The following is a 196,748-nucleotide window of genomic DNA, read 5'->3' as shown; positions in this document are numbered from 1 at the left end:
CCGGCCTGGTCCAGGCTCGGGCGGAAGCCCGCGCAGGTGGTCAGCAGGTCCTTGTCCTTCAGGTGCCGCAGCATGGTGCGGACGCCTTCCGGCGCGGTGACGATCAGGTTCTTGACCTGCCGCTGCACGTCCGAGCGCTGCTGGACCGCGCTGCGGCGGGCGACCCGCAACGCCCGCAGGGCCTCGACCCGCCCGTCGCGGAACTTCGGTGTTCCCGTGCGGCGTTCGGCGAGCGCGGCCCGGGCCGCTGCCTCGGCGTCGACCGGGTCGGACTTGCCCTGCCACCGACGTGCCTTGCGGTCCGGGCGGTCGATCTCGACCACCCTCACGTCACTTTCACGCAGGTGGCGGGCGAGTCCGGCGCCGTAGGCGCCGGTGCCCTCGACCCCGACCACCAGCAGGGCCCCGAAGGACCGGAGCCAGGCCAGGAGCTTGCGGTAGCCGAGCGCGGAGGCGGGAAACTGGGCCGAGCCCAGGACCCGGCCCGCCGAGTCGATCGCGGCCGCGGTGTGGGTGTCCTTGTGGGTGTCGACGCCGCCGGTGACCTCGACCTCGTGCTGTGACATCGTGGGGTGTGCCGTCCTGTCCATTCGACCGGGTGGGTTGGCACCCGTCGGCCGGGAGGACGGACAAGACAGTGATGGGGCCTCTGGCCAGGCTCTTATGAAGTCACGTCCCCCGGCCCGACGGATGCGGGCGAGCGTCCCCCGGACAGAGCCGACAGATCCCGTTGAGGACCCTGAGTCAGTCAGGTGCTGGGTCAGACCCCGCCGGGGAACGCTCACGTACATCCTCACTGTCAGGTGCGGGGTGGCCGCCTGGCGGTCGGCGATCCGGGCGCGTTGGGTCTCCCGGTCGATCGGCAGATGGACCAGTTGGTAGGACGCGCCCACCGAGCGCGCCAGCCAGCGGATCGCTGACCGCTCGTCGCGGGACCAACAGCCGTAGTCCAGCACGACGTTGGTGCCCAGCCGCAGCGCCTGAAGGGCGAGCCAGAGCAGCCGGCCCTCCAGGACGTCGCGCTTTCCGTCCGCCTCCGGCTCGCCGAAGAGCGGGATCATCCACTCGTCGGGGGTCAGCCGCAGCGCGGCATGCCGCTCGGCGAGCCGCCGGGCCTCGGTGGTCTTTCCGGCGCCGGGCAGGCCGACCATCAGGAAGAGGGTGGTCACGTTCCGATCCTGCCAGGCGAACCGGGTGCCTACGGCGTGCGGTCCGGGGCGGCGGCCTCCAGGTCGGCGACGGTGCCGGACATGATGGTCCGCACCTGGGCGGTGATGTGCTCCGCCGGCCAGTCCCACCAGGCCACCGCCAACAGCCGGGCGATCTCCTCGTCGTTGTAGCGGGTGCGGATGAGCCGGGCCGGGTTGCCGCCGACGATGCCGTAGTCGGGCACGTCGGCGGTGACCACGGAGCCGGCGCCGATGATCGCGCCATGACCGATCCGCACGCCCGGCATGATCGTCGAACCGTGGCCGAACCAGACGTCGTTGCCGACGACGGTGTCCCCTCGGCCGGGCAGGCCGGTGATCAGGTCGAAGTGGTCGGACCGGGGGCCGCCCATGGTGGGGAACGGGAAGGTCGAGGGGCCGTCCATCCGGTGGTTGGCGCCGTTCATGATGAACCGCGTGCCGGTGCCGAGGGCGCAGAAGCTGCCGATGACCAGCTTCTCCGGACCGTAGTGGTAGAGGACGTTGCGGGTCTCGAACGCGGTCGCGTCGTCGGGGTCGTCGTAGTAGGAGTAGGCGCCGACCTCGATCAGCGGGGACTTCACCAGGGGTTTGAGGAGCACGACCCGTGGCTGCTCGGGCATCGGGTGGAGAACGGTCGGGTCCGCGGGCAGGGGCATGAACGGCGACTCCTGGTCAGGGGGCGGTCGGAACCGGTCCATGATCGGGACGACGGCCGGGTCGGTAAAGCGATTTATCAGCTGTGGGCGGGGAGTTACCGCTGGTCAGGCGCCCACCGTGCCGTCGATGGCCTCACGGATCAGGTCCGCGTGGCCGTTGTGGCGGGCGTATTCGTGGATCAGGTGCTGCATCACCAGGCGGAGCGAGACCGGTTCGCCGGTCTTGGCGTGCGGGGCGGTGATGTCGAGGGACGGCGCGGCCTCCTCGATGCGGCGGGCGGCGGCCATCTCCGCCTGCCAGGCGGCGAACGCCTCGGCGCGGGAGGAGGCGTCGGCGTCGTAGGCGGCCTGGAAGTCGCCGTGTTCCGACCAGACCAGGGGGATGTCCTCCCGGTTGATCGTGCGGCGGAACCAGGCGCGTTCGACCTCGGCCATATGACGGACCAGGCCGAGCAGCGAGAGCGTGGAGGGCGGCGACGCCCGGCGGCGGAGCTGTTCGTCGTCGAGCCCTTCGCACTTCCGGGCCAGGGTCGCCCGGTGGTAGTCCAGAAAGCCGCGCAGGGTCGCTCGTTCGTCGGCCGCCATGGGCGGGCCGATGCGTTCCACGGTCATCCGGCGATCCTGTCACGGCGGCTTTCGGCGGGCCGCGCCCCGCGAGGAGGGGGGCGGGCGGTTGACAGGGTTTGATCCGGTGGCAACATTTACGATCACGTCCAAACAGGCGAACGCGTTTAACGCGGCTCGGTACCAGCTCGGTACAGCCCGGTCCAAGGAGGTGCGCCCCCGTGGCGCCAGTCGTGCCCAAGTCCATAGCGCACCTGCGAGCAGCGGGCGTCAGCCTCGTTCTCGATCTCCGAGGCCCGCGGCTGCCGCGCGTCCTGCACTGGGGGGCCGATCTGGGCCCGCTGGGCGAGGACGAGTTGGCGGCGCTCGCCGAGTACGGCGCGCTGCCCGAGTCGCCCGGGGATTCGGACGATCCGATGAAGCCGGGGAACTGGAACATTCCGCCCGCCGTCGGGCTGCTTGCCGAGCACGGCGCCGGCTGGCAGGGCTACCCGGGGCTGCTCGGGCACCGCGCCGGCGGGAGCGACTGGTCGCCGCTGTTCACCACGGAGACCGCCGAGGTCACCGAGGCCGCGGAGGGCGGGACGGTCCGCGTCACGGCCGTCGACCGCACCGCCGCGCTCCGGCTCGGCATCGAACTCGAACTCACCCCGGAGGGCCTGGTCCGCACCCGCGCCACCGTCCGCAACGACGATCCGGAGCGCGACTACGCCCTCGACGCCCTCGGCCTGGCGCTTCCCGTGCCGGCCGAGGCCGCCGAGCTGTTCGACCTCACCGGGCGCTGGATCCATGAACGCTCCCCGCAGCGGCAGCCGTTCAACGTCGGCTCCTGGGTGCGGGAGACCAGGCGCGGCCGGCCCGGGCACGACGCGCCGCTGCTGCTGGCCGCCGGCACGCCCGGTTTCGGGTTCCGGCACGGCGAGGTGTGGGCGCTGCATCTGGCGTGGAGCGGCAACCACCGGCTCTGGGCCGACCGGCTGCCGACCGGGCAGGCCGTCCTCGGCGGCGGCGATCTCCCCATGCCGGGGGAGACGACGCTCGCGCCCGGCGAGGAGTACACCGCGCCCTGGCTCTACGCCGCCTACGGCGCGACCGGCTTCGACTCGGTCTCCGCCAGGTTCCACGACCACCTCCGCGCCCGGCCGCACCATCCGACGAAGCCCAGGCCGGTCGTGCTCAACACCTGGGAGGCGGTGTACTTCGACCACGATCTGGCCAAGCTCACCCGGCTCGCCGACCTGGGCGCCGAGGTCGGCGTCGAACGCTATGTGCTGGACGACGGCTGGTTCCGGGGGCGGCGCCACGACGGCGCGGGCCTGGGCGACTGGTATGTGGACGAGACGGTCTGGCCGGACGGGCTGCATCCGCTGGTCGACCATGTGCGCGGTCTGGGCCTGGAGTTCGGGCTCTGGGTGGAGCCCGAGATGGTCAACCCGAACTCCGATCTGGCGCGCGCCCACCCCGAGTGGATCCTCGCCACCGGCGGCCGGCTGCCCGGCGAACTCCGTGGCCAGCAGGTGCTGGACCTCACCCACCCCGGGGCCTACGCCTACATCAGGGAGCGGCTGCTGGCGCTGCTCGGCGAGTACCAGATCGGCTATCTCAAATGGGACCACAACCGTGAGCTGGCCGACGCCGGCCATTCCCCGCACGGCCGGGCCGCGGTCCGGGGCCAGACCCTCGCCGTCTACCGGCTGATGGACGAACTCCGCGCGGCGCACCCTGGGTTGGAGATCGAATCCTGTTCGGGCGGCGGCGCCCGCGTCGATCTGGAGGTGCTGGAGCACAGCGACCGGGTCTGGGGCAGCGACTGCATCGACGCCCTGGAGCGGCAGGGGATCAACCGTTGGACGCAGGCCCTGTTGCCGCCCGAGCTGATCGGCTCCCATGTGGGCGCCGCCCGTTCGCACACCACCAGCCGCACCCACGATCTGGCGTTCCGCGCCGGGACCGCGCTCTTCGGGCACTTCGGCATCGAATGGGACCTGACCGGGGCCGACGAGTTGGACCGCCTGGACCTGGCCCGCTGGGTCGCCCACTACAAGCGGCTGCGCGGCCTGCTGCACGGCGGCCGGATCGTCCGCGCCGACCATCCCGATCCGGCGCTGTGGGTGCACGGCGTGGTCGCGCCCGACCGGGCGGAGGCGCTGTTCGCGCTGGTCGCGGTTGGCACCCCGGAGACCACCCCGCACGGCAGGTTCCGGCTGCCGGGGCTCGATCCGGACGCCCGTTACCGGCTGGAGGTGCTGCCGCCGGGCGTCGAGGCGCCGGGCCTCGGGCGCGGCCGGCCCGCCTGGTGCACCGAGGAGGGAGCCGGGGGACTCCCGGGCGCTGTCCTGGAACGGACCGGCCTGCAGCTCCCGTTCCTGCATCCGGAACAGCTGGTGCTGCTCCACCTCACCAGGGAGTGAGTTCCTGGGGGATGAACCGGCAGCCGCATGGTGACCCGCGTCACATCCGGAAGCTGTCAGCAAGCGGAGCCCTGTCTCGTTCAAAGCGCACCCGAACGAGACAGGAGCAACGCCATGAAGCACCGCATCGTGGTACTCGGCGCCGGATACGCCGGGGCCTTCGCCGCCGGCAACCTGGCCCGCCGGCTCTCCCCCGCCGATGTCGAGATCACCGTCGTCAACGCCGTGCCCGAGTTCGTCGAGCGGATGCGGCTCCACCAGCTCGCGAGCGGCCAGGACCTCGCGTTCCGCAAGCTCGCCGATGTGTTCGCCGGCACCGGGGTGCGGCTGCGCCTGGCGCGCGTCACCGGCGTCGACCCCGGGCGCGGGACCGTCGCCGTGACCGGCGGGGACGGCGACGGCGAGTTGGCGTACGACACGCTTCTCTACGCGCTCGGCAGCTCCGTGGCCCACCACGGGGTTCCCGGGGTGGCCGAGCACGCCTTCGATGTGACCAGCCGGTCATCGGCGCTTCGTCTGCGCGAACGCCTGGCCGGACTGGGCGCGGGCGGCAGCGTGTTGATCGTCGGTGAGGGGCTGACCGGAATCGAGACCGTCACCGAGGTCGCCGAGGCCAGGCCCGATCTCTCGGTCGCGCTCGCCGCGCGCGGTGAGTTGGGAGCCTGGCTCTCCCCGAAGGCCGGCCGCCACCTCCGCTCCGCCTTCGACCGGCTCGGTGTCACCGTCCACGGGCACACCGATATCGAAGCGGTCGAGCCGCGATGGGCGATCGCCGCCGACGGCAGGCCGATACCGGCCGAAGTCACGGTGTGGACTGCCGGGTTCGCCGTGCACCCCATCGCGGCCGCCAGCGGCCTTGAGGTCGCCGGGACCGGGCAGATCGTCGTCGACCGCACCATGCGCTCGGTCTCCCATCCGGATGTCTACGCCATCGGCGACAGCGCCTACGCGATCGGCGACAACGGCCGTCCGCTGCCGATGTCCTGTGCCTCGGCCGGTTGCACCGGCAAGCAGGCGACCGGGGCGATCATCGCGCGGCTGACCGGCGGCGAGGTCCCGACCGTCGCGCTGACCTACGTCGGCAACCACATCAGCCTGGGGCGGCGGGACGCGATCTTCCAGATGGTGGACGGCCAGGTCAGGCCCAAGTCCTGGTATCTGGGCGGCCGGCCCGCCGCGCGGCTGAAGTCGGGCGTGCTCAGGGGCGCCGGCCTGGGCATCGCCCACCCGACCTTCGGCATGCCGAAGCGCAGGCGCCGACTGGCGAACGAGCCCGACCGGGCCGGTGCGGGTGCCGCCGCCTAGGTTGTCGGGCATGGACAGTGCGGCCGTCGACCTGTTCGAGGCCAGCCGGGGCCGGCTGGCCTCGTTGGCATACCGTCTGCTCGGCTCGGCGGCCGATGCCGAGGACGCCGTACAGGACACGTTTCTGCGCTGGCAGGCCGCCGACCGCGAACGGGTCGAGACGCCGGAGGCGTGGCTGACCAAGGTCCTGACCAATCTCTGCCTCGATCGGCTGCGTTCGGCGCGGGCGCGCCACGAGCGGGCCGCCGGTTCGATGCTGCCCGAACCGCTCCTTGAGGGCGATCCGATGCTCGGCCCCGCCGACACCGTCGAACAGCGCGAGTCGGTGTCCCTGGCCGTGCTGACCCTGCTGGAGCGCCTTTCGCCGGTCGAGCGGGCCGTCTATGTGCTGCGCGAGGTGTTCTCCTACCGGCACGCCGAGATCGCCGGCATCCTCGACATCACCGAGTCCATGAGCCAACAGCATGCCCACCGGGCCCGGACCCGGATCGCCGCCGAGCGCCCCCGACGCGCACGGGCCGATCCCGCGTCCGCGCGCCGGGTCGTCGAGGAGTTCCTGGCCGCCGCCATGTCCGGGCGTACCGAACGGCTGGTGACGCTGCTCACCGAGGACGTGACGGCGGTCTCGGACGGCGCCGGCCTGGGCACCAGGGTGGTGCGGATCGAGACGCGGCAGCGGGTCGCCTCCTTCGCGCGGGCGGGCTTCCGACCCACGGCGGCGAAACGTCGACTGGCCGGCGGTTCGCTCGCCATGCATATCGCTCTGGTCAACGGCGCTCCGGCCGTTCTCGCCGTGGTCGGCGATCGGGTCGTGGGCGCCGTGGCGTTCGAAGTCAGCGACGGCAGGGTCGCGTTCCTGCGCGGCATCGCCGCCACGGGCCGGCTCGCGCGCCTCAACGAGGTCTGGCGGCGGCACCCACCCGAAGCGCCGGTCATCGACGCGTGGTGAGCGGGCCCCGGTTCCGCCCGGCGTCGAGGCGGGGCAGCGGGAAGGCCCTTGACCGGTTCCGGTGGCGCTCCTAGATTCAGGGGCGGCTGGGGAAAAGCGTTTCCCTTTGTTGTACTTCGTTTGCTTGTCCGGCTGTTCCGCTCCGCGCGCGACCTGGGAGTCACCGATGCCCGACCGTCTCGGCCCGTTGCTGCCCACCGCCGCCGCCCATGGCGTGCTGCGGCCCGCCCGGGAGGCGCTGATCAGCGGCGGGCTGTGGGGCGACCGCCGCGCCGTCAACGCCGAGACCACCGTCCCCCGGGGCTACGACCGGCTGACGGAGGCCGGTAACTTCCACAATCTGCGGCTCGCCGCCGGCACCACCACCGGCGACTATGTCAACTTCCTGCCCTTTCTCGACTCCGACGTCTACAAGTGGCTTGAGGCCGTCGCCTGGCAACTCGGCGACCCCGCCACCGGGCCCGAGGAGGCCGCCCGGCTGGAGGAACGCTTCGCCGAGGTCGTCCAACTGCTGGCCGACGCCCAGGACGAGAACGGCTATCTCCAGTCCTACTACCAGGTGACCCGACCCGAGCGGCGCTGGGCCGAACTGGACTGGGGCCACGAGCTGTACTGCGCCGGCCATCTGATCCAGGCCGCCGTCGCCCATGTCCGCACCACCGGCCGCACCGAACTCCTCACCGTCGCCCGCCGGTTCGCCGACCATGTCGACCAGGTCTTCGGCTCGGGCGAGGGGAAGCTCGACGGGGTCTGCGGCCATCCCGAGATCGAGACCGCCCTGGTCGAGCTGTACCGGGTCACCGACGAGCGGCGCTATCTCGATCTGGCCCGCTACTTCGTCGACCGCCGGGGCCACGGGCTGCTGCCCGACGGCCGGTTCGGGCCCGAGTACTGGCAGGACCACGCCCCGGTGCGGGAGGCGGACCGGGTGACCGGACACGCGGTGCGGCAGCTCTATCTGCTGGCCGGCGTCGTCGACGTCTACGCGGAGTCGGGCGACCGCGAGTTGCTGACCGCGAGTGAACGCCTGTGGGAGGAGATGGTCGGCGCCCGTTCGTATCTGACCGGCGGCCTCGGCGCCCACCACAGCGACGAGGCGTTCGGCGACCCGTACGAGTTCCCCTCGGAGCGCGCCTACACCGAGACCTGCGCCGCCATCGCCGCCGTCCACTTCAGCTGGCGGCTGCTGCTGGCCACCGGCCGCGCCCGCTACGCCGACCATCTGGAACGGGTGCTCTACAACGGTTTCCTCTCCGGCGTGGCGCTGGACGGCGAGCACTACAGCTATGTCAACCCGCTCCAGGTGCGCGACGGCCACCGCCCGGGGGCGCACGCCGGGGACAACGGTGCCTATCGCGTCCGCTGGTTCAACTGCGCCTGCTGCCCGCCCAATGTGATGCGGCTGCTCGCCTCCCTGCCGCACGCCATGGCGGCCGGCGACGCGGCGGGCGGCCTGGTGCTGCACCAGTACGCGGCGGGCCGGTTCGCCGCCGGCGGGCTCGCCGTCGAGGTGGCCACGGAGTACCCGTGGCGGGGGAGCATCGAGGTCAGGGTGGTGCGAGCCGCCGAGCCCGAGGTGTCGTTGACGCTGCGGCTGCCGCACTGGATCGGCGCCGACGGCTGGCGGGCCACCGTCAACGGGCAGCCGGTCGAGGAGGGCGGGCCCGGCGCGGTCGTGGACGACGGTTGGCTGCGGCTGACCCGAACCTGGCGGCCCGGCGACACGGTGCTGCTTGAGCTGACGTTGACGCCCCGGCTGACCGCCCCGCCGTCCCGCGCCGACGCGCTGCGCGGCAGCGTCGCCGTGGAACGCGGCCCGCTGGTCTACTGCACCGAGTCGGCCGACCATCCGGACGGCACCGCGCTGGACGATCTGCGGCTCGACCCCGGCCACCCGCTGAGCGACGACACCGCCACCACCGCGCCCGGCGTCGCCGTCGCGGTGCGCGCCACCGGCTCGGCCGAGACCCCGAGGACCGACGGCTGGTGGGCCTATCCACCGGCCGACGCCGACGCCGACGCCCGCGCCGAGGCCGAACGCGGCGCGGAAGTACGGGAGTTCCAGCTGATCCCCTACCACCTGTGGGGCCACCGCGAGCAGGGCGCGATGCGCGTCTGGCTGCCCGTCCACCAGGGCTGACGAAGACCGGCCCCGCCGCCCGGTCGTTCAGCCGGCGGCGGGGATCCGGCGGTGCAGCTCCTCGACCAGGGTGTGGATCGACAGGCGGAAGATCTCGGCCTGATGCTCGCCCAGGAAGCCGGTGTGCCCGAACACCTCCAGGACGACCAGGCCGTGCAGCTGGCCCCAGGCCTTCAGAAAGAGCGCCATCGCCGGGGCCGGCAGCGCCCCGGGCGCCTCCAGATCGGCCAGGAACGTGGCCGAGAGCGGGGGAACATCGGCCCCGGCCAGCTGCTCGGCCGTGTAGCCGGCGAACAGCTCCCGCGCGAAGATCTCCGCCATCCGCTGCACCGCCTGCGTCGTCGGCCCGTCCACGGGGGCCCGGTAGTGGCGCAGCGGGGTGCCGTAGATGAGCTGGAACCGCTCCGGGTTGTCGATGGCCCAGCGGCGATAGCCCTCGGAGGCCAACACCACGCCGGGCGGCGCCCCTTCCCCGGCCGCGCCCTCGACGGCCGTCCGCACCGCGTCCGTCAGATCGTCGTACACCTTGGTGATCAGCGCCGTGACCAGGGCGTCCCTGCTGGGGAAGTAGTGGTAGAGCGCCTGCACCGACATCTCCAGATCGCGGGCGACCGCGCGCAGCGAGAGGGCGGCGGGACCGTGCTCGGTGATATGCCGCTCCGCCGCCTCCACGATCTCCCGGGTGGCGGTGGCCCGCCGCCGCTCGCGCAACGAGGGTCTGGCCGCCATGGGCTCCTCGACCGGCATGACCGCATCCCCAACTTCAGGTGTTGACCAAGGTGTTCGAAAAATCTAACACTGCCAAACTCCCGGCGATCTCACTACCGTCGTGCACAGCGACGAAGGGCGCGAACCGCGCATCCGCCGGCGGCGGCGCGCCCTGCCGACTCGGCCTCTCCGGCGTCGCTTTCACCGTCACGGTTGCACACCGTCATGTCGTAGAGGAGATCGTCCGTGTTCGATCGCATAGCCGAGCTGGCGATACGCCGGACCCGGCCGGTACTGATCGTCGCCGCCCTGGCCGTGGTGCTGATGGGCGTCGTGGGCGCCGGCGCGTTCGGCAAGCTGGTGGGCGGCGGCTTCGACGATCCGGCCTCCGAGTCCAGCCGGGCCGCCGCCGTCATCGAGGAGCGGTTCGGCGGGGAGAGCAACCTGATCCTGCTGGTCGGCGCGCCCGAAGGCGATGTCGACGCGCCGGGCGTCGAACGGGACGCCCGGGCCCTGCTGGCCGATCTCAGGGCGGAGCCGAACCTGCGGCAGGTCTTCTCCTACTGGGACACCGGCATCCCCGACCTCCGCTCCGAGGACGGCCGTCAGGCCCTGGTGTTCGCCCATGTCCTCGGCGACGAGACCGAACTGTCGGCGAACGTCGAGGACATCGTCGACGCCCACACCGGCGACCGCGAGGACGGGCTCACCGTCCGGGCCGGCGGTGGCGGCGGCGTGAACCACGACATGCAGACACAGCTCAACAGGGACCTGCTGCTGGCCGAGGGCATCGCCGTGCCGCTGATCCTCGTCCTGCTGCTGATCGTCTTCGGCTCCGTGGTCGCGGCCCTGCTGCCGCTCGCCGTCGGGCTGATCGCCATGGTGGGCACCTTCGCCGGGCTCGCCGTCCTCGGCGGCGTCACCGATGTCTCCGTCTTCGCGATCAACCTGACCACCGCGCTGGGCCTGGGACTTGGCGTCGACTACGCGCTGCTGATGATCAGCCGGTTCCGCGAACAGCTCGCCGCCGGACTCGATGTGCACGTCGCCGTCCGCAACACCGTCCGCACCGCCGGTCGCACCGTCGCGTTCTCGGCGGCGACCGTCGCGGCGGCGCTGGCGGCCCTGCTGGTGTTCCCGCAGTCCTTCCTCCGCTCCTTCGGCTATGCCGGGATCGGGGTCGTCGCCGTCGCCGCGATCGGCACGCTCCTGGTGATGCCGGCGCTGTTCGTCCTGCTGGGCCACCGGATCAACAAGGGCCGGCTGCCCTGGGCGAAGCCGGGGCGCGCCGAGTCGACGGCCCCGCTCTGGGGGCGGCTGGCCCGCACCGTGATGCGCCGGCCCGGCCTGACCGCGCTGCCCGTGCTCGCGGTGCTGCTGCTGGCGGCGAGCCCGCTGCTCGGCATCACCTTCGGCACCGCCGACGAGCGGGCGCTGCCCGAGGACGCCGAGAGCCGGCAGGTCTCGATCGCCCTCCAGGAGAACTTCGCCGGCAACGACGACGCCGCGCTGCATATCGTCATCGACCAGCCGTTGGCCGAGGCCGAGTTGGACGCCTACGCCGGACAACTCTCCGGGCTGACCGGCGTCGTGCGGGTGGAGACCAGCGGCGGCACCTATCTGGACGGCGCGGCGACGCCCGGCGCCCCGGGCAACGACGCCCTCGGCCTGCCGGAGGCGCAGCGGATCAACGTGGTGACGGCGCTGACGCCGAAGTCCGAAGCCGCCAGGGAGCTGGTCCACCAGGCGCGGGCGCTCACCCCGCCCGCCGGCGCGGAGCCCCTGGTCGGCGGCACCGACGCCGAACTGATCGACTCCAACGACAGCATCGGCGGCTGGCTGCCGCTCGCCGCGCTCCTGGTCGCGGTCAGCACCTTTGTCCTGCTCTTCCTCTTCACCGGCAGCGTCGTCCAGCCCCTGCGGGCGCTGGTCCTCAACCTGATCAGCCTGGGCGCCGCGCTCGGCGCGGTCACCTGGATCTACCAGGACGGCAACCTCGCCTCGCTGCTCGGATTCACCCCGCAGCCCATGGACAGCACGATGGTGGTGCTGATGTTCTGCATCGCCTTCGGCCTGTCGATGGACTACGAGGTCTTCGTCACCAGCCGGATCAAGGAACTCCACGATCTGGGCGCGGACAACGAGGCGGCGGTGACGGGCGGCCTGGGGCACACCGGGCGCGTGGTCAGCGCGGCGGCCTGCCTCCTCGCAGTGAGCTTCTTCGCCTTTGTCACCTCGGGGATCAGCTTTATGCAGATGTTCGGCCTGGGCACCGGGCTGGCCATCCTGATCGACGCCGTCGCCATCCGGGGCGTGCTGGTGCCGGCCGCGATGCGGCTGCTGGGCCGCTCGGCCTGGTACGCGCCCGCCGCGCTGCGCCGACTGCACGGACGCGTCGGCCTCAGCGAGGGCGGCGGGCCGGCGGCGCCGAAGCCGGAGCCCGAGGCCGCACCGGTGAAAAACCCCGTCTGAGCCCGCCCAACTCGCCGCCGGCCCGCCCCCCTTGATTCTTGACGTCGCGGGGGGCGGGCCGGCGGTTCAGCTCCAGCCGCCGCGGGACGGCCGGCGGGTCATCCGGGACGCGGGCGCCGCCCACCGGCCACGCCCCCGGCCCGTCGGCGGCGGCGCCGCGCCGCTCCCCGACGCGGCCAACACCGCGAGCACCGCCGTGATGGCGGCGGCCAGTTCGTCGTCCGCCGGATTGCCCCGCACCACCCTGATGCCCGACCGCTCCGGGACCACCCCGCTCACAGCGGTATGTTCCCGTGCTTGCGCGGCAGCCGCTCCACCCGCTTGGTCCGCAGCGCGTCCAGCGCCGACGCCACCCGCGCCCTGGTCTCGTGCGGCATGATCACCGCGTCCACATAGCCCCGCTCGGCGGCGCCATAGGGCGTGCACAACTCCTCCTCATACGCCGCCTTGAGCCGTTCCCGCTCGGCCGCCGGATCCTCCGCCCGCTCGATCTCCCGGCGATGGATCACCCCGACCGCGCCCTCGGCGCCCATCACCGCGATCTCCGCCGTCGGCCAGGCCAGATTGACATCGACCCCCAGATGCTTGGACCCCATCACCCCGTAACCCCCGCCGTACGCCTTGCGGGTGATCACCGTCACCATGGGGACCGTCGCCTCGCAGTAGGCGTAGAGCAGCTTGGCGCCCCGCCGGATGATGCCGTCCCGCTCCTGCTCCAAGGAGGTGAGGAAGCCCGGCACATCGACAAAGGTGAGCACCGGCAGATCGAACGCGTCGCACAACCGGATGAAACGCGCCGCCTTCTCACTGGCGTCGATGTCCAACGCGCCCGCGCCGTGCATCGGTTGGTTGGCCACCACCCCGACGCTATGGCCCTCCACCCGGGCGAAACCACAGACGATATTGGGCGCGAACAGCGGATGGACCTCGACGATCTCCCCGTCGTCCACCACCGCGTTCACCACCCGCGCCATGTCGTACGGCTGGTTGCGCCGATCCGGGATCAACGTGTCCAACGCCCGGTCCGCCTCCGTGACCTCGTCCCGTGACCGGCCCGGCGGCAGTGGGTAGACCGGCGCCTCGGACATGTTGTTCGACGGGAGATGCCCCAACACCGCCCGCACATAGTCGAACGCGTCCTTCTCGTCCGGCGCCAGATAGTGCGCCGCGCCGCTGGTCGCGTTGTGCAGCTGGGGGCCGCCCAGCGCGTCCCGGTCCACCGCCTCGCCCGTCACCGCGCGCAACACGTCGGGCCCGGTGACAAACATATGGGAGATGTCCTCCACCATCACCACCAGATCGGTGATCGCCGGCGAGTAGACCGCGCCTCCCGCGCAGGGACCCACCATCAGGGAGATCTGCGGAATCACCCCGGAGGCCGAAACATGGCGCCTCACCAACTCCGCGTAGTAGGCGAGCGCCACCACCCCCTCCTGGATACGGGCGCCCCCCGAGTCGTTGATGCTGATCACCGGGCAGCCGGTGCGCAACGCCAGATCCATCACCTTCAGGATCTTCTCGCCGAACACCTCGCCCAGGCTGCCGCCCAACACCGTGAAGTCCTGCGCGTAGAGACAGACCCGCCGGCCGTCCACCGTGCCATAGCCCGTCACCACGCCGTCGCCGTAAGGGCGTTGACCCTCCATGCCGAAGCTGGTGCAGCGGTGCCTGGCCAGTTCGTCCAACTCGACGAAGGAGCCGGGGTCGAGCAGCAGATCGATCCGCTCCCGCGCGGTCAACTTGCCCCTGGCATGCTGCCGCGCCGTCCGCTCCGGGCTGGACTGTGCCGCTAACGCCGCGCGGCGACCGGCCAGTTCGGCCAGCCGCCGCGCCGTGCCGCCGCTCTCCCCGTCCCCGGCCCGGTCCCCGGCCGCGTCCCCGCTGTCGATCCGCCCCGCTGTCCGCACGTTCTCGCTCTCCGTTCCAGAGTTCCGTCCCCCGCCCCCGGACCGGTGCCACGGCGATCCACGGCGGTCGACCGCCGTGGACGTGGACACCCGGCCGGTACCGAACCCGACCAGCGACATCCGTCCACCGCTGGGGAGTTCACCCGAGGCGACACAAGGCGCGTCCGTGGTCGGGCGGACGGCCGGTCGCCGGATGTCGGCGCAAGGTCACCACGTACTTGGCTATCACTCCGAAGGATGACAGATCCAGGTTTCCGCCAATCGGGTACGCGATCCTGACGTCCGCCGGGCCCCAGGGTCGGCGCGATGGCCGGAACCCCGCCGACCGGCCGTCGCATCGCGTTCACGCGGGCGTAGGCCGCGCCGACGATGCTCCGGGGTGCACCTGTCGCGCACGTTCCCCGCCGCACCCGAGGAGCCCGCAATGACCAGCCAAGCCCCCCGTGCCCGCCGCGCCCTGCTCGCCGCCGCGCTGCTGCTCGGCGCCATGTCCGTGGCCCCGGGCCACGCCGCAGCCGCCGACGGGACCTTCGACCGGATCGTGCTCTCCCCGACGGCCGACCCCGCCACCTCGGCGATCGTCACCTGGCGCACCGCGACCGCCGGCGCGTCCCCCACCGTCGAACTCCGGCCGGCCGAAGGCGGCCCCGTGACCACCGTGGCCGCCACCCCCACCGGCCAGGCCGGCGGCGGCCACTACCACCGCGCCGACCTCGCGTCGCTCACCCCCGACACCGCCTACCGCTACCGGATCGGCGACGGCACGGACTGGAGCGACTGGATCGACTTCCGCACCGCCGGCGCGGCCGGGGACCCGTTCACCTTCCTCTACCTCGGCGACATCCAGAACGACATCACCGAGGGCGCCGCCCCCCTGGTGCGCGCCGCGCGGGCCGACGCGCCGCACGCCGAACTCACCGTGCACGCCGGCGATTTGATCAACAACGCCAACGCCGACGACGAATGGGCCGAATGGTTCGCCGCCGTCGACGTGGCGCACACCGCCACCACCCACCAGATCGCCACCCCCGGCAACCACGAGTACGACGGCTGGAACCTCTCCGACCACTGGACCCGCCAGTTCCCCGGCGCCGGCAACGGCCCCGACGACGACGATCTCGACGGCACCGCCTGGTACACCGACTACCAGGGCGTCCGTTTCATCTCCCTCAACAGCAACTACACCAACGCGCCCTGGTTCGACGTCGTGGACTGGCTGGAGGACCAGGAGACCTGGCTGGACGACGTGTTGGCCGACAACCCCAACCAGTGGACCGTGGTCACCTTCCACCAGCCCGTGATGTCCAACAGCGAGGGCCGCACCGGCGCCCTGGTGCGCGCCGCCTGGCTCGACGTGCTGGAGGAGCACGACGTGGACCTCGTCCTCCAGGGCCACGACCACTCCTACGGCCGGGGCAACCTCACCGCCCGCCGCACCGACGACCCGGCCGTCACCACGGGGCCCGTCTATGTGGTCTCCGTGGCCGGCCCCAAGATGTACACCCCGTCCACCACCGACTGGCGCCTCGCCGGCGCCGAGGTCCGCACCCAACTCGGCGACACCCAGACCTACCAGGTCGTCGACGTCACCGCCGACACCCTGACCTACCGCGCCAAGACCCAGGACGGCACGGTCGTCGACGCGTTCACCGTCCACCGGGACGCGGACGGCAAGCGCGTCGTGGAGAACTGACCGACGGGTGCGGTGCCGCCGGGCTCAGCCCCCGGCGGCACCCGCCGCTCGGTAGGCGAGCCCGCTCTCGTTGGGCGTGGCGCCGTCGTAGAGCCCGGTGGCATGGGTCGACGTCGACAGCGTGAACCACGCGTACCGCTCCAGGAACGGCAACCCCTCCAACATCGCCGTGGACGCCCGGACGAAGTCCGCCTGCTCCGCCGCGCTCGGATAGCGCGGGTTCGGCCCGGAGAAGTCGATCAGCGCGTACTCCGTCAGCCACACCGGCTTGCCGTAGCGGTCGGCCACCGCCTGCAGATAGCCGCGCAGATGCTCCGTCGCGTCCGGACCGAAGTCGGAGCCGTACCAGTGCAGCGGAATGAAGTCGACCCGCAGGCCACGTTCCTCGGCGCCGGCCATGAACCGGTCGAGCCAGCCGCCGGGGGTGTCACCGCCGTAGGCGACCGCCGGCGCGCCGAGCCGCAGCCCGGTGGCCTCCAACCGCGGCCACAGATCCAGCGCCCGCTCCACGGTGAGATCGGACTGCTCCCCGAGATCGGGCTCGTTGAAGCCCAACAGCTGCTCGCCCTCCTCGACGGCCCGCGCCAGCTCGGCGTCGGTGACGGAGTCCGCGCCCCAGATCATCGGCACGAACTCCACGCCGTCGGGGGCGGTGACCTCGCCCGTGCCCGAGGCCCAGTTGTAGTACCAGCCGACACCCACATCGGCCAGTGCCTCAGGGACGCCGGGACCCGGGTTGAGGTTCACCCCCTTGCGCTCGCTCGCGGCCGGGTCGGCGTCCGTCGGGGAGAGCTGGGGGAGCAGGGCCACCAGCGTGGCGGCGACCGTCGCCACCCAGCTGCGGATTCGGCTTCTCGGCATCGTTCGTCCAGGTGGGGGAGGGGCGAGGGGCGCTCAGAGAGCGCTCTCTGTGCGGCCCGATGCTTGCACGCCCCCTCCGGGCCGTCAACGAGCGAGAGGGCGAACTCCGCACCGGAACAACCGGGTTGCTGGGGAAGCGGGCCCCTCGGCAGACGGCCGGGGCCGGGGCCTGGGCCTGGGGGTGGCCGAAAGCGGACCGCCCTTCCGTTTCACGGCTGGCCCGCATACTCCGGCGCCGACGGGGCACTCGGCCGGTCCGGAAGGCGAGGCGCCGGCGGCGTGACAGCGGAGGTGGTCCGGCGTGAAAGCGGCGGTGTGGCACGGCAAGCGCGACATCCGGGTGGACAACGTTCCCGACCCGATCATCCAACAGTCGACGGACGCGGTCATCCGCATCACCTCCACCGGCCTGTGCGGCTCCGACCTGCACCTCTACGAGGTACTCGCGCCCTTTCTGACGCCCGGCGACATCCTGGGCCACGAGCCGATGGGCATCGTCGAGGAGGTCGGCGCCGCCGTCACCGACCTCGCCCCCGGCGACCGGGTCGTGGTGCCGTTCCAGATCGCCTGCGGCGACTGCTTCATGTGCCGCCAGGGCCTGCAGACCCAGTGCGAGACCACCCAGATCAGGGAGCAGGACAGCGGCGCGGCGATCTTCGGCTACACCAGGCTCTACGGCTCGGTGCCCGGCGCGCAGGCCGAGTACCTGCGGGTGCCGCAGGCCCAGTACGGCCCGATCAGGGTGCCGGACGACGGGCTCCCCGACGACCGTTACCTCTATCTCTCCGATGTGCTGCCGACCGCCTGGCAGGCCGTCGAGTACGCCGGCATTCCGCCCGGCGGCAGCGTCGCCGTCCTGGGGCTCGGCCCCATCGGGGACATGGCCTGCCGCATCGCCAAGCACCGGGGCGCCGGCCAGGTGATCGGCATCGACCTGGTGCCCGACCGGCTGAAACGCGCCGCCGCGCGCGGGATCCAGACCCTCGACATCGGCGAGCACCAGGACATCGTGACGGCCGTCTGGGACGCCACGGCCGGCCGAGGCCCCGACGCGGTGATCGACGCCGTCGGCATGGAGGCGCACGGCGGATCCGTCGGCTCCCTGATGCAGCGCCTGGCCAACCTGCTCCCCGACCCGCTGGCCGGGCGGGCCGCCTCGACGGCCGGCGTCGACCGGCTGGCCGCGCTCTATCTGGCCATCGACATGGTCAGGCGCGGCGGGACCATCTCGCTGAGCGGCGTCTACGGCGGCATGGCCGACCCGATGCCCATGCTCAAGCTCTTCGACCGGCAGATCCAGCTGCGCATGGGCCAGGCCAACGTCCGCCGCTGGGTGCCCGAGATCCTGCCCCTGCTCACCGGGGACGACCCACTCGGCGTGGACGACTTCGCCACCGACCATGTCCGGCTGGACCAGGCGGCCACGGCCTACCAACGCTTCCAGCACAAGGAGACCGGCAAGACCGTGCTCACCCCCTGACACGCGGCTCTCCGCGTCCTCAGGGGCGGGGGCGTGCCCGCCGCAGCCGACGGCCGACGAGAATCAGGGCCGTCCCGGCGGAGCCGGCGGCCAGCCGGCGCAGCGCCGTCCTGCTCCGGCCGTGCCAGCCGCCGTACCGGGCGCCGGGCCCGGCCGGCGGGTGGAGCACACTGCTCGCGCCGTCCGGCGCCGACCGGTGCGGGGGAGGTGGTAACGGTCCATCCGGCGGGCGACGAACGCCTCCGTGGTGCCGGGCAGCACGGTAGTCAGCACCGCGAGACCGCCGGCCGCCGGGCCCACGAAGACCTCGCGACGCGGCCTCCGCACCAGACGGACGATCCGCCGGGCGGCCCGTTCCGGCGCGTAGACGGGCACCAACGGCCGGACGGCGCGCCCCGAGTAGTTGGCGGCGTTGGCGAAGAACGGGGTGTCCATGCTGGCCGGCGGCACGGTGCAGACCCGGACGTTCCGGTGGCCGCTCAGCCGCAACTCCTGCCGCAGACAGCCGCCGAGCGCCCGCACGGCGCTCTTCGCCAGCACATAGGGCGTGTTGTAGGGGACGGGCGCGACGGCGACGGCCGACGAGACATTGATCAGGACGCCCGCGCCCTGCTCCCGCATCGCCGCCAGCGCCGCGCCGGCGCCACGCACACAGCCCATCAGCCCGGTGTCCAGGACGCGGCGGAACACCTCGGGCGGAACGGAGGCCAGGCTGCCGAACGCGGCCACCGCCGCGCAGTTGACCCACACGTCGATGCGTCCGTACTCCGCCAGCGCCCGCCGGGCCAGCGCCGCCACGGCCCCGGTGTCGGTGACATCGGTAGGGACCACCAGCGCGCGGGCCCCCAGGTGCCGGCGGCAGCGCTCGGCGACGGCCGCCAGCTCCTCGGCCCGTCGAGCGGCGAGGACCACCGCGCAACCGTGGGCGGCGAACCGTTCCGCACAGGCGCGCCCCACTCCGCTGCTCGCCCCGGTGATGACCACCACGCTGTTCCGCAGCCGCATGCCCGTCCCTCTCCGCCCGTGCCGGCCCCGGGATTCCTCCGGCTGGTGGCCCCGAGGCTGCTGAACCGGCGGAAAAATGCTATCTCCATAGAAACAGTACATTCCTCCTGTTCCCGGCAGGGAGGCAGGCCCGGTACCCGGGAGCACGCATGGCCGTGAGACACCGACTGATCGCCCGACCGCCCGCGGCCGTCTGGGATGTGCTGAGCGACCCCTACCGGTACGCGGCCTGGGTGGTGGGCACGCGGGAGTCGACCCCGGTCGAGGGCGACTGGCCCGAGGTCGGCTCCGCCCTGGCCTACACGGTGCGGATCGGCCGCACCGATCTGCACGGCCGCACCTGGGTCCGCCGCTACGAACCGCCGCGCATCCTGGAGTTGGAGGCCTACAGCGGCCCGCTGGGCACCGCGCGGATCGCCCTGGACGTCCGGCCCTGGGGCGACGAGACGCTGGTGATCATGGACGAACACCCGCTGCGCGGCTTCGGCGGGCGCGTCCACAACCGTCTCCTGGACGCCATGCAGCAGCTACGCCACCGAGGCATGCTCAACCGGCTGGCACGGCTGGTGGTGGACGTCGAACCGGCCCCGGACGCGGGAGGGCCCGGGTCATGACCGACGCCGTGGTGATCGGCGCGGGCCCCAACGGGCTGGTGGCGGCAAACCTGCTGGCGGACGCCGGCTGGTCCGTCGAGGTGCTGGAGGCACAGCCGGAGCCCGGCGGCGCGGTACGCAGCGACCGCGCGGTCCACCCCGACTATGTGACCGACGTCTTCAGCTCCTTCTATCCGCTGGCCGCAGCCTCGCCCGTGCTGGCCGCCCTCCAGCTGGAGCGGGAAGGGCTGCGCTGGAGCCACGCACCCCAGGTCCTCGCCCACCCGTTGCTCGACGGCCGCTGCGCGGTGCTGAGCCGCGACCCCGCCGAGACCGCCACCCGCCTGGACGCGTTCGCCGCCGGGGACGGGCAGTCCTGGCAACAGTTGGTCGCGCTCTGGGACGCCATGGGCGAGCAGTTGCTCAACACCCTGTTCACCCCGTTCCCGCCGGTGCGCGCCGCCGCCCGGCTGGCGCTGCGGCTGCGCGCCGCCGGCGGACTGCGGGTGGCCCGCCGGATGCTGCTGCCGGTCCGCCGCCTCGGCGAGGAGGAGTTCCGCGGCGAGGGCGGCCAACTCCTGCTCGCCGGCAGCGCCCTGCACGCCGACCTACCGCCCGAATCGGCCGGCAGCGGCGGCTTCGGCTGGCTGATGTGCATGCTCGGCCAGACCCACGGATTCCCCGTACCGGTGGGCGGCGCAGGGGAGTTGACGGGGGCGCTCGTCCGACGCCTGGGCCGGCGCGGCGTCACCGTGCGCTGCGGCGAACCCGTGCGCCGCGTCGTGGTGCGCGACGGACGCGCCCTCGGCGTCACCACCGCCGACGGCGCGACGATCCCCGCCCGGCGCGCGGTGCTGGCCGATGTGACGGCACCACAGCTCTACCACGAGCTGGTGGGCCCCGAGCAGCTGCCGCCCCAACTCCTCGACGACCTGCGGCGGTTCCAGTGGGACCACGCCACATTCAAGGTGGACTGGGCCCTGACCGGGCGCATCCCCTGGGCCACGGCACAGACGGCCCAGGCGGGCACGGTGCATCTCGCCGCCGATATCGCCGATCTGACCAGATTCGCCGCCCAACTCGCCATGGGCGACATCCCCGACCGCCCGTTTCTGCTGCTCGGCCAGATGACCACCACCGACCCCACCCGTTCCCCGGCCGGCACCGAATCCGCCTGGGCCTACACCCATGTGCCGCGCCGCGTCCGCGCGGACGCGGGCCCCTCGGGGCTGACCGGACGGTGGGACGAGCGCGAACGGGAGGCCATGGCCGACCGGATGGAGCACCTGGTCGAACGGTACGCGCCGGGCTTCCGCGCGCTGATCGCGGCCCGCAGGATCCTGGCCCCACCCGCCTTGGAGGCGGCCGACAGCAACCTGCACGGCGGCGCGATCAACGGCGGCACCACCAGCCTTCACCAGCAACTCGTCTTCCGCCCCATCCCCGGCACCGGCCGCCCCGAGACCCCGGTACGCGGCCTCTACCTCGCCTCCGCCTCCGCCCACCCCGGCGGCGGCGTCCACGGCGCCCCGGGCGCGAACGCGGCCCGCGCGGCACTTTCGGGCGCGGCGGGCATCTTCACCACGGCGCAGCGGAGGCTGGGGCGGGGGGTCAGGTGATCACCCTGGTGTGCGCCCCGGGGATGTCGTAGCTGGTGACGGGGGTGCCGTCGGGGGTGTGGCAGTGGAAGAGAAGCACATATTCGAGGCTGCCCAGCCGCGCGAACGCATCGGGGTCGGCGGGCACAACGCTGTAGTAGCAGTGCAGCTCGGAGAGCGCGGGCGGGACGCTGCGGAGGGAGGAGAGCCAGGTGTCCACATCGTAGTCACGGAGCCAGAGGGAGGTGAGGCCCGTCATATCGGCCAGTTCCTCGAAGCCCGGCGGTGTGCCCGTGCCATCGCCCGTCAGGTCCACGTGCCTTAGCTTTGGCATGGCGGTCAGTACGCCGAGGTCGTCGGTCTCCATCGAGCCGCCGCACATGCTGAGGAAAGTCAACTCGGAGAGCAGAGGCAGGGCTTGGGGGGCTAGATCACCTTCGAGGGGAAGAGCGAGCTGCTTCAGCTGGGGCAGGTCGCTGAGCACGGCCGTGCCCTGTACCGAGCCGAGGCCGAACAAGCCGAGAGTTTCCAACTGCGGATGGCTGCAGAGCACGGACAGGTTGGCCTCCCCGTCGAGTTGGGACACCCATAGGTACCTCAGGGGTGGGAAGTCTGCGAGGAAATCGAGGTTTCGTACCGGGCAGGTGATGAACACATTGGTCAGCCCATGCAGCCGGCTCGCCACCCGCAGCTGCCCGGAGTGAGTCAGCCGGACCTCGTAGCCCTCCAACGGAAGTTGGGACAGCACCTCGTCGGCATAGAGATCCGCGTCGAAGTAGTTCCAGGCGGCGATCAGTGCACCGACCACCCCCTCCCGTTCGTCGCCCACCCAGTCGGCCAGTACCTTCAGCGACTCCTCGCCGCCGATCAGGGCCACCGTGCGGACCGTCTGGATGGCCGCCTTCTCCGACAGTTGGCCCAGTGAACTTGGCAGCTGCCGCAACAGGCTGGCCCCCACCGCCGCCAGGGCGGGCGGATCGGTCCGGCGCCGCGCCGGCAGCAGTCTCGTCACCGCCTCCTCCAGGCGGTCGGCAAGACCATCGGGGATCTCGGGCAGCGTCTCCTGGCAGGCCGCCGCCAGCAGGCGCAGGGTGCGGGCGTGGCGGGGCTCGGCGTCCGCGCGGTTGAGGATGCCGTCGAGTAGTTCCGTGCGTTGGGGGGCGTTGGCGTGGCCGGCCGTCATGATGATGGTTTCCCGCCAGAGGTCCAGATGCGCGCGGCCGACCAGGCTGCCGATGCGGTCCTGCTCGGCCGCCTCCTCGGCGGCCAGATACTCCTGGAAGGTGCGGTGGACGAAGTCGATCCGGCCCTCGGCCGATGAGCGCAAACACCCCGGCCCGATGCCGTAGTTGCTCCAGAACCGCCGGACCGTCCAGCTCGTCCAGATGGCGCATCGCCCGCAGTTTGGTCGTGACATAGCCGGCCGCGCGGTCGACGGCGATCTCGCTGCGGTTGTTGTCCGACAGCCGCCAGGCCAGATCGCGCAGCACGACCAGCTTGTCGCCGAGGCTCAGCCGGCTGTCCACCGCGCTGGGCACATTGCGGTCCGCGTCCCGGTCGTGGACCAGGGTGTGCAGGGCGCTGCGGTACAACTCCATGCGGTCGCGCGGCAGTTGGCGGCTTCGGTTCAGATGCATCGCGCAGAGCATGGTGGCCAGCAGCGGGGTGCCGGCCAGCGACTGGAGATGCGCCCGATCCTTGAGGCTGGCTAGCAGGGACTGTTCGTACCGCGGCAACTCGTCGACGCCGCACGGCAGTTCCTGGCCCAGCTCGCGTACCGCCTGGTGCCACTGGCGGACAAAGGCGGCCAGGTCCGGCGGGGTCATCCGGTCCAGGTGCAGGGCCGCGAAGCCCTCCCCGTGTAGCCACCGGGCGCTGGCGGCGGCCGGTCGTGAGGTGACGACCACCCGCGTCTCGGGGTACTGGCCCAGCAGTTTGCGCAGCCAGTCGCGGACCGCCCGCCGGTCCCGGTCCAGCAGTTCGTCCACGCCGTCGATCAGCAACAGCGCCTGCCCGTCCCGCAGTTGGCGTTCCACCCAGCCCTGGGGCATGATTCCGGTGATCGCGCCGGCGACGCCGTCCAGCATGGCGCCCGGGGCGGGCATCGGTCGCCCGCTGTACTCGCGGAGCTTGACGAGGACCGGCGTCAGCCCGTTCCAGTCGACCAACTCGCCCTGGAACGTGCCCCGTGCGGCCATCACGGCCAGCCAGCGCAGCAGCGTCGTCTTGCCCGAGCCGGCCTCGCCGCGCAGCAGCACCCGCTTCGTGTCGCGCAGCGCGGCCTCGACACGCATGCCGGAGCTGTCGTCGCCACCCTTCTCCCAGTTGCCCATGTCCGGTCGTGGCATGGGCAGTTCGCGGATGGCGCCCCGGCGGCGCCGGCCGTTGCCGCCGGTCGCCCGCAGGCTCACATAGGCGACGGAGAGCCGCATGCGGAGGCCGGTCGCCTGGTCGGACGGGCGGCGGAACAGCTCGACCTCGTCCAGATCCCGGCTGACCAGCTGCAGATACTCGCGGCGGAAGCCGGTGTCCTGGTCGGTGCCGTCCGGCGCGAACAGCGAACGGTCCGGGAGGCGTTCCAGGATGCGCGTCACCCCGTCGCCCAACGAGGCGGTCCGGGCCAGCAGTTCGCCGGTGGCGCGCTCCTCGAAGACCGGGAGGCTGCGGACGATATGCGCGTAGTACTCGACGCATTCGGCGAACAAGATCTCGTAGAGCCGGGTCTCCGCCTCGTTCAATCCCGTGGGGCTTTTCACCGATCCGGTGATGGCGCGGCTCAGCTCGGCCGGGCGCGCGTTCGCGGCGAACAGCGCCTCGTCGGTGAGGTCCGCCCGGGCGAAGGTGTCGGCCACGGCGTCGAGCACGGCCTGTCGGCCGCCCTCGTCCAGCCGTCCGAACGCGTGCCGCAGGAACGGCTCCAGGCGGTCGAACACCGCGTTGGTGATCTGGTCGAACTGCTGCTTCACCTCGCGCTGGTAGCGCAGCCCCTGCACCCGGAGCCGGATCAACTCCTCCATCGGCAGGTGGCGTTCCTGGTCCCGCCGCCGTACCCCCAGCCACCATCGGGCCGCCGCGCTCGCCACCTTTGTCCCCAGCCGAAACGCCGCTGCCTCCGCGACCACGCGCCCTCCCGATCCGTCACGCCAATCCTCAACCCCACCGCATTGTGGCAGCGAGGCGCGCTGCGGACCGGCCGTTCCCCGAACTCCCCTGGTGGCGCCGGGCGTTCCTCCTCCCCCCTCCCGAGGAGGACCGCCCCGCGCGACGGCACGGTGACGAAGGTACGGCGCGCGTCGCCCCCGGGGCATCCGGCGGCGGGTTGAACTCCGCTGTCACCCGGGGTGGCAGTGCTGCCGTTCCTCTACAACTCCTGTAGTACCGCGCTGGGTTGACTCCGCTCCGACGGGAGCGGCGTTACGCTGCGGTGATGCGCCCGAGACAGACGTCCCACCGGGACGGTCGGCGCCGCCCGTACCCGTCCCGTCTCGCCCCGGCCGTCGACACGCTGATCGCCCTCGCGATGGTGTGTGTGGCGCTGCTGCTCGCCGGCGAGTCCGAGGCGCAGGGATGGCCGGAACCGGACTGGCAGGCGCAGGTGTTGGCGACGCTCGCGCAGCTGCCGGTCGCGCTGCGCAACCGGGCGCCGGTGCTGGTGTTCGCCGCGACCCAGGTCGCCGGGCTCTGGTACATCAGCCTCGGCTACTGGCCGGTGGTGTGCACCTTCGGGCCGCTGCTCGCGCTCTACACGGTGGCCTCGGCGCGTTCCCTGCGGGTGGCCGTCGCCTGTGCGGGCGCCCTGACCTGCCTCTGGCTCTACGCGGGCGCGGTCAGCGAGAGCCAGGCGCCGCTCTCCGTGCTGGCGCAGGCGCTGCTGTTCTCCGTCGTGCTGGTGTGGTTCGGCACCCTGGCGCGGCGCTCCGCCGAGCTGACCCGCCGGCTCAGAGCCGAACAGGCCGAACGGGCCAGACGCGCGGTCGCCGACGAACGGCGGCGGATAGCGCGGGAGTTGCACGATATCGTCGCGCACCATATGTCGGTGGTGTCGGTCCAGACCGGGCTGGCCAGCTTTGTCTTCGACTCGGATCCGCCGACCGCCCGCGCCGCGCTCGGCACCATCGCCGAGACCAGCCGCGAGGCCCTGGACGAACTGCGCCGGATGCTGGAAGTGCTCAGGGACGACGGTCCCGAGGGCGGGCCGGGAGACGGCGGCGCGGGCGAGTCGGCGGCGCCCATGCCGGGGCTGGCGCGGGTCGACGAACTGGTGGGCCGGGTCCGCGCCGGCGGCCTCCCCGTCGAACTGCGGGTCGAGGGCGCCCCTCGTCCGCTCGCGCCCGGTGTCGACCTGTGCGCCTACCGGGTGGTCCAGGAGGCCCTGACCAATGTCATCAAGCACGCCCCCGGCGCGAACGCGACCGTGGAGATCCACTATCTGCCGCGCCAGGTGGCGGTCAGCGTCATCGACGACGGGAAGGGGGTGAATTCGGACAGAGTGCTGCCGGGGGGCGGTCACGGGTTGATCGGGATGCGGGAGCGGGTCAAGCTCTACGGCGGGACCATCACCATCGGCCCGCGGAGCACGGGAGGGTTCGCCGTTCGGCTTGCCCTTCCCACCTCGGCGACAACCCGAGAAGAGAAGGACAACCGCCGGGAATGACCAGGGTGTTGATCGTCGACGACCAGTTCCTGATCAGGGCCGGACTCGTCGGGGTGCTCGACGCGGCCCCCGGCTTCGAGGTCGTCGGCGAGGCCGGCGACGGCGAGGAGGCGATCAGGCTCGCCGCCGAGACCTCGCCCGACATCATCCTGATGGACATCCGGATGCCCGGCACCAACGGCATCCAGGCCACCGAACGCATCCTGGCCACCACCGACCGCGAACCCCCGCCCCGGATCCTCGTGTTGACGACCTTCGACCTGGACGAGTACGTCTATGGCGCGCTGCGCGCCGGCGCCTCGGGGTTTCTCCTCAAGGACTCGGGCCCGGAGCGCCTGCTCGCGGCGGTGGCCGCCGTCAGCGGCGGCGACTCGCTCTTCGCCCCCAGCGTCACCCGCCGCCTGGTCGCGGCCTACGCCCGCCGGCCCGCCGACCCGGTGGACCGCCCACCACGCCGCGACCTGGACGTGTTGACCTCCCGGGAACGCGAAGTGCTCCGCTTCACCGGCCTCGGCCTCTCCAACTCCGAGATCGCCGGCCGCCTGCACATCAGCATCGCCACGGTGAAGACGCACCTCAACCGCACCATGAGCAAACTCCACCTCGAAAGCCGCGCCCAAGCCGTCGTCATCGCCTACGAAACCGGCCTGGTCACCCCCCACCCCTGACCCCGACCGGCCGCGCCGGTGGGGTTGCCACCGGCGCGGCGCGGCGCGGCGGGGGGTCAGGGGGTCAGGGGGTTTGGGGGGTGTTTCGGGTGGGGCGGAGGAGGCGGTAGCCGGTGAGGGCGGTTGCGGCGGCGAGGATGCCGCCGGCCGTGGTCCAGAGCCAACGGTCGTTCCACCAGCCGCCGTTCCAGCCGTCGGACGGTTCGGGGACGGCCGCGAGATAAGGGCTCTTCGCCTCCTCGTGGTCGATGGCCGTCGCCTCGCCCTCGGCGGTCACGGTGCCAGCCGCGCCCACCGGCAGCAGCGGTTCCGTGAGGTCCCCGCCGACCGCGGCGGAGCCGTTGGCCTCGTCGGTGGAGACGGTCACCGTCACGGACACCGGCAGTCCCAGGTCGCGTTCCGGCAGGTCGGCGACCGAGAGGCGCAGGTAGTAGGCGCCGGGCAGCGGGGTGTTGGCCCAGGGGTCGGCATAGGGGAGGACGGGGCGCAGGGCGCAGTCCAGGGTGACGGTGGCCTCGTCCTCGTCGGCGGTGGCGCTCTGTTGGCCCGAGGTGCAGGACTGGTAGCGCCGCAGCCCGTCGTAGAGGTCGAGGCGCCAGGTCACCGGCCCGGTGCGGGTCTCCGGCAGGGTCACGGTCGCCTCGGCGGTCGGGATCTGCCCCGCGCCGGCGGGGAAGACCCAGTAGAGGTAGTCGCCGGTGGAGGCCGCGGCCGTGGCGGTCTGGTCCTGGTCGATGACGGTGGCGGTGCGGAACGCCGTGCCGGCCTCCGTCGGGGTCGACTCGTCGTCCGCGTTCGCGGGCGCGGCGCCGAGCAGAACGGCGGCCGCCGTCAGCAGGGCGAGGGCGAGCAGGCGCGGGGCGCGCCGTGTCAGCTGGGTCATATCGCCTTCCTCAACGCCGAGACCACACGGACCAGCACGGCGGCGGCGAGGCCGGCGAGCAGGCCGACACCGCCCAGCAGCAGCACGGGCACCCACCCTCGGGCGAGGCCGAACGCCGCCGCGTCGGGGGACGCCTCGGGCGCGGAGACCAGGTCCACGGTCAGCTCGACCGGCAGCCCCGGGGTACGGACCACGGAGTCTGGCGCGGAGAACGAGTTGCTGAGCACCAGGCAGACGGCGCGCGGCGCGTCCCCGTCCGCGCCGTCCTCGTCAGCCTCCGGCATCGGATAGCGCAGCCCGGTGGAGAGCACATCGGTGCGTCCGGTGCCGGCCCCGGCGCCGCGCGTCAACTCGCGTCCGTCCTCGTCCAACGCGCGCAGCAGCACGCCGTAGTCGCGGTTGACGGCCCGGTCGGCGGTCACGCTGGCCGAGACCCGCAGCTCCTGCCCCGGCTGGACCGGCACCCGGTACATGCGGTGCTCGTCGAACTCCTCCCGGTCCTCGTAGACGCCGATGCCGAGCCAGGGCGCGTTCCGGCACTCCTCGGCGCCGGTCACCGTCGCGGGCGTCTCGACCGGCAGATCCGCCCTTCGGACCAACTGGTTGATTCGGTCCGCGAGTTGGTCGGCGTCCTGGACGGCGGTGTAGGTGCCGCCGGTGGCCTCGGCGATGCAGCTCAGCTGCTCCCGCACCGCGTCGTCCAGGGTCAGGCCGAGGGTGTCGACGACCAGATCCGTTCCGCTGGCGGCGAGTTCGTGGGCCACCAGGCACGGGTCGGGGTCACCGCAGGAGTCCTCGCCGTCGGTGATCAGCACGACCCTGCGGGTGCCCTCCCCGTCGCCCAGGTCCTCGTTGGCGCCGCGCAGCGCGAAGCCGATCGGGGTCCATCCGGTGGGCCGCAGCGTGGCGACGGCCGTCTTGGCCTCGGTGCGGTCGATCGGCCCGACGGGGAAGAGCTGTTCGCTGTCCTGGCAGCCGATCTCCAGATCGTCGCCCGGATAGGTCGCCCCCAGGGTGCGGATGCCGAGGTGTACTTCGTCGGGGACGGCGTCGATGACCTCGTTGAACGCGCGCTGTGCGGCGGCTATTCGGGATTCGCCGCCTCCCATGTCGCGTTCTCGCATCGAGCCGCTGACATCCAGTACCAGATCCACCCGGGGTGGTGGGGCGTCCTGTTCGGGCTGGTCGGCCATGGCGCTCGGCGCCGGGCCGCTCACGGTGAGGATGGCGACCAGCCCGATGAGGAGAGTCGCCAACCGTCTTCTAACGATCATTAGTTGATGCTATTGGCCGGTGGGGCGAGGTTTCGAACCGGCAGGTCAGCGGGGCCTCGTCCGCCGGTCCTCGGCCCCGCCGGCCCCGTTCACTCGGGTTTCGCGAAGCGTCGGGCCGTCAGCGGGGCGAAGAGCGCGATCAGCGCGAGCGACCAGAGCACCGTGGTGAGCACGGGATGGGCCAGCGGCAGCGGCCCCTCGGGCACCGGCGCGTTGCCGAAGAGGGAGCGCGCGGCGGCAATGGCGGCGCTGAACGGGTTCCACTCCGCCACCGCCCGCAGTCCCGACGGCATGCCGTCGGTCGGTACGAAGGCGTTGGAGAGCATCGCCGCCGACCGGAGCCGCCCCCACCTCGCCGGGGCCATGGCCGCACTGCTGCGCACCGACCCGGCCGACGCCCACCCCGACCTGCTCTTCCGGCGCGGCCTGGACCGGCTCATCCACGGCATCGCCCCCCGATAGCCCCCCGCCGCAGCCCCTCCGCCGCAGCTCCTCCGTCGGTCCTCCCCCCAGCCCCTCCGCCGGCCCTTTCCGGAACGCGCCGGCGGCATATCCGTTGCATCATTCCCTTAGCGGATATCCAGCGCATGGCGCGCATCAGGGGCGGGCCCCCGTCGTGCCCGCATATCTGGAGGGTGAGCCCGATGGCTGAGGCAGGACCGTCCCGTTCGGGCCCCGGCCGGGTCCGGACGGAGGATCCCGGGTGACCGGCGAGCAGCCGCCGCCGCCCGCCGGGCCCGACGGGCCCGACGGGGGCGAGCGGTTGAACGCGGCGGTGCTGCGCGCGCTGTTCGGGGAGTCACCCGATGGGCTGCACATCCTGGACACCGAGCTACGGGTGGTCCGCTTCAACACGGCGGCGCCCGGCATGCGCGCCTTCGACCTGAGCTCCGCCGTGGGGCGGACCTGGGAGGAACTGGGCCTGCCCGGCGCGGAACCCGTGCAGCGGATGCTGCGGCAGGTGCTGGCCGACGGCGAACCGGTCCTCGAACACCACTTCATCCACCACGCCCCCAGTACACCCGCCCCCACAGCCTCTATCTGTCGGCGTTCCGGCTCCAGGAGCCGGACGGCCGGGTGCTGGGCGTCGCGGTCACCGTGGCCGACCGCACCGACCGGGACCGGCTCCGCGACGGACTCCGGCTGGTCAACGAAGCCGGACGGCGCATCGGCTCGTCCCTCGACGTCTTCCGCACCGCTCAGGAACTGGCCGACACCGCGGTGCGCGGACTCGCCGCGATCACCGCCGTGGACGTGCTGGACCTCGTCCTGCAGGGCGAGACGCCCAGGCCAGCGCCCCTGCCGGACCCCTTCGCCATGCGCCGCGCCGGCTTCGCACACTCCCTCAGCGACGATATCCAGGGCATCGTGCCCATCGGACAGGTACGGCTGATGCGCTTCGGCAGCCCCCAGGGCCAGTCCCTCGTCGACCTGCGCCCCCGCCTGGTCCGTCGGCTCCGCCTGGACGACGAGTGGCTGCTCCGCGACCCCCTGGTCACGCGCGTGTACCGGGAGGCCGACGTCCACTCCCTGATCGCCGTCCCGCTCACCGCGCGCGGCGCCGTCATGGGCCTGGTGTCCTTCTACCGGACGGGGGACAGCCCCTCGTTCGACGACGAGGACCTGACCGTCGCCACCGAACTGGCCGAACGCGCCGCGCTGTGCCTGGACAACTCCCGCCTCTACCAGCGCGAACACTCGCTGGCCGGACTGGTCCGCCGCCGCATGATCCCGCCCCGACTCCCCGGCCACAGCGCCGTGGAGACCGGCCACTCCTATCTGCCGGCCCGAGCCGGCGGCACCTGGTTCGACGTGCTGTCCCTCTCCGGCGCCCGGGTCGGCCTGGTCACCGGTGAGGTGCAGGACGGAGGGCTTGCCGCCGTCACCGTCATGGGAGGACTGCGCGCCACGGTCAGCGCGCTGGCCGCCCTCGATCTCGAACCGGGTGAACTCCTCCACCGCCTGCACGACCAGGCCGCCAACTTCTTCGCGGAACGCCCGACCGCGCCCGACACCGGGCCGGAAGCCCCGCGGACGCGCTGCCTGATAGTGATCTACGATCCGGTCACCACCCGCTGCACCCTGGCCGCGGCCGACCACCCGCCGCCGATGCTCCTGCTGCCCGGCAGCTCACCACAGCCCGTGGACGCCGTCGTCGGCCCGCCGCTGGGCCAGGGCGAACCCGACTACCCCACCACCGAACTCGACCTCCCCGGCGGCGCCGTCCTCGCCCTGCACAACTCCGCCTGGCCGCCCCACGCGCCAGGAACCCTCCAGGCCGCGCTCGCCCGCGATCCGGACGGCCCCCTCCAGGACGCCTGCGACGCGGCCAGTACCGCGCTCTTCCCCAGGTCTCCGGACCAGGACATCCTGCTGCTCCTGGCCCGCACCCGGCGGCTGGCCGCCGACCGCACCGCCGCCTGGGAGTTGGAGAACACCCCCGAGAGCGCCGCCGCCGCCCGCCGCATGGCCGCCCGCCAACTCCGCGACTGGAACCTCGACGAACTGACCTTCACCACCGAGATGGTGGTGAGCGAACTGATCACCAACGCGATCCGCTACGCGGACGGCCCTATCGGCCTGCGGCTCATCCGCGAGACCTCACTGATCTGCGAGGTCACCGACAACAGCAGCACCACGGCCCATATGCGGCGCGCCCCCGCCGACCACGAGGGCGGACGCGGCCTCTTCCTGGTCGCCCAACTCGCCACATCATGGGGAACACGCTTCACCACCGAAGGCAAGACGACCTGGGCCGAACAGCCACTCTCCGCCGACGCGTTGTCCCGGGACGGGATCACAGCCGAATGACCGCCAGACACACCACGCGTCATCGACTGCGGACAGCACCACACTCACCCCATCCGGAGCCGGCCCACCCATGGCGATGCCATTCCACCCCGTCGATGACGAGCCCCGGCAGGACGCCCCACGCGCCACTCACACGTGAACACCGGTGGACAGCGAAACAGGGCCGGACTCACTGAGACTGAGCCCAACCCTGGATTCGCGACATCTGTGCTGGTCAGCGGTGCGTTCACGCTGTTCCCCTTGAAGTGCCCCCGGCAGGATTCGAACCTGCGCACACGGCTCCGGAGGCCGTTGCTCTATCCCCTGAGCTACGGGGGCGCTTGGCGCCTTGGGTGGCGACGGGAAGAACATTACCAGCTTGTGGGGGGTGCCTCGCACCGGTTGTTTCCGCACGTGGGTGCGGGGCGCGCTACTCCCGGGTAGAAGTTGGGGGAAAGGCCGGACGAGGGCGGGGGAACGCGCTTACGCTGGCTGTGTGCCAGGCGTTCTCGGCCGGGTTCTGGTGGTGGACGACAGCCAGGTCATCCGGCAGCTGATCAGGGTCAATCTCGAACTTGACGGGTTCGAGGTGATGACCGCCTGCGACGGTGCCGAGTGCCTGGAGGCGGTGCACGAGTTCCGTCCGCATGTGATCACGTTGGATCTGGCGATGCCCAGGATGGACGGTCTCGCCACCGTCGCGCGGCTGCGGTTGGATCGGGGCACGCGGCATATTCCGTTGGTGTTGGTCTCGGCCAGCGCCGGGCGGGAGTTGCCCGGTGGTATCGACGCGGTGATGAGCAAGCCGTTCGAGCCGGCGGAGCTGGTACGGCTGGTCGGAAGCTTCTGCGTCGAGGGGCGGCGCCGGTGGGTCCAGCTGGTGAAACCGTTGGCGGAGTGCGGCCCCGCCTCTCGTACGCTTGCTCCGTGACTCCGGCCCAGCTCTCCCACGCCGTGCTGCGCTCCGTGCGTGGCGCGGTGGACAGTGGTGAGTTGCGCGCGCCGGTGCCCGAGCGGGTCGTGCTGCGTCGGCCGCCACGGCATGTGGACGAACAGCTGGGCCGTAAGAGCCGTAAAAGCCGCGAAAGCCGGGAGGCGCGGGAAGCCCCGGAGCCCCGGGAGCCCCGGGACGTATGGTCGTGCGGAATCGCGCTGCGGCTGGCCGGTCCGGCCGGGATGCCGGCCGACGAGGTGGCCCGGATGTTGAGCGCGCGGCTGGCGGAGCAGCCCGGCGTGGCCGCCGTGCACATCACCGGCGGCGGGTTTCTGACCATCGCGCTCGACGCCGGCGCCGGTGCCGCGCTGCTGCGCGAGATCCTGGCGGCGCCGCCGGCGCCCAGCCTGCCCGACGACCCGGCGCTGGACGCGGCCCGCTGGGCGGCCGTGGCCGGCGGCGATCCGACGGGCGCCCTGTTGACGCAGCGCGAGGAGAACCCGCTGTTCCTGGTGCGGTACGCGCGGGCCCGGTGCGCCGGGCTCGAACGGGCCGCCGAAGCCCTCGGGGTGGTCGCGGAGCCCGGTGCCGCGCCCTGTGAACTGCCGGCGGAGCGCGCCTTGTTGGCCGCGCTCGGCGAGGGGGGCCGGCCGGTCGGCCGGCTGACGCGGGTCGCCGACGGGCTGCTGACCGTGGAGGGGCTTCGCCCGACGCTGCCGTCGGGCGACGAGAAACCCGGGGTCGTCCACCGCGCCCGGTTGGCCCTCGCCCTGGCCGCCGGGACGGTGCTCGCCGACGGCCTGCACGCCCTGGGCATCAGCGCTCCCCACCGGCTGTGAGTCGCACCGTGACTCGTCGGCCGCCAGATTTGGAAAGAGTTCCGTCATGAGCCGTTCCGCTCACCCCGCCGGGCCCCGGCATGCCGATGTGCTGCCCGAGGGCCACTACGCCGCACCGCCGGTCGACCTCAACGCCCTTGATCCCAAGGTGTGGGCACGCACCGTGCATCGTGACGCCCAGGGCGTGGTCACCGTCGGCGGCGTCGATGTCCGTTCGCTGGCCGAGGAGTTCGGCACCCCGACGTTCGTGCTGGACGAGGCCGACTTCCGGGCCAGGTGCCGTGCCTGGCGGGACGCGTTCGCGCCGGACGCGGACGTGTTCTACGCCGGCAAGGCGTTTCTGTCCCGCGCGGTGGTGCGGTGGCTGCGCGAGGAGGGGCTGAACCTCGACGTCTGCACCGGCGGGGAGCTGGCCACGGCGCTGGCGGGCGGGATGCCGCCGGAGCGGATCGCGCTGCACGGCAACAACAAGTCGCCCGCCGAGATCGACCGCGCGGTCGGCGCCGGCGTGGGCCGGATCGTGCTGGACTCCTTCCAGGAGATCGACCGGGTGGCCGAGGCCGCCGCCCGGCACGGGGTGCGGCAGCGGGTGCAGATCCGGGTCACGGTCGGCGTGGAGGCGCACACGCACGAGTTCATCGCGACCGCGCACGAGGACCAGAAGTTCGGTCTTGCCCTGGCGGACGGCGCCGCGCTGGAGGCGGTGCGGCGGGCGATGGCCCAGGAGAGCCTGGAACTGATCGGTCTGCACTCGCATATCGGCTCGCAGATCTTCGACATGGCCGGCTTCGAGGTGTCCGCGCGCCGGGTCGTCGGGCTGCTGCGTTCGGTGCGCGACCAACACGGCGTGGAGCTGCCGGAGATCGACCTCGGCGGTGGCCTCGGCATCGCCTACACCCCGGACGACGATCCGAGCGAGCCGCACCAGATCGCCAAGTCGCTGCGGGACATCGTCTCCCGCGAGTGCGAGGCGGCCGGTCTTGCGCTGCCGAGGATCTCGGTCGAGCCGGGGCGCGCGGTGGTCGGGCCGACGGCGTTCACGCTCTACGAGGTCGGCACGGTCAAGCCGCTTGAGGGGCTGCGCACCTATGTGAGCGTGGACGGCGGGATGTCGGACAACATCAGGACCGCGCTCTATGACGCCGAGTACTCGGTGGCGCTGGCCTCGCGGACCTCGGCCGCGGCGCCGATCCTGGTGCGGGTGGTGGGCAAGCACTGCGAGAGTGGTGACATCGTGGTGCGGGACGCCTATCTGCCGGCCGATCTGGCGCCCGGCGACCTGATCGCGGTGCCGGCCACGGGCGCCTACTGCCGTTCCATGGCCAGCAACTACAACCACACCCCGCGTCCACCCGTGGTGGCGGTGGCCGGCGGCCTGGCGGGGACGATCATCCGCAGGGAGACGGAGGAGGACCTGCTCCGTCTGGACGTGGGCTGAGCGCTGGAGCGGGTTGATCGTTTCGGTGGAGTGGACGATCGGTAACCGACTGATCGCGTCCGCATGGTGAACGAAACGGGGCGGACCGCCGCCGGTAGGTGAGACTGATAGTTCCGAGTGAGCTGAAAGGCTGGGTCGAATGGTGCGCACTCGTCCGTCGCGTCCCCTGAGGGTGGCGCTGCTTGGCTGCGGTGTTGTCGGTTCCCAGGTGGCCCGTCTGATGCTGACGAACGCGGACGATCTCGCCGCCCGGATCGGCGCCCGCGTCGAGCTGGCCGGGGTCGCCGTCCGCCGCCCGGACAAGGCCAGGGGCGAGGTGCCGGCCGAGCTGGTCACCACGGACGCCGCCGGCCTGGTCGCCTCCGGCGACATCGATGTGGTGGTCGAGCTGATCGGCGGCGTCGAGCCGGCGCGTTCGCTGATCGACAGCGCCTTCGCGCACGGCGCGAGCGTCGTCACGGCGAACAAGGCGCTGCTCGCCCAGGACGGTCCGGCCCGCTACGCGGAGGCCGAACGGCACGGTGCCGACCTCTACTTCGAGGCGGCCGTCGCCGGCGCCATCCCGCTGCTGCGCCCGCTGCGGGAGTCCCTGGCCGGCGACAAGGTCAACCGGGTGCTCGGCATCGTCAACGGCACCACCAACTTCATCCTGGACCGGATGGAGTCCTCCGGCGCCGGCTACGGCGAGGCACTTTCCGAGGCCAGCGCGCTGGGCTACGCCGAGGCGGACCCGACGGCGGACGTGGAGGGCTTCGACGCGGCGGCCAAGGCCGCGATCCTGGCCGGGATCGCCTTCCACACCCGGGTGTCGCTGGACGAGGTGCACCGGCAGGGCATCACCGAGGTGACCGCCTCCGATATCGCCAGCGCCCGCAAGATGGGGTGCACGGTCAAACTGCTGGCGATCTGCGAACGGGCCCAGGACGGCCGGTCGGTGACCGCCAGGGTGCATCCCGCGATGATCCCGCTGAGCCATCCGCTGGCCTCCGTCCGTGAGGCGTACAACGCGGTCTTCGTGGAGGCCGACGCCGCCGGCCAGCTGATGTTCTACGGACCTGGCGCCGGTGGCGCGCCCACCGCCTCGGCGGTGCTGGGCGATCTGGTGGCCGCCTGCCGCAACAAGCTCACCGGCGGCCGTGGCCCGGGCGAGTCCGCGTACTCCCGGCTGCCGGTCAGCCCCATGGGCGAGGTGATCACCCGCTATCACATCAGCCTCGACGTGATGGACAAACCGGGTGTGCTGGCCCAGTGCGCGATGGTCTTCTCCGACCACGGCGTCTCCATCGACACCGTGCGGCAGACCGGCAAGGACGGCGAGGCCCAGCTGGTGGTGGTGACGCACCGGGCCCAGGACGCGGCGCTGAGCGCGATCGTGGCGGCCCTGCGCGAGTTGGACACGGTGCACGGTGTGGCCAGCATCATGCGCGTGGAGGGGGAGTAACGGTGATCGACACCGCCGAAGGGCCGGGCAACCGGCCGTCGGGCGAGGAGAAAGACGAGAGATGGTCATGAACGCATCCGTCGCACCGCGCACCAGCGCCCAGTGGCGTGGGGTCATCGAGGAGTACCGCGACCGCCTGCCGGTCACCGAGGGGACGCCGGTGGTCACCCTCGGCGAGGGCGGTACGCCGCTGGTGGCGGCTGGGACGCTCTCCGAGCGCACCGGGTGCGAGGTGTATCTCAAGGTCGAGGGCGCCAACCCGACCGGCTCCTTCAAGGACCGGGGCATGACCATGGCCATCAGCCACGCCAAGGAGGCCGGCGCCCAGGCGGTGATCTGCGCCTCCACCGGCAACACCTCGGCCTCCGCCGCCGCCTACGCGGTGCGCGCCGGGATGGTCTGCGCCGTGCTGGTGCCGCAGGGCAAGATCGCGCTGGGCAAGATGGGCCAGGCGCTGGTGCACGGCTCCCGCATCCTCCAGGTGGACGGCAACTTCGACGACTGCCTCACCCTCGCCCGTGGGCTCTCCGAGAAGTACCCGGTGGCGCTGGTGAATTCGGTCAACCCGTCCCGGATCGAGGGCCAGAAGACCGCGGCCTTCGAGGTGGTCGACGCGCTCGGCGACGCCCCCGACCTCCATCTGCTCCCGGTGGGCAACGCGGGCAACATCACGGCCTATTGGAAGGGGTACCAGGAGTACGCCGCCGACGGTCCGGCCAGCCGTACCCCCCGGATGTGGGGCTTCCAGGCGGCCGGTTCCGCGCCGATCGTGCGCGGCGAGCCGGTGAAGGACCCGACGACCATCGCCACCGCGATCCGGATCGGCAACCCCGCGTCCTGGTCCCAGGCGGAGGCCGCGCGGGACGCGTCCGGTGGCCTGATCGACGAGGTCACCGACCGTCAGATCCTGTCCGCCTACCGGCTGTTGGCCTCCCAGGAGGGCGTCTTCGTGGAGCCGGCCTCGGCCGCCTCGGTCGCCGGGCTGCTCAAGTCCGCCGAGGCGGGGCTGCTCGACCGGGGTCAGCGCGTGGTGTGCACGGTGACCGGGAACGGCCTCAAGGACCCGGACTGGGCGGTGGCCGGAGCGCCCCGCCCCGTCGTGGTCCCGGTGGACGCCGACGCCGCGGCCGAGCGGCTTGGCCTGGCCTGATGTCGTCCGGGGTCGGGCACGACACCTGACGGCCCTGTATCGCGTCTGAACCTTCCTTCGATAGGCTGGTATTCGTCCCGGAGTGGTACCGCTCGCCGCCGACATGCGCGGGCGGGTTCTCCACCCGACGCGTGCCGCTGTCCCCTGCGCCGCGCGTCCGCAGGGGACACGCGCCGCAATCTCACCAAGGAGAGTCATCGAGCGATGGCCCATCCCGCCTTCCGCGCCGCCGCCGTGCGCGTCCGCGTGCCCGCCACCAGCGCCAACCTGGGCCCCGGCTTCGACGCCCTGGGCCTGGCGCTCGGCCTCTACGACGACGTGGTGGTCCGGGTCGCGGAGTCGGGCCTGCATCTGGACATCGCCGGCGAGGGCGCCGACACCGTTCCGCGCGACGAATCCAACCTGCTGGTGCGGACGTTGCGCACCGCCTTCGACGCACTGGGCGGGCAGCCGCGCGGACTTGAGATCGTGTGCGCCAACCGCGTGCCGCACGGCCGTGGCCTGGGCTCGTCGTCGGCCGCGATCTGCGCGGGGCTGGTCGCCGCCCGCGCCGTGACGACGGGCGGCGAGGCGAAGTTGAACGATGTTGCGCTGCTGGAGCTGGCCGCCGAGATCGAGGGCCACCCGGACAATGTCGCCGCCTGCCTGCTGGGCGGATTCACCCTGGCCTGGGGCGAGTCGGGCGCCGTGCGCGCCATCCGGATGGAGCCGGCGGCCGGGATCGTGCCGCTGGTGTTCGTGCCGGGACGCCCGCTGGCGACGGAGACCGCGCGCGGCCTGCTGCCGCGCGCCGTGCCGCACGCCGACGCGGCGGTCAACGCCGGGCGCGCGGCGCTGCTGGTCGAGGCGTTGACCCGACGTCCCGAGCTGCTGCTGCCGGCCACCGAGGACCGGCTGCACCAGGACTACCGCGCCTCGGCGATGCCGGAGAGCATGGATCTGGTCGCCAGGCTGCGGGCCGACGGGGTGCCGGCGGTGATCTCGGGCGCCGGCCCCACGGTGCTGGCGCTGGCCACGGAGGGGCAGGCCGACAAGAGCGCCCGCCTGGCCGGCGACGGCTGGACGGCCAACCGACTGACCCTGGACACGGCGGGCGCCTCGGTGCTGCCGCTGACCGGGGCCGCTCCGTGAGGGGGCGTGCTCGACCCCGGGGGGCGTCGGGCGAAGCGGGGCCGGAGAGGGGGAATGAAGGCAGTATCCGGTAGTGTTAACCTCAAGTCCGCACGTACTGTTCTGTCGGGCGTCACACAGAATGCGTGCGAATCCGGGGTCCCATTCTCTGGGGCCGTCTCTTCTTCCGGGAGCCTCCCTCATCTGCCTGAGCAGCCTGCCTGGTAGTGCCGAGCACGCTCCGGAACCGGTGCGTCGGTTCGACGGTTCAACGTTCTCTCGACGTGTCTCGTCGATTTCCCCGCACCACCCCGCATGATCTTCCGCCGTGATCGAACAGGCGGGTTTACCGCACCGGCCGGTCCACCGCACAGGGGCCGCAGCCGGACAGCACGACCGGTCGCCGAGCCAGACAGGCCGACGTCCGCTCCAGGGAAGGACCCTTAGTGAGCGACACCACCGATCTGATGGGCGTGAGTGCCGACAGCGCCGACAAGACTTCCGGTGCTGCCTCCGCGTCCGCCACGGACGCTCCCGCCTCCGCTGCCCCCCGCCGCCGGCGTTCTGGTACCGGCCTTGACGGGATGGTCCTGGCTGAACTGCAGCAGGTCGCCTCCCAGCTGGGGATCAGGGGCACCGCGCGGATGCGCAAGAGCCAGTTGATCGAGGTGATCAAGGAGAAGCAGGCCGCCGGTTCCGGCGGCGGCGCGCCCGCCAAGTCGGCCGCCGCGCCGGCCGAGTCGGCACCGGCCGAGAAGCCGAAGCGCCGCAGCACCTCCAGGGCCCGCACCGGCGACGAGTCCGGTTCGCAGGGCCAGATCGACATCCCCGGTCAGACCGCGGAGGCCAAGCCCGAGGGCAAGGCGGCCGAGCGGAAGGCAGCCGAGCCCAAGGCCGCGGCCGAGCCCGCCGAGAAGGAGCGCAGGTCGGCCCGCGCGGCCGAGACCGGCACCGCCGGCAAGGCCGAGACCGCCAGGGCCGAGGCGCCGGGCGGCGACAACGGTCAGCGCGCCGAGAGCCGGGTCGAGAAGGCCGACAAGGGCGAGAAGGCCGCCGACAAGAGCGACCGGGCCGACGGCCAGTCCGACCGGCAGGCCAAGCGGGAGCGCCGCAGCAAGGGCAGCGACCGCCAGGGCAACAACCAGGGCGGTCAGGGCGGCAACCAGGGCGGCCAGGGCGGGGACCGTCAGGGCCAGAACAACCAGGGCGGTCGCAACAACCGCGACAAGGACGGCAGCCGCGAGCGGGACCGGGACGGGCGGGACAACCGCGAGAGCCGCGACAACCGCGACGGCCGGGACAACCGCGACGACGACTTCGAGGGCGGCCGGCGCGGCCGGCGCGGCCGCTACCGCGACCGCCGTGGCCGTCGGGGCCGCGACGAGATCGTCGAGCCGCAGGTCAGCGATGACGATGTGCTGATCCCGGTGGCCGGCATCCTCGACATCCTCGACAACTACGCCTTCGTCCGCACCTCCGGCTATCTGCCGGGCCCCAACGACGTCTATGTGTCGCTGGCCCAGGTCCGCAAGAACGGCCTGCGCAAGGGCGACCATGTCACCGGCGCGGTGCGGCAGCCGAAGGAGGGGGAGCGGCGGGAGAAGTTCAACGCGCTGGTCCGCCTCGACTCGGTCAACGGGATGGGCATCGAATCCGGCCGCAACCGGCCCGAGTTCAACAAGCTCACCCCGCTCTACCCGCAGGACCGGCTCCGTCTTGAGACCGACCCGGGCGCGCTGCTGCCGCGGATCATCGATCTGATCACCCCGATCGGCAAGGGCCAGCGCGGGCTGATCGTGGCCCCGCCGAGGACCGGCAAGACGACCATCATGCAGATGATCGCCAACGCCATCACGCACAACAACCCCGAGTGCCACCTGATGGTGGTGCTGGTGGACGAGCGTCCCGAAGAGGTCACCGACGTCCAGCGGGCGGTCAAGGGCGAGGTCATCTCCTCGACCTTCGACCGGCCGTCCGAGGACCACACCACCATCGCCGAGCTGGCCATCGAGCGGGCCAAGCGGCTGGTGGAGCTGGGCCACGACGTGGTCGTGCTGCTGGACAACCTCACCCGTCTCGGCCGCGCCTACAACCTGGCGGCCCCCGCCTCGGGCCGGATTCTCTCCGGCGGTGTGGACTCCGCGGCGCTGTACCCGCCGAAGAAGTTCTTCGGTGCCGCGCGGAACATCGAGGACGGCGGCTCGCTCACCATCCTCGCCACCGCCCTGGTGGAGACCGGCTCGCGGATGGACGAGGTGATCTTCGAGGAGTTCAAGGGCACCGGCAACATGGAGCTGAAGCTCGACCGGAAGCTCGCCGAGAAGCGGATCTTCCCCGCCGTCGACGTGGACGCCTCGGCGACCCGTAAGGAAGAGATCCTGATGGGCTCGGAGGAGCTGGCCATCGTCTGGAAGCTGCGCCGGGTGCTGCACGCGCTCGACTCGCAGCAGGCGATGGAGCTGCTGCTGGACCGGATGAAGAAGACCAAGTCCAACGCCGAGTTCCTGCTGCAGATCCAGAAGACCACGCCGACGCCGGGCAACGGGGACTGACCCCGCCGCGCCGCGTCCGCCGATGACGCCCCCGATCCACGCCGGATCGGGGGCGTCGTGGTGCCCGGGGTGACCGGCGGGTAGCCGCCGGGGCGCACCGCCGTCCATAACGGGGCACAATGGCTGAATGGTCCCTCCATCGGGTGAAGGGACGGCCCCGGCTCCCGGCGAGGAGGAGCCGCAGGACCGCCCGTCGAAGCCGCTCCGTCGCCGCCTGCTGCGCGTGACGTTGATCACCGTGCTGGCGCTCGCGCTGCTGCTCGGCATCGGGGGCACCGCGCTCTATCTCAAGCTCGACGGCAATATCTCCGGGATCGACATCGAGTCCGCGCTGGGCGAGGACCGCCCCGAGGACAGCGACAACGGCTCCCTCGACCTGCTGGTGCTCGGCTCCGACACCAGAAGCGGCGAGAACGGCGTCTTCGGCGGCGACGACCCGGACGGCGAGGCCCGTTCGGACACTGCGATGGTGGTGCACATCAACGAGGCGCACGACGCGGCGACGGTGGTCTCCATCCCGCGCGACACCCTGGTGCCCCGCCCCAGCTGCGAGCGGCTGGACGGCGGCGGCACCGCGCCCGCCAGCGAGCGGACCATGTTCAACGAGGCCTACGGCATAGGCGGCCCGGTGTGCGCGGTGAAGACGGTGGAGGCGCTGACCGGGCTGCGCATGGACCACTACCTGGAGCTGGACTTCGACGGCTTCGCCAAGCTGGTCGACACCCTGGGCGGGGTGCGCGTCACCACGCGTGAGGACATCGACGACGAGGACAGCCGGCTGCGGCTGACCGCCGGCACCCACACCCTCAGCGGCAAGGAGTCGCTGGCCCTGGTGCGCACCAGGAAGGCGGTGGGGGACGGCAGCGATCTCAGCCGCATCCAGCTCCAGCACTCCTTCCTCGACGCGCTGATGCGGCAGATCGAGGAGGTCGACCTGCTGGGCAACCCCAAGCGGCTCTACGATCTGGCGGACACCGCGACATCGGCCGTCACCACCGACTCCGATCTCGCCTCCGTCTCCAAGCTGCTCGGCCTGGCCCGCACCCTGCGCGAGGTGGACTCCGACGCGCTCCAGCTGGTCACCCTGCCGGTCGGCTACGATCCGGCCGACCCCAACCGGGTGGCCCCGCTCAGGGAGCAGTCCCGGCAGATGTGGACGGCGCTCAGGCACGACCGTCCGGTGCCCGAGTCCGCGATCAGGGACTCGGCGGCCGAGGAGGGCGGCGGCGACCAGCTGATCATCCAGGGCTGAGCCCGCGGGGAATGCCGGGAGCCGGCACCCCGTTTTGGTCGACGAGGACCAGTGCTGGCAGACTGGAGCGTCGGCCCCGGTTCACGGTGCGCAGCCCGCGCGCCGACCCGGTGCCCTCCCGAACCTAGGAGAAGCCTTGAAGCGCGACATTCACCCGGAGTACGTCGAGACCCAGGTCAGCTGCACCTGTGGCGCGTCGTTCACCACCCGCAGCACGGTCAGCGGGGGCAGTATCCGCGCCGACATGTGCTCGGAGTGCCACCCCTTCTACACCGGCAAGCAGAAGATCCTGGACACCGGTGGCCGTGTCGCCAGGTTCGAGGCCCGCTTCGGTAAGAACGCCGCGGCGAACCGCAAGTAGCGACCCCGTCGGCGCCGGCCGGCCGCTCACCGAGGTAAGCGGCCGAACCGGCGCCTTTCGTGTCCCCGTCACCCGCTGTCCCGCGATGTCGCTGTCCCTCGGGCCCGTGCCGGCCCGACCCAACTCCAGGAGCAACTGACCATGTTCGAGGCGGTCGAGGAACTGATCGGCGAGCACGCCGACCTCGAACGGCGGCTCGCCGACCCGTCGGTCCACACCGACCAGGCCGCCGTCCGCCGCTATGGCCGGCGCTATGCGGAGCTGACCCCGATCGTGCGGGCCTACCAGTCCTGGCGACAGCATGGCGACGATATCGAGACGGCCCGCGAACTGGCCCAGGAGGACCCGGAGTTCGCCGCCGAGGTCAAGACCCTGACGGCCCGCAGGGACGAGCTGACGGACGAGCTGCGGCTGCTGCTGGTGCCGCGCGACCCCAGCGACGACAAGGACGTCATCCTGGAGATCAAGGCCGGCGAGGGCGGCGACGAGTCCGCGCTGTTCGCCGGCGATCTGCTGCGGATGTATCTGCGGTACGCGGAACGCGTCGGCTGGCAGGCCGAGATCATCGAGGGCAACGAGTCCGATCTGGGCGGCTACAAGGACGTCTCGGTCGCGGTGAAGAGCCGGGGCACCCCCGATCCCGGCCTCGGCGTCTGGGCGCGGCTGAAGTACGAGGGCGGCGTGCACCGGGTGCAGCGGGTGCCGGCCACCGAGTCGCAGGGCCGCATCCACACCTCGGCCGCCGGCGTGCTGGTGCTGCCCGAGGCCGAGGACGTGGAGGTGGAGATCAGCCAGAACGACCTGCGGGTCGACGTCTACCGCTCCTCGGGCCCCGGCGGGCAGTCCGTCAACACCACGGACTCCGCCGTCCGCCTCACCCACCTGCCCACCGGCATCGTCGTCTCCTGCCAGAACGAGAAGAGCCAGCTCCAGAACAAGGAGCAGGCGCTGCGCATCCTGCGGGCGCGGCTGCTCGCCGCCGCCCAGGAGGAGGCGGACCGGGAGGCGTCCGACGCCCGGCGCAGCCAGGTCCGCACGGTGGACAGGTCGGAGCGGGTGCGCACCTACAACTACCCGGAGAACCGCATCTCCGACCATCGGGTCGGCTTCAAGGCGTATAACCTCGACCGGGTGCTCGACGGCGAGCTGGACGCGGTGATCCAGGCCTGTGTGGACGCCGATTCGGCGGCCAAGTTGGCGGCGGCGCAGTGAACGTAGGGTGGGCGATGTGACTGCTTCTTCCGGGTCTTCCGGGTCTTCCGGGGCCGTGGGCTCGTCCCCCGGCGCTTCGGGTTCCTCGCCGTCCGGGGGGCCCCGTTCGCTGTTGCTGGCGGAGGTGGCCAGGGCCACCCAGCGGCTGGCCGACGCCGGGGTGCCGTCGCCGAGGTTCGACGCCGAGGAGCTGGCCGCGCATGTGCACGGCACCAAGCGGTCCACGCTGCACCTGGTCGCCGACAGCGACTTCGACGCCCGCTACTGGGAGGCGGTGGCCCGCCGCGAGGCGCGCGAGCCGCTGCAGCACATCACCGGGCGGGCGTTCTTCCGCTATCTGGAACTCCAGGTCGGGCCAGGGGTGTTCGTGCCCAGGCCGGAGACGGAGTCCGTGGTCGGCTGGGCGATAGACGCGGTCCGCGCCATGGACGTGGCCGAGCCGCTGATCGTGGATCTCTGCACGGGCTCCGGCGCCATCGCGCTGGCGCTCGCCCAGGAGGTGCCGCGCTCCCGGGTGCACGCGGTGGAGCTGGACGAGCGGGCGCTCGGCTGGGCCAGGAAGAACGCCGAGGGCAGTCGGGTCGTGCTACACCAGGGCGATGCCCGCGAGGCGCTGCCCGAACTGGCAGGGCAGGTGGATCTGGTGATCTCCAACCCGCCCTATATCCCGCTCGGCGAATGGGAGCACGTGGCGCCGGAGGCACGCGACCACGACCCCCAACTGGCGCTGTTCTCCGGCGAGGACGGCCTCGACACCATCCGCGGCCTGGAGCGCGCCGCGCACCGGCTGCTGCGCCCCGGCGGGATGGTGGTGGTGGAGCACGCCGACACCCAGGGCGGCCAGGTGCCGTGGATCTTCACCGAGGACCGTGGCTGGGCGGATGCCGCCGACCACCCCGACCTCAACAACCGACCTCGGTTCGCCACCGCCCGACGGGTGGCCAGGTGACCGGCGACAGCGCCCCTGTGAGAGGAGCACACTGATGGCCCGGCGTTACGACTGCGCGGACGAGGTCGACCGTAAGCACGGTCTGCGCGAGGCGGCGTCCGCTGTCCGCAGGGGCGATCTGGTCGTCCTGCCGACCGACACGGTCTACGGGATCGGCGCCGACGCGTTCGACGCCAAGGCGGTGGCGGGGCTGCTGCGCGCCAAGGGTCGGGGCCGGGGCGTGCCGTCGCCGGTGCTGGTCGGCTCGCCGACCACCCTGCACGGGCTGGTCACGGACTTCTCCGAGCTGGCCTGGGAGCTGGTGGACGCCTTCTGGCCGGGCGCGCTGACCCTGGTCGCGCGGCACCAGCCGTCCCTCAACTGGGACCTGGGGGAGACCAGGGGCACCGTCGCGGTGCGGATGCCGCTGCACCCGGTGGCCATCGAACTGCTCAAGGAGATCGGCCCGATGGCCGTCTCCAGCGCCAACCTCACCGGCAAGCCGGCACCGCAGACCTGCGACCAGGCCCGGGACATGCTGGGCGACTCGGTCGCCGTCTACCTGGACGGCGGGCCCACCCCGGACAGCGTGCCGTCCTCGATCGTGGACGTCACGGGACGGGTGCCGGTGCTTCTGCGCGCCGGGGCGGTGAGCGAGGAGGAGCTCCGCAAGGTCGTACCCGATCTGGAGACCACGCATTGACGGCCTCCGCTGAGGGCCCCCCTGACCCCGGCATAGCGGCGCCCGGCACCGCGAGCGGGCGTCGCCCCGAAACCCCGGTCTTCCGGATTCTGCACGTCAGCACGGGCAACGTCTGCCGTTCCCCGATCACCGAACGTCTCACCCGGCAGGCCCTGGTCGACCGCCTGGGCGACCGGGCGCGGAGCGTGGTGGTGGAGAGCGCCGGCACCTGGGGGCACGAGGGCGCGCCCATGGAGGAGCACGCCGCCGAGCTGCTGGCCGAGTACGGCGCCAGCCCGTCCGGGTTCTTCGGCCGGGAGCTGCTGGACGAGCATGTGATAGAGGCCGATCTGGTGCTCACGGCCACCAGGGACCACCGGGCCCAGGTGATCTCGATGGGGCACTCCGCCGGGCTGCGCACCTTCACGCTCAAGGAGTTCACCCGGCTGGTGCGTGCCATCGACCTGGCGACCCTGCCGGCCGCCGGCTCCCCCGAGGCGCTGGTGTACCGCGCCCGCGCGCTGGCCAGGGCGGCAGCCGCGCTGCGCGGTTGGCTGCTGGCGCCGAACGTGGAGGCCGACGAGGTGCAGGACCCGTACGGCGCCCCGCTGCCCTACTTCCGCAGCGTGGGCGAGGAGATCAGGGTCGCGCTGGATCCGGTGGTCACCGCGCTCACCGGGGTGCCCGCGCGGCGGACGGATGCCGGGAACGCGGCGGTCTAGGCGGTTTCGGCCGCCCGGCGGGGCGGGGCCTACGCTGGAGTCAGGCCGATAACCGCCCTTGCGTGGCGCCGAGGTGGGGGTTGGGGCATGAGAGGGTGTTGCGCGGTAGACCAGCGAGACCTCTGGGGCAGCTTGTGCGCGAATACCTGTTGACGCTCTGCGTCGCGGCGGCCGTCACCTACCTGCTGACCGGCCCGGTGCGGAAGTTCGCCATCGCCTGGGGGGCCATGCCACCGATCAGGGCGCGTGACGTCCATCGTGAGCCCACGCCCAGGCTGGGCGGGATCGCGATGTTCGGCGGCCTCTGCGCCGGCCTGCTGGTCGCCTCCCAACTGACCAACGTGGGCGCGGTGTTCCGGCTCTCGGACGAGCCCAAGGCGCTGCTCTCCGGGGCCGCGCTGATCTGGGTGGTCGGCGTGCTGGACGACAAGTACGGGGTGGACGCGCTCGTCAAGCTGGGCCTGCAGATGATCGCCGCCGGGGTGATGGTGCTCCAGGGGCTGACCATCCTGTGGCTCCCGGTGCCCGGCGTCGGCATGGTCGCGCTGACCCCGATGCAGGGCACGCTGCTGACCGTGGCGATCGTGGTGATCACCATCAACGCGGTCAACTTCGTGGACGGCCTCGACGGGCTCGCGGCCGGCATGGTGTGCGTGGCCGCCGCGGCGTTCTTCCTGTACGCGTACCGCATCTGGTACGGCTACGGCATCGAGGCGGCGGCCCCGGCCACGCTCTTCGCCGCCGTGCTGGTGGGGATGTGCCTCGGCTTCCTGCCGCACAACGTGCATCCGGCGCGGATCTTCATGGGCGACTCGGGCTCGATGCTGCTGGGCCTGGTGCTCGCGGCCGGCGCGGTCTCCATCACCGGGCAGGTGGACCCGGACGCGCTCAAGCTGTTCGCCGGCTCGGAGCGGAGCGCGGTGAGCACGACGGTTCCCGTCTACATGCCGCTGCTGCTGCCGCTGACGATCATCATCGTGCCCTTCCTCGACCTGGTGCTGGCGATCGTCCGCCGCACCTGGAACGGCCGTTCGCCGTTCGCCGCCGACCGGGGGCATCTGCACCACCGGCTGCTGGAGATCGGCCACTCGCAGAGCCGGGCGGTGCTGATCATGTACTTCTGGTCGGCCCTGGTGGCCTTCGGCGCGGTGGGGTACTCGGTCCGCTCCGACGCCTGGGTGGTGCCGCTGGTGGTCGGGCTCTCCGCGGTGGGTCTGGTGGCGCTGCTGCTGCCCCGGTTCACCCCCAGGGTGCCGTCCTGGGCCGAGCGGCTGGTGCCGCCCCGCTACCGGGTGCGGCGCGAGGACGGGCCGGCGCGTCCGGCGGAGCCGGCGGCCCGCGCCTGGGCCGAGGAGCCGACCCGCCGGCTGGAGCCGGCGCAGCCGGCGCAGCCGGCGGAGGAGCCGGCGCGGGGCTCGGACGGCGCCCGGCAGGATCGGCCGACGCCCGGGTTGAACGGGGCCACGGCGGTGGGGGACCGGCAGCGGTTCGCGGTCCGCCGGAAGATCGACACCAGGTCGTGACCGGGGGCCTCGCGGCCCTAACACAGCTGGTCGGAGACGCCCGTCGGGGCGCGCCGACGGTACTCCTATGGGTGTGAGGTCCTGCACACGTTCGAGTAAAGACCTCATCAAAAAGATTGTGATAGCGTTCACGAAACCCCGTAGCTAGCCCCAGAGTCGGGGTGAAACCGCTCGTCAACGACGACAGTCCCCAAGCCCGTCGGAGTCACACTTCCATGCAGTCCATCGACGCCCGGATCATCCGAGGCGCCGCGATCCCCACTGCCGCCGTAGGCGCCGTCGCCACCGTGGTCGCCGCGCTGTTGGCTGGGGCCTCCGGAGCGGGAGGAACGGCGCTCGGAGTCTTCGTGGCCGCCGCCTTCTTCGCGATCGGGCTGCTCTCCCTGGGCTATGTGGGACAACGCTGGCCGGAGCTCTTCCTCGGCGCGGCGTTCCTCATCTACACCACGCAGATGGGTCTGTTGCTCCTGCTGCTGGTGTTGCTGAAGGACGCCGACTTCCTCAACGGGCGTGCGTTCGCCATCGGTGTCGTGGTGGGTACCGTCGTCTGGCTGGCCGGGCAGGCCCGGAGCCATCTCACGGCGAAGATCCTCTACGTCGAGCCTGAGGCCGACACCGACCGGGCCGCCGTCACGCCGGGTGGTTCCCCATGACCAGCCGTGGTGGCGAAGGGGGCTGTATAAGCACTGTCCTCGCGGGCTGCTATCGTCCGTCGCCGAGGGCTGGCCTCAGGGCGACGCGCGCGCTGTGCGGGACAACGCCACGGCCGCGGACCAGCCGCCCTTCCGTCACACCTAGTCCAGTGCCGCTCCGTGGTATGCCACCACGCCGACACATCGAGGTAGCCGTATCCATGCGTCACGCCGAGGGAGTCTCGCGGTGAGTAATGACCAGGTGCTCGCCTTCGAGACCGACTGCCATCTCTTCAAGGACTGTGGCTTCCCCGCCCCGTCTGAGTGGTCGTTCATCTTTGAGCCGCTGTTCACCATCGGGTCGTTCGAGGTCAACAAGCCGATGGCGCTGGTGTTTCTGAGCACCGTCATCATCTGCGGGTTCTTCTGGACGGCCTTCGCCCGGCCCAAGGTGGTGCCGGGGAAGCTCCAGATGATCGCCGAGGCGGGCTACGACTTCGTGCACCGGGGCGTCGCCCGCGAGACCATGGGTAAGAAGGGCGAGCCCTATGTGCCCCTCCTGGTCTCGTTGTTCTTCTTCGTCTGGATCATGAACATCTGGGCGATCATCCCGTTCGCCCAGTTCCCGGCGACCTCGATCATCGCCTATCCGGCGGCGCTCGCGCTGATCGTCTGGTCCACGTACATGTTCCTGACGTTCAAGAACCACGGTCTGGTCGGCGGCATCAGGAACCTCTGTGTGCCCGGGGGTCTGCCCAAGGGCATCTATGTGATCCTCACGCCGATCGAGTTCCTCTCGAACGTCTTCATCCGGCCGCTGACGTTGACGGTCCGGCTCTTCGCGAACATGTTCGCGGGCCACCTGTTGTTGTTGGTCTTCACCATCGGCACCTGGTACACCCTGGGTACCGTCATCGGGACGTTCTTCTCGATCTCCTCGCTGCTCGTGACGCTGCTCGTCACGCTCTTCGAGATGTTCATCCAGGCGCTCCAGGCGTATGTGTTCACGGTGTTGGCCGCCTCCTACATCTCCCAGGCCCTCGAAGAGGCGCACTGAGAGGCCCGTCCCGGTCGCCCGGGACCCGGCGGGTAGCCGCCACTGAAGAAACCGCAACGCATCCCGGTGGACATCCCCCGCCGGGTCACCACAGAGAAGGAATACACGGACATGTCCGCAGCTCTCGCCGCAGTTGAAGGCAGCATCAACACCATCGGCTTCGGTGTCGCGGCCCTCGGCCCCGGTATTGGTATCGGCATCATCTTCGGTAACGGTGTCCAGGCCATCGCCCGTCAGCCCGAGGCCGCCGGCCTGATCCGCCAGAACATGCTGCTCGGTTTCGCCGTCGTCGAGGCGCTGGCGCTGATGGGCTTCGTGCTCGCCTTCGCCCTCTGACGTAGGTCTCGAAGCCACTACCGAGGAAGGGTCCACCATGCTGTTGCAACTGGCCGCGGAGGAACCGCAGAGCCCTGTGGTACCGGTGGTGCCTGAGATCGTCATCGGTCTCATCTGCTTCGGTGTCGTCTTCTTCGTCTTCTACAAGAAGCTCCTGCCCTCCATCAACAAGACGCTGGAGGAGCGGCGGGAAGCCATCGAAGGCGGGATGGAGAAGGCCGAGGCTACGCAGGCCGAAGCCCGACAGACGCTGGAAAGCTACAAGGAGCAGCTGCAGGAGGCTCGGCACGAGGCCGCGCGCCTGCGCCAGGAGGCCAAGGAGCAGGGCGCCGCGCTCATCGCCGAGATGCGCGAGGAAGGGCAGCGCCAGCGCGAGGAGATCCTCGCCGCCGGCCATGCCCAGATCGACGCCGACCGCAAGCAGGCGTCCGAACTGCTCCGGCAGGACGTCGGAAAGCTGGCCGTGGAGCTGGCCGGTCGGCTGGTCGGGGAGTCCCTTGAGGACCATGCCCGACAGAGCCGCACGATCGACCGCTTCCTCGACGAGCTGGAGGCCAAGGCCGAGGCGGCGGGAACCGAGGCCGCCCGATGATGGGAGCGAGCCGCGAGGCGCTGGACGCCGCGCGGGAACGGCTGGACACGTTGGCCGACAGCACCGGCGTGGATGTCGCCGCGCTGGCCGGTGAGCTGGCCGCCGTCACCGTCCTGCTCGACCGCGAGGTCGGGCTGCGACGGGTGCTGACCGACCCCGCCCAGGCCGGTGAGGCCAAGGCGGAGCTGGTCGGCAGGCTGCTGTCGGGCCAGGTGGGCGGCGAGGCGGTCGACCTGGTCTCGGGCATGGTCCGGTCCCGCTGGTCCGCTTCGCGTGATCTGGTGGACGCGATCGAGGCGCTGGCGGACACCGCCGACCTGATCGTGGCCGAGCGGGACGGCAGCCTGGACTCGGTGGAGGACGAGCTGTTCCGGTTCGGCCGGATCGTCGTCACCGCCCCCGAGCTGCGTTCCGCGCTCAGCGTCAAGGACCGGGGCGAGCGCGCCGTCGCCGCCCAGACCGAGCTGGTGCGCCGGCTGCTGGGCGGCCGGGCTCACGAGGTCACGCTCCGGCTGATCGTCCGCCTCGTGGAACATCCGCGGGGACGTAGCCTGGAGGGTGGGCTCGAAGCGCTGAGCGCGGTCGCCGCCGAGCGGCGGAATCGTTCAGTCGCGGTGGTCACCTCGGCGGTGCCCCTCACCGACCAGCAGCGGCAGCGCCTCGGTGATGCCCTCGGCCGGCTCTACGGCCGGCAGGTCCAGCTCAATCTCGACGTGGACCCCGAGGTCCTCGGCGGGATCACGGTCCGGATCGGTGACGAGGTCATCCACGGCACCATCGCCGACCGGCTGGACGAGGTCACCCGGCGCATGGCGGGCTGATCGCGCACGGCGCGCACACCAACTCAACAAGCAGGACCAGCGGCCCGGGTTGGGCCGTAGCGGAAGAACTTACGGGCCCAACAAGGAGAGCAGGGAACCCAGATGGCGGAGCTCACGATCCGGCCGGATGAGATCCGGGACGCACTGGAGACCTTCGTCCAGTCGTACACGCCGGACGCGGCCTCGCGGGAAGAGGTCGGGACGGTCAGCGTTGCCGGTGACGGCATCGCGAAGGTCGAGGGGCTGCCCTCGGCCATGGTGAACGAACTGCTGGAGTTCGAGGACGGCACCCTCGGCCTCGCCCTCAACCTTGAGGAGCGGGAGATCGGCGTCGTCGTCCTCGGTGAGTTCACCGGCATCGAGGAGGGCCAGGCGGTGCGGCGCACCGGCGAGGTGCTCTCCGTCGGGGTCGGCGACGGCTACCTGGGCCGGGTCGTGGACCCGCTGGGTAACCCGATCGACGGCCTGGGCGAGATCGAGACCACGGGTCGCCGGGCGCTGGAACTCCAGGCTCCGTCGGTGATGCAGCGCAAGTCGGTGCACGAGCCCATGGAGACCGGCTACAAGGCCGTGGACACCATGACGCCGATCGGCCGTGGCCAGCGTCAGCTGATCATCGGTGACCGGCAGACGGGCAAGACCGCGCTCGCCGTTGACACGATCATCAACCAGCGTGACAACTGGCGTTCCGGCGACCCGAACAAGCAGGTCCGCTGCATCTATGTGGCGGTCGGCCAGAAGGGCTCCACCATCGCGTCCGTGCGCGGCGCGCTGGAGGAGGCGGGCGCCCTGGAGTACACCACCATCGTGGCGGCTCCGGCCTCCGACCCGGCCGGCTTCAAGTACATCGCGCCCTACACCGGCTCGGCCATCGGCCAGCACTGGATGTATGACAGCAAGCATGTGCTGATCATCTTCGACGACCTGTCCAAGCAGGCCGACGCCTACCGCGCGGTCTCCCTGCTGCTGCGCCGCCCGCCGGGCCGCGAGGCGTACCCGGGCGACGTGTTCTACCTCCACTCCCGGCTGCTGGAGCGCTGCGCCAAGCTCTCCGACGAGATGGGCGCCGGCTCGATGACGGGCCTGCCGATCGTGGAGACCAAGGCCAACGACGTCTCCGCGTTCATCCCGACCAACGTGATCTCCATCACCGACGGTCAGTGCTTCCTGGAGTCCGACCTCTTCAACGCGGGCCAGCGGCCGGCGCTGAACGTGGGTATCTCGGTCTCCCGGGTCGGTGGCTCCGCCCAGCACAAGGCGATCCGGCAGATCACCGGTTCGCTCCGGGTGGACCTGGCGCAGTTCCGTGAGCTGGAGGCGTTCGCCGCCTTCGGTTCCGACCTGGACGCCGCGTCCAAGGCCCAGCTGGAGCGGGGGCGGCGGATGGTCGAGCTGCTCAAGCAGGAGCAGTACAGCCCGTACTCCACGGAGAACCAGGTGGTCTCCATCTGGGCCGGCACCAACGGCCTGATGGACGACATCCCGGTGGGCGACATCCGTCGGTTCGAGCGTGAGCTCCTGGACTACCTCGGTCGTGAGCGCAAGGACCTGATGACCAGCATCCGTGAGGGCGGCAAGATGTCCGCCGAGACGGTCGAGGCCATCAGGACCGCCGTCACGCAGTTCAAGGAGCAGTTCGAGACCGCGGACGGCAAGCTGCTGGGCGAGGGCTGATCCATGGCGGCTTCACTACGCGTATACAAGCGCCGGATCAAATCGGTCACCGCGACCAAGAAGATCACGCGGGCGATGGAGATGATCGCCGCCTCGCGGATCGTCAAGGCGCAGCGCAAGGTGGCGGCCTCCTCGCCGTACGCGGACGAGCTGACGGCGGCGGTCACCGCGGTCGCGCACGGCTCCGACGCGAAGCACCCGCTGACCACCGAGGCCAAGCGGCCGCGGCGGGCCGCGGTGCTGGTGATCACCAGCGACCGGGGTCTGGCGGGCGCCTACTCCAGCAACGCCATCAAGGCGGGCGAGCACCTGACCGGGCAGCTGGCGAGCGAGGGCAAGGAGGTGGACACCTACATCGTGGGCCGCAAGGGCGTGTCGTACTACGCCTTCCGGGAGCGCCCGGTGACGCGGTCGTGGACGGGGTTCACCGACAACCCGACCTATGCCGACGCCAAGGAGGTCGCTGCCCCCTTGATCGAGGCGATGGAGCGGGACACGAGCGAGGGCGGCGTCGACGAGCTGCACATCGCGTTCACGGAGTTCGCGTCGATGATGACGCAGACCCCGGTCGAGCGCAGGCTGCTGCCGTTGAAGCTGGAGCGCACCGCCGAGGATTCGGCGGAGGTCTTCAGCAAGGGCCAGCAGGTGCACGCGCTCTACGACTTCGAGCCGTCGCCGGAGGAGGTGTTGGACGCGCTGCTGCCGCGCTATGTGGAGAGCCGTATCTACAACGCGCTGCTGCAGTCGGCCGCCTCCAAGCACGCGGCGACCCGGCGGGCGATGAAGTCGGCCACCGACAACGCCGAGGATTTGATCAAGTCGCTGACGCGGCTTGCCAACGCGGCCCGCCAGGCCGATATCACCCAGGAAATCTCTGAGATCGTCGGTGGCTCCAGCGCCTTGGCCGACGCGAGCGCGGGAAGTGAACGCTAACCATGACTACTGCTGCCGAGGCGGCCCCCAAGCAGGCTCTGCCGACCGGGCGGGTCGCGCAGGTCCGTGGACCAGTCGTTGACGTGGAATTCCCCGTTGACGCGATGCCGGACATCTACAACGCGTTGACCGTGCAGATCGCCGACCCGGCGAACGCGGGCGCCGCGAAGACGCTGACCCTGGAGGTCGCGCAGCACCTGGGCCAGGGCCTGGTGCGCACGATCGCCCTGGAGCCCAACGACGGCCTGGTCCGTCAGGCCGAGGTGACCAACACCGGCGCGGGCATCAGGGTGCCGGTCGGCGATGTCACCAAGGGCCGGGTGTTCAACACCCTGGGCAAGATCCTCAACGAGCCCGAGGCCGAGTCCGAGGTCACCGAGCGGTGGGAGATCCACCGCAAGGCCCCGGCGTTCGACCAGCTTGAGTCCAAGACCGAGATGTTCGAGACCGGTCTGAAGGTCATCGACCTGCTGACCCCTTATGTCAAGGGCGGCAAGATCGGCCTCTTCGGGGGTGCGGGCGTCGGCAAGACGGTCCTCATCCAGGAGATGATCATGCGTGTGGCGAAGCTGCACGAGGGCGTCTCCGTGTTCGCCGGCGTCGGTGAGCGCACCCGTGAGGGCAACGACCTGATCGCGGAGATGGCCGAGTCCGGCGTGCTCCCGCAGACCGCGCTGGTCTTCGGCCAGATGGACGAGCCCCCGGGCACCCGGCTGCGGGTCGCGCTGACCGGTCTGACCATGGCGGAGTACTTCCGCGATGTGCAGAAGCAGGACGTGCTGTTCTTCATCGACAACATCTTCCGCTTCACCCAGGCCGGCTCCGAGGTCTCCACGCTGCTGGGCCGGATGCCGTCCGCGGTGGGCTACCAGCCCAACCTCGCCGACGAGATGGGTGTGCTCCAGGAGCGCATCACCTCGACGCGTGGTCACTCGATCACCTCGATGCAGGCGATCTATGTGCCCGCCGACGACCTGACCGACCCGGCCCCGGCGACCACCTTCGCCCACCTGGACGCCACCACGGTGCTCTCCCGGCCGATCTCGGAGAAGGGCATCTACCCGGCGGTCGACCCGCTGGACTCGACGTCCCGCATCCTGGACCCGCGCTACATCTCGCAGGACCACTACGAGTGCGCCTCCCGGGTCAAGGGGATCCTGCAGAAGTACAAGGACCTCCAGGACATCATCGCCATTCTCGGCATCGACGAGCTGGGCGAGGAGGACAAGCTCACGGTCAGCCGGGCCCGGCGGATCGAGCGGTTCCTGTCGCAGAACACCCACGCGGCCAAGCAGTTCACCGGTATGGACGGCTCGGACGTTCCGCTGGACGAGTCCATCGCGGCGTTCAACGCGATCGCCGACGGCGACTACGACCACTTCCCCGAGCAGGCGTTCTTCATGTGCGGTGGCCTGGACGACCTCAAGGCCAAGGCCAAGCAGCTGGGCGTCTCCTGATGCCGTTGCCCGTGGGGCGGGACACCCCGCCCCACGGGTCCCGGAGATCGGGAACTATTCTTCGACCAAGCCAGTGACTATCCAGGATATTCAAAGGTGAACAGGAGCCATCGTGGCTGAGCTGCACGTCGAGTTGGTCGCGGCCGACCGACAGGTCTGGTCCGGCGACGCCAGCCTGGTGATCGCGCGCACCATCACCGGTGACATCGGCATCATGCCCGACCACCAGCCGGTGCTCAGTGTGCTGCGGTCCGGCCCGGTGACCATCCGCACCACGGGCGAGAGCGGCGAGGGCACGGTGATCGCGGCCGTGCACGGAGGCTTCCTCTCCTACACGGACGGTAAGCTGTCGCTGCTCGCCGAGGTGGCTGAGCTGGCCGACGAGATCGATGTCGAGCGGGCCCAGCGAGCGCTGGAGCAGGCCAAGGCGGAGACGGACGAGTCGGCCGAGCGCCGAGCCTCCGTCCGGCTGCAGGCCGTGGCGGCGGAGCGCTGAGACGGACGGAGTAATCGCGCCCCTCGGGGGCCGGTATGAGCACATGAGGCGAGGAGGTCGGTCGGGATGGTCCTCGCCTTGTCTGCGCTGGGCGCGGTGCTGCTGCTACTGGTGCTCGGACTTTTCGCCTTCGGGCTACGCCGCCGGGTGATCCAACGCTCCGGCGGCACTTTTGACTGCAGCGCGCGGTTCGCCCCGCCCCGCGCCGGCCAGTCGATGGGCAAGGGCTGGCTCTACGGGGTCGCCCGATACAGCGGGGATCGCGTCGAGTGGTTCCGCGTCTTCTCCTACGCCTGGCGGCCCCGGCGATCGTTGCACCGCGAGCGGATCCAGGTGCGGGACCGGCGTATCCCGCAGGGGGACGAGGAGCTGGCGCTGCTGCCGGGCGCTGTGGTGCTCAACTGTCGGCACGACGGCCTCGACGTGGAGCTGGCGATGAGCGAGGACGCGCTGACGGGCTTTCTGGCCTGGCTGGAGGCGGCCCCACCGGGGCAGCGGGTCAACGTCGCCTGAGCGGTTCGCCGCCGGCGGGCGGCGGCTTGGGCACCAGATCGGCGCGGACACCAGATCGGCGCGGAACACGAGATCGGGGTGGAACCGGCGGATGCCGGCTCCACCCCGATTTCCCGTGGGGGGCTTCCGTGGGGGAACGTTCCCGGGTGGGCTCAGCCGGCGTTCAGGCCGGAGTCGATGGCGTCCAGCAGGGCGCCGTCGCTGGTGTCGCCGGAGAACTCCCAGAAGAACGCACCGCCGAGACCCTGGTCGTTGGCCCAGGCCATCTTGTCCGTGACGGTGGCCGGGGTGTCGTAGCTCCACCAGTTGTTGCCGCAGTGGGCGTAGGCGGTGCCGGCGACGGTGCCGCTGGGCGGGCAGCTCTGCGCCAGGACCTTGTAGTCCTCGATGCCGGCCTCGTAGGTGCCGGGGGCCGCGCCGGTGGCGGTGCCGCCGGGCTCGGTCTGGGTGACGCCGGTCCAGCCACGGCCGTAGAAGCCGATGCCGAGCAGCAGCTTCTCCGCCGGCACGCCCTGGGCGATCAGCGCGTCGATGGCGTCCTCGCTGGTGAAGCCCTCCTGGGGGATGCCGTCATAGGAGGTCAGCGGGGAGTGCGGGGCGGTGGGCCCGGCCGCGTTGAAGGCGCCGAAGAAGTCGTAGGTCATCACGGCGATGTAGTCCGCGTACTGGGCGCCATAGGCGTAGTCCGATGCCGCGATCTTGCCGCCGTCGGAGGCGTCGGCGGTGATGGCGGCGGTGACCAGCTGGTCGCCGAAGACGCCCCGGAAGGCGCTCATCATGTCGCCGAAGGCCTCGGGGCCCGACTCGTCACAGCTGAGACCGCAGGCGTTGGGGTACTCCCAGTCCAGGTCGATGCCGTCGAAGACGCCGGCCCAGCGCGGATCGTTGACGAGGTCGTAACAGGACTGGGCGAACGCCTGGGGGTTCTGCATGGCCTCGGTGAAGCCGCCGGACCAGGTCCAGCCGCCGAAGGACCACAGCACCTTGATGTGCGGGAACTGCTCCTTCAGCTGGAGCAACTGGTTGAAGCTGCCGCGCAGTTCGCCGGGCTCCCAGCCGTCGGCCTCGCCGCTGACGCTCTCGGCGGCGGAGTAGGCGCGGTCGTAGGCGGCGTAGGAGTCGCCCATCACGCATTCGCCGCCGACCACGTTGCCGAAGGCGTAGTTGATGTGGGTGATCTGCTCGGCCGAGCCGGAGTCCACGATGTCCTTGACGTGGTAGTCCCGGTCGTAGATGCCCCATTCGGTGAAGTAGCCGAGGCGGACGTCGCCGGCGGCCTGCGGGGCGGCCTCCTCGGCGCCGGCCTGGCTGGGCCCGGTCAGGGCGATCAGCCCGGAGAGCGGGAGGGCGACGGCGGTGAGCAGGGTGATCAGCCGCCGGGTACGCCGGGTGCGCCGGGGGTGCGGCCGGTCGGTGGTGGGTTCTGATGATCTGAGGGAGAGTTTCACGGGGGGCTCCCGAAGTTGTCGGACAGCGGTGTGGGGACTGCTCCGTCACAGGAGCGCGCAGGTCAGCGAGTTGGGAACGGCGCTGGTGTTGTCATGGCGCGCTCACTGTGAATGCCGTGAGCGTAGAGTGGTCTGGACCACGGGTCAATAGGTCTGTACCAAAGCAGGGTTCGGCGCCCGACGGCTCGGCGGTACCGTCGACGCACACCCCGACCCGGTGCCGGGTCAGCGGCCGCTCAGCCCGGCCTCCTGCGCCAGCACCGCCGCCTGCACCCGGTTGCTGATGCCCAACTTCCCGAGGATCCGGCTGACATGGGTCTTCACGGTGGCCTCGGCCATGGTCAGCCGGTCCGCGATCTGCGCGTTGGACAGGCCCTCACCGACCTGCGCCAACACCTCGCGCTCCCGGGGGGTGAGGGTGTCGATTTTGGCGTCCTTCCCGGCGGGGTGGGGCGGCCGCGCGGGGTGACGGGCGAACTCGGCGATCAGCCGGCGGGTCACCGCGGGGGCGATCACCCCCTCCCCGGCGGCCACCGTGCGGACGGAGGCGAGCAGCGTCGCCGCATCGCTGTCCTTGAGCAGGAAGCCGCCGGCGCCCGCGCGCAGCGCGCCGAAGACATAGGCGTCGAAGTCGAAGGTGGTCAGCACCAGCACCTCGGCCAGCCGTTCGGCGACGATCCGCTCGGTGGCCGAGACCCCGTCCAGACGTGGCATCTGGAGGTCCATCAGCACCAGGTCGGGGCGTAGCTCGGCGGCGAGCGCCACCGCCTCCTCGCCGTCGCCCGCCTCGCCGACCACCTCGATGTCCCCGGCGTCGCGCAGGATCAGCACCAGGCCCTGGCGCACCGCCGCCTGGTCGTCGGCGACCAGCACCCGGATCGTCATGCGCTCGACACCCTTTCGGTCAGCGGTAGTTCGGCCGTCACCCGCCAGACGGGGGCGTCCGGCGATGGGCCGGCGTGGAAGGAGCCGCGCAGCAGTTCGGCGCGCTCAGCCATCCCGACCAGACCGGCGCGGAACCCGGGGCGGGCGGGGGCGGCCCCGGCCCGGTAGGGGCTGGTCACGGTGATGGCGAGCCGAACGTCGTCCTGGTCGAGACAGACCCGCACCTCGCCGGGGGCGGCGTGTTTGACGGCGTTGTTGAGGGACTCCTGCACGATACGGTAGGCGGCCAGCTCGACGGGCGCCGGCGGCCGGGAGCCCTTCGGACGCCGGTCGCTGGCGAGGAACCGCAGCCGCCCGGTGGCGTCGCTGCGCTCGGCCCTGGCCAGCAGCGTGCCGAGCGCGGCGAGGCTGGGGGCGGCCTCGGGAGGATCGTCGGCGTCGTTCCCACGGAGCAGGCCGATCAACCGGCGCATCTCGGTCAGGCCCTGGGTGCTGTTCTCGCGGATCACGGCCAGCGCCTCGGCGGTGGTCTCCGGGCGGCGCAGGGAGAGCGCGGCGGTGGAGTGGATCGCGATCACCGAGAGATGGTTGGCCACCACATCGTGCAACTCCCTGGCCATGCGGGCGCGTTCGGCGGAGACCGCCTGGACCCGGTCCATCTCGGCCAGCAGCGCCGTCTGCTCGGCCCGCAGCCGCTCGGCCGCCGCCTCGTCCCTGCGCTCCCGCAGCAGCAGGCCGGTCCAGGCCGGGGTGGACAGGACCCCGCCGATCAGCGCGCCCAACAGCAGTGCCTCCGCCTGGCGCAGCCAGACCACCAGGGTGAGCGCGGTGGCGACGCTGAGCACGGTGCTGCCATGGACCAGGGCCCGGCCGAAGCGGGCGGGGCCATAGAGGACCGACGCGTAGATCACATCAGTGAACATCACCAGCACGGCCAGCGAGCCGCCCGCCAGCGCGTCCAGGGCGAGGGCGGGGACGGAGAGCGCCAGCGCCGATCGGGGCAGCGCGCGACGGCCCAGCTCCGCCAGGCACATCAGCAGCAGGCCGGGCACCCGCGGCCAGTCGGCGCTCCGGTCCGGGGCCATCGTGTAGAGGTCGAGGACGATGGCGACCACCCCGCCGACCAGCCCCGCCAGGGCGATCAGCCCGTCGTCGCGGTGGGGACGGGGCAGCGTGCGCATGGCCCCATGACATCACCTGACGCCGTCCGGCGGCACCTGCGGTGGGGGTACATCGAACGGTGCAGGCGGGCGGTGCGGAAATCGTCGGGGACGACGAGGCGGTGGCCCTCCCCGGCCGGGGACGCTGGAGGAGATACCGGATGAGGGAGGGGAAGGGGGCGATGTCGGTGGTCGGTCTGATCCTCGCCGCCGAGGTGGGCTTCTGGGTGGTGCTCGGGGCCGGGCTCACGGTGCGCTACGGACTGCGGGCGCCGCGTGTCGGCGGGGCGTTGCTCTGTGCGGTGCCGCTGATCGACCTGACGCTGCTGGTGGCCACGGCGGTCGATCTGCGGCGTGGGGCGGAGATGGGGACGGGCCATGGCCTGGCCGTGCTCTATCTGGGGTTCACCGTGGCCTATGGCCACTATGTGATCCGGTGGGCGGACGGCCATGCCGCGCATCGGTTCGGCGGCGGGCCCCGGCCGGCGAAACCGCCGCGCCATGGCCGGGCGCGGGTCGGGCACGAGTGGCGGCTGTTGCGGTTGACGCTGCTTGCGGTGCTGATCTCCCTGGTGGTGGCCCAGTTGATGGTCTGGTACGTGGACCGGCCGGGCACCACCGAGGGGATGGCCGAGGTGCGGCTGCGGGCGCTGGGGATGCTGCTGGTCCACGGGCTGTTCGCGGCCGGCTACTCGGTCCGGGCCGGGCTGCCGCCGGCGTCGGGGAAGGCGCCGCCCCGGGGGGTGGGCGCGGGGGAGTGAGGGCCCCGCGCCCCTGGCTCCGGTGGGCGCTGATCAGCGGTTGTCGCCGGGGACCCAGAGCACGTCGCCCTGTTCGGCGTTGGCGGCCCTGGCCAGGATGAACAGCAGGTCGGAGAGCCGGTTGAGGTAGGTGGCGGTGAGCGGGTTCATGGTGTCGCCGTGTTCGTCGAGGGCGGCCCAGGTGGACCGTTCGGCGCGCCGGACCACGGTGCACGCCTGGTGGAGCAGGGCGGCGCCGGGGGTGCCGCCGGGGAGGATGAAGCTGCGCAGCTTCTCCAACTCGGCGAGGAAACGGTCGCAGTCGGCCTCCAGACGGTCGACATAGCTCTGCTCGACCCGCAGCGGGGGATGCTCCGGGTTCTCGACGACCGGGGTGCAGAGGTCGGCGCCGACGTCGAAGAGGTCGTTCTGTACGCGCACCAGCGTGGCGCGGACATCGTCGGACAGCTCGCCGAGAGCCAACGCCGTGCCGATCACGGCATTGGCCTCGTTGCTGTCGGCATAGGCGGCGATCCGCGAGTCGGTCTTGGCGGTCCGGCTCATGTCGCCCAGCGCCGTGGTGCCGCTGTCTCCGGTACGGGTGTAGATCCGGGTGAGGTTGACCATGGCGGGAGCCTACTCGGCTTTCAGGCGCCGGCCCGGCGGAAGAGGCGGATGCCCAGGGCGGCCGAGCAGACGGCCAACAGCGCCGCGGCCAGGGCTCCTTCGGCTATCGCGGCGGATCCGTAGTCCCCGACGAATGCCGCGCGCACCGCCTCCACCAGATAGCGGAGCGGGATGAGGCGGGAGAGCGCGTCCAACCAGCCGGGGGCCAGCGCCATCGGCAGCAGGATGCCGGAGAGCAGCATCAGCGGCAGGTTGACTGAGTTGATCACGGGCGCGAACTCCTGGGGGCTGTTCACACGCATGGCGAAGGCGTAGGAGAGCGAGGCCAGCGCGACGGCCAGGGTGGCGACGAAGACAAAGCCGATCAGCACCCCGAGGACGGGCGCGCGCAGGCCGAATGCCACCCCGGCCAGCACCAGGACCGTGGACTGGGCCACCAGCACGACCACATCGCGCAGCACCCGCCCGAGCAGCAGCGCGGTGCGGCTGACGGGGGTGACCCGCATCCGCTCCACCACGCCCGTCTGCTTCTCCATGACGATGCCGAAGCCGGCGAACGCGGAGCTGAACAGGCCGAGTTGGATCAGCAGCCCGGGGACCAGGGTCCCCCAGGAGTCGCCTCTGCCGCCCAGCGGCACCTCCCGGAGGAGTGGGCCGAAGAAGGAGAGAAAGAGCAGGGGCTGGATCAGCGCGAAGAGGAGGCCGATCCGGGAGCGCAGGGTCTGCCGCAGACAGCGGCCGAAGACCAGGCCGGAATCGGAGAGCACGGGGGTCATGACGGGTGGGGCCTTTCGGCGCGAAGACGGCGGAGGGCGGTGCGGAGGACAGCGGGGTGGGGCGCGGTAGGGGCAGGGGCGCGTCACAGGGCGAGGGGCGCGGACTCCTGTTGGCGTGGGCCGTGGCCGGTGATGGCGACAAAGGTGTCCTGGAGGGTGGCGTCCGGCGATCCGCCGTACCGCCGCTTGAGATCGCTCGGGGTGCCCTCGACGACGATTCGGCCGTGGTCCACGACCACCAGGCGGTCGGCCAGGGCGTCCGCCTCGTCCAGGTAGTGGGTGGTGAGGAAGACCGTGGTGCGCTGCCGGGCGCGGATGCGCCGCACCAGATCCCAGAGGTCGGCGCGGCTGCCCGGATCGAGCCCGGTGGTCGGCTCGTCCAGGAAGAGCAGCCGGGGGCGATGGGTCAGCGCCATGGCTATCTCAAGACGGCGGCGTTGGCCGCCGGACAGCTCGCGACAGCGCCGGCCGAGCAGTGCGGTCAGCTCCAGCTCGGCGGCCAACTCCTCGGCTCTGGCCTCGGCTTCGACGCGGCTCAGGCGGTAGAAGCGGCCCTGGAGCACCAGCTCGGCGTGGACCGACTCCTCCGGATCCAGGCCGCCGCTCTGGGCGACGAACCCGATGCGTCGGCGCACCTCTCGCGGCTCGGTGGCCAGATCGTGGCCGGCGACCGTGGCGCTGCCCCTGGTGGGCGGCAGCAGGGTGGTGAGCATCCGCAGCGTGGTGCTCTTACCGGCTCCGTTGGGCCCGAGGAAGCCAAGGATCTCGCCGGCCTCGACCGTGAGATCGATGCCTCGGACCGCCTCGACGGGGCCGCCCCTGGCCGGGAAGGTCAGGGCCAGATCGTGGGTGGTGAGGATCGCTGCGGATGCGGTGGTGGATGCCATGCGAACGAGAAAACCAGAGTCCCTGAAAAAATGCAATGCCCCCAAGTTTCAAGTCACCCAAGCGGGTTACGATGAGGTCATGACCGGGTTGCGGGAGCGGAAGAAGCGACAGACCAGGACCCATATCTCCGATGTGGCCACCGGGCTCTTCCTCGAGCGCGGCTTCGAGGCCGTCACGGTCGCCGAGATCGCCGAGGCGGCCGACGTCTCCGTGAACACGGTCTACAACTACTTCCCCGCCAAGGAGGATCTTTTCTTCGACCGCGAGGAGACCATCGTCGACCAGCCGTCCGCCCGGATCCGTCAACGAGCCGTGGGGCAGTCGGCCAGCGATGCCGTCCTCGGCGGCCTGCGTGACGACATCGCCGGTCAGTCCGTACGCCTTGGCCTGATCGAGGGGTTCGAGCGCTTCATGCAGGTGGCCTTCGAGTCCCCCGCGTTGATGGCCCGGTTGATGCGGATGCAGGCCCAGACGACGGAGCGGCTGGCCAGGACCCTGGCCCAGGAGAGCGGGAGTCCGCCAGGGGATCCGCTGCCCGAGCTGATCGCCGCACAACTCATGGCCGTTCACGGCAACATCCACCAGACCGTGCGCTCCCGCCAGTCGGAGGGCCGGGCGCCGGCCGAGATCGCCACGGAGTTGCTGCTGCGGCTGGAGATCAGCGAGCGGCTGCTGAGTCAGGAGGTGCGGGACTTCGCGCGTCGCCCGCCGGGCTGACGGGCCGCCACCGCCGAGCCTCCGTGACGCGTGTCTCTTCTCCCCCCATGAGCGCCCGGCGGCGACTAGGGTCTAGTCTCCCCGGACTCGCCGTGTATCAAGGGAGATCACTCGTGCCCAGGAAGCTCGCCGTCATCGGTTCCGGTCTCATGGGATCGGGCATCGCCCAGGTCGCCGCACAGGCCGGCTGGGACGTGGTGCTTCGCGACCTCACCGAGGACGCGTTGGGCCGAGGGCGTCGAGGCATCGAGGCGTCGCTCGCCAAGTTCGTCGAGAAGGAACGGGTGACCAGGGACGAGGCGGACGCCGCACTGGCCCGGATCGTCACCACCACCGATCTGGACGCCGCCGCCGACGCCGATCTGGTGGTCGAGGCGATCTTCGAGGACGCCGACACCAAGCGGGAGTTGCTGCGCACCCTCGACGGCCTGGTGAAGGACGAGACGGTCCTGGCCTCCAACACCTCCGCCATCCCCATCACCAAGCTGGCCGCCGCGACCCGGCGCCCGGACCGCGTGGTGGGCACCCACTTCTTCTCCCCGGTCCCGCTGATGGCGCTCTGCGAGCTGGTGCGCGGCCATCTGACCAGCGACCAGACCCTCGCCACCGCCCGGGAGTTCGCCGAGTCGACCGGCAAGACCTGCATCGTCGTCGAACGTGACGTGGCGGGATTCGTCACCACCCGCCTGATCGCCGCGCTGCTGGTGGAGGCGGTCAGCCTCTACGAGTCGGGCGTGGCCACCGCCGAGGACATCGACAACGCCTGCAAGTTGGGCTTCGGCCACGCCATGGGGCCGCTGGCCACGGCCGATCTCACCGGCGTCGATGTGCTGCTGCACGCCACCGACAACATCCATCAGGAGTCCAAGGACGGGAAGTTCGCCGTACCCGAGCTGATGCGGCGGATGGTGGACGCGGGCTCCCTCGGGCGCAAGAGCGGCCAGGGCTTCTACTCGCACTGAGCCACGCTGGGTCCCACGGGGGTTCACCGGCTCCCGGCGCCCCTCGGCGACTCCCGCTGATTCCCCGCATTCCCGCCGATGGGGCTCCCCGATCCGGGGCCCCGCCCCACCGCACAAAGGTCTCCCCAGGCATCGGCGCCGGCCCGCCCCCAGGGCCGGTGCCCGACCGACCCGCGAACCGACCCCACAGAGACACGAATCGCAAACCCCAACGAACCGCAAACCCCCACGAACCGACCGCGATCAACGGAAGAGTCAGCACCGTTTCCAGCACCGTCATCAGCGCAGTTGTCCATTCCGCGGCCGACCGGGACGCCCCCAGCCAGCGGCCCAGGCGGCGGACCCTCCTCTCCTCCCTTTCCCAACCGGCCACCCCAGCGAGCGGGGGAACGTATATGCACATCACGGGCGACCACGCCGAGTTGGTCGTCGGCGGTCGGCTGGACGTGCGCAGTGCGGCCGACGCGCGGCTCGCGCTGCACCGCGCCGTCGACGCGGGGGAGGGCGACCTGGTGCTGGACCTGAGCGGCCTGGACGCCTGGGACGCGACGGGGCTCGGTGTGATCATGGGCGCGCACCGCAGGGCCGGACGGCTCGGCCGCCGACTGGTGTTGCGGGATGTGCCGCCCCGGATGCACCGGGTGCTGGTCGCGGCCCGGTTGCACCGGATCCTGACCATCGCCTCCTGAGCGCCTTCGCCGGTCGGGGCGGTGCCGGAACGGAACGGGCCCCGATACGCCGGGAATTCACGGTACCGAGGTTCGCCTTGTCAGTGCCCACGGGTAGCGTGGAGGCCCACCACTGACGCGGCGCTCGCCGCACCACAGCCGAGAGACTCGTAACCCATGGACTCCAACCACCCCGCGTCACCCGCCGACCGGCCGGCGCAGCGCAGCGGCGCCGGCGAAGGGTCGGGACGGGCCGCATGGCTGATCGCGGGCGACTTCCTGGTCACCGTCAACCCGATCGACGGCAGCGAGATCGTGCCCTGTCCGCCGGGCCGCCGGCCCATCGCGCCGCGCCGGGCGTCCGCCGCGAGGGACGGGGCGGCCCAGCCGGGCGATGCCGTGCCTGGGCCGCCGCTGCTGGAACGCGAGGAGGAGCGCGCCAAGCTGCGCGGGCTGCTGGCCAGCGGTCGTTCGGTGCGGCTCGACGCGCCTTCGGGCGCCGGCCGCAGCGCGCTGCTGGCCGCCGTCGCCGATGACTGCGCCGGCCTCGCCCCTGATGGGGTGATCCGGCTCAGCGGCCATCGCCGCACCCCGCGCGATCTGCTGCACGAGCTGTACGCGTCGGTGCACCAGGTCACCAACTACCGCCCCGGCCCGACGGAGTTGAGCGCGGCGCTGCGGGGGATCGGCGCGGTGGTGGTGCTCGACGACATCGAGTTCGGCGGCGCCGCGCTGGACGAGATGCTTACCGCCACCCCCGAGTGCGCCTATCTGCTGGCGTCCCGCCCGGAGGCGGCGGCGCCCGGCGAGCGGGCCGGGCTTGAGGAGATCACGCTCGGCGGCCTCAGCGCCGACGCCTGCCTGGAGCTGCTGCGGCTGGCGGTCGCCCGCGCGCTGACGGCGGCGGAGCAGGAATGGGCGGTCGATCTCTGGCGGGCCGGCGGCGGGCTGCCCACCCACTTCATCCAGGCCGGTGCCGTGCTGCGGTACCGCTCGTTGACGACGGCCGGGCCGCTGCCCTCGGTCGGCGGGCTCCCGGCCACGCTGGTCGCCTCGATCTCGGAGAGCGCCAGGGAGTTGACGCGCTTCGCCGTCGTCCTGGGCGGCGAGCTTCCCGAGCCGGCCGCGTTGCCCGCGCTCACCGGCGATCCGGACGCCGTCGCCGCGCACACCGAGCTGATCGACTGCGGTCTGCTCAGCTCGGTCGGCCAGCGTCGCCGGCTCGCGCCCGATGTGCTGGCCGCGCTGTCCGAGGCCGATCGTTCCGTCGCCGAGCAGTCCCGAATAGCGGCCCTCACCCGCCACTTCAGCTGGTGGCTCAAGGAGTCGGAGGTCGACGCCCACGAGGCGGTGGCCCAGGCCGATGTGCTGATCGCCGCGCTGCGCACCGCCCAGCAGGCCGGGCTCGCCGCCGAGACCACGGAGCTGGTGCGGCTGACCGCCCCCCTGATGGCCGCCGGGCTCCGCTGGGGCGCCTGGGAGCGGGTGCTGCGCACCGGGCAGGAGGCCGCCAGGCTCGCCGGGGCCGTGGCGCAGGAGGCGTATTTCCACCACGAGTTGGGCGTGCTCGCCATCTGTGAGGGCCAGCTGGCCCGTGCCCGGGCCGAGTTGGAGGCGTCCATAGCCCTGCGCGGCGTGCTCTCCGACGCCGGTGGTGCCGTCGCGGGGCGCCGGGCGCTGACGCTGGTCGACGACCTCACCAGGCCGCCGGCGCCGCCCGTCGAGCACACCCCGCCCGTCGGCTCCCCGCCGGCGCTCGTCCAGGCGCCGCCTCCCGAGGTGAACGCGCCGGAGACGCCGCCGGCCGGCTCGACGGAGCTGACGCTGGTGATCCGCGGCGGTTCCCCCGAGGAGTCGGGGGCCACGCTCCGCAGGATGCTCGCCCGGGGAAACCGCCGCAACACCGTCGCCACCGGCGCCGGGGCGCTGGTCGCCGCCGTGCTGGGCACGGTGGTCGCGCTCACCCTCACCTCGGGCGAGCCCGAGGGCGACGCCGAGAACGTCACCCGCAAGGATCCGGCGGCCACCGCCGAGGACGAGCCGCCGGCGGTGGAGGAGAGCACGGCCGAGGAGTCCCCCAGCGAGGAGCCGGAGGACGAGGAGGAGAGCGAGAGCCCGTCGCCCAGCGAGGAGCCGTCCCCGACGGAGCCCGCCACACCGACGGATCCGCCGACCACGCCGGACCCCACCACGCCGGGGCCCACGCCCACCGAGACCCCTTCCCCCGGGGACGGTTCGGGCGGCGGCTCGGGTGGCGGGGACACCGATCCGCCCACGGAGGACCCGACGGACGAGCCGACCGACCCGCCGACGGAGGATCCGGATCCGCCCACCGAGGAGCCGACGGACCCACCCACGGAGGATCCGGATCCGCCCTCGTCCGGCGGCGGCGACAGCGGCGGCCCGGGGAGCACGCCCTCGGCCCCGCAGGACACCCCGCCGATCAGCACCCCGCCGGCCGAGACGGGCTGAGGGCCCGCCGTCGGCCGGCAACCACCGGCCGACGGCAGGCCCTGGAAGAGCAGGCCCTGGAGGGGGCAGCCCTAGAAGAGGCGGAGCTTGTCGTCCTCGACGCCGCGCAGCGCGTCGTAGTCGAGGGTGACGCAGCGGATGCCCCGGTCGGTGGCCAGGGTTCTGGCCTGCGGCTTGATCTCCTGGGCGGCGAACAGCCCCTGTACCGGGGCGAGATGGGGATCGCGGTTGAGCAGTTCGAGATAGCGGGTGAGCTGCTCGACCCCGTCGATCTCGCCCCGCCGCTTGATCTCCACGGCCACTGTGCCGCCGTCGGAGTCCCGGCCCAGGATGTCCACCGGTCCGATGGCGGTCGGGTACTCCCGGCGGATCAGGCTCCAGCCCTCGCCCAGGGTCTCCATCCGGTCGGCCAGCAGTTCCTGGAGATGTGCCTCCACGCCGTCCTTGATCAACCCCGGGTCGACGCCCAACTCGTGGGAGGAGTCGTGCAGTACCTCCTCCATGGTGATGATCAACTTCTCGCCCGCCTTGTTGATCACGGTCCAGACCGTGCCGCCCTCCTCGCCCTCGCTCTCCTTGAGCGTGCAGGGCGGCGACATCCAGTTGAGCGGCTTGTAGGCACGGTCGTCCGCATGAACGGAGACGGAGTTGTCGGCCTTGACCAGGATGAGCCGGGGCGCCAGAGGCAGATGGGCGGTGAGCCGGCCGGCGTAATCGACGGAACAGCGAGCGATGACAAGACGCATAGGGGCAGCCTAGAGGCTGGCGACACCTCGCTCGCGCGCCCCTCTGCCGGTGGCCCGGAACGCGCCACCGTCCGGATCCTCCCGTCGCGCGCCGGTGTGCGCCGTCCGGACCAGGGGGCCGGTCGAGCCAGGCCGCCGCTCCCCGGTCGGGGCGTTCGCCGAGTTCGCACGCGGTGTTCCGGCTCTGTTACCGACTGGTTTCGGTCAACGTCCGCGCTGATGACCCGGCGCGGCGTGGCACTTGCCCCGCGACCGCGCACGGGCGGGGCGCACAGGGGCGGGTGGGGGCGCGCGGGTTGCCGGGGACGCGGCCCGGGCGCCGGCGGCGCCGCGTTACGGCGGTAGCGGCCAGCATGGTGGCGGTGCGCCGGATCCGGCGGGCGCGGCGCGATCCCGGAGCGGATCGGCTGAGCCTTATCGGCCACACCGAACCCGGTTTCCCCGACCCCGACTTCACCATCTCCGCCGCCGGCCCACCCAGGCGCCGGACCCGGGCGGCGACCACGCCGGGAGGCGGCCCGCGAGGCCGGCCCCGCCGGGCGGGCGCCGGACGCCCCGACATCCCGGACGCGGGGAGTCCGGGCAGGTCAGCGCCGTCACCCGGCGCGGGCCCGCGGGGCGGGAAGGGGCGCTTGCGCGACGTTCGCCCGCGCCCCGACGGCGGGCGCCCGGCCTGAATGAGCCGGATGCGCGCCAACCGTCGGACGACGCGTCGCGCGGTACGGGAGGGACGGCTGCGACAGCGCCGGGATGGCCGGATCCCGACCAATGACCGCGCCGCCGAAGCCGGCCGGCCCGCCCGACGGCTCCGGTCGATCGAGGACAACACCGGTCCGGGACGGGCGGATTCGGGCGACGCCAACCGATCACGCTGCGCTACCAGGCGGAACATCGAGCGCCCTCCCCTGGGCGGGCCGCCAGGAACGGCGACGGGGCGAACGGGCAACACCGGACGCGGGCCGGCGATACAACGACGCCGGCAAGGCGCCAACGCCCCGCCGGGCGCTCGCCGCCCCGACCGCGCGCCGGGGAGCCGTTCCCGTCCCGGCGCGCCAACTGCCCCCGCCCGCACCGGCGTTCAGCCGCCACGGCGGTGCAGCCCCGCTCGGGCCCTGCCGTTCTGACGTCTGCATGGCGAGGGCCGCCGCGCCGTTGGCGGCAGTGCGCCCCCGACACCCGCGCCCGCGACGCTCCGTGATCGATTCGGTACGCCGGTCACGGTCGGGCGGCGTCGACGCCGCCGTTTCGGAGCCGGTCGATATCGGGCCGGCGCGGGGCGAACGGCGCCGACCGGGCACCGTTCCCGCCGGGCCGCGCCGCGGTCGATCCGGCGCTGGCCGGATGAGGATGGTTAGCCGGTGGTGGTGGGACGGTAACCGGGTGAGGTCAGAGGCGTCTGTTATGGGTGGGATTCATTGGGTTCGACAGTGGCCAGTTATGTGCCCAATCCACTGACACACACGTGCCAGGCGGCCTAACGTGACCCTCGGGGGTCACTGCTCGAACGCACGCACGTCAGTGTGGGGTTGGAGCGGTGGAGGTCCCTCGGGCCCGTCCGCGCCAGACCCCGGATCCGGGGTCGCGAGAGGAGAAACCCATGTCGCTCGACGTCTCACCGGCGTTGCTGGAACAGGCCGAGCGGGGCGAGGTCGACGAAGCGGAGTTCGTCGACTGCGTCCGTACATCCCTGCCCTTCGCCTGGGACATGATCAGCAATCTGGTAGCCCGACTTCAGGTTGACGGCGGCGAGTTCGCCGACAACACCACACCGCCGCCCGACGAGCAGGCCAGGGGCCAGCTGCTGCGGGCGCTCGCCAGCGACGCCATCCGGGGTTCCCTGGAGCGGCACTTCGGCGTCCGTCTGGCCTTTCAGAACTGCCACCGGGTGGCCGTCTTCCCGCTCGACGCGTCGAGCGACCAGCGGCACGCCCGGTTCACTTCCATCCGCGGTCAGATACTCAACCAGTCACCGGAGCTGCGCGACTGCTGAGAGCCGCTCACCGACGCGCTGGTCGCTGCCGCCTTCCCCGTGTGTCCGGGGAGGAGCGGCAGCACGTCGTCGGCCAGCCGACGCACGTTGCGCTCGGTCGCGGCCGTATCGCCCGATCCCTCGACCAGCAGGGCGAACCGGGTGATGCCGGTGCGTTCGCTCGTCCTGGTCAGCCGGTCGGCACAGAGCTGGGGATCGCCCACCGGGTGGATCTCACAGAGCAGTTCGGTGTAGGAGAGCGGATCCCGCATGGCACGGGGGCCGCCGTCCAGGGTCTGGTGTGCGGCCAGCCCCTGGCGGAGCCAGCCGGGCAGTGCGCGGCGCAGTGTCTGCACCGCCTCGCTGTGACTGTCCCCGACCTGGGCCACCCCGGCCGCCACATGGTCCGCCTGGCGCACCGTCTCGGCGGGCAGCCCCGCCTCCGTCGCCGTGGTCCGCCACAGCGCGACCATCTCTGCCTTCTCCTCGTCGCCGATATGCATGCCCAACAGCATCGGCAACCCGCGCCGTGCGGCCAGCCGCACCGTGCTCGGCGAGGTGCACGCCACCACCACCGGCGGCGGCGCCTCCGCGGCCTCGACCCCCGTGGGCACCACGGGCACCGGCCGGAAGCGATACCGCTCGCCCGCCGCGTCGACGACGGGCTCGGTCAGCCAGCGCAGCAGCAGGTCGAGGGATTCGGGGAAGTCCTTCTCCAGCGCCTCCCGGCCGGTGCCGAAGACCTCCAGGTCGACCCAGGGGCCGCCGCGTCCCACGCCCAGGGTGAACCGGCCGCCCGAGGTCATGTGCAGCAGCGCGGTCTGCTCGCCCAGGGTGACCGGATGGTTGGTGGACAGCACGCTGATCGCGGTGCCCACCCCGATCCGACGGGTGCGACCCAGCAGCAGCGCCGCCAGAGTGGTCGCCGAGGGGCACAACCCGTAGGGCACGAAGTGGTGTTCGGCCAGCCAGACGGCGTCCAGGCCCACCTCGTCGGCCACCTCGGCGGACCGGACCGCCCGTTGTAACGCCTCCCGCTGCCCCTGGCCCGGGTACTGACCGGCCAGCACAAAAGTCCCTATCCGTATCGTCGCCATGGCTCCCGTCCTTCGCGCACTCGCTGCGTGCTCCCCCTGACCTGCTACCTCCGGGTCTCCCCATGGGCCTTAACGCTTGACACGTGCCAAAGGCACGGGACAGCGGCAGGTTTTTCCGATGATCATCAATGGGGCTGGTGAAGGGCGCGCGTAAACTCGGTTGCGTACTCCCGCCAAACCACTCCGAGGTGTTCCGTGTCCCCGCGTCGCAACCGCCAGCGCGGTGCCAAGCAGCCGTCCCCCACCGGTGAGGGCCCGCGCGAGTTCGGTCTTGAGCGGACGGACGAGTGGCGGGGCGAGGAGTGGGTGGTGCGCGGGGTCACCGGCAGCGGGGCCACCAAGCACTACCGCTGCCCCGGCTGCGACCAGGAGATCCCGCCCGGCGTACCCCACGTGGTGAGCTGGCCCAGAATGGGCGCCGTCGACGACCGCAGGCACTGGCACCGCTCCTGCTGGAACGCGAGGGACCGCCGGGGCGCGAGGCCCCAGCGGTCCCGTAACGCGCCGCGCTACTGAGGGCGTTCGCCCGCCGATCCGGTCATCAGACGTCCGAAGTGGTCAACCTGGCCATCGCGCCGATCATCGCCGCCAGGGTCACGGCGGCCAACAGGCCCAACATCGGCCATCCGGTGGCCGTTTCGCCGCCGGCTATCGGAATGCGGAACAACGAGGCCAGACCGTTGAGCGGGGAGTACTCGATCAGCTTCTCCCTGGTCTCCTCCAGACTCTGCCCGAACATGAACAGCGCCGCGATCAGCGGCACCAGCACGATGCCCAGCATCGTGGTGATCGCCCCGGCCGAATGCCGCAGCAACGCGCCGACCGCCATGGCCAACAGCCCCAACGTCGCCACATAGAGCGCGGCGCCCACCGTGGCCCCCATCCAGTGGCCGCTGGTCGCCACCAGCTCCCCGTTCTCGATCGACCCCTCCATGAACGGGTCGTCGTAGTCGTAGCTGGGGACCACCTGGTCGCTCAGCATCGAGGAGTGGATCAGCGCGGTGAGCCCGGTGGAGACCAGGGTGACCGTGAAGGCCAGCGCGAAGAACACCAGCGCCTTGGCCAGCAACACCCGGGACCGCTTGGGACAGGCGGTCAACGTGGTGCGGATCATGCCCGTTCCATACTCCGAAGTGATCACCAGAACGCCCAAGGTGATCACGCAGAGCTGGCCGAACATCAGGCCGAAGAAGCCGCCGGACAGCAGCGGCATCCCCACATACTCCTCGGTGCTCAGCGCCGAGGCGAAGATCAACCCGATGCCGACGGTGAGCACCACCGTCAGCGCCAGCGTCCACACCGTGGAGCGCACCGTCTTGATCTTGGTCCACTCCGAGGCGACGGCATGCCCCAGATGCGTGGTGACCACCGGGATCGGCGAGCTGTAACCGGCGTTGCCGTCCCAGTACTGCTGTTGCTGTTGCTGTTGCTGGGGCACGGCGTGCGGCGGTGCCTGGGGCGGCGGTGTCTGCGCCGGCATGGCCGCCATGGTGGGCTGCTGCTGCGGGGCGTGCTGCGGGGGCGGGGGAGGTGTCGAGCTCATCGGGCGTCCTTGGGGCTGAACGGGGCGGGGCCTTGCGCGGGCGGCGGCGGAACCTGTCCGGGCGGCGGCGTCTGGTACCCGCCGGGCGCGGGCGGCACGCCGTAACCACCGGGCGCCGGCGGCGCGCCATAGCCACCGGCCGGCACGGCCTCCGGTACCAGATACCCGCCCTGCGGCGGCCCCTGCGGCGGGGCGTAGCCCTGTGCGTAGCCGACCGGCGGGCCCTGCAGCCCGGCCCGCTGGTCGACGGTCGAGCGGTAGTCGACCGCGCCCTGGGTCATCCGCATATACGCCTCCTCCAGGGACGCGTGGTGCGGGGACAGCTCCCACAGCCGAACATCGGCCTGGTGCGCCAACTCGCTGATCCTGGGCAGTTCGAGGCCCGTCACCTTCAACGTGCCCTCCGGCTCGGCCAGCACCTGACCGCCGGCCTCCCCCAACGCCCTGGTCAACGCTTCGCGTTGCGCTTCCTCGTTGTCCGGGACCCGCACCCGCGCGAAACTGGTCGAGTTCTGCTCGATAAAGGTCTTCACCGGCAGGTCGGCCATCAACTGCCCCCGGCCGATCACGATCAGATGATCGGCGGTCTGCGCCATCTCGCTCATCAGATGGCTGGAGACGAAGACCGTCCGCCCCTCGCTCGCCAGCCGCCGCATCAGCTCACGCACCCAACGGATGCCCTCCGGGTCGAGACCGTTGACCGGCTCGTCGAAGAGCAGCACCTGTGGGTCCCCCAACAGCGCCGCCGCGATGCCGAGACGTTGGCCCATGCCGAGCGAGAAGCCCTTGGAACGCTTCCCACCGACCTGCGAGAGGCCGACCACGTCCATGACCTCGTCCACCCGGCGCGCCGGAATGCCCGACAGCTGGGCCAGGCAGAGCAGATGCGAACGGGCGCTCCGCCCGCCGTGCTTGGCGTTCGCGTCGAGCAGGGCACCCACCTGGCGCGGGGCGTTGGGCAGTTGGCGGTAGTCGTAGCCGCCGATGGTGACCGATCCGTTGCTCGGCGTGTCAAGGCCGAGGATCATCCGCATGGTGGTGGACTTTCCGGCGCCGTTCGGGCCGAGAAAGCCGGTGACTTTTCCGGGCTGGACCCGGAAGGTCAGGTTATAGACGGCCGTCTTCGAGCCGAAGCTCTTCGTCAGGCCGATTGCCTCAATCATCGTGCGTCACCCTGGTCGTCTGGGGTGGGGCGTGGGTACGGCCACAACTCGCCCCGGTTTCGCAGACCCTAGCGGCTCGCCCTCACGCCAAGGCAAAGTTCCTGTACCAACCCCGCACCGGTCCCCTGCCGGGGGCTCGGCCACCCGCGGGCGGGCGTCCGGTTTTTGGGGTACGGATCGCGACGGCGGGCCGCTGCGCGGTGCCCGGCCGGGGGGTGTTGGTCGAACGGGGGCCGGCGCCCGTTCGCCGTCTTCCGGGGTGCGACGGGAACGGGCCACCGCCGGTTGCCGACGGTGCCCGGCCGGCCGGGCGGGAACACGGCCGGACGCGGGGGGAGTTGACCGCCCCGCAGAGCGGCGCGGGCCTGGCCCCGGACGGTGGCGCAGGTGGCTCACCCCCCGGACCGTTGCTTGTGCGGTAGCGGTGCGGCTCCTGCCGGGTTCGGGCCTGGCCGGCCGGCCCGTTGGCGTGGGTGGATCACCCCCGGGCCGTTGCCCGGGCGGTGGCTCCGCGGCCCGGGTGGTTCATGTCGGGGCAGGACCCGGCCGGGAGCGGTTCGGTTTCCTGGCGGTCGACCGCGAAGCGGGCGGGGCCCGGGCGGTGGCCCGTCGGTTCGCGGGACTCGTCCCGGGTTTCGGCCCCGGGCCGGGAGCGGGCCGGCCGTGTGGCGGTCGACCGCGAAGCGGCCGGAGCCTGCCCGGCGACCCGGCGACCCGGCGACCCGGCGACCCGGTGGCCCGGTGGCCCGGCGGCCCGGCCGGGTGGGGGTTCTTCCCGGGGCTGGCCCCGGGGCCGGCAATCCGGTGGCTGGTTCTGGCCCGTTCTCCGGGAGCCGTCCCCACCCCGTCCGGGGGCTGCTCACCCCGGCCCGGGGCGAGGGCTACGCGTCGCGGTGGCGGAGGACGTACCAGGCGCCGAGGAGGGCGGCGGCCACCCAGGCGAGCATGATCAGTAGGCCGGTCCAGGGGCCGTAGGGCCAGTCGCCGCTGTCCACCACCGCCAGCACGCGGGAACCCGCCTGGTCCGGCAGGTAGTCGCCGATGCGTTCCGTCGCCGGCACGTTGGCCAGGATGCTGGAGATCATGAAGAAGAACGGGATCTGCACCCCGAACGACAGCAGCGGGCTGCGCAGCATCCAGGTGACGCCCATCGCGAAGAGCGCGATCAGCCCCAGATAGAGGCCGGCGCCCAGCACCGCACGCAGCACGCCGGGCGCGCCCAGGTCCGTGCGGTGTTCGCCCAGCATCGCCTGGCCGAGCAGAAAGGTGGCGAAGCTGGTGACCATGCCGACCGCCAGAGCCAGGGCCGTCGCCACCGCGACCTTCGCGGTGAGGAGTTGGCCGCGGATCGGCACCGCCGAGAGGGAGGCGCGGATCATCCCCGTGCTGTACTCGTTGGACACCACCAGGATGCCGAAGGCGATCATCGCCAGCTGGCCGATCGTAAGGCCGGCGAAGCTGGTCAGGGTGGGGTCGAAGGTGAGCCGCTCCTCGCGGGAGAGATCGTCGAAACCGTGTCGGATCAGCGCGCTGATCAGCATGCCGAAGCCCACCGTCACCACCAGGACGCTGGCCAGCGTCCATCCGGTGGAGCGCACCGTGCGGATCTTGGTCCACTCGGAGTTGAGCACCTGGGTGGCATGGGACATGGCTCAGCTCTCCGTCCCGCCCGCGCCACGGGCCTGGTATTCGACGGACTCCCGGGTCAGCCGCATGAACGCTTCCTCCAACGACGCCCGGTGATGGGACAGTTCGTGCAGTACCAGACGGCGTTCGGCGGCGCGCTCGCCGATGGTCGCGGTGTGGTCGCCGGAGACCTCAAGAGCACCGGCGGTACCTTCCGTGCTCTCGGTGGCGTCCAGGCCCGCCTCGGCCAACAGGTCGCGCAGCCCCTCTGTTTCGGGGGACCGCACCCGGGTAAAGGAGCGGGCGTTCTCCTCGATAAACCGTGCCATCGAGGTGTCCGCCAACAGCTCGCCCTGGCCGATCACGATCAAATGATCAGCGGTCAGGGCCATTTCGCTCATCAAATGGCTGGATACAAACACCGTGCGGCCGTCGGCGGCCAGTCTTCGCATGAGATTGCGGACCCAGTGAATGCCCTCGGGGTCAAGACCGTTCACCGGCTCGTCGAAGATCAGAATGCGTGGGTCGCCCAACAAAGCGCTGGCGATGCCGAGGCGTTGGCCCATCCCCAGGGAGAATCCCCGGGGCCGCTTGGTGGCCACTTCGCCCAGACCGACCAGATCCAGCACGGCGCCGATCCGGCGGGCCGGAATGCCGTTGCTCTGCGCCAGACACTGCAGATGGTGGTAGGCGGTGCGGCCCGGATGGACCGCCCTGGCCTCCAGCAGCGCGCCGATCACCGTCAGCGGCTCGGTCAGCCGGGCGTAGGGGCGGCCTTCCACGCGGGCCTCGCCCGAGGTCGGACGGTCCAGGCCGAGGATCATCCGCATGGTGGTGGACTTGCCCGCGCCGTTCGGGCCGAGGAAGCCGGTGACCTGGCCCGGTCGGATCACACAGCTGAGGTCGCGCACCGCCGTCCTCGGGCCGTACCGCTTGGTCAACCCCGCCAGCTCGATCATGTTCCCGACGCTAGGACGCGAAAGGGCCCGCCGCCTGTTCAGGCGGCGGGCCCCGGCCCATTGGAGTGACCCGGTCGCGGCGACCAGGGACGATTCAGTGGGACTGCTGCGCGGGCACGCCCTTGCTGAGACCGTCGTCGCCGTCGTCGGTGTCCAGCGTGGCCGCGGCCACCTGGGCGCCGGTCAGCGTGGCCAGCATCTCGCGGACGTTGGTCAGCTGGGCGTTGATGCTGTCCCTGCGGTTGGTCAGCGCGGCCAGCTCACGCTCGGACTCGCTGCGGATCCGGTCGGCCTTGGCGTTGGCGTCGGCCACGATGTCCTCGGCCTGCCGCTGCGCCGTCTCCACCGTCTGGCGGGCCCGACGCTCGGCGTCCGTGCGCAGCTTCTCGGCTTCGAGACGCAGCTGCTCGGCGCGGTGCTCGATCTCCGCCAGCCGCTTCTCCGCCTTGGCCTGGCGGGACGCCAGATCCCGCTCGGACTGCTCGCGGCGCTTGGCCAGGTTGGTCTCGAAGTCCGCGGCCGCCTGCGCGGCCTTGGCCCGGGTGTCCTCGAAGAGGGCGTCGGCCTGCTCGCGCTTGGCCGCCGCGTCCTTCTCGGCGTCGGCACGGGTGGACGCGGCGTCGCCCTGGGCCTTCTCGACGATCCGGGCGCCGTCCTCCTCGGCCTTCGCCTTGCGCTCGGCCGCGTACGCCTCGGCGTCGTTGCGCACCTGCTGGGCCGCGCCCTCGGCCAGCTCCCGGTGCTGCTCGGCGGACCTGCGCGCTTCCTCACGCAGGTCCTTCGCCTCTTCTTCCGCGAGACGCAGGATCTTCTCGACGCGGGCACCAAGACCGGCGTAGGACGGCTCGGCATCGGTGATCTGGGCCTGGGCGTTCTGCGTTTCGAGGTGCAGCTCCTCGATCCGCTTCTCCAGGGAGGTGATCCGGGCCAGCGCACCGTCGCGATCCGCGACGAGCTTGGAGATGCGGTCGTCCACCTGCCCGCGGTCGTAGCCACGCCGAACTAGCTCGAAGCCGAATGGGGAAGAGGAAGTGTCGCTCATGGGGTTCCTGTCGATTCAGACGGGTGAGTGAGTAGGGGATCGGGGCTTGGCGTTCTGCGCTTCGAGGTGTGGCTCCTAAGCATGTGAATCAGCCTTCGATTCGGACGGGGTCCATGCCCTCGGAGGCTTCATCCTAGGGGGCGAGTCGGCGTGTCTTCGAGCGGATCTCATTACTCTGTGGAGAATGTTCGCCGCTTCCGCTCAAACGTGTGGCTAGCCGCCAGAGCGTTTGCCGCCGGTGCGAGTTGAGCCGGCGCCGGCGCCCGCGGTGACGGAGCCCGGCTGGCCCTTCGGCGGCTTCCCCGCCCCCGCGGGTTTGGGCGCCTCGAACGACTCCAGGGCCTCCAACACGTCCTGCACACGCGAGATCTCGGCGTTGATGTCCTCCCGCCTGCGCGACAGTTGGTCCAACTCCCGCTGGCCCTCCTCCACGGTGCGCTTGGCCTCCCGCTCGGCCTGTACCCGCGCCTCCCGCGCCTCGGCCAGCGTCGCCGTGCGCTGCAACTCCGTCTCCTTGAGCAGCGTCTCCGCCTTCCGCACCGCGGCGACCCGGATCTTGCTCGCCTCGGAGTTGGCCTCGGCCAACAACTTCTCGGCGGCCTCACGGGCCTCCACGCGCTGCTCCTCGGCCGCCCGCATCAGCTTGTCGACGCGCTCGCCCGCCGCCCTGGCCTGCTCGGCGGACTCCCGCCGCGCCCGGTCGTGCAGTTCCTCCACCTCGCCCTCGATCCGCCGGCGCAGCTCCTCGGCGCGCTCCCGGATCGCGGCGGCGTCCCGACGGGCCTCGTCCAGCAGGGTGTTGGCGTCCTTCCTCGACCGCTCCACCAACTCGCTGCCCGAGACCTTGGCCGACTCCAACAGCCGCGCCGACTCCCCGCGCGCGGCGGCCACCATGCCGTCCGCGTGCTCCTCGGCCTGGGCCGTGACCTTCCGCGCCTCGTCCCTGGCCTTCGCCACCAACGCGTCGGCCTGCGCGGCCGCCTCGGTGCGCCGGCGCGCGGCGTCGGCCAGCGCGCGCTCCCGCAGCGCCTCGATCTCGGCCCTGACCCGCTCGGCCTCGGCGGCGGCCCCGCTCCTGGTGGACTCGGCCTCCTCGATGGCCTCCCGGACGGTCCGCTCGGCCAGCGCGGCGGCGGCCTCCTTCTCCTCCGCCGACTCCCGCAGCACCCGCGCGGCGGCCCGCTCGGCCTCCTCGCGGTGCGTGGCGATCTCCGCCTCGGCCTCCTCGCGCAGCCCGGCGACCGAGTCCCGCACCTGCTGGGCCTTGTGCTCGGCGGCCGAGACCAGCGTCTCCGCGCGGCGCTCCGCCTCGTCGAGCCGGGTCCGCGCCGAGGCCAGCAACTCCTCGCTCTGCTCGTGCGCCTGGGCCCGCTCCCGGTGCGCCTCGTCCCTGGCCTCGGCCAGGAAGCTGTCGCCCTTGGCGCGCAGCCGCGCCGCCTCCTCCTGCGCGGCGCCCAACGCCTCGGCGGCCTCGCCGGCGGTGCGCTCGGCCGCCGAGGCGGCGTCGGCGCGCACCCGGTCGGCCGCCGAGGCGGCCTCCTCGCGCAGCCGGTCGGCCTCGGTCAGCGCCTCGCCGCGCAGCCGGACGGCCAGCTCCTCGGCCTCGGCGCGCGCCCGCGCCGCGTCGGCGGCGGCCTCCTGGCGCAGCGTGTCGGCGGACTGCTCGGACTGCTCGGTGAGCGTCCTGATCCGCTCGGCGGCCTCGGCGCGCACCTGCTCGGCGGCCTCGTGCGCCTCGGCGCGCAGCCGTTCCGCCTCGGCCCTGGCCTGCGTCAGCTCGGCCTCGGCCGCCGTCAGACGCTGGCCGGCCTCCTCGCGCAGCCGCGTCAACTCGGCGCTGGCGGCCTCGCGTTCGGCGCGGCCCGCCTCCTTGGCCTCCTCGCGCAGCCGGGCCGCGGCCTCCTTGGCCTCGCCCAGGACCCGCTCGGCGTGCTCGGCGGCCTCCGCGCGCAGTCGCTCGGCCTCGCCGGCCGCCCGCTTCAGCGCCTGCTCGGCCTGGTTGCGCAGGGTGGTGGCGCGCTCGATGGCCTCGGTGCGGACGCGTTCGCTCTCCGCCGTGGCCGCCGAACGGGTCTCCTCGGCGTCGGACTTGGCCTGCGCCAGCAGCTCCTCGGCGGAGGCGGCGGCCTGCTCGATCTGCGAGACGGTCTCCCGGCGGGCCTCCGTCCTGATCCGCTCGCCCTCCTCGACCGCCTCGGCGCGCAGTTGCTCGGCCTCGCCGCGCAGTCGGCGTGCCTCCTCCTGCAGTTCGACGGTCTTGGCGCGGTACTCCTCGGTGTCGTCCTGGGCGGCGCCCCGCAGTTGTTCGGCCGTCTCGTGCGCCTCGGCGCGCAGCCGGTCGGCCTCCGCCTCGGCCTCGGCGCGGAGCCGTTCGGCCTCCTCGGTGGCGGCCCTGGTGGTCGACTTCGCCTCGGCCGACGCCTTGTTGAGCACCTCCTCGGCGGTGCGCGCGGCCTCGGCGAGCTGCGCCGCGTACTCCTCGGCCGAGCGGGACCTGGCCTCCTCGCCGGCCTCGGCGGCGATCTGCTCGGCCCGCGCCCTGGCCTCGTCCAGCGCGTTCTGCGCCTCGGTCCTGCGGCGCTCGGCGTCGGCGGTGGCCTCGCTGACCATCCGCGCGACCTCGGCCTTGGCGGTCGCGGTGCGCTGCTCGTACTCCGACTCGGCGTCGGAACGGCGCCGTTCGGCCTCCTCCTCGGCCTCCCGGCGCAGCCGTTCGGCCTCCTCGCGGGCCGACCGCAGCGCGCTCTCCGCCTCGCCGGCCCGCTCCTCCGCCTTGCGGACCAGCGCGGCGGCCTCCCGTCGACCGCTCTCCGTCTCCTGGGCGGTGGTGCTGCGCAGCCGCTCGGCGTGCTCGGTGGCCTCCTCGGCCTGGCTGGAGGCGGCGGACAGCATCCGCTCGGCGTCGGTGCGGGCCCGGCGCAGCAGCTCCTCGGCCTCGGCCCTGGCGGCCTCGGCGTCGATCGCCAGCCGCTGCCGCGCCTCGTCGGTGAGCCGGGCCGCCTCGGCCCTGGCCTGGCTGACGGTGCGCTCGGCCTCGGCCCTGGTCTCCTCGATCAGGCGCCTGGCCTGGGACTCGCTGCGCGCCCGCAGCTGCTCGGCCCAGGCGACGTTCTCGTTGACATGGGCCTCGACGGTGGAACGCCGCTGCGCCAGCTCCTCGTCCAGCCGCTGCCGGCGGCCGACGGCCTCGGCGTGCAGCTCGGCCTCCATCCGGGACCGCTGCTCCGACTGTTCCTGGAGCACGCGCTGGCTCCGGGCGCGCGCCTCGCGCAGCTCGCGCTCGGCGTCGGCGCGGAGTTGGTCGGCCTGGTGCTGGGCGGAGCGCAGCAACTGCTCGGCATGCGAGGACGGATCGCCGTAGACCGGGCGCACGGCGAGCATCCTGCGAACCTCGTGCAGTTTGGCGCGCAGCACCTCGACCTGGTAGCCGAGGTCGTCGGCGTGGTCGACCGCCTTGTCCCGCTCCTTCTTCAGCCGCTCCATCTCGGCTTCGAATCGCGAGAGGTGGTCGTCAGCCTGGTAGGCGTCGTAGCCCCGCACCCTGCGGTCCCATCTGTCCCCTGGTCGTGGTCAAGCTGATCCGGTCGTCGGCTCATCGGCCGAACACGGGACGAGGAAAAGCCCCCAAAGCCCCGGCTGGGCCACTCTACCGGCCGGGGCGGCTGGCGTCAGTGGGCGTCCGGGTCCTCTGTGCTTCCCACGGTTCCCACGGTTCCCACGGTGTCGGGGTTTCCGGGGTTTCCGTCGGTACCGGCCGCGGTCACCAACTCGGTGAGCACGCCATGGCAGTCCTTCGGGTGCAGGAACGTGATGCGGGAGTCCATCGAGCCGCGCCTGGGCTGTTCGTAGAGGACCCGCACGCCCTTGTCCCTGATGGCCTCGGAGTCGCCGTCCACGTCGGCCGTGCCGAACGCGATGTGGTGCACACCCTCGCCGTTCTTCGCCATCCACTTGCCGACGGGGGAGTCCTCCCTGATCGGCTGGAGCAGCTGGAGCCAGGAGGCGCCGCCGTCGTCGGTGCCGTTGATCCGGATCATGGCCTCGCGGACGCCCTGCTCCTCGTTGACCTCGGAGTGGTGTACTTCGAAGCCGTAGGTGGCCCGGTAGAACTCGACGGTGGCGTCGAGATCGAAGCAGGCGATCCCGATGTGATCGATGCGCGTCAACATGCCCCAAGTCCACCGGCATTGGGGGTGCGAGCGCAACGTGCGCACGGTCACAGGTACGCACCGATGACCGGTCGACGGGGCCTGGGTAGATTGATGTGAACAGTCGTTTACTAGCCTGGTCGCCCGGCCGCTGTTCCGACCCGGCGCCGGTCGTTCCCCTCGCGAGGAGTGCATGATGACGGTTTCCCCAGCACGCCGTTCGGTGATCGTCGCGGGGGCGCGCACCCCGATGGGCCGGCTGCTCGGCTCGCTGGCCCCGCTGACCGGCGCCGAGCTGGGCGCGCTGGCGATCAGGGCCGCGCTGGAGCGGGCCGGGATCACCGGCGAGCAGGCGCAGTACGTGATCATGGGCCAGGTGCTCACCGCCGGCGCCGGCCAGATCCCCGCCCGCCAGGCCGCCGTCGGCGCCGGCATCCCGATGACGGTGCCGGCGCTCACGATCAACAAGGTCTGTCTCTCCGGGCTCGACGCCATCGCCCTGGCCGACCAGCTGATCAGGGCAGGCGAGTTCGACGTGGTGGTGGCCGGCGGCCAGGAGTCCATGAGCAACGCGCCCCATCTGCTGCCCAGCGGCCGGCGCGGCGTCAAGTACGGCGCGGTGCAGATGCTGGACGCGATGGCGCACGACGGGCTGACCGACCCGTTCGAGGGCATCGCCATGGGCGAGTCCACGGAGAAGCACAACACGCGGCTTGGCATCACCAGGGCCGAACAGGACGCGGTCGCCGCCGCCTCCCACCAGCGGGCGGCCGAGGCGCGGAAGAACGGCGTCTTCGACGCGGAGATCACCCCGGTGACGCTCCCCACCCGCAAGGGCGACCCGCTGGTCGTCGAGGCGGACGAGGGCATCCGTCCCGACACCACGGAGGAGACCCTGGCCCGGCTGCGGCCCGCCTTCGGCGGCGCCGGCGAGGGCACCATCACGGCGGGCTCGTCCTCGCAGATCTCGGACGGCGCGGCCGCCGTGGTGGTCATGGAGCGCTCCCGCGCCGAGGCGCTCGGCCTCGACTGGCTGGTCGAGATTGGCGCCCACGGCAATGTCGCCGGCCCGGACAACTCCCTCCAGTCGCAGCCGTCCCGCGCCATCCAGCACGCGTTGGGGAAGGCGGGACTGACGGTCGACGATCTTGATGTGATCGAGATCAACGAGGCGTTCGCCGCCGTCGTCGTGCAGTCAATGAAGGACCTTGGCGTTTCCCACGAACGAGTGAACCCAAATGGTGGCGCCATCGCGCTCGGCCACCCCATCGGCATGTCGGGGGCCCGGCTGGCGCTGCATCTCGCGCACGAGCTGCGCCGCCGGGGCGGCGGCACCGGGGCCGCCGCGCTCTGCGGCGGGGGCGGCCAGGGCGACGCCCTGCTGCTGAGCGCGCCGCGTGGCTGAGGGGCGGCCGGCCGGGGACGTTCCGGCGCTGCTGGCGGCGGCCAGGCGCGGCGAGCCCAGGGCGGTGGCCAGGCTGATCTCCCTGGTGGAGAACGCCTCGCCCCGACTGCGGGAGATCATGGCCGAGTTGGCCCCGCACGCCGGCCGGGCCCGGGTGATCGGGCTGACCGGATCGCCCGGCGTGGGCAAGTCCACCTGCACCTCGGCGCTGGTCGCCGCCTACCGCCGGGCCGGCCTGCGGGTCGGGGTGCTGGCCGTCGACCCCTCGTCGCCGTTCTCCGGCGGCGCCCTGCTGGGCGACCGGGTCCGGATGAACGAGCACGCGCTGGACCCCGGCGTCTATGTCCGGTCCATGGCCACCAGGGGCCAGCTGGGCGGGCTGGCCTGGGCGGCCCCCCAGGCGGTCAGGGTGCTGGACGCCGCCGGCTGCGACGTCATCCTGATCGAGACGGTCGGCGTCGGCCAGTCCGAGGTCGATATCGCCGCCCAGGCGGACACCACGGTGGTGCTGTTGGCCCCCGGGATGGGGGACGGGGTGCAGGCCGCCAAGGCCGGCATCCTGGAGGTCGGCGATGTCTTCGTCGTCAACAAGGCCGACCGGGACGGCGCCGGCACCACAGTCCGCGAGCTGCAGCACATGCTCGGCCTGGGCGCCCCGCGCGCCCCCGGCGACTGGCGGCCCGCCATCCTGCGCACGGTCGCTGCGCGCGGCGAGGGGGTGGACGAGCTGGTGGCCGCGTTGGAGAAGCACGCCGCCTGGCAGCACGAGCACGGCGCGATCGTCGAACGCCGCCGTCGCCGGGCCGCCCGCGAGATCGAGACCATCGCGCTGACCGCCCTCAGGGCCCGCATGGACGCCATCCGCGGCGACCACCATCTCGCGGCCCTGGCCGCCCGCGTCCAGTCCGGCGAACTCGACCCCTACGGCGCGGCCGACCTCCTCGTCGAGGAGCTGTCGACCCCCGAATGACTGCCGCCCACCCGCCCCGAGAAGGGGGACGGGTGGGCGGGAGCGCCCCGGCGGGGCCGGGCGTCAGGCGTCGTCGTGGTCGTCGTCCCGACCGTTGTCGTCATCCCGGTCGTCGTCCCGGTGGTCGTCGTCATCGTCGTCGTCGCGTTCCGACTCCTGGGCGACGATCTCGCCGCTCTGCAGGCTGATCTCGATCTCGTACTCGGTGCCGTCCTCGCCGCGCAGTTCCAGCTCCCAGCGGCCGTCGTCCACATCCGCCTCGCGGAGCTGCGCCCCGGTGTGGGCCTCGGCGATCGCGACGGCCGCCAGGGCGTCCGTGCTGGTCTCGGCGGCCAGCAGGCTGCGCGCGTCCGCGAGGTCGTCGTCGTCATCGTCGTCGTCCGACCGGCCCTCGCGGCTGGCCAGGATCTCCGTGCCGTCCTCGCTGACCAGCACCCGGTGCCAGCGCTCGCCCTCGCCGTAGATCTCGATCTCCCAGCCGCGCGGGTCGTCGTCGTCCCGCTCCAGGTCGATCTCGGTGACCACTCCCGGCGCCTCGGCCAGCGCGGTCACCACGGCGCGCTGCGCCGCCGAGTCCTCGTCCTGCACCAGAGGCGTATCGGCGCTCTCGTCGTCCCGGTCGTCGTCGCCCGCGCCGGCCGCCGTCCCCCCGTCGCGGAGCGAGACGCTGGTGCCGCTGAGCGCCGCCGACTCCGTCCTCGCCTTGTCGTCACCGCCCGCGCCGAGCGCGACGCCCGCCAGCGTGCCACCGGCGATCACGGCGCCCGCTGCCGCCATCGCGACGATCATGTTGCGCTTCATGAGGTCCTCCCCGAGCTTCGTTCGATGGTTGGTCTCGATGCCAACGGGTCACACCGTGTCGCATCCTTGCTGAAGCCGAGCTGAAGGCACCTGAAGACTTCTTCAGCATTCGTTTGCCAAGCTGGGCGCGTGCGCGTGTTGATAGTCGAGGACGAGAAGCGGCTGGCGAGATCGCTGGCCCAGGGGCTGCGGGCCGAGGGCTTCGCCGTCGACGTGGTGCATACCGGCACCGACGGGTTGCATCAGGCCACCGAGGGCTCCTACGACCTCATTGTGCTGGACATCATGCTGCCCGGCATGAACGGCTACCGGGTCTGTGCCGCGCTGCGCGCCGCCGGGGACGAGACGCCGATCCTGATGCTCACCGCCAAGGACGGCGAGTACGACGAGGCGGAGGGCCTTGACACCGGCGCCGACGACTATCTGACCAAGCCGTTCTCCTATGTGGTGCTGGTCGCCCGGGTGCGCGCGCTGCTGCGCCGGCGCGGGCGGGGCGCGGCGCCCGAGCTGAGGGTCGGCGATCTGGTGGTCGACCGGTCCACCCGGCGGGTGACCAGGGGGGAACGTGAGATCCCGTTGACCGCCAAGGAGTTCACCGTGCTGGAGCGGCTGGCCGGCCGGGCCGGCGAGGTGGTGTCCAAGGCGGAGATCCTGGAGCACGGGTGGGACTTCGCCTACCAGGGCGATCCCAATATCGTCGAGGTCTATGTCAGCGCGCTGCGCCGCAAGTTGGGCCCCGGGCTGATCGTCACCGTGCGCGGCGCCGGCTACCGGCTGGAGGCCGGCGGTGGTCGGCGTGCTGGGTAGCGTCCGGGCGCGGGCCACGCTGGGCGCCACGGCCGTGGTCGCGGTGGCGCTGGTGGCGGCCGGCCTGCTGCTGCTGTGGCTGCTGCGGAGCAATCTGGAGGAGCAGGTCGATCTCCAGGCCGAGGTCACGGGGCGTGATGTGGCGGCCCAGCTGGCCACCGGCCGGCCGCCGGACGAGCTGGATCTCGACGACGGCAACCCGGTCCAGGTGGTGGACCGCGAGGGGTTGGTCCACCAGGTCAGCGACGGTCTTGAGGAGATCACCGGCACCGGCGTCGCCCGGGTCACCCCCGACGCCCCGCCACGCGGCTCCACCGAACAGGACGAACGCCGCGCCGACGACGGTGATGACGACGGCGACGATGACGATGACGACGACCCGGGGGACGTCGACGAGACCCGTGACGACGAGGGGCTGCCAGGACCCGGCGAGCTGGACGACGAGATCGGCACGGTCACCGGCAGCGCGGTGATCGACGGCGAGGCCGGCGAGTACCGCTTCGCCGTGGTCGAGGTGAACACCCCCTGGGACGAGGATCTGATCGTCTACGCCGGCGCCCCGCTCGATATCGAACGGGCCGCGATCGACAGCGTGCGGACCTCGATGCTGGTGGGGGTGCCGGCGCTGCTGGCCGTGGTGGCGGGCGTCACCTGGCTGGTCACCCGCCGCGCGCTGCGCCCGGTGGAGGGCATCCGCCGGGGCATGGCCGAGATCACCCGCTCCGAGGACCTTTCCCGGCGGGTGCCGGAGCCGACCGCGCGGGACGAGGTGGGCCGGCTGGCCAGGACCACCAACGAGACCCTGGCCGCGTTGGAGTCCTCCGTCGAGCGGCAGCGCCGCTTTGTCGCGGACGCCTCGCACGAGCTGCGCAGCCCCATCGCCTCGCTCCGTACCCAGCTGGAGGTGGGCGCCGCGCATCCCGAGCTGTTGGATGTGCCGGGCGCCGTGCAGGACACCGTGCGGCTGCAGGTGCTCGCCGCCGATCTGCTGCTGCTGGCGCGGCTGGACGCGGGGGAGCGGCCGCTGGCCGGTTCGGTGCGACTGGCGCGGCTGGTGCGGGCGGAGGTGGACGAACGGCACGGGGACCGCCATCCGGTGGCGATCGACGAGTTGGCCGATGTCACGGTGCGCGGTTCGCGCGGACAGCTCGCGCGGGTGCTGGGCAACCTGCTGGACAACGGGCAGCGGCACGCGGCCGGCCGGGTGCGGGTCTTGCTGCGGGAGGCCGCCGGCTGGGCCGAGTTGGCGGTCGCCGACGACGGCGACGGGGTGCCGGAGGCGGACCGCGAGCGGATCTTCGAGCGCTTTGTCCGGCTGGACGACGCCCGCAGCCGGGACGACGGCGGGGCCGGCCTCGGCCTGGCCATCGCCAGGGACGTGGCGCTCCGCCATGGCGGCACCCTGGAGGTCGGCCGGGCCCCGGAGGGCGGCGCCCTCTTCACGCTCCGCCTCCCGATCGCCCCGGACGAGAACGATCCGCGGGCCGCGCCCCGCGGCATCGCCTAGCCTAGGGTTTGCCGCGCCGCTGGTGCAGATGGTCGGCGACCGGGCGCAGCGCGCGGTCCAGGGCGGCCAGGTCGTCGGCGGCCAGCAGGTCCACGAAATGGCGGCGGACCGAGGCCACATGGTGCGGGGCCACCTCGCGCATGGTGTCCCAGCCGTGCTCGGTGAGGACGGCGAACAGCCCCCGCTTGTCCGAGTCGCAGTGCTCCCGGCGCACGAGCCCGGCCTTCTCCATCCGGGTGACCTGGTGCGACAGCCGGCTCTTGGACTGGAGGGTGGCGGCGGCCAGATCGCTCATCCGCATCCGGCGGCCGTCGGACTCGGAGAGGTTGACGAGTATCTCGTAGTCGTTCATGGTCAGCCCGAAAGGCTGAAGATCCCGCTCCAACTGGTGGACCAGCAGCCTGGTGACTTCCAGATGGGTCCGCCAGGCCCGCTGTTCCTCTTCGGTGAGCCAGCGGGTGCCAGTGTCGGTGTCCATGGGACCGAACCCTAACGAACGGCACGGACCCCCCGACATTGATCGTTCCCGGGGCTGCCACAATGACGATGCTTGTGCATCCGTTCACATGCGCCGGCTCCCCTGTTCGTCCCTGTTCACCCCTGTTTGTAGTTTCGCAAGCTTTCGAGAGAGCGCGTTCCATGGACCTCAAGACCGTCACCGCCCTGCGCCGCCTGCGTCTGGTGTCCGCGCCGGAAGCGGTGTCCTTCCTCCTGCTGCTGGTCTGCTCGGTGCTCAAGCGCACCACGGACTTCAACGCCGTGCCCGTGCTGGGTGCCGTGCACGGCGCGCTGTTCGTCATCTATCTGCTGTTCTGGGCCGACGCCTGGAACCGCGCCAAGTGGCCGCTGAAGACGGCCGCCTGGTACTTCCTGATGTCCGTGGTGCCGGTCGGCGGCTTCTTCGCCGAGCGGCGGCTGCGCCGTTCCGAGGGTGACGCCGTGATCGCCGCCCGGGCCCGCAAGGAGGGCGTCGTCAACGCCTGACCCAGGCGTCTCCCCGGGGTGCTCCGCGCACCCCGGGTCGCTCGCTCGGACCGCTCCGGTTCGACAGAGCCCACTTTCTGACGTGACGTTGATATGTCGGCTTTGGGTTTCTGTTCCGATCCGGAGGACTTCGTGTGGCTTGAGCGGTATGAGTACGAGAGATTCAGCCGCCTCGCGGGCCCGCTCACCGAGCCGGGCCCGGCGTACCGGGTGGCGTACCGCGGCCTGATCACGCGCGAGCCGCACCGCAGACGAGCCACCCTGCTGATGACGCTGGCGCCGACGCTCTCCCTGGTGCTGCTGCTGTGGCTCGTCTGGCCCAGCCACTGGACGGAGCGCAGCCACGCGCCGCTCTGGCTGCTGGTCGCCGACGCCGTGATGCTCGGGTGCATCGCCCTGATCGAGCTGTTCCGGCTGATCAACGTGGTCTCGGTGGCGCATGCCACGCTGGTCGCCCGGGACCCCGTCCCGGTGTTCCCCGAGACGGGCACCCGGGTCGCCTTCCTCACCACCTATGTCCCCGGCAAGGAACCGCTCGCCATGGTGCGGGCCACCCTGGAGGGCGCCACCCGGCTGCGGCACGTCGGCCCGTTGGACATCTGGCTGCTGGACGAGGGCGACAGCGAGGACGCGCGCGAGATGTGCGCCGAACTCGATGTGCACCACTTCAGCCGCCGTGGCGTCGCCCACTGGAACCAGGAGAGCGGACCGCACCGGGCGAGGACCAAGCACGGCAACTACAACGCCTGGCTCGACGCGCACGGCGAGGACTACGACATCTTCGCCTCCGTGGACACCGACCATGTCCCGCTGCCCGGCTATCTGGAGCGGATGCTCGGCTACTTCCGCGACCCCGACGTGGCGTTCGTCGTCGGCCCGCAGGTGTACGGCAACTACGACGGGCCGGTCACCAAGGCGGCGGAGAGCCAGCAGTTCCTCTTCCACGCGCTGATCCAGCGGGCCGGCAACCGCTACGGCTCCCCGATGTTCGTGGGCACCAACAACGCGGTGCGGATCTCGGCGCTGCGGTCCATCGGCGGGCTGCGCGACTCCGTCACCGAGGACATGGCCACCGGCTTCGAGCTGCACCGTACCGTCAACCCGGAGACCGGCAACCGTTGGCGGTCCGTCTACACCCCCGACGTGCTGGCCGTCGGCGAGGGGCCCTCGTCCTGGACGGACTTCTTCACCCAGCAGCTGCGCTGGTCGCGCGGGACCTACGAGACGCTGCTGCGCCAGTACGGCCGGGGTGGCGCCCCGCACCGGCCCGGGACCCTGCTCAACTACTCGCTGATGCTGGCCTTCTACCCGATGGCCGCGATCACCTGGACGCTGGGCGTCCTGGGCTGTGTGCTCTATCTGGTCCTCGGCGCCTCGGGCACGCAGGTCTCGTCCTCCGTCTGGCTGATGCTCTACAGCGATGTGGCCGCGCTCCAGATCGGCCTCTACGTGTGGAACCGCAGGCACAATGTCTCGCCGCACGAGCCGGCCGGCTCCTCCGGCACCGCCGGGATGCTGATGTCCGCGCTCTCCGCGCCGATCTACGCGCGCTCACTGGCGGACACGCTGCTGTGCCGGAAGTCGACCTTTGTGGTCACGCCCAAGGGCGGCGCCGCCAGCCCCGACCAGCCGGCGACTTTCCGCTGGCATCTGGGCTGGGCCGCGCTGCTGACCGTGGCCCTGCTGGTCTCGATGGCGCTGGGCCACACCCACGCGGCCATGCGCACCTGGGCGGTGATCGCCCTGGCCGTCTCGCTGGCACCCCCCGCCATCTGGGCCTGGAGCAGCCGCGACCAGCGCCGACGCGCCGTGGGCCGACACCGCGCCCAGGGCCAGTGGGCCCGCCTCGGCACGGTGCGCCGACCGGCCCTGCTGCCCGCCGAGCCGCCGACCGACCACGATCGCCCGACCGAACCAGGCGGTGAGCGACCGCCGCGACGTCCCGTGGGAGCCGACCTATGAGCCACGCACGACGCACCCGATACCGCCCCAGCCCCCGCCTGCGGAAGCTCGCCCTGGGCAGTGGCGTCTCCCTGCTGCTGGTGGGCCTGAACGCGCCGGCCGCGGTGAGCTTCGCCCAGGAGCGGCTGCACGAGTACCGGATATCCAGGCCCGCGTACCAGGCGCGGTACGGCTCCTGGGAGGTGGTCGACGTCCCCGAGGAGTTCCGCACCAACGCCATCCACGCGGCCCTGCTGCACACCGGCAAGGTGCTGCTGATCGCTGGCTCCGGCAACAACGAGGACCAGTTCGACGCCGGCACCTTCGACAGCGTCCTGTGGGACCCGGAGGAGAACACCTTCACCACGGTGCGGACGCCGGACGACCTGTTCTGCGCCGGGCACGCCCAGCTCCCCGACGGCCGGATGCTGGTGGCCGGCGGCACCGCGCGCTACGAGGTGCTGGGGGACGCCGTCACCCACGCCGGTGGCGCGATGCTGATCAAGAACGAGGACCCGGACCAGAAGCGCGAGTTCCCCGAGGGCACCCGACTGCGCGCCCCCGACGGCCAGCTCTACGAGACCGTGGCGACGGTCACCGTCCCGCCGGCCGAGAAGAAGGAGACGGAGCCGGCCACCGAGGGGGAGGCCGCGGACGAGGGGGACGACGGGGAGGAAGCGGCCGAGCCCGAGATCGAGATCACCGCGAGCGAGGTGCGGGTCTTCGTCACCGCGGTGGAGGAGGGCGAGCAGGGCGTGGCCACCGAGCCGGCCCAGTACGAGATCCTCGGCCTGACCGGCGACGACGCCCGCAACTTCTATGGTCTGGCCAACCAACTCACCCTGGAGGACCAGGACTTCCAGGGCATCGACGTGGCCTACGAGTTCGATCCGGTGGCCGAGCGCTATGTCCCGGTCGACCCGATGGCCGAGGCCCGCTGGTACCCGACGCTGACCACACTGCCCGACGGCCGGGTGCTCACCGTCTCCGGACTCGACGAGGTCGGCGAGGTGGTGCCGGGCGTCAACGAGATCTACGACCCGAAGACCAAGACCTGGTCCGAGGGCCCCGAACGGTACTTCCCGACCTATCCGGCGCTCTTCCTCACCCAGGGCGGCAAGATCTTCTACACCGGCTCCAACGCCGGCTACGGCCCCGCGGACGAGGGCCGGACGCCGGGCCTGTGGGATCTGGAGGAGAACACCTTCGAGGAGATCGGCGGCATCTCCGATCCCGACCAGCTGGAGACGTCCGCGTCCCTGCTGCTGCCGCCGGCGCAGGACCAGCGGTTCATGGTGCTGGGCGGGGGCGGCGTGGGCGAGTCCGAGAAGTCGACCGAGCGGACCGCGATCGTCGACCTGACCGAGCGGGACCCCACCTACCGCGAGGGCCCGAGCCTGCCGCAGGGCACCCGCTATCTCAGCAGCGTGCTGATGCCCGACGACACCGTTTTCACCTCGGGCGGTTCGACGGACTACCGGGGGCGCGGCCACAGCGACGTGCTCAAGGCGCAGTTCTACGATCCGGCCGGCGACGCGTTCGTGCCGGCGGCCGATCCCACCGTGGGGCGGAACTACCACTCGGAGGCGCTGCTGCTGCCCGACGGCCGGGTGGCGACGTTCGGCTCCGACCCGCTCTACGGGGACCGGGACAACACCAGGATGGGCGAGTTCGAGAAGCGGATCGAGGTGTTCACCCCGCCCTATCTCTTCGACGGGCGCGAGGAGACCAGGCCGGTGCTGGGCAAGGGGCCGGAGGAGGTCGGGTACGGCGAGGAGATCGGCTACGAGACGGAGGACGCCGGCCGGATCGAGAACGCCCGGCTGATGCGCCCCAGCGCGGTCACCCACACCACCGACGTGGAGCAGCGGTCCATCCAGCTCGATCTGGAACGCGGCGACGGCGAGATCACGTTGACGGTGCCCGAGGACCCGTCCCTGGTGCCGCCCGGCTGGTACATGGTCTTCGTCACCGACGAGAGCGGCACCCCGTCCGAGGCCAGCTGGGTGCGGGTCGGGGACTGAACGGGCGGCGGCCGAGCCTCAGTCCGTGGCGCGCTCCGCCAGCCCCAGCGCGTACTCCGGCCACCACTCGCCGGCCACCGGGCCGCCCCGGCACTCGCCGTCCGACTCGCCGGGCCGCTTGATCCACAGATAGGCGTCCGCCAGCGGGTCGTCCGTCCGGGTGGTGGGCGGGGTGCCGAGGGCCCGGTCCGGCGGGTTGCACCAGCTCTCGTCGCCGCCCTCCTCCCAGGGGCCGTCGCCGTTGCGGCTGGTGTCGACGACGAAGTGCGCGCCGTCCAGCAGCCCGGACAGTTCGCGGCCGTACTCGGTGCTGCGTTCGAGCGACTGGAAGTTGGACACGTTCAACGCGAAGCCGTCCGCCTCGGCGATCCCGGAGTCGCGCAGCGCCTGCGCCAGCCGCCCCGGGTCGGTGATCCAGTCCGGGTTGCCGGCGTCGACATAGACCCGGGTGCCCGGCTGGCGCTTGAGCCGTTCGACCGACTCGGCGAGCAGCCCGTACCGGTCCTGCACGTACATCGGCGCCGTGCAGCCGTCCAGGGTGTGCGCCACCGCGTCGGGTTCCAGCACCACCAGGGCCTCCGCCTCGCCGATGCCGGCGGCGAACGCGTCGATCCACCGCCGGTAGGCGTCGTCGCTCTCCGCGCCGCCCTGGGAGTATTGGCCGCAGTCGCGGTGCGGGATGTTGTAGGCGACCAGCACGGCGGTGCGGCCCTCGGCGGTGGCGGCCTCGGCGACCGCGCGCACCTGTCCGCCCGGATCACCCTCCCCGGTGGGCCAGACGGCCTGCGGCCGGTCCGCGATCCGGCGCAGCGTCTGCGCGTCCTCGGCCCGCCCCGACTCCTCCCAGTCCCGCACCTGCCGGGCCGCCGGGCTCTCCGGATCGACCCAGAACTCCGACGACTCCTCGGCCAGCGGGGTGCTGCGCCCCTCGGCGCCCGAGCCGGGAGGATCCTCGCCGCCGCCGGACGAGCAGCCGAGCGCCAGCAGGGTGAGCGTCAGGGAGGACAGGACCAGGGCGACCGTGGGCCGGCGGGCAGGCCGGCGGAGCGTCACGAGGAGGGGGCCGGGCATGAGCGTCATGGTGCCACGGGCGGAACGCTCCGTCGGTGCGGCATGACGGAGAGTGTCCGTTCGGGGGTGGCGGCCGGGACCTCGTCCCGGTTCCGGTTGGGGTCACCGGAACGGCCGTACCGGCGCGCGGGCCAGCGGGTAGGGTCGCAGGCGTGTCGAAGTCGCTCAGCCTCCCGTTCGATCCCATCGCCCGCGCCGACGATCTGTGGAAGCGACGCTGGGGTTCCGTCCCCTCCATGGCCGCGATCACCTCGATCATGCGGGCGCACCAGATCCTGCTGGCCGAGGTCGACGCGGTGGTGAAGCCGTACGGGCTGACGTTCGCCCGGTACGAGGCGCTGGTGCTGCTCACCTTCAGCCGGGCCGGCGAGCTGCCGATGTCCAAGATCGGCGAGCGGCTGATGGTGCATCCGACCTCGGTCACCAACGCCGTGGACCGGCTGGTCCGTTCGGGCCTTGTGGTCAAGCGGCCCAATCCCAACGACGGGCGCGGCACGCTGGCCTCGATCACCGAGCGGGGGCGCGAGGTCTGCGACGCGGCGACGCGGGATCTGATGGCCGCGGACTTCGGGCTCGGCGTGTACGACGAGGGGCAGTGTCAGGACATCTTCGAGCTGCTTCGCCCGCTGCGGCTGGCCGCCAGGGACTTCGAGGACCCGGGCGAAGAACGACCGGAATGACCCGATAGGCTCGCCGGCATGAAGCGGAGTGTGCTCACCCGGTACCGGGTCATGGCCTATGTCACCGCGGTGATGCTGCTGGTCCTCGGTACCTGCATGGTCTTCAAGTACGGCTTCGACACCGGCGACGATGTGACGTTCGTGGTGTCCCAGCTGCACGGCCTGCTGTACATCATCTATCTGGTCTTCGCCTTCGACCTGGGGCAGAAGGCCCGCTGGCCGTTCGGCAGGCTGCTGTGGGTGCTGGTCGCCGGCAGCATCCCGTTCGCCGCGTTCTTCGTCGAGCCCAGGGTCACGGCCGAGGTCGAGGCGCTGGTCGAGGACGAGGACTCCGAGGAGCCGGTCAGCGCCTGAGGGCGTCCGCCCGGGGCCCGTTCCCGGTGTTCCGGTGAGGAGTTCCCGCTCTTCGTTCGACATATAGTTGGACGTCCAAGTAAATTGGTCGCATGGACGCTGACGCCATCACCGCGGGCCGCCGACGCTGGCAGGCCCGGTACGACGCGGCCCACACCAGGGACGCCGATTTCAGCACGCTCTCCGGAGACCCCGTCGAGCCCGTCTACGGCCCCGAACCGGGGGACAGCTACGCCGGCTTCGAACGCATCGGCTGGCCGGGGGAGTTCCCCTTCACCCGGGGCCTCTACCCCACCGGATACCGGGGCCGCGCCTGGACCATCCGCCAGTTCGCCGGCTTCGGCAACGCCGAGCAGACCAACGAGCGCTACCGCACCATCCTGCGCAACGGCGGCGGCGGCCTCTCCGTCGCCTTCGACATGCCGACCCTGATGGGACGGGACTCCGACGACCCGCGGGCCCTCGGCGAGGTGGGCCACTGCGGCGTCGCCATCGACTCGGCCGCCGACATGGAGGTCCTGTTCCGCGACATCCCGCTGGGCGAGGTCACCACGTCGATGACCATCAGCGGCCCGGCGGTGCCGGTCTTCTGCATGTACCTGGTGGCCGCCGAACGGCAGGGCGTGCCGGCCGAGGTGCTCAACGGCACGCTGCAGACGGACATCTTCAAGGAGTACATCGCGCAGAAGGAGTGGCTCTTCCCGCCGGAGCCCCATCTGCGGCTGATCGGCGACCTGATGGAGTTCTGCGCCGCGCGCATCCCGGCCTACAAGCCGCTCTCCGTCTCCGGCTACCACATCAGGGAGGCCGGGGCCACGGCCGCCCAGGAGCTGGCCTACACGCTGGCCGACGGCTTCGGCTATGTGGAGCTGGGGCTGAGCCGGGGGATGGACGTCGACACCTTCGCGCCCGGGCTCTCGTTCTTCTTCGACGCGCATATCGACTTCTTCGAGGAGATCGCCAAGTTCCGCGCGGCCCGGCGGATCTGGGCCCGCTGGATGCGGGACGTCTACGGCGCCACCAGCGAGCGCGCCCAGTGGCTGCGTTTCCACACCCAGACCGCCGGGGTCTCGCTCACCGCGCAGCAGCCGTACAACAACGTGGTGCGCACCGCCGTGGAGGCGCTGTCCGCGATCCTCGCCGGCACCAACTCGCTGCACACCAACGCGTTGGACGAGACGCTGGCGCTGCCCAGCGAGCGCGCCGCCGAGATCGCGCTGCGCACCCAGCAGGTGCTGATGGAGGAGACGGGCATCACCTCGGTCGCCGATCCGCTGGGCGGCTCCTGGTACGTCGAGCGGCTGACCGACCGGATCGAGCGGGACGCCGAGCGGATCTTCGCCGAGATCGCCGAACGGGGCCGCCGCGTCCTGGCCACCTCGGGACAGGCCGAGCACCCCATCGGGCCGATGACCTCGGGGCTGCTCAGCGGGATCGAGGACGGCTGGTTCACCGGCCAGATCGCGGAGTCCGCCTTCCGGTACCAGCAGTCCCTGGAGAAGGGGGAGAAGCGGGTGGTGGGGGTCAACTGCCACACCGCGTCCGTCACCGACGAGTTGGAGATCCTGCGGGTCAGCCACGAGGTGGAGCGCGACCAGGTGCGCGAGCTGGGGCGGCGCAGGGCCGCGCGGGACGGCGCGGCCGTGGAGCGGGCGCTGGCCGAGCTGGTCGCCGCGGCCAGGGGCGGGGGCGACACCATCGCGCCGATGCTGGCCGCCGTCCGCGCCGAGGCGACACTTGGCGAGATCTGCGGAGTGCTGCGCGACGAGTGGGGAAGCTATGTGGAGCCGCCCGGCTTCTGAGCGTGGCGGGACCGCGTTCCGGAACGATTCCCCGAGGGGGGAGACTGGTGCCATGCAGCCACGCAACATGTCCATGAGCGGAGCCGTCGATCTCTCCGCGGTCAAGGCCGCCGCGGAGGCCAAGCAGAAGGCCGAGCAGGCCCGCGCCCAGCGGGCGGCCCAGCCGGACGGGCAGGCGGCGGCCGTCCCCCTGGTGATCGACGTCGACGAGGCCACCTTCGAACAGGAGGTGGTCCAGCGCAGCGCCTCGGTGCCGGTGGTCATCGACCTCTGGGCCGAGTGGTGCCAGCCGTGCAAGCAGCTCAGCCCGGTGCTGGAGCGGCTCACCCTGGAGTACGCGGGGAAGATCGTCCTCGCCAAGATCGATGTCGACGCCAACCCGAGGATCGCCCAGCAGTTCGGCGTGCAGGGCATTCCGGCCATCTTCGCGGTGATCGCGGGGCAGGCCCTGCCGCTGTTCCAGGGGGCGGCCCCCGAGCCGCAGATCCGGCAGGTGTTCGACCAGCTGATCCAGGCCGCCGAGGAGCAGTTCGGCATCGTGGGGGAGCCGGTCGACCCGGAGGCCGCCGTCGAGGCGCAGGCCGCCGAGCCGGCCGAGCCGCCGACCGATCCGGCGTTGGCCGCCGCACACGCGGCGCTCGACGCCGGGGATCTGCCCGGCGCCATCCAGGCCTATGAGAACGTCCTGGCCGGCGATCCGGGGAACCAGGAGGCGGCCCTCGGCCTCGGCCAGGCCAAGCTGCTCGACCGGGTGCGGGGTCTGGACGCCGAGCGGGTGCGCAAGGCGGCGGCCGACAACGCCGGCGATGTCACGGCCCAACTCGCCGTCGCCGACCTCGACCTGGTCGGCGGGCATGTCGAGGACGCGTTCAGCCGGTTGATCGGCGTGGTGGGCCGGACGGCCGGCGACGACCGGAACACCGCCCGGCTCCGACTGCTGGAGCTCTTCGAGGTGTTGGGCGCCGACGACCCCCGAGTGACCTCCGCCCGGGCCGCGTTGGCCCGGGTGCTCTTCTGAGCAAAACCGCTCTCATACGCTGCCGGCGGTCACGTTTTACTAAAAATTGGTAATCGTGACCGCCGTCACATTGCGTCATGTGTGCGTTGCGCGACTCATTGTTTGGTCGCGCTTGGGGGCTCTATGGGGTGTTTTGGGGCCTGCACCCTCCGTGTGAGGGCGGGCGTGATCTACCTCGATCTGCCATATCTCCATTACTGGTAAGTAACGATCCTCTTGTGTCGTGCCGTGAGATAGACCACGATCGGCGGGGCCGACTCGGTCACGTGTCGGCCGTGGCGCGGGGGTTCCCGCCCGAGCGCAGGGCCTGTGTCACGTCACCGGAAGGCCGCTCCCCACGCGGCCAGTGGCTGCCGCCGGAGCGTTGTCGCCGGTGGCAAGGCGCTTCTCCCGCCCGGTGGTTGCCGCGCCTGTCGCGGCAACCGACGTCGGGGTCAGGGGAGATGTTCGTCCGAGAAGGAGGAAGTCATGGAGTCACAGGCTCGCGGCGGCACCAGATGGCGGCGATTCGGTCTGGTCATGGTGCCGAGCGTGGCCGCGACCGCAGCGATAGGCGTCGCCCTCGCCCAGGGGGCCCTCGCGGCCTCGTTCGCCGTGTCGGGTCAGCAGTTCAAGGTGAGCCTTGACGAGCTCGACGGCGAGGGGTTCGTCCAGTACGGGGCGTTGGTCACCCCGTCCGGCGGCGAGGAGAGGCCGGTGGTGGTCTCGGCGTTCGACCATGCCACCATCACCAACCTCTGTCAGTCGGTGGTCATTCCCGTTCCGTTCTTCGGGGATGTCACCGTGAGGATCGGCGCCGGCACCAACCCGGACAACCCGGTCGAGGCGGAGAACCTCTTCATCGACCTGGTGCAGCTCAACGGGGACGCCACGTTCGGCGACCTGGACATCGGCGTGGCCGTCGGCTCCACCACCAAGGGACCCACCCCCGAATCGGGTGCGCAGCCGGGGTCGTTCGCCCAGCAGTCCGACTGGGCCCTGCTGGAGGACGTCCGGCAGACGGCCTGGGCCACCTCGGCCGGCTCCTTCAAGCTCACCGACCTGAGCCTGTCGGTGCAGCGGGGCAAGAACGAGTGCTTCTGAGGGTCCACGCCTGACAGTCGCGCCTGGGGCAGGGCGGAGGTGTGTCTCTGCCCCAGGGATCGCCGCCGTATCGTGCATCCCGTTACTGAACCGCGCCTAGGGGAGTACGTGCCGTGAGCACCAACACCGATGTCGAGCCCAGCCTTTCGCTCTTCACCCGCGGAAGGCTGGCGTTCCGTCACTTCCGGTGGAGCCGCCCGTTCTGGTCCGGGCTCTTCACCATGATCGCCGGACTCCCCATCGCCTATCTCCCCTACGCCAACCTCACGTTGGGGCAGTTGACCATCCGAATGGCCACCACGGCCGGCGCCGGGTCGATGGTCATCGGCATCCTGCTGGTCGTGCTGGGGCTGACCATATGGTTCCAGCCGCAGGTGCGGATATTCGCCGGGGTGGCCGCCATCCTGCTGTCGCTGGTCTCGCTGGTCGTGTCCAACTTCGGCGGTTTTCTGGTGGGTTTTGTCTTTGGGATGGTGGGCGGCGGCATGAGCATCGCCTGGCTGCCGGGTGAGCCCGCCGAACCGGCCGAGTCGGCCCTGGACGGGGCCGATCACGCAGACCGGGAGCCGCCGGTCGCCACCCCCGGCACCGGGAGCGCGTTGTCCTCCTTCGACGGCGACGCGCCGGCGCACGGGGAGGAACCGGGGAAGGGAAACCAACGTGCCGACTGATGACATAGCGACCACGGAAGGCGAGGAGCCCCGGCACGCCGCTCCGCGTCGATCCCTGTTGCGCCGGTTGCACATGCCGGTCGGCAAGGCCATAGCGCTGGCGGCGATGCCGTCGGCCGCGCTGCTGGGCATGGGATTCACCTCCCCGCTGGCCAAGGCCGAGCCCCAGCCGGAGAACCCGTTCCGCCCCGGGGCGTGCGTGGAGATGCCCGACGAGCCGGCGGAGTCCGAGGAGACACCGGACGAAGCCTCCGACGAACCCGCCGACGGGGTCACGGAGGAGCCGGCAGACGAGGAGCCGGCCGACGAGGGGTCCGGAGGCGCGGACGAACAGCCGGCGGATCCGCCGACCGAGGAGCCACCGGACGAGCCGGGCACGGGCCAGGACGAGGCCCCGCCGCCCGCCGACGACACGGCCCCGCACCCCCCGGAGGAGCAGGACCCCGAGGAGCCGGCCGACGAGGACCCGGGCCCTGGCTGGGACCCGTGGGACCCGCTGGGCCTCGGGCGGGGCCTGGAGGACCTGGGGGAGGGCATCCTCGACCTGCTGACCCCGGGCGAACGCCGCGAGTGGGAGCGGGCGCGCCAGGAGGCCCTGGCCGAGGAGGAACTGGCGGATCCCGCCCGGGATCCGGAGGAGCCGCCCGAACAGGCCGCCGAGCGCGCCGATGCGGAGCCCGAGGAGCCGGCCCGCCCCGAGGGGCCGGACGAGCCGCGGGTGGCCGCCGAGCCCGACCCCGAGCCGACCGTCGCCGCCGACCCCGAGCCCGGCCGGCCCGAGGAGATCGACGAACCGGCGGGACCGGCCGCCGACAGCGGCGAACAGCAGCAGGAGCCGGAGGACGGCGAGGCCGGTGCGGAGGGCGCGGGCGACGACGGGCTGGAGCCGTTCCCCTGCCCCGAGGAGCGGCAGGTCCCCGGCGTGGCCGAGGCCACCGCGCTCACCCTCCCCGACGAGCCCTGGTACCTCGACGCCTCCTACCTCACCCTGCGCGGGCTGAGCTACCACGGCGTGGTCAACGTGACCACCGCCAACGGCACCGTCAAGCAGGTGCTGAAGTTCACCGCCGACAAGCTCGACATCGGCGATCTGCACCAGATCGTGGACGCCCCCGGCGGCCTGCGCTACCACGTGGCGACCGATCCGGGCTCCAACTCCACCTTCCGCGACGGCACGGTGACCATGTACACCGAGCGTCTTGAGGGCAATCTCTTCGGCGTGATCCCGGTGGTCTTCGACCCCGAGCACCAGCCCCCGATCGACCTGCCCATCGCGCACTTCACCGATGTCTTCGTGACCCAGGCCGGGCAGTTCGGCGGCACCCTCAACATGGCCGGCATGCACATCTACACCACGACCGACGGCCCCACCGTTCCCTGATCCGCCCCCCCACATACGAGGATCCCCCGGCCCTTCGAAGGGCCGGGGGATCCTCGTATGTGGTTCTCCGACGGTCAGACGCCGCCGTGGCCGCCCAGGTGGTGCACCCGGACCATGTTGGTGGTGCCGGGAACCCCGGGAGGGGAACCGGCGGTGATGATCATCGTGTCGCCGGTCTCGTAGCGGTTGAGCCGGGACAGCTCGGCGTCACACAGCTCCACCATCTCGTCCGTGTGGTTGACCAGCGGCACCACAAAGGTCTCCACGCCCCAGCTCAGGGTGAGTTGGTTGCGGGTCGCCGCCTCGGTGGTGAAGGCCAGGATGGGCTGCAACGACCGGTAGCGGGAGAGCCGGCGCGCGGTGTCACCCGACTTGGTGAACGCGATCAGCGCGCGGGCGTCCAGGAAGTCCGCCATCTCCGCCGCCGCCCTGGCGACCGAACCGCCCTGGGTGCGCGGCTTCTTGCCGGCCACCAGCGGCTGCAGGCCACGGGAGAGCAGTTCGTCCTCGGCGGCCACCACGATCTTCGACATGGTCTTGACCGTCTCGATCGGATACCGGCCGACCGACGATTCGGCGGAGAGCATCACCGCGTCCGCGCCGTCCAGGATCGCGTTGGCGACATCGGACGCCTCGGCGCGCGTGGGACGGGAGTTGGTGATCATCGACTCCATCATCTGGGTCGCCACGATCACCGGCTTGGCGTTGCGGCGGCAGAGGTCGATCAGCCGCTTCTGCACCATCGGGACCTGCTCCAGCGGGTACTCGACCGCCAGATCGCCCCGGGCCACCATGACCCCGTCGAAGGCCAGGACGACCTCCTCCATGTTCTCCACCGCCTGCGGCTTCTCCACCTTGGCGATCACCGGGACCCGACGGCCGACGCGGTCCATCACCCGGTGCACGTCCCGCACGTCCTCCGCGTTCCGCACGAAGGACAGCGCGACCATGTCGGCGCCGAGGCGGAGGGCGAACTCCAGGTCCTCCACGTCCTTGTCGGACAGGGCGGGGACGTTGACGGCCACGCCGGGCAGGTTGATGCCCTTGTGGTCGGAGATGACGCCACCCTCGATGACGATGGTGCGCACCCGCGGGCCCTCCACCTCCAGCACCTGGAGGGAGACGTTGCCGTCGTTGATCAGGATCGTCTCGCCCTTGGAGACGTCCCCCGGCAGGCCCTTGTAGGTGGTGCCGCAGATCGAACGGTCGCCGGGGACGTCCTCGGTGGTGATGGTGAACTCGTCGCCCCGCTCCAGCTCCACCGGGCCGTTGGCGAAGGTCTCCAGGCGGATCTTGGGGCCCTGGAGGTCGGCCAGCACACCAACGGCGCGGCCGGAGTCCTCCGTTGCCTTGCGGAGTCGGTGGTACCGCTCCTCGTGCTCCTCGTGGCTGCCGTGGCTGAAGTTGAAGCGGGCCACGTTCATTCCGGCGTCGATGAGAGCCTTCAGATTGTCGAAGGAGTCGACGGCGGGACCCAGGGTGCAGACGATTTTGGAGCGGCGCATGGAAGCGATCCTATCGTTTTGTTCCATGGTGGAATAATTTGCGGGCTCAGGCTAGCCCAGGTCAGCTTCCGACCAGGGCGAATGCCTGGATGGCGATCTCCAGTTCCTCGTCCGTGGGCACCACGGCGACCGCGCATCGAGCGTACTCCGGGGAGATGATCCGGGGTCCTCGGCCGGGCGCGGTGTTCAGCCGTTCGTCGACGGCGAGCCCCCACCCGTCCAGGCCGCTGACGGCGGCCGTTCGCACCCGGGTCGCGTTCTCCCCGACGCCGGCCGTGAACGCCACCGCGTCCACCCGGCCCAGCAGCGCGAAGTAGGCGCCCAGGTACGAACGCAGCCGGTGGATGTAGACGTCGAACGCCAGCCTCGCCCGGGGATCGCCCTCGTCCATCCGCCGGACCACCTCCCGCATGTCGTTGTCGCCGCACAGACCCAGCAGCCCGGAACGGGAGTTGAGCAGTTCGTCGATCTCCCCGACCGACATCCCCGCCACCCGCGACAGATGGAACACCACGGCCGGGTCCACATCCCCCGACCTGGTGCCCATCACCAGGCCCTCCAACGGGGTGAGCCCCATCGAGGTGTCCACGCAGCGCCCGCCCGCCACCGCCGCGGCGGAGGCGCCGTTGCCCAGATGCAGCGTGATCACATTGACCTCGGCCGGCTCCCGGCCCAGCAGCTCGGCGGTGCGCCGGGAGACGAACGCGTGCGAGGTGCCGTGGAAGCCGTAGCGCCGGATCCGGTGCTCGGCCGCCGTGTCGGCGTCGATGGCGTAACACGCCGCGTGGTCCGGGATGGTGGTGTGGAACGCCGTGTCGAAGACGGCGACCTGGGGCAGTCCGGGGTTGAGCGCCCGCGCCGTCCTGATGCCCGCCAGGTTCGCCGGGTTGTGCAACGGCGCCAGCGGCACCAGCCGTTCGATCTCGGCCTCCACCCCGTCGTCCACCAGCGTCGGCGCGGTGAACCGCCGACCGCCGTGCACCACCCGGTGGCCGACGGCCGCCAGCTCGGGGGAGTCCAGGCCGTGGCCGTCGGCGGCCAGCTCGTCGGCCGCCGCGCGCAGCGCCGCCGCGTGGTCGGGCACCGGCAGCTCGCGCTCCCTGCGCTCCCCGGCGGCCGGGGTGTGCGTCAGCCGGCCTGGCCCGCGCTCCCCGATCCGCTCCACCAGACCGAAGGACAGCCGCCGCTCGTCGGCCATGTCCAGCAGCTGGTACTTCAACGACGAGGAACCGGAGTTGAGCACCAGCACCAAACGGGCATTCACGCCGAGGCGTCCTTTCGGGTACGGGCGGCGGCCTCCTGGGCCTGAACGGCCGTGATCGCCACCGTGTTCACGATGTCCTGCACCAGCGCGCCCCGCGACAGGTCGTTCACCGGCTTGCGCAGCCCCTGCAGCACCGGCCCCACGGCCACCGCGCCGGCGGACCGCTGCACCGCCTTGTAGGTGTTGTTGCCGGTGTTGAGGTCCGGGAAGATCAACACCGTGGCCTGCCCGGCCACCTCCGAGTCCGGCAGCTTGGTCGCGGCCACCGAGGGCTCGACCGCCGCGTCGTACTGGATCGGGCCCTCCACCAGCAGGTCGGGGCGCGCGGCGCGCACCAGCTCGGTGGCCTGGCGCACCTTGTCCACGCCCGAACCCGAACCCGAGGTGCCCGTCGAGTACGACAGCATCGCCACCCGGGGCGTCACCCCGAACTCGGCCGCGGTGTGTGCCGACTGGATCGCGATGTCCGCCAACTGGGCAGCGTCCGGATCCGGGTTGACCGCGCAGTCGCCGTACACCAGCACCCGGTCCGCCAGGCACATGAAGAACACCGACGAGACGATCGACGCGTTCGGCTTGGTGCGGATCACCTCGAACGCCGGCCGGATGGTGGCCGCCGTGGAGTGCGCGGCGCCGGAGACCATCCCGTCCGCGAGGCCCTCGCGCACCATCAGCGTTCCGAAGTACGACACATCGGACACCACGTCGTAGGCCAGCTCCTCGCTGACCCCCCGATGCGCCCGCAGCGCCGCGTAGATCTCGGCGAACCGCTCACGCAGCGGCGAGCTGACCGGATCCACCACCCGGGCCACAGGGCCCGGTCGTCCCGTCGGCTCGTCCGCCCCCAACAGGCTGAGATCGAGACCGAGTTCGGCCGCCCGCCGGCGGACGACCGACTCCTCGCCGAGCAGCGTCAGATCGCAGACCCCGCGCCGCAGCAGCACCTCGGCCGCCCGCAGCACCCGCTCCTCGGTGCCCTCCGGCAACACCACATGCCGCCGGTCGCTCCTGGCCCGCTCGATCAGCTCGTGCTCGAACATCATCGGCGTCACCCGGTCCCCGCGCGCCACCGACAGCCGCTCGGTCAGCGCCGAGGTGTCCACCTGGTTCTCGAAGAGCCCCAACGCCAGCTCGGCCTTGCGCGGCGTCGCCGCCGTCAGCTGCCCCTCAAGGCCCGACAGCTCGGTGGCCGTGCCGAACGAACCCGCGCCGACGGAGAGCACCGGCGTGCCGGGCGACAGCCGCGCGGCCAGCGCCATCGTCTCCTTGTCCGGCTGCTCGCCCAGCGTCAACAGCACCCCGGCGATCGGCGGCGAACCGGCCGAATGCGCGGCCAGCGCGCCCACCAGCAGATCGGCCCGGTCGCCTGGGGTGATCACCAGGCAGCCGTCCGTCAGCGCCCGCAGAAACGTGGGCAACGTGGCCCCGCCGAAGACGTAGTCCCGCACGTCACGCGCCAGACCCGCGTGGTCGCCCAACACCACCTCGGCGCCCAGCGCCGCCCTGACCTGCGCCACCGTCGGCGCGGCCAGCGCCGCGTCCTCCGGCAGCACGTACACCGGCACCGGCAGGTGCCCGCCCAGCGCCTCGCCCACGGCGGGGGCCTCCCGCCCCGGCACCCGGTTGGCGATCATGGCCAGCACATCGCAGCCCAGCGCGGCGAACGCGTTGTGCGCGTTGCGCACCTCGGCGGCGATGGCGTCCGCGTCCTGCCCCACGCCGGCCACCACGGGCAGCACCGGGGCGCCGAACTCGTTGGCCAGCCGGGCGTTGAGCGTCAGCTCGGCGGGCAGCTGGGTGTCCGCGTAGTCGCTGCCGAGGACCAGCACCACCTCGTACTCCTCGGCCACCCGGTGGTAGTGCCGCACCAGCCGGGCCACCAGCTCGTCCATTCCGCGCTCGGCCAGCAGCGCCGCGGCCTCGTGATAGCCCATGCCGCGCGTCTCGGCCGCCGACTGCGCCAGCCGGTACCGCGCGCGCAGCAGCTCGACGACCTGATCCGTCCGCCCCTCGTGGGCCAGCGGCCGGAACACCCCGACCCGGTCCACCTTCCGGGTCAGCAGCTCCATCACCCCCAGCTCCACCAGCTGGCGGCCGTCACCGCGTCCGATACCGGTCACATACACGCTGCTGGTCACCGTTCCCCCTCCGTAGCTGCCTGGTTCCTACCGCTCTCGCCGCCCCCGCCCCGACCGTAACCCGGGGTGGGACGGGGGCGCGCGCCGGCCCGCGCGCGCCCTCGGGAGGGGTGTGCCGCGCCATTGGTCGGCAGCCAGCCTCTCGTGAAACAATCCCGTCGGCCCCGAAGGCGAGGCCGGTCACCCTCACCCCACCCCATCCAGCGCCAAGCAAGGAGAGCGGTCCTCATGCGCATCGGAGTTCTCACTGCGGGCGGTGACTGCCCCGGCCTCAACGCGGTGATCCGGTCGGTTGTGCACCGTGCCGTGGTGGATCGCCAAGACGAGGTGATCGGGTTCGAGGACGGCTTCAAGGGCCTCCTCGAAGGCCGTTACCGCACACTCGACATCAACGAGGTCAGCGGCATCCTGGCCCGGGGCGGCACCATCCTGGGATCCAGCCGCCTGGAGCGCGCACGGCTGCGCGAGGCCTGCGACAACGCGGAGGCGTTCCGGCACAAGCTGAGCCTGGACGCCCTGATCCCCATCGGCGGCGAGGGCACGCTCACCGCCGCCAAGATGCTGGCCGACGCCGGCATCCCCGTGGTCGGCGTCCCCAAGACCATCGACAACGACATCTCCGCCACCGACCGCACGTTCGGCTTCGACACGGCGGTCGGCGTGGCCACCGAGGCCATCGACCGGCTCAAGACCACCGCCGAGTCCCACCAGCGGGTCATGGTCGTCGAGGTCATGGGCCGGCACGCGGGCTGGATCGCGCTGGAGGCCGGCATGGCCGGCGGCGCCCACGGCATCTGCGTCCCGGAACGGCCGTTCCAGGTCGACGACATGTGCAAGATGATCGAGGACCGCTTCGAACGCGGCAAGAAGTTCGCGGTCATCTGCGTCGCCGAGGGCGCCCGCCCGGCCGACGGCTCCATGCCGTACGAGCGCGGCGAGATCGACCCCTACGGCCACGAGCGGTTCATCGGCATCGGCAACCGACTGGCCAGCGAGCTGGAGCAGCGCCTCGGCAAGGAGGCCCGCCCGGTCATCCTCGGCCACATCCAGCGCGGCGGCACCCCCACCGCGTACGACCGGGTGCTCGCCACCCGCTTCGGCTGGCACGCCGTGGAGGCCGCCCACCGGGGCGAGTTCGGCAAGATGACGGCGCTGCGCGGCACCGAGATCGTGATGACCCCCCTGGGCGAGGCCACGGCCGAACTGAAGCGGGTCCCGCAGAACCGGATGGACGAGACCGAAGCGGTGTTCTGACGAACGGTCTTGGCGGGACCCCGGGCCCGCCGGTTGCCTGCCGGCGGGTTGCCTGCCGGCGGGTTGCCTGCCGGCGGTTCGGCCGCTGGGGTGTCCGCGGCGGGGTGCCTGCCGGCGGCGGGAAGCCGACGTATCAGCGGGCCCCGCTGTGACCGCCGTGGCCGGCTGATGTCCGCCGACCGGCGGCTGTTGTTGCGGACTGCTCCCCGGACACCGATGGCACGGGGCCGGCGGAGCCGACACCGATCGCTCGGCAGAGTGTGCCCGGTACCGGCCGAGTCCCGGCGCGCCCGCCGGTTGTTGCTTCAGGGCGCGGGGCCTGGCGGCGCCTTTCCCGCCGGAGGCGGAGGCCGGCGTGGCGCGTCGGCTGCCCGTTGCTGGCCGGGTTGCTCCCGGTGCCCCCGGTGTCCCAGGTGGGGCCGGCGCGCCAGCGGATTGCTGCTTCCGGGGTGTGGGGGTGGCGGAGCCATTCCTGTCAGCGGGCCCCGCTGTCGGTGGGGCCTGGCGGCGCCTTTCCCGCCGGAGGCGATCACCGCCGGATCGATGGTGGCCGGCGTGGCGGGTCGGCTGTTCGTTTCCGCCGGCGCGCCAGCGGGTCGTCGCATCCGGTACGGGGCAGGCGCAGTCGTTCGTCCCGGTTGTCGGTGAAAGTCCGGCGTGCCCGCCGGTTGTTGCTTCCGCCGTGGGGGCGGCGCAGTCGCCGCCAGCGGGGGAGTGGTTCTGGGTGCGGCTGTGCCGCCGTCGCGGCTACGCCGTCGCCAGGTCGGTGGGGGTGGTGTTGGCGCCGCAGAGGATGGTGCAGGTTTCTTCGGCGGGGGTGGGGGCGGGGGTGCCGGCGAGGGCGGTGGCGGCGGCGTGTTCCACCGCGACGCGGTGCTCGTGCCAGAGCCGGCGGCGGGTGGCGACGATCGCCTCGTCCGTCACCAACACCGAGCGCACATGCGGCCGTTGGGCCGCGCGCAGCGCGTCCGCCGAGACGCGGCGGGCGCCGAGGGAGTCGGCGGCCACCGAGGAGACCGGCACATCAACCGGCGTGCCGGCGGCCAGCGCCGCGTGCAGCGCGCGGGAGCCCTCCGGCTCCACCGCCACCACGCGCAGGCCGCGCGCCTCGGCCGCCGTGGCCACGCCGGCCAGCAGACCGCCGCCGCCCACCGAGACCACCACCGTGGTGATCGTCGGGCGCGCGGCCAGGATCTCGTCCACCAGGGTGCCGGCGCCGGCGGCGATCAGCGGGTGGTCGTAGGCGTGCGAGCCCACCGCGCCGCTCTCCGCGACAAACGCGGCGCACGCCTCGGCGGCCTCCGCGTACTCCACGCCGATCCCTCGCACCTCGGCGCCCAGGGCGCGCAGCGCGGACACCTTCACCGGCGGGGCCGTGGTGGGCACGAACACCGTGGCCCGCACGCCCTGTCGGCCGGCGGCCCAGGCGGCGGCGAGCCCGGCGTTGCCGCCGGAGGCGATGGCGATACCGGCGGCCGGCAGCCGGCCGGCCGCCCGCTGGGCGGCGGTGAAGTTCAGCGCGCCCCTGGCCTTGAAGGAGCCGGTGTGCTGAAGGAACTCCAGGGCGAACCACAGCCGTTCACCGCCGGGCGCGAGCACCACGGGCCGCACCTGCCCGTCGATCCGCCCGGCCGCCGCCGCTACCTCGTCATATCCGAACATCCCGCCACTCTAGGCAGGCGGCCCCAGCAGAATGTCCGCGGCCAGTTCGACCTTGGCGCCGACGGACTCCGGCAGCACAAAGCTCTCGCCGGACAGATAGGTGGACCGCGTGCGGTACTCCCCGTCGCGTGGGTCGGTCAGCAGGCTGACCCGCCGGTTGCGGCGGTCCCCGATGAGGTAGACGGGGATGCCGGCCCGTGCGTAGGCGAGCGGTTTGTCCACGGTGTCGCTGCCGTGGTTGCTGGAGGTGATCTCCACGACCAGGCGAAACACATGTGGCGCATAGCAGTTGAACGCCACCAGATGCCGTTCGTAGTCGGCGTCCACAATGGAGAGATCCGGAACGACATAGTCGTCTCCACCGGGGAGCCAGAGGCCCCGTGCCTGGTGAAGCCGGGTCTCCTGGCCGTGCAGCACGGCAAGCGCCAGGGTGAGACTGGTCAACGCGTCGGCATGCCGACCGTCTGCGGGCGGGTTCACGACGAGTCTTCCTCCAACGACCTCCGGGCGGTAGCCGGGCATGGTCCGGTACACCGTTTCGGCAAGATCCAGCAGGGTCATGCTGTTCTTCCCCCTCGCCCTCTCGGCCATGGGCCCTACCCCGATTCCAGAAGCGGTCGTTGGCGCCAGAATCGATTCTGCCAGCTCAACTGGTGTGCGCCCGGGGGCGCGCGCCGGGGGTGGGATAGGTTCACCGACCATGGATATCGCGATCAGGTCCGGCTATGTGGTGCCGGTGGACGGCGCTCCCATCGACGGGGGCACGGTGTTGGTGGTGGACGGCAGGATCGCCGCCGTGGGTCCGGACGCGGAGGTGACGGTGCCCGACGGGGTGCGGACCGTCGACGCGGCCGGCCGGTGGGTGCTGCCGGGGTTTGTCGAGGCGCACGGGCATATCGGCGTGCACGAGGAGGGTGAGGGTTGGGCCGGCAACGACACCAACGAGATGACCGACCCCAACGGGGCCAGGATGCGGGCCCTGGACGCCATCAACCCGGCGGATGTCGGCTTCGGTGACGCGTTGGCCGGCGGCGTCACCAGCGCGGTGATCAAGCCGGGCTCGGGGAACCCGATCGGTGGCCAGACCGTGGCCGTCAAATGCTGGGGCCGCACCGTCGACGACATGGTGATCCGTCAACCCGCCAGTGTGAAGAGCGCGTTGGGGGAGAACCCCAAGCGGGTCTACGGGGACAAGAAGACGCTGCCCTCCACCCGGCAGGGCACCGCGGCGGTGATCAGGGACGCCTTCACCGCCGCGCAGGACTACCGCGCGCGCAAGGCGCACGCCGAGGAGGAGGGCAAGCCCTTCGAGCGGGATCTGACGTCGGAGACGTTGCTCGCGGTGCTGGACGGTTCGTTGCCGTGGTGTCAGCACAGCCACCGGGCGGACGATATCGCCACCGCGATGCGGCTGGCCGACGAGTTCGGCTACCGGCTGGTGATCAACCACGCCACCGAGGGGCATCTGCTGGCCGACGATATCGCCCGGCGGGGCATCCCGGTGATCACCGGGCCGCTCTTCACCACCCGCAGCAAGGTGGAGCTGAAGGAGCGGACGCTGGCCAACCCGGGGATCCTGGACCGGGCGGGGGTGAAGGTGGCGATCACCACGGACCATCCGGTGGTGCCGATCAACTTCCTGGTGCACCAGGTCACGCTGTGCGTCAAGGAGGGCCTGGACAGGGACCGGGCGCTGGCCACCATCACCACCAACCCGGCGCAGATCCTGGGCCTCGACGACCGGGTCGGCGCGCTCAGGCCCGGGCTCGACGGGGACGTGGTGATCTGGTCGGGCGATCCGCTGGACGTGATGAGCCGGGCGCTCACGGTCTTTGTCGAGGGCCGGGAGGTGTACCGCTACGACACCGGGGCGGGCCGGGGCGAGGTGCTGGACGCCTTCTACCGCGAGTCGCGCTGACTCTCGGCTACGCGGGTGCCGGGGTGAGCCAGAGGGTGGCCAGCGGCGGCAGGGTGGGGGTGATGCTCGCCGGATGTCCGTGGCTGGGTGTCGACTCGGTCTTGAGCGGTTCGGGGTTGCCCACGCCGCTGCCGCCGAACCGGGCCTCGTCGGTGTTGAGCGTCTCCCGCCAGGCGTTGACCCGGCCCGGCACCCCGAGCCGGTAGTCGTGGCGGACCACGGCGGAGAAGTTGCAGATCGCCAGCAGCGGGGTGCCGTCGGCGGCGAAGCGGAGGAACGCCAGCACATTGTCCGAGGCGGCGTCGGCGGCGACCCAGGTGAAGCCGTCGGGCACGGTGTCCCGTTCCCAGAGCGCGGGGTGCGCGCGGTAGCGGAGGTTCAGCTCGCGCACCAGATCCCGCACGCCCCGGTGGTCGCCGGCCGCCACATAGTCGTCGGCGAGCACCCACCACTGCGGGCCCTCGGTCTCCGACCACTCCGCGCCCTGGGCGAACTCCTGGCCCATGAACAGCAGTTGCTTGCCGGGATGGGACCACATGAAGCCCAGATAGGCCCGCAGATCGGCGCGTCTGCGCCACCAGTCGCCCGGCATCTTGGAGACCAGCGCGGCCTTTCCGTGCACCACCTCGTCGTGGGAGATGGGCAGGACGTAGTTCTCCGAGTAGGCGTAGGCCATGGCGAAGGTCATCTGGTGGTGGTGCCAGGCGCGGTGCACCGGGTCCTTGGAGAGGTAGAGCAGGGTGTCGTGCATCCAGCCCATGTTCCATTTGAAGCCGAAGCCGAGACCGCCGTGCTCGGTGGCCCGGGTGACGCCGTCCCAGGCCGTCGACTCCTCGGCGACGGTGAGCACGCCGGGGCAGCGGCGGTAGACCGTGGCGTTCATCTCCTGGAGGAAGGACACGGCGTCCAGGTTCTCCCGGCCGCCGTGCGCGTTGGGCAGCCAGCCGCCCTCGGGGCGCGAGTAGTCGAGATAGAGCATGGACGCCACCGCGTCCACCCGCAGCCCGTCGACGTGGTACTCCTCGCACCAGTAGACCGCGTTGGCGACCAGGAAGTTCCGCACCTCGGGGCGCCCGTAGTCGAACTCCAGGGTGCCCCAGTCGGGGTGTTCGGCGCGGCGCGGGTCGGGGTGTTCGTAGCAGGGGGTGCCGTCGAAGCGGGCCAGTGCCCAGGGGTCCTTGGGGAAGTGCGCCGGCACCCAGTCGATCAGCACCCCGATCCCGGCCCGGTGCAGCGCGTCCACCAGCAGCTTGAAGTCGTCAGGACCGCCCAGCCTGGCGGTCGGCGCGTAGTAGCCGGTGACCTGGTAGCCCCAGGAGCCACCGAACGGGTGTTCGGCGGGCGGCATCAGCTCGACATGGGTGAAGCCCAGGTCGGCGACATAGGCCGGCAGCTCCTCGGCCAGCTCGCGGTAGCCGAGCCCGGGCCGCCAGGACGCCGGGTGCAGCTCGTAGACGGAGAGCGGCGCGGCGTGCGCCGGGCGGTCGGCGCGGGAGGCCAGCCAGGCGGCGTCGTCCCAGGCGTAGGAGCTGCGGTGGACGATCGACGCGTTGGCCGGGGGGCACTCGGTGCGCAGCGCCATCGGGTCCGCGCGCAGGGAGTGCGCGCCGTCCGCGCCCAGCACGTCGTACTTGTAGAGCGCCCCGGCGTCCACGCCGGGTACGAAGAGCTCCCAGACGCCGGACGAGCCGAGCGAGCGCATCGGCAGCGCGGTGCCGTCCCAGTGGGTGAAGTCCCCGGTGACCCGCACGCCGCGTGCGTTCGGGGCCCAGACGGTGAACCGGGTGCCGGCGACGCCCTGGTGGGTCAACGGGCGGGCGCCGAGCGCCTCCCAGAGCCGTTCGTGCCGGCCCTCGGCGATCAGATGCAGATCCAGCTCGCCCAGCGAGGGCAGAAAGCCGTAGGGGTCGCGAACCACCTGTTCGTCGCCGTTCCGGTAGGCCACCACCAGCTGGTACTCGGCCGGTGGCGGGCCCGGCAGCACCGCGCCGAAGAGCCCGTCGCCGAGATCGGTGAGGGCCGCGTCCGCCTCCCCGGGGCGCCGCACCAGGACGCGGCGCGCGAACGGGCGCAGCGCGCGGAAGAGGGTGCCCTTCGGGACGGCGTGCGCCCCCAGCAGCGTGTGCGGATCGTAGTGCGCCCCTTCGAGCAGCAGGGCGCGGTCCTCGGCCGACAGGTTCACGGTGCGGGTCTCCTTCGGGCGGGCTGGAAAAGGGGCCGGCCGTATCAGTGGGGCTCGGTCAGCCGGCGGTGGCCAGACGGCGGATCGCAATCATCGGAACCGGCAGCCAGGAGGGGCGGTGCCTGGCCTCGTACAGCACCTCGTAGATCGCCTTGTCCGTCTCGTAGGCGAGCAGCAGCTCCCGTTCCCGCAGCGGATCGGTGCCCCTGGCCGCCGCGTAGCCGGCGCAGTAGGCGGCCCGGTTGGCGCGGGACCATTCGGCCGCGCCCCGGTTGCCCCGCACCTGGTGCTGGCAGGCCGCGTAGTCGAAGGAGCGCAGCATGCCGGCGATGTCCCGCACCGGTGGGCCCGGTTGGCGGCGGTCGGCCAGCGGTCTGGCCGGCTCGCCCTCGAAGTCGATCACCGTCCAGTGCGCGTCGCCGCCGCCGGCGGGCTCGGCGACGGTCAGCACCTGGCCCAGATGGAGGTCCCCGTGCAGCCGCTGCGCCAGCGCGGCGCCGCCGCGCGCCGCGTGGTCGGCCAGTGCGACATAGGCGCGGCGCAGCCCGTCGCGGTAGGGGCGCAGCGCGGAGACCACGTCGGCCGCCTCGTTGAGCCGTTCCATCATCGCCCTTGCGATTGCCTCCAGTTGGTGCCCGGCCAGCCGTTCCGTCGGCAGCGCGGTGGCCAGCGCGGCGTGCACCTCGGCGGTGGCCATGCCGAGGGCGTGGGAGGAGGAAGTGAAGTCGCCGCCGGTCTCCAGGGAGAGCTGGGCGAGCTGCCAGCCGTCCGTCGAGCCGGCCAGGAACGGTTGGAGCACGCCGAGGGTGAGCGGTTCGCCGACGGCGCCCGGCCAGCTGGCCTCGAACCAGGCGGCGGGTGCCGGCACTCGGGCGCAGCCGGCCTGGGCCAGGGCCAGGGGCAGTTCGAGGTCCGGGTTGATCCCGGGGCTGACCCGGCGGAACAGCTTGAGGATATGGGCCTCGCCGAAGACCACGGACGAGTTGGTCTGTTCGCCGGTGAGCACCCGGGCGGTGAGCCCGGTGGGGATGGTGGTGTCGGGCGCGCGGCCGAAGGAGAGGGTGCCGAGCCGTCCAGGGGCGCGCAGCCGCTCCAGCAGCAGCCCGGCCAACCGGGGGTCGTGCAGCGCCTCGTAGACCGCTCGGCCGCGCAGCGGACCCTCCGTCGGGCGGCCGACCAACGCGGGGGCCAGCGCTTCGGGCAGCGCCGGGCGGACCCCGAGCAGCAGTTGGTAGCAGTCGCCTTCGGCCGCTCGGGGTTCGCTCGCGCGGCCGGCGCTCGCGCCGGCGCGCACGATCAGGTGCAGCAGCCCGGGGGTGGTGCCCGCCGGGCCGCAGGGCAGGATCTCGGTCGCCGAGATCAGGGTCAGCTCGCCGAGCGGACGGCCCTTGCCGGCGAACCAGCGTTGTTCCGGCAGCCAGTTGGCGAGCAGCCCGGTCAGCGACCGCAGCAGGGCACTGCCCTGCCCCGTGGCGAGCTGGGGGATCTCGGCCGGGGCAGCCCGGGGCGCGGAGCTATCCGACATGACGTCCTTTCCCCGGGCGCGAGATATGTCACGAAGTGTCCCGGATTGAGGCGTGGGTTGCCTGATGGTGCGGGACGTGTCGTGCAGGAACGGCCGTGCGGGTGAGGCCCGTAACGCGGAGAGAGGCCCTGGCCAATGCCCTGCCAGGGGGAGGCTTCCCCCAGCGGACTGGGGGTAAGCCGGGAAGGCGCCCTTCTACGCCTTATGTCTCAGAAGCTTCACGCAGCCGAAACCAGTAGAAGCCGTGACCGGCGAGGGTCAGCAGATACGGGAGTTCGCCGATCGGCGGGAAGCGCACCCCGCCGATCAACTCCACCGGCACACGGCCCGTCCAGGGCCGCAGGTCCAGCTCGGTGGGCTGGGAGAACCTGGAGAAGTTGTTGACGCACATCACCAGGTCGTCGCCGTGTTCGCGCAGATAGGCGAGCACGGCCGGGTTGGACGACGGCAGTTCGGTGTAGCTGCCGAGGCCGAAGGCGGAGTTCTGCTTGCGGATCTCCACCATCCGCCGGGTCCAGTGCAGCAGCGAGGCGGGGCTGCTCATCGCCGCCTCGACGTTGGTGACCTGGTAGCCGTAGACCGGGTCCATGATGGTCGGCAGGAAGAGCCGGCCGGGATCGCAGGAGGAGAAGCCCGCGTTGCGGTCCGGCGTCCACTGCATCGGGGTGCGCACGGCGTCCCGGTCGCCCAGCCAGATGTTGTCGCCCATCCCGATCTCGTCCCCGTAGTAGAGGATCGGCGATCCGGGCAGCGACAGCAGCAGCGCGGTGAACAGCTCGATCTGGTTGCGGTCGTTGTCGAGGAGCGAGGCGAGCCGCCGCCGGATGCCGATGTTGGCGCGCATCCGCGGATCCTTGGCGTACTCCGCGTACATGTAGTCGCGCTCCTCGTCGGTGACCATCTCCAGGGTCAGCTCGTCGTGGTTGCGCAGGAAGATCCCCCACTGGCAGCCGGCGGGGATCTGCGGGGTCTTGGCCAGGATCTCCGAGACCGGATACCGCGACTCGCGACGCACCGCCATGAAGATGCGCGGCATCACGGGGAAGTGGAACGCCATATGGCATTCGTCCCCGCCCCTGTCGTAGTCGCCGAAGTAGTCGACGACATCCTCCGGCCACTGGTTGGCCTCGGCCAGCAGCACCGTGTCCGGGTGGTGGGCGTCGATCTCGGCCCGCACCCGTTTCAGGAAGCCGTGACTGGCAGGAAGGTTTTCGCAGTTGGTGCCCTCCTCGGCGTAGAGGTAGGGCACCGCGTCCAGCCGGAACCCGTCGATGCCCAGGTCCAGCCAGAACCTCAGCGCGGAGATCATCTCCTCCTGGACCGCCGGGCTCTCGTAGTTGAGATCCGGCTGGTGGGAGAAGAAGCGGTGGAAGTAGTACTGCTTGCGGACCGGGTCGAAGGCCCAGTTCGACGACTCGGTGTCGACGAAGATGATCCGCGCGTCCGCGTATCCCTTGTCGTCGTCGGCCCAGACGTAGTAGTCGCCGTACGGGCCGTCCGGGTCCCTGCGGGACTCCTGGAACCAGCGGTGCTGGTCGCTGGTGTGGTTCATCACCATGTCGATGATGACCCTGATGCCCCGCTGGTGCGCCGCGTCCACGAACTCGACGAAGTCGGCCAGATCGCCGAACTCCGGGAGCACGTCCGTGTAGTCCGAGACGTCGTACCCGCCGTCGCGCAGCGGGGACTTGAAGAAGGGCGGCAGCCACAGGCAGTCCACACCCAGCCACTGCAGATAGTCCAACCTCGCGGTGATCCCCTTCAGATCACCGATGCCGTCGCCGTTGCTGTCCTGGAAGGAGCGGACGAGGACCTCGTAGAAGACCGCGCGCTTGAACCACTCGGGATCACGGTCGCGGTCGGGCGTGTCCTCGAAGGTGTCGAGGACCGGCTCATTGACGCTCATGGTTGGGTGACCCTCCGGTCTGTGAGGACGGTCGCAGGGCCAAGATGTGCGCTGACGAGGCGTACGCATCCGCACGGCCCGGCTCAAGCCGCACATAGTTGTCCCTGCCCCAGTAGTAGGTCGTCCCGGTGAGCTGGTCGCACACCGGGAAGGGCTCGGCGCCACCTTCCTGCGCGGGCGTGAGGCCGCACCCTTGGAGTTGCTCCATATCCAACGAGACCGTCGCTTCGTGGGTGTGGTGTGGATCGAGGTTGACCACGATCAGCACGCAGTCGGCCTGAGGTGTCCGCGTCCGCTTGGAGTAGGCCAGGATGTGCTCGTTGTTGGTGCGGTGAAAGTGCAGATCGCGAAGCTGGCGCAGCGCGGGGTGGCGCCGCCGGAGCGTGTTGAGCAACGCGATCAGCCCGGCGATGCTCTCCCCGGCGGCCTCCGCGCCGGCCCAGTCGCGGGGGCGCAACTGGTACTTCTCCGAGTCCGCGTACTCCTCGCTGCCCGGCGCCGCCGGCGTGTTCTCGCACAGCTCGTAGCCGGCGTACATGCCCCAGCTGGGGGCGAGCGTCGCGGCCAGCACCGCACGTGTCCTGAACGCCGCCCGCCCGCCGTTCTGCAGATAGGCGTGCAGGATGTCCGGCGTGTTCACAAAGAAGTTGGGCCGCATATAGGACGCGGCGGGACCGGAGAGTTCCGTCAGGTACTCGGTCAGCTCCTCCTTGGTGTTGCGCCAGGTGAAATAGGTATACGACTGCTGGAATCCGATCTGCGCCAGCGTGTGCATCATCGCGGGCCGGGTGAACGCCTCGGCCAGGAAAATGACGTCCGGATCCGTTCTGTTGATCTCCGTGATGACCTTCTCCCAGAACACCACCGGCTTGGTGTGGGGATTGTCCACCCGGAAGATCCGCACGCCGTGCGCCATCCAGAACCGCAGGATGCGCAGCGTCTCCGTGACCAGTCCGCGGAAGTCCTGTTCAAAGGAGATGGGATAGATGTCCTGGTACTTCTTCGGCGGGTTCTCCGCGAAGGCGATGGTGCCGTCGCCGCGTCTGGCGAACCACTCGGGATGCGACTTCACCCACGGATGGTCGGGGCTGCACTGCAACGCGAAGTCGAGCGCCACCTCCAACTCCAGCTCGCGCGCCGTCGCCACGAAGGCGTCGAAGTCCTCCAGGGTGCCCAGATCCGGATGGATCGCGTCGTGCCCGCCGTCGGCCGAGCCGATGGCCCAGGGCGAGCCGACATCGTCGGAACGCGCGTCGAGCGCGCCGTTCCTGCCCTTGCGGAACGCCGTGCCGATGGGGTGCACCGGCGGCAGGTACACCACGTCGAAGCCCATCTGGGCGATGGCGGGGAGCCGTTCGGCGGCGGTGCGCAGGGTGCCGGAGACCGGCGGCAGATGGCGCCGCACCACCGCGCCCTCGGAGCGGGGGAACAGCTCGTACCAGGAGCCGAAGAGGGCCCGCTCCCGCTCCACCACCAGCGGCATCGGCCGTGAGGAGCTGACCAGTTCGCGCAGCGGATGCGCGGTCAGCACCTCGGTCACCTCGGGCGCCTGGGCGGCGGCGAGCCGGGTCGCCGGCGGCAGCTCGGGGTCCAGCAGGCCGGCCACGGCGCTCAGCACCGCCTCCCGGCCCGCGCTCTTGGGCACCCCGCCGGCCGCCCGCTTCAGCAGCTCGGCGCCCTCCATCAGGGTCAGCTCCACATCCACGCCGGCCGGCACCTTGATGGCGGCGCGGGCGCGCCAGCTGGTCACCGGATCGCCCCAGGACTCGACCGCGTAGGTCCAACGGCCCTCCCGGTCCGGGGTGACCTCGGCGCCCCACCGGTCGAGCCCGGGCGCCAGCTCGCGCATCGGCACCCAGGGGCCGCCGCGCCCCCCGGGGTCGCGCAGCACGACATTGGCGCCGACCGCGTCGGGCCCCTCGCGGAAGACGGTCGCGGAGACCAGGAAGGTCTCACCCGGCACGGCCTTGACGGGGCGGCGCCCGCAGTCAACGCGCGGCTGGACGTCAAGGACAGGGATACGACCGATCATGTGGGGATCACCTGGAAGCGTCGGGGGCGGGCTTTTTCCCTCGCCGTGAGGGGACGTTGTCCTTTGTATCCGTTGGATCGCTGAGTGACTGGTTTCGGGCATGGCCGCTCCGGTGCGCGTTCACTCGTGTGGGGGGTTCCGTGTGCCAAGCCTGCCCATCCGACAGGGCTATACAATCCGGTGACCGGTGACCGCCGCGTATCCACTCGGAGAAACTGTCGGGCGGTTCGCGAAGATCCGTTGATGTCGTATACATCGGCCGGCATAACAGCCGGAACAATGGGCGGGCGAAACCCCGGGCGAACCACCGGTCCCGACTCCCCGAGTGGGCACGGGAAAACCGGCCCCCACCTGCCGGAAGCGGGTGGAGGCCGGTCGGATGAGCCGGTCGGGAAGCGGCGGTCGGTGAATTCCCGCCAACGCCGAACGGGCCGGTCAGTCGTAGGAGATGTCGGACTCCGTGTACCGGCAGAACGTTCCGTCGGGGCCGCTGCCGGTCTCCTCCGGCTCGTCCCCGCTGTCGTTGCCGAGGTACCGCTGGCAGGGCACCAGATCGCGGTCGTCGTCCCCGAGCACCGTGATGTCCCGCAGCGTCGCGCTGTCGCCGTAGTTCTCGTTGATCCCCACCAGCCGGCTGGCCGGCGCGGTCACCTCGACCGACTCCAGCACCACGGAGCGCTGGTACTGCGTCGAGCAGTTGCCGCAGGAGCGGTAGAGCGTGGTGAAGTCCTCCGCGACGAAGTCGGTGACGGTCAGTTCGCCGCCGCCGTTGTGCTGGAACACCTTGTCGTCTGCGCCGCGTGCCGCGCCGCCGGTGACGGTGAACCGGGAGTCGTCGCCGCCCCTGAAGGTGGCGGCGTCCTCGCCGATGTCCTCCCACCAGACGCGCTCCAGCGTGCAGCTGCCCGCGCAGTGCACCCCGTCGGCGCCGGGGGAGCCGATCACCACGTCGCGCAGCGTCCCGCCCTCGGCGACCTCGAAGACCGGCAGTTGGTCCTCGCCCTGCCCGCCGTCGCCGAGCCCGGGGCCCGGCACATAGCGCACGTTGCCGCCGTCGAACTCGCCGTCCACCTCGATGGTCTCGTCGACCGAGACCTCGTCGGTCGGCTCCGGCCACGCGGCGGCGCGCACGCCGGCGTGCGTGTCCGTCCCCGCGCTCCCCGCGTCCAGCGCGAAGCTGGGGTGCGGCGGCTGGTTGTAGGCGGTGTTCTGCCACGCCACGCCCGTCCGGTACTGGCGGTCCTCCAACAGCGCGGGGAACGTCAGGTCGGTGGGGATGTCCGTGGAGTAGACCCGCAGCGCGTTGTTGTCCGAGGTGCGCCAGACGACCTCCTCGCGCCAGTCGCCCAGGATGTCGGCCGAGAGCACGGGCGTCGCCTTGGTGCCGTTGTTGGACGCCACCCCTTCGGCGGTCAGCAGCCGCTGGTCCCCGTCGGGGCCGTACTTGTCGATATGGGTGCCGTCCAGCAGTTCCCTGGTGGCGTCACCGTCCCACCACACCAGGAAGTTGGCGCTGCTCGGCTTGCGGCCGATCGGCTGGCCGGCGAGGTTCAGCAGCGAGCCGTCGGCGCTGGACCAGAACTCGGCGCCCGGGTTCCCCGCCCAGATGTCGCCGGCGACGCCCCGGCCGTTGTCGGTGCCGGACGGGGTCTGCCAGAGGATGTCCCCGTTGGCCGGGTCGATCAGCAGCGAGTTGGGCTGGTTGGCGGACTCGGAGACCTTGAAGTACTCAAGACCCGGGCTTGAGGGATCGAAATCGCCCAGATGCTGAGCATCGCCATGCCCGGTGCCGGTGGTCCACAGCGGGCTGCCGTTGTCGTCCACGGTCATCGCGCCATAGACGATCTCATCCCGCCCGTCGCCGTCCACATCGCCGATCGACAGGCTGTGCGAGCCCTGGCCCGCGTACTGGTTGCCCGCCTGGTCGCTGTCGAAGAACCAGCGCTGACGCAGCGACTGGCCGTCGAAGTCCCAGGCGGCGATGGTAGATCGGGTGTAGTAGCCGCGCGCCATGATCAACGAGGGGGTCGAACCGTCCAGATAGGCGGTGCCGGCCAGGAAGCGGTCCACCCGGTTGCCGTAGCAGTCGCCCCAGTCGCAGGTGTTCCCGCGCGCCGGAACGTAGTCGACGGTGTCCAGGGCGGCGCCGGTCGCGCCGTCGAAGACCGTCAGGAACTCGGGCCCCGCCAGCACATAGCCCTCGCCGTTGCGATGGTCGGCGCCCGCGTCGCCGATCACCGCGCCGGCGCCGTCGACCGTGCCGTCGGCGGTCTTCACCGCCACCTCGGCCGAGCCGTCGCCGTCGTAGTCGTACACCTGGAACTGCGTGTAGTGCGCGCCGGCGCGGATGTTGCGGCCCAGGTCGATCCGCCAGAGCCGGGTGCCGTCGAACCGGTAGGCGTCCAGGTAGACGTTGTCGGTCACGCCGGCCTGCGAGTTGTCCTTGGCGTTGTCCGGCTCCCATTTGACGACGATCTCCAACGCGCCGTCCCCGTCGAGATCGCCGACCGAACCGTCGTTGGGCGTATGGCTGTTCGACGGCCGGTCCAGCGGGATGTCGGTATGGGCGTTGGGCAGCGCCAGCGCCTCGGCCGCGTCCAGGGCCTCGACGCCGTCCGTGACGGTGGCCAGCGAGTAGCCGGCGTCCGCCGGCGCGCCCTCGTCCAGGTAGTTGGTGGCGCCGGACAGCGGGCTCTCGGTGATCCGGGTGCCGTCCCGGTAGAGATGGAAGGCCACCCCTTCCGGATCGGACGCCAGCGAACGCCAGCTCACCAGGTTGCCCTGGTCGCCCCCGACGCTGACCAGGCCCCGGTCCAGGCCGCCGGCCCGCGCCTGGGTGGGGGAGTCGGCCGGTGGGGCGTCCGTCTCCTGGGCCTGCGCCAGGGCCGTGAAGCCGCCGGCCGCCAGGACGCCGGCGAGGGCGAAGGACAGCAGCCTCCTCCGGCGCCCGCCGGTTGGTGCGTGATGAGGGGAAGGCACGAGGTCTCCTCGTATGTGGGGGAGTTGGTGCGTGATGGACGCCCCCAGGTGGTCACCGGGGCGCCCGAGGTTGCCGGGGACTCCCCTGATTCTTCGAGGCGCCACCCGGCGACGTGGGCGATTTGGGCGGTTTACGCGCCACGTCTCAGGTCGATATCGCCGGGCTGAACGCTGTTCACAGCCATATTCCCGAGCAGTAATGTGCCGTCCACCGGCTAACGCCCCAACCACCGTTCCGACCCTCTGAGGTGGATCAATGCGCATAGCAAGACCCCGCGCCGCGAAGATGTTCGCGGCGGCCATAGCGATCGGCCTGGTCGCGACCGGCTGCGCCAGTGAGCGGGACGATGACGACAACGGCTCCGGAGGCGACTCCGACGTGTTCGTCTTCGGCGCCGCGGGCAACCCCGCCTCCCTCGACCCCTCCCTGGGCAGCGACGGTGAGACGTTCCGGGTGACCCGGCAGGCGTTCGAGACGCTGCTGGAGCACGAGCCGGGAGGTACCGAGCTGGTCGGCGGACTCGCCGAGGAGTGGTCGAGCAACGACGCGGGCACCGAGTGGACCTTCTCGCTGCGCGAGGGTGTCAAGTTCCACGACGGCGGCGACCTGACCGGCGACGTGGTCTGCCAGAACTTCGAGCGCTGGTACAACTGGTCAGGCACGTACCAGAACACCACGCTCTCGTACTACTGGCAGAACATCTTCGGCGGCTTCGCCGAGAACGAGAGCGAGGACACCCCCGAGGCCAACTATGTGGGCTGCGAGGCGCCCGACGAGCTGACGGCCGTGATCACCGTGGCCGAGCCGTCCGCCAACTATCCCGGCGGCTTCTCGCTCCAGCCGTTCTCCATCCACTCGCCCGACTCCCTCGCCGCGTACGCGGAGGACGACCCGAGCGGTGGCGGGGAGGACATCACCTTCCCCGGCTACAGCCAGGAGGGCGGCACGGTCGCCGGCACCGGCCCGTTCCGGGTCACCGAGTGGAACAAGGGCAACGGCGAGGTCACCCTGGAGCGTTTCGACGACTACTGGGGTGAGAAGGCCGGCGTCGACCAGCTGGTCTTCCGCACCATCTCCGAGGAGTCGGCGCGCCGTCAGGAGCTGCAGGCCGGCGACATCCACGGCTACGACCTGGTCGCCCCCGCGGATGTGCAGACCCTGGCCGACGACGGCTTCCAGGTCCCGGTCCGTGGCGTCTTCAACATCTTCTACCTGGGCATCACCCAGGAGCGGCAGCCCGCCCTCGAAGAGCTTGAGGTGCGGCAGGCCATCGCCCACGCGCTGGACCGGCAGAACATCGTCGACACCCAGCTGCCCGACGGCGGCGTGGTCGCCACCCAGTTCATGCCGGACACCGTCGCCGGCTACTCGCAGGACGTGCGGACCTACGACTACGACCCGGAGCTGGCGCAGCAGCTGCTCGCCGACGCCGGGCACGAGGACCTGACGCTCGACTTCTGCTACCCGACCGAGGTCACCCGCCCGTACATGCCGGCCCCCGCCGACATCTACGAGCTGCTGCGCGCCGACCTCGAAGCGGTCGGCGTCACCGTCCAGCCGAAGGCCCTCACCTGGAACCCGGACTACACCGAGACCACCAGGGACGGCGGCTGTGACGTCTACCTGCTCGGCTGGACCGGCGACTTCAACGACGGCTACAACTTCCTCGGCACCTGGTTCGACGGCTACACCAAGGAGTGGGGCTTCGAGAACGACGAGATCTTCGATCTCATGACCGAGGCCAGGACCGAGCCCGACGTCGAGACCCGCGAGGGCCTCTACGCCACCGCCAACGAGGCCATCATGGAGTTCCTGCCCGGCGTGCCGATCTCCAGCTCGCCGCCCTCCATCGCCTTCTCGGCCGATGTCAACCCGCCCACCGTCTCTCCGCTGACCCAGGAGAACTTCGCCGAGGTTTCTTTCAAGTAACCCGCGCGAACAAGGGTGTGGGCCGCCCGGCCACGGCAACCGCCGTGGCCGGGCGGCGCCCTACCCGGAGCTGAGAGAAAGGGGAGCCCCTAGGTGCTCCGTCTCGTCGTCCGCAGGCTGCTCCAGCTGATACCCACGCTGTTCGGCCTGTCGGTCCTACTGTTCCTCTGGATCCACCGCCTCCCCGGCGGTCCCGCCTCGGCGCTGCTCGGCGAGCGCGCCACGGAGGAGTCCCGCCGGCAGATCGAGTCGCAACTCGGCCTCGACCAACCGGTATGGGTCCAGTACGGCCGGTGGATTCGCCGGCTGGCCGAGCTCGACCTCGGCAATTCCACCCAGACCGGACAGCCGGTCTGGGACGAGTTCACCCTGCGGTTCCCCGCCACCATCGAACTCGGCCTGACCGCCCTGCTGTTCGCCGTCGTCGTCGGCATCCCCCTGGGCTACTTCGCCGCGCGTAGACGTGGCACCTGGCTCGATGTCACCGCCGTCTCCGGATCGCTGATCGGGATCTGCGTCCCGGTGTTCTTCCTCGCCGTCATCCTGCGCTCGATCTTCGCCGTCAACCTGGGCTGGCTGCCCAGCGGCGGCCGGCTCACCACCGGGATCAACGCCACCGAGGTGACCGGCTTCAGAGTCCTCGACGGGCTGCTCACCGGGGAGTTCGACGCGTCCTGGGACGCCATCCAGCATCTGATCCTGCCCGGCGTCGCCCTCGCCTCCATCCCGCTCGCGGTGATCGTCCGGATCACCAGGGCCAGCGTGCTCGAAGTGCTCAGCGAGGACTATGTGCGCACCGCCGAGTCCAAGGGCCTGCGCAAGCGGGTGATCCGCGCCCGCCATGTGCTGCGCAACGCGCTGCTGCCCGTGGTCACCACCATCGGGCTGCTCACCGGCAGCCTGCTCTCCGGCGCCGTGCTCACCGAGTCCGCGTTCTCGTTCGGCGGGATCGGCAGCTTCATCAGAACGGCGATCTCCGGCCGTGACCACCCCACGCTCATGGGCTTCATCCTCTTCATCGCACTGGTCTATGTCCTCATCAACCTGCTGGTCGACCTCACCTACAGCCTCATCGACCCGAGAGTGCGGGTGAACTGATGTCGACCAAGACGGACAAGATCGACCGACTCGCCGAACTCACCGCCCAGCGGGAGACCGCCAGCGGTGCCAGCCTCTGGGTCGAGGCGTTCCGCCGGCTGCGGAGCAGCAAGATGGCGCTGATCGGCGCCGGCGTGATGGCGGTGTTCGTGATCATCGCGATCATCGGTCCCTGGGTCGCGCCCTACAACCCGACCTCCCAGACCTGGCGCGACGAGGTCTTCACCAACCGGGGCGTCTTCGTCGGCCCCCGGGACGGCAACTGGCTCGGCCTGGACCACCTCGGCCGCGACCAGCTCTCCCGGATGCTGGTCGGCGCCCGCCAGACGCTGCTGGTCGGCGTCGTCTCCACGCTGCTCGGCTTCGCCGTCGGCGCGCTGATCGGCGGCATCTCCGGCGCGGCCCTCTCCTTCGGCGGCCGGGCCGGACAGCGGCTCGACTCCGTGCTGATGCGCTTCATCGACATGATGCTCGCCATGCCGTCGCTGCTGCTCGCGGTGAGCATCGCGGCCGTGATGGGACAGAGCCTGACCACGGTCATGATCGCGGTCGGGGTGGTCCAGATCCCCATCTTCGCCCGGCTGTTGCGCGGCTCCATGCTGGCCCAGGCCAACGCGGACTACGTGCTGGCCGCCCGCTCGCTCGGCGTGCGCAGACGGCGGGTGGTGCTGGCCCATGTGCTGCCCAACTCGCTCGGCCCGGTCATCGTCCAGTCGACGCTGGCCCTGGCGACCGCCATCATCGAGGCCGCCGCCCTGTCCTATCTGGGCCTCGGCAACCCGGACGCCGCCCAACCCGAGTGGGGCGTCATGCTGGCCCAGGCCGAACGGTTCTTCGACAACGCGCCGCTGATGGCGATGTATCCCGCGTTGGGCATCATCATCACCGCTCTCGGCTTCACCCTGCTCGGTGAGGCCATGCGGGAAGCACTCGACCCGAAACTGCGGAGCTGATCCCATGCCCCTGCTTTCCGTGGACGAACTGAAGGTCACCTTCGCCGGACGCGGCCAGCGCGAGACCACCGCCGTCTCCGGCGTCTCCTTCGGCGTGGACGAGGGACAGGTGGTGGGCCTGGTCGGCGAGTCCGGCTGCGGCAAGAGCGTCACCTCGCTCGCCCTGATGGGACTGCTGCCCAAGAAGGGCGTCAGGGTCGAGGGCCGGGCCGAGTTCCGCGGCACCGACCTGCTGACCCTGCGCCCCTCGGCGCTGCGCGATCTGCGTGGCACCCAGCTGGCCATGATCTTCCAGGACCCGCTGTCCTCGCTGAACCCGGTGGTGCCGATCGGCGTCCAGGTCACCGAGATCCTCGCCCGACACCGGGGGATGCGCGGCCAGGCCGCCCGCAAGGAGGCCGCCTCGCTGCTCGACCGGGTCGGCATCCCCGACCCGACCCGGCGGCTCAAGGAGTACCCGCACCAGCTCTCCGGCGGTATGCGGCAACGCGCCTTGATCGCCATGGCGGTGGCCTGCGCGCCGCGCCTGCTGATCGCCGACGAGCCCACCACGGCGCTCGACGTCACCATCCAGGCCCAGATCCTGGAACTCCTCAAGGAGCTGGTCGACCAGCAGGGCACCGCGCTGCTGATGATCACCCACGACCTGGGCGTGGTCGCCGGCCTCTGCGACGAGGTCAACGTGCTCTACGCGGGGAAGGTGGTGGAGTCCGCCGACCGGCGCACCCTGTTCGCGGCCCCCGCCCACCCGTACGCGCACGGCCTGCTGGGCTCCATACCCCGGCTCGACGCCCCGCGCGGCGAACCGCTCAACCCGGTGCGCGGCTCCATCAACGACCAGATCGCCTGGGCCGACGGCTGCGCCTTCGCCCCGCGCTGCGACTTCTACACCCTGGAATGCCTCTCCGGCCCCCCGGGCCTCGGGCCGCTCGACGGGGCCGACGACCAGCCGGCCCACCACGCCCGCTGCGTCAACCCGGTGCGTGAACCGCTCGCCGTGGCCACGCTGCCCGAGTCCCCGGCGAGCGGGTCCGACCAGCCGGTCGGGGCCGCACCACCGAAGTCCGGCCAACCGGTCGAGGCCGCACCACCGAAGGGGGAGACCTCCGAATGAGCCTGCTGGAACTCCGCGAGGTCAAGGTCCACTTCCCGGTCAAGCGCGGCGTGTTCTTCGATCGCACGGTCGGCCATGTCTACGCCGTCGACGGGGTGACCCTCTCCGTCGAGGCGGGGCAGACCTACGGTCTGGTCGGCGAGTCCGGCTGCGGCAAGACCACGCTGGGCCGGGCCGTGCTGCGGCTGAACGACATCACCTCGGGCGAGGTCGTCTTCGACGGCACCGACCTGGCCGCCCTGCCCGACGAGGAGATGCGCCGCTCCCGGCGCCGCCTCCAGATGGTCTTCCAGGACCCGCTGGGCAGCCTCAACCCCCGGCAGAACATCGAGTCCATCCTGGCCGAGGGCATGGCGGCGCACGATATCGGCGCCAACCGCGAGGAACGCCGAGCCCGGATCGTCGAGGTCCTGGAGAAGGTGGGCCTGCCGGCCACCGCGCTCTCCCGCTATCCGCACGAGTTCTCCGGCGGACAGCGCCAGCGCATCGGCATCGCCCGTGCCCTGGTCCTCGAACCCGACGTGATCATCTGCGACGAGCCGGTCTCCGCGCTGGACGTCTCCATCCAGGCGCAGGTCATCAACCTGCTGGAGGAGCTGCAGGAATCCCTGGGGCTCACCTATCTGGTGATCGCCCACGACCTGGCCGTGGTCCGCCACATCTCGGACGTGATCGGCGTGATGTACCTGGGCGCGCTGGTCGAGGAGGCGCCGAGCGACGCGCTCTACGCGGAGCCGCGTCACCCGTACACCAGGGCGCTGATGTCGGCGGTCCCGGTGCCGGACCCGGAGGTGGAGGACAACCGGGAACGCATCCTGCTCAAGGGTGACCTGCCGTCCCCGGCCAATCCGCCTACCGGCTGCCGCTTCCACACCCGCTGCCCCTGGCGCCAGCCGGAACGCTGCGACACGGAACGCCCCGAACTGGTCGAACAGGCGGACGGCCACCGCGTGGCCTGCCACTACGCCGCCGAGATCGCGGCCGGCACCGTCCAACCGACCAGGGGACTGGCCGAACGCATCCTCCCTCCGGGGGACGCCGCAGCCGCAGCCGCCGACGATGCCCCCGCCGACGCCTCCGTCGTCGAGAGCGCGCCGGCCACCGGCGGGGACAGCGGCTCCTGACCCCGTCCCCCGGGCTCCCGACCACCGGTCAGGACCCCGGGGGACGCGCGGGGGCCGGCGTTCCGGGCTTCCGGCCTTCCGGCCTTCCGGCCTTGGCCGCGAGCTGTCGGGGCCCCTGGCGTGCCGGCCCCGGTTCGGGCGCCCGACCGTTGGCCGGGGTTCGGCGCCCCGACCACCGGTCAGGGCAGCAGTCCGGGCCCCTCGGCCCGCGCGGCGTACGTTTCGGCTCCCGGTCGACGCGCTGCCGGGCCGAAGGCCTGAAGCCCCGACTACCGGTCCGGGCCTCGTCCGAACCATTCGGATCGTCCCCCGGGGTGGCCAACCGTCCGCCGGGGTGGGGCGCCGCGTGGGGCAGCCGGGCCTCCGGCGGGGTGGTTGTGGGGGGCGATCCAGCTGAATCAGCCGCAATGCACCGCAACCGCCCCCGGCCCCCGGCTACGGTCGAGGGGTGAAGGCCATCCGTCGCTTCTCCGTACGTCCCGTCCTTCCCGAACCCCTGCGACCTCTCCAGGAACTGGCGCACAACCTCCGCTGGTCCTGGCACCCCGAAACCCGTGAGCTGCTGCGGTCCGTCGATCCGGACGGCTGGCAGGCGGGAGGTGAGGACCCGGTGCGGCTGCTGGGCTCCGTCACCGCCGGCCGGCTGGCCGCGCTCGCCGCCGACCGGGGCTTTCTGCGCCGCCTCGGCGTCGCCGTCGAGGACCTGCGCGACTATCTGACCGAGCCCCGTTGGTACCAGCGGGCCGACGCCAGGGCCGGCGGCGAACTTCCGCGCTCCATCGCCTACTTCTCCCCCGAGTTCGGCATCACCGCGGCGCTGCCCCAGTACTCCGGCGGCCTGGGCATCCTGGCCGGCGACCATCTCAAGGCGGCCAGCGACCTGGGCGCCCCCGTGATCGGCGTGGGGCTGCTCTACCGGCACGGCTACTTCCGGCAGAGCCTGTCGCCGGACGGCTGGCAGCAGGAACACTATCCGGTGATCGACCCGCACGAGCTGCCGCTGACCCCGCTGACCGAGCAGGACGGCAGCCGGGCGCGGGTCACGTTGGCACTGCCAGGCGGGCGCACCCTGGTGGCGCAGATCTGGCAGGTGTGGGTGGGCAGGGTGCCGCTGCTGCTGCTGGACTCGACGGTCGCCGAGAACGGCCCGGCCGAACGCGACGTCACCGACCGGCTCTACGGCGGCGGCAGCGAGCACCGGCTGCTCCAGGAGATGCTGCTGGGCATCGGCGGCATGCGCGCGGTGCGCGCGTACTGCCGACTCACCGGACACCCCGAGCCCGAGGTGTTCCACATGAACGAGGGCCACGCCGGGTTCCTCGGCCCGGAGCGGATCCGCGAGCTGGGGGAGCTGGGCGTCGGCTTCGACGCCGCGCTGCGCGCCGTGCGCGCCGGCACCGTCTTCACCACCCACACGCCGGTGCCCGCCGGCATCGACCGGTTCGACGAGGAGCTGGTCGCCCGGCACTTCGGCGAGGGCGGCGAGCTGGCCTCGGTCGATGCCCAGGCGCTGCTCGGCCTGGGCCGCGAGCCGCTTGGCGCGGCGGCGCCCGGCGGGCAGCCGGTCGACGCCCAGGAGCCGCCCCCGTTCAACATGGCGGTGCTCGGGCTGCGCACCGCGCAGCGCTGCAACGGCGTGTCCACGCTGCACGGACAGGTGAGCCGGGGCATGTTCGCCGGGCTCTGGCCCGGCTTCGACCCGGCGGAGGCGCCCATCGGCTCGGTCACCAACGGGGTGCACGCGCCGACCTGGACGGCCGACGCCACCCGGCGGCTGGCCGAGGGCCATCCGAGCGACACCGAGCTGTGGGAGCTGCGCCGGGGCCTGCGCGAACAGCTGGTGCACGACGTCAGGACGCGGCTGCGGGCCTCCTGGCGGCAGCGCGGCGCCGGCCAGGCCGAACTGGGCTGGGTGGACGAGGTGTTCGACCCGGACATCCTCACCCTGGGCTTCGCCCGCCGGGTGCCCTCGTACAAGCGGCTGACACTGATGCTGCGCGATCAGGACCGGCTGCGGGCGCTGCTGCTGCACCCGGAACGACCGGTGCAGATCGTGGTCGCCGGCAAGGCGCATCCGGCGGACGACGGCGGCAAGCGGCTGATCCAGGAGCTGGTGCGGTTCGCCGACGACCCGGAGGTACGCCATCGGATCGTCTTCCTGCCGGACTACGGGATGGGCATGGCCCGCTCCCTGTACGCGGGGTGCGACGTCTGGCTCAACAACCCGCTGCGCCCGCTGGAGGCGTGCGGCACCTCGGGGATGAAGGCGGCGCTCAACGGCTGCCTCAACCTCTCGGTGCGGGACGGCTGGTGGGACGAGTGGTGCGATCCCGACTTCGGCTGGGAGATCCCCACCGCCGACGGGGTCGCGGCGGCCGAGCCGGACCGGCGCGACGCCATCGAGGCCGCCGCCTTCTACACGCTGCTGGACCAGCAGGTGGCGCCGTGCTTCTACGACCGTGGCGTCAACGGCGCCGGGCTGCCCGGGCGTTGGCTGGAGATGGTCCGGGCCACCCTGGACCGGCTGGCGCCCCGGGTACGGGCGGAACGGATGCTCCGCGAGTACATCACCGGGCTCTACGCGCCGGCCGCGGCGGCGCACCGGGCGATGACCGCCGAGGCGGCGGGCGAGCTGTCGGCCTTCGCCGAACGGGTCACCGCCGAGTGGTCCGGCGTCGTGGTCGAGCATGTGGAGCCGGGCAACGAGCCGCCGACGCTGGGCGGTTCGGTCTCGCTGCGGGTGCGGGTGGCGTTGGGCGCGCTGGAGCCCTCGGCCGTCGAGGTGCAGGCGGTCACCGGTCGGGTCGACGGCGACGACACCCTGGCCGAGCCGGGCTATGTCCCGCTGAAGGCCACCGGCGGCCCGGACCTGGAGGGTCGGTGGACCTTCGAGGGCGAGCTGACGCTGCATCGGCCAGGACCGTTCGGCTACACCGTGCGGGTGCTGCCGGCCCATCCCCTGCTGGCCTCCCGCGCGGAGCTGGGCCTGGTCTCCATCGCCGGCGACTCAGCGATGCCGGGAGCCCGGCTGCCCTGAACCACGGCCGGCCCACCCGGGGGTTCGGCGGTAACGGTGGCGCTGGCTGCCTGCGCGGCGGCCGGCCGATCCCCGGGTGGGTCCGGCTCTATCGGCGGTACCGGTGGTTCTGAACGGTGGCCGGCCGGCCGGTGGATGGGGTCCCAGCCGCACCGGCGGCACCGGCTGCCAACGGCGGCCGACGGATCGCCGGGTGGGTCCGGCCGTATCGGCGGTGTTGGTGGCCGGCCGGCCGGTGGATGGGTCCGCCGCCCCGGTGGTGCCGGTGGTCTGCGCGACGGTCGCACGATCTCCGGAAGGGCGCATCCGCACCGGTGGCGCCGGTGGTCTGAACGGTGGTTGGGGCTCCGGGGGGTGGCGGGCCGGTCGGCGCAGGTGCCGGTGGGGTGGTCCGGCCCGCGTGGCGGTGCCGGTGGCGCTGAGCAGTGGCCGCCAGATCCCCGGGTGGGCCCACCCGTACCGACGGCGCTGGTTGCCTTGAACGCCGGCTGCGCCTTCGGGTGTCGGGGCGGCCCACCCGCACCAGCGGAGCCACCGCCGCCCGGCGGAACGCCGGACGGCGGGGCGCGGCTGCTCAGGGCAGCCGGGCCTCCGGCAACGCTTTCGGCAGCGTCAGGCCAGGGATTCGCGCCATGCGCGGTGGAGGTCGGAGAAGCGGCCGGTGCCGGCGATGAGGTCGGTGGGGGTGCCGTCCTCGACGATCCGGCCGTTCTCCATGACCAGCACCCGGTCGGCGATCTCCACCGTGGACAGCCGGTGCGCGATCACCAGCGCCGTCCGGTCGCGGAGCACCGTCACCATGGCGTCCTGCACGGCCCGCTCGCCGGGGATGTCCAGCGACGAGGTGGCCTCGTCCAGGATCACCACCGCCGGGTCGGCCAGCAGCACCCGGGCGAACGCCACCAACTGCCGCTGGCCCGCCGAGATCCGGCCGCCGCGCTTGCGCACATCCGTGTCGTAGCCGTCGGGCAGCGACTCGATGAACTCGTGCGCGCCGATCGCCCGCGCGGCCCGCTCGATCTCCTCCCGGCTGGCGTCGGGCTTGCCCAGCGCGATGTTCTCGGCGACCGTGCCGGAGAAGAGGAACGCCTCCTGGGTGACCATCACCACGCCGCGCCGCAGCTCCGCCAGGCCGAGCCGGCGCAGATCCGTGCCGTCGAGCAGCACCCGTCCCTCGGACGGGTCGTAGAAGCGGGCGAGCAGCTTGGCCAGCGTCGACTTTCCGGCGCCGGTGGCGCCGACCAGCGCGGTGGTCTGGCCGGCGGCCAACGTCAGGTCGAAGCGGGGCAGCACATCGTCGCCCGTCCGGTACGAGAAGCGGACGCCGTCGAAGACCACCTCGCGTCCCGGCTGGTCGCTGGCCCGTTCGGGCAGGGCCTCGGGGTCGGTCGGCTCGGGCACGTCCGGGCGTTGGGCGAGCAGACCGGAGATCTTGTGCAGCGAGGCGACGGCCGACTGGTAGCTGTTGAGCAGCATCGCGAACCGGTCCAGCGGATCGTAGAGCCGCCGGATGTAGAGCGCGCCGGCGGCCAGCGCCCCCAGCTCCATCTCGCCCGCGTTCACCCGGTGGGCGCCCCAGAGCACGATGGTGGCGACCGCGACGGCGGCCACCAGCCGGGAGAGCACCACGAAGCGGCACATCTCCATGATGGTGTCGCCGTTGATCCGCTCGTGGTCGCGGTTGAGCCGGTCGAACGAGCGGTCGTTGGCCCGCTCCCTGCGGAACGCCTTCACCGGCCGGATGCCGTTGATCGTCTCCGCGAACTTCACGATCACGGCGGCTATCGCGGTGGACCGCTCGCTGAACTTCTGCGCCGAACGCCGGCGGTAGCTGCGCACCAGCAGCGTCAGCGGGATGAACGACACCAGCGCCGCCGCGCCGAGGCCCACGTCCAGATAGAACAGCAGGCCGCCGATGTAGGTGAGGGAGACCAGGATCAGCAGCATCTCCTGAAGGCCCTCGTTGAGCAGCTCGCGCAGCGACTGGACGTCGCTGGTGGAGCGGGAGATCAGCCGGCCGGAGGTGTAGCGGTCGTGGAAGTCCAGGCTGAGCGCCTGCGCGTGGCGGTAGATCCGGCCGCGCAGATCGAGCAGCACGCTCTGGTTGATCCGCGCGGAGACCAGGATGAACACGGACTGGAACGCGCCGGCGCCCAGCGCGCAGAGCAGATAGGCGACGGCGACCGCGATCAGCGGGCCGTTGTTGTCGTCGCGCAGCGCGGGCACGCCCGAGTCGATGGCGTAGGCCACCAGCAGCGGCACGGCCTGCACGGCGGCCTGTTGGGTGAGCAGCAGGACCGCGGCCAGGGCCACCCGGGCGCGGTGGGGCCGCAGCAGGGAGAGCAGCAGCTGGCGGGAGGCGCCCCGGGGCGCGGGCAGCTGGTCCTGCGCGTAGGGGTCGTCCGGCGCCGGCGGCACCACCTCCAGCGGCTCGACCGCCGGCTCCGGCAGAGGTTGGTCGTCGTGGTTGTCGGTGTCCTGGTCGTTGACTGTGGTGGTCATGGGACGCGCGCCTCAGCGGATCGAGAGGGTTCGGCCGACGACGCTCCGGTCATCAGCCGGCGGTATTCGGCGTGGGTACGCAGGAGTTCGGTGTGGCTGCCGACGGCGATGACGCGGCCCTCGGAGAGCAGCGCCACCCGGTCGGCCAGCTGCACCGTGGAGGGGCGGTGGGCGACCACCAGCGCCGTGGTGCTGACCAGCACCTCGCGCAGCGCCGCCTCGACCTTGGCCTCGGTGTGCACGTCGAGGGCGGAGAGCGGATCGTCCAACACCAGGAAGCGGGGGCGGCCGACCACCGCGCGGGCCAGCGCCAGGCGCTGCCGCTGGCCGCCGGAGAGGCTGAGCCCCTGCTCGCCCACCTCGGTGTCCAGCCCGGCGGGCAGCGCACGGGTGAAGGCGTCGGCCTGGCTGATCCGCAGCGCGCGGTCCAGCTCGGCGTCGCCGCCGTCCTCCGCGCCCATCAGGACGTTCTCCGCGACCGTCGCCGAGAACAGCGTGGGCTCCTCGAAGGCGACGGCGACCCGGGCGCGCACCTCGGCCCTGGAGAGCGTGGCGGTGTCCACGCCGTCCAGCGTGATCCGTCCCGAGGTGACCTCGTGCAGCCGGGGGAGCAGCGCCAGCAGCGTGGTCTTGCCGCTGCCGGTGGCGCCGACCAGCGCCATCGTCTCGCCGGTGCGGATATGCAGCGTGACCCCGTCGAGCACCGGGGTCGCGTCGGCGGGGCCGTCCGGATAGCGGAAGACGACGTTCTCGAATCTGATGCCGTCGCCCGGCACTTCGGCGGCGGCGCCCTCGCCCGATGGGGCGGGCAGCGCGGCGGCCGGCGTCGGCGTGGGCTCGTCGGGTATCGGCTCGTCCAGCACCTCGAAGTGCCGGTCGGTCGCGGTGCCGGCCTCGTTGCAGAGGGCCAGCAGGAAGCCCATGGACTCCACCGGCCAGCGCAGCACCATCGCGGTGGCCATGAAGGCGACCAGGGTGCCGGCCGTCAGATCGCCGTCGGCGACCTGGGAGATGCCGAGCACCAGCGCCGTGCCGAGGAACAGCTCGGGCAGGGCGAGGATCACCAGCCAGATGCCGGCCAGCAGCTTGGCCTTGTGCAGCTCGGTGTCGCGCAGCTGCCCCGAGAGCACCTGGAAGGCGCGTGCCTGGCTGCGGTGGCGGCCGAAGCCCTTGATGATCCGGATGCCGAGGATGGACTCCTCGACCACGGTGGTCAGATCGCCCATCTGGTCCTGGGCGCGGCGGGCGACCAGGGAGAAGCGGGCCTCGAACATCGCGCACAGCACGATCAGCGGCACCACGGGCAGGACCAGCACCAGGCCCAGCGTCCAGTCCTGCACCAGCAGCACGCCGAAGCCGATCAGGATCGTCGCGCTGTTGACGATCAGGAACGTCAGGCCGAACGCGAGGAACATCCGGAGCAGTTGCAGATCGCCCGTGCCGCGGGAGAGCAGCTGGCCGGTGGGCCAGCGGTCGTGGAAGGTGACGGGGAGGCGCTGCAGATGGCGGTAGAGGGAGTCGCGCATGTTGGCCTCGACCTTGGCCAGCGGGCGCGCCACCAGCCAGCGCCGCAGCCCGAAGAGCAGCGCCTCCGCCAGGCCGACGAACAGCAGCACCAGACCGCCCCACCAGATGCCGGCGGTGTCGCCGTCGGCGACCGGGCCGTCGACCATCCACTTCAGCACAAGCGGCATGACGAGGCCCATGGAGGCGGCTACGATGGCCACCCCCGCGGCGCTGAAGACGCGCGCCCGGACCGGCCGCACATAGGGCCACAGCCGCAACAGGGCGCGGACGACGGAGCGTTTTCGAGGGGGGACTTCGGGGGCGGCGGAGGCGGGGGCTGTGGCAGACATCGTTCCCGAGCCTACGATTCGCCACTGACAACGCCCACGGGTTTTCGTCCTAGGACCTCCGACCGATACTCCTGGGTCGAGGCGTTCTCGCAGCTCAACGACGGGGTCGTCGCTTTCGGTCGACGCGCGGATACGTGGTGGCCGCCGGTGGCGGGTGCTGTTGCCGGTGGGGCCGTTGTCAGTGGCGCCGCCTACTGTGGCCGGCATGAGCGATCAGGCAGAGCTGCGCGCGGTGCAGTCGGCGTTGCGCACGGCGTCCGATGTGGCCTTCGACCAGGAGGCGCCCACGGGGGAGCAGGCGGAGGTGTTGGTGGACGCGCTGCGTCGGGCGCTGTCCGCCGCGTTGGCGTTGAGCGGAGGAGCGGGGGAGACGGGATGCCGGGAGCATCCCAGGGGCGCGGTGGATCCGTTGTACGGCGATCCGGAGGATCCGCTGCCGCCCGGTTGGGGGCGCTGCCTGCTGTGCAACGATCGCCGCCGCCGCGCGAGCACCCGCCGCCGGCCCGGGCGTTAGCGGCTGTCGGGGGTGTCAGCGGTGCGGCGCGCGCATTTCGAACCAGGTGCATTTGCCCTGGGGCAGCAGGTCCACGCCCCAGCGGTCCGCCAGGGTGTCCACGAGGAACAGGCCGCGTCCGCTGATCACCGCCATCTCGCGCACGGGCAGCAGCACCGGCAGCGCCCGGGACGGATCGCTCACCTCCACCCGCACGCGCCCGCGCCCCCGCCGGAAGCGCAGGCCGAACTCCGGTGCGCCGGCGTGCTGCACGGCGTTGCCGACGAGTTCGGAGACGAGCAGTACGGCGTTCTCGGTCAGCTCCTCGGGCAACTGCCAGCGGACGCCCAGCTGGTGCCGGGTGATGCGCCTGGCCAGCCCGGCGGAGGCGGGCTCGGAGGGCAGCAGCAGCTCGCCGAGCGAGGGGTCGTCGGCGGCGGGCGTCGGCGCCGCTGGCTGTGGCGGCTGTGGCGTGTCGTGCGGGGCGGTGCCGCACGGCTGTCTGCTGTCCCGCTGCGCGGACGCGCACGCTCCCCGGTCGCGTGGGTGGGTGCCTTCGATCTCGCTCGTGGGGACGTCCGCCGTTGCAGCCATGTGCACCATCATGGCCGCGCGGAGCCGAGGCGCGTGCCGTTTCCGGGCAACTACCGGCGCCGGCCGCGCATCGGCTCCCGGCGCTTCGGCCCCGCGTCAGTCGCGTCGGCCGAAGCGCGCCTTGCCGGGCCCTTCCTCGACGAAGGAGCGCATGCCCTCGGCGCGGTCGTCGGTGGCGAAGAGGCTGGCGAACCAGGTGCGTTCGATGGTGAGGCCGGTGTCGATGCCGGCGTCGAGGCCGCCGTCCACGGCCTCCTTGGCCGCGCGCAGCGCGGTGGCCGGGCCGCTGGCCAGCCGGGCCGCCCAGGCGTGTGCCTCGGCGAACACCCGGTCCGCCGGCAGCACGCGGTCGACCAGCCCGAGGGCCAACGCCTCGTCGGCGGCCACCTGGCGGCCGGTGAAGATCAGGTCCTTGGCGCGGGAGGGGCCGATCAGCCGGGGCAGCCGTTGGGTGCCGCCGGCGCCCGGGATGAGCCCGAGAAGGATCTCCGGCTGGCCGAGCCTGGCGTCCTCGGCGGCGAACCGCACATCGGCGGTGAGCGCCAACTCAAGGCCGCCGCCCAGGGCATAGCCGGTGATGGCGGCCACCACGGGTTGCGGCAGCCGGGCCACGGCGGTGAAGGCGTCCTGCAGGTCCCGGGCGCGCGCGATCATCGCGGCCTGGTCCATCGCCCGCATCTCCTTGACGTCGGCCCCGGCGGCGAAGGCCCGTTCGCTGCCCCGGAGCACCACGGCCCCGATGTCGTCCCGCCCGGCGATCTCGGTGGCCAGGGCGCGCAGCCGGTCCTGGAGGGCGATGTCCAACGCGTTGAGCGGCGGCCGGTCCAGCGTCAAGGTGCCCACGCCGTCCGCCACTTCGAGATGTACCGTCATGCGTCCGAGCCTATGCCCGGGGTGGCCGGCGCGGGCCCGGGCCGGCGCGCCGGAGCCCCGGTCGGTTCGCTGGTCGGCGATCCGGCCGGGGCTCGGGCGGGGTGTCTTTCGGTGGCGCGGGGCCCGCCTGTTACTGGCCGGCGCCCCAGTCCGCCCAGTCCATGTTCCAGCCGTTGATGCCGTTGTCGGGCGCGATGATGTCGTCGTCGGAGTTGATCACCTCGACGACGTCTCCGATGATCGAGTTGTCGTAGAACCACGCGGCGTCGGTGTTCGGATCGCCGGCGCCCTGGCTGTCCCGCAGGCCGACGCAGCCATGGCTGACGTTGTCGCTGCCGAAGGTGGCCGAGGACGCCCAGTAGTTGCCGTGGACAAAGGTGCCGGAGGTGGAGAGCCGCATGGCGTGCGGCACGTCGGCGATGTCGTACTCGCCGCCGAAGCCGACGGTCGACCCGTCCATCCGGGTCTCCTTGTGCTTCTCGGTGATCACCATCTTGCCGTTCCAGGTCTCGGTGCCCGGGGCGCCGGCGGTGATCGGCACGGTGCGAAGCGTTTCGCCGTCCCTGACGACATCCATGGTGTGCGCGGCGGCGTCCACGGTGGTCACCTGGCTGCGGCCCACGGTGAAGCCGATATCCTCCCGCAGGGTGCCGTAGACGCCGTCGGCGCCCTCGACGCCCCTGATCCGGAAGCGCACCTCGACCTCGGTCCCCGGCTCCCAGTACTCCTCGGGCCGGAAGTCCACGCGCTGTTGGCCGAACCAGTGGCCGCGCACCTCGACGGGCGGGTCGGTGGTGATCTGGATGGCGTCCCTGATCTCGGCGGTGTTCTCGATCGGGGTGTCGAAGGTGACCGACAGCTCCATGCCGACGCCCACCTCCGAGCCGTCCGGGATGTTCCAGTAGCTGGAGAAGGTCGCGTCGGCGGCCACGGTGGTGAAGGTGGCCGACCGCGTCTCGGACTCCCCGTCGGCGTTCTCCCCGACCGCCGTCAGGGTGTACTCGGTGCTGTTGGCAAGGGCCTCGGTGGGCTCCCAGGAGGTGGCGTCCTCGGTCAACTCGCCGGCTATGTCCTCGCCTTCGGGTCCGGCGACGGTGACCTCCGTCAGGGTCCCGTCCTCGGCGCCGACCGCGAGGGCGCCGGTGGTGGCCACATCGGTGGCGCCGTCCTCCGGTGTGATGGTGATGGAGATCGCCGGCGTCTCGGTCTCCTCCTCGGCCGGTTCCTCGGCCTTGTCGCTCCCACTGCACGCGGTCAACGCCAGCAGGACGACCCCCAGCAGTACCCCCGTCCCCCTGCGCGTCCGTCTGGCCCCGATCCCCGTTCGCACGTCGGAATCTCCCCTCGCAACCCCAGTTGATCAATCAGGTAATCACACCGAATCACCGAGATGGGACGCGGAAGTGTCACCGTTCCGTCGCAGTTCAGAGGGCCCTTCGAGCCGACTCCAGCACCGCCGAGTCCCACCTCGGACGGCGAATCATGGCAAAATGCCGTATTCCCGGACAGTGGCGCGTTCCCGTCAACTCGCGTGCCACGACACGTGCGGGCCGCCGTGGAACCGGGAACCATCCGGGTGAGAGACATTGGAGGGCGCCCGTGTCCCAGGCACCTGAGCACACCAGGACCGACGCCTGGCCCGGTCACCCCCAGCCCCTCGGCGCCAGGTTCCGGGTGGGCCCCGACGGCACCGAGGGCACCAACTTCGCCCTCTGGGCCGGCGGCGCCGAGGCCGTCGAGGTCTGCCTCTTCGACGACCAGGGGCATCAGACCCGCTGCCCCCTTGAGGAGCTGACCCACGAGATCTGGCACGGCTTCCTGCCCGGGGTCCGCCCGGGGCAGCGCTACGGCTACCGGGTGCACGGCCCCTGGGATCCGTTCGCCGGCGCCCGCTGGAACCCGGCCAAGCTGCTGCTCGACCCCTACGCCCGCGCCGTCGACGGCGAGTTCGCGCTGCCGCCCGAGGTCTACGGCCACACCAGGGACCATCCGCGCCAGGACATCGCCGACACCGTGCGCGACGAACGGGACTCCGCGCCCCATGTCCCCAAGGGCGTCGTGGTGCACGACACCGACACCTGGGTGGACGACCGGCGCCCCAAGACCCCCTGGCCCGACTCGGTGATCTACGAGCTGCACGTCCGCGGCTTCACCATGCGCCACCCCGAGATCCCGCCCGAACTGCGCGGCACCTACGCGGGCCTGGCCCACCCCGCCGCCATCGAGCATCTGACCGGCCTCGGCGTCACCGCCGTCGAGCTGCTGCCGGTCCATCAGTTCGCCCACGAGGACCATCTGCTGCGCCGGGGCCTCACCAACTACTGGGGCTACAACTCCATCGGATACTTCGCGCCGCACGCCGGCTACAGCGCCTCCGGCAGCCGGGGGCAGCAGGTCGGCGAGTTCAAGAACATGGTCAGGGCGCTGCACCAGGCCGGCATCGAGGTGATCCTCGACGTCGTCTACAACCACACCGCCGAAGCCGACGAGCGCGGCCCCACCCTCTCGCTGCGCGGCATCGCCAACCCCGGCTACTACCGACTCGCCGACGACCCACGCCGCTACGCCGACTACACCGGCTGCGGCAACACCCTCCATGTGGTCCAGCCCCAGGTGCTGCGGCTGATCACCGACTCGCTGCGCTACTGGGTGCAGGAGATGGGCGTGGACGGGTTCCGGTTCGATCTGGCCGCCGCGCTGGCCCGTTCCATGCACGACGTCGACATGCTCTCCCCGTTCCTCGCCGTGATCGCCCAGGATCCGGTGCTCCGCCGGGTCAAGCTGATCGCCGAGCCCTGGGACGTCGGCAACGGCGGCTACCAGGTGGGCGCCTTCCCCCCGCTCTGGACGGAGTGGAACGACCGCTACCGCGACACCGTCCGCGACTACTGGCGCGGTGCCCTGCCCGATGTGCGGGACCTCGGCTATCGGCTCTCCGGATCGAGCGACCTCTACGCCTGGGGCGGCCGACGCCCCTACGCATCCGTCAACTTCGTGACCGCGCACGACGGTTTCACCCTGCGCGACCTCGTCTCCTACCAGCACAAACACAACGAGGCCAACGGCGAGGACAACCGTGACGGCACCGACGACAACCGCGCCTGGAACTGCGGCGCCGAGGGCGAGACGGACGACCCCGAGGTCAACGCGCTCCGTCGCCGTCAGCTGCGCAATCTGCTGACCACCCTGCTGCTCTCCACCGGCGTGCCGATGCTGGTGGCCGGCGACGAGTTCGGCCGCACCCAGGGCGGCAACAACAACGGCTACTGCCAGGACAACGAGATCGGCTGGGTCGACTGGTCCCTCACCGGCAACCAGCACTGGCAGGCGCTGTTGGATCTCACCCGGCGGCTGATCCGGATGCGTCGGGAGCATCCGGTGCTGCGGCGGCGCGCGTTCTTCTCCGGGCGTCGCCAGGCCCCCGCCGGCATAAGGGACCTGGGCTGGTTCACCGGCGAGGGCAAGGAGATGACGGAGGAGGACTGGTACGCGCCCAGCCACACCGTGGGCATGTACCTCTCCGGTCGGGACATCCCCCAACGGGACGCCAGGGGACGCCCGGTGACGGATGTCAGCTTCCTCGTCGTGCTGCACGCGGGCCCCGAGCCCACCGACTTCCCGCTGCCGGGCCCGCCCTGGGGCGCCGTCTACCGCCTGCTGCTGGACACCTCACGGGAGCGCCAGGACACCCCACCCGACTCCACCCACCTCGGCGGCACCGCGCTCCGGGTGCCGGAGCGCTCGGTGCTGCTGCTGCGGGTGGAGCAGGTGGACGTCCCCGTTCGCGCCGGCGCGTAGCCGTCCGCGCCGCCGCGTAACCGTCCCGCGCCGGCGCCTAACGCTCCTCGTCCGTGAACCGGCCGTCGCGGGCGGCCAGTTCGCGCACCGAGGCGGGGGGTGTGAACCGTTCGCCATAGCGCGCGGTCAGCTCGTCGGCGCGGGCCACAAAGCCGGCCGGGCCGCCCGGGTGGCCGTTGACATACTGGAGCACGCCGCCCGTCCAGGCGGGGAAGCCGATGCCGAGCAGCGAGCCGATGTTGGCGTCCGCGACCGAGGTCAGCACCCCCTCGTCCAGACAGCGCACCGAGTCGAGCACGGGCGCCACCAGCAGCCGGTCGACGAGATCGGCGAACGGCGGCACCGCCTCGGGCCCCGCTTCGCCGCCGAAGTGCTCGCGCAACCCCGGCCAGAGGCCGGCCCGTTCGCCGTCCCGGTACTCGTAGAAGCCGGCGCCGGCGGCCCGTCCGGTGCGACCGAACTCGTCCACCATCCGGTCCAGCACCGCGTCCCCCGGGTGCGGCTGCCAGCTGCCGCCGGCCTCCTCGACCGCGCGGCGGGTCTCCTCCCTGATGCGACGCGGCAGGGTGAGCGTCAACTCGTCCAGCAGCGACAGCACCCGGGCCGGATAGCCGGCCTGTGCCGCGGCCTGTTCGACGGTGGCCGGCGGCACCCCCTCGCCGACCATGGCAAGGCCCTCGGTCAGGAAGCGTCCGATCACCCGCGAGGTGAAGAAGCCGCGCCCGTCGCGCACCACGATCGGCGTCTTGCCGATCGCCCGTACCAGATCGAAGGCGCGGGCCAACGCCTGCTCGCCGGTGCGCTCGCCGACCACGATCTCCACCAGCGCCATCCGCTCCACCGGCGAGAAGAAGTGCAGCCCGATGAAGTCCTCCTGCCGGCGTACCCCCTCGGCCAGCTGACCGATCGGCAGCGTCGAGGTGTTGGAGCAGAGCAGCGCGTCGGGCGCCACCACGTCCTGGACCTCCTGGAACACCTTGTGCTTGAGCGCCGGATCCTCGAAGACCGCCTCGATGACCACATCGCTGCCGGCCAGTTCGGCGGCCTCGTCCGTCGCCACCACCCTGGCCAGCACCTCGTCCCGCCGCTCGGCGGTCAGCCGGCCGCGCCCCACCGCCTTCTCCAGCAGCGCCTCGACCTTGGCCCGGCCACGCTCGGCGGCCTCCCGCGAGACGTCCTTGATCACCACCTCCAGGCCGGCCGTGGCACAGGCGTGCGCGATGCCGGCGCCCATCATCCCGGCGCCCAGCACCGCCACCCTGCTCGCCTGGGTCGGGGCGATCCCCGACGGCCGACTGCGACCGGAGTTGACCGCGCGCATATCGAAGAAGAACGCCTGGATCATGTTCTTGGCGGTCTGGCCGACCACCAACTCGGTGAAGTAGCGCGCCTCGATCTTGGCGGCGGTGTCGAAGTCCACCTGGGCGCCCTCGACCGCGGCGGCCAGGATGTTGCGCTGCGCCGGATAGGGCGCGCCGTTCAACCGCTCCCGCAGCCGCGCGGGGAACGCGGGCAGCGTGGCCGCCAGCCTGGGATGGCTCGGGGTGCCGCCCGGCATCCGATAGCCCTTGGCGTCCCAGGGCTGCCCGGCCTCCGGGTTCTCCTCGACGAACGCCCTGGCCCGCGCCAGCAGTTCGTCCCGGTCGGCGACGACCTCATGCACCAGACCCGCGGCCAGGGCGGCGCCCGGACGGTAGCGCCGGCCCTCCAGCAGCACCTTCGACAGCGCGTCGGCGACGCCCAGCAGCCGCACCGTGCGCGTCACCCCGCCACCGCCCGGCAGCAGCCCGAGGGTCACCTCGGGCAGCCCGAACCTGGCCTTCGGCGCGTCCAGCGCGATCCGGTGGTGGCAGGCCAGCGCGATCTCGAAACCGCCGCCGAGCGCGGTGCCGGCCATCGCCGCCACCACCGGACGCCCCAGCGTCTCCAGCGCCCGGAACGCCCGCTTCACCCGCAGCCCGCGCTCGAAGACCTCCTCGGCCTCGGCCGGCGTGGCCGCCAACAGATCGTGCAGATCGCCCCCGGCGAAGAACGTCTCCTTGGCCGAGGTGATCACCACACCCCGGATCTGATCCCGTTCGGCCACCAGCCGATCAACGGTAAACACCAGGGAGTCGATAAAGGCGGCGTTCATGGTGTTCGCCGACTGGGCGGGATCGTCCAGGACCAGTGTGACGATCCCGCTCCCGTCCCGCTCCCAGCGGATGGTGTTCCGCTCGGGCTCGGCGACGGACGACGCGGACGACGCGGGGGACACGGACGACGCGGGGGAAGGGGACGGCTGCGACGGCTGGGACATGCGGCTTGCTCCTCGATGACGGAACGGGCTGAACGGGCGAAGGGATCAGAGGCGTTCCAGCACGGTGGCCACTCCCATTCCGCCTCCCACGCACAGCGTCACCAGGCCGTACCGCCCGTTCCTGCGCTCCAACTCGTCCAGCAGCGTGCCCAGGAGCATCCCGCCCGTGGCGCCCAACGGATGCCCCAACGCGATGGCCCCACCGCTGACATTGACGATCTCCGGATCCAGATCGAGATCCCTGATGCAGCGCAACACCACGGCGGCGAACGCCTCGTTGATCTCCACCAGATCCAGATCGGCGACCGTCAACCCGGCCTTGGCCAGGGCCTTTCGGGAGGCGGGGGCCGGGCCGGTGAGCATGATCGTCGGCTCGGAGCCCGAGACCGCCGCCGAGACCACCCGCGCCCGGGGCGTCAGACCGTAGCGCTCGCCGACCTCCCGGCCGCCGACCAGCACCAGCGAGGCGCCGTCCACGATGCCCGAGGAGTTCCCCGCGTGGTGCACATGGTCGATCCGCTCCAGCCAGTGGTACTTCTGCAGCGCCACCGCGTCGAAACCGCCCTGCTCACCGATGGCCGCGAAGGACGGCTTGAGCTTCGCCAGCGATTCCGCCGTGGTGCCGGGGCGCACATGCTCGTCGCGGTCCAGCACCAGCAGCCCGTTGCGGTCGACGACCGGGACCACCGACCGGCCGAACCTGCCGTCCTTCCAGGCCGCCACGGCCCTGGCCTGCGACTCGGCGGCATAGCTGTCCACATCGTGGCGGGTGAAGCCCCCGACGGTCGCGATCAGGTCGGCGGACACGCCCTGCGGGACGAAGCCGGTGGCGAAGTTGGTCATCGGGTCATGCACCCAGGCACCCCCGTCCGAGCCGATCGGCACCCGCGACATCGACTCCACGCCGCCGGCGAGCACCAGATCCTCCCAGCCGGAACGGACCTTGGCCGCCGCGAGGTTGACCGCCTCAAGACCCGAGGCGCAGAAGCGGTTCTCCTGCACGCCGGCCACCGTGTCCGGCAGACCGGCCGCGAGCGCCGCCGTCCTGGCGATATCGGCGCCCTGATCCCCCAACGGGGAGACCACGCCGAGGACGATGTCATCGATGGCGGCCGGGTCGAGACCGGGAAGGCGGCGGCGCAGCTCGTCGATCAGCCCGACCACCAGATCGACGGGCTTGACCTCGTGCAGCGAACCGTTCGCCTTGCCACGCCCGCGCGGCGTGCGAATGGCCTCGTAGACAAACGCGTCGGTGCTCAACGTCGCTGCCCCTCTCTCCAGGAATCTTCTTCGGGATCCGTACCGGATGGGTACGGAATGCGTAAGGGATGGCTATGGGTCGGCGGTTGCCCTTCGGCGTCGGCCCCGCCGTGTCGCGTCAGTCCAGCAGGGAGCGGCCGATGATCTCCTTCATGATCTCCGTGGTGCCGCCGAAGATCGTCTGCACCCGGCTGTCGGTGAACGCGCGGGCGACCGGGTACTCCGCCATATAGCCGTAGCCGCCGTGGAGTTGGAGACAGCGGTCGACCACCCTGTTGGCCAGCTCGGTGGCCCACCACTTGGCCATCGAGGCATGCGCGGTGTCCAGACCGCCCGCGTTGTGCTCCAGCACGCAGCGGTCGATAAACGTCCTGGTGACGGTGGTCTCGGTGGCCAACTCGGCGATCTGGAACCGGACATGCTGCAGCTTGGACAGCGGCCGGCCGAACGCCTCGCGGCCGCGCACGTACTCCGTGGTCGCCTCCAGGATGCCCTCGGCCACCGCCGCCGCGCCCACCGCGATGGTCAGCCGCTCCTGCGGCAGCCGGGACATCAGATAGGAGAACCCGTGGTGCTCCTCGCCCAGCAAATTCTCCTTGGGCACCCGCACATCCGTGAACGACAACTCGGCGGTGTCCTGCGCGTGCAGACCGATCTTGTCGAGGTTCCGACCGCGCTCGAAACCCTCCATCCCACGCTCCACCACCAACAGGCTGAGCCCCCGCGAGCCGCCCTCCGGAGTGGTCCGGGCCACCACGATCACCAGATCGGAGAGGATCCCGTTGGAGATGAACGTCTTCGCCCCGTTGAGGAGATAGTGGTCTCCCTTGTCCACGGCGTTGGTCCTGATGCCCTGCAGATCGGAACCCGCCCCCGGCTCGGTCATCGCGATGGCGGTGATGATCTCGCCCGAACAGAAACCGGGCAGCCAACGACGCTTCTGCTCATCCGTGGCCAACTCGGTGAGATAGGGGCCCACGATGTCGTTGTGCACCCGGAAACCGGGGCCGGTGGCGCCGGCGCGGGCGAACTCCTCGGCCAGCACCATGGGAAAGCGGAAGTCCGCGCTGCCGCCGCCCCCGTACTCCTCCGGCACCGCGAGCCCCAACAACCCCTGCCGGCCCGCTGCCGACCAGACCGAACGGTCCACCACACCCGCCCGCTCCCACCGCTCGTGGTGCGGCGACACCTCCTGTGCCAGAAACGCCCGCACCGTCGCGCGGAACTCCAGGTGCTCAGGATCGAAGATCTCCCGACGCATAGCGCTGACCTCAGCTTCCCGCATCCGTCCCCCGCTCCGGCCGTTCGCCGGAGCTGTGAGCGGCCACCAGCGTAGGCACCGCCCAGTCGGCCGCCACCTCGGCCGTATGCGCCCCCGGCTCGGCCGGCGGACGGCGCAGGGCGCCGGGCGTGGCCGAGAAACGCGGGGCAGGCGCCGGCTGGCGCACCCCCGCCTCATCGACCAGGGTGCCGCGCGCCGCCAGATGGGGATGAGCGGCGGCCTCGCCCAGCGAGAGCACCGGCGCCACACAGGCGTCCGTCCCCTCGAAGATCTCCGACCACTCGGCCCGCGAACGCTCGGCGAAGCGCGCCGCGATCAGCTCCCGCAACCGGGGCCATCGGCCGACGTCCCCCCGGTCGGGAGCCTCGGCCGGCAGCTCCAACAGCCGTGCGAACTCCGCGTAGAACCGCTCCTCAAGGGCCCCGACCGCCATCCAGCCGCCGTCGGCCGTGGCATACACCGAGTAGTAGGGGCAGGCGCCGTCCAGGATGTTGACCCCGCGCGCGTCCCGCCAGGCGCCGGCGCCCAGCATGCCCCAGAGCATCGACGTCAGATGCGCCGTACCGTCCACGATCGCGGCGTCCACCACCTGCCCCACGCCCGTGCGCCCAGCGTGCAGCAGCGCCGCCAGCACCCCGCTGACCAGGTACAACGAGCCGCCCGCATAGTCCCCCAGCAGATTGACCGGGATCGAGGGCGGCCCGTCGGCCGGGCCGATCAGGCCCAGCGCGCCCACCGTCGCCAGATAGCCGATGTCATGGCCGGCCCGCGGCGCCAGCGGCCCGTCCTGCCCCCAGCCCGTCATCCTGCCGTACACCAGCCCGGGGTTACGGGCGAGCGCCGCCTCGGGGCCGACGCCCAGCCGCTCGGCGACGCCGGGCCGGAACCCCTCCAGCAGCACATCGGCGCGCTCCACCAGATCCAGCACCGCGCCGGGACCCGCCTCGGCCTTGAGATCCACCAGCACGGAACGCTTGTTGCGGTTGGTGAGATCGTGCGCCGGATCGATGCCCAGGGGCTGGCCGCCCGGGCGGTCAACCCGCACCACATCGGCGCCCAGATCGGCCAGCAGCATCCCGGCGAACGGCGCGGGGCCGATCCCGGCCAGCTCCACCACGCGCACGCCGGCCAGCGGCCCGACGTTCGGCCCCGTCCTGGTCAATGGGCCCCCCAGCATCGGCGAACGGCGACACGGATGCCGCCATGCCGGCGATGTTACGAACGAGTAGCGTCAGACGCAAGGGGGGTCCCGGGCACGCCGGGGCCCCGACGGCGTGCCACCGTCAGGGCCCCGGATATGGCCGGAACGAGCCGGCCGGGAGAGTGGTTGGGCGGGCTGGCTCAGCGGCCGTGGTTCTTGAAGTCGCCCACCTCGTCCAGCGTGATCACATCGGGATGGGTGTAGACGTGCTCCAGGTGCTCGCGCGAGTTCCAGTTGCCGTCGGTGAGGAACTCACCGGACCAGGTGACGAACCAGCTCCAGTCCGCCCGGTACGCCGTCAACAGGTCCGGGTCCGGGATCGGGCCGCACTCGGTGAGGGCAACCAGCTTGCTGTCCTGGCCCAACTCGACCAGCTGGTCGTAGGTGGCGCTCAGCGGACCGTGGTCGCCGGGCGGCGGATACGAGTCGGCGCTGACGATGTCCACCACGTCGTCGCCCGGGTACCACTCGGGGTCGACGGAGTTCCACACCCAGATCAGGTTGTCCAGCTCGTGGAGTTCGGTCAGCCGGTCGTACATCAGCCGCCACAGCTCCTTGGCCGGTTCGGCGCCCTTGGCACCCCACCAGAACCAGCCACCCTCGGCCTCGTGCAGCGGTCGCCACAACACCGGGATGCCCGCGTCCTCAAGCCGCTGCAACTCCTCGGCGATGGCGTCGATATCGCGCAGCAGCAAGCCGTAGTCCTCGGACGACGGATCGGCCAACGCGGCCTCGACGTCGAAGGTGGTCGCCTCGGTGTAGAAGCCGCGCCACCACTCGTTGCCCGGTTCGTCGATCAGCCCGCTGGGCGCGTTCCAGTGCCAGACGAAGGTGGTGATCCCGCCACGTTCGTCCCAGGCGAGCGCGTGGTCCACGTCCTGTCCGACCGTGCCGCGCTCGACGCGGCTGGGGGAGTAGTCCATCAGGTCCAGGCCGGCGATGGCCGGCGAGGTGTCGAGGTTCTCCTCGATCCACTCGATGGACGCCATGTCCTGCTGACCGCTGAGGATGGCGTTGCCGTAGTGGTCGGTCAGATAGCTCAGCAGCGACCGCGCCTCCGGCGAGGCGTCCGGGTTGACCGGCTCGCCGGTCACCTGGTGCGGCGGTCGTTCGGCCGCCGGCTCCAGGCTGATCGCGTCGATCTCGTACCAGCCCCAGTTGCTGCGCACCGTCAGGGTGTTGGTGCCCTCCTGGAGCAGCACCTTGCCGGCGGGCAGGGCGGTGAACTCGTTCGTCTCCGGCAGGGTGATCTCGCCCATGCCGGACCCGTTCAGCAGCAGCGTCGCATTCTTCTGACCGTTCGGTGTCCGGTAGTGAACGGTCAACTCGTGCAATCCGCCCGGGCTTTCCGGGATGCTGATGGTGACCTGATCGTGGTCGGCGTCAAAACCGGTCACATAGCCGCTGCCCGAGTACCCGGGGGCGGTGTTGTCCACCTCCACCCCGACCAACTCGCCGTCCTCGGCCTCGTAGACCTCGGCCTCGGCGGGGGCAGGCGTCTCGGCGGCGGGATCCTCCCCCGCGGTGGCGGCTGTCGCTCCCGTGGCGGCCAACAGGCCGGCCAGCGCCGCGCCGGCGAGCGCTGTTCGTATCGGCGTCCGCATCGTCATCGTCATACGTGATCACCCTCGTCCCGTGAGGTGTGTTCCTGCGCGATTGTGTTGTGGATCTTGCGAATGGGAGCGCTCCCGCACTCATTCGAACGCAGGGTCGCGAGCATGTCAATGACGGGGGTGGGGTGGCCGGGGAGTGTGGTGGGGGTGGGTGACGCTGTGCGGTTGGGTCGGAATCCGACCGTGGATGGCGGGCGACGGTTGGAGAGTTGGTCGGATGGGTTGGCGGCGGTCGCTTTCGGTGGTTCTATCTGCGCGTGTGCGTGCGTACCTGTGTGTGTGTGCGGTGTTCGGCCCCCAATGGTGGTGCGGCCGAGCGGTGGCCTGGCGCGGTGGGCTTGCCGCCGCGGGCGGCGGCGTGGCCGCTGGCGGCCACGCCGGGGGTGGTCCGCGTCGGCCTGGCGGCCGGGCGGTGGCCTGGCGCGGCCGGCGCGGGACGGGGGTGGCCCGTGGCGACCGGGCGGGGGTCGGGTTTCCGGGCGGTGGCTCGCCTCGGGCCGCGAACCGTTGTGGTGCGACGGCCGTTGTCGCGTCGACGCGTCGGGCTCGGCTCCGGCGTGGGCCCGTGGTCGTTCGCGTGGTGGGGTTCGTGTGGTGGCTCGCCCCGGGGCGTGAACTGTTGTGGTGCCGTGGTTGTTTCCGTGCCGATGCGCCGTTGGGATCCGGCTCGGGGTGTCCCGGTTCGGCGTGGGCCGGGGGTCGTCTGGTGCGCGTGGTCGGTCGGAGTGCCCGCCTCCCGCCGGCTCGGGGCGTCGGTGGCGTGTCGGGGTCGGTGCCGCAGGGGTGGGGGTGCGGCGGACGGGTCAGCGGGCCGTGCTTTCTCTGACCATCAGGTGGTGGGGGACCACGCGTTCGTGCGGTGGCGGCGGTGGTGCCGTGGTGGGGGAGGCGGGGGCGTTGGACTCGGCGATGCGTTGGACCAGCATGCCCACGGCCGCGCCCGCGATCGCCGCCTTGTCGGGGGCGACGGTGGTGAGGGTGGGAACGCTGAAGCGTCCCGCCTCGACGTCGTCGAAGCCGACCACCGCGACATCGTCGGGGACGCGCAGGCCGCGCTCGTGCAGGACGCGGATCGCGCCGATCGCCATCTGGTCGTTGAGGGCGAGCAGGCCGTCGGGACGGGCGCCGCTCTCCAGGGCGGTGTGGATCGCCGCCGCTCCGTCCGGGGTCGCGAACTTCCGGACCGGCAGGAGCATCGAGGGGTCGTAGGGGATGTTCGCCGCCGCGAGCGCGCTGAGATAGCCCCGGGTGCGCAGTTCGGCGGTGCCGGGGCCGGCGGCCTCCCTGCCGCCGATCACCAGGATGCGGCGGCGGCCGAGGGCGAGCAGGTGCTCGGTGGCCTCGCGGGCGGCCGACTCGTTGTCGATGGCGACATGGTCGGCCTGTCCGGCGCCCAGCGTCTCGCCGAGGAGCACCGTGGGCAGCGCCCCCCTGCGGTTTCTGAGGTCGTCGTCGACCAGCGCCAACGGGCTGAGGATGACGCCGTCGGCGAAGTCCGAGCCGAAGCCGTTCAGCGCGGACAGCTCGTGCTCCCGGTCGGCGCGGGTCTGGTGCACCAGGACGGTGAGCCCGTTGCGGTCCGCCTCCGCGATGATCAGGTTGGCCAGCTCGGCGAAGTAGGGGAGGTCCAACTCCGGTACCACCAGGGCGAGGATGCCGGTGCGGCCCCGTCTGAGGTGGCGTCCCGCGAGGTTGACCCGGTAGCCGAGGTCGTCTATGGCCTGGCGGACCACCCGCCGCGTGCGGTCCGAGACGTGGACGTAGTCATTGATGACGTTGGAAACCGTCTTCTCGGAGACGCCCGCCAGCTGCGCCACGTCCTTGATCCTGGGCCTCGCCAACCCGACCTCCCTGAGCCGCGATCGATCGTACCGGGCCCCCGGCCGGCGGGTCGAACAGTAACCATCTGTCGGGAATCTCCGACAGAAAGCAACGCGTACCAACCTCTTTACACGGCTTTCTACATCGCTGTAAACACGTATCAACAACCCAGCGTCGGGTGGGAAAGGTGCGAAATGAGCTTCGATCATTCCGGACATGGTGGCGGATTGCGGATGGGCCGCCGAGGACTGCTCCGGTGGGGACTCGCCGGGGCCGGCGCCGTCGCCGCGCCGGGTCTGCTGGCCGGCTGCGCCTCGCCGGCCTCGCCTTCCGGCTCCTCCTCGCTGCGGGTATGGGACCTCTTCTCCGGCGGCGACGGCGTGTTGATGGACGAGATGCTGGAGACGGCCACCTCGGGTGCCGACGCCTTCTCGGTCGACCGGACGATTCTGGAGTGGGGCCCCTCCTACTACACCAAGCTCGCCATGGCGGCGGCCGGCGGGCGGGCGCCCGAGGTGGCGGTGCTCCATCTCTCCCGGCTGGCGGGTTACGCGCCGGGCGGCCTGCTCGACCCCTTCGACCTCGATGTGCTGGCCGAGTTCGGGGTGGGCGAGGAGCACTTCGCCCCGGCGATCTGGGAGCGCGCGAAGTGGGACGGCGAGGTCTATGCGATCCCGCTGGACACCCACCCGTTCATCGTCTTCTACGACAAGGAGATAGCCGACCAGGCCGGACTGCTGGACAGCGAAGGGGAGTTGGCGCCGATCGGTTCGCCGGACCGGATGCTGGCGGCGAGCGAAGCGCTCGCCTCGGCGCAGAACGGCACCGGGGTGCTCTTCGGGCATGTGGGCGACCAGGCCCAGTGCTGGCGGCTGTTCAACGGTCTCTACGCGCAGACCGGTGCCAAGTGGGTGCTGCCGGATGGTGGCGAGCCCGAGGTCGACGTTGACGCGGCCGTGCGCGTGATCACTTTTATGACGGAGCTGTTCGACGGCGACCGGAACCCCAACCACCTTGACTATGCGGGGGCGATGGCTGCCTTCCAGGGGAGCCGGGGGGCCATGATTTTCTCCGGGGAGTGGGAGCTGCCCAACCTCAGGAGCACCGGGCGTCCACTGGGCGCGGCCCCCTTCCCCACGATCTTCGACCAGCCGGCGGTGAACGCCGACTCGCACGCCTATGTGTTGCCCCGGCAGTCGCGGGTGGACGAGGCCCGCCGCCGGGAGGCGCACCGTTTTGTCGCCACCATGCTCAAGGCCAGCTACACCTGGGCGTCCGCCGGCCATATCCCCGCGTACGAGCCGGTGATCGCGGACGAGCGGTACGCCGAACTCGATCCCCAGGCGTCCTACGCGGGGGCCTCGGAGGTCGCCGTCCTCGACCCGCCCAACTGGTTCACCGGTTCCGGATCCAACTTCCAGAACCAGATGACGCAGCCGATGCAGTCGGCGCTGCTGGGCAACATGTCGCCCGAGCGGGCCGTGGAGCAGATGGTCAGCGCGTCCGCCTCGATGCTCGACCAACCCAACCCGGTCGCGTGACGGAGACAAGGAGCCTGTGACGTGAGCACCACCGCATCGCGATCCAACGCGACCGACGACAGCGCGAAGGCCGGCACGGCCCCGCCGGCGAACCGAGAGCCACGCGACCCACGTGATCAACGCGGCCGGCGCCGTCAGACCGGCTGGTTGTTCGTCCTCCCCTTTGCTGTGGCCTTCGCGCTCTTTATGATCTGGCCGATCATTCAGGGCCTGTGGATGAGCTTCACCGATGAGTCGTTGACGCTCAGCGGCACGGACTTTGTCGGTTTTGACAACTTCGCCGAGGCATTCGGCGATCCCGATGTGTGGAGCAGCCTCGGCAACACCCTCTTCTTCACCGTGATCACGGTGATCCCGCTGGTGGTCGTGGCGCTCGGCATGGCGCTGCTGGTGCACACCGGGCTCGCCGGCCAGTGGATCTGGCGGCTGGCGTTCTTCGCGCCCTATCTGCTGCCGGTCAGCGTGGTCACCATCATCTGGCAGTGGCTCTACCAGCCGGACCTGGGGATGGCCAACCAGGCGCTGGAGAAGCTGGGGTTCGAGCCCATCGGCTGGCTCTCCGACGAGCAGTTCGCCATGTGGTCCATTGCGGCTCTGACCGTCTGGTGGACGGTCGGCTTTAACTTCCTTCTCTATCTGGCCGCTCTTCAGTCGCTTCCCGACCAGTTGTATGAGGCTGCGGCACTGGACGGGGCCGGCGCCTGGCGGCGGCTCTTCTCGATCACCCTGCCGCAGCTCAACCGCACCCACGGGCTGGTGGCGATGCTGCAGATCCTCGCCTCGCTCAAGGTGTTCGACCAGATCTACATCCTCACCAAGGGTGGTCCCAACAACTCCACCCGGCCGATCCTCGAATACATCTACGACGTCGGCTTCACCGGCTACCGGCTGGGCTATGCCTCCGCCGTCTCGTACCTGTTCTTCGCCCTGATCATCATCATCTCCATCGCCCAGCTGCGGATCTTCCCGCGTCAGGAGGGCTGACCGTGTCCGCGACGACGACGCGTCCCCGTCTCCACCCCGCCGGAGGCCCGCTGGGCCGTCGCCCCCGCCGCAAGGCGGACGACGACAGCTCCCCGCTGCTGCTGGGCCACGGTCGACTGCCCAGGATCCTGGCCGGCTGCGGTCTGGTGGTCTTCGCCGTCATCTGGCTGCTGCCCTTTGTCTGGGCGATCGCCACCTCGTTCCAGAGCGAACAGGATGTCGCCACACCCGGGTTCAACCCGATCAAGGGTGCGCTGACTCTTGAGCCCTACCGCACCATTCTCGATCGCGGGAACGTTCCGATCTGGGCGTTCAACAGCATTCTGATTGCCGTTCTGGTCACCCTGATCACCATTGTGATCTCGACCCTGGCCGCCTACGGCCTCTCCCGTGGCACCTTCAAGGGCCGCAAGCTGCTGCTGGGCGTCACGGTCGCGTCGATCATGGTCCCGCCGCAGCTGCTGATCGTGCCGCTGTTCCAGGAGATGCTCGCCTTCAACCTGGTGGACACCTACTGGGCGGTGATCCTCCCGCAGGTGGTGGCGCCGATGATGGTGTTCATCCTGAAGCGCTTCTTCGACGGCATCCCACGGGAGTTGGAGGAGGCGGCCCGCATCGACGGCGCGTCCGACCTCCGGGTCTTCTGGTCGATCGTGCTGCCGCTGTCCCGCCCGATCGTCGCCGCCGTCTCGGTGTTCGTCTTCATCGGCGCGTGGAACAACTTCATGTGGCCCTTCATCGTCACCAACGACCCCAACCTGATGACGCTCCCGGTCGGCCTCGCCACCGTCAAGGACGCCTACGGCGTGGTCTACGCCCAGAGCATGGCCGCGGCCCTGCTCGCCGCCGCACCGCTGATCGTCGTCTTCCTCTTCTTCCAGCGCCGCATCGTCAAGTCCGTGGCCACCACGGGCCTGGGCGGCACCTGATCCGCGAGCCGTGGAGCGGGACGGTGGCGGCGCCGGCGACCGCCACCGTCCCCGTTCCGCCTCCCGACCGCCGCGCCTACCACCGCCCTCATCACGAGCTTTTCTCGTTCGATGCGGAACCTCGCATCGGAAACAACCCATCTCACTGGAGTCTCTGTGCCTTCCCCCTCCGCCATTCCGCGGCCCGAATACCCGCGGCCGCAGTTCGTCCGTGGCGACTGGCTCAACCTCAATGGCACCTGGCAGTTCGAGTTCGACCGTGGCGACAGCGGAATCGATCGCGGACTGCTGGACCGTGACCTCAACGGCGAGATCATTGTTCCCTTCTGCCCGGAGTCGGAGCTTTCCGGTATCGGCGAGACCGACTTCCTTGAGGCGGTCTGGTACCGCCGCACCGCGACCGTCCCCGCCGACTGGGCGGGCCGCAGGGTGCTGCTGCACTTCCAGGCCGTCGACTACGACACCACCGTCTGGGTCAACGGCGCCCAGGTCGTCCGCCACCGTGGCGGATTCACCCCCTTCACCGCCGATCTGGGCGACGTCGCCCGGGCCGGCGAGGTGATCACCATCGTGGTCCGCGCCCGCGACCCCAAGTCGGGCCCGCAGGCGCGCGGCAAGCAGGCCGTCCGCTACGCCAACACCGACTGCCACTACACCAGGACCACCGGCATCTGGCAGACCGTCTGGCTGGAGCCGGTCGCCCAGGACCATCTCAAGCGGCCCAGGATCACCCCCGACCTGGCCGGTTCGGCGTTCCATCTGGAACTGCCCCTCTCCGGCAACCGCCCCGGGCACACCGTCCGCGCCGTGCTCAGCGACGCCGACGGCGAGGTGGCCACCGCCGAGGCCCGCGCCGACCTCGATCTCGCGCCCCGCCTCCACCTCCCCGTCCCGGCCGACCGCCGCCGGGTGTGGAGCACCGGCGACCCGCACCTCTACGATCTGCGCCTCGAACTCCGCGACGCGGACGGCACCGTGCTGGACAGCGCGGAGAGCTATGCCGGCCTGCGCTCCGTCGGCATCGACGGCAAGGCCATCACCATCAACGGTGAGAAGGTCTTCCAGCGCCTCGTCCTCGACCAGGGCTGGTACCCCGACGGACTGATGACCGCGCCCAGCGACGAGGCCCTGCTGCGCGATATCGAACTCTCCCTTGAGGCCGGCTTCAACGGCGCCCGGCTGCACCAGAAGGTCTTCGAGGAGCGCTTCCTCTACCACGCGGACCGCCTGGGCTACCTGGTCTGGGGCGAGTTCGGCGACTGGGGCTGCAATGTCGGCGGTCGCAGCGACGACAACCAGCAGCCCGACGCCTCCTATGTCGCGCAGTGGCTGGAGGCCGTCGAGCGGGACTACTCCCACCCGTCGATCATCGGCTGGTGCCCGCTCAACGAGACCTACCAGGGCCTCAGCGACCGCATCACCCAACTCGACGTGATCACCCGGGGCATGTTCCTCGCGACCAAGGCGATGGACACCAGCCGGCCGGTGCTGGACACCTCCGGGTACGCGCACCGCGTCCCGGAGACCGATGTCTACGACTCCCACACCTACGAGCAGAACCCGGAGGCGTTCGCCAAGCAGGTCGGCGGGCTCAGCCGGAACGAGCCCTATGTCAACGCCTATGACGACGGCAAGCCGTGGTCGGTGCCCTACAACGGACAGCCCTACTTCGTCAGCGAGTTCGGCGGCATCTGGTGGTGCCCGGAGACCGCCGCCGAGGCGCGCGGCGACGACCGCGCCGAGTCCTGGGGCTATGGCGACCGGCCGCGCGACGAGGAGGAGTTCCAGCAGCGGTTCGCCGGGCTCACCGGCGTGCTGCTGGAGGATCCGGACATGTTCGGCTACTGCTACACCCAGCTGACGGACGTCTTCCAGGAGCAGAACGGCGTCTACCGCTTCGACCGCTCGGTCAAGCTGGACGTCGACCGTGTCCGCGCGGCACAGCTGCGCCCGGCCGCCATCGAGAACGGCGAGCACTGACGGTCCCCTGCCCGGGTCGGCCCGGCTCGCCGAGGTCGCCCATGCCGACCGTGCCCCCGGATCTGGTTCTCCAGGTCCGGGGGCACGGTTCGTGGTCATCGCGGTTCGTTTACATCAGGTTCACAGGGTGGGGAGTTGAATGCTGATGCCGGCGCTGGCCGCCTCCGGGGACTCCCGGACGGCGTGGTCCTGAAGGTAGGGAGGTGATGGATGCCCGGAGTTGATGCCCAGCGTGCTTCGGGGGTGGTGTCCCGGTGACGTGGGAGGTGTGGGGGTGTTCAGCTGAGTTGGCCGGACTGGAGGGCCGCGTACGCACCCCCACGGGCGAGGAGTTCGTCGTGGGTTCCGGTCTCCACGATCTCTCCTTGGTCCATCACCACGATCCGGTCCGCTCCTCTGATCGTCGACAGCCGGTGCGCCACCACAAACGTGGTCCGGCCGCGCACCAGCCGTGCCAGGGCCTGCTGCACCAGGGCCTCGGAACGGGTGTCCAGCGCGGAGGTCGCCTCGTCGAGGATCAGCACCCTGGGATCGCGGATCAACGCGCGTGCGATGGCGAGCCGTTGGCGCTGACCGCCGGAGAGCCGCGCGCCGTGCTCGCCGACCACCGCGTCGAGTCCGCCGGGCAGCCGCTCGACGAACTCCAGCGCGTTGGCCGCGGTCAGGGCATCCCGGACGGTCGTCTCGTCCGCGTGGTCCATGCCATAGGCGACGTTCTCCCGAACGGTGCCCTCGAAGAGGATCGACTCCTGGGGGACGACGGAGACAAAGCTGCGGTAGGTCCGCAGATCGAGCCCGCTCATGTCGACCCCGTCCAACAACAGCCGCCCCCGAGTGGGCCTGACAAAGCCGATAAGGAGGTTCAGCACGGTCGACTTGCCCGCGCCCGAAGCACCGACCAACGCGATCGTCTCGCCCGGCGCGACGGCCAGACTCATCCGACGCACGGCGGGCCGCTCGTCGTCCCCCTCGTAGCCGAAGGACACCTCGTCGAAGGTGAACGCGCCCCGCACCTCGGTGACTTCGGCCTTGCCCTCGTTCTCCTCCAGAGCGGGAGCCTGAAGCACCTCGCCCGCTGAGCGCACCGATTCAAGGCCCTTGGTGATCACGGGGACCAGGGCGAGCAGGGTGGTGGTCGAGTTGGTCAGGGTGGTGAGAAAGGCGCTGAGCATCACCACATCGCCGGCCGTGACGTCCCACACCTCGTAGTAGGCGACCAGCGCGGCGCCGGTGAGGAACGACAGGCCCAGGGTGTTGAGGAGCACCCAGGAAGCCGAGGCCACCCGGCCGTTGAGCAGGTCGAGGCGCAGCGCCGAGTCCAGCACCCGCTGCAGGGTGCCGTTCATCCGACGCAGCGCGTTGTCCTCCAGGCCATGGGCGCGGGTGACCGAGATCAGTCGGGTCATCTCCGAGACCCGGGAGGAGAGTTGTTCGACATCACGGCGGAAGTGTTCGTTGCGGGTGCGAAGGCGCAGCCGCATCCGCATCACCAGCAGGGCCGCGCACGGCACCACCACCAGGAAGATCGGCAGGAACTCCGGTGCCCGTAGGCCGATGATGACCAGGCCGCCGATCAGCACGGTGCCGGCGCCCAGGCCCGACTCCGAGGTCTGCTGGACCATCTGCTCGACGGTCTCGACATCGCGCACCACCTTCGCCTGGAGGACGCCGGCGCTGACCCGGTTGTGGTAGCCGATGGAGAGCTGCTGCATCCGGGTGCAGAGCGCGGAGCGCAGCGCCGTGCCCATGCGTCGCACGCTGCCGAACATCAGCCGTACCCACAGCAGATGGAGAGGAAAGTTGACAAGCAGGATCGCCAGCACCACACCCGCGCTGGACCAGAGGTTGCTGACCGGTCGGTGGTCCACGACGGTGTCGACGATGGCGGCGGTGGTGAGCGGCAGGAGCCACAGTGGGCTGTGCTTGATCGTGAAGACCACGCAGGCGAGGGCGATCTTCCAGCGGTCGGGGTGGAGGAGCCAGAGAAGAGTACGGACCGGGTGTTCTCCCCGGTATCGATGTTCGAGCGGGGCTACCGGCGAGGCCACGGTAGATTGCCTCCAGATAGAAAGCGCTTTCGGCCGCCCACGACCCTACCCCGCCCGGGGGTTCTGTGTCCGCGTCGCCGGCGCATGAGGACGCTCCGGTCCCGCGGAGCTCCGGGCCCGCACGGGCGGTTGGGCGGGACGACCACCGTGCCGGGCGCCGGTGGGAGACGGAGGGTCTTGGTGGCTGCGACGCGAGAGACCTCCTCGTCGCGGGAGACGGGCGGGGCGAACTCCCGGCTGAATGTCATGCGGTGGCAGGCCGGGGCCGGCACCTTCGGGGTTCCGCAGGCGGCCGCGGGGAGCGCCTTCGGCCTGCTGGCTCTCCCGATCACCGGGACGGCCTCGGCCGGCGCCGCGATGGTCTTCGCCATGACGACGGCGCAGGTGCTCGGTTCCGTTCCGATATCGCGCCTGGGCGGGCGTTTCAACAGCGTGCGCTATCTGCGCGCGCTGATAGCCGTCCGGACGATCGCCCTCGCCGCCGTCACCGCGGTCAGTGGACTTCTCGCCCTCCTGGGGTTGCGGGCCGCGCTCGCCGGCAGCTTCGCGGTCCTGTTTGTCGCACTCTGTCTGGTGGTCCTGCCTGCGGCGTTCCCGTGCGGCGCCGCCGACGCGCCCCGGCGGGCGGGGCGGCGCGAGTAACCCCGGGCGGTGGCGCGGCGATCCGCGACATGGTGGATCAATGGTGAAGGTGTGGACGTTTCTTCACCGTCGGCGGTGTGGGCGAGTTGGGTTACCCGCCCGTAACTTGGCAGAGGCCCGTCACTGTGACGGGAGCCACACCAAGGTCACCGGGTGAGGAGAGCCGCCATGCCCTTCGGGAAGTTCGGACCGTCAGGCAAACCCCGATTCGCCCTGCTGGCGGGCCTGTTGGCCCTGCCGCTGCTCGCCCTGCCGGGCGGGACGGCGAACGCCTCCGCCGCGGGCGGGGGTTGGAACGAGACCGACTGTGTCTCCGAGCATCCGCGTCCCGTCGTCCTGGTGCACGGCACCGGCGCCAACGGCACGCTGAACTGGTTGGGCCTGGCCCCCTACCTGGTCGAACGCGGCTACTGCGTCTACTCGTCGGACTTCGGTCAGCTGCCGGGGCTGCCGGTCTTCCACGGCCTCGGGCCCATCGAGGAGTCCTCCGCGCAGCTGGCCGCCCATGTCGACGAGGTGCTGGCCGCCACGGGCGCCGACGAGGTGGATATCGTCGGCCACTCCCAGGGCGGGATGATGCCCCGCCACTACCTGAAGAACCACCCGGGCGCCGCCGACAAGGTCAACGCGCTGATCGCCATCGCGCCCAGCACCAACGGCACCACGCTGCTGGGGCTCACCGCGCTGCTCGACGCCTTCCCCGGGCTCGCCGACGCCATCGACGGCTTCTCCCCGGCGATGATCCAGCAGGTGACCGGCTCGGACTTCCTCACCGAGCTGAACGCGGACGGCTACACCGTTCCCGGCGTCGAGTACACCGTGATCGCCACCCGCTACGACGAGGTCGTCACCCCGTACCGGACGCAGTTCATCGACGAGCCGGGCGTGCGGAACGTGCTGCTCCAGGACCTCTGCCCGCTGAATGTCTCCGAGCATGTCACCATCGGCCTCACCGACCGGATGGCCTTCCACGAGGTCGTCAACGCCCTGGACCCGGCCACCGCCGAACCGACCGACTGCCGGCACATCCTCTTCTGAGAACGGTCACCCCACCGTCTCTGGGAACGGCCGCCCCACCGTCTCGGGGAACGGCCGCCCGACCGTCTCGGGGAACGGCCGCCCCGTCGTTTCCGAGGGGCGGCGCCCCGCCCGGCGGCTATCCGGTGAGGTGGCGGATGACCTCCGCGAGGCGGCGGTCCCCGGCGCCGGGCAGCACCAGGTCGGCCAGGGCGAACTCGGCGTGGTCGACAAAGGGGTTGGGGATGGCGACGGTGGCCATTCCGGCGCTGTGGGCGGCGTCGATGCCGTGCGGGGTGTCCTCGACGGCCACCGCCCGGGAGGCGGGGACGCCCAGGCGGTCGAGGGCGAGGAGGTAGACGGCCGGGTCCGGTTTGTGGGCGGCGACCTCCTCGCCGGTGGCCAGAACGTCGAAGTGGTCGAGGACATTGACCCGTTCGAGATGCGGGCGCACCCATCCCGACCAGGAGCTGCTGGCGATGGCGTTGCGCAGGCCCAGGGTGCGGGCCTCGGCGAGCCAGTCGCGGATGCCGGGGCAGAGGCCCAGCGACCGGTGCAGGACCTCGCGGTGTTCTCGGTAGCGGGCGTGGCTGGCCGCCCGGTCGAAGTCCGGCCCGGCCTGGGCGGCGAGCTGGTCTAGGCGGTCCTCGGTGACATTGCCGCCGTGGCCGGGCCAGAATCCGGCGTCGAGATCGAGGCTGAGGCCGTGGAAGGCCCACTCCCTGCGCCAGCCCTCGACCATGGTCGACTCGGTGTCCATCACCAGTCCGTCGAAGTCGAACACCACCGCCTCGAACGGTCCTGACGGCCGGTTCCGGCGGCGGTCGGTGGCGTCGTGGTGGGGCATGGGTCCTGGCCTCCAGTGTTTCCGACGTTCCCATGCGCCGGCTGCCGGCGCGGGCGGGTGGGCTTCGGCTGCCCCGGGCCCGCCGGCCGGTGCCCCGGCTCCCTGACCAGTGGAAGGGCGTCGCGGAAGAGGGTGTCGCGGGAAGATCGTTCGTGCCTTTTGTCACACTTGGGGCGGCGATCTCGTCAGTGCGGCCGGCGTGATGAAGGATAGTCGGGTTGCTGACGTTGTAGGCAGCATGAGCCGCCCCCAAGTGACCGTTGTCCGATCAACCGTTGTCCGACTACTTTCCGTGTCCGACCGACCGTTGGCGGATGGGTTTCGCGTGTCCGGGGCGTTCCGTCCCGGTCGGCGTGGTGCCGAAGGCGGCCCCCGGGGTCTGCCGTGTCCGCCGCCGGGGAGAAGCAACCCGCTCTGACTGACTCGTTGAAACGGAGTCCGTATGCCCACCGCCGAAGCCCCACGTCGGGCCCTGGTGATCCGTGGTGGCTGGGAAGGCCACGCCCCCATCGAGACCACCGACCTGTTTCTGCCGTGGTTGCGCGAACAGGGCTTTGAGGTGACCGTATCCGACACTCTTGACGTCTATCTTGACGCCGAGGCGCTTGCCGCGACCGATCTGATCGTCCAGTGCTGGACCATGGGCGAGATCACCCGGGAGCAGTCCGACGGGCTGGCCGCCGCCGTCCGGGCCGGTACCGGGCTGGCCGGTTGGCATGGCGGCATCTGCGATGCCTTCCGCGCCAACACCGCCTACCAGTGGCTCACCGGGGGGCAGTTCGTGATGCACCCGGCCGAATGGCTCGACCACACCGTGGACATCGTGCCCGAACGCGCCGACCACCCCGTGGTGCGGGAGCTGCCCGCCCGCATCCCGCTCCACACCGAGCAGTACCTGGTGCACACCGCGCCCGATGTCGAGGTGCTGGCCACCACCACCTTCGCGACCGACGATCCCGAGGTGCCGGCGGAGGCCAGGGGGGTCACCTGTCCGGCCGTCTGGACCCGGGCGTGGGGCGAGGGCCGCGTCTTTGTGAACACCATCGGCCACAAGCTGGACGATCTCCAGGACCCGACCGTGCGGACGCTGACCGAAAGGGGCCTGCTGTGGGCGGCTCGTTGAACCCGACCCGGGTGGGAATCGTCGGCGTCGGCGCCATCAGCGGTCAGTACCTCGCCTACTTCGATCAGCATGGGGCGGAGGCGGGCGTTCAGCTGACCACGGTCGCCGATCTCAACGCGGAACGTGCGCGCGCGGCTGTCGCCGGCCGGGACGGGGTGCGGGCCACCACACCCGACGAGGTCTACGGGGCGGACGATGTCGACATCGTCCTGAACCTCACCATCCCGGCCGCGCACGCCGCCGTCGGCCTGGCCGCCGTCGCCGGCGGCAAGCATGTCTACGGCGAGAAGCCGCTGGCCGCCAACGCGGTAGACGCCCGTGCCCTGTTGGCCGCCGCCGGGGAGGCGGGGCTTCGGGTCGGCTCGGCGCCCGACACCGTCCTCGGGCAGGGCACCCAGACCGCGCGGGCGCTGATCGACGACGGGCGCATCGGTCAACCCGTCGCCGCCACCGCGTTCTTCGCCTGCCCGGGACACGAACGGTGGCATCCCGACCCGGACTTCTACTACCAGCCGGGCGGCGGCCCGCTGTTCGACATGGGCCCCTACTATCTGAGCGCCCTGATCCATCTGTTGGGCCCGGTCGAGTCCGTCTACGGCGCGGCAGGCCGGAGCGGCGACGAGCGGGTCGTCGGCTCGGGGGACCGGGCCGGCGAGCGCTTCCCCGTCGATGTGGAGACCCATGTCACCGGGGTGCTGCGGCATGAGAACGGGGCGCTCAGCACGGTGTTGATGAGCTTCGACGTGCAGCGGCACGAGCTGCCCAGGATCGAGGTGCACGGCACCGGCGGCAGCGTCTCCGTTCCGGACCCCAACCGGTTCGACGGTCAGGTGCGGTTGGCCACCCCCGGGTCCGACGGATGGCAGGACATGCCGCTGACCCACGGGTACGCGGCGGCCGGGCGTGGTCTCGGCCTGGCCGATCTGGCGCGCGCCCTGCGCACCGACACGCCGGCCAGGGCGACCGGCGAGGTCGCGCTCCATGTGCTGGACGTGATGGAGGCGCTGTTGAAGGCGTCGGCGGAGAACCGGGTGGTGCGACCGGCGAGCGGCTGTGAACGTCCGCCGCTGGTACCGGAGTCGGCCCGGGTCGCCGTGGACTGACCCGGCCGGGTGCCCTCGACGCGGGCCGTCGGGGGCACCGCCCCGGGTGGGGCGAACCGGGAGCCGGATGGCGCTTTTCGGCCAGGGCTGTCACGATGCGGCTGTCTCTTCGTATCCCCTGGAGCGTCCGATGGCCTCAGCGATCGTCCTGGTTTCCCTGCTCGTCCTGGTCGCGCTGGGCGTGTTTCTGGCCATCAAGCTGGACAGTTGGCGGCCTCGCACCCCCCGTTTCCTGCGCGGGGCCAAGCACTGCCCCTCGTGTGGCAACTTCTGGAGCACCGTCGTCGAGTCCGACAACCGGCTCAACGGCATGCGGGAGTGCCGGGCCTGCCACTACACCTGGGATCCGGCGGCGCACTGACCGGCGGGCTGGTTGCGATTGAGGAACGTAGTGTTCCTGTATCGCGCCTACCGTTCGGGGCATGAGTGATCTGGTAGCGGAAGCACCCGAGTTGAGCTGGGCGGACGTGGTGGCGCGACGGGTGGAGCGGCACGGTCTGGCCGCGCCGTCCGCCGGGGTGCCGGCCCCCGTGCCCGCCGTGGTGGGGGCCATGTGCGGGGCGCACGCCCAGGTGTTGTCGGCGGCCGAGCTGTCCGTGGGGCTGCGGACCGTCGAGGGAACGCGGGCCGATGTGCGGCGGGCGCTGTGGGAGGAGCGGACGCTGGTCAAGACCTTCGGCCCACGGGGCACCGTCCATCTGTTCCCCACCGAGGAGTTGCCGCTGTGGACGGGCGCGCTGTCGGCGGTGCCGGCCGGCGGGAGCCTGTCGGCGGCGGTCCGGATGTCGGCGAGACAGACCGACGCTGTGGTCGCGGCGATCGGGCACGCGCTCGCCGACGCCGAGCTGGTGGTGGCGGAGCTGGGCGATGCGGTGGTCGCCGAAGTAGGCGACTGGGCAGGCGAGTTGGTGATGCCGGCGTTTGGCGGGATGTGGCCGCGCTGGCGGCAGGCGGTGCATCACGCGGCGCACCGTGGGGTGCTCTGTTTCGGCGCCGACCGGGGGCGGCAGGTCACCTACACCAGCCCGCACCGCTGGCTGCCCGGGTTCCGTCCGCTCGCGCCGGACGCGGCGCTGGCCGAGCTGGTCCGGCGCTATCTGTGGGCCTACGGGCCGGCCACCCCGCAGCAGTTCGCGCGCTGGCTGGCCGCGCCGAGGAGATGGGCGTCCGAGCTGTTCGTCTCGCTGGCCGATCGGCTGCGGCCGGTGCGGCTGGCCGGGGTGACCGCCTATCTGGCGGCCGACGATAACGCGCCGCCGCCGGCCTCGGCCTCGTCGGGGCTGCGGCTGCTGCCGTACTTCGACGCCTACGGGGTCGGCGGGCACCCCCGTGAGCTGCTGTTTCCCGGCCGGGCCAGGGAGCGGGCGCTGGCTCGGGGGCAGGCGGGGAACATGCCGGTGGTGTTGATCGACGGCGTGGTGCGCGGCATCTGGCACCAGCGGCGCTCGGGGCGCCGGCTGGCGGTGACGGTGGAGCCGTTCCAGCGGCTGACGGCGGGCCGGCGGCGGGAGTTGGACGAGCAGGTGGACCGGATCGGCGCGATCCAGGAGGCACGGCCGACGCTCACCCTGGGCACGGTTCCGGTCGGCCCACACGCCTGACCACCAGGGGTTTCCCGGATATGGGATAAGCTCTCGAATATGAGAGACGCCATGGAGTCCCGGCTGGCCGAGCGGCTGACCGAGCTGCGGCTCGAACGCGGCTGGTCGCTGGACGAGTTGGCGCGTCACACCGGCGTCAGCCGGTCCACGCTCTCCCGGCTTGAGCGCGCCGAGATCAGCCCCACCGCCACCCTGTTGAACAAGCTGTGCACGGCCTATCAGCGGACGATGTCCCGGCTGCTGGCCGAGGTGGAGGCGGAGCCGCCGCAGTTGGTACGCGCCGGGGCTCAGTCCGTCTGGCGCGATCCGGGCGCTGGCTTCACGCGCCGTTCGGTCTCGCCGCCACACCCGGGGCTGCGCGGCGAGTTGGTGGAGGTCGAGCTGCCGGCCGGCGCCGAGGTGGCCTACGACGGGCCGCCGGTGCCCGGTGTCGAGCAGCACATCTGGCTGCTGGCCGGCGCGGTGGAGATCACGGTGGGCGGCGTCGAGCATCGGCTGGCCGCCGGCGACTGTCTGCGGTTCCGGCTCTGGGGCAGCTCCCGTTTCCGCTGCGCGGGCCCGGGGTCGGCCCGCTACGCGCTGCTGGTGGTGCTGCCATGAGCGGCCCCGAGATCGTTCGGCTCGGCCTCGCCGACTTTGACGCCGCCGTCCCCGAACTGGCCGAGCTGCTGGGGGAGTTGGTCGCCGGCAGCGTCTCCCTCGGCTTTCTGCGCCCGCTGCCGCCCGGCGCGGCCGAGGCATGGTGGCGGGGGCGGCGGGCCGCCGTCGCCGAGGGCGGCCTCGCCGTCTGGGTGGCCAGGGAGCGGGGCGCGCTGCTGGGCACGGTCGGCCTCGCCCCGGTGCCCATGCCGGCCGGACGGCACCGTGCGGAGGTGGTGAAGCTGATGGTGCGGCCCGCGGCCCAGGGCCGCGGCCTGGGCCGGGCGCTGCTGGGCACGGTCGAACGGGCCGCCGTCGAGGCGGGGTTGCGGCTGCTGCTGCTCGACACCGAGAGCGACACGCCGGCCGAGGGGCTCTACCGCTCGGCCGGCTGGACCCGCTACGGCGTCGTCCCCGACTACGCGGCCGAGTCGGGCGGCGCGCTGCGGGACTGCTCCTTCTTCTACAAGAAGCTGCCGGTGACGGCGGGTTGAGCCGTCAGCGCCGGGTGTCCGTCTCCTCGTCCAGCCAGTGCAGATAGGCGTCCGAGCCCCGTTCGATCGCGGTGGCGATGATCTCGGGCACGTCATAGGGGTGGGCCTCGTTCAGCCGCGCCTCCAACGCGGGATAACGGACGTCCGTCGTCTTGAGGAGCACCCGCCACTCGGGATCGGTGTGGATCTCGCCCTGCCAGTGGTAGACGCTGGTGATCGGCGGCTCGATCTGCGCACAGGCGGCGAGGCGGGCCTCCACGGCGAGCCGCGCCAGTTCCCGGGCGGACTCCTCGCTGTCGGTGGTGGTCAACACGGTCAGATAGGCGGCCATCTCGCTGCTCCCGTGGGGCTCGTGGGTCGACGTCCTCGCGGAGAGCGTAGAGCCGAGCACGCCTGGTCGACGTCCCCATGCGCGGTCACAAACCGCCCCGCCGCCCGGGATCCGGCTCAGCCCGCCACCTGGACGAGGGCGTGGTCGCCGCCGGTGCGCCAGGGGCGGCCGGTGGCGTCGAGCGCGGTCACCGTCCCGGGCGCGAGGCCGACCACCACATCGGACTTGAGGGTGCGCAGCGCGGCGACCGGCCCCGGGAAGTCGGCGGTGCGGTCGGCGAACGGTGAGGTCGCCGGCCAGTGCCGATCGCCCACCAGACGGCGGTAGTTGAGATCGCCCTTGACGATCGTCAGATCGGCGCCGGCCAGTTCGTGCCGCAGCTCGTCCGGCAGCGCAGCATAGGGCAGCGGCGCGCAGAAGAAGGGGTGCGCGCCGACGGCGAGCCGGCCGGTGGCGAGCGCCGCCCAGAGCCGTTCGCCGACCGCTCCGGCCCGCCCCGGCGCGTCCCGCAGCCGGCGCAGCGCCGCGACCACATCCGCGGTGGTCGCATCGGACACGTAGTAGGGCCACGGTTTGACATGCAGCGTGACGCGCGCCGCGCCGCCCTCATCGAGGAGGTGGTCGATCAGCACCAGATCGGGGATCAGCTCCCGGCCCGCGTTGTCCGCGACATACGCCACCTCGGCCGCCGCCCTCCGGCCCAGCAGCGACCAGAGCGCCGCCTGGTCGTCCGCGACCAGCGGCGCGTCGCCCGAGCCGCTGCCGGCCGCCGCGTCGGCGGCGAAGCTGAGGTCCGCGCGGTTGCCCCAGAGCGCCGCCCCCAGCAGCGCCGCCCGCCGCTCCTCGACGGGCCGGCCCACCAGCTCGTCCAGCGCGGCGAGTTCCGCGTCCACGGCCGCGCTCGCCAGTTCGGCGGCCTTCGCCGGGCCGAACGGGTCCAGCCCCTGCCAGGGGCCAGGGGTGAAGTAGTCGACGCGGGCGAGGAGTTGACGGTAGAAATAGCTCTCGGCCCAGAGGAAGGGCACCTCAAGCCAGCGCCGTCCGAAGTGTGCGCGCCCCCGGACCTCCCACTCCCGGCGGTCGTGCGCGTCGGGCGCCGGCGGTTCGACGACCCCCTCGGTGATCTCCACCAGCAGCGCGTCCAGCGCGCGATGCTGCTCCGGCGGCCTGGGCGCCGCGTCCCGCACCTGCTGGATGATCGCCGGGTTCCGCCGGGTGAGCACACCATGCGCGAACGAGCCCGGCGGGTTGCCGAGGATCACGGGCGCTTCGTCCGTTACTGACACGCTGTCGTTCCCTCCGGTGACGCGGGCGGTGCTGCCGGCCAGTGTCGCAGCCGACCCGCCCGGTGACCGGTGCGGCCGTCAGGAGAACGAGTCGAGACGCACGGACGCCGGGTCGGCGCCGCCGCGTCGGCCGCCGTCCAGGGCGTCGATGGCGGCCACCTCGTCATCGGTCAGGGAGAAGTCGAACACGTCGAAGTTCTCCTTGATGCGGTGTTCCTTGACCGACTTGGGGATGGCGCAGAGGCTGTGTTCGAGATGCCAGCGCAGCACCACCTGCGCCGGGGTCTTTCCGTACTTCTCCGCGATATCGGTGACGGCTGGCGCGCGCAGCGGGTCGGTGGACTGGTCCGCCGCGTTGCTGCCGTAGCGGTTGACGCCGCCGATCGGGGACCAGGACTGGGTGATGATCCCGTTGCGCCGGTCGAAGTCCCGCAACTCCCGCTGGATGAACAGGGGATGCAGCTCCACCTGGTTGACGGCCGGCACGATCTCGGTGCGTTCCATCAGCCGGGTCAGATCCTCGGGAGCGTGGTTGCAGACGCCGATGGCGCGGACCCGGCCGTCGGCCAGCAGCTTCTGGGCCGCCTCGTAGGACGCCACCGTCGCGTCGAAGGCGGACGGCACCGGCCAGTGCAGCAGGTACAGGTCCAGGTAATCCAGGCCGAGTTCGCCCAGGCTGTGGTCGAAGGCGCGCAGCGCCTCGTCGTAGCCGTAGTCGGTCAACCACAGCTTGGTGGTCACGAACACCTCCTCCCTGACCACATCGGAGCGGCGCAGGCCCTCGCCGACCTGCGCCTCGTTGCCGTACGCGGCGGCGGTGTCGATCAGCCGGTAGCCGTCCCGCAGCGCCGCCTCCACGGCCGGCACGGTCTGCTCCGGCGGGCTCTGGTAGACCCCGAGGCCGAAGGCCGGCATCTCGACGCCGTTGTTGAGCTGGAGAACGGGCGCGAACGTGGTCATGACGCTCCTGTCCGGGAAGGGGGGGACGGCCGACAAAGGGGGACGAGTCCACCCTGCGGCAGCGGACGGGCCACGGCGACCGCAGCGGCGTCCTGCTAGGCCGACCGGACGAGGCGCCGTCCGTCACGGGGCGCCGTCCGTTACGGGGCGCGTTCCGCCCGCGTCTTCCAGCGAATCTTCCAGCGGACGTTCCAGCGGTCGGTCAGCGACGCCGCGTTGCCTGGTCATGGGCCCGACGGCGGGCCCGGCGCAGGGACAGAAGCGAGGAGATCCGGATGGGACAGCGGACGGACACCGGCCCGAGTCGGCGGCTGGCGATGGGCGCGGCGGCGGGGCTGGCGGTCGGCGCGGCGGCGATGGCCGGCACCGCGCGGGCGGAGGACCGGGAAGGCCGTGGCCGCGCCGGCCGGTTCGAGGGCAGGTCGGTGGTGATCACGGGGGCGACCTCCGGCATCGGCCGGGCCGCCGCCGTGGCCTTCGCCCGGGAGGGCGCCAAGGTCGCCTTCTGCGGGCGCCGGACGGAGCTGGGCCGCGCGGTGGAACGCGAGATCAGGGCCGCCGGCGGCGAGGCCACCTTTGTCGAGGCCGATGTGCGCCGCCCGGACGATGTGCGGTCCTTCGTCGACCGGGCGGTCGACCGCTACGGCGGCCCGGACATCGCCCTCAACAACGCGGGCATCCAGCTCCCGTTCACCGATCTGCACGAGGTGACGGTCGAGGAGTGGGACGATGTCGCCACCACCAATATCCGGGGTGTCTTTCTCGCCCTGAAGTACCAGATCCCGCACATGCGGGCGGCCGGCGGCGGGGTCATCCTGATCACCGGATCCAGCAACCAGTTCGCCACCAGGAACGGCCTCGGCTCCTATACGGCGGCGAAGAACGGCGTGACGGGCCTCGTCCAGGCGGCCGCCCTGGAGAACGCGGCGCACGGCATCCGGGTGGTCGCCGTCGCCCCGGGGATGACGGACACCGAGATGCTCGACGTGCACCGTCCGGACGGCCTCTCGGACGAGGAGTGGGTCGCCACCAAGGCGCTCTTCGCCGAGCAGGGGGTGGACGCGCTCAAGCGGATGGCCGCGCCCGAGGAGATCGCCGCCGCCGCGCTCGCCCTGGCCTCGGACGCCTTCTCCTACCAGACCGGCACCACCATCTCCGTGGACGGCGGCCAACTCGCCGGCCTGTGAGCCCCGTTCGGCCGCTCACCGTGATCTCCGCGCAGCCTCCTCAGCGGCCGGCGCGGTGCGCCAGCACGGCGGCCTGCGCCCGGTCGCGGCAGCCCGTCTTGGCCAGCAGCCGGCTGACATGGCTCTTGACGGTGTGCTCGGAGACCACCAGCCGCTCGGCGATCTCCGCGTTGCTCAGCCCCTCCCCGATGAGCGCCAGCACGTCCCGCTCGCGCGGGGTGAGCGTCGCGAGCAGCTCCGCTCGCGCCGGGTCCCGGGCGTGCGCCGCCCGCGCCTCGGCATAGCCGCGGATCAGTCGGCCGGCGATGCTGGGGCTGAGCGCGCCGTCGCCGGCCGCGGTGGCGCGCACGGCGGCGGTGATCTCCTCATAGGCGGCGCTCTTCAGTAGGAAACCGGCCGCCCCGGTGCCAAGCGCCTCGTCCACGTACTCGTCCAGATCGAAGGTGGTGAGCATCAACACCCGTGTGGTGTCCAGCAGTTGACGCTCAGCGAGGCGGGCGAGGGTCCACAGTCCGTCGCGTACCGGCATCCGCACATCCAGCATCAGGACATCGGGCCGCAGATCCGTGACGAGGCGCAGTGCGTGCTCGCCGTCGCCCGCGCTGCCGACGACCAACAGATCGGGCTGGGTGTGCAGCATCAACCGCAGCCCGTCCCTGACGATCCGCTGGTCGTCGGCGATCACCACCCGCACCCGGCCGTCGGCGGCGGGAGGCTCAGGGGTGCTCCAATGGTCAGCCGGGGGTGGCGACATGGGATCCCTCCGGAGTGGGCAGCGTCGCGGTGACCTCGAACCCGCCGTCCTCGGTCGGCGCGGCGGCGAGCGCGCCGCCCAGCGCGGTGACCCGTTCCCGCAGCCCCACCAGGCCGCTGCCGGCGCCGGGCGTCGGAAGGTGGTCGGCCGGCGGGGCACCGCAGTGGACCGTCACATGAGCCAGCCCGTCGGCGACATGACCGTCGAGCCAGACGGGCGCGCCCGGCGCGTGGCGGCGCGCGTTGGCCAGGCACTCCTGGAACAGCCGATAGGCGGCGAGTTGCGCCGGCCCGGTCAGCCGACCCAGTTCGGGGGCCAGCCGCGGCCGCACCGGGGTGCCGGCCCGCTCGGCCTCGCGCACCAGCTCCGGCAGCCGGTCGAGGCCAGGCGTAGGCCCGCGCGGCGCGGCCCGGCCGCTCTCATCCCGCAGCACGCCGAGGAGTTCCCGCATCTCGGCGGTAGCCCGGCGGCCGGCGAGGGCCATCGCGTCGATGTCCTCGCGGGCCCAGGGCGGCAGTTCGCCGGCCCTGGCGCGCAGTGTTTCGGCGTGCACCACCAGCAGCGTCAGCGAATGCGCCGCGACATCGTGCATATCGCGGGCGATGCGCCCCCGCTCCGCCGCCGCCGCGCGCTCCGCGCGCAGCCGCTGGTCGCGCTCGGCGTCGTCCGCGCGGCGTTCGGCGGCCGCGAGCAGATCGCGCCGCCCGCGCGCCGCCAGGCCCAGCGCCCAGGCGGCGGGTAGCGGCGCGACCAGCGCCAGCACATCCGAGCCGCCGCGCCAACCTTCGGGCGCCGTCGCATGGTTGACGCCGACTCCGAGCACGGTCAGCGCGGCCCCGCCGGCCAGCGCCAGCACCGAGCGGCGCGGCGGCGCATGGGCGCCGACGGCATGGAGCGCGAAGGCGAGCGGCAGCACGGCGAGCGGGCTCAGCTTGGTCTCGGCTGCGGCCAGCACCACCTCGGTGGTGGCCAACGCGGTGAGCAGGCAGCCCAGCGCGGTCAGCGGCCAGCGCCGGCGGACGGCGAGCGCGCCGGCGGCCACCGCGCAGTAGAGCCCGAGGCCCAGCCAGGCGGCGCCCGAGGTGTCGGTGGTGGCCTGGTCGATCAGCGCGGGCACCAGTGCGGCCGCCACGATCGCGGCGTCGACCTGACCCACCGCCTGGCGGGGTGAAGATGCGTCGAACACGGCTGCCTCCCGAACAGGTTGTGACCGCGAGCCTATGTGGCGGCCCGCCGGCCGCGCTTCACTCCCAGGAGTGGACCGGCGGCGCCCGGCTGGTCCTCGGGAGTGAGATCCCGGGCGCGGATCGCACTCCCCACGGCGATGCCGTCGGCCGGGTGCGGCTGGCGCAATGGGGGCATGACCGATCCGACCCCCGTCCCCGTTCCTGCCCCGTCTCCCGCCACGAGCGGTCTCGGCCGGCTGCTGCGCCACGCCAAGTGGCCGCTGCTGGTCGCCTGGTTGGCGCTGGCCGTGCTGGCGACCTCGCTCGCCGCGAACCTGGACGAGGTGCTCAGGGACGATTCGGCCGCCTATCTGCCGTCCGGGTTCGAGTCGAGCGAGGTGGCCCGGCTGGCCGAGCCCGACCCGGAGCACCCGGACGCGGAGACCGCCCTGGTGGTGCACAGCCGGGACGACGGGGCCGCGTTGACGGCCGAGGACCGCCAGGCCGTCGAGGCGGATCTGGCGGCGGTGGCCGGCGCGCCCGTGGAGGGGGCGGGCGCGCCGGGCCCCGTGCGGCTGTCGGACGACGGTCGGGCGGCGCTCTTCCCCGTGGCGATCCAGCCGTCGACGGCCGGCGACGACACCGTCGAGGGGGCGGTGGCCACGCTGCGGTCCGTGCTGGCGGAGCGCGAACGGCCGGCCGGCCTCGCGGTACGGGTGGCGGGCGAGGCCGCCCTGGGGGTGGACAACAGCGGCGGGGACGTGGACACGCCGCTGCTGCTCACCTCCATGACGATCGTCGCCGCGCTGCTGCTGCTCACCTACCGCAGCCCGGTGCTGTGGCTGGTGCCGCTCTTCGCCGCGCTGGTCGCGGTGTTGACGGCCAGGGGCGTCGCCTATGGCCTGGCCGAGGCGGGGCTGGCCGTGACGGAGCTGTCGTCGGCCATCCTGATCGTCCTGGTCTTCGGGACGGCGACGGACTACGCGCTGCTGCTGCTCAACCGCTACCGGGAGGAGTTGGCCCGCTTCGCCGACCGGCACGAGGCGATGGCTGAGGCGCTGCGCCGCACCACGCCGGCGATCCTGGCCAGCGCGGGCACGGTGATCGCGGGGCTGCTCTGCCTGCTGGTCGCCGATCTGGCGGGGCTGCGCGGTCTCGGCCCGGTCGCCGCGGCCGGGGTCGCGGTGGCGGCGCCGGCGATGCTGACGCTGCTCCCCGCGCTGCTGCTGTGCGGCGGGCGCTGGTTGCTGTGGCCCCGCGCCCCCCGCCCCGGGCGGCCCGCCGGCACCGATCGGCACCGTTTCTGGGGCGCGGTGGGGCGGGGTGTGGTGCGCCGACCACGCCGCTACGCGCTGCTGGTCACGGCGGGGCTGGCACTGGCCGTGTGGGGGCTGACCGGGCTGCGGGTGAGCGCCGATCCGGTGGACAAGGTGCCGCCGGGGGCCGAATCGGTCGCGGGACACGAGGTGTTGGCCGCGCACTTTCCCGACGGGGTGGCGGCGCCGCTGACCGTGGTGCTGCCGCCGGGCGCCGACGAGCAGCTGGTGAGCCGGGCCGAGCGGGTGATCGCCGGAGAGCCCGGGGCCGTCGGGGTCGCCGGGGTGTCGGGGGCATCGGTGGGGGAGGAGCTGGCAGGGCGGCCGACGCTGCGGGTCGAACTCGCCGTCGACCCCTATGGGGAAGCGGCCGGCGCGGTCGTCGACACGCTCCGCGCCGAGCTGGCCGAGGTATCCGAAGGGGTGCTGGTCGGGGGGATGCCGGCGGTCCAACAGGACTACCGGGACGCGGCGTTGGCGGACACCCGGCGGATCGTGCCGCTCGTCCTGCTGGCGGTCACCCTGGTGCTGGCACTACTGCTCCGTTCGTTGGTCGCTCCGTTGCTGCTGATGGCCGCCAATGTGCTGTCGTTCGCCGCCTCGTTGGGCCTGGCCACTCTGGTATTCACCCATGGCCTGGGCTTCGGCGGGGTGGCCGCCGACCTGTTCGTCTATATCTTCGTGTTCCTGGTGGCGCTGGGCGTGGACTACACGATCTTCCTGATGGAGCGGATTCGCGAGGAGCGCCGGCAGGTGCCGAACACGGAGGCGGTGCGGCGGGGCGTCACCGCGACGGGCGGTGTGATCACCGCGGCCGGACTGGTGTTGGCCGGCACGTTCGCGGCGCTGGGACAGATCCCGGATGTGACGGTGGCCGAGGTCGGCATCGCGGTGGCGATCGGCGTCCTGGTGGACACCCTGCTGGTGCGCTCGCTCCAGGTGCCGGCGCTGGTCACGCTGTTGGGCGACCGCACCTGGTGGCCGAGCCGAAGGGACTGAGCGGTCAGCCGCAGAGCGGGCAGCCGGGGGTGGGCGTGCCGGCGGTGAGGGCGGGGCGGGGGGTTTCCGGAGTGTTCGGGATCTCGGGGGTGCTCGGATTGCTCGGGGTGGTCGGGGCCTTCGGGGTGAGGGTCATCCGGAGCCGGCCGCAGGCGCAGCGGCTCCAACGGACCGTGCCCTCACTGGTGTTGTGCCGGGACAGTTCCGTGGTGGCGCGCGGCGGTTCCGGGGGGTTGGTCGGCGTGCTCGCCGTGGGGATCGTCGTGGTCATGAGGGAAGTCTGGGCCGGGGCGACCGTGTACGTCCATTGCATGTTTCCCCGGTCGTATGTGCAAAATGACTGTATGATTGATCTGCGGCGGGTTCAGGTGCTCCGGGCTGTCCACCAGCATGGAACGGTGACGGCGGCGGCCGCCGCGCTCCATCTCACCCCCTCCGCCGTCTCCCACCATCTGCGCGAGCTGGCCAAGGAGTTGCGGGTCCAGCTGGTCGAACCGCAGGGGCGCCGCATCCGGCTCACCGGCGCCGCCCATGTGGTGATCGAACACGGCGACCGGCTGCTCGCCGGCTGGGAGGAGGCCGAGTCCGCGTTGGAGTCCTTCCGCGCGGGCGAGGCCGGGCTGCTGCGGATGTGCGGATTCCCCAGCGCGGTGGCCAATCTGATCACCCCGGCGGTCGCGCTGCTCGCCAGAACCCACCCCGGGCTCCGCGTCCAGGTCACCGAATGCGAGACGGGCGACGGCTTCGACATGCTGATGTCCACGGACGCCGATATCGCGGTGCTCGCCCCCTCGGCCGACCTCCCCGACCAGGGCGACACCCGGTTCGACCAACTCCCTCTCGTCGACGACCCGTTGGATCTGCTGGTCGGCGCCGACCACCCGCTGGCCACCCGGTCCGCCGTCGCCCTGGAGGAACTGGCCGACGAGGACTGGGTGTTGCCGGCGCCCGGCAGCTGCGAGCACCATCAGCGCGTGGTGGTCTTCTGCGCCGTCGCCGGCTTCACCCCGCGCGTGCTCCACTCCGTCAAGGAGTGGAACGCCATCTCCGCGCTGGTCGGCCACGGCCTGGGCGTCTCGCTCGTCCCCCGGCTCACCGAGTTCCCGCCCAGCCACCGCGTGGTCCGCGTCCCCGTCGCCGGCGAGTCGGGACTGGCCCGCCGGATCCTCAGCTGTGTGCGCCACGGCAGCCGCTCCCACCCCCTCGTCCGGCACGGCCTCACCGCCCTCGAAGAGACGGTCGCCGGCCATCCGTTGCTCCTCGGAAACCAGTCGCTGACCACCAGGTAACTTCGCGTCAGCAAACACGCGGATCACATACCGCGCCGAACCGGCGTAGCGGATAAACCGCCGGGCCCCGGGCCGGCGGATCTGGTTAGGATGCCTGGCAGAACCTGTCCGGGCGGACCTCCCGGGCAGCGCACACGTGGGGTCATACGGGGGCTGACATGACCGTAACGTCGGGCACTTCTATGTGGGGGGACGGCATCTCGGGGGAAGCCGTCGCGGTGGTGGGGCTGGCCTGCCGGCTGCCCGGCGCCCAGGATCCGGACGCGTTCTGGCGCCTGCTGAGCGAGGGCCGCAGCGCCGTCGGTCAACCCCCGCCCGAGCGCGCCGGATTAGGCCCGGGGGGCTATCTGGAGGCGCCGGAACGCTTCGACGCCGCGTTCTTCGGCATCAGCCCACGCGAGGCCGCCACGCTCGACCCACAGCAGCGGCTCGCCCTCGAACTCGGCTGGGAGGCCCTGGAGAACGCCGGCATCACCCCCGCCGCGCTCGCCGACGACGATATCGGCGTCTTCGTGGGCGCCGACGCCGACGACTACGCCACGCTGCTGCACCGCCTCGGCCCCGAGGCCGTCACCCACCACACGGCGACCGGCACCCATCGGGCCATGATCGCCAACCGTCTCTCCCACACCCTGGGCCTCACCGGCCCCAGCATGGCCATCGACACCGGCCAGTCGTCCTCCCTGGTCGCCGTCCACCAGGCGTGCCTCAGCCTGCGCGCCGGCGAGTCCACGGTGGCCATCGCCGGCGGTGTGCACCTCAACCTCGCGGCGGAGACCGCCCTCGGCGTCCGCGCCTTCGGCGCCCTCTCGCCCCAGGGCCGCTGCCACACCTTCGACGCCGCCGCCGACGGCTATGTGCGGGGCGAGGGCGGCGGCCTCGTCGTCCTCAAGCCGCTGGCCGCCGCGCTCGCCAACGGCGACACCGTGCACGGCGTCATCCTCGGCAGCGCCGTCAACAACGACGGCGGCGGCGAAGGGCTCACCCTGCCCCGGCAGCGCGCCCAACAGGACTGCGTACGAAGGGCCCACCGCAGGGCCGGCGTCGCCCCCGCCGATATCGCCTATGTCGAACTGCACGGCACCGGCACCCGCGCCGGCGACCCCGTCGAGGCCGCCGCGCTCGGCGCGGCGCTGGGCGCCGCGCGCCCCGCCGACGCGCCGCTGCCGGTCGGCTCGGTGAAGACCAACATCGGCCATCTGGAAGGCGCCGCCGGCATCGCCGGCCTGCTCAAGGCGCTGCTGTCGCTGCGACACCGGGTGATCCCGGCCAGCCTCAACTTCACCGCGCCGCACCCCGACATCCCTCTCGACCGGCTGAACCTGCGCGTCCCCACCGCCCTCACCCCCATCGAGGACCAAGACACATCGGGCGGCCCGGGGCCCGTCGCCGGCGTCAGCTCCTTCGGGATGGGCGGCGTCAACTGCCATCTGGTGCTCGCCGCCGCCCCCGTCCAGCGGCCGGCGGACGAGCCCGGGGGCGCCACCCCGGGGCCCGTGCCCTGGCCGCTGTCCGCCGCCTCCCCGGACGCACTGCGCGCCCAGGCCGCCCGCCTCGCCGAGCGGTTGGCCGCCCACCCCGAGCAGCCCGCCGGGGACATCGCCCACACCCTGGCGACCGCCCGCACCCATCTGCCGCACCGCGCCGTCCTGATCGCCGCCGACCGCGAGGCCGCCGCACGCGCCGCCACCGCCCTCGCCGAGGGACGGCCGACGCCGGGGCTGGTCACCGACACCGCGGCCGAACCCGGGGGCCTGGGCCTGCTGTTCACCGGCCAGGGCAGCCAACGTCCCCGCATGGGCCTCGCGTTGCGCGCCACCTCGGCGACGTTCCGCACCGCCTATGACGCCGCCTGCGCCGCCGTCGACCGGCATCTCCACCGGCCCATCCAACAAGTGATCGCCGACCGGCCCGAGTTGCTGGAGCGCACCGAATACGCCCAACCGGCGCTCTTCGCTCTGGAAACCGGCCTCTTCCACCTGATCACTTCCTGGAGTCTCACCCCCGATGCGCTCCTCGGCCACTCCGTCGGCGGGATCAGCGCCGCACACGCCGCCGGCGTGCTCTCCCTCGCCGACGCCGCGCTCCTGGTCACCGCGCGCGGACGGCTGATGCAGGCCCAGCGCGACGACGGCGAGATGGTCGCCGTCGAGGCGTCCGAGGAGGAGATACGCGCCAGTCTCGCCGGCGAGGAACACCGGGCCGCGCTCGCCGCCATCAACGGCCCGAAGGCCGTGGTGATCTCCGGCGACGCCGAGACCGTCAACCGGATCGCTATTCACTGGCGCGAACGTGGGCGACGCAGCAAACGGCTGGCCACCTCGCATGCCTTCCACTCGCCCCATCTGGACGGAATGCTCGCCGAGTTCGGCGAGATCGCCGCCGGCCTCACCCTCGGCGCCCCCCGACTGCCGCTGATCTCCGACCTCACCGGCGAACGCGCCGACCCCAACGCGATCCGCACCCCCCGCTACTGGGTCGCCCAGGCCAGACAGCCCGTTCGGTTCGCCGACGGACTGCGGCACGCCCACGCCGCCGGCGTCCGCACCTTCCTCGAACTCGGCCCCGCCGCCGTGCTCTCCGCCCTCGGCCGCGCCTGCCTCCCGGACGACGCCGGGGCCGCGTTCGTCCCGCTGCTCCGCGCCGACCAGCCGGAGCCGGAGACGACGGCGACGGCCGCCGCCCGACTCCACGCGCGCGGCCAGACGCTCGACTGGTCCGCCTTCCCCTTCACCGAGGGCCGCCCACCCCGCCGGGTGCCGCTGCCCACCTACGCCTTCCAACGGGAGCGCCACTGGCTCCCGGACGGTGCTCCGGCACCCACGGCCGCCGTCGCCCCGGAGCCGCCAACGCCCGTGCGGGCAGCGGCCGTTGACGCGGGGGTCGATCCGCTGACCCGGGTCAGGCAGCAGACCGCGGCCGTCCTCGGGCACGCCTCGGCGGACGCCGTGGTGGACACCGCCACCTTCCGGGACCTCGGCTTCGACTCCTTCATGGCCGTCGAACTCCGCGACCGGCTCGCCGCCGACGCCCCACAGCCGCTGCCCAGCACCGTCCTCTTCGACTACCCCACGCCGGCCGCGCTGGCCGACTATCTGACCCATGGCGCGGCCGACACGACCGGCACCGCCGTTCTCCGGGCCTCGGACCACGACGAGCCGATCGCGATCGTGGCGATGGGCTGCCGCTATCCGGGCGGCGTCGACTCGCCCGAGGCGCTGTGGCGGCTGGTCGCCGAGGGCGGCGACGCCGTCGCGCCGTTCCCCGAGGACCGGGGCTGGGATCCGCGACACCTCGAAGACGCAGCCGTGCGAGAGGGCGGATTCCTCGACGGCGCGGCCGAGTTCGACGCCGAACTGTTCGGGATCTCGCCGCGCGAGGCCCTGGCGATGGACCCCCAGCAGCGGTTGCTGTTGGAAACGTCCTGGGAGACGTTCGAGCGGGCCGGCATCGACCCGCTGTCGCTGCGCGGCCGGGACATCGGAGTCTTTATCGGCGCCACCGCGCAGGACTACGGCCCCCGGCTGCATGAATCCACCGACGAGATCGGCGGCCACCGCCTGACCGGGATCACCCCCAGCGTCGCCTCAGGCCGGATCGCCTACACCTTCGGCCTTGAGGGCCCGGCCCTGACGGTGGACACGGCGTGCTCATCGTCGCTGGTGGCACTGCACCTGGCAGCCCAGTCACTGCGCAACGGCGAATGCGAGATGGCACTCGCGGGCGGCGTGACGGTGATGTCGACGCCCGGCATGTTTGTCGAGTTCAGCCGGCAGCGTGGCCTCTCGCCCGACGGGCGTTGCAAGGCGTTCGCCGAGGCGGCGGACGGCACCGGCTGGGCCGAGGGCGTCGGCGTGCTGGTGCTGCGCCGCCTCTCCGACGCCCGACGGGACGGCCAGCGGGTGTTGGCGGTGGTGCGCGGTTCCGCGGTGAATCAGGACGGGGCGAGTAATGGGTTGACGGCGCCGAGTGGGTTGGCTCAACAGCGGGTGATTCGGGCGGCGTTGGTGGGTGCGGGTCTTGGTGCCGGGGATGTGGATGCGGTGGAGGCGCATGGGACGGGGACCCGGCTTGGTGATCCGATCGAGGCGCAGGCGTTGTTGGCGACTTATGGGCAGGGGCGGGACGTTGAACGGCCGTTGTGGTTGGGGTCGTTGAAGTCGAATATCGGGCATGCGCAGGCGGCGGCGGGTGTGGGTGGCGTCATCAAGATGGTGGAGGCGATGCGGCATGGGGTGTTGCCGCGTACGTTGCATGTGGATGAGCCGTCCTCGCATGTGGACTGGGAGTCGGGGGCGGTGCGGCTGCTGACGGATGAGGTCTCCTGGCCGACGACGCCCGAGGAGGACCGTCCCCGCCGGGCGGCGGTGTCGTCCTTCGGCGTCAGCGGGACCAATGCGCATGTGATCATCGAGCAGCCGGCGCCTCAGCACGAGCCGGAGCCCGGGGCGCGGCCGGTGGTGGGTACTGCGATTCCGTTGGTGGTGTCGGGTGCGGACGAGGGCGCGCTGGATGCTCAGTTGGCGCGGGTGGGGTCGTTGGTGGGGTCGGTGGATGTGGGGTGGTCGTTGGCGTGTGGTCGGGCTGCGTTGGGTGAGCGGGCGGTGGTGTTGGGTTCTGAGGTGGTGCGTGGGGGTGTGGTGCCGGGTGCGGGTCGGGTGGTGTTTGTGTTCCCGGGTCAGGGTTCGCAGTGGTTGGGGATGGCGGCTGAACTGCTGGATGTTTCGCCGGTGTTTGAGCGGCGGTTGGTGGAGTGTGAGGAGGCGTTGTCGGGGTTTGTGGAGTGGTCGTTGGTGGGGGTGTTGCGGTCTGGGGATGAGGGTTGGTTGGGGCGGGTGGATGTGGTGCAGCCGGTGTTGTGGGCGGTGATGGTGTCGTTGGCGGAGGTGTGGCGGGGGTATGGGGTTGAGCCGGCTGCGGTGATCGGTCATTCGCAGGGTGAGATTGCGGCTGCGGTGGTGGCGGGTGGGTTGTCGTTGGTGGATGGGGCGCGGGTGGTGGCGTTGCGGTCGCGGGCTATTGGTGAGGTGTTGTCGGGTCGGGGTGGGATGGTGTCCGTTGCGGAGTCGGTGGGTGTTGTGGAGGGGCGGATTGCGTCCTGGGGCGATCGGCTGTCGGTGGCGGTGGTGAACGGTCCTTCGGCCACGGTGGTGGCGGGTGAACCGGCGGCGTTGGACGAGTTGTTGGCGGTCTGCGAGGCGGATGAGGTCCGGGCCCGCCGGGTTCCCGTGGACTATGCCTCGCATTCCGCCCAGGTCGAGGATCTGCGCGGGCGTTTGCTGGCCGATCTTGCGGAGGTGACGCCCCACTCCGCGCCCATACCGTTCTATTCGACGGTGACCGGACAGCTCGTTGATACGGCTGAGTTGACGGCCGAGTACTGGTTCACCAATCTCCGTAGCCGCGTCCGGTTCGACGAGGCGGTCGCCGCCGCAGGGCAGGGGACGTTTGTTGAGGTCAGTGCGCATCCGGTGTTGACGATGGCGATCGAGGACGCTCCTGCCGTGGGGACGTTGCGGCGGGGCGAGGGCGGCCTGGGCCGCATGCTCACCTCCCTGGCCGAAGCCTGGGTCCAGGGTGTGCCGGTCGCCTGGGAGCGGGTGCTGGCCGGCGGCCGGCAGGTCGACGTTCCGACGTATCCGTTCCAGCGCCAGCGCTACTGGCTGGACGCCGACAGCGGGTCGCTCGGCTCCGTGGATGGCCTTGGCCTGCGCGGCACCGAGCATCCGTTGCTGGGCGCCGCCGTTGAGCTGGCGGACGGTGACGGGTATGTGCTGACCGGCAGCCTGTCCCGGCGGACGCATCCCTGGCTGGTCGACCATGCGGTGAACGGGACGGTGCTGCTCCCCGGCACGGCGATGGTGGAGCTTGCCGTGCATGCCGGGGATCAGGTCGGCTGCGGGCAGGTTGAGGAACTGACCCTTGAGGCACCGCTGTTGCTGCCCGAACGGGACAGCGTTCAGCTGCAGCTGAACGTCGGTGCGCCGGAGGCCGATGGACGGCGTCCCATAAGCCTGCATGGGCGGATGGCCGGCGCGTCCGCCTGGACGCGGCACGCCACCGGCTCCGTCGCGGCGGTGACGCCCGCGCCCTCCGCGCCCGTCACGCCCTGGCCGCCGACGGGCGCCGAGCCGCTTGACGCGGATGGCCTGTACCAGCACCTCACGGTGGGCGGTTTCGGCTATGGGCCGGCGTTCCGTGGGCTGCGCGCGGTGTGGCGGCGCGGCGAGGAGCTGTTCGCGGAGGTGGAGCTGCCCGAGGCCGCCGCCGGCGTCGAGGGGTTCGACCTTCATCCGGCGCTGCTCGACGCGGCGTTGCACGCCCTGGCCGAGGATCTGCTGGTCGGCGAGGGCGGCGTCTGCCGTCTGCCGTTCGCCTGGCGCCGCGTCACCCTGCACGCCTCGGGGGCTTCCGCGCTCCGGGTGCGGTTGCGCCGGGCGGAGAGCGGCGATGTCTCCCTTTCCGCGCACGACCGGTATGGCAGCCCGGTGGCCGATATCGAGGCGCTGCGGCTCCGTGCCACGGATGGCCCGCTCCGCCCGGCCTCCGTCGCCGCCGGCGGTGGTGGCCTGCACCGCGTCGTGTGGCAGCCGCTGCCGACGGCCGCGCCCGCCGATCCGATGCCGCCCGTCGTGACCGTCGACTTCCGGGGCCCGCACCGCCCGGATGCCCTGCACCCCGTCATGGCACGGGCGTTGACGACCGTGCGGGAGTGGCTGGCCGACCCGGAGAACGAGGCGCGGCGGCTGGTCGTGGTCACCGGCGGCGCGATGCCGGTCGGAGAGAAGCCGGCCGAGGTGGACCCGGTGGGCTCGGCCGTCTGGGGTCTGCTGCGTTCCGCCCAGACCGAACACCCGGGCCGTTTCACCCTGTTGGACATGGACGGCGCGGGGGACCCGCTGGCCGATCCGGCGGTCGCATCCGCCCTGGCCACCGGGGAGCCCCAACTCGCCGCCAGAAACCAGCAACTGACGATCCCTCGTCTCGGCCCGGGCGAGCAACTGTCGTTCGCCGTAGGTCCGTTCACCGATGCCGAAGGCAGCGTGCTGATCACCGGTGGCTCCGGCACCCTGGGGCGGTTGCTGGCGCGCCATCTGGTGGCCGAACGGGGTGTCGGTGACCTGCTGTTGGTCTCCCGACGGGGTGCCGAGGCGCCGGGCGCCGAGGCGTTCGCCCAGGAGCTGTCGGCGCTCGGCGCCCGGGTGGAGCACGCGGCCTGCGATGTCGCCGACCGGGCCGCGCTGGCGGCGCTGCTCGCCGGCCGTCGGCTGTCCGGCGTGATCCACACGGCCGGGGTGCTGGACGACGGGGTCATCGGCTCGTTGACGCCGGAGCGGCTGGCCCGGGTGCTGCGGCCCAAGGCGGACGCGGCCTGGCATCTGCACGAGCTGACCCGCGAGCAGCCGCTGACCGCCTTTGTGCTCTTCTCCTCGGTGATCGGCACCATCGGCGGCGCCGGACAGGCCAACTATGCGGCGGCCAACGCCTTTCTGGACGGGCTCGCCGCCCACCGCAGGGCGCTCGGGCTCCCCGCCGTCTCGCTGGCCTGGGGGCTGTGGGCCGAACGCAGCGGTCTGACCGGCGAGATGAGCCGGACCGATGTGGACCGCATGGCCAGAAGCGGCATCGCGCCGCTGGAATCGACCACCGGCCTTGCTCTCTTCGACGCCGCCACCGCCAGCCATGACGCTCCGGTCGCCGTCGCCGTCGCGCTGCATCCGACCGTGCCCGCCGGCGACGAAGTGCCCACGGTGCTCGGCGATGTGGTGCGCTCCGCCGCCCCCGCGCGGCCGGCGCTGAAGGCGCTCGGGGGGCTCGCCGGCTCGCTGGCCGCGCTGCCGGCCGACGAACGGCGCGCCGCGCTTCTCACCCTGGTGCGGGAGCAGGCGGCGCAGGTGCTGCGACGTGGCGGTGCGTCCTCCGTCGATCCGGGGCGCGCCTTCAAGGAGTTGGGCTTCGACTCGCTGATCGGCCTGGAGCTGCGCAACCGGCTGAACGCCGTGACCGGTCTTCGGCTGCCGTCCACCGCCGTCTTCGACCATCCCACGCCGCTTTCGCTCGCCACGCTGCTGGAGTCCCTGCTGACGCCCGAGGCGCCGGCCGCCGCGCCGACCCCCGTGCGGACAGGGGCAGTTGACGCCGATGATCCGGTGGTGATCGTCGGGATGGCGTGTCGTTTCCCGGGCGGGGTGGATTCGCCGGAGGCGCTGTGGCGGCTGGTCGCCGAAGGACGCGATGCCATAGCGGAGTTCCCCACGGACCGGGGTTGGGATGTGGCGGCGCTCTACCATCCGGACCCGGAACACCCCGGCACCTCCTATGCGAGGGAGGGCGGATTCCTCGCGGGGGCCGCCGAGTTCGACGCCGAGTTCTTTGGGATCTCGCCGCGTGAGGCCCTGGCCATGGACCCCCAGCAACGGTTGCTGTTGGAAACCTCCTGGGAGACGTTCGAACGGGCCGGGATCGATCCGGCATCCGTGCGCGGCAGCGCCACCGGGGTGTTCGCCGGGCTGATGTACCACGACTATGCCGCGCGGCTGACGGTCGCGCCCGACGGCTTCGAGGGGCATCTCCTCACCGGCAACACCGGCAGCGTCGCCTCCGGAAGGGTCGCCTACACCTTCGGGCTTGAGGGTCCGGCCGTCACGGTGGACACGGCGTGTTCGTCGTCGCTTGTGGCGTTGCATCTGGCGGCGCAGGCGTTGCGCACCGGTGAGTGCGCGATGGCGCTGGCCGGCGGCGTCGCCGTGATGGCGACCCCGTCGACCTTTGTGGAGTTCAGCCGGCAGCGCGGGCTCGCCCCCGATGGCCGTTGCAAACCGTTTGCCGAGGCGGCGGACGGCACAGCCTGGGCCGAGGGTGTGGGCATGCTGTTGCTGGAACGGCTCTCGGACGCGCGTCGCAACGGGCATGAGGTGCTGGCCGTGGTCCGGGGTTCGGCCGTCAACCAGGACGGTGCCAGCAACGGTCTGACCGCGCCCAATGGTCCCGCCCAACAACGGGTCATTCGGGCCGCGTTGACGGCCGCCGGGCTGACCCCGAACGATATCGACGCCGTCGAGGCCCATGGCACCGGCACCGCCCTGGGCGATCCGATCGAGGCCCAGGCGCTGCTCGCCACCTATGGCCAGGGCCGGGACGACGAACGGCCGCTGTGGCTGGGCTCGTTGAAGTCCAATATCGGCCACACCCAGGCCGCTTCGGGCGTGGCCGGCGTCATCAAGATGATCGAGGCGATGCGGCATGGCACCCTGCCGCGCACTCTCCATATCGATGAGCCGTCCTCGCATGTCGACTGGGATGCGGGCGCGGTGCGGCTGCTCACCGAGGAGACGCCCTGGCCGGAGACCGAGCGTCCCCGCCGGGCCGCCGTCTCCTCGTTCGGGATCAGCGGCACCAACGCACACGCCATCATCGAACTCCCCACCGCCACCGAGACCGAGCCGCCGCCCCCGGCCGACGCGGCGCCCGCGCCCTGGCTGCTGTCCGCCAGGAGCCGCCGCGCGCTCACCGCCCAGGCCGAGCGGCTGCGCGGGCACCTCGCCGCCCACCCCGAGCTGCGGCCCACCGAGATCGCCCATGCGCTGACCGCGACCCGGGCCACGTTCGAGCACCGGGCCGCGCTGCTCGGCGGCGCCTACGCACTGGACGCTCTGGTCTCCGGCGCCGACGAGGACGCCGCCGGGCTGGTGCGGGGCGAGGTGCTGCCCGATGCCGGGGTCGTCTTCGTCTTCCCGGGGCAGGGCTCCCAGTGGGCCGGCATGGCCGTCGAACTCCTTGACCAGTCACCGGTGTTCGCCGCCAGGATGCGGGAGTGCGCCGACGCCATCGCGCCCCATGTCGACTGGTCGCTGCTCGATGTGCTCGCCGAACCCGGCGCCCCGCTGCTGGAACGGGTCGATGTCGTCCAGCCCGCGCTCTTCGCCGTCATGGTGTCGCTGGCCGAGCTGTGGCGGGCCCATGGCGTCCGGCCGGCGGCCGTCGTCGGCCACTCGCAGGGCGAGATCGCGGCGGCCTGCGTCGCCGGCGCCCTCACCTTGGACGAGGCGGCGGGGCTGGTCACGCTGCGCGGCAGGGCGCTGCGCGCCATCAGCGGCCTCGGCGGCATGACCTCGCTCGCCACCGACGAGGCGGACGCCGCCCGCCGCATCGCCCCCTGGGACGACCGGCTCGCCATCGCCACCGTCAACGGGCCGCGCACCACCGTTGTCTCCGGCGACCTCGACGCCCTGGACCAACTCCACGCCGCCTGCGCCGCCGACGGCATCCGGGCCAGGCGCCTCCCCATCGACTACGCCTCGCACTCCCCGCAGGTGGAGGCGGTGCGCGAGGACATCCTCGCCACCCTGCCGCCGCTCTCCGCGCGACCGGCCGCCGTGCCCATCCACTCCACCGTCACCGGCGCCCCCGTCGGCGGCACCGAGTTGGACCACGCCTACTGGTACCGCAATCTGCGGGGCACCGTCCGCTTCCGCGATGTCGTGGACGCGCTGCTCGCCTCGGGCGACACCGTGTTTATCGAGGTCAGCCCCCATCCGGTGCTCACCGTCAGCCTCTCCGACTCCATCGACGCCCTCGACCGCGAAGGGGAGCGGCGCGGCGCCGCACTGGCCACGTTGCGCCGCGACGACGGCGGCATCGACCGGTTCACCGCCGCGCTCGCCGAGGCATGGACGCTCGGCGCCCCCGTCGACTGGCCCACGCCGCCCGCCAGAAACGGCCGACCGCCGGTCGCCCTGCCGACGTATGCCTTCCAACGGGAACGGTTCTGGCTGGAGCCCGACCCGGCGCCCGCCCGACCGGCCGGCGTCGTCGACACCAACTCCTGGCGCTACCGCATCGGTTGGGCGCAGCTGCCGCAGCCGAACGAGCCGCCCGTCGCCCAGGGCCGCTGGCTGGTGATCGCCCCCGACGCCCATGCCGAGCATCCGCACACGCTGGTCGCGATCGCCGCGCTGGCCGCCCATGGCGCGGATGTCCACCCGCTCAACGCGCCCGCCACCGCCGACCGCGCCGCGCTCGCCGCACTGCTGCGGGACGCGCTTCCCGCCGGCGCGCCGCCGCCCACCGGGGTGCTGTCGCTGCTCGCCCTCGACGAGTCGCCGCATCCCCAACACCCGGAGGCGCCGGCCGGGTTGAGCGCCACCGTCGCCCTCGTCCAGGCCCTGGGCGACGCCGAGGTCGCCGCCCCGCTGTGGCTGGCCACCGCAGGGGCCGTCACCACCGAACCCGGCACCGCGCCGGATGCCGTCACCCAGTCCCTGATCTGGGGATTCGGCCGGGTCGTCGCGCTGGAACACGCCGACCGCTGGGGTGGCCTGGTCGATCTGCCGGCCACGCCCGACGAGGCGACCGGCAGCCGGCTGGTCGCCGCGCTCAGCGGCGCCCGGGCCGCCGACGCCCGCCCCGGCGACGCGCCCGAGGACCAGCTGGCGCTCCGCCCCGCCGGCATCTTCGCCCGCCGCCTGACCCGCGCGCCCGCCCGCGCCGTCCCCGAGTCGGCGCGCTGGCGCCCGCGCGGCACCGTCCTGGTCACCGGCGGCACCGGCGCGCTCGGCGCCCATGTCGCCCGCTGGCTCGCCGGCAACGGCGCCGAGCATCTGCTGCTGCTCAGCCGCCGTGGCCCCAAGGCGCCGGGCGCCGACCGCCTCACCGCCGAACTCACCGCCCTGGGCGCCCGGGTGACGGTCACCGCCTGCGATATCACCGACGGGGACGCGCTGGCCGCCGCCATCGACGGCATCCCCGCCGAGCAGCCGCTGACCGCCGTGGTGCACACCGCCGCCGTCCTCGACGACGGTCTGGTCGACACCATCCGCCCCGACCAGATCGCGCACGCACTGCCGGCCAAGGCCGGCGCGGCCGTTCAACTCCACCGGCTCACGCAGGCGTTGGAGCTCGACGCGTTTGTGCTGTTCTCCTCCATCGCCGGCACCCTCGGCGTCCCGGGACAGGGCAACTACGCGCCCGGCAACGCCTTTCTCGACGCGCTCGCCCAACAGCGCCACGCCCAGGGCCTGCCCGCCACCTCCATCGCCTGGGGCGCCTGGGCCGACGGCGGCATGGCCGGCAACGACGAGGTCGCCGACCTGCTGCGCCGCCACGGTCTGGCCGGCATGCCGCCCGAACGCGCCGTCGCCGCGCTCGCCGACGCCGTCGACGCGGGCGAGCCCTGCGTCAGCGTCGTGGAGATCGACTGGGAACGGTTCTTCCTCGCCTTCACCGCCTCCCGCACCCGCCCGCTGCTGCACGACATCCCCGAGGTCCGCGCCATCCGCGCCGCGCGCGCCGACCGGGACCGCGCCGAGCACGCCGGCGGCGCCCTCGCCCGACGCCTCGCCGACGCCACCGCCGAGGAGGCCGGGCGCGTCCTGCTCGACCTGGTGCGCCGCCAGGTCGCCACCGTTCTCGGCCACAGCGATATCGAGGCCGTCCCACCGGGGCGCGCGTTCAAGAACCTGGGCTTCGACTCCCTCACCGGCGTCGAGATCCGCAACCGGCTGAACGCGGCCACCGGACTGCGGCTGCCCACCACCGCCGTCTACGACTATCCGACGCCCGCCGCGCTCGCCGGCCAGCTGCGGGAACAACTCGTCGACGCCACCCCGACACCCGGCCCAACGACCGTTGTGGCCACGCCCGTTGACGACGATCCGATCGTCATTGTCTCGATGAGCTGCCGCTTCCCCGGCGGCGTCACCAGCCCCGAGGACCTGTGGCGGCTGGTCAGCTCGGGCACCGACGCGATGGGCCCGTTCCCCACCGACCGGGGCTGGCGGCTCGATGGACTCTTCGACCCCGACCCTGACACGCCAGGAACCTCCTATGTGCGGGAGGGTGCCTTCCTCGACGCCGCGACCGACTTCGACGCCGACTTCTTCAGCATCAGCCCGCGCGAAGCCCTGTCCATGGACCCCCAGCAGCGACTGATGCTGGAACTCAGCTGGGAACTGTTCGAACGCGCCGGGATCGCCCCCGACGCGCTGCGCGGCAGCCGCACCGCCGTCTACGCCGGCACCAACGGCCAGGACTATCCGGCGCTGCTCGCCGAGGCCAACCCGGAACCCGACGCCCAGGCCGCCTCGCTGACCGAGGGCTACCGTTCGACGGGCGCCGCCGCCAGCGTGCTCTCCGGCCGGATCTCCTACGCCTTCGGCTTCGAGGGCCCGGCCGTCACCGTCGACACCGCCTGCTCGTCCGCCCTGGTCGCCCTGCATCTGGCGGCCGGCGCGCTGCGCACCGGCGAATGCGATCTCGCGCTGGCCGGAGCCGTCACCGTGATGGCGACGCCCGACCTGTTCGTCGAGTTCAGCCGCCAGCGCGGCCTCGCCGCCGACGGCCGCTGCAAACCGTTCGCCGCCGGCGCCGACGGCACCGGCTGGGGCGAGGGCGCCGGACTCCTGCTGCTGGAACGCCTCTCCGACGCGCGTCGCAACGGGCACGAGGTGCTGGCCGTGGTGCGCGGCTCGGCCGTCAACCAGGACGGCGCCAGCAACGGGCTCACCGCCCCCAACGGACCCGCCCAACAGCGCTGTGTGACCGCCGCGTTGGCCAACGCCGGGCTCAACCCCGCAGAGGTCGACGCGGTCGAGGCCCATGGCACGGGCACCAGGCTCGGCGACCCCATCGAGGCCCAGGCGCTGCTCGCCACCTACGGTCAGGGACGCGATCCGGAACGTCCGCTCTGGCTCGGCTCCGTCAAGTCCAACATCGGCCACACTCAGGCCGCCGCGGGCGTCGCCGGCATCATCAAGATGGTGGAGGCGATGCGCCACGCCGAACTGCCGCCCTCGCTCCACCTCGACGAGCCGAGCCCCCATGTCGACTGGTCATCCGGCGCCGTGCGCCCGCTCGGCACCGCCCGGCCTTGGACCACGGACCCCGACCGGCCCCGCCGCTTCGGCGTCTCCTCGTTCGGCATCAGCGGCACCAACGCACACGCCATCATCGAGCAGCCACCCGCCGCCCCCGTCGAACCCGCCACCCCACAAAAGCCGTCGGGCGTAAGGCAGTTCGTCATCTCCGCGCGGGACGAGGAGACGCTGCGCGCCCAGGCGACGCAGCTCCACGCGCATCTGACGGCCACCCCCGAGCCACAGGTCACCGACACCGACCTCGCCTACACGCTGGCCGCCGCCCGAACCCAGCTGCCGTCCCGCGCCGTCATCACCGCCGACACCAGGGACGGACTGCTGCGCGGCCTCGCCGACCTCACCGAACGACGCCCCGCCGCCGACCTCACCGTCGGCCAGGCACACCCCGACCCCACCGTCGCCTTCCTGTTCACCGGGCAGGGGAGTCAACGGGTGCGGATGGGGGTGGAGTTGGCGGAGGTGTTTCCGGTGTTCGCCGATGCGTTGTATGGGGTGTGGGGGGAGTTGGATCGGCATCTGCCGCGGCCGTTGGGTGAAGTTGTGGCCGATGAGGGGGTGTTGGGGCGGACGGAGTTTGCGCAGCCGGCGTTGTTCGGGGTGGAGGTGGCGTTGTTTCGGTTGGTGGAGTCGTGGGGTGTGGTGCCGGCTTTTGTGGTTGGTCATTCGGTGGGGGAGTTGGCGGCGGCTCATGTGGCGGGGGTGTGGTCGTTGGTGGATGCGTGTGCGTTGGTGGTGGCGCGGGGTCGGTTGATGCAGGAGCAGCGGTCGGATGGGGCGATGCTTGCGGTTCAGGCCGCCGAGGTCGAGGTGGCGCCGTTCCTGGCCGAGCGTTCGACGCGTCTGGCTCTGGCGGCTGTCAACGGTCCGTTGTCCGTGGTGGTGGCGGGGGACGTGGACGCGGTGGAGGAGGCGGCGGCGCATTTCGCGGGTCTGGGGCGGAAGACCAAGCGGTTGCGGACCTCGCATGCCTTCCACTCCCCGCATATGGACGGCATGCTCGACGCCTACCAGCGCGTCGCCGCCTCCCTCACCCCCTCCGCGCCGCACCGCACCGTCATCTCCACCGTCACCGGCCGGCCGCTCACCCCGGACGAGGCCCGTTCGCCCGCCTACTGGTCGCGGCAGGTCCGGGCCACCGTCCGCTTCGCCGACGCCATCACCACCCTGCACGCCGAGGGCACCACGGCCTATGTCGAACTCGGCCCGGACACCGTCCTGTCCGGCACCGTGGCCGACTGCCTGCCGGCCGGCCACACGCCGCCGCTCACCGTGCCACTGCTGCGCGCCGACCGGCCCGAGCCCCGCGCCCTCGCCACCGCCCTGGCCGGACTGCATGTCCACGGCGTGCCGACCGACCCGGAAGCCGTCTTCGCCGACACCGGCGCCCGCCGACGCCCACTGCCCACCTATGCGTTCCGCCGCACCCGCTACTGGCCGCTGGCCGCCGACGCCGGCCGACCCGCCGACCCCTGGCGCCAGTGGCGCTACCGCATCACCTGGACGCCGCTCCCCGAGCCGACGCCGGGCACCCTCGCCGACACCAGCTGGATCGCCCTCGTCCCCCAGGACACCCCGCTCGCCGACGCCTGCCTGCGCCGACTCACCACCGCCGGAGCCCACGTTCTGCCGGTGACAGTCGACGAGTTGACGGAACGTCAGGGACTCGCGGAACAGCTGGGCGCCGTGGCGGGCTCCGTCACCGGGGTGCTCTCCCTGCTCGCGCTCGACACCCGCCCCCACCCCGAACACCCCGACCTGCCGGCCGGGCTCGCGCACCAGCAGACCGCCGTGCAGGCCCTCGGCGACGCCGGCTGCGAAGCGCCGCTCTGGCTGCTCACCAGCGGCGCCGTCACCACCGGCCCCGACGACCGGCCGCCGCACCCCGAACAGGCCATGACCTGGGGCCTCGGCCGGGTCATCGGTCTCGAACACCCCGAACGCTGGGGCGGGTTGATCGACCTGCCGGCCGACGCCCCGGAAGAGACCGACCTCGAACAGCTCACCACCGTCCTGGCCGGACTGCCGAGCCACAGCGCAAACGAAGACCAACTCGCCCTGCGCAACGGCCGTTTGCTGGCCCGCCGACTGACGCCCGCACCCATCGCCGGCCCCGCCACCCCCTGGACGCCACGCGGCACCGTCCTGATCACCGGCGGCACCGGAGCGCTGGGCGCCCATATCGCCCGCCGGCTCGCCACCAACGGCGCCGAACATCTGGTGCTCACCAGCCGCCGTGCCGACGCGGCCCCCGGCGCCGCCCAACTCGTCGCTGAGCTGGAGGCGTTGGGCGCCCGGGTCACCGTGGCCGGCTGCGATCTCGCCGACCGTTCCGCCGTCGCCACACTCCTCGCCGACCATCCGCCGAACGCCGTGGTGCACGCCGCAGGCGTCGACGCCGGCGGCCCGCTTCCCGCCACCGACCTCGCCGAACTCGCCGCCGTCACACGGGGAAAGGCCACCGGCGCCCGCCACCTCGACGAACTCCTCGGCGACACCCCGCTCGACGCGTTTGTGCTGTTCTCCTCCATCGCCGGCGTCTGGGGCAGCGGCGGCCAGGCCGGCTACGCCGCCGCCAACGCCCACCTCGACGCGCTCGCCGAACGCCGCCGCGCCCACGGCCGCCCCGCCACCGCCATCGCCTGGGGCCCCTGGGCCGGCGGCGGCATGGCCCATGACGAGGCCCTGGAACATCTGCGGCAACTCGGCGTTCCCGCGCTCGACCCCCACCACGCGATCACCGCACTGGAAGCGATCATCGCCGACGACACCCCCACATCGGCCGTCGCCGATATGCGTTGGGACCAGTTCGCCCCCACCTTCAGCGCCGCCCGCGCCCGGCCCCTCATCGACGCCCTGACCGCCGGCGACACCTCGCCTGCCAAAAACGCCAAGAACCCCGAGACCGCCAAGGCCGCCGGCGCGGCGGACAACCGGTTCGCCGAACTGCCGCCACACGACCGGGAACCGGCGCTGCTCGCCCTGGTCACCGCGCAGGTCAAGGCGGTCCTGGACCACGACCCGACGGCCGCGCTGCCCGCCGACCGCGCCTTCAAGGACCTGGGCTTCGACTCGCTGACCGCCGTGGAACTCCGCAACCGGCTCACCGCCGAGACCGGCCTACCGCTGCCCACCACCCTGGTCTTCGACCACCCCACGCCCGCGGCGCTCGCCACCCAGCTCGGCGCACTGCTCTTCGGCGGCGAACCGGACCGGTCCCCCGAACCCGCCGAGCCGCGCGCCGCGACCGCCGTGGACGAGCCGATCGCGATCGTGGCGATGGGCTGCCGCTATCCGGGCGGCGTCGACTCGCCCGAGGCGCTGTGGCGGCTGGTCGCCGAAGGACGCGACGCCATCGCGGAGTTCCCCACCGACCGGGGCTGGGACCTGGACGCGCTCTTCGACCCCGACCCGGACCGTGCCGGCACCTCGCACGCCAGAAACGGCGGATTCCTGCACCAAGCCGCCGAGTTCGACCCGACGCTCTTCGGGATCTCGCCGCGCGAGGCCCTGGCGATGGATCCCCAGCAGCGGTTGCTGTTGGAAACGTCCTGGGAGACGTTCGAGCGGGCCGGCATCGATCCGCTGTCGCTGCGCGGCCGGGACATCGGGGTCTTTGTCGGCGCCTCCCCGCAGGGCTATGGCGTCGGCCTCACCCCCGAGAACACCCCGCCCGAGGTCACCGGCTACCGACTGACCGGCGGCGCCACCAGCGTCTTCTCCGGCCGGATCGCCTACAGCCTCGGCCTTGAGGGCCCGGCCATCACCGTCGACACCGCCTGCTCGTCATCGCTGGTGGCCATGCACCTCGCGGCGGAGTCCCTTCGCAGGGGCGAATGCGGACTGGCGCTTGCGGGTGGGGTGACCGTCATGGCGACGCCCGAGGTCTTCACCGAGTTCAGCCGGCAGCGTGGCCTCGCCGCCGACGGGCGTTGCAAGGCGTTCGCCGAGGCGGCGGACGGCACCGGCTGGGCGGAGGGCGTCGGCCTGGTCCTCCTGGAACGGCTCTCGGACGCGCGCCGTAACGGGCACCGGGTGTTGGCGGTGGTCCGTGGCTCGGCGGTGAATCAGGATGGGGCGAGTAATGGGTTGACGGCGCCGAGTGGCTTGGCTCAACAGCGGGTAATTCGGGCAACGTTGGCGGGTGCGGGGCTCGGTGCCGGGGATGTGGATGCGGTGGAGGCGCATGGGACGGGCACGACGCTGGGTGATCCGATCGAGGCGCAGGCGCTGCTGGCCACCTATGGGCAGGAGCGTGAACGGCCTCTGTGGTTGGGGTCGTTGAAGTCGAATATCGGTCATGCGCAGGCGGCCGCCGGTGTGGGTGGCGTGATCAAGATGGTGGAGGCCATGCGGCATGGGGTGTTGCCGCGCACGTTGCATGTGGATGAGCCGTCCTCCCATGTGGACTGGGAATCGGGCGCGGTACGGCTGCTGACCGATGAGGTCCCCTGGCCGGAGGTGGAGCGTCCCCGCCGGGCCGCCGTTTCCGCGTTCGGGATGAGCGGGACCAACGCGCATGTGGTCCTCGAACAGGGCCCGCAGGAGGAGGCGCGGCCGGCATCGGGGGTTGAACTTCCGGTGGTGCCGTTGGTGGTGTCGGGTGCGGACGAGGGCGCGCTGGATGCTCAGTTGGCGCGGGTGGGGTCGTTGGTGGGGTCGGTGGATGTGGGGTGGTCTTTGGCGTGTGGTCGGGCGGCGTTGGGTGAGCGGGCGGTGGTGTTGGGTTCGGAGGTGGTGCGTGGGGGTGTGGTGCCGGGTGCGGGTCGGGTGGTGTTTGTGTTCCCGGGTCAGGGTTCGCAGTGGTTGGGCATGGCGGAGGAACTGCTGGACGCTTCGCCGGTGTTTGAGCGGCGGTTGGTGGAGTGTGAGGAGGCGTTGTCGGGGTTTGTGGAGTGGTCGTTGGTGGGGGTGTTGCGGTCTGGGGATGAGGGTTGGTTGGGGCGGGTGGATGTGGTGCAGCCGGTGTTGTGGGCGGTGATGGTGTCGTTGGCGGAGGTGTGGCGGGGGTATGGGGTTGAGCCGGCTGCGGTGATCGGTCATTCGCAGGGTGAGATTGCGGCGGCGGTGGTGGCGGGTGGGTTGTCGTTGGTGGATGGGGCGCGGGTGGTGGCGTTGCGGTCGCGGGCTATTGGTGAGGTGTTGTCGGGTCGGGGTGGGATGGTGTCCGTCGCCGAGCCGGTGGGTGTTGTGGAGGCGCGGATTGCGGCCTGGGGCGATCGGCTGTCGGTGGCGGTGGTGAACGGTCCTTCGGCCACGGTGGTGGCGGGTGAACCAGCAGCGCTGGACGAGCTGTTGGCGGTCTGCGAGGCGGACGAGGTCCGGGCCCGCCGGGTTCCCGTGGACTATGCCTCGCACTCCGCCCAGGTCGACGAACTGCGCGAGCGTCTGCTGGCCGATCTTGCGGAGGTGACGCCCCACTCCGCGCCCATACCGTTCTATTCGACGGTGACCGGACAGCTCGTTGATACGGCTGAGTTGACGGCCGAGTACTGGTTCACCAATCTCCGTAGCCGCGTCCGGTTCGACGAGGCGGTCGTCGCCGCAGGGCAGGGGACGTTTGTTGAGGTCAGTGCGCATCCGGTGTTGACGATGGCGATCGAGGACGCTCCTGCCGTGGGGACGTTGCGGCGGGGCGAGGGCGGCCTGGGCCGCATGCTCACCTCCCTGGCCGAAGCCTGGGTCCAGGGTGTGCCGGTCGCCTGGGAGCGGGTGCTGGCCGGTGGCCGGCAGGTCGACGTTCCGACGTATCCGTTCCAGCGCCAGCGCTACTGGCTCGAACCGGCCCCCGCCGGGGCCGGGGATCTCTCGGCCGTTGGGCTCGACGCCGGGGAACACCCGTTGCTCGGCGTGGAGTTGCCGCTTGCCGACGGCGACGGTCTGCTGTTCACCGGGCGGCTGTCCGTCGCGGAGCACCCATGGCTGGCCGACCATATGGTTCATGGCACGGTGGTCCTGCCGGGCACCGCGATCGTGGAGCTTGCCCTGCATGCCGCCGAACGCTCCGGCTGTGGCGGGGTGGAGGAGCTGACGCTGGAAGCGCCGGTGACCGTCCCTGAGGACGGCGAGGTACGGCTGCAGCTCACCCTCGGCGGCCCGGACGGCGAGGGGCGACGTTCCCTCACCCTGTACTCCCGCCGCCGGGCCACTCCCGACGAGCCCTGGTCCCGGCACGCGACCGGAGTCCTGGCCCCAACGTCCGGCAGAACAGCGGCATTTGACCTGTCCAGCTGGCCGCCGGCCGGCGGCCAGCCCGTGGATGTGACGGACCTCAGAGCCCGGCTGGCCAAGACCGGTCTCGACTATGGACCGACCTTCCAGGGCCTGCGCGCCGCCTGGGTGTCCGGCGAGGAGGTGTTCGCCGAGGTGGTCCTGCCGGAGGCGGCGGGCACCGGCTATGGCCTGCATCCGGCGCTCTTCGACGCGGCCCTGCACGCCATGGGCGCCGGCGACCTGATCGGCGAGGCGGACGGCGCGCGGCTGCCGTTCGCCTGGCATGGCGTCACCCAACACGCCCCCGGCGGCGCTGAGTTGCGGGTACGACTTTCCAGGGCGCTGGATGCGACCGGCGCCCAGGAGGGCGTGGAGCTGCGGATCGCGGACGCCACCGGCGCCCCCGTGGCCACCGTCGCCTCGCTGGCGCTGCGCCCGCTCGCCGCCGACCAACTGCCCGGAGCGCTCGGCCGGGACGGTCTCTACCGCGTGTCCTGGGTGCCGCTGACCACGCCGGCCACCGTCGCGGCGGTCGGGGAGCTGGTCCAGGAGGAGTTCGGCGCCGGTCGGGGGCGGCCGACCGGCGCCGTCCAAGCTGTTCACCGGCTGACGGTCGACGCCCTGACCCGGGTGCGGGACTGGCTGGCGGACGAGCGTGCGGAGACGGCCCGACTGGTGCTGGTGACCAGCGGCGCCGTGGCGACCGCTCCCGGCGAGGACATCCACGATCTGGCCGCGGCGGCGGCCTGGGGGCTGATCCGCTCGGCGCAGGCCGAACACCTGGACAGTTTTCTGTTGGTGGACATCGACGAGCATCCGGCCTCCCGGGCTGCCCTGCCGGCCGCCATCGCCGGAGCCGTCGCGGCCGGCGAACCCCAACTGGCCATACGGAACGGGGCCGTTACGGTGCCGAGGCTGGCCCGCGTCCCGGCGCCGGAAGGCCCACCCACCCGGCCGCGCCCCGACGGCACCGTGCTGGTCGTCGGCGGCACCGGCACCCTGGGCGGGCTGCTCGCCCACCATCTGGTGGCCGAACACGGGGCACAGAGGCTGCTGTTGCTCAGCCGACGCGGGCCCGAGGCGCCCGGCGTCGGAGAACTCGTCGCGCGGATTGGGAAGTTGGGTGCCACGGCCGAGGTGGTGGCCTGCGATGCGGGCGACCGGGCGGCCCTGGCCGCCGTGCTCGACACCATCCCGGCCGAGCATCCGCTGACCGCCGTCGTCCATGCGGGCGGCGTGCTGGACGACGGGGTGGTGCAGCGGCTCACCTCGGAGCAGCTGGCGCGGGTGCTGCGCGCCAAGGCCGATGTCGCCATCCACCTGCATGAGTTGACCGAACATCAGGAACTGGATGCCTTTGTGCTGTTCTCGGCGGCGGCCGGCACCTTCGGCCGTCAGGGGCAGGCCAACTACGCGGCGGCCAACGCCTTTCTGGACGCCCTCGCCACCCACCGGCGCGCCCGGGGCCTGCCCGCGACCTCCCTCGCCTGGGGCCTTTGGGAGCAGAGCAGCGAGATGACGGGCCATCTGGACGGTGACGCGCTCTCCCGGATCGCCTCGGCCGGGATGCTGCCGCTGGACGCGGCCGAGGGCTTGGCGCTCTATGACGCCGCGCTGCGCGGCGCCGACCCGGTCGTCACCCCGGCCCTGCTGGACCCCGGCGCGCTGCTCGGCGACGAGGTGGCGCCCCTGCTGCGGGACCTCGCCGCCCGGGCCAGGCCGCGCCGGAACGCCACCGGGCCCGGCATGTCTGCGACATCCGACGCCGGCGGCGAGGCCGAACTGCACCGACGGCTGGACCCGTTGAACGAGGAGGACCGCGAACGGGCCCTCGTCGAGCTGGTGCGCGGCCAGGCCGCCGAGGTCCTTGGCCATGCGACGCCGGGCGCGGTGCCGGCACACCGAGGGTTCCTTGAGGTCGGCTTCGACTCGCTGACGGCGGTCGACCTCCGCAACCGGCTCGGCCGCGCGGTGGGCCGCCGACTGCCCGCGGTGCTGGTCTTCGACCATCCGACGCCGGTCCGGCTGGCCCGGCATCTGGCGGCGCTGCTGTGGCCACCGGCCACCACCGCAGAACCCGCAGAACCCGCCGAGGAGCCCCAGACGGAACCCCAGTCGGGACCCCAGTCGCAACCGCGGCCGGAACCGGGGGCGGCCGACGCCGCGTCGCCCCCGACAGGGGAGGGCACGGACGTCGACGCCGTGCTCAAGGACGCGACGGCCGACGAGGTCTTCGCCTTCATCGAAGCGCAGTTCATCGACCGCGAGAAGGGCGGGCCACGGGGTGACCACTGAGGAGAAGCTGCTCGACTACCTCAAGTTGGTGACGGCTGATCTCCACAGGACACGCCAACGCCTCAAGGAACTTGAGGAGAGCACCCCCGAGCCCGAGACCGAGCCCGGCGCCGACACCCCCAGGACCCAGGAGCCCATCGCGATCGTCTCGATGAGCTGCCGCTACCCGGGCGATGTGCGGTCGCCCGAGGACCTGTGGCGGCTGGTCGCCGAAGAGGGCGACGCCATCTCGGAGTTCCCCGCCGACCGGGGCTGGGACCTGGACGCCCTCTATGACGAGGACCCGGACCGCCCCGGCACCTCCTATGTGCGGCACGGCGGATTCCTGC

The 196,748-nt window shown here is 71.8% G+C and carries 144 protein-coding genes, 1 tRNA gene and 3 pseudogenes (1 of these 148 cut by a window edge); 86 read left to right on the top strand and 62 right to left on the bottom strand.

Translation table 11 applies throughout. The features are described from left to right. From AOM46_RS35405 to AOM46_RS17550, 4 genes and pseudogenes are all read right to left on the bottom strand, one after another. Nucleotides 1-566 (bottom strand): IS110 family transposase (locus tag AOM46_RS35405; protein ID WP_234313837.1); only part of this gene is annotated, 566 nt, incomplete at its 3' end. 222 nt (nucleotides 567-788) lie between these two features. Further along, nucleotides 789-1,169: pseudogene (locus AOM46_RS35400) on the bottom strand (AAA family ATPase); the annotation flags it as partial. Nucleotides 1,170-1,198: 29 nt separating this feature from the next. Further along, nucleotides 1,199-1,846, bottom strand: coding sequence for a CatB-related O-acetyltransferase (locus AOM46_RS17555; protein WP_062212540.1), 648 nt, complete (start codon nucleotides 1,844-1,846; stop codon nucleotides 1,199-1,201). Nucleotides 1,847-1,951: 105 nt separating this feature from the next. Further along, nucleotides 1,952-2,458, bottom strand: a complete 507-nt coding sequence (locus tag AOM46_RS17550; protein ID WP_062212537.1) for a DinB family protein — start codon at nucleotides 2,456-2,458, stop codon at nucleotides 1,952-1,954. A gap of 173 nt (nucleotides 2,459-2,631) precedes the next feature. Between AOM46_RS17550 and AOM46_RS17545 the strand changes: the two genes are divergently transcribed. From AOM46_RS17545 to AOM46_RS17530, 4 genes are all read left to right on the top strand, one after another. Then, nucleotides 2,632-4,821, top strand: a complete 2,190-nt coding sequence (locus AOM46_RS17545) for an alpha-galactosidase (protein ID WP_062212534.1) — start codon at nucleotides 2,632-2,634, stop codon at nucleotides 4,819-4,821. Nucleotides 4,822-4,935: 114 nt separating this feature from the next. Next, nucleotides 4,936-6,126 (top strand): NAD(P)/FAD-dependent oxidoreductase, encoded by a 1,191-nt coding sequence (locus AOM46_RS17540; protein ID WP_062212531.1) that lies wholly within the window; start codon nucleotides 4,936-4,938, stop codon nucleotides 6,124-6,126. Between the two features lie 10 nt (nucleotides 6,127-6,136). Then, complete coding sequence (locus AOM46_RS17535) at nucleotides 6,137-7,075, top strand: sigma-70 family RNA polymerase sigma factor (RefSeq protein ID WP_062212851.1); 939 nt, start codon at nucleotides 6,137-6,139, stop codon at nucleotides 7,073-7,075. Between the two features lie 166 nt (nucleotides 7,076-7,241). Further along, nucleotides 7,242-9,215 carry a glycoside hydrolase family 127 protein gene (locus AOM46_RS17530; RefSeq protein WP_062212528.1) on the top strand — a complete coding sequence of 658 codons (1,974 nt, stop codon included), beginning with the start codon at nucleotides 7,242-7,244 and terminating at the stop codon, nucleotides 9,213-9,215. A gap of 27 nt (nucleotides 9,216-9,242) precedes the next feature. Here AOM46_RS17530 and AOM46_RS17525 read toward each other — a convergent pair whose 3' ends face one another. Next, complete coding sequence (locus AOM46_RS17525) at nucleotides 9,243-9,962, bottom strand: TetR/AcrR family transcriptional regulator (RefSeq protein WP_062212526.1); 720 nt, start codon at nucleotides 9,960-9,962, stop codon at nucleotides 9,243-9,245. A gap of 207 nt (nucleotides 9,963-10,169) precedes the next feature. Between AOM46_RS17525 and AOM46_RS17520 the strand changes: the two genes are divergently transcribed. Next, entirely contained in the window at nucleotides 10,170-12,395 is a 2,226-nt protein-coding gene (locus tag AOM46_RS17520; protein ID WP_062212524.1) for an MMPL family transporter, read from the top strand. A gap of 66 nt (nucleotides 12,396-12,461) precedes the next feature. Here AOM46_RS17520 and AOM46_RS17515 read toward each other — a convergent pair whose 3' ends face one another. Both AOM46_RS17515 and AOM46_RS17510 read right to left on the bottom strand, forming a co-directional pair. Beyond that, the gene (locus AOM46_RS17515) at nucleotides 12,462-12,674 is read right to left on the bottom strand and encodes an acyl-CoA carboxylase subunit epsilon (RefSeq protein WP_234313819.1); all 213 of its coding nucleotides are present in this window, start codon (nucleotides 12,672-12,674) and stop codon (nucleotides 12,462-12,464) included. Then, nucleotides 12,671-14,284: an acyl-CoA carboxylase subunit beta gene (locus AOM46_RS17510; RefSeq protein WP_062212845.1), complete on the bottom strand. Its 1,614-nt coding sequence runs from the start codon at nucleotides 14,282-14,284 to the stop codon at nucleotides 12,671-12,673. The genes AOM46_RS17515 and AOM46_RS17510 overlap by 4 nt, the downstream gene beginning before the upstream one ends. Before the next feature lie 442 nt (nucleotides 14,285-14,726). On the opposite strand from AOM46_RS17510, the gene AOM46_RS17505 reads away from it, so the two are divergent. Continuing rightward, nucleotides 14,727-15,995, top strand: a complete 1,269-nt coding sequence (locus tag AOM46_RS17505) for a metallophosphoesterase family protein (RefSeq protein WP_062212522.1) — start codon at nucleotides 14,727-14,729, stop codon at nucleotides 15,993-15,995. Nucleotides 15,996-16,019: 24 nt separating this feature from the next. Here the strand turns inward: AOM46_RS17505 and AOM46_RS17500 are convergent, their stop codons facing one another. Continuing rightward, nucleotides 16,020-16,856, bottom strand: a complete 837-nt coding sequence (locus AOM46_RS17500) for a glycoside hydrolase family protein (RefSeq protein ID WP_062212520.1) — start codon at nucleotides 16,854-16,856, stop codon at nucleotides 16,020-16,022. Between the two features lie 301 nt (nucleotides 16,857-17,157). Between AOM46_RS17500 and AOM46_RS17495 the strand changes: the two genes are divergently transcribed. Continuing rightward, nucleotides 17,158-18,336: an alcohol dehydrogenase catalytic domain-containing protein gene (locus AOM46_RS17495; RefSeq protein ID WP_062212517.1), complete on the top strand. Its 1,179-nt coding sequence runs from the start codon at nucleotides 17,158-17,160 to the stop codon at nucleotides 18,334-18,336. A 63-nt stretch (nucleotides 18,337-18,399) separates the two neighbouring features. On the opposite strand, the gene AOM46_RS17490 is transcribed toward AOM46_RS17495, so the two are convergent. Continuing rightward, nucleotides 18,400-19,341, bottom strand: coding sequence for an SDR family NAD(P)-dependent oxidoreductase (locus AOM46_RS17490; RefSeq protein WP_199823985.1), 942 nt, complete (start codon nucleotides 19,339-19,341; stop codon nucleotides 18,400-18,402). Between the two features lie 149 nt (nucleotides 19,342-19,490). Between AOM46_RS17490 and AOM46_RS17485 the strand changes: the two genes are divergently transcribed. Then, nucleotides 19,491-19,955 carry an SRPBCC family protein gene (locus AOM46_RS17485; protein WP_062212515.1) on the top strand — a complete coding sequence of 155 codons (465 nt, stop codon included), beginning with the start codon at nucleotides 19,491-19,493 and terminating at the stop codon, nucleotides 19,953-19,955. Beyond that, on the top strand, nucleotides 19,952-21,553 hold the full coding sequence (locus AOM46_RS17480; protein ID WP_062212512.1) for an NAD(P)/FAD-dependent oxidoreductase: 1,602 nt from the start codon (nucleotides 19,952-19,954) through the stop codon (nucleotides 21,551-21,553). The genes AOM46_RS17485 and AOM46_RS17480 overlap by 4 nt, the downstream gene beginning before the upstream one ends. Here AOM46_RS17480 and AOM46_RS36095 read toward each other — a convergent pair. Together AOM46_RS36095 and AOM46_RS36090 are read right to left on the bottom strand one after the other, a co-directional pair. Continuing rightward, on the bottom strand, nucleotides 21,546-22,859 hold the full coding sequence (locus AOM46_RS36095; protein ID WP_370592732.1) for a hypothetical protein: 1,314 nt from the start codon (nucleotides 22,857-22,859) through the stop codon (nucleotides 21,546-21,548). The genes AOM46_RS17480 and AOM46_RS36095 overlap by 8 nt on opposite strands. 511 nt (nucleotides 22,860-23,370) lie before the next feature. Continuing rightward, nucleotides 23,371-23,826 (bottom strand): annotated as a pseudogene (locus tag AOM46_RS36090) (NACHT domain-containing NTPase); the annotation flags it as partial. Nucleotides 23,827-25,052: 1,226 nt separating this feature from the next. Here AOM46_RS36090 and AOM46_RS17470 point away from each other — a divergent pair. Beyond that, nucleotides 25,053-26,186 (top strand): sensor histidine kinase, encoded by a 1,134-nt coding sequence (locus AOM46_RS17470; protein WP_062212843.1) that lies wholly within the window; start codon nucleotides 25,053-25,055, stop codon nucleotides 26,184-26,186. Beyond that, nucleotides 26,183-26,854: a response regulator transcription factor gene (locus tag AOM46_RS17465; RefSeq protein WP_062212510.1), complete on the top strand. Its 672-nt coding sequence runs from the start codon at nucleotides 26,183-26,185 to the stop codon at nucleotides 26,852-26,854. The genes AOM46_RS17470 and AOM46_RS17465 overlap by 4 nt, the downstream gene beginning before the upstream one ends. Nucleotides 26,855-26,918: 64 nt before the next feature. On the opposite strand, the gene AOM46_RS17460 is transcribed toward AOM46_RS17465, so the two are convergent. The 3 genes from AOM46_RS17460 to AOM46_RS17450 all read right to left on the bottom strand — a co-directional run bounded on the left by AOM46_RS17460 (nucleotide 26,919) and on the right by AOM46_RS17450 (nucleotide 29,304). Next, complete coding sequence (locus tag AOM46_RS17460; RefSeq protein WP_062212506.1) at nucleotides 26,919-27,737, bottom strand: hypothetical protein; 819 nt, start codon at nucleotides 27,735-27,737, stop codon at nucleotides 26,919-26,921. After that, nucleotides 27,734-29,011 (bottom strand): VWA domain-containing protein, encoded by a 1,278-nt coding sequence (locus AOM46_RS17455; RefSeq protein ID WP_062212503.1) that lies wholly within the window; start codon nucleotides 29,009-29,011, stop codon nucleotides 27,734-27,736. Before AOM46_RS17455 ends, AOM46_RS17460 begins: the two co-directional genes overlap by 4 nt. A gap of 89 nt (nucleotides 29,012-29,100) precedes the next feature. Beyond that, nucleotides 29,101-29,304 carry a hypothetical protein gene (locus AOM46_RS17450; protein WP_158920459.1) on the bottom strand — a complete coding sequence of 68 codons (204 nt, stop codon included), beginning with the start codon at nucleotides 29,302-29,304 and terminating at the stop codon, nucleotides 29,101-29,103. Between AOM46_RS17450 and AOM46_RS17445 the strand changes: the two genes are divergently transcribed. From AOM46_RS17445 to AOM46_RS17440, 3 genes and pseudogenes are all read left to right on the top strand, one after another. Continuing rightward, on the top strand, nucleotides 29,303-29,473 hold the full coding sequence (locus AOM46_RS17445) for a hypothetical protein (RefSeq protein ID WP_158920457.1): 171 nt from the start codon (nucleotides 29,303-29,305) through the stop codon (nucleotides 29,471-29,473). The genes AOM46_RS17450 and AOM46_RS17445 overlap by 2 nt on opposite strands. A 241-nt stretch (nucleotides 29,474-29,714) precedes the next feature. Then, nucleotides 29,715-29,972 (top strand): annotated as a pseudogene (locus tag AOM46_RS36085) (PAS domain-containing protein); the annotation flags it as partial. Nucleotides 29,973-30,088: 116 nt separating this feature from the next. Beyond that, nucleotides 30,089-31,822, top strand: coding sequence for a SpoIIE family protein phosphatase (locus AOM46_RS17440; RefSeq protein WP_062212495.1), 1,734 nt, complete (start codon nucleotides 30,089-30,091; stop codon nucleotides 31,820-31,822). Between the two features lie 246 nt (nucleotides 31,823-32,068). On the opposite strand, the gene AOM46_RS17435 is transcribed toward AOM46_RS17440, so the two are convergent. Further along, nucleotides 32,069-32,140, bottom strand: a tRNA-Arg gene (locus tag AOM46_RS17435). Between the two features lie 157 nt (nucleotides 32,141-32,297). Here AOM46_RS17435 and AOM46_RS17430 point away from each other — a divergent pair. The 24 genes from AOM46_RS17430 (at nucleotide 32,298) to AOM46_RS17315 (ending at nucleotide 56,456) form a co-directional block, all read left to right on the top strand. Continuing rightward, nucleotides 32,298-32,732 carry a PleD family two-component system response regulator gene (locus AOM46_RS17430; protein WP_078856907.1) on the top strand — a complete coding sequence of 145 codons (435 nt, stop codon included), beginning with the start codon at nucleotides 32,298-32,300 and terminating at the stop codon, nucleotides 32,730-32,732. Continuing rightward, nucleotides 32,729-33,574 carry an arginine--tRNA ligase gene (locus AOM46_RS17425; RefSeq protein WP_062212492.1) on the top strand — a complete coding sequence of 282 codons (846 nt, stop codon included), beginning with the start codon at nucleotides 32,729-32,731 and terminating at the stop codon, nucleotides 33,572-33,574. Before AOM46_RS17430 ends, AOM46_RS17425 begins: the two co-directional genes overlap by 4 nt. Before the next feature lie 46 nt (nucleotides 33,575-33,620). Then, a complete protein-coding gene (lysA, locus tag AOM46_RS17420) occupies nucleotides 33,621-35,012 on the top strand; it encodes a diaminopimelate decarboxylase (protein ID WP_062212489.1) in 1,392 nt (463 codons plus the stop codon). Between the two features lie 139 nt (nucleotides 35,013-35,151). After that, nucleotides 35,152-36,453 (top strand): homoserine dehydrogenase, encoded by a 1,302-nt coding sequence (locus AOM46_RS17415; RefSeq protein WP_062212485.1) that lies wholly within the window; start codon nucleotides 35,152-35,154, stop codon nucleotides 36,451-36,453. A gap of 67 nt (nucleotides 36,454-36,520) precedes the next feature. Further along, nucleotides 36,521-37,603, top strand: coding sequence for a threonine synthase (gene thrC / locus AOM46_RS17410; protein WP_062212840.1), 1,083 nt, complete (start codon nucleotides 36,521-36,523; stop codon nucleotides 37,601-37,603). A gap of 204 nt (nucleotides 37,604-37,807) precedes the next feature. Further along, a complete protein-coding gene (gene thrB, locus AOM46_RS17405; protein ID WP_062212481.1) occupies nucleotides 37,808-38,734 on the top strand; it encodes a homoserine kinase in 927 nt (308 codons plus the stop codon). A gap of 425 nt (nucleotides 38,735-39,159) precedes the next feature. Further along, on the top strand, nucleotides 39,160-41,265 hold the full coding sequence (gene rho, locus AOM46_RS17400; protein ID WP_062212478.1) for a transcription termination factor Rho: 2,106 nt from the start codon (nucleotides 39,160-39,162) through the stop codon (nucleotides 41,263-41,265). 127 nt (nucleotides 41,266-41,392) lie between these two features. Continuing rightward, a complete protein-coding gene (locus tag AOM46_RS17395; protein ID WP_062212475.1) occupies nucleotides 41,393-42,517 on the top strand; it encodes an LCP family protein in 1,125 nt (374 codons plus the stop codon). A gap of 136 nt (nucleotides 42,518-42,653) precedes the next feature. Beyond that, nucleotides 42,654-42,878 (top strand): 50S ribosomal protein L31, encoded by a 225-nt coding sequence (gene rpmE, locus AOM46_RS17390; protein WP_062212472.1) that lies wholly within the window; start codon nucleotides 42,654-42,656, stop codon nucleotides 42,876-42,878. A gap of 141 nt (nucleotides 42,879-43,019) precedes the next feature. After that, nucleotides 43,020-44,090 carry a peptide chain release factor 1 gene (gene prfA / locus AOM46_RS17385; protein WP_062212469.1) on the top strand — a complete coding sequence of 357 codons (1,071 nt, stop codon included), beginning with the start codon at nucleotides 43,020-43,022 and terminating at the stop codon, nucleotides 44,088-44,090. 55 nt (nucleotides 44,091-44,145) lie between these two features. Then, nucleotides 44,146-45,039, top strand: coding sequence for a peptide chain release factor N(5)-glutamine methyltransferase (gene prmC, locus AOM46_RS17380; protein WP_078856906.1), 894 nt, complete (start codon nucleotides 44,146-44,148; stop codon nucleotides 45,037-45,039). A 34-nt stretch (nucleotides 45,040-45,073) separates the two neighbouring features. Next, the gene (locus AOM46_RS17375; RefSeq protein ID WP_062212466.1) at nucleotides 45,074-45,721 is read left to right on the top strand and encodes an L-threonylcarbamoyladenylate synthase; all 648 of its coding nucleotides are present in this window, start codon (nucleotides 45,074-45,076) and stop codon (nucleotides 45,719-45,721) included. Continuing rightward, the gene (locus AOM46_RS17370) at nucleotides 45,718-46,422 is read left to right on the top strand and encodes a protein-tyrosine-phosphatase (RefSeq protein ID WP_078856905.1); all 705 of its coding nucleotides are present in this window, start codon (nucleotides 45,718-45,720) and stop codon (nucleotides 46,420-46,422) included. The genes AOM46_RS17375 and AOM46_RS17370 overlap by 4 nt, the downstream gene beginning before the upstream one ends. 134 nt (nucleotides 46,423-46,556) lie before the next feature. Further along, nucleotides 46,557-47,945, top strand: a complete 1,389-nt coding sequence (locus AOM46_RS17365; RefSeq protein ID WP_062212463.1) for an MraY family glycosyltransferase — start codon at nucleotides 46,557-46,559, stop codon at nucleotides 47,943-47,945. A gap of 215 nt (nucleotides 47,946-48,160) precedes the next feature. Continuing rightward, nucleotides 48,161-48,598 (top strand): hypothetical protein, encoded by a 438-nt coding sequence (locus tag AOM46_RS17360; protein ID WP_062212461.1) that lies wholly within the window; start codon nucleotides 48,161-48,163, stop codon nucleotides 48,596-48,598. Between the two features lie 226 nt (nucleotides 48,599-48,824). Next, complete coding sequence (gene atpB / locus AOM46_RS17355; protein WP_062212458.1) at nucleotides 48,825-49,634, top strand: F0F1 ATP synthase subunit A; 810 nt, start codon at nucleotides 48,825-48,827, stop codon at nucleotides 49,632-49,634. A 111-nt stretch (nucleotides 49,635-49,745) separates the two neighbouring features. Further along, on the top strand, nucleotides 49,746-49,970 hold the full coding sequence (atpE, locus tag AOM46_RS17350; protein ID WP_062212455.1) for an ATP synthase F0 subunit C: 225 nt from the start codon (nucleotides 49,746-49,748) through the stop codon (nucleotides 49,968-49,970). A 37-nt stretch (nucleotides 49,971-50,007) separates the two neighbouring features. Next, complete coding sequence (locus AOM46_RS17345) at nucleotides 50,008-50,562, top strand: F0F1 ATP synthase subunit B (protein ID WP_062212454.1); 555 nt, start codon at nucleotides 50,008-50,010, stop codon at nucleotides 50,560-50,562. After that, nucleotides 50,559-51,383 carry a F0F1 ATP synthase subunit delta gene (locus AOM46_RS17340; RefSeq protein ID WP_062212451.1) on the top strand — a complete coding sequence of 275 codons (825 nt, stop codon included), beginning with the start codon at nucleotides 50,559-50,561 and terminating at the stop codon, nucleotides 51,381-51,383. The genes AOM46_RS17345 and AOM46_RS17340 overlap by 4 nt, the downstream gene beginning before the upstream one ends. Nucleotides 51,384-51,485: 102 nt before the next feature. After that, nucleotides 51,486-53,057, top strand: coding sequence for a F0F1 ATP synthase subunit alpha (atpA, locus tag AOM46_RS17335; RefSeq protein ID WP_062212449.1), 1,572 nt, complete (start codon nucleotides 51,486-51,488; stop codon nucleotides 53,055-53,057). 3 nt (nucleotides 53,058-53,060) lie between these two features. Then, nucleotides 53,061-53,990, top strand: a complete 930-nt coding sequence (locus tag AOM46_RS17330; protein WP_062212447.1) for a F0F1 ATP synthase subunit gamma — start codon at nucleotides 53,061-53,063, stop codon at nucleotides 53,988-53,990. Between the two features lie 2 nt (nucleotides 53,991-53,992). Continuing rightward, nucleotides 53,993-55,447, top strand: a complete 1,455-nt coding sequence (gene atpD / locus AOM46_RS17325) for a F0F1 ATP synthase subunit beta (RefSeq protein ID WP_062212444.1) — start codon at nucleotides 53,993-53,995, stop codon at nucleotides 55,445-55,447. A 112-nt stretch (nucleotides 55,448-55,559) separates the two neighbouring features. Then, complete coding sequence (locus tag AOM46_RS17320; RefSeq protein ID WP_062212441.1) at nucleotides 55,560-55,943, top strand: F0F1 ATP synthase subunit epsilon; 384 nt, start codon at nucleotides 55,560-55,562, stop codon at nucleotides 55,941-55,943. Nucleotides 55,944-56,009: 66 nt separating this feature from the next. Then, nucleotides 56,010-56,456, top strand: coding sequence for a DUF2550 domain-containing protein (locus tag AOM46_RS17315; RefSeq protein WP_062212438.1), 447 nt, complete (start codon nucleotides 56,010-56,012; stop codon nucleotides 56,454-56,456). Nucleotides 56,457-56,608: 152 nt separating this feature from the next. Here AOM46_RS17315 and AOM46_RS17310 read toward each other — a convergent pair whose 3' ends face one another. From AOM46_RS17310 to AOM46_RS17300, 3 genes are all read right to left on the bottom strand, one after another. After that, entirely contained in the window at nucleotides 56,609-57,904 is a 1,296-nt protein-coding gene (locus AOM46_RS17310) for a glycoside hydrolase family 18 protein (protein WP_062212435.1), read from the bottom strand. Nucleotides 57,905-58,129: 225 nt separating this feature from the next. Beyond that, a complete protein-coding gene (locus AOM46_RS17305; protein ID WP_062212431.1) occupies nucleotides 58,130-58,789 on the bottom strand; it encodes a response regulator transcription factor in 660 nt (219 codons plus the stop codon). After that, a complete protein-coding gene (locus tag AOM46_RS17300; RefSeq protein WP_062212428.1) occupies nucleotides 58,786-59,970 on the bottom strand; it encodes a sensor histidine kinase in 1,185 nt (394 codons plus the stop codon). The genes AOM46_RS17305 and AOM46_RS17300 overlap by 4 nt, the downstream gene beginning before the upstream one ends. Before the next feature lie 140 nt (nucleotides 59,971-60,110). Between AOM46_RS17300 and AOM46_RS17295 the strand changes: the two genes are divergently transcribed. Then, on the top strand, nucleotides 60,111-60,710 hold the full coding sequence (locus AOM46_RS17295; protein ID WP_234313818.1) for a hypothetical protein: 600 nt from the start codon (nucleotides 60,111-60,113) through the stop codon (nucleotides 60,708-60,710). A 33-nt stretch (nucleotides 60,711-60,743) separates the two neighbouring features. Here the strand turns inward: AOM46_RS17295 and AOM46_RS17290 are convergent, their stop codons facing one another. The 3 genes from AOM46_RS17290 to AOM46_RS17280 form a co-directional block, all read right to left on the bottom strand. Continuing rightward, the gene (locus AOM46_RS17290) at nucleotides 60,744-61,316 is read right to left on the bottom strand and encodes a cob(I)yrinic acid a,c-diamide adenosyltransferase (protein ID WP_062212421.1); all 573 of its coding nucleotides are present in this window, start codon (nucleotides 61,314-61,316) and stop codon (nucleotides 60,744-60,746) included. Between the two features lie 20 nt (nucleotides 61,317-61,336). Continuing rightward, on the bottom strand, nucleotides 61,337-62,092 hold the full coding sequence (locus AOM46_RS17285) for an ABC transporter permease (protein ID WP_062212418.1): 756 nt from the start codon (nucleotides 62,090-62,092) through the stop codon (nucleotides 61,337-61,339). Nucleotides 62,093-62,175: 83 nt separating this feature from the next. Then, nucleotides 62,176-62,979: an ABC transporter ATP-binding protein gene (locus AOM46_RS17280; protein ID WP_062212415.1), complete on the bottom strand. Its 804-nt coding sequence runs from the start codon at nucleotides 62,977-62,979 to the stop codon at nucleotides 62,176-62,178. Between the two features lie 79 nt (nucleotides 62,980-63,058). Here AOM46_RS17280 and AOM46_RS17275 point away from each other — a divergent pair, with 79 nt between their 5' ends. From AOM46_RS17275 to AOM46_RS17260, 4 genes are all read left to right on the top strand, one after another. Beyond that, nucleotides 63,059-63,697, top strand: coding sequence for a TetR/AcrR family transcriptional regulator (locus AOM46_RS17275; RefSeq protein WP_062212411.1), 639 nt, complete (start codon nucleotides 63,059-63,061; stop codon nucleotides 63,695-63,697). A gap of 113 nt (nucleotides 63,698-63,810) precedes the next feature. After that, nucleotides 63,811-64,659 (top strand): 3-hydroxyacyl-CoA dehydrogenase family protein, encoded by an 849-nt coding sequence (locus tag AOM46_RS17270; RefSeq protein ID WP_062212407.1) that lies wholly within the window; start codon nucleotides 63,811-63,813, stop codon nucleotides 64,657-64,659. Nucleotides 64,660-65,054: 395 nt separating this feature from the next. Next, nucleotides 65,055-65,348 carry an STAS domain-containing protein gene (locus tag AOM46_RS17265; protein WP_062212404.1) on the top strand — a complete coding sequence of 98 codons (294 nt, stop codon included), beginning with the start codon at nucleotides 65,055-65,057 and terminating at the stop codon, nucleotides 65,346-65,348. 156 nt (nucleotides 65,349-65,504) lie between these two features. Beyond that, nucleotides 65,505-67,799: a hypothetical protein gene (locus AOM46_RS17260; RefSeq protein ID WP_062212401.1), complete on the top strand. Its 2,295-nt coding sequence runs from the start codon at nucleotides 65,505-65,507 to the stop codon at nucleotides 67,797-67,799. 71 nt (nucleotides 67,800-67,870) lie between these two features. On the opposite strand, the gene nucS is transcribed toward AOM46_RS17260, so the two are convergent. Then, entirely contained in the window at nucleotides 67,871-68,545 is a 675-nt protein-coding gene (gene nucS / locus AOM46_RS17255; RefSeq protein WP_062212398.1) for an endonuclease NucS, read from the bottom strand. Between the two features lie 1,597 nt (nucleotides 68,546-70,142). On the opposite strand from nucS, the gene AOM46_RS17250 reads away from it, so the two are divergent. Then, entirely contained in the window at nucleotides 70,143-70,535 is a 393-nt protein-coding gene (locus AOM46_RS17250) for an SCO5389 family protein (RefSeq protein WP_062212394.1), read from the top strand. Here AOM46_RS17250 and AOM46_RS17245 read toward each other — a convergent pair. After that, nucleotides 70,496-71,602 carry an LLM class flavin-dependent oxidoreductase gene (locus AOM46_RS17245; protein WP_062212832.1) on the bottom strand — a complete coding sequence of 369 codons (1,107 nt, stop codon included), beginning with the start codon at nucleotides 71,600-71,602 and terminating at the stop codon, nucleotides 70,496-70,498. The two genes, AOM46_RS17250 and AOM46_RS17245, sit on opposite strands and share 40 nt — an antisense overlap. Nucleotides 71,603-71,806: 204 nt before the next feature. Between AOM46_RS17245 and AOM46_RS17240 the strand changes: the two genes are divergently transcribed. Beyond that, nucleotides 71,807-72,127, top strand: coding sequence for a hypothetical protein (locus AOM46_RS17240; protein ID WP_062212391.1), 321 nt, complete (start codon nucleotides 71,807-71,809; stop codon nucleotides 72,125-72,127). 25 nt (nucleotides 72,128-72,152) lie between these two features. Here the strand turns inward: AOM46_RS17240 and AOM46_RS17235 are convergent, their stop codons facing one another. From AOM46_RS17235 to mce, 7 genes are all read right to left on the bottom strand, one after another. Then, nucleotides 72,153-73,154 carry an ABC transporter permease gene (locus AOM46_RS17235; RefSeq protein ID WP_234313817.1) on the bottom strand — a complete coding sequence of 334 codons (1,002 nt, stop codon included), beginning with the start codon at nucleotides 73,152-73,154 and terminating at the stop codon, nucleotides 72,153-72,155. After that, nucleotides 73,151-74,317 (bottom strand): ABC transporter ATP-binding protein, encoded by a 1,167-nt coding sequence (locus tag AOM46_RS17230; protein ID WP_062212389.1) that lies wholly within the window; start codon nucleotides 74,315-74,317, stop codon nucleotides 73,151-73,153. The genes AOM46_RS17235 and AOM46_RS17230 overlap by 4 nt, the downstream gene beginning before the upstream one ends. An 881-nt stretch (nucleotides 74,318-75,198) precedes the next feature. Beyond that, the gene (locus tag AOM46_RS17225) at nucleotides 75,199-75,966 is read right to left on the bottom strand and encodes an ABC transporter permease (RefSeq protein WP_062212386.1); all 768 of its coding nucleotides are present in this window, start codon (nucleotides 75,964-75,966) and stop codon (nucleotides 75,199-75,201) included. A gap of 3 nt (nucleotides 75,967-75,969) precedes the next feature. Beyond that, nucleotides 75,970-76,902: an ABC transporter ATP-binding protein gene (locus AOM46_RS17220; RefSeq protein ID WP_062212384.1), complete on the bottom strand. Its 933-nt coding sequence runs from the start codon at nucleotides 76,900-76,902 to the stop codon at nucleotides 75,970-75,972. Between the two features lie 94 nt (nucleotides 76,903-76,996). Next, nucleotides 76,997-77,944, bottom strand: coding sequence for a hypothetical protein (locus AOM46_RS17215; protein ID WP_062212380.1), 948 nt, complete (start codon nucleotides 77,942-77,944; stop codon nucleotides 76,997-76,999). 213 nt (nucleotides 77,945-78,157) lie between these two features. After that, complete coding sequence (locus AOM46_RS17210; protein ID WP_062212377.1) at nucleotides 78,158-81,484, bottom strand: hypothetical protein; 3,327 nt, start codon at nucleotides 81,482-81,484, stop codon at nucleotides 78,158-78,160. A 128-nt stretch (nucleotides 81,485-81,612) separates the two neighbouring features. Further along, a complete protein-coding gene (gene mce, locus AOM46_RS17205) occupies nucleotides 81,613-82,113 on the bottom strand; it encodes a methylmalonyl-CoA epimerase (protein WP_062212374.1) in 501 nt (166 codons plus the stop codon). Between the two features lie 202 nt (nucleotides 82,114-82,315). Between mce and AOM46_RS17200 the strand changes: the two genes are divergently transcribed. Both AOM46_RS17200 and meaB read left to right on the top strand, forming a co-directional pair. Further along, nucleotides 82,316-83,497 carry an acetyl-CoA C-acetyltransferase gene (locus tag AOM46_RS17200; RefSeq protein ID WP_062212371.1) on the top strand — a complete coding sequence of 394 codons (1,182 nt, stop codon included), beginning with the start codon at nucleotides 82,316-82,318 and terminating at the stop codon, nucleotides 83,495-83,497. Then, on the top strand, nucleotides 83,490-84,467 hold the full coding sequence (gene meaB / locus AOM46_RS17195) for a methylmalonyl Co-A mutase-associated GTPase MeaB (protein WP_062212368.1): 978 nt from the start codon (nucleotides 83,490-83,492) through the stop codon (nucleotides 84,465-84,467). The genes AOM46_RS17200 and meaB overlap by 8 nt, the downstream gene beginning before the upstream one ends. A gap of 63 nt (nucleotides 84,468-84,530) precedes the next feature. Here the strand turns inward: meaB and AOM46_RS17190 are convergent, their stop codons facing one another. After that, nucleotides 84,531-85,268 (bottom strand): PepSY domain-containing protein, encoded by a 738-nt coding sequence (locus AOM46_RS17190; RefSeq protein WP_062212366.1) that lies wholly within the window; start codon nucleotides 85,266-85,268, stop codon nucleotides 84,531-84,533. Between the two features lie 129 nt (nucleotides 85,269-85,397). Here AOM46_RS17190 and AOM46_RS17185 point away from each other — a divergent pair, with 129 nt between their 5' ends. Both AOM46_RS17185 and AOM46_RS17180 read left to right on the top strand, forming a co-directional pair. Then, nucleotides 85,398-86,075, top strand: coding sequence for a response regulator transcription factor (locus AOM46_RS17185; protein WP_062212364.1), 678 nt, complete (start codon nucleotides 85,398-85,400; stop codon nucleotides 86,073-86,075). Then, the gene (locus AOM46_RS17180; protein ID WP_062212826.1) at nucleotides 86,068-87,582 is read left to right on the top strand and encodes a cell wall metabolism sensor histidine kinase WalK; all 1,515 of its coding nucleotides are present in this window, start codon (nucleotides 86,068-86,070) and stop codon (nucleotides 87,580-87,582) included. Before AOM46_RS17185 ends, AOM46_RS17180 begins: the two co-directional genes overlap by 8 nt. A 1-nt stretch (nucleotide 87,583) precedes the next feature. On the opposite strand, the gene AOM46_RS17175 is transcribed toward AOM46_RS17180, so the two are convergent. Further along, on the bottom strand, nucleotides 87,584-88,060 hold the full coding sequence (locus AOM46_RS17175; protein WP_062212362.1) for a MarR family winged helix-turn-helix transcriptional regulator: 477 nt from the start codon (nucleotides 88,058-88,060) through the stop codon (nucleotides 87,584-87,586). A gap of 161 nt (nucleotides 88,061-88,221) precedes the next feature. Between AOM46_RS17175 and AOM46_RS17170 the strand changes: the two genes are divergently transcribed. From AOM46_RS17170 to AOM46_RS17160, 3 genes are all read left to right on the top strand, one after another. Then, nucleotides 88,222-88,566: a DUF3817 domain-containing protein gene (locus AOM46_RS17170; protein WP_062212359.1), complete on the top strand. Its 345-nt coding sequence runs from the start codon at nucleotides 88,222-88,224 to the stop codon at nucleotides 88,564-88,566. 93 nt (nucleotides 88,567-88,659) lie between these two features. Next, nucleotides 88,660-90,528: a glycosyltransferase family 2 protein gene (locus AOM46_RS17165; RefSeq protein ID WP_078856904.1), complete on the top strand. Its 1,869-nt coding sequence runs from the start codon at nucleotides 88,660-88,662 to the stop codon at nucleotides 90,526-90,528. Beyond that, complete coding sequence (locus AOM46_RS17160) at nucleotides 90,525-92,531, top strand: kelch motif-containing protein (protein ID WP_062212356.1); 2,007 nt, start codon at nucleotides 90,525-90,527, stop codon at nucleotides 92,529-92,531. The genes AOM46_RS17165 and AOM46_RS17160 overlap by 4 nt, the downstream gene beginning before the upstream one ends. A gap of 18 nt (nucleotides 92,532-92,549) precedes the next feature. On the opposite strand, the gene AOM46_RS17155 is transcribed toward AOM46_RS17160, so the two are convergent. Further along, nucleotides 92,550-93,602: a glycoside hydrolase family 6 protein gene (locus AOM46_RS17155; RefSeq protein WP_078856930.1), complete on the bottom strand. Its 1,053-nt coding sequence runs from the start codon at nucleotides 93,600-93,602 to the stop codon at nucleotides 92,550-92,552. Nucleotides 93,603-93,754: 152 nt separating this feature from the next. On the opposite strand from AOM46_RS17155, the gene AOM46_RS17150 reads away from it, so the two are divergent. The 7 genes from AOM46_RS17150 (at nucleotide 93,755) to AOM46_RS17120 (ending at nucleotide 100,591) form a co-directional block, all read left to right on the top strand. Further along, nucleotides 93,755-94,282, top strand: coding sequence for a MarR family winged helix-turn-helix transcriptional regulator (locus AOM46_RS17150; RefSeq protein ID WP_062212352.1), 528 nt, complete (start codon nucleotides 93,755-93,757; stop codon nucleotides 94,280-94,282). A gap of 18 nt (nucleotides 94,283-94,300) precedes the next feature. Then, nucleotides 94,301-94,636, top strand: coding sequence for a DUF3817 domain-containing protein (locus AOM46_RS17145; protein ID WP_062212349.1), 336 nt, complete (start codon nucleotides 94,301-94,303; stop codon nucleotides 94,634-94,636). A gap of 92 nt (nucleotides 94,637-94,728) precedes the next feature. Continuing rightward, nucleotides 94,729-96,438: a methylmalonyl-CoA mutase gene (locus AOM46_RS17140; protein ID WP_062212346.1), complete on the top strand. Its 1,710-nt coding sequence runs from the start codon at nucleotides 94,729-94,731 to the stop codon at nucleotides 96,436-96,438. Nucleotides 96,439-96,490: 52 nt separating this feature from the next. Then, complete coding sequence (locus tag AOM46_RS17135) at nucleotides 96,491-97,456, top strand: tetratricopeptide repeat protein (protein WP_062212343.1); 966 nt, start codon at nucleotides 96,491-96,493, stop codon at nucleotides 97,454-97,456. 468 nt (nucleotides 97,457-97,924) lie between these two features. Further along, a complete protein-coding gene (locus AOM46_RS17130) occupies nucleotides 97,925-98,539 on the top strand; it encodes a DUF6230 family protein (RefSeq protein WP_062212340.1) in 615 nt (204 codons plus the stop codon). Nucleotides 98,540-98,652: 113 nt separating this feature from the next. Further along, nucleotides 98,653-99,210, top strand: coding sequence for a DUF6114 domain-containing protein (locus AOM46_RS17125; RefSeq protein ID WP_062212337.1), 558 nt, complete (start codon nucleotides 98,653-98,655; stop codon nucleotides 99,208-99,210). After that, a complete protein-coding gene (locus tag AOM46_RS17120; protein WP_067226302.1) occupies nucleotides 99,200-100,591 on the top strand; it encodes a hypothetical protein in 1,392 nt (463 codons plus the stop codon). The genes AOM46_RS17125 and AOM46_RS17120 overlap by 11 nt, the downstream gene beginning before the upstream one ends. A gap of 74 nt (nucleotides 100,592-100,665) precedes the next feature. Here the strand turns inward: AOM46_RS17120 and pyk are convergent, their stop codons facing one another. The 3 genes from pyk to pta form a co-directional block, all read right to left on the bottom strand. Then, nucleotides 100,666-102,096 (bottom strand): pyruvate kinase, encoded by a 1,431-nt coding sequence (pyk, locus tag AOM46_RS17115; RefSeq protein WP_062212332.1) that lies wholly within the window; start codon nucleotides 102,094-102,096, stop codon nucleotides 100,666-100,668. Between the two features lie 61 nt (nucleotides 102,097-102,157). After that, entirely contained in the window at nucleotides 102,158-103,360 is a 1,203-nt protein-coding gene (locus AOM46_RS17110) for an acetate kinase (RefSeq protein ID WP_062212329.1), read from the bottom strand. Further along, complete coding sequence (gene pta / locus AOM46_RS17105) at nucleotides 103,357-105,498, bottom strand: phosphate acetyltransferase (RefSeq protein WP_062212326.1); 2,142 nt, start codon at nucleotides 105,496-105,498, stop codon at nucleotides 103,357-103,359. The genes AOM46_RS17110 and pta overlap by 4 nt, the downstream gene beginning before the upstream one ends. 228 nt (nucleotides 105,499-105,726) lie before the next feature. Here pta and AOM46_RS17100 point away from each other — a divergent pair, with 228 nt between their 5' ends. Further along, the gene (locus AOM46_RS17100; RefSeq protein WP_062212323.1) at nucleotides 105,727-106,752 is read left to right on the top strand and encodes an ATP-dependent 6-phosphofructokinase; all 1,026 of its coding nucleotides are present in this window, start codon (nucleotides 105,727-105,729) and stop codon (nucleotides 106,750-106,752) included. 747 nt (nucleotides 106,753-107,499) lie between these two features. Here AOM46_RS17100 and AOM46_RS17095 read toward each other — a convergent pair. Together AOM46_RS17095 and AOM46_RS17090 are read right to left on the bottom strand one after the other, a co-directional pair. Beyond that, nucleotides 107,500-108,414, bottom strand: a complete 915-nt coding sequence (locus tag AOM46_RS17095; protein WP_062212320.1) for a serine/threonine dehydratase — start codon at nucleotides 108,412-108,414, stop codon at nucleotides 107,500-107,502. A 9-nt stretch (nucleotides 108,415-108,423) separates the two neighbouring features. Then, nucleotides 108,424-108,975, bottom strand: coding sequence for a Uma2 family endonuclease (locus AOM46_RS17090; protein WP_267887806.1), 552 nt, complete (start codon nucleotides 108,973-108,975; stop codon nucleotides 108,424-108,426). 139 nt (nucleotides 108,976-109,114) lie between these two features. Between AOM46_RS17090 and AOM46_RS17085 the strand changes: the two genes are divergently transcribed. Further along, nucleotides 109,115-110,332 (top strand): amidohydrolase, encoded by a 1,218-nt coding sequence (locus AOM46_RS17085; protein ID WP_062212313.1) that lies wholly within the window; start codon nucleotides 109,115-109,117, stop codon nucleotides 110,330-110,332. Between the two features lie 7 nt (nucleotides 110,333-110,339). Here the strand turns inward: AOM46_RS17085 and glgB are convergent, their stop codons facing one another. The 5 genes from glgB to AOM46_RS34060 all read right to left on the bottom strand — a co-directional run bounded on the left by glgB (nucleotide 110,340) and on the right by AOM46_RS34060 (nucleotide 120,956). Next, complete coding sequence (gene glgB / locus AOM46_RS17080) at nucleotides 110,340-112,514, bottom strand: 1,4-alpha-glucan branching enzyme (protein ID WP_062212310.1); 2,175 nt, start codon at nucleotides 112,512-112,514, stop codon at nucleotides 110,340-110,342. Between the two features lie 58 nt (nucleotides 112,515-112,572). Continuing rightward, nucleotides 112,573-114,039: a maltokinase gene (locus AOM46_RS17075; protein ID WP_067226299.1), complete on the bottom strand. Its 1,467-nt coding sequence runs from the start codon at nucleotides 114,037-114,039 to the stop codon at nucleotides 112,573-112,575. Between the two features lie 202 nt (nucleotides 114,040-114,241). Next, nucleotides 114,242-115,945, bottom strand: coding sequence for a maltose alpha-D-glucosyltransferase (gene treS, locus AOM46_RS17070; protein WP_062212309.1), 1,704 nt, complete (start codon nucleotides 115,943-115,945; stop codon nucleotides 114,242-114,244). Beyond that, nucleotides 115,932-117,977 (bottom strand): alpha-1,4-glucan--maltose-1-phosphate maltosyltransferase, encoded by a 2,046-nt coding sequence (locus AOM46_RS17065; RefSeq protein WP_062212308.1) that lies wholly within the window; start codon nucleotides 117,975-117,977, stop codon nucleotides 115,932-115,934. Before AOM46_RS17065 ends, treS begins: the two co-directional genes overlap by 14 nt. Nucleotides 117,978-118,412: 435 nt before the next feature. Next, nucleotides 118,413-120,956, bottom strand: coding sequence for a pectate lyase (locus AOM46_RS34060; RefSeq protein ID WP_067226297.1), 2,544 nt, complete (start codon nucleotides 120,954-120,956; stop codon nucleotides 118,413-118,415). 256 nt (nucleotides 120,957-121,212) lie between these two features. Here AOM46_RS34060 and AOM46_RS17055 point away from each other — a divergent pair, with 256 nt between their 5' ends. The 6 genes from AOM46_RS17055 (at nucleotide 121,213) to glgP (ending at nucleotide 130,212) form a co-directional block, all read left to right on the top strand. Next, a complete protein-coding gene (locus AOM46_RS17055; protein WP_062212306.1) occupies nucleotides 121,213-122,886 on the top strand; it encodes an ABC transporter substrate-binding protein in 1,674 nt (557 codons plus the stop codon). A 93-nt stretch (nucleotides 122,887-122,979) separates the two neighbouring features. Next, nucleotides 122,980-123,984: an ABC transporter permease gene (locus tag AOM46_RS17050; protein ID WP_062212304.1), complete on the top strand. Its 1,005-nt coding sequence runs from the start codon at nucleotides 122,980-122,982 to the stop codon at nucleotides 123,982-123,984. Then, nucleotides 123,984-124,937 (top strand): ABC transporter permease, encoded by a 954-nt coding sequence (locus AOM46_RS17045; protein ID WP_062212302.1) that lies wholly within the window; start codon nucleotides 123,984-123,986, stop codon nucleotides 124,935-124,937. The genes AOM46_RS17050 and AOM46_RS17045 overlap by 1 nt, the downstream gene beginning before the upstream one ends. A gap of 4 nt (nucleotides 124,938-124,941) precedes the next feature. Beyond that, complete coding sequence (locus AOM46_RS17040) at nucleotides 124,942-126,051, top strand: ABC transporter ATP-binding protein (RefSeq protein WP_078856902.1); 1,110 nt, start codon at nucleotides 124,942-124,944, stop codon at nucleotides 126,049-126,051. Beyond that, nucleotides 126,048-127,175, top strand: a complete 1,128-nt coding sequence (locus AOM46_RS17035) for an ABC transporter ATP-binding protein (RefSeq protein ID WP_078856901.1) — start codon at nucleotides 126,048-126,050, stop codon at nucleotides 127,173-127,175. Before AOM46_RS17040 ends, AOM46_RS17035 begins: the two co-directional genes overlap by 4 nt. Nucleotides 127,176-127,623: 448 nt before the next feature. Next, nucleotides 127,624-130,212, top strand: a complete 2,589-nt coding sequence (gene glgP / locus AOM46_RS17030) for an alpha-glucan family phosphorylase (RefSeq protein WP_062212300.1) — start codon at nucleotides 127,624-127,626, stop codon at nucleotides 130,210-130,212. 612 nt (nucleotides 130,213-130,824) lie between these two features. Here glgP and AOM46_RS17025 read toward each other — a convergent pair. Further along, nucleotides 130,825-132,714, bottom strand: a complete 1,890-nt coding sequence (locus tag AOM46_RS17025) for an ABC transporter ATP-binding protein (protein ID WP_078856900.1) — start codon at nucleotides 132,712-132,714, stop codon at nucleotides 130,825-130,827. After that, the gene (locus AOM46_RS17020) at nucleotides 132,711-134,570 is read right to left on the bottom strand and encodes an ABC transporter ATP-binding protein (protein WP_062212298.1); all 1,860 of its coding nucleotides are present in this window, start codon (nucleotides 134,568-134,570) and stop codon (nucleotides 132,711-132,713) included. Before AOM46_RS17020 ends, AOM46_RS17025 begins: the two co-directional genes overlap by 4 nt. A 205-nt stretch (nucleotides 134,571-134,775) precedes the next feature. Between AOM46_RS17020 and AOM46_RS17015 the strand changes: the two genes are divergently transcribed. Further along, complete coding sequence (locus tag AOM46_RS17015; RefSeq protein ID WP_062212296.1) at nucleotides 134,776-135,084, top strand: hypothetical protein; 309 nt, start codon at nucleotides 134,776-134,778, stop codon at nucleotides 135,082-135,084. A gap of 15 nt (nucleotides 135,085-135,099) precedes the next feature. Here the strand turns inward: AOM46_RS17015 and AOM46_RS17010 are convergent, their stop codons facing one another. The 3 genes from AOM46_RS17010 to AOM46_RS17000 form a co-directional block, all read right to left on the bottom strand. Then, nucleotides 135,100-135,657: an ATP-binding protein gene (locus AOM46_RS17010; RefSeq protein WP_062212816.1), complete on the bottom strand. Its 558-nt coding sequence runs from the start codon at nucleotides 135,655-135,657 to the stop codon at nucleotides 135,100-135,102. A gap of 96 nt (nucleotides 135,658-135,753) precedes the next feature. After that, nucleotides 135,754-136,530: an enoyl-CoA hydratase/isomerase family protein gene (locus tag AOM46_RS17005; protein WP_062212294.1), complete on the bottom strand. Its 777-nt coding sequence runs from the start codon at nucleotides 136,528-136,530 to the stop codon at nucleotides 135,754-135,756. A 130-nt stretch (nucleotides 136,531-136,660) separates the two neighbouring features. After that, entirely contained in the window at nucleotides 136,661-137,860 is a 1,200-nt protein-coding gene (locus tag AOM46_RS17000) for an Ig-like domain-containing protein (RefSeq protein ID WP_234313815.1), read from the bottom strand. A 152-nt stretch (nucleotides 137,861-138,012) separates the two neighbouring features. On the opposite strand from AOM46_RS17000, the gene glgX reads away from it, so the two are divergent. After that, nucleotides 138,013-140,328 (top strand): glycogen debranching protein GlgX, encoded by a 2,316-nt coding sequence (glgX, locus tag AOM46_RS16995; RefSeq protein ID WP_078856899.1) that lies wholly within the window; start codon nucleotides 138,013-138,015, stop codon nucleotides 140,326-140,328. 37 nt (nucleotides 140,329-140,365) lie between these two features. Here the strand turns inward: glgX and AOM46_RS16990 are convergent, their stop codons facing one another. The 6 genes from AOM46_RS16990 to AOM46_RS16965 all read right to left on the bottom strand — a co-directional run bounded on the left by AOM46_RS16990 (nucleotide 140,366) and on the right by AOM46_RS16965 (nucleotide 149,824). Beyond that, complete coding sequence (locus AOM46_RS16990) at nucleotides 140,366-142,627, bottom strand: 3-hydroxyacyl-CoA dehydrogenase NAD-binding domain-containing protein (RefSeq protein ID WP_078856898.1); 2,262 nt, start codon at nucleotides 142,625-142,627, stop codon at nucleotides 140,366-140,368. Between the two features lie 45 nt (nucleotides 142,628-142,672). After that, a complete protein-coding gene (locus AOM46_RS16985) occupies nucleotides 142,673-143,887 on the bottom strand; it encodes an acetyl-CoA C-acetyltransferase (protein ID WP_062212289.1) in 1,215 nt (404 codons plus the stop codon). A 118-nt stretch (nucleotides 143,888-144,005) separates the two neighbouring features. Next, the gene (locus AOM46_RS16980; protein ID WP_062212286.1) at nucleotides 144,006-145,148 is read right to left on the bottom strand and encodes an acyl-CoA dehydrogenase family protein; all 1,143 of its coding nucleotides are present in this window, start codon (nucleotides 145,146-145,148) and stop codon (nucleotides 144,006-144,008) included. A gap of 10 nt (nucleotides 145,149-145,158) precedes the next feature. Further along, entirely contained in the window at nucleotides 145,159-146,346 is a 1,188-nt protein-coding gene (locus AOM46_RS16975) for a CaiB/BaiF CoA-transferase family protein (RefSeq protein ID WP_199823984.1), read from the bottom strand. 164 nt (nucleotides 146,347-146,510) lie between these two features. Further along, nucleotides 146,511-147,986, bottom strand: coding sequence for a glycosyl hydrolase (locus AOM46_RS16970; protein WP_234313814.1), 1,476 nt, complete (start codon nucleotides 147,984-147,986; stop codon nucleotides 146,511-146,513). Between the two features lie 800 nt (nucleotides 147,987-148,786). Next, on the bottom strand, nucleotides 148,787-149,824 hold the full coding sequence (locus AOM46_RS16965; RefSeq protein WP_062212283.1) for a LacI family DNA-binding transcriptional regulator: 1,038 nt from the start codon (nucleotides 149,822-149,824) through the stop codon (nucleotides 148,787-148,789). A 174-nt stretch (nucleotides 149,825-149,998) separates the two neighbouring features. Here AOM46_RS16965 and AOM46_RS16960 point away from each other — a divergent pair, with 174 nt between their 5' ends. The 4 genes from AOM46_RS16960 to AOM46_RS16945 all read left to right on the top strand — a co-directional run bounded on the left by AOM46_RS16960 (nucleotide 149,999) and on the right by AOM46_RS16945 (nucleotide 155,238). Further along, entirely contained in the window at nucleotides 149,999-151,345 is a 1,347-nt protein-coding gene (locus tag AOM46_RS16960; RefSeq protein WP_078856897.1) for an extracellular solute-binding protein, read from the top strand. 21 nt (nucleotides 151,346-151,366) lie between these two features. Then, nucleotides 151,367-152,329 carry a carbohydrate ABC transporter permease gene (locus tag AOM46_RS16955; RefSeq protein ID WP_062212279.1) on the top strand — a complete coding sequence of 321 codons (963 nt, stop codon included), beginning with the start codon at nucleotides 151,367-151,369 and terminating at the stop codon, nucleotides 152,327-152,329. A gap of 2 nt (nucleotides 152,330-152,331) precedes the next feature. Further along, nucleotides 152,332-153,258, top strand: a complete 927-nt coding sequence (locus AOM46_RS16950; protein WP_062212277.1) for a carbohydrate ABC transporter permease — start codon at nucleotides 152,332-152,334, stop codon at nucleotides 153,256-153,258. Nucleotides 153,259-153,414: 156 nt separating this feature from the next. After that, the gene (locus AOM46_RS16945) at nucleotides 153,415-155,238 is read left to right on the top strand and encodes a glycoside hydrolase family 2 protein (protein WP_062212275.1); all 1,824 of its coding nucleotides are present in this window, start codon (nucleotides 153,415-153,417) and stop codon (nucleotides 155,236-155,238) included. Between the two features lie 278 nt (nucleotides 155,239-155,516). On the opposite strand, the gene AOM46_RS16940 is transcribed toward AOM46_RS16945, so the two are convergent. Beyond that, nucleotides 155,517-157,286 carry an ABC transporter ATP-binding protein gene (locus AOM46_RS16940; protein WP_062212273.1) on the bottom strand — a complete coding sequence of 590 codons (1,770 nt, stop codon included), beginning with the start codon at nucleotides 157,284-157,286 and terminating at the stop codon, nucleotides 155,517-155,519. A gap of 180 nt (nucleotides 157,287-157,466) precedes the next feature. On the opposite strand from AOM46_RS16940, the gene AOM46_RS32035 reads away from it, so the two are divergent. Further along, complete coding sequence (locus AOM46_RS32035) at nucleotides 157,467-157,928, top strand: hypothetical protein (RefSeq protein WP_199823983.1); 462 nt, start codon at nucleotides 157,467-157,469, stop codon at nucleotides 157,926-157,928. A 168-nt stretch (nucleotides 157,929-158,096) separates the two neighbouring features. Then, the gene (locus AOM46_RS16930; RefSeq protein ID WP_062212269.1) at nucleotides 158,097-158,966 is read left to right on the top strand and encodes a triacylglycerol lipase; all 870 of its coding nucleotides are present in this window, start codon (nucleotides 158,097-158,099) and stop codon (nucleotides 158,964-158,966) included. 118 nt (nucleotides 158,967-159,084) lie between these two features. Here the strand turns inward: AOM46_RS16930 and AOM46_RS16925 are convergent, their stop codons facing one another. Next, nucleotides 159,085-159,792, bottom strand: a complete 708-nt coding sequence (locus tag AOM46_RS16925; protein ID WP_062212267.1) for an HAD family phosphatase — start codon at nucleotides 159,790-159,792, stop codon at nucleotides 159,085-159,087. A 442-nt stretch (nucleotides 159,793-160,234) separates the two neighbouring features. On the opposite strand from AOM46_RS16925, the gene AOM46_RS16920 reads away from it, so the two are divergent. From AOM46_RS16920 to AOM46_RS16895, 6 genes are all read left to right on the top strand, one after another. Next, nucleotides 160,235-160,915 (top strand): ThuA domain-containing protein, encoded by a 681-nt coding sequence (locus AOM46_RS16920; RefSeq protein ID WP_062212265.1) that lies wholly within the window; start codon nucleotides 160,235-160,237, stop codon nucleotides 160,913-160,915. Next, nucleotides 160,900-162,018 carry a Gfo/Idh/MocA family protein gene (locus AOM46_RS16915; protein WP_062212263.1) on the top strand — a complete coding sequence of 373 codons (1,119 nt, stop codon included), beginning with the start codon at nucleotides 160,900-160,902 and terminating at the stop codon, nucleotides 162,016-162,018. The genes AOM46_RS16920 and AOM46_RS16915 overlap by 16 nt, the downstream gene beginning before the upstream one ends. A gap of 130 nt (nucleotides 162,019-162,148) precedes the next feature. After that, nucleotides 162,149-162,379 carry a hypothetical protein gene (locus AOM46_RS16910; protein ID WP_062212261.1) on the top strand — a complete coding sequence of 77 codons (231 nt, stop codon included), beginning with the start codon at nucleotides 162,149-162,151 and terminating at the stop codon, nucleotides 162,377-162,379. Between the two features lie 61 nt (nucleotides 162,380-162,440). Further along, nucleotides 162,441-163,619 carry a winged helix DNA-binding domain-containing protein gene (locus AOM46_RS16905; protein WP_062212258.1) on the top strand — a complete coding sequence of 393 codons (1,179 nt, stop codon included), beginning with the start codon at nucleotides 162,441-162,443 and terminating at the stop codon, nucleotides 163,617-163,619. A 39-nt stretch (nucleotides 163,620-163,658) separates the two neighbouring features. Further along, nucleotides 163,659-164,219 carry a helix-turn-helix domain-containing protein gene (locus tag AOM46_RS16900; protein WP_062212255.1) on the top strand — a complete coding sequence of 187 codons (561 nt, stop codon included), beginning with the start codon at nucleotides 163,659-163,661 and terminating at the stop codon, nucleotides 164,217-164,219. After that, entirely contained in the window at nucleotides 164,216-164,752 is a 537-nt protein-coding gene (locus AOM46_RS16895; RefSeq protein ID WP_062212252.1) for a GNAT family N-acetyltransferase, read from the top strand. Before AOM46_RS16900 ends, AOM46_RS16895 begins: the two co-directional genes overlap by 4 nt. Before the next feature lie 4 nt (nucleotides 164,753-164,756). Here AOM46_RS16895 and cutA read toward each other — a convergent pair whose 3' ends face one another. The 3 genes from cutA to AOM46_RS16880 all read right to left on the bottom strand — a co-directional run bounded on the left by cutA (nucleotide 164,757) and on the right by AOM46_RS16880 (nucleotide 167,329). Further along, nucleotides 164,757-165,083, bottom strand: coding sequence for a divalent-cation tolerance protein CutA (gene cutA, locus AOM46_RS16890; protein WP_062212249.1), 327 nt, complete (start codon nucleotides 165,081-165,083; stop codon nucleotides 164,757-164,759). A 116-nt stretch (nucleotides 165,084-165,199) separates the two neighbouring features. Continuing rightward, on the bottom strand, nucleotides 165,200-166,369 hold the full coding sequence (locus AOM46_RS16885; protein ID WP_062212246.1) for a damage-control phosphatase ARMT1 family protein: 1,170 nt from the start codon (nucleotides 166,367-166,369) through the stop codon (nucleotides 165,200-165,202). 78 nt (nucleotides 166,370-166,447) lie between these two features. Continuing rightward, nucleotides 166,448-167,329, bottom strand: coding sequence for an aldo/keto reductase (locus AOM46_RS16880; protein WP_062212243.1), 882 nt, complete (start codon nucleotides 167,327-167,329; stop codon nucleotides 166,448-166,450). A gap of 275 nt (nucleotides 167,330-167,604) precedes the next feature. Between AOM46_RS16880 and AOM46_RS16875 the strand changes: the two genes are divergently transcribed. Further along, complete coding sequence (locus AOM46_RS16875; RefSeq protein WP_062212240.1) at nucleotides 167,605-168,516, top strand: SDR family NAD(P)-dependent oxidoreductase; 912 nt, start codon at nucleotides 167,605-167,607, stop codon at nucleotides 168,514-168,516. Between the two features lie 40 nt (nucleotides 168,517-168,556). Here AOM46_RS16875 and AOM46_RS16870 read toward each other — a convergent pair whose 3' ends face one another. Further along, nucleotides 168,557-169,270: a response regulator transcription factor gene (locus AOM46_RS16870; RefSeq protein ID WP_062212237.1), complete on the bottom strand. Its 714-nt coding sequence runs from the start codon at nucleotides 169,268-169,270 to the stop codon at nucleotides 168,557-168,559. Then, nucleotides 169,251-170,456, bottom strand: coding sequence for a sensor histidine kinase (locus tag AOM46_RS16865; protein WP_234313813.1), 1,206 nt, complete (start codon nucleotides 170,454-170,456; stop codon nucleotides 169,251-169,253). The genes AOM46_RS16870 and AOM46_RS16865 overlap by 20 nt, the downstream gene beginning before the upstream one ends. A 174-nt stretch (nucleotides 170,457-170,630) precedes the next feature. Here AOM46_RS16865 and AOM46_RS16860 point away from each other — a divergent pair, with 174 nt between their 5' ends. Continuing rightward, nucleotides 170,631-172,751, top strand: a complete 2,121-nt coding sequence (locus tag AOM46_RS16860) for an MMPL family transporter (protein ID WP_062212234.1) — start codon at nucleotides 170,631-170,633, stop codon at nucleotides 172,749-172,751. Between the two features lie 4 nt (nucleotides 172,752-172,755). Here the strand turns inward: AOM46_RS16860 and AOM46_RS32030 are convergent, their stop codons facing one another. Continuing rightward, a complete protein-coding gene (locus AOM46_RS32030) occupies nucleotides 172,756-173,022 on the bottom strand; it encodes a hypothetical protein (RefSeq protein ID WP_078856895.1) in 267 nt (88 codons plus the stop codon). A 73-nt stretch (nucleotides 173,023-173,095) separates the two neighbouring features. Between AOM46_RS32030 and AOM46_RS16855 the strand changes: the two genes are divergently transcribed. From AOM46_RS16855 to AOM46_RS35930, 3 genes are all read left to right on the top strand, one after another. Next, nucleotides 173,096-174,040 (top strand): LysR family transcriptional regulator, encoded by a 945-nt coding sequence (locus AOM46_RS16855; protein WP_234313812.1) that lies wholly within the window; start codon nucleotides 173,096-173,098, stop codon nucleotides 174,038-174,040. A gap of 158 nt (nucleotides 174,041-174,198) precedes the next feature. Beyond that, nucleotides 174,199-196,419 (top strand): type I polyketide synthase, encoded by a 22,221-nt coding sequence (locus tag AOM46_RS16850; RefSeq protein WP_078856894.1) that lies wholly within the window; start codon nucleotides 174,199-174,201, stop codon nucleotides 196,417-196,419. Further along, nucleotides 196,409-196,748 carry the 5' portion of a type I polyketide synthase gene (locus tag AOM46_RS35930; protein WP_062212231.1) on the top strand. It continues 16,499 nt past the right edge of the window, so only the first 340 of its 16,839 coding nucleotides appear in the window; it begins with the start codon at nucleotides 196,409-196,411; its stop codon lies off the right edge, out of view. The genes AOM46_RS16850 and AOM46_RS35930 overlap by 11 nt, the downstream gene beginning before the upstream one ends.

The sequence above is a fragment of the Streptomyces sp. NBRC 109706 genome (assembly GCF_000974485.1).
Classification (GTDB): Bacteria; Actinomycetota; Actinomycetes; order Streptomycetales; family Streptomycetaceae; genus Streptomyces.
The sequence above is the reverse complement of the archived record's forward strand: the minus strand, read 5'-3'. Positions and strand labels throughout refer to the sequence as shown.

What these genes read in the sequence shown, in the direction of transcription:
- AOM46_RS17445 (WP_158920457.1), top strand. Translation starts at nt 29,303, where the DNA reads ATGCCGTCGGTCGGTACGAAGGCGTTGGAGAGCATCGCCGCCGACCGG.
- AOM46_RS17225 (WP_062212386.1), bottom strand. Translation starts at nt 75,966, where the DNA reads ATGTCCCATGCCACCCAGGTGCTCAACTCCGAGTGGACCAAGATCCGC.
- AOM46_RS16875 (WP_062212240.1), top strand. Translation starts at nt 167,605, where the DNA reads ATGGGACAGCGGACGGACACCGGCCCGAGTCGGCGGCTGGCGATGGGC.
- AOM46_RS17135 (WP_062212343.1), top strand. Translation starts at nt 96,491, where the DNA reads ATGCAGCCACGCAACATGTCCATGAGCGGAGCCGTCGATCTCTCCGCG.
- AOM46_RS17300 (WP_062212428.1), bottom strand. Translation starts at nt 59,970, where the DNA reads ATGCGCACGCTGCCCCGTCCCCACCGCGACGACGGGCTGATCGCCCTG.
- AOM46_RS17090 (WP_267887806.1), bottom strand. Translation starts at nt 108,975, where the DNA reads ATGACCCTGCTGGATCTTGCCGAAACGGTGTACCGGACCATGCCCGGC.
- AOM46_RS17230 (WP_062212389.1), bottom strand. Translation starts at nt 74,317, where the DNA reads ATGATTGAGGCAATCGGCCTGACGAAGAGCTTCGGCTCGAAGACGGCC.
- cutA (WP_062212249.1), bottom strand. Translation starts at nt 165,083, where the DNA reads ATGGCCGCCTATCTGACCGTGTTGACCACCACCGACAGCGAGGAGTCC.
- AOM46_RS17540 (WP_062212531.1), top strand. Translation starts at nt 4,936, where the DNA reads ATGAAGCACCGCATCGTGGTACTCGGCGCCGGATACGCCGGGGCCTTC.
- AOM46_RS17130 (WP_062212340.1), top strand. Translation starts at nt 97,925, where the DNA reads ATGGAGTCACAGGCTCGCGGCGGCACCAGATGGCGGCGATTCGGTCTG.
- AOM46_RS17035 (WP_078856901.1), top strand. Translation starts at nt 126,048, where the DNA reads ATGAGCCTGCTGGAACTCCGCGAGGTCAAGGTCCACTTCCCGGTCAAG.
- AOM46_RS16850 (WP_078856894.1), top strand. Translation starts at nt 174,199, where the DNA reads ATGACCGTAACGTCGGGCACTTCTATGTGGGGGGACGGCATCTCGGGG.
- AOM46_RS17555 (WP_062212540.1), bottom strand. Translation starts at nt 1,846, where the DNA reads ATGCCCCTGCCCGCGGACCCGACCGTTCTCCACCCGATGCCCGAGCAG.
- AOM46_RS16970 (WP_234313814.1), bottom strand. Translation starts at nt 147,986, where the DNA reads ATGACGATGACGATGCGGACGCCGATACGAACAGCGCTCGCCGGCGCG.
- AOM46_RS17480 (WP_062212512.1), top strand. Translation starts at nt 19,952, where the DNA reads ATGACCGACGCCGTGGTGATCGGCGCGGGCCCCAACGGGCTGGTGGCG.
- AOM46_RS17340 (WP_062212451.1), top strand. Translation starts at nt 50,559, where the DNA reads ATGATGGGAGCGAGCCGCGAGGCGCTGGACGCCGCGCGGGAACGGCTG.
- AOM46_RS17010 (WP_062212816.1), bottom strand. Translation starts at nt 135,657, where the DNA reads ATGGCTGCAACGGCGGACGTCCCCACGAGCGAGATCGAAGGCACCCAC.
- treS (WP_062212309.1), bottom strand. Translation starts at nt 115,945, where the DNA reads ATGAGCGTCAATGAGCCGGTCCTCGACACCTTCGAGGACACGCCCGAC.
- AOM46_RS17155 (WP_078856930.1), bottom strand. Translation starts at nt 93,602, where the DNA reads ATGCCCGGCCCCCTCCTCGTGACGCTCCGCCGGCCTGCCCGCCGGCCC.
- AOM46_RS17065 (WP_062212308.1), bottom strand. Translation starts at nt 117,977, where the DNA reads ATGATCGGTCGTATCCCTGTCCTTGACGTCCAGCCGCGCGTTGACTGC.
- AOM46_RS17215 (WP_062212380.1), bottom strand. Translation starts at nt 77,944, where the DNA reads ATGAGCGACACTTCCTCTTCCCCATTCGGCTTCGAGCTAGTTCGGCGT.
- AOM46_RS16920 (WP_062212265.1), top strand. Translation starts at nt 160,235, where the DNA reads ATGCCCACCGCCGAAGCCCCACGTCGGGCCCTGGTGATCCGTGGTGGC.
- AOM46_RS17460 (WP_062212506.1), bottom strand. Translation starts at nt 27,737, where the DNA reads ATGACCCAGCTGACACGGCGCGCCCCGCGCCTGCTCGCCCTCGCCCTG.
- AOM46_RS17505 (WP_062212522.1), top strand. Translation starts at nt 14,727, where the DNA reads ATGACCAGCCAAGCCCCCCGTGCCCGCCGCGCCCTGCTCGCCGCCGCG.
- AOM46_RS17465 (WP_062212510.1), top strand. Translation starts at nt 26,183, where the DNA reads ATGACCAGGGTGTTGATCGTCGACGACCAGTTCCTGATCAGGGCCGGA.
- AOM46_RS16900 (WP_062212255.1), top strand. Translation starts at nt 163,659, where the DNA reads ATGAGAGACGCCATGGAGTCCCGGCTGGCCGAGCGGCTGACCGAGCTG.
- atpD (WP_062212444.1), top strand. Translation starts at nt 53,993, where the DNA reads ATGACTACTGCTGCCGAGGCGGCCCCCAAGCAGGCTCTGCCGACCGGG.
- thrB (WP_062212481.1), top strand. Translation starts at nt 37,808, where the DNA reads ATGGCCCATCCCGCCTTCCGCGCCGCCGCCGTGCGCGTCCGCGTGCCC.
- AOM46_RS17100 (WP_062212323.1), top strand. Translation starts at nt 105,727, where the DNA reads ATGCGCATCGGAGTTCTCACTGCGGGCGGTGACTGCCCCGGCCTCAAC.
- AOM46_RS17415 (WP_062212485.1), top strand. Translation starts at nt 35,152, where the DNA reads ATGGTGCGCACTCGTCCGTCGCGTCCCCTGAGGGTGGCGCTGCTTGGC.
- AOM46_RS17145 (WP_062212349.1), top strand. Translation starts at nt 94,301, where the DNA reads ATGAAGCGGAGTGTGCTCACCCGGTACCGGGTCATGGCCTATGTCACC.
- AOM46_RS17530 (WP_062212528.1), top strand. Translation starts at nt 7,242, where the DNA reads ATGCCCGACCGTCTCGGCCCGTTGCTGCCCACCGCCGCCGCCCATGGC.
- pyk (WP_062212332.1), bottom strand. Translation starts at nt 102,096, where the DNA reads ATGCGCCGCTCCAAAATCGTCTGCACCCTGGGTCCCGCCGTCGACTCC.
- AOM46_RS16870 (WP_062212237.1), bottom strand. Translation starts at nt 169,270, where the DNA reads ATGTCGCCACCCCCGGCTGACCATTGGAGCACCCCTGAGCCTCCCGCC.
- nucS (WP_062212398.1), bottom strand. Translation starts at nt 68,545, where the DNA reads ATGCGTCTTGTCATCGCTCGCTGTTCCGTCGATTACGCCGGCCGGCTC.
- mce (WP_062212374.1), bottom strand. Translation starts at nt 82,113, where the DNA reads ATGTTGACGCGCATCGATCACATCGGGATCGCCTGCTTCGATCTCGAC.
- AOM46_RS17055 (WP_062212306.1), top strand. Translation starts at nt 121,213, where the DNA reads ATGCGCATAGCAAGACCCCGCGCCGCGAAGATGTTCGCGGCGGCCATA.
- AOM46_RS17190 (WP_062212366.1), bottom strand. Translation starts at nt 85,268, where the DNA reads ATGAAGCGCAACATGATCGTCGCGATGGCGGCAGCGGGCGCCGTGATC.
- AOM46_RS16860 (WP_062212234.1), top strand. Translation starts at nt 170,631, where the DNA reads ATGACCGATCCGACCCCCGTCCCCGTTCCTGCCCCGTCTCCCGCCACG.
- AOM46_RS16990 (WP_078856898.1), bottom strand. Translation starts at nt 142,627, where the DNA reads ATGTCCCAGCCGTCGCAGCCGTCCCCTTCCCCCGCGTCGTCCGTGTCC.
- AOM46_RS17280 (WP_062212415.1), bottom strand. Translation starts at nt 62,979, where the DNA reads ATGGCATCCACCACCGCATCCGCAGCGATCCTCACCACCCACGATCTG.
- atpA (WP_062212449.1), top strand. Translation starts at nt 51,486, where the DNA reads ATGGCGGAGCTCACGATCCGGCCGGATGAGATCCGGGACGCACTGGAG.
- AOM46_RS17095 (WP_062212320.1), bottom strand. Translation starts at nt 108,414, where the DNA reads ATGTTCGGATATGACGAGGTAGCGGCGGCGGCCGGGCGGATCGACGGG.
- AOM46_RS17305 (WP_062212431.1), bottom strand. Translation starts at nt 58,789, where the DNA reads ATGACGATCCGGGTGCTGGTCGCCGACGACCAGGCGGCGGTGCGCCAG.
- lysA (WP_062212489.1), top strand. Translation starts at nt 33,621, where the DNA reads ATGAGCCGTTCCGCTCACCCCGCCGGGCCCCGGCATGCCGATGTGCTG.
- AOM46_RS17260 (WP_062212401.1), top strand. Translation starts at nt 65,505, where the DNA reads ATGGACTCCAACCACCCCGCGTCACCCGCCGACCGGCCGGCGCAGCGC.
- AOM46_RS17360 (WP_062212461.1), top strand. Translation starts at nt 48,161, where the DNA reads ATGCAGTCCATCGACGCCCGGATCATCCGAGGCGCCGCGATCCCCACT.
- AOM46_RS17290 (WP_062212421.1), bottom strand. Translation starts at nt 61,316, where the DNA reads ATGGTCAACCTCACCCGGATCTACACCCGTACCGGAGACAGCGGCACC.
- AOM46_RS17015 (WP_062212296.1), top strand. Translation starts at nt 134,776, where the DNA reads ATGAGCGATCAGGCAGAGCTGCGCGCGGTGCAGTCGGCGTTGCGCACG.
- AOM46_RS17345 (WP_062212454.1), top strand. Translation starts at nt 50,008, where the DNA reads ATGCTGTTGCAACTGGCCGCGGAGGAACCGCAGAGCCCTGTGGTACCG.
- AOM46_RS16895 (WP_062212252.1), top strand. Translation starts at nt 164,216, where the DNA reads ATGAGCGGCCCCGAGATCGTTCGGCTCGGCCTCGCCGACTTTGACGCC.
- AOM46_RS17020 (WP_062212298.1), bottom strand. Translation starts at nt 134,570, where the DNA reads ATGTCTGCCACAGCCCCCGCCTCCGCCGCCCCCGAAGTCCCCCCTCGA.
- AOM46_RS17250 (WP_062212394.1), top strand. Translation starts at nt 70,143, where the DNA reads ATGTCGCTCGACGTCTCACCGGCGTTGCTGGAACAGGCCGAGCGGGGC.
- AOM46_RS16910 (WP_062212261.1), top strand. Translation starts at nt 162,149, where the DNA reads ATGGCCTCAGCGATCGTCCTGGTTTCCCTGCTCGTCCTGGTCGCGCTG.
- AOM46_RS17500 (WP_062212520.1), bottom strand. Translation starts at nt 16,856, where the DNA reads ATGCCGAGAAGCCGAATCCGCAGCTGGGTGGCGACGGTCGCCGCCACG.
- AOM46_RS17395 (WP_062212475.1), top strand. Translation starts at nt 41,393, where the DNA reads ATGGTCCCTCCATCGGGTGAAGGGACGGCCCCGGCTCCCGGCGAGGAG.
- AOM46_RS16905 (WP_062212258.1), top strand. Translation starts at nt 162,441, where the DNA reads ATGAGTGATCTGGTAGCGGAAGCACCCGAGTTGAGCTGGGCGGACGTG.
- AOM46_RS16975 (WP_199823984.1), bottom strand. Translation starts at nt 146,346, where the DNA reads ATGCTGGGGGGCCCATTGACCAGGACGGGGCCGAACGTCGGGCCGCTG.
- glgX (WP_078856899.1), top strand. Translation starts at nt 138,013, where the DNA reads ATGGCAAAATGCCGTATTCCCGGACAGTGGCGCGTTCCCGTCAACTCG.
- AOM46_RS17375 (WP_062212466.1), top strand. Translation starts at nt 45,074, where the DNA reads ATGGCCCGGCGTTACGACTGCGCGGACGAGGTCGACCGTAAGCACGGT.
- AOM46_RS17455 (WP_062212503.1), bottom strand. Translation starts at nt 29,011, where the DNA reads ATGATCGTTAGAAGACGGTTGGCGACTCTCCTCATCGGGCTGGTCGCC.
- AOM46_RS16960 (WP_078856897.1), top strand. Translation starts at nt 149,999, where the DNA reads ATGAGCTTCGATCATTCCGGACATGGTGGCGGATTGCGGATGGGCCGC.
- AOM46_RS16925 (WP_062212267.1), bottom strand. Translation starts at nt 159,792, where the DNA reads ATGCCCCACCACGACGCCACCGACCGCCGCCGGAACCGGCCGTCAGGA.
- AOM46_RS17085 (WP_062212313.1), top strand. Translation starts at nt 109,115, where the DNA reads ATGGATATCGCGATCAGGTCCGGCTATGTGGTGCCGGTGGACGGCGCT.
- AOM46_RS17275 (WP_062212411.1), top strand. Translation starts at nt 63,059, where the DNA reads ATGACCGGGTTGCGGGAGCGGAAGAAGCGACAGACCAGGACCCATATC.
- AOM46_RS16855 (WP_234313812.1), top strand. Translation starts at nt 173,096, where the DNA reads ATGATTGATCTGCGGCGGGTTCAGGTGCTCCGGGCTGTCCACCAGCAT.
- AOM46_RS17165 (WP_078856904.1), top strand. Translation starts at nt 88,660, where the DNA reads ATGTCGGCTTTGGGTTTCTGTTCCGATCCGGAGGACTTCGTGTGGCTT.
- AOM46_RS17075 (WP_067226299.1), bottom strand. Translation starts at nt 114,039, where the DNA reads ATGTCGGATAGCTCCGCGCCCCGGGCTGCCCCGGCCGAGATCCCCCAG.
- AOM46_RS17025 (WP_078856900.1), bottom strand. Translation starts at nt 132,714, where the DNA reads ATGACCACCACAGTCAACGACCAGGACACCGACAACCACGACGACCAA.
- AOM46_RS16880 (WP_062212243.1), bottom strand. Translation starts at nt 167,329, where the DNA reads ATGACCACGTTCGCGCCCGTTCTCCAGCTCAACAACGGCGTCGAGATG.
- prfA (WP_062212469.1), top strand. Translation starts at nt 43,020, where the DNA reads ATGTTCGAGGCGGTCGAGGAACTGATCGGCGAGCACGCCGACCTCGAA.
- atpE (WP_062212455.1), top strand. Translation starts at nt 49,746, where the DNA reads ATGTCCGCAGCTCTCGCCGCAGTTGAAGGCAGCATCAACACCATCGGC.
- AOM46_RS17040 (WP_078856902.1), top strand. Translation starts at nt 124,942, where the DNA reads ATGCCCCTGCTTTCCGTGGACGAACTGAAGGTCACCTTCGCCGGACGC.
- AOM46_RS16980 (WP_062212286.1), bottom strand. Translation starts at nt 145,148, where the DNA reads ATGCGTCGGGAGATCTTCGATCCTGAGCACCTGGAGTTCCGCGCGACG.
- AOM46_RS17045 (WP_062212302.1), top strand. Translation starts at nt 123,984, where the DNA reads ATGTCGACCAAGACGGACAAGATCGACCGACTCGCCGAACTCACCGCC.
- AOM46_RS17265 (WP_062212404.1), top strand. Translation starts at nt 65,055, where the DNA reads ATGCACATCACGGGCGACCACGCCGAGTTGGTCGTCGGCGGTCGGCTG.
- AOM46_RS17005 (WP_062212294.1), bottom strand. Translation starts at nt 136,530, where the DNA reads ATGACGGTACATCTCGAAGTGGCGGACGGCGTGGGCACCTTGACGCTG.
- AOM46_RS17285 (WP_062212418.1), bottom strand. Translation starts at nt 62,092, where the DNA reads ATGACCCCCGTGCTCTCCGATTCCGGCCTGGTCTTCGGCCGCTGTCTG.
- AOM46_RS17175 (WP_062212362.1), bottom strand. Translation starts at nt 88,060, where the DNA reads ATGGACACCGACACTGGCACCCGCTGGCTCACCGAAGAGGAACAGCGG.
- AOM46_RS17160 (WP_062212356.1), top strand. Translation starts at nt 90,525, where the DNA reads ATGAGCCACGCACGACGCACCCGATACCGCCCCAGCCCCCGCCTGCGG.
- AOM46_RS17450 (WP_158920459.1), bottom strand. Translation starts at nt 29,304, where the DNA reads ATGCCGTCGGGACTGCGGGCGGTGGCGGAGTGGAACCCGTTCAGCGCC.
- AOM46_RS17525 (WP_062212526.1), bottom strand. Translation starts at nt 9,962, where the DNA reads ATGCCGGTCGAGGAGCCCATGGCGGCCAGACCCTCGTTGCGCGAGCGG.
- AOM46_RS17470 (WP_062212843.1), top strand. Translation starts at nt 25,053, where the DNA reads ATGGTGTGTGTGGCGCTGCTGCTCGCCGGCGAGTCCGAGGCGCAGGGA.
- AOM46_RS32030 (WP_078856895.1), bottom strand. Translation starts at nt 173,022, where the DNA reads ATGACCACGACGATCCCCACGGCGAGCACGCCGACCAACCCCCCGGAA.
- thrC (WP_062212840.1), top strand. Translation starts at nt 36,521, where the DNA reads ATGAACGCATCCGTCGCACCGCGCACCAGCGCCCAGTGGCGTGGGGTC.
- AOM46_RS17535 (WP_062212851.1), top strand. Translation starts at nt 6,137, where the DNA reads ATGGACAGTGCGGCCGTCGACCTGTTCGAGGCCAGCCGGGGCCGGCTG.
- AOM46_RS17490 (WP_199823985.1), bottom strand. Translation starts at nt 19,341, where the DNA reads ATGCGGCTGCGGAACAGCGTGGTGGTCATCACCGGGGCGAGCAGCGGA.
- AOM46_RS17315 (WP_062212438.1), top strand. Translation starts at nt 56,010, where the DNA reads ATGGTCCTCGCCTTGTCTGCGCTGGGCGCGGTGCTGCTGCTACTGGTG.
- AOM46_RS17485 (WP_062212515.1), top strand. Translation starts at nt 19,491, where the DNA reads ATGGCCGTGAGACACCGACTGATCGCCCGACCGCCCGCGGCCGTCTGG.
- AOM46_RS17220 (WP_062212384.1), bottom strand. Translation starts at nt 76,902, where the DNA reads ATGATCGAGCTGGCGGGGTTGACCAAGCGGTACGGCCCGAGGACGGCG.
- AOM46_RS17140 (WP_062212346.1), top strand. Translation starts at nt 94,729, where the DNA reads ATGGACGCTGACGCCATCACCGCGGGCCGCCGACGCTGGCAGGCCCGG.
- AOM46_RS17170 (WP_062212359.1), top strand. Translation starts at nt 88,222, where the DNA reads ATGGACCTCAAGACCGTCACCGCCCTGCGCCGCCTGCGTCTGGTGTCC.
- AOM46_RS16930 (WP_062212269.1), top strand. Translation starts at nt 158,097, where the DNA reads ATGCCCTTCGGGAAGTTCGGACCGTCAGGCAAACCCCGATTCGCCCTG.
- AOM46_RS17330 (WP_062212447.1), top strand. Translation starts at nt 53,061, where the DNA reads ATGGCGGCTTCACTACGCGTATACAAGCGCCGGATCAAATCGGTCACC.
- AOM46_RS17550 (WP_062212537.1), bottom strand. Translation starts at nt 2,458, where the DNA reads ATGACCGTGGAACGCATCGGCCCGCCCATGGCGGCCGACGAACGAGCG.
- AOM46_RS17235 (WP_234313817.1), bottom strand. Translation starts at nt 73,154, where the DNA reads ATGAGCTCGACACCTCCCCCGCCCCCGCAGCACGCCCCGCAGCAGCAG.
- AOM46_RS17295 (WP_234313818.1), top strand. Translation starts at nt 60,111, where the DNA reads ATGAGGGAGGGGAAGGGGGCGATGTCGGTGGTCGGTCTGATCCTCGCC.